The following is a 225046-nucleotide window of genomic DNA, read 5'->3' as shown; positions in this document are numbered from 1 at the left end:
GCTGATGAGCTTCGTCCACGACACCGGCTTCGCCCTCGGCTCGGTCACCGCCGAGCGCGTCACCCCCGTGCTGCGCGATCGCTCCGGGGCGGCGCGCGCGCTGCAGGCGGGAGCGGCGCGTGGGGCGTCGACAAGCGCCGTGGCCGAGGCCGTGGCGGCGCCGCGCGGGAGCAACCAGGAGGGCAAAAAGCCTTCTCGGGGCCCGGCGCCGTGGCAGTCTGTCGCCACGCCCGACACCGTTCCCGAGCCGAATCCCGATGCCGACCTGAACGCCCCGCTCTACGGGCAGAACGTGACCCTGACCGGGGAGTTCGAGCCCTATGACAAGGGCACGCTGTGGGCGGGCATCGCCGAGCAGGGCGCAACCGTGGGCAAGAACGTGACCAAGAAGACCACGCTGCTCGTCGCGGGGGAGTGGGCCACGATGACCTCCAAGGAAAAGCGCGCCCGGGAGCTGATGGAGAAGGGCCAGGACATCGAGATCTGGCCCGCCGAGAAGCTTCTCGACGCCCTCGGCCTCGCCGAGCACCCGCCCTTCTAAACCTCTCTCAACCTCAATCCGGCCCTCCCGGGAACCGGCGGGCCAGCGCGGCAGTCTAAGGAGGGCATGACGCCCCCCGCCCTCGCCCTCGCTGCCGATTCCACCCGCACTGCCGCGTTCCTGCCCCGCCTCTGCCACGCCGGCTCCCTGCCTTCCGGCGCGGCCTTCGTCTCGCTGTCTCCCGGGCTCGCGTGCGCGCTGGCCGCGCCCGACGGCTCGGTCGCGGCGCTGCGCGACGTCGGGGAGAGCGGCCTGACCGTGCACCAGGCCTGGAACCGGGCGGCGGAGCGGGTTCTGCTCGACGCCGGGGCCTCAGAGGGGGCCGAGTTCTGGGTGCGCCCCGCCGCCGCCATCCTCGGCGCGGGCGCGCCCCCGGGCCTGGAGGCGCGCGGCGAGGTCGCGCGCTGGCTGGCCCACCCACTGCTGTTCAGCGCGCTGCACCGGCACTTCGAATCCCTGCTGCGGCCGTCCGCGGGCCTGCTCTACCTCAGCCCCGACTGCCGCCGGCTTGTGGTGGTCGACGCGGTAGTCGGCGACCTCCCCGCCGCGGTGGACGGGTGGGCGGTCATGCGCTACTCCCTGGGCTTTCCCTTGTTCTGCGGCACCGTGTCCGCCCGCGCCACTAAGGTTGCCTAGGGTGAGCCCGGAACTGCCGGGCCGACGAACAGCCTGAAGAAGGGACACGGAGGACCAGTCATGCGCCGCCCGATCACCTCGACCTACCGCCTGCAGCTCAGGGGGGCCCACGCCGACCCGTCGGGGCGGCGCTTCGGGTTCGGGGAGGCGAAGGCTCTCATCCCCTACCTGCGCTCGCTCGGGGTGTCGCACCTGTACCTTTCCCCCATCTTCGCCTCGGTGAAGGAATCCAACCACAACTACGACGTGACCAACCCGACGCTGGTCAACCCGGAGCTGGGGGGCATCGAGGGCCTGCGCGAGCTGGCCGCCGCCGCGCACGAGGCGGGGCTGGGCATCGTGCTCGACATCGTGCCGAACCACCTCGGCGTGGAGAACCCGCGCCTGAACAGGTGGTGGTGGGACGTGCTGAAGAACGGCCGCGACTCCGAGTTCGAGATGTACTTCGACATCGACTGGCACGAGGACAACGGTGCCGGCGGAAAGCTCGGCCTGCCCGTGTTGGGGCAGGAGGGCGACGAATCGCTCTTCGAGCTGGTCCACCTGGACGGCGAGGACGGCCTCGAGGGCGAGGACGTGCTGAAGTACTACGAGAACTACTTCCCGCTCGCCCCCGGTTCCTACGACAGCCTCGACGACGACCCGCTCGAGGTCTACGGGCGCCAGCACTACAAGCTGATGTACTGGCGCGACGGGGTCATCTCCTACCGCCGCTTCTTCTCCGTCAACGGCCTGGCCGGGGTGCGCCAGGAGGATCCGCTGGTGTTCGAGCAGACCCACCGCGTGCTGCGCCAGCTCATCGGCGAGGACCTCATCGACGGCATCCGCGTCGACCACCCGGACGGACTGACCGACCCCTTCAACTACCTCACCCGCCTGCGCGACCTGATCGGCGAGGGGCGCTGGCTCGTCGTGGAGAAGATCCTCGGTGTCAACGAGCCGCTCGACCCCCGCCTGTCCGTCGACGGGACCACCGGCTACGACGCCCTGCGCGAGCTCGACGGTATCTTCGTGGAGCGCTCCGCCGAGGACGCGCTGAGCATGCTGGCCCTCCAGCAGACGGGCTCGACCTGGGACGAGGGGGCGATCGAAGCGGCCGAGCACCAGCTCAAGCGCGATGTGGCCCACAGCGAGCTCGCCGCCGAGATCCGCCGGCTCACCCGCGCCATCCGGCGCGACAACTTCTCGACGGCAGGCACCACCGTCTCGGACGAGGAGTTGACCTCCACCCTCATCGAACTCGTGGCGGCGATCCCCGTCTACCGCGCGGACTACATTTCGCTGTCGCGCATCACCTCCTCCGTGGTGGCGGAGATGGCGCGCAGGTTCCCCTCGCGAAGCGACGCCCTCGACCTCATCTCCGCCGCTCTGCTGGCCAACGGTGAGGCGAAGACGCGCTTCGCCCAGGTCTGCGGCGCCATCATGGCCAAGGGCGTGGAGGACACGCTCTTCTACCGCGCCAGCCGCCTCGTGGCGCTGCAGGAGGTCGGCGGCGCGCCGGGCCGCTTCGGGGTCTCGGCGGCCGAGTTCCACCTCCTGCAGCAGGAGCGGGCGAACCTGTGGCCGCAGGCGATGAGCACGCTGACCACGCACGACACGAAGCGCACCGAGGACACGCGTGCCCGCATCATCGAGATCACCGAAGTGCCCAACGAGTTCGCGGAGCTCGTCCGCCAGGTCAGCGCGATTGTCCCCGCCCCGGATTCGGGAGCGGGCCACTTCCTCATCCAGAACCTCCTGGGTGTGTGGCCGCACGACGGCGCCATCACTCCGGCGCTGGCCGAGCGCCTGCACGCCTACGCTGTGAAGGCGAGCCGCGAGGCCGGTTTGAACACAACCTGGTTCGACCAGGACGCGGCCTTCGAGAAGGCGATCACCGAATGGGTCGACGCCCTGCTCTACGGCCCGGCCACGAGCCTCATCACCGACTTCGTCGCGCGGCTGCACCGCGGGGCCATCCAGGTCTCGCTGGGCCGGAAGATGCTGCAGCTCACCGGCGCGGGCGTGCCCGACACCTACCAGGGCCAGGAATTCCTGGACCTGTCGCTAGTCGACCCGGACAACAGGAGGTTCGTGGACTTCACCAGCCGCTCCCAGATCCTGGACCTGTACACGGAGGCCCGGCAGTCGGGCGAGGACGGCGCCCTCGAGCGATTCCTCGCCCCCGCGTCCAATGACGCCGCCCCCTCCCACGACGCGCCCGGGACGGGAGCCTACCCCCACCTCGCGGAGCACATCGACCGCGCCAAGCTGGCGGTGGTGCGCGAGGCACTGGCGCTGCGCCGCGAGCACCCCGACGTCTTCCTCTCCGGCGAGCACCAGGCAGTCTTCGCCGTCGGCGAGGCGGAGTCTCACCTCGTGGGCATCGCCCGCGGCGACGGCGGCGTGCGCGGCGACGCCGGCCTCGCCGTCATCGCCCTGGCAACGCGCTACCCCCTCCAGCTCGAGGAGCGCGGCGGGTGGGGCGAGACCACCGTGACGCTGCCGGAGGGCGTGTGGGTCGACAGGCTCACAGGCCGCAGCTACGAGGGCGAGGCGCGCGTGTCGGAGATCCTCGCCACCCTCCCGACCGCACTGCTCGTCTCCGAGCACCTCACCGCCGCGGTGGCGCTGTAGGCGCGGGCGCGATGAAGAACGAACGCGGAAGGGCTAAGGCGTCGGCAAGCGCGAAGGGCTCAAAGGGGCCGAAGGTGCCCGACGCCGTCATCGCGCGGCTCGGCTCCACCTATTTCGCCTGGCTCGACGCCCACCCCGACGCCTCCACCTCCTTCGAGCAGGCCCTCGCCGAGCTGCTCGGCGACGCCGGCATCAACTTCGACCGGATCGACGTGCGCATCAAGTCGTGGCCCTCGCTCAAGGCGAAGGCGCGCAAGATGCGCGACGGCGCGCCGGTCTACCCCGACCCGTGGCACGACATCCGCGACGTCATCGGCGCGCGCATCACGGTCCTGCACTCCACGGAGATTCCGGCGGTGCTGGACATCGTGGCGGACGCGTTCGAGGTGATCCGCAGCGTGGACAAGGCGCAGGAGACCCGCGTCTCCGGCGGGTTCGGCTACGGCTCCCACCACCTCGTGCTGCGCGTGACCGAGAAGACGGAGGGGCTGGAAAGCTACGCCGGGACCGTCTTCGAGGTGCAGATCCGCACCGTGCTGCAGCACGCCTGGGCGGAGTTCGAGCACGACATCCGCTACAAGCGCGCCCGCGGGGCGGCGCCCGACCCCCAGGTCGACCGGGCATTCACCCTCGCCGCCGGGCTCATCGAGCTCGCCGACCAGCAGTTCGACCAGATCGCCGGGGTGACCCACCCGCAGCAGAAGGTCGACACCGACGTGGATGCCGAGCTCACCCCCGAGACCCTGCCGGGCGTCCTCACCGTGCTGCTGGGCAGCCGCTTCCCCGTCTCCCGCCTGGAGGACTACCGCTTCCTGCTGGAGCTGCTGCGCGCCCACGACATCGAGAACGTCTCCGAGCTCGCCGAGCTGACCAACGCCGCCGACATCGAGGCCGTCTCGACCACCCTCAACTACGCCTTCGCCCCGGGGCAGGTGCGCATCGTCGACGACCTGCTGCTCAACCGCTTCGGCGCGGAACACATCGAGCGCACCGTGGAGTCGGGCAGCCGGCCGAAGCTGCGGCGCAGCCGACTGAGCAAGCGGCTGAGCGCGCTGCGCTCGCGGCGCGACTAGCCCCTGCCGACGCCGAGGTCAGTCGCGCCCCCGGAGCCGGTCGAGGGCGCGGCGGTCCTTCTTCGTCGGCCGGCCCGCTCCCCTCTCGCGCACGGGCAGGGAGGCGAAGATGTCGCGCGGCGGGGGCGGCGGGGACTTGTCGATGTACAGCGTGCGCGCCACCGGCGCCCCGACGCGCTTCTTCGACGTGCCGGTGACCTCGAACTCGAGGTAGCGGTGGTCCTTCCACACCCGCAGCCGGTCACCGGGCACGACCTGGGCGGCGGGCTTCGTCGCCTGATCGTTGAGCTTGACGTGGCCGGCGCGCACGGCCTCGGCAGACTGGGAGCGCGTTTTGAAGATGCGCGCCGCCCAGAGCCACACGTCGACGCGCACGGCCGAACCGTCGTTCGTGGCCATCGGCGCCTAGTACTGGTCGCGGTGGTTGACGATCTTCTGCACCTTGGCGTAGTTGCTCCACCCGCCCGCCACGGCGACGATGAGGCCGACGGCGAGGAAGAACCACGAGTGGGCGAGAAGCGCCAGCGCCACGCCTCCGGTCACCCCGGCACCCGCCCACACGACGGCGTTGCGGGAGTAGCGGCGAACAGCCTGCTTACGCTGCTCGATGGGGTTGTTCGGGCGCGGCTGCAAAGTCATGCGCACCATAGTAGCCGGTCAGGACTCCACCCACACGTAGCCCGGCCCATCGGGTTCCTCCAGCTCGGCGCTGCCTTTGGTGGAGGCGGCGAGGAGGGCGTCGACAAGCGCTCGCTTGGCGGGGTCGAAGGCGAGAGTGTAGCGGGCGAGCGAGCCGTAATCGACGCCGATCACGTCGACCCCGGCGGCGCGCAGCTCCGCCTCGACGCGCCCGGCCTCGGCGTGGGGTAGCGCGACCGTCGCCGTGCTCCGCGGGGTGCGCGTGGCGCGCTCGACGAGCCCGAGGGCCTCGCTTACCGACGTCGAATAGGCGCTGACCAGGCCACCGGTGCCGAGCTTGGTGCCGCCGAAGTAGCGGGTGACCACCGCGGCGATGTCGCTCATCCCCGAGCCCTTCAGGGCCTCGAGCATCGGCTTGCCCGCGGTGCCGGAGGGCTCCCCGTCGTCGGAGGAGCGCTCCACCGGCTGGGCCCCTTCAACCCGGTAGATGTACGCCGAGCAGTGGTGGCGAGCGTCGGGGAAGGCATCGCGCGCCGAGGCGATGAACGCGCGGGCCTCCGCTTCGTCGCCGACCCTGCCGATCCAGGTGATGAAGCGGGAGCGCTTGATCTCGATCTCGTGGGTGACGGGCGCCCCGGTGCGGGGCAGCTCGTAGGCGGAAGGTGTGGCGGGCATGATTCCTGCACTCTACCGCGCGCGGCGGGGTTGCCCGGGCGCGGTGCGTGTCCATAAGGTTGGTGACATGTCTGCTCCCGCCCCTGTGCCAGCGAACGCGCCGGAGAACGTGCCGGAAAAATTCGAGGTCTGGGCCCCCTTCGCCCACGACGTGAAGCTGATCGTCGATGGGGCCGAGCACACCCTGCTGCGCGACCCGGAGCGCCGCGGCTGGTGGGTCGCTGCCCCGGACGACGTCGCGCCCGCTCCCGGGCAACGCTACTCCTACAGCCTGTTCAACGGCACCGAGTGGTCGAAGCCGCTGCCCGACCCGCGCTCGCGCGCACAGCCGGAGGGCATCCACGGCCCCTCCGAGGTCGTGGCCACGGACTACCCATGGACCGACGACGCCTGGCGCGGCCGCGAGCTGCGCGGGCAGGTGATTTACGAGCTGCACGTGGGCACGTTCAGCCCGAGCGGGACGTTCGCGGGGGTGATCGAGAAGCTCGGCTACCTCGCCGAGCTGGGCGTGACCGCCATCGAGCTCATGCCGGTGCAGCCCTTCGGCGGCATCCGCAACTGGGGTTACGACGGGGTCGACTGGTTCGCGGTGCAGCAGTCCTACGGCGGGCCCGAGGGGCTCAAGGAGCTTGTCGACGCCGCCCACAACGCCGGGCTGGCCGTGTTCATGGACGTGGTGTACAACCACTTCGGCCCCGACGGCAACTACAACGGCCAGTTCGGCCCCTACATGACGGCGGGCAGCACCGGCTGGGGCGACGTGATCAACTTCTCCGGGCCGAGCTCCGACGAGGTGCGCTCCTTTGTCCTCGACGCCGTCCAGCAGTGGCTCGGCGAGTTCCACGTCGACGGCCTGCGCCTCGACGCCATCCACTCCTACGACGACCGCCTCGCCTACTCCATCATGGAGGACATCCGGGCCGTCGCCGACGAGATCGCCGCGCAGACGGGCGTGCCCCGCATCATCATCGGCGAGTCGGACCTGAACGACCCGCGCATCATCAACGACGAATCCGTCGGCGGCTACGGGCTGTCCGCACAGTGGCTCGACGACGTCCACCACGCCATCCACACCCTGGTCTCGGGCGAGCGCGGCGCCTACTACGTCGATTACGGGACGCTCGAGATCCTCGCCGACACCCTCGCCCACGGCTACCGCTTCCGCGGCCACTACTCCGAGTACCGGCGCCGCCGCCACGGCCGTCCCCTGGACCTGGCTCACGTGGCCCCCTGGCGGCTGATCGCCTACACCACCACCCACGACCAGACCGGCAACCGCGCCGCCGGCGACAGGCCCTCGCAGAACCTCACTCCGACCCAGCTGGCGCTCAAGGCCGCCCTGGTTCTCTTCTCCCCCTTCACCCCCATGCTGTTCATGGGCGAGGAATTCGCCGCGGCGACCCCCTTCCCCTTCTTCGTTTCGCACACCGACGACGAGCTGAACCGGCTCACCCGCGAGGGCCGCTTCAGCGAGTTCGCCCGGCTTGGCTGGAACCCCGAGGACGTGCCCGACCCGGCCGACCCCGCCACCTTCGACAGCGCCCGGCTGAACTGGGAGTTCAACGCCGCGCAGGACGAAATCTTCGAGACGTACCAGGCGCTCATAGGCATGCGGGAGGAGTACCGCCTCGACCGGGAGGACCTGCGCGAGCTGCGCGTCGAGCACGGCGACGGCTGGCTCACCATGGGCTACGACGACGTCCTGCTCGCAGCGAACCTCAGCGACGCCCCGGTCACCGTCCCGGCGGGCGGCACTCTGGTCTACTCCTTCAACGACCCGGAGGTCGGGCCTGAGTCCACCGTCCTCGGCCCGTGGGAGTTCGCGGTGCTCCAGCCGCGCTAGCCGGCGACGATGAACTCGTACTCGTCGGTGCCTGGCATGAGGCGGCGGCACTCGATCGGCGAGGCCTCCATCCGCTCCAGCAGCGGGTCGAGGTCGCGGGCGCGGGTCAGCTCCACACCGACGAGCGCCACGCCCGTCTCGCGGTTGTTCTTCTTCAGGTACTCGAACAGCACGATGTCGTCGTCCTCGCCGAGGATGTTGGTGAGGAAGTTTCGCAGCTGGCCCGGCTCCTGCGGGAAGTTGACCAGGAAGTAGTGCTTCAGGCCGCGGTGCACCAGGGAGCGCTCCATGATCTCCGCGTAGCGCAGGACGTCATTGTTGCCGCCGGAGATGACGCAGACGACGGTGCTGCCGGGCTCCAGGTTGACCCCGTTGAGGCCCGCCACGGAAAGGGCCCCGGCCGGCTCGGCGATGATGCCCTCGTTCTGGTACAGCTCCAGCATCTCGGTGCACACCTCCCCCTCCTCGCTGGTGATGAGGTGGATGCGGCCCAGGTTGCGCTCGATGACCTCGTAGGGGAACTGCCCGGCGCGCTTCACCGCCGCGCCGTCGACGAACGGGTCGATGGAGTTCAGCGTCACCGGGCCGCCGTTGGCCACGGCGGCCGCCATCGACGCCGCACCGGCCGGCTCGACCGCCACGATCGAGGTCCGCGGCGACATGTCGGCCAGGTAGGAGGCGATCCCGGCGGCGAGGCCGCCGCCGCCGACGGGCACCACGACGCTGTCGAGCTCCCGGCCCAGGCCCGTCAGCTGGGTGAGGATCTCCGCGGCGACGGTGCCCTGGCCGATGACGGTCTCGCGGGCGTCGAAAGGCTCCACGACGGTCGCCCCGCGCTCGGCGGCGTCAGCGCCGGCGGCCTCCGCCGCCTCGTCGAACGTGTTGCCCGTGACCACGAGCTCGATGTTGTCCCCGCCGTGCACGAGGATGCGGTCGCGCTTCTGCTTCGGCGTCGGCTTGGGAACGAAGATCTTGCCCTTGATCCCCATGGCCCGGCAGGCGTAGGCCACGCCCTGGGCGTGGTTGCCCGCCGAAGCCGCGACGACGCCCGCCGCCTTCTCCTCCTCGGTCAGCGAGGCGACGTTGTAGTAGGCGCCGCGGATCTTGTAGGAGCGCACGTCCTGCAGGTCCTCACGCTTGAGGTACACCTCCAGGCCGTAGCGCTGCGACAGCCGCGGGCAGTACTGCAGGGGCGTCGGCTCAATCACGGAGGAAATCTTGGCCTGCGCCGCCTGGATATCCGCCGCGTGCACTGCCTGGGTGGTGGAGGGTGTACTCATGATGAGATAGTGTAGACCTCATGCACGGGCGATCTACTCGGAGTCACCTCTGGTGTGTAGCCAGATGGCGTGATCGAGCTGGGTTAGGCTCACCCCGGACAGAGTCGAGGGGCTCAAAGCCTCGTGGGCCGCGACAACGAGGCTGCGCGCTTCTTCTGGCCCGACCGGCTTACCGACGGCTTTTGCCACGAACCGCGTGACCATTCGGTCCGTTTTCACCCCAGGGATACCGAGGAGCATGAGGAAGTACTCCCCCGTCACCTTCCCCAACCCGTAAACAGAGCTGTAAGTTTTGAGGATCTCTTTCGCGCCTTCTACGGGGCCATCTCTGTGCGCTGAGACGTGATCGCGCAGATCGCACGCCGAGTCGATCTCCAGTCCTGCGATCGCTATCGCCGCTTGACGCGCGGCCGCAGCTTTCGTGACGCTCCTCGCGCGCCCCGGCGCGACACGGGTGGCCCCCATTATCTTCACGACCGCGTCCTCCGGGAGGTTTGCGACAACGTGGAGGGAGTCTTCGCTGAGCCCCTCCTTGGCGAGCCACCCCCTCATTTCGTCCAGACGCGGAGCCACCCCGCTGTACTGGGAGCCGATGCTGTAGACGGCATCCCACAACGCAATCCCGATCTGATTGATCCACCCTCCCTTGTAGCGCGTGAACAGATCCCGATCAAGATCAGATACGGCCGCGGTGAGGCGCTCAAGCGCGGAGGTTTCGGCGTTCGGCATGAGGAACCTTTTCTGGGTGGTTGTTGTCAACTGGAAAGGAAATCTTCGGTCTGCGCCTCACCGCGCAATAGGACGTGCGGACCCCAAACCTCGAACCGTTCATCCGGCATTGGGGCGGACGCGCGGGTGTGAAAGAAGTTTATCGGCGAAGATCACGAAAAAACAGGCTTTCCGGAGAATAGCGAGCTGGGGCCGCGACCCGGAAGTCGGAGGTTCGAACCCGAGCATTCGAATGCGCGTCCCCCAGTCCCGCAGCCTGACGTGCTCGTTGCGCCGCCGCCATCGGGGCACGAAACTTAACCCGGACACTGCGGCGGGCGCGAAGATCAATTCTGTAGAGACTGGGACAGCCGTGAAGAAGGTGCAGAAGGGGAAACCCTTCCCCAAGCCGTTCTGCCCCGTGTAATTCACCCACAGCAGATGGGCCCGGTGCTTGCGCGCACATGGGTGGCCTGGTCCTTTCCCCGCCGTCGCTCTCCCATCCGCTCTGTCGACATTTTGCGTTCCGCAACTCCAGGTCGCCGAAACCCGGGCCGACCGCGCCGCGCGCTACGCCTCGCCCTCCGGGCCCGCAGCACCGAGGAGAGCAAGGAACCGCTCCCCGCTTACCCGGCCCAGCCCCGCGACCGAGCTGTAGCTGCGCAGGATGTCCTCGGCGCCGCTGGCGCGACGCGCGTAGGCCCTGACGTCGGCCGCGGTGTCGACGCCCAGGGCGGCGATCCTGCCTGCCGCGGCCCGGGCCGCCTCCGCCCTCGAGACCCGGCGCCTCCTGCCGGGGTTCAGGCGGGCGCGGCCCATGAACTCCGCCAGGAAGTTCTCGTCCAGTGCGGCGACCTCCTTCAGGGAGTCGGTGCGCAGCCCCCGCCGCTCCAGCTCCCGCGCTGTGCCGTTCACCCTCCGCAGCACCGCGTTGTCGCGGCAGCTGGCACCGAAGACTGCGCCGAGGAGGGCCAGGCCCGCCTTGTCTCCCCAGGTGACCTCCGGTTCGACGCTCCATGTCGCGGTGGTTTCCATCGCATTCCTCTCACTTGGCGGACGTTCATTTACCTATAGCCCGCCAGGTAACAGGTGTTACCGCCCGGCCGACCGCGAATTCGCCTTCCCTTCGCCTCCCACCTTCCCTCACGTCACCTCGCGGACCCCCGCTGCCGCTATGAATGATTCGTCATTTTCCGCTTCCCCGGACCCGAGGTACTGACCGTGCTCCGATCCCGTGTGCCCGGTGCCGCCTGCCCCACCGCCCGGACCGCTTCCGCCTGCCTTGCCACCCCCGCGTTCGCGGTGGTCGTGCCCGAGCCCGTATACGACCAGGCCGGTGATTCCACCAATGCCCTCGAGACGATCGGTTCCGCCGACACCGGGGTCTTCGAGAAGTCGGCGGAGGAGATCGTGGCCTATACCACGCGGCGTCGAAGCGCCTGCTCACCGTGAACGCACAGAGCGGGCTCATCGACGTCCCCGACCCCACCATGCCGACGCGGGTGGGCACCGTCAGCGGGGGCGATGCCGCGACGATCAACTCCGTCACCGTGCGCCCCGACGGGCTGGCCGTGTCACGGTCGGCTCACTGCCTGACATGGTCACCACCACCGCCGACGGTGAGTACGCTCTCGTGGCCGACGAGGACGAGCCCACCGCGGACTACTCCGTCGACCCGGAGGGTTCCATGGGCGTCGTCAAGCTGCCCGAAGACGTCGCGGCGGCCGCACAGGACGATGCGCACACGGCGGGTTTCCGCGCGTTCGCGGGGACCCTCGCGGACAAGGGGGTGCACATCCTCGGCCAGGTCGGCGCGTCCACCAGCGAGGCCCAGAACCGCGAACCGGAGTACATTGCCACCGCCGAAGGCAAGGCCTACGTCACTCTGCAGGAGAACAACGCCGTGGCCGTCGTGGACATCGCGACCGCCACCGTTGAGAACGTCTTCCCCCCGGTTACACCGACCGCAGCAAGGTCGGCTTCGACCCATCCGACAAGAGCGGCTCAATCACCCGGAGGACGCGTCCGGTCAAGGCCATGCTGCAGCCCGACTTCTTCGCCGCCTACACCACCGGCGGCCAGACCTACCTCGTCCCGGCGAACGAGAGCGACGCGCGCGACCGGGAGGCCTACTCCGAGAAAGCGCGCATCAGGAACCGAGGTTTCCGGCACGACCACCGTCTTCAGTCTCGCCTCGCTTCTCGACGCCCCCGGGGCCAGCTCCACCTCCAGCTCCCCGTCCTCCACGGCCGGCGTCCTCACGGGCAGGATCGCCGAGGCGAAGATTCCCTAAAGTGAAGCTCCACCCGCCGGCCGCTGCGCGACCGTGGGAACGCCCCCTGCGCCGTCTGTCCGCCGCAGCTGTCACGCTTTCCCTCGCGTCTGCCCCGGCGGCGGCGAAGACCGCCGAGAGATCCTCCACCGGCCACGCCGTCGCCGTCCCCTCCAGAATCCGGCGGGGCTGGCGTCGTCGGGATGGTGGTTAGCCGTAGAGCTCGGCCGAGGCGATGCGCGCTCCCTCCACGAGCGAGCCCAACTTCGCCCACGCGATCTGGTGGTTCAGGCGCCCACCGAGGCCGCAGTCCGAGGAGGCCACAACGTTGTCGGGGCCGACGATCTCTGCGAACCTGATAATCCGGTCCGCGACCAGACGCGGGTGTTCCACAGCGTTCGTGCTGTGGGAAACCACGCCCGGGTAAATCACCGTCCCTGCTGGGAGGTCATGGTCGCGCCACACTCGCCACTCGTGGGCGTGCCGCGGCGACGACGCCTCAAAGGAGAACCCCCCGACCTCGGCACGCAGGATTTCCTCCACGATGTCCTCGAAGGGCACGTCGGTGACGTGGGGGCCATGCCAGGAGCCCCAGCAGATGTGCAGGCGCGTCTTTTCTCGCGGCAGACCGGCAACCGCGGAGTTGATGGCGTCGACGCGCACGCGCAGCCATGCACGGTAATCGGCCAGCGACGGCTCCGGGTTGATCTGGTCCCAGGATTCGGCCAGGTCAGGCGCGTCGAGCTGGACGGTGAAGCCGGCGTCCGTGATCGCCTTGTACTCCTGCGCCATCGCATCCGCGCACGCCTGCACAAGCTCGGCGTCCGAGTTGTAGTACTCGTTGTTCAGACGGGCGGCCGACCCCGGGGACAACGCCGCGACGAACCCGTCGGATGCCCCCACCTTGTCCATCGCAGCGCGCATGAAGCCGGTGTCCGCCTCGACTTCCTTCTGGCCGATGTACGTCACGGGTCCGGTGAACTTCGGGTTGCCCACCTTGGCGCGACCCGCGAATATGCCGGAGTGCGGGTCGTTGTACGCGTCCGCGAACAACGCCCGGTCGCGCCGGTCGACGAAGCTGGTCAGCACGATGTTTCCCGGGCTGGAGCGCTTGACCTCCTGGGAGGCCCAGCGGTCCTCGTCCGTCATCGTCAGCCCACCGAGGCGGGAGAACGAGTAGTTCCACCAGGCGCCGTAGTCGACAGCCCCGGAAGTGATGTGCCCGTACTCGCCCTCGTTCACGATGTCGATGCCGAGCTCCACCTGGCGCCGCACCACCTCGTCGATGGAGTGCTGGAGGATTGCGTAGAACTCCTCCTCGCCAATCTCTCCGGCGGCGCGGCGGGTGTTGGCGTCGAGAAGCTCGGGCGTGCGCGGCAGTGAGCCGACATGCGTGGTTCGGATGGCGGTGCGGGCCATGGGACGTTCCTCCGGGTCGTATTCGTTGCGGTATGCCGTACGGGCCAAGCGTAACCCGGGGCTGCGGCGCCCTCCTAACGGAGGATGCCCGCCCCGAGGTTCGCCTTGAGGTCGCCCATCAGGCTGGCGGAGCGCTCCACCCGCAGGTGGTCGCCCAGGACCATGAGCTGGGCCTGGTCACCCTGGACAAGGTTGAGGTAGACGTCGGAATCGCCCGGGTTGGCCACCAGGACGTCCTTGAGCTTGCGGATCGTCTCCATCGTGCACTGCTCCGTGCGCAGCGTGAGTCGCAGCGGCAGGCCCGCTCCGTTGCCCGGGCCGAGCTCGGGGACCTTGACGTCGTCGCCGAACAGGCTCATCCGCTCGTCGCGGATGGACACGTGTGCCTTGACCAGGATGATGTTGTCCTCCACGATCTGCGGCGCGACCAGGGCGTAGACCTTGTTGAACAGAAGCACGTCCACCTGCGCACCGTGGTGGTCCTCCACCGTCACGATGGCCCAGGGCGAGCCGTCCTTCTTCGAGTAGCGCCTGTCGACGCTGGAGATCAGCCCGCCGATGGTCACCTCCGCACCGTTGCGCATCTCCCCGGAGAGGATGTCGGTGAGGTGGGTGTCCGTCTGGGCGTCGAGGGCCTCCTCGAAGCCGTCGAGCGGGTGCCCGGAGACGTACAGGCCGAGCATCTCGCGCTCGAGCGCCAGCTTGTGCTTGCGGTCCCACTCATCCTCCGGCACCTCGATGGCGAAGGCCGAGGAGCTCTCGCCGCTGTCCCCGCCGAGCCCGGCGAAGAGGTCGAACTGTCCCTTGTCGGCGGCCTTCTTCGTGGTCAGCACGGAATCGACCGCGTCCTCCTGGATGAGCATCAGCCCCTTGCGCGCGTGCCCCAGCGAATCGAAGGCGCCGGCCTTGATCAGCGATTCGGTGATGCGCTTGTTGCACGGCAGCAGGTCGATCTTGTCCAGGTAGTCGGAGAAACTGGAGAAAGTCCCCTTGGTGCGGCGCGTCTCCTTGATGGACTCCACGACCTCGGCGCCGACGTTGCGCACCGCGGCGAGGCCGTAGCGGATGTCCTCGCCGACGGCCATGAAGTTCTCCTCGGACTCGTTGATGTCCGGCTGGAGCACCGAAATCCCCAGGTGGCGGCATTCGGAGAGGTAGATCGCTGACTTGTCCTTCTTGTCACCCACCGAGGTCAGGAGCGCCGCCATGTACTCGGCGGTGTAGTTCGCCTTCATGTAGGCCGTCCAGTAGGACACGAGGGCGTATCCGGCGGCGTGGGACTTGTTGAACGCGTAGGAGGCGAACGGCTCGATCGTGCCCCACAGCGCGTCCACCGCCGACTTCGTGTAGCCGTTTTCCGCCATGCCCGCCGAGAACTTCTCGTACTGCTGCGCCAGCACCTCGGGCTTCTTCTTGCCCATCGCCTTGCGGAAGCCGTCTGCCTCGCCGGCCGTGTAGTTCGCCACCTTCTGCGAGATCCTCATGATCTGCTCCTGGTAGACGATGAGGCCGTAGGTCTCGTCCAGGATCTCCTTCAGCGGCTCCTCGAGCTCGGGGTGGATCGGGGTGATCGGCTTGCGGCCGTTCTTGCGGTCGGCGTAGTCCCAGTGGGCGTTGACGCCCATCGGACCCGGGCGGTACAGCGCCAGCGAGGCGACGATGTCGTTGAAGCCCGTCGGGCGCATGCGCTTGAGCAGCTCCTGCATGCCGCCCGAGTCCAGCTGGAACACGCCCAGGGTGTCGCCGCGCGAGAGCAGCTCGTAGACGCCGTCGTCGTCGGTGTCGAGGGCCTCCAGGTCGAGGGTCTCGCCGCGGTTCTTCTTCACGTTCTCCAGGGCGTCGCCAAGCACCGTGAGGTTGCGCAAGCCGAGGAAGTCCATCTTCAGCAGGCCGATGGCCTCGCAGGCCGGGTAGTCCCAGCCGGTGATGATCGCTCCGTCGGCCGGGCGCTTCCACATCGGGATGTGGTCCATCAGCGGCACCGAGGCCATGATCACCGCGCAGGCGTGCACGCCCGCCTGGCGCACCACGCCCTCGAGGCCGCGGGCCGTCTCGTAGATCTTCGCCACATCGGGGTCGGTCTCGATGAGCGATCGCACCTCGGCGGCCTCGGCGTAGCGGTCGTGCTCGGGGTCGGTGATGCCCGACAGAGGGATGTCCTTCGCCATGATCGCTGGCGGCAGCGCACCGTTGATGCGGTCCGCCATCTGGAAGCCCGGCTGGCCGAAATTCACCTTCGCCGAGTCCTTGATCGCCTGCTTCGTCTTCACCGTGCCGAAGGTGATCACCTGGGCGATCTTGTCCTCGCCCCAGCGCTCTGCGGCGTAGGTGATCATCTCGCCGCGGCGGCGGTCGTCGAAGTCGATATCGATATCGGGGGCGGAGGGGCGCTCCGGGTTGAGGAACCTCTCAAAGAGCAGCCCGTGCTCCATCGGGTCGATGTTCGTGATCGTCAGGGCGTACGCCACCAGCGAGCCCGCCGCGGAGCCACGGCCCGGACCGACGCGGATGCCGATCTCGCGGGCGTGCTTGATCAGCTCCGCGACGATGAGGAAGTACGAGGGGTAGCCCTTCATGTCGATGACGTCGATCTCGTAGTCCGCGCGCTCGGTGTACTCGGCGGGCACCTCGCCGCCGTCGAAGCGCTCGCGCAGGCCCGCGTGCACCTCCTTGCGCAGCCACGTCGTCGGGGTCTCCCCCTCGGGCACGTCCGCGATTGGCATGCGGTCGTGCGGGTGCTCCGCCCACAGCTCCCCGTAGTCGCCCACGCGCTCGGCGATCCACAGCGTGTTGTCGCAGCCGTCCGGCACCGTCGTATCCCACAGCTCGCGCATCTGGGCCGCCGACTTGATGTAGTAGCCCGTGCCGTCGAACTTGAAGCGGTCCGGGTCGAGCAGCGTCTTGCCCGTCTGCACGCACAGCATCGCCTCATGCGCCGGGGCCTGCGACTCCAGCACGTAGTGGCAGTCGTTGGTCACCAGCGGCGGCAGGTCGAGGGCCTGGCCGATGCGCAGCAGGTCGTCGCGCACGCGACGCTCGATGTGCAGGCCGTGGTCCATCAGCTCCAGGAAGTAGTTGTCCCTGCCGTAGATGTCCTGCCACATCGCCGCCGCCTCGAGCGCGGCGTCATACTGGCCCAGGCGCAGGCGCGTCTGCACGTCGCCCGAGGGGCAGCCGGTGGTGGCGATGATGCCGTCGGCGTGCTCCGCGATGAGCTCGGCGTCCATGCGCGGCCACTTGCCCAGCTGGCCCTCGTAGGACGCCAGCGAAGACAGCTTGAACAGGTTGCGCAGGCCCGTCGCGTTCTCCGCCAGCATCGTCTGGTGCAGGTAGGCGCCCGAGGCGGAGACGTCGTCGGGCTTCTGGTCCGGGGTGCCCCACAGCACGCGCTTCTTGTTGAAACGCGACTCGGGCGCCATGTAGGCCTCGATGCCGATGATCGGCTTGACCCCCGCGTCGACCATGCGCCGGTAGAACGCGTTGGAGCCGAACATGTTGCCGTGGTCCGTCATGCCCACCGCGGGCATCCCCTGGCGCACAACCTCCTCCGCCAGGAGGTCCACCTTGGCCATGCCGTCGAGCATGGAGAATTCCGTGTGGTTGTGGAGGTGGACGAAGGAGGAGTTCTTGGCCATGCGGCTCATCTTATCGCCGCCGTCAACCCGTACCCCGCGCGGCGGTTGCGCGGGGCTGAGCGGGGGTTATTCGTAACGCAGGGCGTCGATAGGCTGCATCTTCGCGGCTTTCGACGCCGGGTAGGCGCCGAAGAACACGCCCGTCGCGAGGGAGAACAGCAGCGAGGCCACAACGGCGCCGATCGGCGGGTAGACGAAGGCGTCGAAGGAGGCCGTGGCGATCATGCCGATGGCCCCGCCGAGCACCACGCCGATGACGCCGCCGATGAGGCAGACGAGCATGGCCTCGACGATGAACTGCGTGCGGATGTCGTTCTGCGTCGCACCGAGCGCCTTGCGCACGCCGATCTCGCGTGTGCGCTCGGTGACGGTGATGAGCATGATGTTCATCACGCCGATACCGCCGACGAGGAGCGAGATGCCGCCGATCGCAGCCAAAACGCGGGCGATGATGTCGAAGACGCTCGTGAGCTGCTCCAGACCGCGGGACAGGTCGAGGACCGTGATCTCGTACTTGTCGTTGCGCTGGTACCAGCGGTCGAGGTAGCTCTGCAGCTCCGACTGGAACGCCGCCGTCTCCTCGTCGGGCGCGGACTGGACGGCGAAAGAGTCGACCGCGATGATGGGCTGGCCCAGCCTGTCGGCGGCCGTGACGGGGATGTAGACGTCGGTCGGCTTGGCCGCCCCGCCGCCCATCATGCCGGAGTTGTTCTGCTCCTCCAGCACGCCGATGACGGTGAACACCGCCGTCTGGCTGCCCACGTTGAGGTCCACTCGCTCGCCGAGCGCGGACTGCGCGTCGCCGTGGAACAGGGCCTCCACCAGGGAGGGCGAGACGACCGCCAGCGGGCGCCGGCTTTTCACGTCCTCGCTCGTCGGGACGCGCCCGTACTCGACGACCAGGTTGCGCATCTTGAACGAGTCCGCCAACACCGGGTACACGCTCGCGGGCGAGTCCTCCTCGCCGAACGCCGCCTGCGCCTCGAGCGTGAGCGAGCTCGGCACGTCGACGCCCTGGACCCTGTCGCCGAAGTGGGCGCGCAGCTCGTCGAGCTGCTCCAGGCTGACCTTGTCCTGATCCTCGCTGGGCGGCGCGGAGCCGAGGGAGGCGAACGGGTCATCGCTCTGCTCGGCGCTGTCGTCGCGCTCGTGGACGGTGACCATGTGGTTCGTGGCACCGACGCCCTCGAGGCTGGACAACACCTGCTTCTGCAGGCCCGCGCCGAGCGTCATGATGATGATCACGGCCATGATGCCGATGATGATGCCCAGGAGGGTGAGCAGCGAGCGCAGCTTGTTCGCGTTGAGGCTCGACGCCGCGAGCCGGATGGATTCGCGCAGGTTCATCGGGCTGCGCCTCCTTCCGTGACCCCAGATGTGGCCGCAGATGCAGCCCCAGCGGGGGTGCGCACGCCGCTGACGCGCCCGTCCATCATCTCCACGATGCGCCCGGTCTCCTCTGCCAGGTCGGGGTTGTGGGTGATGAACACGATGGCCTTGCCCAGGTCCTGGTTGAGCTCGTGGAACAGGTCCATGACCATGCGCCCGGTGACGGAGTCCAGAGCGCCGGTGGGTTCGTCGGCAAGCAGCAGGTCGGGGTCGTTGGCGAGGCTGCGGGCGATGGCGACGCGCTGCTTCTGGCCGCCGGAGAGCTCGTTCGGGTTGTGGTGCAGGCGGTCGCCCATGCCGACGCGCTCGAGGAGCTCCGCGGCGCGGGCCTCGCGCTCCTTTTTCTCCACGCCCGCGTACATCATGGGCATGGCGACGTTCTGCAGGGCGTCGATGCGCCCGATGAGGTTGAAGTTCTGGAAGATGAAGCCGATGTTCTGGCTGCGGTAGGACGCCAGCTCGTTGTCCTCCTTGGCGTAGACAGGCTCGCCGTTGAAGGCGTAGGCGCCGGCGGTGGGGCGGTCGAGCATGCCGATGAGGTTCATCAGGGTCGACTTGCCGCAGCCCGAGGGGCCGACGATGGAGACGAACTCGCCCTGCTCGGTGTGGAAGTCGATGCCGTGCAGGACGCGCACCTCGCTGGGCTCGCCGGGGTTGTACGTCTTGACGATCCCGCGCATGTCAATGAGCAGGCCCGTGTCCGCCATGTCGGTCGGCTGGGGCGCAAGCTCGCGCGTCTCCTCGTCCGGGGTGAGCGAATGCTTCACGACGCCCCCCTACTGGTTCTGCTCGGCGGCGGGCGCGGGCGCCGGCGCCGGGGCGCTCTCCGGGCTTTGTGCCGGGGCGTCCTTGGCGGTGTCGCGGGCCTTGTCCACCTCCGCCGGGTCGAACTTGGGGTCGTCGATGCCGACGGTCTGGCCGAGGCGGTCGCGGTACTCGTCGGGCCAGTTGATCACGATGTCGCCGGGCTTGAGGTCGCCGCCGGTCACGGCGATGTCGACCTCGTTGGCCGCGCCGGTGGTCACGGTGCGCTCCTCGACTGTGCCCTGCTTCGCGTCCTCTCCCTCGCCGGTGCTGAGCACGAGGACCTTGTTGCTGTCGTAGACCGCGTCGCGTGGGACGGACAGCGCGCCCGGCTCCTCGGCGGTGATGATCTCGGCGCGGACGGTGCCGCCGAGCAGCAACCCCTCCTTGTCGCCCTCCACCTCGATCTCGATGGGGAAGGTGACGCTGCCGCCGCCGCCCGAGTTGGCACCCTGCTGGGAGTTCTGCTGCCCGCCCGCGGAGCCGACCGGCGCGATGCGCCCGACCTTGCCGGTGTACTCCTTGCTGCCGGTGGCGGTGGAGGTGAACTTCACCCGGTCTCCGGCCTTGATGTTGGGCACGTCGGCCTCGCGCACCTCGGAGCGGATGAGCAGACTGGAGTCGTCGGCGATGGTGAGGATGCGCCCCTGCGGAACGTCGCCCTCCTGGACGTCGACGCTGGAGATCACGCCGCCGATGGGCGCGTAGATGGTGCTCTGCTGCACCTGGTACTCGAGGGAGTCGTCGGTGCCGGCGGAGCCCGCGGACTGTGCCTGCTGCCAGGCCCCCTCGGCCTGCGCCTGCAGCTGCTGGCTCTCCTGCGCCGCCTGCGCCTGGGCCGCCTGGAGCTGGCCGTCGGCGGCCTGGAGGTCGGAGTAGGCCTGCTCGGGCGCCTGGCCCTCCGCCTGCTGCGGTGCCTGGCCCTGCGTCTGACCCTGCGACGGGGCCGCCTCGCCGGCCTCGGCGGGTGCGATGCCGACGGTCTGCCCGCGCTCGTTGGAGGCCAGGACCATCTCCACCGGCGCGCGGCCCGCGACCGGCGCGGTGGCCTGGGCTCCCTCCTGGGGGGCCTGCCCGTTAGCGGCGGCGACCTCGGCCTGCGCCTGGGCCACCTGCGCCCGGGCGGCGCTGATGGCGGGGTGGGTGCCGTTGCGCACCTGCTGGGTGTGGGCGGCGAGCTGGGCCTGCGCCTGCTCGTAGCCCTGCATCGCCTCGGCCTGGGCGGCTGCCTGCTGGCGCTGCTGGTTGGCGATCTCGCGCTCGAGGGCCTCGGTGTCCATCTCGGCGAGGAACTGACCGGCCTCGACCCGGTCGCCCACGGCGACGGCGAGACGCTGGACCTTCGACTGGACCGGGGAGGTGATGCTCATCGAGCGGATCGGCGAGATGTGGCCGTTGACCACGACGCTGTTGGTGACGTCCCCCACGGAGGTCACCGTGTAGTCGCCCGCCCCGAGGCCCTCCTTCTTGTCCCCGCCGATGCCGCACCCGGCGGCGAAGAGGGCGGAGGCCGCGGCCACGGCCACGCAAGCCCTCCTCACGCGCATCTTCACGCTCCGCGCCTCGGCGCGTCGAGAGTGTGCAGGGGCAAGTGCGGTCGAAGCAGGGTGCACCGGGTCTCCTCACAGACTGGCGCGCCGGATACCTTCGCGTCCCGGCGCTCGGATCTAACGTGCAGAACTATACACGCCGACCCCCTCCCCCACGGGCCGGAATCAGGGCCGGGTGGTCGCGATGGCGAAGGCTCCCCACACGGCGTCGACGGGCAGCGCCTCGACGGCCGCCACGCCCTCGCGCCCCGCGATCGCGCGCAGGGTCGGCCCGTCGGCGTGGACGACCACCCCGGCGACCTCCGGGTTTGGGCCGGGGCCCGCGGCGCGGCGGAACACGTCCTCCCTGCTCTCCCCCGCCACGGGCTCGGGCACGGGGCGCGCGGCCTGATCGGGGAAGGCGACCGCGTTGACACGGTCCGCGCCCTCCAGTGCGGCGGCCGCCTCGGCGGTGCCGCGGCCGCGCTCGAAGGTGACGAGGGCGAAGACGTCGGTGGCGGGTGGGGCGTCGAGAAGCGAGGCTGCGGCCCTTTCCTCGTAGCTGGACCAGCTTTCCGACGCCTCGCGCCCGAGCCGGTCCCCGGCGGGCACGGGCGGGCGCTGCACGCTCTCGCCCAGCGCGATCAGGCCGACGGGCAGCGCCCCGGCGAGGGCGAGGGCGGCGACGAGTCGGGGCGCTCTCACCCGCGCAGCACCTCGAGGGCGTGGGCGAGGTCGTCCGGGTAGGGCGACTCCACCTCCATCCACGTGTTGGTGCGCGGGTGCAGGAACCCGAGCTTGGTGGCGTGCAGCCACTGGCGGATCAGCCCGAGCCGCTGCGCCAGGTTCGGGTCGGAGCCGTACATCGGGTCGCCGACGCAGGGGTGCCCGGTGGCCGACATGTGCACGCGGATCTGGTGGGTGCGGCCGGTCTCGAGGTGGACCTCGAGAAGCGAGGCCTCGCGGAACGCCTCGATGACCTCGTAGTGGGTGACGGAGTGGCGCCCGTCGGCGGTGACGGCGAACTTCCACCCGGCGGACGGGTGGCGCCCGATAGGCGCGTCGACGGTGCCGACGATCGGGTCGGGCAGGCCCTGCACGACCGCGTGGTAGGTCTTGTCCACGGTGCGCTCGCGGAAGGCGCGCTTGAGCACCGAGTAGCCCTGCACGCTGTTGGCCACCACCATCACCCCGGAGGTGCCGACGTCGAGGCGTTGCACGATGCCCTTGCGCTCGGGCGGCCCGGCGTCGGGAAGCTCGAAGCCCATCGCCTGCAGCCCCCCGACGACGGTGGGGCCCTCCCAGCCCAGCGTCGGGTGCGCGGCAACGCCGACAGGCTTGTCGACGGCAATGACGTCCGCGTCGGAGTAGATCACGTTGAGACCCTCGACGTGCTCCGCCTTCGGCCGCGGCGCCTCCTTCGGACCCGGGAGCGTGGCCTCGAGCATCGAGCCAGCGGCGACACGGTCGGACTTCTGCACCGCGGTGGCGTCGACAAGCACGTCGCCGTCGGCGATGATCTCGGCTGCGGTGGCGCGCGAGATGCCGAAGAGCTTGGCCACGGCCGCGTCGACGCGCATGCCGTCGAGGCCCTCGGGCACGGGCAGGGAGCGGAAGCTACCGTCCATCGCGCGCCCTCCCCTCCCGCTCGTCGTCCGTCTCGGCGCCCAGGAAGAGCGCGGCGACGACCACGACCACGCCCACGGTGATCGCGGCGTCCGCGAGGTTGAACACGGCGAAGCTGCCCACCGAGATGTAGTCCACCACGTGCCCGAACCAGAACCCGGGCGGGCGGGTCAGCCTGTCGATCAGGTTGCCCAGCGCTCCCCCGGCGATCAGCGCCAGGCCGGCCGCCTCGGCGGGCTGGGCGATGCGCGGGGCGGCGATGAGGGCGCCGACGACGAAGGCGAGCTGAATCGTGGTGAACAGCCACGTCGAGTCCTGCCCCATGGAGAAGGCCGCGCCAGGGTTGAACAGGAGGAAGAGGCGGAACCAGTCGCCGATGACCGCGACGGGTCGGCCGGGCTCGAGGACGGTCACCATGAGCTGCTTGACCGCCTGGTCCGCCGCGGCCACGGCGAGCATCCCGCCGACGATCCTGCCCACGAAGCGGGCGCCTTTCCTTCCGCGGGCCTGTGCCCCTGCTGGCGCGCCGCCCCGGGCGCGCGAGTTCTGCTCATCCATCGACTGTTTACTGTAGCCGGAGTCGCGCCGCGCGAAGGGGTCGTGTCCGGCCCGTGCGGTAGGTTCGTTGTGTGACTAACCCGACTGCGCCCACCCGCCGCCGCGGCCTGGCCGGGGCCGCCGCCCTCGCCTGCGCCCTCGCGCTGGCGTCCTGCTCCGACACCGACACAGTCCTCCTCGACGGTGTCCCGGCGTTCGCCGCGGACCAGGCGCGCGTCACGCTGGTGGACGCGGGCGAGAACCCGCGCGTCCTCGCCTTCTCCGAGGACGGCGGCGGGGACGGCGGCGAGGTGAGCACCCGCGCCGCGGTCTCGCGCGGCATCGCTCAGGACGTCGTGCCCGCCGAGTCCGTCACCCCCGGGGCCCCCGCCGGCGGCGACGTGGAGACGACCACGCTGCCGCTGACCGCGCTGACCCGCCCGGCGGACGACCCCGGCAAGGACGAGCAGCCGGCGCAGCGCGCCGTGCGCTTCACCGTCGGCACGCCCGAGTACTCCGCCCTCGACGCCGCCGAGGACATCGCCTCGGCCGAGGGCTTCCTGATGGCCTGGAGGGCGTCGGCAAGCGGCGCGGTGAGCACCGTGAAGCTGCTCGCCCCCGACTCCTCCACCGAGCGCGGCCGCGGGGTGGTCGAGTCCACGCTGCTGACCCTGATGTCCACCAACGTCGTCTTTCCGGAGGAGCCGGTGGGCGAGGGCGGGTCGTGGACCGTGGAGAACCGCGTGACCGGGGACGCCTCCATGATGCGCACCACCACCTACACCCTCGAGCGCGTCGACGGGGACAGGCTCACCCTCGGCGTCGAGGTGGCGGAGCGGCCCACCCAGCGCAGCGTCTCCATCGACAACGAGGTCGCCGGCGAGCTCAACGGCCAGACCCTGACCGTAGAAACCTCCGAAACCACCTCGGAGGGGCGCATCGAGGTCGACCTCGGTTCCCCGCTTCCGGTGGCCGGGCACGTCAACGCCACGACCCGCGTCGTCTACACGGGGCCGCAGTCCGCGAACCGGGTCGTGCAGGACATCACCACCGCCGTCGCCTACGGGACGTAGACTCTCCCCATGGTTGCACCCCTTCACATCGGCCTCGACGGCGTCTCGTTCGGCTACCCGGGCGGGCGCCGCGTGCTCACGGACGTCTCCTTCGCCGTCCCCTCCGACTCGGTCACCGGCCTGATCGGGGAAAACGGGGCCGGCAAGTCGACCCTCATGGCGCTCATCGCCGGGGAGCTCGCCCCGGACGCGGGCACGATCATCACCCCGCCGGTGACGGGATTCATCGCCCAGGAGACCTCCCTGCCCTTCTCTGAGCCGGCCTCCGCGCTCATCGAGACCGCCGTGGCTGAACTGCGCGAGATCGAGGCCGACATCACCCGGCTGTCCGAGCGAATGGCCGAGGACCCCTCCGTCGCCGCGGACTTCGACCGGGCGCTCGCCCGCGCGCAGAACTCAGGCGTGTGGGAGCTCGACGCGCGCATCGCCACCGTCCTGGCCGGACTCGGCCTGGCCAACGTCGAGCTGTCCACCCCGCTCGGCGAGATGTCCGGCGGGCAGCGCCGCCGCTTCGCGCTGGCGACGCTGCTGCTGCGGCCCGTCGACGCGATGGTGCTCGACGAGCCCACCAACCACCTCGACGACGAGGCGGTGGACTTCCTCATCGGCGAGCTCGAGGCGTTTTCCGGGCCCGTGCTGGCCGCCAGCCACGACCGCTACTTCCTCGACGCCGTCTGCGACGGCCTCGTCGACCTCGACCCGGGCCTCGGCGCCGAGGGCGGCTACGGCGAGGCCACACGGCAGGGCGCGCGCTTTACCGGCACCTTCTCCGACTACCTCCGGGCCCGCGAGGCGCGGCGGCGGCGCTGGGAGACGGACTACGCGGCCCAGGAACACGAGCGCGCCCGCCTGGAGAAGGCTGCGGAGACGGCCGCGGAGGACGTGTTCCACTCCCTGGAGAACAAGACGGAGACGCGCGCCGCTGCGAAGTTCTACGCCGACCGCGCCGCGAAGACCGTGGGCAACCGGCGCCGCGCGGCGGAGAACCGCCTTGAGGCCCTTGAGCGCGGGCAGCTGCCGGCGCCGCCGAAGCGCCTGCAGTTCCGCGGCCTGCCGCCGCACACGGCGACCAGCCTGGGCCTGCCCGCCGTGGTGGCGCGCGATGTCGAGGTCGACGGCCGCCTCGCCCCGCTGAGCTTCAAGCTGCAACCCGGCCAGCAGCTGCTCGTCGAAGGGCCCAACGGCTCCGGCAAGTCGACGCTGCTGAAGATCATCGACGGCGCACTGTCGGACTACGAGGGCGAACTCGTCATGCCCGAGGAGATGACGGTGGCGCGCCTCGAGCAGGACGACCAGTGGGAGGACCTGACGCAGACAGCCACCGCGGCCTTCGCGGCCCGCACCCCCTCAGGCGTACCCGACCTGGTTGAGATGGGCCTGCTCAGCGAGGAGCAGGCGGCACTTCCGCTGGAGAGCCTCTCGCTCGGCCAGCGGCGCCGCGTCTCCCTGGGCATTATCCTGTCTTCCCCGCCGGACCTGCTGCTGCTGGACGAGCCGACCAACCACCTCTCCCTCGCGCTCGCGGAGGAGCTGGAGGAGGCGCTGCTCGATTTTTCCGGCACAGTGATCATCACCAGCCACGACCGCTGGCTGCGGCGCCAGTGGCGGCGCCGCCTGGAGCAGAAAGACGCGCGCGCCAGGATCCTCAGCCTGTCCACGCTGTGGACGGACGAGGTCTGGCGCGACAAGGACTAGCGTCCGGGCGGGCCTAGAGGGCCGGCGCCGGCGCGCCCTCGGCAGGAGTCTGCTCGGCGGGTGCGCCCTCCGCAGGGGCGGCGGGCGCCGGGGCCTCGCCGGCCGGCGCCTGGGTGCGGCACATCTCCGGCACCTGCTCGGCGGGCAGCGTGTTGGTCACGAGGGTGCAGGCCCAGGACTGCGAGAGCTTCCAGGTGCCGTCCTGGTACATGAACTCCACGTTCTCCGCCAGCTGGGACTGCGCGTCCGGGGCGGTGAAGTTGACGGTGGCCAGCGCCGTGTTGGGCGAGTAGCCCGGCAGGACCGGGTCGACGACCTGGAAGTTCGCGCCGGACTCCTGCTGGGACTGGGCCATGACGTCGAAAAGCTCGGGCGCGGTCTCGCCGCCCTCGACCGTGTTGACGCGCTCCTCGATGGGCAGGTTCGGGTCGGTCGCGCGGGTGAGCACGGCGTTGAGCTCGGCCGCAGTAGGCAGCTCGGCGGCGGGGGCCTGGGACGCGCTGCTGGAGCCGCTGGAGGCGGCGGTGGACGAGGAGCTTGAGCCACCCTCGCCGTCGTTCGAGCAGGCGGCCAGGCTCACTGCGGCGCCGAGCGCGGCGAGTGCTGCGGTGATCTTCCTTGCGTTCGCGGTTTTCACGGTTTCTCCTTGATCTCCTTGAAGCGCCGCCGGCCAGGCGGTCTCTATCCCGGCTAAGATTACCGACGTATAACGGCAAACCCCAACCAACACACTGGTATTCATGACTATTCCCCAGCAATCGGGCACCTTCGTCCTCGTCATCTCCACCGGCGGCACCATCGCGTGCACGACCGACCCCGCCACGGGCGCGCGCACGCCGACGCTGAGCGGGGAGGACCTCGTGCGCGCGTGCGGCACGACGGAGGAGGTGCGCGTCTTCGACGCGGTCAGCCTCGATTCCTCGGCGATGACGCTCGCTGACGTCGACACGCTCGTCGAGCTCGCGGGCAAGGCGCTTGGCGACGCCAACATCGCCGGCATCGTGATCACCCACGGCACGGACTCCATGGCGGAGACGGCCCTCGCGCTCGACCTGGTGCACGACGACCCGCGCCCCGTGGTCCTCACGGGCGCGCAGCTGCCCGCCGACCACCCCTCGGCGGACGGACCGGCCAACCTGAACCGGGCGATCTCCCTGGCCGCAGACCCGCTGGCGCGCGGGCAGGGCGTGATGGTGACCTTCGGCGGCGACACCTTTGCCGCCCGCGCCCTGATCAAGCGCGACACCGCGGAGCGGCGCGCCTTCGCGCTGACGGCCCCGCTCACGGTGCCTCGCCCCGCCCCCGCCGCGCGCGCCGCCCTGGCCGGCATCGACGTGCCCATCCTGCGCGCCTGGCCCGGCGCGGACGCCTCGCTGGTGGACCACGTCGTGGCCGCGGGGCCGGACGGGATCGTCGTGGAGGCGCTGGGCTCCGGCAACGTCTCCACCGCGATGGGCGAGGCCCTCGGCCGGGCCCTGGACGCCGGCATCCCCGTAGTGGTGAGCACCTCGGTGCCCTTCGGGGAGGTCTCCTTCGACTACGGCGGCGCCGGCGGCGGGGCGAGCTTGGGGGCGCGCGGCGCCCTGCCCAGCGGCTGGCTGCGCGCGGGCCAGGCCCGCATCGCACTGGCCACCGCGCTGGCCACGGGCACGGACCCACGCCTACTGCTCGGCGTGTAGCCAGTCCTCCCAGGCGAGCGAGTCCACGGGGTCGCCTGGGGTGAGCTGCGGGTCGTCGGCGGGCAGGGTGACGATCCTGCCCGGGCCCGTCGCGCGCGTCTCAAAGCGCACGGTCACCCTCCCGTGGCCGGCGCCCTGCACCCAGCCGTGCCCGTGGTCGGGGTGGTCGACGTCCTGGGTCGGCCGCCACCTGCCCGCCACGGCGACTGGCGGGGCGTCCACCTCGACACTGACCTCCGCGGCGTGGTCGCTCATCCCGGTCTCGTAGTCGTCGTTCGTGTTCGGGCGGGCCACGATCTGCTGGTCGAGCTCCGGGAAGAGCACGTCCTGCAAGGCCTCCTCCAGCCCCGAGTAGGACACTCCGACCAGGCGGATGGGCCCCACCTCACCCGGGTAGCGCACCAGGTTGAAGGCGGTGGCCAGCAGCGTCTCCGCGTCGTCGGTGGCGTAGGGCAGCGTGGCAGAGCGCGACTCGATGCGGAAGTCCGCCATGCGCAGCTTCACGCTCACGGTGCGGGCCCCGCGCCCGTCCTTGAGCAGGCGGCGGTGGGCGTCGTGCGCCGCGCGGGTGAGCGCCGCGTCGACCTCGGCCGGGGTCTGCAGGTCGCGCGGGTAGGTGTGCTCCGCGGAGATCTGCTTCGCCTCCGCGCGCGGCGCCACCGCCCGCTCGTCGACGCCGCGGGCCAGCGTCCACAGCTGCTTCGCGACGACCCCGCCCAGCGCGATCTCCACCTCCTTCTCGCTCAGCGCCGCCAGGTCACCGATGGTCTCCACGCCGGCGGTGGCCAGCTTCGCCTGCGTAACCGGGCCCGCGCCCCACAGCTCGCCGACGGGCAGGGGGTGCAGGATGTCCAGCTGCTCGGCGTGCGGGATGACGAAGACGCCATCGGGTTTGGCCAGCCCGGAGCCGATCTTCGCGTACTGCTTCCCGCTGCCCGCGCCGATGGAGCTGGGCAGGCCCGTCTCCTCCCTGATCGCGGCGCGCAGCCCGTTGGCCCAGTCGCGGACGGCGTCGGGGGTGGCGTCGACAAGCTCTGCGGGCTCGAGGAAGGCCTCGTCGATGGAGAGCTGCTCGACGACGTCCACGTGGCGCCCGATGATCTCGAAGACCCGGCGCGAGGCCGTGGAGTAGACGGCGCGGCGCGGCTCGACGAGCACCGCCTTCGGCCCGACGAGGCGTGCGGCGCGGTGGGTGGGCATGGCTGAGCGGGCTCCGTACTTGCGGGCCTCGTAGCTCGCACCGGCGACCACTCCCCTGCCGGAAACGCCCGCGACCAGCACCGGGCGGCCCTTGAGAGTCGGCCGGGTGAGCTGCTCGCAGGAGGCGTAGAACGCGTCCATGTCGATGTGCAGCACCCAGCGAGTCATGAACCCAGCGTATCGCGGGCCTATCATGTCCCCATGACGTGGAGCGCGCCCGAGGACCTGCTGGTGATCGCCGACATCCACCTGGGGCGCGCACAGAATGGCGAGAAGAAGGTGGGCCCCGGCCTCGGCTGGGCCCTCGGAGCGGTGGAGCGCGGCGCGGCTGCGGGCTGCGGGCACCTGGTGGTGCTGGGCGATGTCATCGACAAGAAGCGCTACACCGCGGAGACCTACGGGGAGGTAGCCCGCCTCTTCGAGCGCGCCGGCGAGCTCTTCGGCACCGTTCTTTTCGTGGCCGGGAACCAAGACACCGCGCACGACCTGCGTGGTGTCATCCCCGCCGGCGTCGCCGCCGCCTCGACGCAGCCCGCCACCTACCGCGCCGGCGGGTGGGCGCTGCACACCGCCGCGGTGGCCGTCGACCGCGACCCCCGCGAGCTCGCCGGGGACTTCCCTGCCCCGGCGCCGGGCTGGCCCAACCTGGGGCTGCTGCACACCGGCCTGACCGGCGAGTGGACCAGCCCGTGCCTGCCCGCCACCCCGGAGCAGCTGCTCGCCCGCGGCTACGACGCGTGGGTGCTCGCCCACGTGCACCGGCCGCTGACCATCAGCGAGGATCCCTTCGTCGGCTACGTCGGCATGGGCCGTGCGCTGCGCTTGTCCGCCAGGGAAGCCGGGGGCGCCGGGGCCGCGGTGCGCGCCCGCCCGCTCGACGAACCGGCGTAGGCGGATCAGGGCCAGCTCAGGTCCGGCGCAGCGCCACCGCGGCCACGATGAGCGCGATGCCCGCGGCCTCCGCCGCGCTGAGCATCTGCCCGAGCGCCACCGCCCCGATGAGCGTGGCCGCTAGCGGCAGGATCGCCTGCAGCAGCGCGAAGCGCGACGCGCCCGCCATGCGCATGACCACCTGGTCGAGCGAGTACGGGATCGCGGCGGAGAGCAGCCCGAGACCGAGCCACAGCAGCGCGAACTGCGCCGGGGCGATCTCCGCGCCCACTACCCCGCGCGGCCACAGCGCCAAGACCGCCGGCGCCGCGAGCAGGGCCGCCCACGCAAAACCGACGGCGGTCGCGCTTCTCGACGCCCCTCCCGACGCAATTCTCGACCCCGTGACGATGTAGCCCGCCCACAGCGCGCCCGCGGCCAGCGCCCACAGGATTCCGGAACCGTGGCCGGACCAGGTCGCGCCGGAGATCACCAGCACGCCCGCGGCGGCCAGGGCAAGCGCCGCCCAGTCGCGCGCCGAGCGCGACCCCAGCGCGGCGATCGCCACCGGGCCGAGGAACTCCACCGCCACGGCGGTGCCGAGGGGGATGGAGGCGATGGCGAGGTAGAAGGCCATGTTCATGCCCATGGTCATGAGGCCGAACACGGCGGCGTGTGCTCCCGCGCGCCCGACAAAGTCGCGAGGCGCGGGCCGGCGCAGGGCGAGGAGCAGCAGCGCGGCGGCGCTGATGCGCAGCCAGGCGACGTGGGCGGGCGCGAGGGCGTCGAAAAGCCCGACGGCGAGGGCCGCCCCGGCGTAGAGGGAGGCGCCGGACAGGGCCATGAGGCCCGCAGGCGCCCACCTACACATCGCGTCAGCCGTTCTTGGCCACGGAGGCGCTCACGCCCTCAACGACCTTGTGCGCGCCCTCGCCGCTCGTGGAGACCTCGAAGGAGGTCGCCAGCGTCTCGCGGGCGATGTGCTCGGCGTGGCGGGTCGCCCACTCCTGCTTGTCCTCCGGCACGAACAGCTCGACGGCGATGCGGTCGGAGACCTCGAAACCGGAGGCCTTGCGCGCATCCTGCAGGCCGCGGATCACGTCCGCCGCCCAGCCCTCGGCCTCCAGCTCGGGAGTGACCATGGTGTCCAGGACGACCAGGCCGTCAACCCCGCCGGCGCCCTCGACGCGCGCGGTGGACTCCGGGTTCTCCGCTACGAGGCGCTCGGTGTAGAGCTCCGGGGTGAGCACGATGTCGCCGTCGACCACCACGTTCTCGCCCTCGCGGACGTAGTTGCCCGTCTTGACGTTCTTGATGGCGCGCTGCACGTCGCGGCCCAGCTGCGGGCCCGCCACCTTCGCGTTGACGACCACCTCGAAGGTGCCCGCGGAGTCAACGTCGTCGGTCAGCTCGATGTCCTTGACGTTGACCTCATCGCGGATCGTCGCCGCGAAGTCCGCCAGCTGCGCCGAGTCCGGCAGCGCCACCGTCAGCTTCGGCAGCGGCAGGCGGTTGCGCAGCTTGTTGGCCTTGCGCACGGAGCTGGCGGCGGAGCACACCGAGCGGGTGGCGTCCATGGCGTCGACAAGCTGCTCGTCCGCGGGCAGGTCCTCCGCCTTCGGGAAGTCGGCGAGGTGGACCGAGCGCCCGCCGGTCAGGCCGCGCCAGATCACCTCGGAGACGTACGGCAGCAGCGGCGCGGAGACGCGGGTGAGCACCTCGAGGACCGTGTAGAGGGTGTCGAAGGCCTCCGGGTGGGCCTCCTGGCCCTCCCAGAAGCGGTCGCGGGAGCGGCGCACGTACCAGTTGGTCAGGGTGTCGGCGAACTGGCGCACCTCGTCGCAGGCGTCCGCGATGCGGGTATCCGCCAGCGCCGCGTCCACACCCGCGACGAGGTCGTGGGTCTTGGCCAGGATGTAGCGGTCGAGCACGTTGTCGGAGTCGACGGACCAGCGCGCCTCGGTCGAGGCGTAGAGCTGCAGGAAGCTGTAGGCGTTCCAGATGGGCAGCAGCGCCTGGCGCACGCCCTCGCGGATGCCCTGCTCGGTGACGATGAGGTTGCCGCCGCGCAGGATCGGGCTGGACATGAGGAACCAGCGCATCGCGTCGGAGCCGTCGCGGTCGAAGACCTCGTTGACGTCCGGGTAGTTGCCCTTCGACTTGGACATCTTCAGCCCGTCATTGCCCAGTACGATGCCGTGGGCGACGACCTTCTTGAAGGCCACGCGGTCGAACAGCGCGGTGGACAGGACGTGCTGCACGTAAAACCAGCCGCGGGTCTGCCCGGAGTACTCCACGATGAAGTCCGCCGGCTGGCGAGCGTCGTGCTCCTCGGCGTTGTCGAAGGGGTAGTGGTACTGGGCGAAGGGCATGGAGCCCGACTCGAACCAGCAGTCCAGCACGTCCGGCACGCGGCGCATCATGGACTGACCCGTCGGGTCGTCCGGGTTCGGGCGGACCAGCTCGTCGATGTGCGGGCGGTGCAGGGATTCAGGCCTCACGCCGAAGTCGCGCTCCAGCTCGTCGAGAGAACCGTAGACGTCCACGCGCGGGTACTCGGGGTTGTCCGAGACCCACGCCGGAACCGGCGAGCCCCAGTAGCGGGTGCGCGAGATGTTCCAGTCGCGCGCGCCCTCGAGCCACTTGCCGAACTGCCCGTCGCGGATGTGGCCGGGGATCCACTCGATCTCCCGGTTCAGCTCCACCATGCGGTCGCGGATCTCGGTGACCTTGACGAACCACGCGGGCAGCGCCATGTAGATCAGCGGCTCGCCCGAGCGCCAGGAGTGCGGGTAGGAGTGCACGATCGTCTGGTCGCGCAGCACACGGTTCTTCGCCTTGAGGTCGCGGATGATGTCGCGGTTGGCGTCGAAGACGAGCTTGCCCTCGTACTCCGGGACGAGCGAGGTGAATGTGCCGTCCGCGTCGACCGGGATGACGAGCTCGATGCCGTAGCGCTCGCAGGTGAACATGTCGTCCTCACCGAAGGCGGGGGCCTGGTGGACGATGCCGGTGCCGTCCTCAGTGGAGACGTAGTCCGCAACCAGCACCATGAAGGCGTTGTCCTGGTCGGCGAAGTAGTCGAAGACCGGGGTGTACTCCAGGCCCTCGAGCTCGGAGCCGCGGAACGTCGCCAAGACCTCCGGCTCGGCGCCGAGCTCCTTGGCGTAGGCGCCGAGCAGGTTCGTCGCAAGCAGCAGCTTCGCGCTGGCGAAGCCGGCGGCGCCGTCCTCGCCCACGCGGATCAGCGAGTACTCGATCTCCGGGCCGACGGCCAGGGCGAGGTTGGAGGGCAGGGTCCACGGGGTGGTGGTCCAGGCGATCGCGGAGGCGTCGTGAAGCTCGGGGTGCTCCGCCCACGTCGCGGTGGCGGGGAAGCCCTCGCGCGCGCCCGTCAGCGGAAGGGTGACGGTGACCGTCGGGTCCTGGCGGTCGCGGTAGGAGTCGTCGAGGCGAGTCTCCTGGTTCGACAGCGGGGTGTGCTCGGCCCAGGAGTACGGCAGGACGCGGAAGCCCTGGTAGATCAGGCCCTTGTCGTAGAGCTCCTTGAACGCCCACATGACGGACTCCATGTAATCCAGGTCCATCGTCTTGTAGCCGTTGTCAAAGTCGACCCAGCGGGCCTGGCGTGTGACGTAGTCCTCCCACTCCCCCGCGTACTGCAGCACCGAGGAGGCGCAGTACTCGTTGAACTTGTCCAGGCCCATGGCCTCGATCTCGCCCTTGTCCTTGATGCCCAGCTGCTTCTCCGCCTCGAGCTCGGCGGGCAGGCCGTGGCAGTCCCAGCCGAATACCCGCGGCACGTGGTAGCCGGCCATGGTGCGGTAGCGCGGGACGATATCCTTAACGTAGCCGGTGAGCAGGTGGCCGTAGTGGGGCAGGCCGTTGGCGAAGGGGGGCCCGTCGTTGAAGACGTACTCCTCGCAGCCCTCGCGGTTGCTTAACGACGCCTGGAAGGTGCCGTCCTCTTTCCAGTACGCGAGCACCTCGCGCTCCATCTCGGGAAACGCCGAGCTGCCGCCCGTCATGTCCGCCTTGGGGTAGACCCCGCCGACGTCACTCATGTCCTTGTTCTCCTTCACTCACGCAGAAATTCGTGCCTGGTGCAGGGACGCGGCGAACCACGCGGTACCACCCTGCTTGGGGCCTCAATCGGGCCCCCGCTTCATTTGCGGTGAAGGAAGTGACGTCTCCCCGTGACGTCCGGTTCTACTGGGCCGCCGCGCCGCGAAGCGCGCAGCTGTTCTTCCGGAAACGCTCCCCGGTGATGGCCGGATCGACGCGTGCTCAAAGGATGCGCCCACAGTCTAACCCACATCCCGCGGGCGCGGCGCGCCCGCCCCCGGCAACGACGAAGCTCCCCGCCCGGGTGGGCGGGGAGCTGTCGAGCCGGTTACTTGTCGGCGCCGCTCGGGGCGGAGGTGCCGCGGGTCTCCAGCTCCTCGAGCTGGGACTGCAGCAGGGTCTTCAGGCGGGTGCGGTACTCGCGCTCGAAGGTGCGCAGCTCCGCGATCCTGTTCTCCAGGGCGGTCTGCTGCTGCTTGACCGTGTTCATGATCTCGGTGTGCTTGCGCTCGGCGTCGGCCTGCAGCTTCGCGGCCTGTTCCTCGGCCTGGCGGATCTGCGCCTCGGCGCGGGAGTTGGCCTCGTTGGTGGTCTCGGCGGCCTTGCGCTCGGCGTCGCCGACGAGCTGCTGGGCGCGGGACTCGGCCTGCGACGTGGTGCTCTTGGCCTGCTTGTCGGCGTCCGCGAGCTGGGTGCGGGAGCGGGTCTCCGCGTCCTGCAGCTGGCGTTCGGCGGCGCCGCGCGCCTCGTCGAGCATGGAGCGGGCCTCGGCCTGGGCCTCGGAGGTGAGGCGGTCAGCCATCTCCTGCGCCATGCCCAGGATCTTGGCGGCCTGGACGTGGGTATCGGCGGAGGCGTCGCCGGAGGAGGCGACGTTCTGGGCCTGGGCGGGCTTCTTCTCCGCCGCGGGCTGCGCAGCTTGGGATGCCTGGGCCGGCTGGGCGGCCTGCTTGCGGGCGGCCTCCTCGGCCTCGCGGCGGGCGCGGGCCGCCTCCTCCTTGGCGGTGCGGGCCTCGGCCTCGGCGCGGGTCTTCGCCTCCTGGGCCTCGCGCAGCTTCTCCTCGTAGGAGGAGCGCAGCTCCTGCTCGACCTTCTTGCGCACGTCGGCCTCGTTCACCTGAGGTGCCTTCTCGGCCTGGGCGGCGCGAGCCGGGGCTGCGGCGGCCTGGCCGCCCTTGCCCAGCTCCTCAACGCGGGCGCGCAGCTCGTCGTTCTCGTCCTGCAGCTGTGCAAGCGTGTCCTCGATGAGGTCGAGGAACTGGTCCACCTCGTCCTCGTTGTAGCCCCGCTTGCCGATAGGCGGCTTGCTAAAAGCGACATTGTGCACGTCTGCTGGTGTGAGCGGCATTAGCGATCCCTTCATGTTGTCGCACCCGACGGGGCGGGCGCGCGAGCGAAACCCAGGTTATGGAATTCACCCAGACAGTTCGTAGAGTTTTCCTTATTTAAGCAGAGAGTGTAGCCGAGAGAACCCCGTGCCGATTTTATTTATACCCTCAATATGCACCGGAGGGTGACCCCGACGCTACGGCATCGGAGGTTTTTCCGCACCTCAGCCCCTGATGCGGGGCCCGGAGCAGGCTGCGGCGGGCCTCAGAGGAACGGGGTGACGAGCAGCGTCCGGATCAGCACCTGGACGATGGCGAGCAGGACGAACAGCGCGATCACGCTCACGTCCACACCCACGCCGCCGCTGAGCCGCAGCGGCGGGATGAGGCGGCGTAGGGCGTTGACGGGCGGGTCCGTGACAACGAACAGGGCCTCCGCCGCCACCATGAACCAGCGCGGGGGCGCGAAGTTCTTGGAGAAGGACTGGATCATCTCGATGATCAGCCTGATCACCACCACGAGGGTGTAGATGCCGACAAGGGCGTACATACAAGCTCCAAACAGTGCCACGCGCCCAGCCTACCGGGCCGACCCATCCCGGAATCAACAACACCCCGCTCCCCGGCGGAAACCGGCAGGGGCGGGGTGGGCTGCACCCGGGCGCGTTTAGCGCAGATGCGCGGCGCGCTCAAGCTCGGCGGCGCCGAACGGCGCGTTCTCCGGGGCGATGGCGAAGACGCGGCGGTCCGTGTCCAGGCCGCGGGAAAGGTTGTGCATCTTGCCGCGCAGGGCGAAGCAGAGGCCAGCGGCGAAGTCGATGAGGCGCTTCGCGTCGGAGGCGTCAAGGTCGGTCAGGTCCATGATGACGGCGTCGCCGGCGCGGAAGGGCTCGCCGATCTCCTTGGCGTCGTTGTAGGTGCGCGGCGAAGCGGAGACGATCGCCGGAGCGAAGTCGCGGGCGGGCGCGGAGCGGTAGGAGCCGTAGTCGGAACGGGGGGCGGCGTCCGTGTAAGCGCGGGCGGGCTCGCCGTGGGACTCCGCGCCGCGGCCGTAGGCGGTGGAGCCGGATTCCGGGTAACGGGAGTCGTCGTAGTAGGCCTCGTCCTCGTTGTACGGGCCGAGACCGAAGAATTCCTTCGCGGTGCCGAAGATAGACATGCTGTGCGTGCTCCTGGGGTCGTTGTCGGGTGCTTGTTCCGCCACTGTAGCGAGCGTCGGTGCTAGCGTACGGGCCGCGCTCCCAGCACGCCGGTTCCGACACGCACGATATCCGAACCGCACGCGATGGCCTGCTCGAAGTCGCCCGACATCCCGGCGGAGAGGACGAGGTCGCGGCCGAGGGCGCCCGCGTGGGCGTCGGTAAGCGTGCGCGCGGCGCGGAAGACCTCGGCCGGGTCGGCGTCGAGCGGGGGCACGACCATGAACCCGGCGAAGGCGAGGTGCTCGGCCTCCTCGACGGCGCCGACGACCGCGTCAATCTCGCCCGCGGGCACTCCCCCGCGGGCCGCGTCGCCGTCGGCGGAGATCTGCACGAGGCACGGCAGGACGGGGTCGGTCCTCTCGCCCCGCTCGAGGGCGAGCGCGACGCCGCGGTCGAGGCCCCGGGCCAGCTTGACGGAGTCCACGGAGTGCACCTCCCGCGCCCAGCGCGCGACGGCGTTGGCCTTCTTGGACTGGATCTGCCCGATCATCGCGATGCCCACCTGCCGCCCCGCCGCCGCGAGGTGCTCTGCCTTCGCGCGCGCCTCCTGCTCCCGGTTCTCGCCCACGAGGTGCACCCCGAGCCCGTCGAGTATCTCGATGTCCTCGACGGGGTGGAACTTGCTCACGGGAATCAGCCGCACCGAACCCGGCGCGCGGCCCGCCGCCGCCTCCGCGGCGCGGATCCGCCGGGTCACCTCGTCGAGGTTGCGGGCGATCTCGTCTTTCCTGCTCATCAGTGTGCGTCCTTTCCGGTCAGCCAGATCACGCCGGCCTGGCGCCCTGTGGTGCCCTCCCGGCGGTACGAGAAGAAGTCGTGGTCCGTGACGGTGTCGCGGGGGTCCGCGTCGATGTGGGTCACCCCGAGCCCCATGAGCTGGCGCACGAGCCCCGCCCGGACGTCGATGCCGGGCGTGCCCCGGCGGGTCCGCGTCATCGAGCCGGGCAGGTGCTTCTCGACGTCCCGGGCCATCGCCTCGGGGACCTCGTACGACTCCCCCGCCGCCGCGGGCCCGAGCAGCGCCTGGATCGCAGCGGGCCGCGCCCCCAGCTCCACCATCGCCCGGACGGTGTTGGCCACGATCCCGTTGCGCGCCCCGAGCCGGCCCGCGTGCGCCGCCCCGATCACGCCGGCGGCGTGGTCGGCGAGCAGCACCGGGGTGCAGTCGGCCACGAGCACGCACAGGGCGAGCCCGGGCTCGGCGGTGATCAGCGCGTCGGTCGCCTCGACGGGGTCGGGCCGGGGGCCGTCGACAACCGCCACGGTGTTGGTGTGCAGCTGCTCCATCCACACGAAACGCTCCGGGGCCAGGCCGAGGACGTTCGCGAGGCGGGCGCGGTTGGCCGCGACGGCCGCCGGATCGTCGCCGACGTGCTCGCCGAGATTGAAGGAGTCGTAGGGAGACAACGACGTCCCGCCCTCACGGGAGGTGAACACCATGCGGACGGGACGGTTCTCCGGGCGCTGCGCGCGCCGCTCGCTGTCGGGTGCCATGACCAACACCCTAGCGGAGGCGCCCGCGGCGGCTAGCGGAGGAAGTCGGGGACGTCGAGGTCGTGCGGGTCGTCGTAACCGCGCTCCTCGCGGCCGCGGCCCTCGGAGCGGGTGAACAGCCCGGAGGAGCGCTCCTCGTAGCGGTGGCGCGGCTGGTAGGTCTCGCGGGACTCCTCGCGCGGGGCGGCCGGGGCGGAGGAGGCTGCCGGGGCGGCGGGGCGGTCGTCGAAAAGCGAGCCGCGGGAGGGCGCCGGGGTGGCGGTCTCGGAGGCGGGGCCGTTGTCCACGGTCACGGCGTGGGAGGAGCCGCCCGCCTGCTGAGCCTGCTGGTTCTGCTGGGCGTCGGCGCGGACGTTGGCCTTCTCGTCGAAGCCGGTGGCGATGATGGTCACGCGGACCTCGTCGCCGAGGTTGTCGTCGATGATGGTGCCGAAGATGATGTTGGCGTCGTCGTCTGCCTTCTCCTCCACGATGGAGGCGGCGTTGTTGACCTCCATGAGGCCCAGGTCGGAGCCGCCGGCCACGGAGATGAGAACGCCCTTGGCACCCTCCATGGTGGTCTCGAGCAGCGGGGAGTTGATCGCCTGCTCGGTGGCGGTCATGACGCGGTTGTCGCCGCGGGCCGAGCCGACGCCCATGAGCGCGGAGCCTGCGTCCGCCATGACGGAGCGAACGTCCGCGAAGTCGACGTTGATCATGCCCGGGATGGTGATGAGGTTGGTGATGCCCTGGACACCGTTGTAGAGCACCTCGTCCGCCGCGCGGAAGGCCTCCATCATGGACAGCTCCGCGTCGCCGAGCTGGAGGAGGCGGTCGTTCGGGATGACGATGACGGTGTCGCAGACCTCCTTGAGGTTCTCGATGCCCTCGAGCGCCTGGCGGGTGCGGCGCTTGCCCTCGAACGAGAACGGGCGGGTGACCACGCCGATGGTGAGCGCGCCCATCTTCTTCGCGATGCCCGCGACGACCGGCGCCGCACCCGTGCCGGTGCCGCCGCCCTCGCCGGCGGTGACGAAGACCATGTCGGAGCCCTTCAGCGACTCCTCAATCTCCTGCTTGTGGTCCTCCGCGGAGGTGCGCCCGACCTCGGGGTTCGCGCCGGCGCCGAGGCCGCGGGTGGCCTCGCGGCCGATGTCGAGCTTGGTGTCGGCATCGGTGAACAGGAGGGCCTGGGAGTCGGTGTTGACCGCGACGAATTCGACGCCCTTGAGTCCTTCCTCGATCATGCGGTTGACGGCGTTGACGCCGCCGCCGCCGACACCGACGACGCGGATCATGGCGAGGTAGTTAGCTGGAGAGGTCATGGAGAGAGTCTCGCCTTTCAGTTTCGTAGAACGTTGATGGGTCGATCATGTAGCGGTCTCCATCATGGGCCACGAAACTGAAAAATCGCTGCCTTTTGTTCGGCGTGTTGCAACCCTAAACCCCAACTTTAGGGTTGTGAACTGGGCTTTTGCCGGGGCAGCTCCCGGCCTAGCGCACCGTCACCAGCTCAGGGTTGGTCACGTTGAACTCGCGCCCCTCGCGCTGCAGGACCGTCTCCAGGGCGAGCGCCTTGTTGGCGTTGTCCTCCGCCGCGCCCCACACCACGGTGCGGTCGTCCGCGAGCTTGAGCACGAAGTTGTGGTTGCCCTTCGCCTCGATCGACATCACCTGCCCGCGCACGCGCTCGCTAATCGACGTCGCGACAGCCACCGCGTCGGCCCGCACGGCCTCGTCGCCGACCGCCTCCCCGGCGATCTTGATCGCCCCCGGCGGCGGGGCGTCCACGGTGAACTCCCTGCCCTCCGGGTCGATGAGGTGGGTGCCGTCGCCCTGCTCGACGTAGGCCACGGCCACGTGCTCGACAACCTCGACGTCCACCGACGACGGCCAGTGGCGCTTCACCGTCGCCGACTTCACCCACGGAATCCCGGCGACCCCTGCGGCGGCGGCACCCACGTCCACCCGGCCCATCGGGGTCCCCTCCGCCACGCCGGCGGCGGAACGCACCTCCTCGGGGCTCAGGTGGCTCGTCCCTTCCACATCGATGCCCTTGACGGGCAGGGCCGGGGTAAACGGCATGACAGCCGCAGCGGTGGCGACGACCAGGAGCGCGGCGGCGACGGTCAGCGCCCTGCGGCGCTTCCCGCGCGCGGCGCCCGCCCCCTCGCCGTTGGGATTCTCTCCCTGTGCGGGGCGCTCGGCCGGCTCCCCACCCTGGCCTTCGTGGCCCCGGCCGCGCGGGGCCTGGGCGCCGTAGATCGTTGACATGCTCCTACTCCCCGCCCTGCGCCAGCGCGTCGAGAATGACGTCGCCGAGCATCGTCACGGTGCCCGCGCCCATGGTGAGCACGAGGTCTCCCGGGCGGGTCACCGCGCGCACCGCCCCCGCCGCCGCGGAGAAGTCCGGCTCGTAGCGCACCTGTGTGGTGGCGCGGTCGATCCGGTCGGTGATGATGCGGGAGTCGACGCCCTCCACCGGGGTCTCGCGCGCGCCGAAGATGTCGAGCACCACGGTGGCGTCGGCAAGCGAGAGCGCGCGGGCGAACTCCTCGGCGAATTCCTGCGTGCGGGAGTAGAGGTGGGGCTGGAAGCACGCCACAACCCGCGCCTGGGTGCCCTCCGCCGCGACCTTGTCGCGCGCGGCGCGCAGCACTGCGGCGACCTCCGTGGGGTGGTGGGCGTAGTCGTCGTACACCCGCGTGCCGGCGAAGGGCCCGCCCGCGACAGTGCCCTTGAGCTCGAAGCGGCGGCGCACACCCGTGAAGCCGGAAAGCCCGGCGGCGAGGCGCTGCGGGTCCGCCCCGGCGAGCGCCCCGGCCAGCAGCGCCGCAGCCGAGTTGAGCACCATGTGGTGACCGGGAATCGCCATGGTGTAGTCCAGCGACACCGGCTGCTCCCCCACCGCCAGCTCGACGCGTACGCCGGCGGGGCCCTCCTCCGTGATCACCGCGCCCGCGGGCAGGTCCGGGTGCGCCGCGGCGGCCTTCGCCGTGCCGTAGCCGACCACCGCCACTCCCCGCTCCTGCGCCCGGCGGCCGCAGGCGGCGGCGTGCTCGTCATCGAGGCAGACCACCAGGTGCCCGCCGGGCTGGACGCGGTCGGCGAAGTCGTCGAAGACGCGGAAGTAGGACTCGGCACTGCCGAAGTAGTCGAGGTGGTCGGGCTCGATGTTGGTCACCACCGCCACGTCCGGCTTGTAGCGCAGCAGGGAGGCGTCGGACTCGTCGGCCTCGGCCACGAAGATCCCGCCGCCACCATGGTGGGCGTTCGTCCCGGCCCGGTTGAGCTGCCCGCCGATGGCGAAGCTCGGGTCCTCGCCCGCCTCCTGCAGGGCCACCACCGCCATCGAGGTCGTAGAGGTCTTGCCGTGGGTGCCCGCGAAGAGGACCTGCGTGTGGCCCTCCATCAGCTCCCCGAGCAGGTCGGAGCGGCGCAGCAGGGCGATGCCCTCCTCCCGCGCGCGCACCAGCTCCGGGTTGTCCTGGGGAATCGCGGCGAAGCTGGTCACCACGGCGGTGGGCAGCTCGCCGGAAAGCTCCAGGTTGGACGCGTCGTGGCCGACAGCCACCTTCGCGCCGCGGGCGCGCAGCGTGCGCACGGGCAGGGAATCCTTCACGTCGGAGCCCGTCACCGTCGCCCCCCGCTCCAGCAGGATGTGGGCCACGCCGGACATGCCGGAGCCGCCGATCCCGATGAGGTGCACGCGGGAGAGGTCGACCTCGGTGGCCGGGGTAGGTGCGTTTTCTGCGTTCATGACTGCGGGGCTCTCCTTCACACAGCGGGGCCGGACGTAACTGGTGCAGATCTTAGTGAGCGCGCACGGCCCGCACGACGCGGGTAGCCAGGTCGTGCGCGACGTTGCCGGCCCCGGAGCTGTCGAGCGCCGCGCGCATCGCCGCGAGGCTGCCGCCGGGGCCGAGGATGGCCGCGACGGCATCGACGAGCGCGTCGGCCGTGAGGTCGGCGTCGTCGATGCGCACCGCCGCCCCCAGGTCCACGAGGTGGGCCGAGTTCAGCCCCTGCTCGCCGTTGCCGTGCGGCAGCGGGATGTATACCGCCGGGACGCCGGCCGCGGAGTTCTCCGCCACCGTCATCGCCCCCGAGCGGCACACCACGAGGTCGGCCACCGCGTAGGCGGCCTCCATGTCGTCAATGTAGGGCACGGCCGTGTAGTTCTCGTGCGCCTGCGGGGCGTCGTTCTTGCGCCCGTAGGCGTGCAGGACCTGGAAGCCCTGGGCGCTGAGCCGCCCGACCGCCCCCGCCACCGCGGAGTTGATGCTCACCGCGCCCTGGGAGCCGCCGGTGACCAGGATCGTCGGCCGCTCCGGATCGAGGTTCCACATCTTGTAGCCCCGGCGCGCCTTGGCGCCGTCGGGGTCCACGCCCACCCCGGGGCGCACCGGGATGCCCACGGTCTCCCCCGGCATGCCCGAGCCCGGCACGGCGTTGAGCCCCACCCCGCCCAGGCGCACGCCGAGCTTGTTGGCCATGCCCGCCAGCGCGTTGGTCTCCAGCACGAAGAAGGGCAGCTTCATGGAGGCAGCCGCCAGGTAGGCGGACGCCGCGACGTAGCCGCCCGTGCCGAAGACGGCCTGGGCACCCGTGTCCTTGAGCACCCGGCGCGTCTGGCGCACCGAGCGGGCCAGCTTCGCCGGCACAGCGACGAGGCGCCACGGCGCGTTGCGTGGGATCGGGACGGGGTCGATGAGCGCCAGCTCGAAACCCCGGGCGGGGACGATCGTCGTCTCCAGGCCCTTCTCCGTTCCCAGGGCCGTCGCGGCCGCGCCGAATTCGTCGCGCAGGACCTCGCCGACCGCCAGCGCCGGCTCGATGTGGCCGGCCGTGCCGCCGCCAGCGAGGACGACGTTCAGCGGTCCCGACGACTGCTGCACCTTCTCAGGCATTGGATACTGCTCCCTCTTTCATTCCTTGTCCCCGTTGTAAAGCGGTTGCCCGGCGCCCTGGCGCTCAGCCCGCCCGCCGAATATCGCGGCGGATGTCGCGGCGCGGCTGCGGGGCCCGTTCGGCCGGGCGGTACTGGACTGGCCGCTGCGGTGCCGCCGCCGCTCGGGCGGTGACCGGGGTGCCGAAGCGCGCCTCGCGCTCGGAGCGCGTCGGCGCCGCCGGGCGGTGGCGCAGCGCCTGCGCCTGTGCCCGCGCCTGCGCCTGGCGCGGCGCCGTCGGCTCACCGATGCCCAGGATGCGGTCGAAGGCGGGGCGGCCGTAGTTCTGCATCGCGGAGACGCAGTCCGGCTCGTGGCGCGCCACGGAGGCGAGGATGCCCATCGAGCCGAGCGTGATGACGGCCGAGGTGCCGCCGGCCGAGAGCATCGGCAGCTGGATGCCCGTGACAGGCAGCAGGCCGATGACGTAGCCGATGTTGATGAAGGCCTGGGAGACGACACCCGCGGCCAGCGAGGCGGCCATGAGGGCCTGGAACTGGTTCTGGGCGCGGCGCGCCGCGCGCAGCCCGAACACGCCGAGAAGCGCGAAGAGGATGATCACCAGCGCCCCGCCCCACAGGCCGAGCTCCTCGCCGATCACGGCGAAGATGAAGTCGTTGCGGGCCTCCGGCAGGTAGAACCATTTGGCGCGGGACTGGCCGAGGCCGAGGCCGAACAGGGAGCCGTCGGCAAGCGAAAGGAAGCCCTGGTGGGACTGGAACGCGATGGTGCGCGTCTCCTCGAAGTGGCCGAACAGCGCGTCGAAGTACACGTGGAAGCGGTTGGAGCGGTAGCCGCCGGAGAGGAAGACAACCACGAGGCTGAGCGCACCGACGCCGGCGGCGATGCCGATCAGGCTGAGCGGGATCCCGGCGAAGATGAGGATGAGCGCCACGACGATCGCGAAGGAGACGGCCATGCCGTAGTCGCCCTGGGCGCCGATGAGGAGGAGGCAGAGCGTGGCGACCCCGAAGAAGGCGAGGAAACCGTTGTCGAGTTTGGAGGGGCGGCGGGGGTCCTTGTTGGCCAGGACCTTCGCGCCCCAGATCGCGATCGCGGCGCGCGCCAGTTCCGAGGGCTGCAGGCGCAGCGGGCCGAGGACGATCCACGACTGGGAGCCGACCTCGTCCTTGCCCGTTCCGATGCCCGGCACCAGCACCAGCGCCAGCAGCACCACCGCGACGAGCATGATCAGGTTGGAAAGCTGGCGGATGCGCTCCGGGGAGACCTTGAGCGCCAGCCAGAAGACGAAGAGGCCGAGGGCCACCATCACCGCCTGCTTCACGGTGGTCGCCCACACGCTTGCCGACGCCGCGAACGACGCCGCCATCGAGGAGCTTGTGACCATGACGACACCGAGCCCGGCGAGGACGAGCACGACGGTGCGGATCATGGTGTAGTCGAGCAGCGGGCGCGCGTCCATCGCGTCCGACAGGCGCCGGTGCAGCGTCGCGAAGCTTGTGCCCTGGTGCGGGGCGCGCCCGGGCTGGCGGGGGTGCGGCGCGCTGCCGGCCCCGCCCGTCGCTCCGCTCCTGCGGGGCTGCTGCCCCCGCACTCCGCGCGTTGCCGTCATGGCCACCGCCCTTTCCTCATCGACTCACCCTCGAATCTGGCCCGAGTGGCGACTGCAGCATCTGCCCGCCCCAGTGTTACCTGGAGTCACAGTAGCCACAATAGCCCGGGGGTGGGTAGGCGCCGGTGGAGCAACACGACCCCAATTAGTCTGCGCCGCCGGGGCGGCCTCTCAACCCCGCGCGTGGCGGGCGGCCGCCGCGGCGAAGATGTCCCCGCGCTCGGCCATCCCCGAGTACATGTCCAGGCTCGCCGCCGCCGGCGCGAGCAGGACCTTCTCCCCCGGCTGGGCGTGGCGCGCGGCGAAGGCGACGGCCTCGTCCATGGCGGTGACGGGGTCCGCCGAGTCGGTGACGAAGAGGGGCACGTCCGGGGCGTGGCGCTCGCAGGCGGCGCGCAGGATGTCCCTGTCCGCACCCAGGAGCGCCACGGCGCGGAACTGGCCCGCGTGCTCGCGCACGAGGTCCGTCACGTCGGCGCCCTTCAGCTGCCCGCCCGCGACCCACACGACGGGCCCGGCGCCGAGCAGCGCAGAGTGCGCGGCGTGCGGGTTCGTCGCCTTGGAGTTGTCCACCCAGTCCACCCCGCCTGCGGAGTGGACGACAGCGCCGCGGTGTCCGGCCACGCGGTAGCCGTCGAGCGCCGCCTGGATGTGGTGCGGGCGGGCGCCCTGGGAGAACGCGACGGCCGCCGCGGCGAGGGCGTCGTAGACCCCCGCCGCACCGGCCGGCTCGATGCCCTCCGCGCTGGCCAGGTCGGTCGTTTCCCCGCCGAGCCGGGCGACGATCCTCCCGCCGGAGACCCCGACCTGGTTGTCCGCGGGCTCGGCAAGGGTGAAGCCCACGATGTCCCCGCGCCCGGTCGCGGCGACGAGGCGCGCGACTTCCTCGTCGTCCGTGCCCGCCACGGCGGTCGCGGCGCGCAGCACCTTCGTCTTGTCGGCGCCGTAGGCGGCGAAGGATCCGTGCCAGTCGATGTGGTCCTCGGCGAGGTTGAGCAGCGCTCCGGCGTCGGGGACGAGGTGGCTCGACCAGTGGAGCTGGAAGCTGGACAGCTCGGCCACGAGCACGTCCACCCGCTCCGGGTCGACGATCGCGTCGCTGACGGCGACGCCGATGTTGCCGCAGGCGGCGGCGCGCCGCCCCGTGTCCCGGCCCGCCTGCTGCATCATCGCCGCGAGCATGCCGGTGGTGGTGGTCTTCCCGTTCGTGCCGGTCACCGCCAGCCACGTGCGGGGCGCGCCGAAGACGCCGGCGCGGTCGAGGCGGAAGCACAGCTCGACGTCCCCGATGACCTCGAGGCCCGCGTCCACCGCGGCGGTGAGCAGCGGGGTGTCGGGCCGCCAGCCGGGCGAGGTGACCACGATGCCGAAGGAGTCCAGAGCCGCCGCGGCCTCGGCGGTGCTCAGCGTCGCCGCCCCGGTTTCGGCGGCGACGTTATCGCGGTTGTCGGGGTTGTCGTCGGCCACGGTGACGTCGGCACCGAGCCGGGCGAGCAGCCGCGCCGCCCCGCGGCCGGAAACGCCGGCCCCTGCCAGCAGCACCGCCCCGCGCAGCTCGGCGGGAAGGTTCGTCGCCGCGGGGGCCATCAGCTCACCGCCCCGGTCAGCCCGAGCCATTCGCTGTAGAAGACGGCCAGGCCGAGCGCGACGGCCATGGCGGAGATGAGCCAGAAGCGCACCACCACGGTCGTTTCCGCCCAGCCGCCGTTTTCGAAGTGGTGGTGGAAGGGCGCCATGCGGAAGACGCGCTTGCCGGTGGTGCGGAAGGAGATCACCTGGATCACGACGGATGCGGCCTCCATGACGAACAGCGCACCGATGATCACCATGAGCAGCTCGGTCTTGCTCACCACGGACAGGCCCGCCACCATGCCGCCGAGGGCCAGCGAGCCCGTGTCCCCCATGAAGATCTTCGCCGGGGCGGCGTTCCACCACAGGAAGCCGATGGTGGCGCCGAAGCCCGCCGCCGCGAGGGTGGCCAGGTCGAGCGGGTCGCGGACGTCGTAGCAGCCCGGGCCCGGGGAGATGGAGCAGGACTGGCGGAACTGCCAGAACGTGATCGCGGTGTAGGCGGCCATCACGAAGGCGGTGGTGCCCGAGGCGAGCCCGTCGAGGCCGTCGGTAAGGTTGACGGCGTTCGACCACGCGGCCAGCAGGATGTAGATGAACACGAGGAAGACGATCAGCCCGATCACGCCCCCTGCCGCGGCGAAGTCGAGGATCTCGAGGTCGCGCACGAAGCTTAACGACGTCGACCCCGGCGTGATCCCCTCCTCGTTGGGGAACTGCAGGAGCAGCACGCCGAAGGCGACGGCGATGACGAGCTGGGAGACGAGCTTGGCCGTCTTGTTCAGACCGAGGTTGCGCTTCATGAACAGCTTGATGCCGTCGTCGGCGAAGCCCACCCCGCCCAGGGCGAGCGTCAGACCGAGGACGATCAGGCCGGAGGCGGTGAAGGCGGAGTGGCCCGTCCCCAGCGCCCAAAGGCTCGCCACCACGTACCCGACGAGGATTCCGGCGAGGATGGCAATCCCGCCCATCGTCGGGGTGCCGCGTTTGCGGGCGTGGGAGGCGGGCCCGTCCTCGCGGATCTCCTGCCCGAGCTCGCGGCGGTGGAAATACCGGATGAGCACCGGGGTGAGGAAGATGGCGACGAGGAAGCTGACAATCCCCGCAATGATGATCTGAACCATGTGTGTGTCTACCGTTTTTCTTTCGGTGTTTCCTGTGCGGTCGTACCGCCCTTTAGGTTATTCCCCGCCAAAAGCTTCTCGGCAACGCCCCACAGGCCGACGGAGTTCGACGCCTTGACCAGCACGACGTCCCGGGCGGTGCGTTCGTACCAGCCCTCCTCCCCGGCGGGCGGGGCTGCGAGGATCGCCGCGACGGCCGCGGCGGCGTCATCGACGCCACGGGCGGTGGCTGTGACGATGCCGCGGGCGCGGGCCCGCTGCTCCAGGGCGGACATGGCCTCGCTCTCCCCCACGGCGACCAGGTGGGTGACGCGGTAGCGGGCCAGGTCGTCGCCAAGCTCGCGGTGGGTGGCGACGCTGTCTCGCCCCAGCTCCGCCATCTCACCGAGGACGGCGATGGAGCGCACGCCCGGGCGCGCCGCGGCCGTGTAACCGAGGGCCGCGATCCCCGCGCGCATGGAATCGGGGTTGGCATTGTAGGCGTCGTTGATCACGGTCACCCCGTCGGCGCGGGTGTTGACGTCCATGCGGTTGACGGAGACGCCGTGGGCCTGGCTCAGGGCGCGGGCGACCGTCTCGGCGGGGATGCCCGACTCGACGCCGACCGCGGCGGCCGCGAGCGCGTTGGAGACCTGGTGGGCGCCGAAGACGTTGAGCCGGACGCGATGGGGCTCGTTGCCCGGCGAGTGGAGGGTGAATGTGGCCCGGGCGACGTCGTCGAACTCGATGTCGGTGGCGTAGTAGTCCGCCTCGCTCGAGCGGGTGGAGAAGGTGACCACCCGCGCCGCGGTGCGCGGGGCCATGCCGATGACGAGGTCGTCGTCGGCGTTGAGGATGGCCACCCCGCCGTCGGCGGCGGCAGGCAGGGCCTCGACGAGCTCTCCCTTGGCCCGGGCGATGTTCTCGCGGGAGCCGAACTCGCCCAGGTGGGCGGAGCCGACGTTGAGCACGACGCCGATCTTCGGCGGCGCGATCGCGGCGAGGTGGGCGATGTGGCCGATGCCGCGCGCGGACATCTCGGCGACGAGAAAGTCCGTGGACTCCGTGCAGCGCAGCACGGTGTAGGGGTGGCCGATCTCGTTGTTGAAGGAGCCGGGCGGGGCGACCGTCTCCCCGGCGGTGCCGAGCACCGCGGCGATGAGGTCCTTGGTGGAGGTCTTGCCCGCGGAACCGGTCACGCCGGTGATGGACAGCCCGTGGTTGGCGGTGAGCTCGCGGGCGACGTGCGCGGCGAGCCGGGACATCGCCTCGACCACGGCGGCGACGGAGCCGTCTGGGTCGTTCGCGGCGAGGTCCGAGTTGTCACCCTCCCGCCTGTCCACGGGCGGGACGATGATGGCGGGCGCGTCCACGTCCCGGGCGGCGAGCGTCACGGCGGCGCCCTGCTCGGCGGCGGCGCGGGCGAAGTCGTGCCCGTCGGCGCGCGTGCCGGCGAGGGCGACGAAGAGGCCTCCCGGGGCGATCTTGCGCGAATCGAACTCAACGAACCCGTCGACGCGGGCGTGCGGGTCGGCATGGCTGTTGAGTGTTCCGCCGGTGATCCGGGCGATCTCCTGCGCTTCGAGCGCGATCATCGCTGCCGCCTTTCGTTGTCACGTACTCGGTTGGTGTCGACGCTTTCACCGTAGCCGTTCTCGGCCAGCGCCCGGCGCATCTCGGCCCTGTCGTCGAAGGGATGCGTCGTGGTTCCCACGATCTGGCCGACCTCGTGGCCCTTGCCCACCACGATGACGGCGTCACCGGGCCCGGCCCAGGCGACGAGCTGGTCGATCGCCCCGGAGCGCGACCCGCACTCCCGGATCTCGGCGCTAGTGCCCGCCCCGCGCGCGCCCTCGAGCACCGCGGCGCGGATCGCCGCGGGGTCCTCGGTGCGGGGGTTGTCGTCGGTGACGATGACCAGGTCGGCGCGCTGCGCCGCGGCGGCGCCCATGAGGGGCCGCTTCGAGGTATCCCGGTCGCCGCCTGCCCCGATGACCACCCCGACGCGGCCCTCGACCTGGCCGCGCAGGGTGTCGAGGGCGGCGGCGACGGCAGCCGGCTTGTGCGCGTAGTCGACCACGGCCACGAACTCCTGGCCCGCCGCGACACGCTCCATGCGGCCCGGCACCGCGGCCTTTTCCAGTCCCGCAACGAAGCGGGCCGGGTCGACGCCCACCGCGCTCGCCATCGCGGTGGCCAGGGCCGCGTTGGCCACGTTGAAGGCGCCGGGCAGCGGCAGGTCGAACTCGTACGACGCGCCGTGAAGGTCCAGGCGGATGCGCTGGGAGCCGGTGGAGGTGGCGTCGAGAAGCGTGGCCGAGCAGTCGAGGCCCTTCTGGCTCCGCGTGCCCACCGTGAGCGCGCTGCCAGCGCGGCGGGCCATGCGCTCACCCCACTCGTCGTCAACGCAGACCACGCTCGTGCGCGCATGCAGCGGCGAGGCGGGGTCGAAGAAGGTGGCCTTGGCCTCGAAGTAGTCCTCCATCGTCGGGTGGAAGTCGAGGTGGTCCTGGCTGAGGTTGGTGAACCCGGCGACGTCGAAGTCGGTGCCGCCGACACGTCCGAGGGTGAGCGCGTGGGAGGAGACCTCCATGACGACGTGGGTGACGCCCTCGCTGCGCATCTGGGCGAACAGCGCCTGCAGCGTGGGGGCCTCCGGGGTGGTCAGCGAGGTCGGCACGTCGCGGCCGAGAATGCGGGTGCCCGTCGTGCCGATCAGCCCCACGCGGCACCCGGCCGCGATGAGCCCCTGCTCGAGCAGGTAGGTGGTCGTGGTCTTGCCCGAGGTCCCGGTCACCCCGAGCAGGGTCATGCTTGTCGACGGGTACCCGTAGACGCGCGCGGACACGGGCCCGAGGACCGCGCGGACGTCGCCGACGACGAGCACGGGCCGGTCGTCCCCTGCCTCGCGGAGGATCTCGACGCCCCGCTCGTCCGTGAGGATGGCCCCGGCCTCCGAGTCGTGGGCGTAGGCGGCGCCGTGGGTGCGGGTGCCGGGCAGCGCGGCGAACAGCGCCCCCGGCTCGAGCGCGTGAGAGTCCAGGCTGACCGTGGAGATGCGCAGCCCCGCGCCCTCCTCCGGGCCGAGGACCCGCGCCCCCGCGAGGTCGGCCAGCTCGGCGAGTGTGGGGGCGTCGGCTGAGTTCGGGTTCACGGGGTGGCTGCTCCTCGGGGCTGTTGTCACTGTTGCTGCAATACGTACGGTTCCGCGGGCGGGCTTTGCGGGAGGTTCTCCCTGTTGATGAGCCAGCTGGCGATCTCCCGGAACACCGGGGCGGAGGACTGCCCGCCGGCGCCTCCCTCGAGCGGGCCGCGCTGCGGCTCGTCGAGCATGATGGCAACGACGAACCTGGGGTCGTCGGCGGGCGCGATGCCCGCGAAGGTGATCCAGAACTGGTTCTGAGAGTACGCCCCCGTCTCGGGGTTGACCTTTTGGGCCGTGCCGGTCTTGCCCGCGAGCTGGTAGCCGGGCAGCTCGTTGCCCTGGGCGGTGCCCGAGTTCACCCCGGCCGGGTCCTCCTGGAAGGTCGAGCGGAACATGTCCACGACGGTGCGGGCCGTCTTTTCGCTGACCACGCGGGTGCGGGCCGGCTCCTCCTGCGGCACCTCCTCACCGTTGGCGTCGGTGACTGAGGAGATCACGCGCGGCTCGATGCGCTCCCCGCCGTTGGCGAGCGTCTGGTAGACGCTGGCCATCTGAAGGGCGGTCCAGCTCATGCCCTGCCCGATGGGCAGGTTGGCGAAGGTCCCGCCAGACCACTGCTCGCGCACGGGAACGAGACCCGCCGACTCGTTGGGCAGCTCGATGCCCGTGGTCTGGCCCACGCCGAAGCGCTGCAGGTAATCCCAGTAGCGGTCCTCGCCGAGGCGCTGGGCCAGCTGGAGCGTGCCCACGTTCGAGGACTTACCGAAGATCCCGGCGGTGGTGTAGGGCGCGACGCCGTGCTGCCAGGCGTCGTTGACGGTCACGCCGGCCATCTGGATGGACCCGGGGACCTGGTGGACCTCCTCGGGGGTCGTCTGCCCCTCCTCGATGGACGCGGCCGCGGTGATGATCTTGGCCACCGAGCCCGGCTCGAAGGGGGCGGAGACGGCGTTGTTGTCGAAGTCCCTTCCCTCCTTGAGCTGCTTTTCCAGGTCGCCGTTGGGGTCGATGGTGTCGGTGTTCGCCATCGCGAGGACCTCGGCGGTGCGCGCGTCGAGCACGACCGCCTCGGCGCCCTTGGCCAGCGAGTTCTCCTTGGCCTGCTGCAGCGTCTGCTGGACGAAGTTCTGCAGGTCGAGGTCGATAGTGAGGCGGATGGAGGCGCCGTCGACGGCGGGCACGGCGTCGCGAAGCGTGCCGGGGATGGACTGCCCGTCGACGGAGACGTCCTCCTTGGCGCGGCCGTTGATCCCCGTGAGGATCGAGTCGCTGGACGCCTCGAGGCCGAACTGGCCCTGCCCGTCCATCGAGACCTTGCCCACGATGTTCTCGCCGACGGCCCCGTTGGGGTACTTGCGGATGTCCTGGTGGTCCGCGGCCACGCCGTGGAACTTCTCGGCGACCTGCGCCGCCACGTCCGGGTCGACGTTGCGCACGAGCACCTCGTAGTCGGAGGTGGCGTGGAGCTTCTCCAGGATGTCCTTCGAGCTCACGGACGCCGATTCGCTTGTCGACGCCCCCGCGCCGCCCCGGCCCCTCTCCTTCTCCGCCGCGGAGATCATGGCGGGGATCTCGTTGGCCATCGTGCGCAGGATGTCCTCCACGCGGGCGTCGAGCTGGGCGTCGATCGCCTCGGGCGAGACGCCGTCGATCTGCATCTGCGTGTCCTGCTGCTCCCGCAGCTCGCGGCGCAGGACGTTCGGCGAGACGGTCAGCGAGCGCGCCTGCATGGTGTAGGCGAGCTGGTTGCCGGAGCGGTCGACGATCTCTCCGCGGCGGGCCGGCTCCATGTAGAGGCGGGCGCGCTGCGCTTCGGCCTGTTGCTGAAGGTCGGGGGCCCACACGACCTGCACCCAGGCGAGGCGGCCGATGAGGACGACGGCGACGGCGAGGAACGCCGCGGTGATGAAGCGGGCGCGCCGGTTGGTCATGGCCTTCTGGCTCGGCGCCTTCTGCGGGGGCGCTTTCCGGGTCGGTGGGGCCTGCCGCCCCTGGTCCGCCCTGCGCGGCTCCGGGTGGCGCCGATCCATCGAACTGCTCACGGCCCTACTCCACCTTCTACGTGTTCTTCGGTCTTCATACGGTCGGCCGCCGCGGGTGCGCGCGTTCGGCCAGTGCTCCTATTGTGCCTGGCGCGGGCCACGGCGGGGCGAGCGCCACACGCCCCGGTTACCGGTGTTGTTTACGGCGTTGTTTTACGGTGTCGCGGCGGGGACGTTGGGCGCGTAGGGCGCGAGGTTGCCCTGGGAGTTCGGCGCGGCGGGCTGGGCCGCCCGGTCGCGTCCGAGGACGTTGCCGCCGGGGACGGTGGTCAGCCGATCGCCGATCTCGCTGGTGGCTTCCCTGTCACTGGAGGCGCGGCCGGAGCGGGGGGCCGTGCCGTTGACGTCGACGACGCGGGTGTTCGCCTCGGGGTCGGCGGGTCGCTGCTCGGTGACGGCGCCGGCCTCGTCGACGGCGAGGATGCCCGGTTCGCCGGGGACGACCATCCCGGCGGCGGAGGCGCGCTGGGCGATCTCCGCCGAGGAGCGCGCGTCCTCCAGGTCGCGGTTGAGCGACTCCACCTCGTTGGACAGGGCGCGCTCGCGGGTCTGCAGCTGCTGGATGGTGAACGACTGGTTCGTGGAGGCTCCGGAGAGCACCATCGCTAGCACGATCCCCGCGACGAGCAGCGGGATGGCCACCGCGGAGACGGTGGAGAACCTGCGCTTCGCCGCGGTGGGCACGCCCACGCGCCGCCCGCGCACGGAGACGACCTGGCGGGACCCCAGCCGCCCCCTGCCCGGGGAGTGCGGGATGTGGGGGGCGATGCGCCGCGGCGACGGCGCGGCCTCGCGCGGGCGGCGTGTCCGGGTGTCGGACCTGGTCAGCGTCGCGGTGCCCGAGCGTGCCCCGGCGGTGTAGTCCCGGCTGGCTCCCATGTGATTGCCTCTTCCTTCGGCGTGGTTGTGGATGGTCATCGTTCCTCCCCGCTGACAAGCTTCTCGACGCCCCGCACCCGCACCGACGCGGCCCGGGGGTTGAGGTCGATCTCCGCGCGGGAGGCCTTCTCCGCCCCGTTGGTCACCGCGCGGAACTGTGCGGCGGTGCCCGGCAGGTCGACGGGCAGCCCGGGAGGGGTCTTGGAGGTGGTGAGATCCGCGAAGAAGGACTTGACGATCTTGTCCTCCAGCGACTGGTAGCTCATGAACACCGCACGACCGCCGACCCCGAGCAGCCCGGTGATGACGGGCAGCACGTTCTCGACGGCCTCGAGTTCCCGGTTGACCTCGACGCGCAACGCCTGGAAGGTGCGCTTCGCCGGGTGCCCGCCCGTGCGGCGGGTGGCCGCCGGGATGGTGTCGTAGAGCAGCTCCACCAGGCGGGCGCTGCGGTCGAACGGCTGGACCTCCCGTTCGCGGACGATCGCCGAGGCGATCTTTCCCGCGAAGCGCTCGTCGCCGTAGGTCTTGAGAATCCTCGCGAGGTCCCCGTGGCTGTAGGTGTTCAGCACGTCGGCCGCGGTCAACCCCTGGGTGGGGTCCATGCGCATGTCCAGGGGAGCGTCGACGCGGTAGGCGAAGCCGCGGTCCTCCCGATCCAGCTGCATGGACGAGACGCCGAGGTCGAACAGCGCGCCCGCCAGGCCGCGCTCGCGCACCGTGGCAAACGCCTCGGCGGCGGCCCCGTCGGCATCCCCAGCCCCCACGACCCGCCCGATCTCGTCGAAGCGGGCGCGCACGGGGATGAAGCGGTCGCCGAACTGCGCCAGCCTCTCCCCCGCCTCGGCGAGCGCGTCGGGGTCGCGGTCGACGCCGATGACCCGGACGCCCGGGAAGGTGGAGAGGAAGTGGAGGGTGTGCCCGCCGGCACCGAGGGTGCCGTCCACGAGGACCGCGTCGTCGCCGAAGGCCTCGACGGCGGGGGCGAGCAACTCGGCCATGCGGTCGCGCATGACGGGGACGTGCCCGCGGTTCGCCTCGATACCGAAATCCATGTCCGAGACGTTTATCCCTTGTTCTGCCGTTGGCTTCGCCCGCACGTGATCACCCCCTCCGCTTCGCGTCAGTCACCGTTGAGTTGCGTGTTCCCTTGTCCAGCGCGTGGCCGGGGGAGCGCATAGAGCCCTGCCCGAGGCGGCTGTTCTGATGTCGGGGAAGTACACCAGAACGCTCCACGCCCCGGACAGAGTCCGTACACGCTCTCCGTCAGTAGTCAGCTGCCTGCTCTTCGGGTAGTCAGTCCTAGAGCAGACCGGAGAGAATGCCATCGTCGTCGGCCGCCGCGAAGGCGGCCTCAGTCTCTTCTTGATATGTCTTCCAGGACTCTGCGTCCCAGATTTCGAGAAAGTCGACCGAGCCGATGACCACGCATTCCTTCGACAGGTTCGCGTACTCGCGGTGCGCCGGCGACAGCGTGATGCGACCGGACCCGTCAAGCGTTTGCTCATCCGCGCTGGCAGCCAGGTTGCGGATGAAGGCTCTCGCCTGGGGGTTCGTGCGGGACACCGCGGCGGCCTTGCGAGCGCGCGCGGCGAACTCCTCGCGCGGGTACACCGCGAGCGAGTGGTCCTGCCCCTTCGTCACCATCAACCCGTCCGCCAGCTCCTCGCGGAACTTGGCGGGCAGCGTCAGGCGCCCCTTGTCGTCGAGCTTGGGAGTGTAGGTTCCCAGAAACATCCGGCAGCCCACCTTCCTCTCGCTCACCGACGTCGGCTGTTCAATTTTCTCGGCGTCGTCACGCTCGGGCACGTAGTCAAGATGCCTCCACGCTTCTCCGCTACGCCCCACTCTAACCCACTTTCCCCCACAAACGCCACACCACAAGCAACATTTCTCCCCAACAGCACTAAAACGGCAGGTAGAACGAGGAAAAATAACGTGGGGCGTCCGCCCGCACGCAGCGGGCCCCGAGGCGCCAAACCGCACACCCGGGCCCCGCAGGAGCAAGACTGGCTCACTCCCGGCCCGGCATTTTCACTGGCCACGAGCGGCTTCAGTGCAGCGTGGGGCGAAGTGGGGGCCGCGCGTGGGGCGAAGTGGGAGCCCCCATTACCGCCGTGTCCGGGCGGGAACGTGCGCGCGAAAACGGCATGCAAAAACCGCGCACCCCTCGACAGGGATGCGCGGTTCGGGTTAGCGGCGGGGCCTACTGCCCCTCGAAACGGCGGCGGAAGTTCTCCTCCATCGAAGACACCCGCGGGGAGGCCTTGGCCGGCCGCGAAACGGCGGGCGCAGCTGCAGACCCTCCGGCCGGGGTGCGCAGGGCCATGACCCCGCCGCCCAGCATGACCACGAATCCGACAACACTAATGGCGATGAGCCAGATATTCACCGTTGCCAGCGCCACCCCGCCAAGGAGGAGGACGAGGCCGAAAACGACCAGCGCCACACTGCGCATGGTCACCCGACCGGATCCCGCAAAGGGGGTCGCGCCCACCTTGGGCATGGTGCTCGCGAACGTCGGGTCCTCAGCGAGGAGGGAACGCTCAATTTCCTGCAGCGCGCGCTGTTCCTGCTCCGATAGAGACACTCTGTCACTCTCCGACTGTCGTGATGGATGTTTTCCAGACTACTCCGTACAACGTTCGGCCCGTGGCGAATGTTCCCGCGGCCCGCTCCACTACGCCACCAGGGTCGCGCCAGGCTGCGAGGCGATGTAAAACTCCTCCACCCGGCGCAGGAAGCTGCGCACCGTTTCCGGGTCGGGCGCGGTCTCAATGCCCGAGGCGACGCGCCCGCGTAGCGCGGAGTAGCGGGAGAGCTCGCCAGCCCAGGCGGCACCCGATTCCCCCGTCAGTGCGAGCTTGTCCCACGCACTGCTGGGCAGCCGCTTGCGCCTGCGGATCACGGGCGAGTCGGCGCACACGGCCCCCGCGATGCGCAGCGCCGCGCGGTAGCCGTACTCCAGCGCCAAGGCGTAATCTCCGCTGGCGGCCAAGGCGGAGGCGCGACCGAGGAGCCCGTCCGCCGCAGCGAAGAACTTCGAGCTCTTCGACGCCCCCGCCACCGCACCGTAGGCCGCCCCCGTCGTCGCCGAAATAATGCTGTTCATTGCCACTCCTCCTTTTCCTTTCGCACCCACACGTTAAAACTCTTGTTCGACATCACCCGCCCCCATTCAAACACATTTTCGAACACCGTGCCAGCAAACCGCCGCGCCGAGCGCGCAGACGTGGTGAGATGGGCATATGAGCGTGTCGATCCGCCGCATCAACGGCCACGAGTTTTCCCTGCTCGCCCCAGTCCTGGTGGACATCTACGTGGCGGCGATGGGCTACTCACCCCACATCAGGGACCAACGCGTCGCGGCGTGGCGCCGGGATACCACCTCCCCCGGTTTCACCGCAGTGATCGCCGTCGACGAAAGCGGGGGCGGCGAGCGCGTCGTCGGCGTGGCCTACGGCTTCCTCGGTGTGCGCGGCCGGTGGTGGGACCAGCAGCTCATCCGCGGCCTGAAGCAGGGCGGGGGGCTCACGCCCGAGCGCTCCGCGATGCTGGAGAGCTACTTCGAGGTCGCCGAGGTTCACGTCGACGGCACGCACCAGGGGCGCGGCACCGGGTGTCGGCTGCTCACCGAGCTGCTCGACGGCACCCCGGCCGAGTGGGCGCTCCTGTCCACGCCCGAGGTGAAGGACGAGGACAACGCGGCCTTCGGGCTCTACCGCAAGCTGGGGTTCGGCGACGTCCTCCGCCACTTCACCTACGCGGGCGACGCCCGCCCGTTCGCCGTGCTGGGCCGGAGGCTTCCGCTCGAAGAGCCCAGGTAGGGTTTAGGGGGTTAGGCGCGAACGCCAAGAAACGCCCCGAGCACCCCCGACCACCACGGAAGGATCGATCGTGACCTCCTCCCCCACCAGCTCCTCCACCGGTTTCGATGCCCGGATGCCCCTGGCGGGAATTCCCGGCGCCGTCGAGGGGGAGCTCCGCGCGTTTCTCGAGCGGCGCCGGGGGGACGTCGGGAAGATCGGCGCCCCCGTGGCGGAGGCGGCGGGCCGCATCCGGGACTTCGTCCTCGGCGGCGGAAAGCGCATCCGGCCGCTCTACGGCTGGGCGGGGTTCGTCGGCGCGGGCGGGCTGGACACCGCGGGTGAAGACCCGCGCGCCGTTCTGCGCGCCGTCAGCTCGCTCGAGTTCATCCAGGCGTGCGCGCTCATCCACGACGACATCATCGACGCCTCCGACACCCGGCGCGGCAACCCGACTGTCCACCGCGCGGTGGAGAGTGCCCACCGGGACCGCGATCTGCGCGGCGACGCCGCCACCTTCGGCCGCAACGTGGCCATCCTGGCGGGCGACCTCGCCCTGGTGTGGGCGGAGGACATGTGGCGCGACTCCGGGCTGAGCGCCGCCTCCCTCGACCGCGCGCAGGGCGCCTGGCGCGGGATGCGCACCGAGGTCATCGGCGGCCAGATCCTCGACATCAGCCTCGAAGCCTCCGGTGACGAGTCCATCGAGCTGGCGGACAAGGTCAACCGGTACAAGACCGCCGCCTACACCATCGAGCGGCCCCTCCACCTCGGCGCCGCCATCGCGGGCGCGGACACCTCCACCATCGAGGCTTTCCGCGGGTACGGCCGAGACATCGGCATCGCCTTCCAGCTTCGCGACGACATCCTCGGCGTCTTCGGCGACTCCGCGGTGACCGGCAAGCCCGCCGGCGACGACCTGCGCGAGGGCAAGCGCACCGTGCTCCTCTCGCTCGCCCTGTCCGCCCTCGACGAGCGCGACCCCTCCTCCGCGGCCGAGCTGCGGGCAGGGGTCGGCGCCGTCACCGGGGCGCAGGAGGTGGCACGCCTGGCGGAGATCATCCGCTCCAGCGGCGCGGTGGAGGGCGTCGAGAAGCGCATCGAGGCCTTGACGACGTCCGGCCTGGCCCACCTGGAGGAGGCGGGGTTGCGCGGCGCGGTGGCCGACACCCTCCGCGAGCTGGCGATCACCTCCACCGCCCGCCGTGCGTAGCCCCGCCGCGCTCGGCTGCGCCGCTGGGGTCCTCATCGCGCTCGGCTCCTACGGTGCGGGCGCGACGCGCAACCGCGGCGGCGTGATGCGCGAACTCGGCCTCGGCCCCCTGCTCTACGGCCACGGCCGATCCTTCTTCGAGATCGCGCTCGCCTTCGGCATCGCCGGGCTCGTCGCGGCCTGGGCGTGGCTCGGCTACGAGCTCAGCCACGGCCGCGCGCAGCTGCCGGCGGTCACCCGCGCCACCTGGCTGTGGACCGCCCCGCTCGCACTCGCCGCCCCGATCCTGTCGCGCGACGTGTACTCCTACCTCATGCAGGGCGCCATGCTGCGCGACGGCTTCGACCCCTACACTGAGGGCGCCGCCGTCAACCCGGGACCCTACCTGCTGGAGGTCTCGCACGACTGGCGCAACACGACGACGCCCTACGGGCCGCTGCATTTGGGCGTCGGCAAACTCATTACCACCGTCGTCGGTGATAACGTCGCGGCCGGCGTGGTCGCCTACAAGCTGCTCAGCCTGGCGGGCTTCGCGCTGATCGCGTACTCCGTCCCAAGGATCGCGACGCGCATCGGGGGCAACCCCTCCGTCGCTCTCTGGCTGGGCGTGGCCAACCCCGTGATGCTGCTGCACATGATCGGCGGGATGCACAACGAAACCATCATGGTCGGCCTGGTCAGCCTCGGCCTGCTGCTGTGCGTGTCCACGCGCTTCTTCTCCCCCGGCATCGCGCTGATCGCGGTGGCGGTGTCCCTCAAGGCGACGGCTGCGATCGCCCTGCCCTTCGTGGTGTGGATGATGTACCACCGCTACGCCCGCAGCCGCGCCTCGTGGTGGGCAAAGGTGGGCGTGTTCGTGCTCAGCGGCGCGTGGACGGTGGCGCTGAGCGCCGCGGTCGTCAACGCGGTGACGCTGGCCTCGGGGTCCTCCTGGGGCTGGCTGGCCGAGATCTCCGGCAACTCGAAGGTGGTCAACCCCCTCTCGGGGCCGACCCTGGCGGCCGACGTCATCACCCCGTTCGTCCAGCTCTTCGACGAGAACTTCCCCTACAACACCGCGCTTGCACTGACCCGCACGGCGGGCACGGTGCTCATGCTGGCGGGGCTCGTCGCCGCGTGGGTGATCTACCGGCCCCACGGCGAGGGGACGAACCGCCGCGCGCTCATGGGCACGACGCTCGCCTACGCCATCGCCTTCGTCACCAACGCGGTGACCCTGCCCTGGTACTACGCCTCCGTGCTCACGCTGGCGGGCACCTTCAACCCTCCGGTGTGGTTGAAAAAGCTCGTCGTCGCGGGCTCGGTGATCGTCGGTCTCGGTTTCATGGGCAGCGGAAACCACCGCTTCTACGACAGCTGGTTCCTCCTCGTGGGCGGGATCGCCGCGTGGGCGGTCGCCGTCTGGATCTACCCGAAGGAAACCAGCTCGCCGCGCGCGGCCGCTCGAACGGCCTAAGGGGCTTTAGAAGGCCATTGCCTGTGCGCGCCGGATGACCTCCCGCGCGCCGTGCCCGTGGAGGGCGTCGACCGGGCGCCCGGGCAGCGAGTCGTCGGCGGTAAACAGGTAGGCGAGGATCTCCTCGTCGTTGTATCCGCCGTCGTGCAGGACCGTGATGGCCCCGGAGACGAACTTGGACATCTCCCCGTCGTCCCCGAGCAGCAGCCGGGGCACGAACTTGGTGCCCTCGCGGCGGTACATGAGCAGCTTGCGCGCGCCGATGAGGTCGTGGACGCGGGTCACCGGAACGCCGAGGTATTCGGCGACCTCCGGGAGGGTGAGCAGGGTCTCGTCGGCAAGCAGCTGGTCGAGATCGGGTTGGGCGGGGGTTTCTGCGTAACTCACGCGTTCATCCTACCCGCGTTGGCGCCCGGCCCGGCGCGTCGACCATACTGGTTGCCATGGCCACGCTCGCAGTCGGAGACTACCTGGAGGGACGCTACGTCATCGACCGTCCGATCGCGCGCGGCGGCATGTCCACGGTGTACCGCTGCGTGGACACGCGCCTCGACCGGGAGGTCGCGGCGAAGGTCATGGACGACCGCTACGTCCACGACCCCGTCTTCCGCGACCGCTTTCGCCGCGAGGCCCTCGCGATGGCGAAGCTGTCGCACCCGAACCTGGTCAACGTCTACGACTTCTCCGCGGGCGGCGACGACCCGGAGCGCGTCTTCCTCATCATGGAGCTCATCACCGGCGGCACCCTGCGCGAGCTGCTCGCCGAGCGCGGGCCGATGCCCCCGCACGCGGCGACCGCCGTGATGCGCGCCGTGCTCACGGGGCTTGCGGTGGCCCACTCGAAGAACATGGTGCACCGCGACATCAAGCCGGACAACGTGCTCATCAACGGCGACCACTCCGTCAAGCTCGCCGACTTCGGCCTCGTGCGCGCGGCGGCGGATTCGCCGCACTCTACCGACCAAATCATCGGCACGGTGTCCTACCTCTCCCCCGAGCAGGTCGACGGCACCTCGCTGACCCAGGCGTCCGACGTCTACTCGGCGGGCGTGGTGCTGTTCGAGCTGCTCACCGGCACAACGCCCTTCTCGGGAGAGACGGCGCTCGCGCACGCCTACGCTCGGCTGCACGAGGACGTCGTTCCGCCGTCGTCGCGGATCGAGGGGGTGCCCAAGCTTTTCGACGAGCTCGTCGCCACCGCGACCGCCCGCGACCCCGAAGACCGCTTCCACGACGCCGGCGAGTTCCTCGCCGCGCTTGACGACGTCGCCTCCGCGCTCCACCTCCCCGACTACACCGTCCCGGTGCCCACGAACTCGGCGGCGAACCGCGCCGCGGCCCACCCCACCTCGCTGACGCGGCAGCGCCCGGACGAGCAGGAGCCCCCGACCCGTGTCTTCGAGGAGCGGCTCTTCCCCGCCGTCGCCCCCCGGCCGGAGACCGTCCAGGCCCCGGTTCCCGCGCCGGCGCCGAGGCCGGTGCCGGCGCGGGAACCGGGGCCTGGACGGTCTCCGGCCGGGGGGCGACGGCGGGNCCAGCACCGCCGCGACGGCCACGGCCGAGACGACGAGGAAGAGGGCGAGCGCCACGCCCGCCCGCTGACGAACAGGTCGGGCGTGGCGCTCGCCCTCTTCCTCGTCGTCTCGGCCGTGGCCGTCGCGGCGGTGCTGGTGGGCGCCTGGTGGTTCGGCTCCGGCAGCTACGGCGAGCTGCCCCAGCTCATCGTGCCTGCCGGGTGAGCGGCCTGCGCCGCGCCCGGCGCTAGTAGCTAGTTGCTAGTAGCGCAACATCTCCGCAACGAGAAAGGCGAGCTCGAGCGCCTGCTCGGTGTTGAGGCGCGGGTCGCACGCGGACTCGTAGCGGCCCGGGAGGTCGACGTCGGTGATGTCCTGCGCGCCGCCCAGGCACTCGGTGACGTTCTCGCCGGTGAGCTCGATGTGGATACCGCCGGGGTGGGTGCCCAGTTGGCGGTGCACCTCGAAGAAGCCCTGGACCTCGTCGATGATCTTGTCGAAGTGCCGAGTCTTGTAGCCGTTGGACGCGGTGAACGTGTTGCCGTGCATCGGGTCGGACTGCCAGACCACCTTGTGCCCGGAGGCCTCGACGGCGTTGACGATGCCCGGCAGGGTGCCGCGGATGTTCTCGTGGCCCATGCGGATGACCATGGTGAGGCGCCCCGGCTCGCGGTTCGGATCGAGCTTATCGGCGTACGCGACGGCCTCCTCCGGCGTGGTGGAGGGGCCGAGCTTGAGGCCGATCGGGTTCTCGATCAGCGCGGCGAAGTTCACGTGGAAGTCCTCGATGCCGCGGGTGCGCTCGCCGATCCAGAGCTGGTGGGCGGACAGGTCGTAGAGCTTGGTGTTGCCCTTGCCGTCCTCCGCCAGGCGCAGCATGGCGCGCTCGTAGTCCACCAGGAGAGCCTCGTGGGAGGCGTAGATCTCGGAGGTGCGCAGGTGCTCGTCGTTGACGCCGCAGGCGCTCATGAACGCCAGGGAGCGCGAGATCTCCCGCGCCAGCGCCTCGTAGCGCGCCCCAGCCGGGGAGTTGGCCACGAACTGCCGGTTCCAGTCGTGGATGTTGTGCAGGTCGGCCGTGCCCGAGGCGACGAGGGCGCGCACGAGGTTCATCGCGGCCGACGCGTTGGCGTAGGCGCGGATCATGCGGGCCGGGTCGTGGCGGCGGGCCTCGGCGGTGGGCTCGACACCGTTGACGATGTCGCCGCGGTAGTTCGGCAGGCCGTTCTCGTCGAGGTCGGAGGAGCGCGGCTTGGCGTACTGCCCCGCGATACGCCCCAGCTTCACGACGGGAAGGGAGGCGCCGTAGGTCAGCACCGCCGCCATCTGGAGAATGGTGCGCACGTTGGCGCGGATGTGCGGCTCGGTGTTGGACTCGAAGGTCTCCGCGCAATCGCCGCCCTGGAGGAGGAAGGCGTTGCCGAGCGCGACGTCGGCCAGCTTCTCCTTGACCTCCTCGACCTCAGGCGCGAGGACGACGGGCGGGACAGACTCGAGGATCTTGCGGACATAACCCGCTTCGTGCTCATCCCAGGTCGGCTGCTGTTTCGCGTCGCGCGCCAGGACGTCCTGGAACTTCTCGTTCAGGTCGCCGGGCAGCGGGGGCAGGTCCGGTAGAACGCTTTTCGGGATATCGATAGTCCAACTCACCCCTACAGTTCTAGCACGGGTTTTGGCTCTTGGATACCCCTGGGCCCTATCCTTTTTCCAAAATGCGGAATTACTTTCCCGCAATGTGGGCGCAGCGCCCGCGCCGGTCCAGCGGCAGGGCTCGCTGGCACGCGTCGAACTTGGCGCGGTTGTGCCTGGCGTCGACAAGCGCGTCGTGGTTGCCCCCGGGCACTGCGGGCAGCCTGGGGCTCCCCGCCATCTCCCAGTACTGCTTGAGCTCGCGCGTGAAGCGCGGCAGCTCGCGCGGCAGGCTCGCCATGTCGCCCCAGAGCTGAGCGAGGACAACGTGGTCGTAGGCGCCGACCCACGCCCAGAGCTCGGGGGCGCCGCCGTCGGCGGTGAGGAACTCGAGGACCTCGCGGCGGATCGTTGTCCTGGACCGCCACAGCTCGCTGCGCGGGTTCGGCAGCTTGTCCAGCACGTTCTTGCGCACCCACTGGTTGGCGCGGGAGGCGTCGAAGTCCGTCGACACCGCGTAATATTCCCGCCCGTCCTCGGCGACGATGCCGATGGAGACGAGCTCGATCGTGCGGCCGTCCTCGATGAACTCGGTGTCGTAGAAGTAGCGCACGCTAATAATCCTCGCTACCGGCGGGCGCGTCCGGCTCCTCGTCCGCGTGCCGCGGCCAGAACATGGCCACAGCGATACCCGCCACCGCGAGCGGCCCCACGATGTTGACGTGGAACCCGGCCATGGAGGCCACGAGGAACACCACGATGAAGGCGGCGCTCACGACAAGGCGTGTGATGAGATCGCGATCCATGCGTCCGATCCTAATTACCCGTTCTTCGGCTCGGCCCCCTCGGGGTAGCCTTCCCCCGCCTCGAGGGACTTCTTCACGTCGGCTGCGTACACGTCCACGTACTCGTATCCGGACAGCTCCACCAGCTGGGCCATCACGTAATCCGTGAAGGGGCGCATGACCTCGCGCGAGGCGGGGTCGTAACCGTTCTCCCTCGCCCACGCGTGCGGGTCGATGGGCTCCCCGATCCGCATCCGCACCTTCCGCGGGCGCGGGATGACGGTGCCGATCGGGTTCGCGTTGCGGGTGCCGATCATCGCCGCCGGGATCACGGGCACGCCCGTTTCCATGGCGATGCGCGCCATGCCCGTCTTGCCCCTGTAGATGCGCCCGTCCGGCGAACGCGTCCCCTCCGGGTAGATGCCGAACAGCTTGCCCTCGTCGAGCACGCCCTTCGCCGCCGCGACCAGCGCGTCGCCCGCACCAGCGTCGCCGCGGTCAATCGGGATCTGGCCGACCGAGGAGAAGAAGAACTTCTGGATCTTCCCGCCCAGCCCCGGCGAGGTGAAGTACTCCCTCTTCGCCGGGAAGGTCAGCTGCCGCCACACCATCAACGGAAGGTAGAAGGAGTCCATCACGGCCTGGTGGTTCGATGCAACGATGGCCGGGCCGGACTTCGGGATGTTCTCCGCGCCAGAGATGGACGGCCTGTTCAGCAGGAGCAGGGGCGGGCCGAGGGTCGCCTTGAAAAACACGTACCACTTGTTGGTCATCGCACGTCCATCCCCTCTACGCCAATTCACGGGCCAAGTCAGCGACCCCGATCATACCTGCGTCGGGCCCCAGCTCCGCGCACACCACCTCCGCAACCGGGCGGTACCCGGCGCCGACGATCGTCCGCGCCAGGGTCTCGCGCGCGGTGTCGAGGAAGAGGTCCGCGTCCGCGCTCACTCCCCCGCCGAGGACGATGAGCGCGGGGTCGAGGACGTCCGCGACGATGGACATGCCGTGGCCCAGCCAGCGGGCGAAATGGTCCACGGTGGCCAGCCCCAGCGGATCCCCCGCCCGGGCCGCCTCCATCACGTCGTGGCCGACGGCGCGCTTGTCCACCACCTTGCGGTAGAGCCCGCTCTTCCGGAAGCCCCCGCGCCCCGCCACCTCGAGCGCCGTGTCCACGAGCGCCGTGCCCGAGGCGTAGCGCTCCAGGCAGCCCTGCTTCCCGCACGAGCACACGCGGCCGCCCGGGACCACCGTGAGGTGGCCGAACTCGGGCGCCGTGCCGAAGGAGCCCCGGTAGATCTCCCCGCCGTGCATGAGGGTGGCCCCGATGCCGGTCCCCACGGCGAAAAACACCCACGTCTGCGCATCGCGCGCGGCCCCGAAGCGGTATTCTCCCCACGCGGCGGAGTTCGCGTCGTGCTCCAGCCGCACCGGCAGGCCCAGCGCCTGCTCGAGCTCGGCCTTCACCGGCTCGTCGTCGCGCCACGCCAGATGCGGGGCGAACCGCACGACCTCGCAATCGGGGTCGAGGAAGGCTGCCACGGCCGCGCCGACCGCCTCAATGTCGTACTCGGAGCGCAGGTCCTGAACCATGGACGTCATCGCGCCCGTCAGCCCCGACTCCGTGTGCGGCGTGGCCATCTCGCGGCGTGCGACGATCCTCCCCCGCGCGTCAACCACCCCGGCCCGCATGTTCGTCCCCCCGACATCGAAACCGACTGTCAGCGGTCCTGTGAGGGGCGGGCGTTCGGGTGACTGCGACATAACCAAGCAGTTTAACCCCGGTTAACCTAGCGGACGCAAAACGCGGAAGATCCGGTCTCCGAGCTCCTGCCACGCAAAGTGCTTCTCGACGAACCGCCGGCCCTCCTCCCCCATCCGGGTACGCCGCCCCGGGTCAGCGAGCAACCCGGCCAACTCCGCGGCGATCGCCTCCGTGTCGCGGCCGTCCATCACCACGCCCGTCTCCGAAGTCACCGTCTCCGGCGCGCCGCCCGAGTCCCCGGCGAGCACCGGCACGCCGCACGCCTGCGCCTCCAGGTACACAATCCCCAGGCCCTCCACGTCGAGGCCCCAGCCCCGGGTGCGCGCCGGCATCGCGAACACGTCCGCCGCCGCGACCGCGTCGCGCAGCTCCTCGCGGGTCACGCCTCCGGCGAAAATCACCGCGCCCTCCGCCTCCGGCCCCAGCTCGCCGGCCAGCTTCCGCAGCGTGGGTTCGTAGGCGCCGGCGCCGATGAGGAGCAGGCGGGTGCCGTCGACAAGCGAGCGAAGCTGCGGAAGCGCCCGGATGAGCTGATCCTGCCCCTTGCGCGCGACGAGTCGCGAGGCGCACACCACAAGCGGCGCGTCGCCCACGCCGAGGCGGGCGCGGACCTCGCGGCGGCGCCCGGTGGACACGGGGCGGAAAAACTCCGTGTCCACCCCGGAGGGCAGGGCAACGAATTGCGGGCCGGGGCCGAATGCCCTGCCGAAGCGGCGCAGCGTGTAGCGCGAGATGTACGTCACCACGTCGGCGCTGCGACCGATGCGGCGCAGGACGCCACGCGCCCCCGGCACCATGGACCAGCCCACCTCGTGGCCGTGCGTCGTCGCCACAACCCGGCTGGCCCCCGCCCGCTTCGCCGCACCGCCGAGGACCGCGAGCGGTGCGGCAGCCCCGAACCAGACCGTATCGATCCCTCTCTCCCTGATGATGCGCTGCATTTCCCGCCGCACCGCCGGGGTGGGCAGCATGACCCTCCGCGGCCAACGGATCACCTCGTAGCCGACCCCGCGGTCCCACGCCTCGGAGGCCGCCGTGTCCTGGGTGGAGGCGAAGACGATCAGATCACCGTCGCCGGCGCGACTGACATACTCGTCCGCGTAGTCGCGCAGATACGACTGAATCCCGCCCACGGTGGGCGGGAAGTCGTTGGTCACCAGCAGGGTGGTCATGGCTCGATGCGGGGCGGACCTAGTAGCGCACGGCCCCCTGGATGGGCATGGAGTTCAGAGGCACCACCTGGACCGGAATGCCGTAGTCCGAGGCGTGAACGACCTGGCCGTTGCCGATGTACATGCCCACGTGCGTGGTGCCCGGGTAGTAGCCCACGATGTCGCCCGGCTGCAGGTCCGACAGGGCCACCGGGGTGCCGCCGGCCAGCTGCGCCTGCGAGGTGCGCGGAATCGACTTGCCGTTCTGCGCGTAGGCCCAGAGCATCAGGCCCGAGCAGTCGAAGGCGTCCGGGCCGCTCGCTCCCCAGCCGTACGGCTTGCCCAGCTGCGCCATCGCCGCGCCCACGACGCCCGCCCCCGCGGTGGAGAGCAGGGCGGCGGGAGCCGCGATCGGGTTGTCCTTGTTCTCCCAGCGGGCGCGCTGCTCGGGGCTCAGACCGTCCACGCGCGCCTCCAGCTCGCGGACCTTGCCGTCGAGCTCGCCGCGCTCCTTTTCGAGCTTGCCGCGCTTGGCGTCGAGCTGGTTGCGCTGAAACTCCGCCTCGGCCACGGCGATGTTCGCCTCGTTGGCCCGGTTCGCCGCCTCCTCGTTGGCGTGGCGCAGATCCGCGAGCGCCCGGTCGGCGTTGCGGGAGATCGCGCCGAGGTAGGCCGCGCGGTCGATCAGCGACTGCGGGTTCTGCGCGCCGAGGCTGGTCAGGATCACATCGGAGCGGCTCGTGCGGTTCTCCGACGCCGCGATCCCGTCGAACGTCTCGCGGGATGCCTCGCGCGCGGCGTTTGCCTCGGCGGCCTCCCGCTTGGAGGCATCCACGCGGTTGCGCAGATCGCCCAGGCGCGACTCGCTGGCGGAGATCTCGTCCTCGATGGACTTGATCTCCTCGTTCTTCGCCGTCGCCTCGTGCGACAGGGATTCCATCTCTCCGATCAGGTCGTCGACCTCGTCCGCCCGGGACGGGGCGCCGATGCTCCCCGCCACCGTGGCGCTCAGGGCCAGTGCGGACACCGTGGCGCGGTACGCGGTGCGGCGGGGCTGAAGAGAGTGCTTACCCACAGGGTCCTCTTTCACTATGCGCGTCGCTGCCCGGCTGGCAGCCGACGGAGACTTTACAAAACCGTTATCTAACTATAGCCACATCTCGCCCCGGGTCAAGATGCCTTTGAGCAGGGCCTTTGACCCTGCGGGCCAAAGAATAAGGCCCGCCCCTTCCGGGGCGGGCGGCGTCTCACCTTAGAAGCGGACAGCCGAGTGGATCGGCATCATGTTCAGCGGGCGCTCGCCGACGGGCACACCGTCGTTGAGGGCGTCGATGATCGTGCCGTTGCCGGTGTAGATGCCGACGTGCGAGGCCCCGCCGTAGAAGGCGACGATGTCACCGGGCTGCAGCTGGTCGAGCGGAACCTGCTGGCCGCCGCCCGCCTGGGCCTGGGAGGTGCGCGGGATGGACTTGCCGGCCTGGGCGTAGACCCAGGAGGTGAAGCCGGAGCAGTCGAAGGCGCTCGGGCCAGCGGCGCCGTAGACGTACGGGGAGCCGATCTTGGTGCGGGCGATCTCCACGATCTTCTCGCCCGGGGTCTGCTGCGGCGCGGCCGGGGTCTCGACGGTCGGGACGTTGGAGGCGGCGGAGGCGCTGTAGGTGTCCTGGGCGGTCGCCAGGGACGAGATCCACTGATCGGCGCCCGGCACGTTCTGGATGCCGGGGACGTTCTCGATGCCCTGGATGTCCACGGCGTAGTTGCTGTTGGGCACGCGGACCTCGGCGGCGCCTGCGACCGCGGGGGCGATCAGGGTGGCACCGGCGGCGACGGCGGTCGCGGCGGCGAAGTTGCGAGCAACGGTGTTGTTCTGGCGACGGTGGTTAGCCACTTACTTTCTCCATATCATCTCTGCTGCCTACCGGGTTAGCTGACGGGTTGGGTTTGAGAATCAGCCCTGTGGCGCTCCGCGGCGGTCATCCCGCCGTCCTCGCGCTCATTCACCCCAGGGGGCCTGTCGGCCACGATGGTTCCCCGGTTCCGGCCCGGCCGCGTTCACGGGGACGTGAGGCGGCCTGGTCGGATTCGGCCTATATGTTCTTGTGCGTAACTTGCAACCAACGTTGTTGTCGCAATGTCTCGGCAAGATTACGAAACGGACACGGCACTTGTCCAATGCGACACCCGTTATCGCGCCGTTATTTTCCGGTGCCGCGCCGAGCCCGCTTAGTCGCCGAGACAAACCCTGTAACTCCACGCCTCACCGATCCGGCGGCAATACCCCCTTTACCCTCGGGTTTTAGAGCATTCCTTTCGCCCCGGATCAGGCGCCTGCGACCCTGCCGAAAACAGCAGGCAAGCCAAAACGTGTCCTTGGTCACATTACGGTTCGGTCACGAAAAAACCCTCCCGGGTGGGAGGGTTTCTCACTCAAAGCGACCGCAATATCGCTCAGGAGTTAGGCGCGGGGCTGACCGTCCCCGTAGGTGGCATCGCGATCCGAGGCCTCCTTCGTGGCCTCCAGGGCGCGGAAGGTCTCCACCTCTTCGTGGTGGTTGCGTTCGGTGGCGTCGCGAAGCTTCTCGGAGATGCCGAGCTCGCTGGAGCTGAACTTGCCGATCGTCTCCGAGTCGGAGAAGCCGAGCTGGTTCATCTGCTTCGGCACCGGGGCGCCTGCGTACTCGAGCGGGATCGGGTGGCCGTACTCGTCCACCGGGCCGAGCGGCTGGTGAACCTCGATGAAGGCGCCGTTCGGCAGCTTCTTGATCACACCGGTCTCGATGCCGTGCTCCAGGACCTCGCGGTCGGAACGCTGCAGGCCGACGCAGATGCGGTAGGTGATGAAGTACGCCAGCGGCGGCAGGATGATCAGGCCGATGCGGCCGACCCAGGTCATCGCGTTCAGCGAGATCTGGAAGAAGTGCGCGACGTGGTCGTTGCCGCCCGAGATGGTCAGCAGCAGGAAGAACACGATGCCCATGACGCCGACGCCGGTGCGGACGGGAACGTCGCGCGGGCGCTGCAGGAGGTTGTGGTGGGCGTCGTCTCCGGTCACCTTCTTCTCGATGAAGGGGTAGGTGAACAGCAGGATGACCATCACGAGAGCCATCATCGCGACCCAGAACGCGCCCGGGATCGTGTAGTTGCCCAGGTAGAGCTCCCAGGCCGGCATGACACGCGCCGCGCCGTCCGTCCACAGCATGTAGATGTCAGGCTGAGAACCGGCGGAGACCTGCGAGGGGTTGTACGGGCCGATGGTCCAGATGCCGTTGATGGTGGTGAGACCAGCCATGCCGGCGAGGACGGCGAAGACGATGAACATGAAGCCGATTGCCTTGACGGCGAAGACCGGCATGATGCGGATGCCCACGACGTTGTTCTCGGTGCGGCCCGGGCCGGGGAACTGCGTGTGCTTCTGGAACCACACGAGCAGGAGGTGAGCCGCGACGAGGGCAAGGATGATGCCCGGGAGGACCAGGACGTGGAGGATGTAGAAGCGATCCAGCATGAGGTCCGACGGGAAGTCGCCGCCGAAGATGGCCCAGTGCATCCAGGTGCCGATGATCGGAATGCCGACGATAATCGCCGACATGATGCGCAGGCCGACGCCGGAGAGCAGGTCGTCCGGCAGGGAGTAGCCGAAGAAGCCCTCCATCATGCCCAGCAGGATCAGGGTGACACCGATCAGCCAGTTCGCCTCGCGCGGACGGCGGAAGGCGCCGGTGAAGAAGATGCGCATCATGTGGGCGAACATGGCCATCATGAACATGAGGGCCGCCCAGTGGTGCATCTGGCGGACGAACAGGCCGCCGCGCACGCCGAAGGAGATGTCAAGGGCGGTCGCGTAGGCGCGCGACATCTCGACGCCGTTGAGCGGCAGGTAGTCGCCGTCGTAGATCACCTTGGTGATCGACGGGTCGAAGAACAGGGCGAGGTAGATGCCCGTCAGCAGCAGGATGATGAAGCTGTACAGCGCCATCTCTCCGAGCATGAAGGACCAGTGGGTCGGGAAGACCTTGTTCAGCTGGGGGCGGAGGACCCCCGAGATCGTGTAGCGCGAATCAACGTTGTCCGCGGCTTGTGCAAGTTTAGTGCTCATTAGGACTTACGCTCCCAGAATGCCGGGCCGACGGGCTCAATGAAGTTTCCGTTGGCAACGAGGTAACCGTCTTCGTCGATCGTCACAGGAAGCTGCGGCAGGGCACGTGCGGCGGGGCCGAAGACCGGCTTGCCGTAGTGCAGCGCGTCGAACTGCGACTGGTGGCACGGGCACAGGATGCGGTTGGTCTGGGCCTCGTAGAGGGAGGTCGGGCAACCGATGTGCGTGCAGATCTTGGAGTAGGCGTAGTAGTCGCCGTAGTGAAAGGACTCCTGGCCTTCGCGCTCAACCACCTTGCGGGCATCCTCGGAACGCAGGCGGATCAGCATGACCGCGTTGCGGGGGCCGTGGATGGAGTGCATGTGGTTTTCGTAGACGTCGCGCTCCGCGTCGTACTCGGCGCCGTCGTTGACGTCGTCCGGGTAGAGCGGGAAGACCGTCTCCATGGAGGCAGCGGCGAGGTCCTCGGGGCGCATGCGCACGAGGCGGGAAACGCCCGCGGTGCTGTAGTGCGAGCCGCCGGTGCCCTCGTGGAGCTCGGCGATGGCGCCGGTGTCGCGGCCGAGGTAAATCTTCTGGCCCTGGTCGGCCAGGGTCCAGCCGTGGGTCCACAGCGTGCCGTCGCCGCCGTAGCCGAGCTCGTGGCGCGGCTTCCACGGGTTCTTGATCATGCCTCCGAGCGGGGCGACGACCATGAGGCCCGTGAGGATGCCGGCGGTGCCGAGCAGGCCCTTCATTGCCTTACGACGCCCAAAGGTGGACGTCTCCCAGGCGTCGTTGAGCAGGGCGGTGGTGGTGCGGCGGTCGAGCTCGCTGGAGCGGCCGTCGTGGCGGCGCTGCACCGAGATCTCCTCCGGCACGAACTTCTTCACGTACTGGATGACGGCGATGCCGAGCGCGCCGAGGCCGAGCATGGAGGTCAGGCCCAGCAGCGGCGTATAGGCGGAGTAGAGCCAGAGGCCCTCGTCGCCGTGGAACTTCGCCTGCCAGGGCCAGAAGAGGTAGACCGCCAAGAAGCCGATGCCGGCGAGCACGGAGACGGCCAGCCAGATGTTGATGCCCAGGGCCGCGGACTTTTCGCGCGGGTCACCCTCGACCGGGAAGCGCTCCTTGCGGAAGGCGACGGTGACGTCGTCAAGCTCGGTGCCGAGGGCGGCGAGCTCGGCGTTGTTCATCTTGGCGAGCTCAGCGTCGGTGTAGTTCTTCTTCATGTCGTTGCTCATGAACGGGATCCAATCCAGATAGCAGCTGCGGCGACCAGGGTGACGCCGATGACCCACATCGCGATGCCCTCAGACACCGGGCCAAGGCCGCCCAGCGCGTAACCGGCCGGGCTCGGGGTCTCCTTCGACGACTTAATGAAGGCGATGATGTCCTTCTTCTCGTCGGCGGTGAGCTGACGGTCCGAGAACTTCGGCATGTTTTGCGGGCCGGTCAGCATGGCCTGGTAGATCTCCTGCTCGTTAGCCGGGTCCAGCTCGGGGGCGTACTTGCCCGAGGACAGGGCGCCGCCGCGTCCGGTGAAGTTGTGGCAGGACGCGCAGTTGAGGCGGAACAGCTCGCCGCCGCGGGCGACGTCGGCGGCCTGGATCTGACCGTCGTAGTCCTTGCCGCGCAGCGACTCCATGGACAGGGAGCCGTCCTCGTCGTAGACGAGCTCCGGGCCGCCGCCGTTGGCCGCGACGTAGGCGGCCATGGCCAGCGCCTGGGACTCGGTGTAGCGCGGCTTCTTGCGCTCGGCCTGGGCGTCGTTGGACATCATCGGCATGCGGCCGGAGTTGACCTGGAAGTAGACGGCGCCTTCACCGGTGCCGATCAGGGAGGGCCCGCGGCCCTCGACACCCTGGAGGTTGGCGCCGTGGCAGGTGATGCAGGCGGTGTCGTAGAGGTCCTTGCCCTCCTGGATCAGGGCCTGCTCGTCACGCTGCGCGGTGGCAACCTGCGCGTTGGGGGTGAGAGCCGTGGCCAGGAAGCCGGCGCCGGTGAGACCGAAGGTCAGCGCGGCGGCGCCGGCGACGGTGCGCCGCATCTTGCGGCGACTCCGCGTCTTCTTTGGGGTGTTTTCCATCATTTTCCCTTTAGCGACTGTTGAGAAATATTCGAAAGACTTCTACGTCTTGGCTGGCGGCCCGCCGGCGGCGGGCTCCACGCCTACTGCACGAGGTACAGGGTGGTGAACACGCCGATCCAGATGACGTCGACGAAGTGCCAGTAGTAGGAGGTGGCCATGGCGGCGGTCGCCTGGGCCGGGGTGAACTTCGCCTTGGAGACGCGGAGCAGCACCACGCAGAACGCGATGATGCCGGCGGTCACGTGCGCCATGTGGAAGCCGGTGATGATGTAGAACACCGAGCCGTACACGCTCGCCTGCGGGGTGACGTGGTGCATCACCATCTCGGTCCACTCGAAGGCAACGAGGCCGAGGAACACCACGCCGAGGAGGATCGTCACCGCGAACCACTTGCGCAGGCCGAAGACGTCACCCCTTTCAGCGGCGAAGACACCGAGCTGCGAGGTCACGGAGGACGTGATGAGGACAATGGTGATGATCAGGCCGAACACCACGTTGAGGTGCTCGGTCTGGTTCTCCCAGTCCCCTGCCGTCATACCGTTGGCTCGCGACGTGAAGTACATCGCGAACAGCCCGGCGAAGAACATCAACTCTTGGGCGAGGAACGCAATCGTGCCCACGCTGACCATGTTCGGTCGGTTCAGCATCGGGACACGGCCTTGCGGCGTCGCCATACCTGGGTTAGAAATTGCGGTCGTCACGCATGTAAGTATCGCCCTTTTTAACCTGAAAGTCATCTCACATACCCCCGGCAATTTTCTGCCACCACGTCAACAACCTGCCGTTTTAACCCACAGCAACGTCGCGAAAAACTTTCTTGCCCACCCCGGGAACTTTTCCACCCCGGTTTGCGACGGCAATCTATGCAGGTCACGGCGGGCGCCCCCTGCGACTCTCCCCACAAGCACGCCTGACGACGTCCACCCTCCCCACGCCCCCGACCTTGTGTGATAACGGCCCGGTTCCCTCTTGTGACGAGACTCACACGGTGCGTCCTGCCCGCCACCACAGAACCAAACTTTCGGATGACCCCACCCTTCCCGCTCCCCTACCCGGGTCAGTTCGCACTCGTCCCCGTGCACAACAAAGCCCCGCTGCGGGGTGCAGCGGGGCTTCGGTGCGTGCCACGAAGGCCTGTGGCTCGCGGGAGTCTTAGTGCTTCTCTCGCGGGATGCTGTACTGCATGTTCAGCTGGGTGGTGGTCCACACCAGCAGCACGGCGCCGATGGCGACGAGCCAGAGCTGCCAGAAGGCGATACCGAGGCCGAGGAAGAACACGGCACCCGCCATAGCGAGCGGCCAGATGGAGTGCGGGGAGAAGAAGCCGAGCACGCCAGCGCCGTCCTCGATCTCCGCCTCTTCCCAGTCTTCTGGCACGACGTCCATGCGACGCTCGGTGAAGTCGAGGTAGACGGCCATCATGAAGGACAGGCCGGTGGCCAGAACCAGGCCGACGGAGCCGACCCACTCGATGCCGAAGAGGTAGGCATCGTCACCGACCCACGCCGTCGCCAGGATGTAGAAGACACCCATCAAGAGAAGGAAGGTGCCAATGGCGTAGAAAACTTTTGATCCAGTTCCCATTGTCCGATTCTCTCTTTCTTAAACGTTCGCGTTCGGGTCGCTGTAGTTGGCACCGTCGCGGGTGCCGGTGCGGTCGGAGTTGAACGGGCGGGTGGAGGTCGCGTACGGCTCCTGGCCGATGGACTGCAGAGCCTCGGCGTTGGTCGCGCCCGGGTTGTCGTTACGGAAGCGGATGTAGTCGCGGAAGTCCTCGGGGGACACGGCACGGATCTCGAAGTTCATCATCGCGTGGTAGGTGCCGCACATCTCGGCGCAGCGGCCGACGAAGGCACCCTCCTGGTCGATCTTCTCAATCTGGAAGGAGCGCTCCTGCTGGTTCGCCTCCGGGTGCGCGTAGGCGTCGCGCTTGAAGAGGAACTCCGGAACCCAGAACGCGTGGTTCACGTCGCCGGAGGCGAGGCGGAACTCGATCGGGGTGTCAACCGGGAGAACCAGGACCGGGACCTCGTCGGTGGTGCCGACGGTCTCGATCAGGTTGTAGTTCAGGTAGGACAGGTCACCCATGGAGGTGCCGTGGATCGGGTTGGGGTTCTTCACACCCTCCGGATCGTTCTTGGTCTCCTCGGCGACAGCCTGGCGCTCCGCGTCGAGGCCCTCGTACTTCTGGCCCGTCGGGGAGAAGTTCGGGCTCAGCTCCGCGTAGCCGAACTTCCAGTTCCACTGGAAGGCGGTCACGTCGACGGCAACCTCGGGGTCCTTGTCGCGGGCCGTGACGACGGTCTGCGCCTGGACGGTGAAGAAGAAGAGGACGAAGACGATGACGATCGGGATGATCGTGAGGACGAGCTCGAGCGACACGTTGTACTGCAGCTGCTTCGGGAACTCATCGTCGGTCTTCTTGGCCTGCGCCTTGGCGTTCCACTTGAAGATGGCCACCAGGAACAGGGCCCACATGATGATGCCGATAACCCAGGCAACCGCCCAGACCCAGACCCAGAAGTTGTACGCCTGGACACCCTCGGGGGTGACCGGGTCCGGCCAGCCCATGTCCAGCACCTTGGCTACCGCCTCGGGCGGGGCGACCTCGCAGCCCGCGAGGGCGAGACCCCCGAAAAGCAGCGAGCCCGCGACGCCGACCTTCTTGGCGATGCTGCGGTTCTTAACCTTTTCCACGTGTGTCTGCCTTCCTGTCCACACCTAAAAACCATTGAATGCCCATGCTGCTCGCAGAAACATTCCTTCCCCGCCAGAATAGTTCATAACGCGGGGTGATTCGGAATTCGAGCCCCCGCGCCCTCGCTTGGCGACGTCCCGCTCCCCGCTTCCCCCTCGCAGGGTGCGCTCAGCGGGGCCGATGCTGCGATGTCGCCCCTGCCGAAACCCCGGCAGTAAGCCACGTCACAAAACCCGCCGCACGGTTTCATTCGAAAGTTGGCCCCCTTTCGGGGACGGGCTAAAGGTGGAAGCAAAATACCTTCCTCCGGTTAGCGGGCAGGAGGGCGAAAACCCTATTGTTGAGGGAGCACTTCGCGGCCCCGCCCGCCCGCGGGCGGACCGCGTCCTTATATATAGGAGAGGTTTCTAAAAAGATGTGCGGTCTTCTCGCAATGCTCGCCGCCAGGGGCGACGGCCACAACTACGTGGGCGCCATCGAATCGGCCCTGCCCTGCATGTACCACCGGGGCCCGGACGCCGCGGGGACCTGGAGCGACTCCGACGCCGTGTTCGGCTTCAACAGGCTGGCCATCATCGACATCGAGCACTCCCACCAGCCCCTGCGCTGGGGTCCCGCGGACAACCCGGAGCGCTACGCGCTGACTTTCAACGGGGAGATCTACAACTACGTTGAGCTGCGCGAGGAGCTGTCGGCCGCCGGCTACGCCTTCAACACCGAGGGCGACGGCGAGCCCATCCTCGTGGGCTACCACCACTGGGGTGCCAACGTGGTGAACCACCTGCGCGGCATGTTCGGCTTCGTCATCTGGGACACCGAGACGCGCACCATGTTCGCGGCGCGCGACCCCTTCGGCATCAAGCCGCTGTTCTACGCCACCACCGCGGCGGGCACCGTCTTCGCCTCCGAGAAGAAGTCGATTCTCGAGATGGCCGAGCAGATCGGTCTAGGCCTGGAGCTTGATCGCCGCGCCATCGAGCACTACGTCGACCTGCAGTACGTGCCCGAGCCGGAGAGCCTGCACGCCGCGATCCGGCGCGTGGAATCGGGCTCCACGGTCACCCTCTCCCCCGGCGGCGAGGTGGTGTCCGACCGCTACTTCCGCCCCCACTTCCGCCCCACCCCCGTCACCAAGGGCGCCGAGCAGGACCTGTACGACCGGATCGCCAGGGCGCTGGAGGATTCCGTCGAGAAGCACATGCGCGCGGACGTCACCGTCGGATCCTTCCTCTCGGGTGGGATCGACTCCACCGCCATCGCGACGCTGGCCAAGCGTCACAACCCGAACCTTCTCACCTTCACCACGGGCTTCGAGCGCGAGGGCTACTCCGAGGTGGACGTCGCGGCGGAATCGGCCGCGGCGATTGGGGTGGAGCACATCGTGAAGATCGTCTCCCCCGAGGAGTACGCGAACGCGATCCCCGAGATCATGTGGTACCTCGACGACCCGGTCGCCGACCCCTCCCTCGTCCCCCTCTACTTCGTCGCCCGCGAGGCCCGCAAGCACGTCAAGGTTGTCCTCTCCGGCGAGGGCGCCGACGAGCTCTTCGGCGGCTACACCATCTACAAGGAGCCGCTGTCCCTGGCGCCCTTCGAGAAGCTGCCGACCCCCCTGAACCGTGGGCTCAACAAGCTCAGCCGGGTCCTGCCCGACGGGATGAAGGGCAAGAGCCTGCTCGAGCGCGGCACCACCCCGATGGAGGAGCGCTACTACGGCAACGCCCGCTCCTTCAACTTCGAGCAGCTCCAGCGGGTCCTGCCGTGGGCGAAGCGCGAGTGGGACCACCGCGAGGTCACCGCCCCGATTTACGCGGCCTCCACCGAGATGGACCCGGTCGCGCGCATGCAAAACCTCGACCTGTTCACCTGGATGCGCGGTGACATCCTGGTCAAGGCCGACAAGATGAACATGGCCAACTCCCTCGAGCTGCGCGTGCCCTTCCTCGACCGCGAGGTCTTCGAGGTAGCCCAGACGATCCCCTTCGACCAGAAGATCGCCCACGGGACCACCAAGTACGCCCTACGCAAGGCGATGGAGCAGATCGTGCCCGCCCACGTACTGCACCGCAAGAAGCTCGGCTTCCCCGTTCCGATGCGCCACTGGCTCGCCGGCGACGAGCTCTTCGGCTGGGCGCAGGACACCATCAACGAGTCGCAGACCGAGAAGATCTTCAACAAGGCGGAGGTCCTCGAGATCCTCAAGGAGCACCGCGACGGCGTGAGCGACCACTCCCGCCGCCTCTGGACCGTCCTCGCCTTCATGGTCTGGCACGGCATCTTCGTGGAAAAGCGCATCGACCCGAAGATCGAGCGCAAGCAGTACCCCGTCACGCTCTAGCCGCCCGGACGCGGACGCGAAAACACCCCCGGCGCCCTCGATGAGGGAGGCGCCGGGGGTGTCGTCGTGAAGCGGTGCCGAAGCTTAGTTGAAGGAATCGCCGCAGGCGCAGGAGCCGCCGGCGTTGGGGTTGTCGATGGTGAAGCCCTGCTGCTCGATGGTGTCGGCGAAGTCGATCTTCGCGCCCATCAGGTAGGGCACGCTCATCTTGTCCACCACGAGGCGGACCCCGCCGATCTCGTCGGCCTTGTCGCCGTCGAGCTCGCGGTCGTCGAAGTAGAGCTGGTAGCGCAGACCGGCGCAGCCGCCCGGCTGGACGGCGATGCGCAGGGAGAGGTCGGTGGCGCCCTCCTGGTCGAGAAGCGCCTTCGCCTTGGCGGCTGCCGCGTCGGTCAGCGTGACACCCGTTGCGGAGGTCGGTGCAGTCATGAAAACTCCTTGCCTGTGACTTGCTTGTAAGATGCGCGGCGTTCGCACCGCGTGCGGAACGCGCGTACAGAACGACTGTCTCGTGTGCGGACCAGACTACTCCTCCCCTCCGGACGAGGTCGAAGGCCCAACCCGCGCTACGTCACGCAACACGCCACCGCCGGGGGATATTCCCTGCGTGTCCGAGCAAGCTTGTAGCCTAAGGGGCGTGAAGAAACCGTGGCAGAAATCCGACGCGCCCGCACCCGAGGCGCCCAGCGAGGAAGGCGGCTCCACGAAGGTCACCGCCCCGATCGAGCAGCCGCAGGCGAAGCTCCCCAAGGGATACACCCCGCCGAAGGGCCGACCCACCCCGAAGCGCCAGGAACAGGAGATCAAGCGCGGCGTGCGGCGCGACCCCGACGCCCTCACCCCCGCACAGCAGCGGCAGCGGGACAAGGAACTGAAGAAGTCCATGTCCAAGGAGGAGTGGAAGGAGCACAAGCGCCGCCAGCGGGAGGAGGCCCGCCGCGCCAACAAGGAGCTGCAGGCGCGTATCGACGCCGGGGACGACCGCTACGTCTTCGACCGCGACAAGGGCGAGGTCCGCCGCTTCGTGCGCGACTGGGTCGACGCGCGGCGCTTCTTCAACAACTACGTCATGCCCGCCGCCCTGGTGCTCCTCGTGGTCATGCTGGTGGGCACGTTCGTGCCGCAGGTCTCTGCCGTTCTCTCGCTTCTCTCGCTCGTCTTCATGCTGGCCATCGTGGGCGAGGCGGTGTTCATCGGCGTCCGCGCCAACAAGGCTGTGCGCGAGCGCTTCCCGGAGAGCACCGACCACGGCTTCGGGCTGGGCATGTACGCCTTCTCGCGCGCGAGCCAGCCGCGCAGCTGGCGCTCGCCCAAGCCGCGCGTGGAACTGGGCGCGAAGGTCTAGGCGGGAGCGCAGCTGGTGTCTGATCACGCTTCGGGCCTCTTCCCCGCCGTCGACTCCCCCGACCTCGGCATCGCCGGCCGCGTTTCCGCCGCGCTGGCCACGTCGGTGCGGGGCCGCTCCTTCGGCCGCGTCGGCGAGCTCGGGGCCTGGATCGCCGCCTGCCGGGGCGAGGAGGTTCCCACCCCCTTCGCGCGCCCGCACGCGCTGATCTTCGCCGGCGACCACGGCGTCGCCCGCCGCGGGGTCTCGGCCCACTCCCCCGCCTCCGGCCCGGCCCAGGTGGCGGAGGCTGCGGCGGGCGGAGGCCCGGTCAACGTCGCGGCGCGCTCGGCGGGCTGCGCGGTGCGGCTTGTCGACGACTGGCTCGACGCCCCCACCGGCTCCATCGACGTCGAGGACGCCATGACGCCCGAACAATTCGACGCGGCGCTGGCGCGCGGCCGGGAGCTCGCGGACCAGGAGGTCGACGCCGGGACGGACCTCATCGTCCCGGGCGACATCGGGGTGGGCAACACCACGGTCGCGGCGGCCGTGTTCGGCGCACTCACTGGCACCGAGCCCGTGGCGGCGGTGGGCCGCGGCAGCGGGATCAACGACAACGTGTGGAAGGTCAAGACCGCCGCGGTGCGCGACGCGATGTTCCGCGTCCGCGGCTTCCGCGAGGATGTCCCCCGCGTCCTCGCGTCGATCTCGGCCCCGGATTTCGTGGCGCTCGCCGGGCTCATCGCCCAGGCGGCCGCGCGCCGCACGCCGCTGCTCATCGACGGCCCCTACACCACCGTCGCGGCCTACGTGGCGGAGCGCCTCGCCCCCGGCACCCGGCACTGGCTGGCCGCCGCGCAGCTCAGCGCCGAGCCCTGCCAGCAGGTCTGCCTCAAGGCGCTGGATCTGACCCCGCTCATGGCGCTCGACATGGCGACGGGCCAGGGCGCCGGGGCGCTTATGGCCCTGCCGCTGCTCAACAGCGCGGCGGAGATGGTGGGCGACGAGGTCGCGAGCCTACGCGCCGACTAGCGTGACGTTCCAGCCGTGTGCGTCGTCGACCTCGCCCTGCTGGATGCCCCGCAGCCGCTCGCGGAGCTTCATCGTCACCTCGCCCGGCTCGTTGTTGTTCACTGTGAACTCGCCGCCGTTGCTGAGCACCCGGCCGACGGGGGTGATCACGGCGGCGGTTCCGCAGGCGAGGGTCTCGGTGATCTCGCCGGACTCGACGCCCTCGCGCCACTCGTCGACGGTGATCTGGCGCTCCTGCGCGGTGTAGCCCAGGTCGAGCGCGACCTGGAGCAGGGAGTCCCGGGTGATGCCGGGCAGCAGCGACCCGGACAGCGCCGGGGTGATCAGGCTGGCCTCGGCGCCGGAGCCGCGGACGAACATGAGGTTCATCCCGCCCATCTCCTCGATGTACTTGCGCTCGATGGCGTCGAGCCAGACGACCTGGTCGCAGCCGCGCTGCTCCGCCTCCGCCTGCGCGAGCAGGGAGGCGGCGTAGTTGCCGGCGAACTTGGCGTCGCCGGTGCCGCCCGGCGCGGCGCGGACGTAGTCCTCGGAGATCCAAACGCTCACCGGGGAGACCCCGTCGGCGAAGTAGGCGCCCGCCGGGGAGGCGATGACGTAGAAGGAGTAGGTGCTCGAGGGCTTGACGCCGAGGGTCTTCTCGGTGCCGATCATGAAGGGGCGCAGGTAGAGGGAGGCCTCCCCGCCGGGGGCGGGGACCCAGTCCTGGTCGACCGTGACGAGCTGGCGCAGCGCCTCAACGAAGAGCTCCTCCGGCAGCTCGGGCATGGCCAGGCGCTGGGCGGAGCGCTGCATGCGGCGGGCGTTCTGCTCGGGGCGGAAGGTGGAGATGGAGCCGTCCGCATGGCGGTAGGCCTTGAGCCCCTCGAAGATGGCCTGGCCGTAGTGGAAGACGTTGGTGGCCGGGTCGAGGGAGATCATCTCGTAGGGCCTCACCTGGGCGTTGTGCCACCCGTTCTCGCGATCCCAGTCGATGGAGACCATGTGGTCGGTGAACTCCTGGCCGAACGCGGGGTTGGCGAGGATCTCCTCGCGCTGCTGCGTGGTGCGGGGGGTGTTGTTCTTGGTGAGTGCGAAGTGCGGTGAGGTCATGGCGCCAACCTTACTCCCCGCCCGAATGATGGGATAAGGATCCCACGCTTTGCACTGTGCGCGGCGCGGGCTGCCGCGGAAGGTAGCGTGGAGCGATATCAGCAATCCAAGATCAAGAAAGGTGAGAATGTTCACAGTGAAAGCCACTCCCTTCGACCTGTCCCTCCCCGCCCGGGGAGAAACCCTGCACCTCGAGCTCGTCCCCTCGGTTCCCACCGACCCCGGCGTCGCGCTCGTCCCGGTGACGCGGGGTGACGACGGGATCGAGATCCCCGTCACCGGGCTGGCCACCGAGGGCCTGCTCGAGTCGCTCGAGGTCCTGGGGGCCACGGGCAAGGAGGGTGAGGTCACCCGAGTGCTTCGCGACGCCACCATGGTCATCGCCTTCGGCCTCGGCGATGCCGAGGAGATCGACGAGGACGTCGTGCGCCGCTGCGCCGGAGTCCTCGCGCGCAGCCTCACCGGCGTCGAGCGCGCCACCGTCACCACCGAGTTCGGCCTGCGCCCGATTGCGGAGGGCCTGCTGCTGGGCGGGTACTCCTTCACCGGCCTGAAGAACCCGGGCGAGAACCCCCGCGACGAGACCGCCACCACCCGCATCAACGTCGTCGCCGAGGACTCCGAATCCGCGCGCGCCGAGTACGCCCGCGCCGTCGTCGCCGCGGAGTCCACGCTGCTCGCGCGAGACCTGGTCAACACCCCGGCGAACTTCCTCTACCCGGAGTCGTACGCCGAGGTGATCAGCGAGATCGCCGGCCAGTCGGGACTGAAGGTCGAGGTCTTCGACGAGAACTACCTCGAGGAGAACGGCTTCGGCGGCATCCTCGCCGTGGGCAAGGGCTCGGCGCGCCCGCCCCGGCTCGTCCACCTCGCCTGGGAGCCCGCCGGCGCCGACACCACCGTCGCCCTCGTGGGCAAGGGCATCACCTTCGACACCGGCGGCATCTCGCTCAAGCCCGCCTCCAACATGGAGGACATGATCTCCGACATGGGCGGCTCGGCCGCCGTCGTCGCCGCGATCAGCGCCGCCGCCCGCCTGGAGCTGGGCGTGCGCGTCGAGGCGTGGGTCCCGCTGGCCGAGAACATGCCCTCGGGCACGGCCTCCCACCCCGGCGATGTGATCACCCACTACGGCGGGATCACCTCCGAGATCCTCAACACCGACGCAGAAGGCCGCCTCGTGCTTGCCGACGCCATCGCCCGCGCCAGCGAGGACGAGCCCGACTACCTCATCGAGACGGCGACGCTCACCGGCGCTCAGCTGGTGGCGCTGGGCAACCGCACCGCCGGCGTGATGGGCTCGGAGGAGTTCCGCGACCGCGTCGCCGACATCGGCCGCTCGGTCGGCGAGGCCGCCTGGGCCATGCCGCTGCTCGAGGAGCAGGAGGAGGAGCTCACCTCGCCCGTGGCGGACATCCGCAACGTCCACAACGCGCGCACCGGCGGGATGCTTTTCGCGGGCCTCTACCTCTCCCGCTTCGTCGCGGAGGACACGCAGTGGGTCCACATCGACGTCGCCGGCCCGGCGTGGAACACCAAGGGCGCGTGGGGCTACACCCCGAAGCGAGCCACCGGCGCCCCGGTGCGCACGATCGTCGAGGCGCTCACCCGCCTCGCCTAGGCCCGACTAAGGAAGGCCTGCTTGAACCTAGGGCCCGTAGGGGCTCTCGCCGCGCTCGAAACGGGCGCGGCGTTTCTTCTGTTCGGCGCGTTTGCGCAGGATGCGCTCGCGCTCCATCCGTTTGCGCATGCGCTCGGGGTATCCGGTCTCCTCGACGTCGTAAAGCGCGATGCCCAAAAGCTTCGCCACCGCGTGGATGCCCTTGGGGCCACCGATGCGGCGGCGCATGAACTCCCCGTCGGCGTCGACGAGGACAACCGACATCTCGTTGACCACCGTCTCCGGCTCAATGTAGCCCTCCACGAAGGTCCGCCCCGCGGCCCACTGCTTCAGGTAGGCGGCGTCCTCCTGGCGGATCGTGTCGCCGGGGGCGCGCGGCGGGCGCAGCGAGGACGAGAACTTCCGGTTGCCGAAGATGTTGAACACCTCGTTCATCTTACGGGGCCAGCCACAACGCGGTTTGCACCGAGAAGGTACGCTAAGGCTTTGTAGCTTCCGCTTGAAAATGAACCGAGGAGACAAGAAAAACATGGCTCACTCCGTAGAGATGCCCGAGCTGGGCGAGTCCGTCACCGAAGGCACGATTACCACGTGGCTGAAGTCCGTCGGCGATACCGTCGAGGTCGACGAGCCGCTGCTCGAGGTCTCCACCGACAAGGTCGACACCGAGATCCCGTCCCCGGTTTCCGGCGTCCTGCTCGAGATCAAGGCCGAGGAGGACGACACCGTCGACGTGGGCGAGGTCATCGCCATTATCGGTGAGGAGGGCGAGGCCCCCGCCTCCGCCGGGGACTCCGACGACTCCGCGGGCTCCGAGGAGAAGGAAGCGGCAGACAAGACCGCCGAGCAGCCCGAGGCGAAGAAGGACGCGGACGCCGAGGAAGCCAAGCCCGCCGCCTCCGGCGAGACCACCGACGTCGAGATGCCCGAGCTGGGTGAGTCCGTCACCGAGGGCACCATCACCACCTGGCTGAAGTCCGTCGGCGACACCGTCGAGGTCGACGAGCCGCTGCTCGAGGTCTCCACCGACAAGGTCGACACCGAGATTCCCTCCCCCGTGGCCGGCACCCTCGTCGAGATCCTCGCCGAGGAGGACGACACCGTCGACGTCGGCGCCGTCATCGCCCGCGTGGGCGACGCCTCCGCCGCAGCCAGCTCCGCCGCATCCAACGACGCCCCGGGCGAGGAAAGCGTGGCGGACGCCGACGAGGAGGTCACCGAGGACAACTCCGCCGAGGGCGAGGGCGACAACCCGCTCGACGCGCCGGAGAAGTCCGCCGAGAAGAACTCCGCCACCAACAAGAAGGGCTCGGGCGAGTCCGTCGACGTGGAGATGCCGGAGCTCGGCGAGTCCGTCACCGAGGGCACCATTACCACCTGGCTGAAGTCCGTCGGCGACATGGTCGAGGTCGACGAGCCGCTGCTCGAGGTCTCCACCGACAAGGTCGACACCGAGATCCCCTCGCCGGTCGAGGGCACCATCCTGGAAATCCTCGCCGAGGAGGACGACACCGTCGACGTCGGCCAGGTCATCGCGCGCATCGGTGACGCGGCCGCCGCCTCCTCCGGCAGCACCACCGAGGACGCGCCGAAGGAGGAGTCCAAGCCGGCGCCGAAGGAAGAGCCCAAGGAGGCCCCGAAGAAGGAGTCCAAGCCGGAGGCCAAGGCTGACGACGCCAAGGAGGAGAAGGGCTCCGCCGCCAACGAGCGCTCGGAGACCGACGCCAAGGAGGACGCCGGCGCGACGTCCGGGAAGCTCGACAACCGCGGCGACAAGGTCCCCTACGTCACCCCGCTGGTGCGCAAGCTGGCCGACAAGCACGGCGTTGACCTGAACACCATCGAGGGCACCGGCGTAGGCGGCCGCATCCGCAAGCAGGACGTCCTCGCGGCCGCCCAGGGCGACGCCCCGCAGGCCGAGGCCGCCGCCCCGGAGGCGGCGAAGGGCGGGCGCTCCAACTGGTCCACCAAGTCCGTGGACCCGGCCAAGCAGGAGCTCATCGGCACCACCCAGCGAGTCAACCGCATCCGCGAGATCACGGCCGCCACCATGGTCGACTCGCTGCGCTCCACCGCCCAGCTCACCCACGTCCAGGAGGTCGACGTCACCCGCGTGGCCGAGCTGCGCAAGAAGGTCAAGCCGAAGTTCCAGGAGAAGCACCAGGTCAACATCACCTACCTGGCGTTCTTCGTCAAGGCCGCCGCGGAGGCCCTCGTCTCCCACCCGAACGTCAACGCGTCCTACAACGCGCAGACAAAGGAGATCACCTACCACTCCGACGTCAACATCGGCGTCGCGGTGGACACCGAGCGCGGCCTGCTCGTCCCGGTGATCAAGAAGGCCCAGGACCTGAGCCTCGCGGAGATCGCCAAGGCCATCGCGGACCTGGCCGAGCGCGCCCGCAGCAAGAAGCTGCGCCCGGACGACCTCTCCGGCGCGACGTTCACGGTGACCAACATCGGCTCCGAGGGTGCCCTGCTGGACACCCCGATCCTCACCCCGCCGCAGGCGGGCATCCTGGGCACCGCCGCCATCGAGAAGCGCCCGGTGATCGTCACCGAGGACGGCATCGACTCCATCGCCATCCGCCAGATGTGCTACCTGCCGTTCACCTACGACCACCAGCTCGTCGACGGCGCCGACGCCGGCCGCTTCGTGTCCACCATCAAGGACCGCATCGAGTCCGGCGACTTCGAGGCCGACCTGGACCTCTAAGGCAGAACGGGCGGAGCTACCGCTGAACGGGGCCCCGGGGACGCGACACACGCGCCTCCGGGGCCCCGTTTTCCGTGCGCCGACATTTTTATGCGCGCCCAACCACGGCCGGGGCGGGCGGTGGGGCGTCGACAAGCGATCTCGCTTCGGAGTGTCGGGCGGGCCGATACACTGACATGTGAATCTCTCCCCGCAACGCAAGGAGTTCGTCTTGGATTACATTTCCCGCCACATCGGTCCCGACGCCGCAGAGCAGGAGGAGATGCTCGCGGCACTGGGATACGACAGTGTGGAGGCGCTGGTCGACGCGGCGATGCCTCCCGGGATCAAGGCCACGAAGGCCATTGAGCTGCCGGAGCCCCTGACGGAGGCCGAGGCGCAGAACCGCCTGCGCGAGCTCGCCGGCAAGAACACCGTTCTCAAGGCCTTCTACGGCCAGGGTTTTTCCTCCACCCTCACCCCTCCGGTGATCCGCCGCGGGGTCGTGGAGGACGCCGGCTGGTACACCGCCTACACCCCCTACCAGCCCGAAATCTCCCAGGGCCGCCTCGAGGCCCTGCTGAACTTCCAGACCATGGTCGAGGACCTGACCGCCCTGCCCGTCGCGAACGCCTCGCTTCTCGACGAAGCCTCCGCCGCCGCCGAGGCCATCGGCCTCATGTCGCGCGCCGTGCGCAAGGGCCGCCGCGTGCTTCTCGACGCCCGACTCCACCCCCAGGTCATCGCCGTCGCCGCGGAGCGCGCCCGCGCGATCGACCTCGAGGTCGAGGTGGTCAACCTCGCCGAGGGCGTTGTCGGGGAGGACCTCGTCGGTGCGGTCGTCGCCTACCCGGGCACCGAGGGCGACGTCGTCGACCCGCGCCCCGTCATCGAGGCGATCCACGAGCGCGGCGGGCTTGTCGCCGTCGACGCCGACATCCTCGCCCTGACGCTGCTGGAGGCGCCAGGCACGCTCGGGGCGGACATCGCGGTGGGCACCACCCAGCGCTTCGGCGTGCCCCTGTTCTACGGCGGCCCGCACGCCGCGTACATGGCGGTGACCGACAAGCTCAAGCGCCAGATGCCGGGCCGCCTGGTGGGCGTGTCCGTCGACGCGGAGGGCTACCCCGCCTACCGCCTGGCGCTGCAGACCCGCGAGCAACACATCCGCCGCGAGCGCGCCACCTCGAACATCTGCACCGCGCAGGCCCTGCTCGCGGTCACCGCCTCGATGTACGCCGTCTACCACGGCCCGGAGGGGCTGAATGAGATCGCGCGCACCGTGCACGGCCGCGCGGCCAGCTTCGCGGCGGCCGTGACCGAGGGCACCGTGAAGCACGACCACTTCTTCGACACCGTCGCCGTCGAGGTTCCGGGCCGCGCCGCCGAGATCAAGCGCTCCCTGGCCGATGAGGGCTACCTCGTGCGCGCCGTGGGCGCGGACACCGTGGTGGTCAGCTTCGGCGAGGACACCGAGGACGCGGACGTCGCGGCGCTGGCCGCAGCGTTCGGGGGCACCCCGGCCGAAGCCGGGGACCGCCTGCCGGAGGGGCTCGCGCGCACCACGGACTTCCTCACCCACGAGGTGTTCAACAAGATCCACTCCGAGACCCAGATGATGCGCTACATCCGCGCCCTGGGCGACAAGGACCTCGCGCTGGACCGCACGATGATCCCGCTGGGCTCCTGCACCATGAAGCTCAACCCCACCGCCGGCCTCGAGGCGATCACGTGGCCGGGCTTCGCCAACGTCCACCCCTTCACCCCGGACGAGTACACCGCCGGCTGGCGCGAGCTCATCGGGGAGCTGACGGACTGGCTTGTCGAGCTCACCGGCTACGCCGCGGTTTCCGTGCAGCCGAACTCGGGCGCCACGGGCGAGCTCGCGGGCCTGCTCGCGATCCGCCGCTACCACGTGGCCAACGGCGACACCGAGCGCGACATCTGCCTCATCCCGGCCTCCGCGCACGGCACCAACGCTGCCTCCGCCACGCTGGCGAACCTGCGCGTCGCGGTGGTCAAGACCGCCGCAGACGGCTCCGTCGACCTCGAGGACCTGGACGCGAAGCTCGCCGAGCACGGCGAGCACGTCGCAGCGATCATGCTCACCTACCCGTCCACCCACGGCGTGTACGAGGACACGGTGCAGACCGTCTCGGAGAAGGTCCACGCCGCCGGCGGGCAGGTCTACATCGACGGCGCGAACATGAACGCGCTGACCGGCATCGCCCGGCCCGGCGACTTCGGCGGCGACGTCAGCCACCTCAACCTGCACAAGACGTTCACCATCCCGCACGGCGGCGGCGGCCCCGGCGTCGGCCCGATCGGCGTCGCCGAGCACCTCGTGCCCTTCCTCCCCGCCGACCCGCAGGTCTCCCGCGAGGACGCGGGCTCCGAGGTCCCCGTGGGCGAGGGCGTGCCCATCTCCTCGACAACCTACGGCTCCGCCGGTGTGTTGCCGATCTCCTGGGCGTACATCGCCATGAGCGGCGCCGCCGGGCTCAAGGCCGCCACCGAGCACGCCGTGCTCGGCGCCAACTACCTGGCCCGCGAGCTGGGCGACTCCTTCCCCGTGCTCTACACCGGAGAGAACGGCCTGGTCGGCCACGAGTGCATCTTCGATCTGAACGGCATCGCGAAGGAGTCGGGGGTGACGGCGACGGACGTCGCCAAGCGCCTCGTCGACTACGGCTTCCACGCCCCCACCCTCGCCTTCCCCGTGGCCGGCACCCTCATGGTGGAGCCGACCGAGTCGGAAGACCTCGCCGAGCTCAAGCGCTTCGTCGAGGCGATGCGCTCCATCCGCGCGGAGGCGCAGGAGATCGCCGACGGGAAGATCGAGTACGAGAAGTCCGTCGTCCACAACGCCCCCTTCACCGCCTACAGCGTCACCCGCTCCGAGTGGCCCTACGAGTTCAGCCGCGAGCAGGCCGCCTACCCGGTCGACGGGCTGATCCACCACAAGTACTTCCCGCCGGTGCGCCGGATCGACGAGGCCTACGGCGACCGCAACCTGGTCTGCTCCTGCCCGCCCCCGGAGGCCTTCGACATGGAGCCCGAGGCCGTCGAGGAAGTCGACGTGACCGTGACCGAAGAGAACAAGAAGTAAAGGACACCACATGCCCGAATCACCCCTGAAGGCCGCGCACGAGGTCCTCGGCGCCTCGTTCACCGATTTCGGCGGCTGGACCATGCCCCTGAAGTACGGCTCGGAGCTCGAGGAGCACCGCGCCGTGCGCGAGGACGTGGGCATCTTCGACCTGTCCCACATGGGCGAGATCGAGGTCACCGGCCCCGAGGCGGGCGCCTTCCTCGACTACGCGCTCATCTCCTCCATCTCCAACCTGAAGGTGGGCAAGGCGAAGTACTCGATGATCGTCGACGACAACGGCGGCATCCTCGACGACCTCATCACCTACCGCCTCTCCGAGGACCGCTTCCTCGTGGTCCCCAACGCAGCGAACACCGCCACGGTGTGGGCCGCCTTCCAGGCCCGCGCCGAGGGCTTCGACGCCGAGCTGCGCAACCGCAGCGAGGAAATCGGCCTCGTCGCGGTGCAGGGCCCGCGCTCGCTCGAGGTCATCGCACCGCTTCTCGACGGCACCCCCGGCGACCTCCCCTACTACTCCGCGGCGGAGATGAAGCTCGGCTCCATCGACGTCGTCGTCGCCCGCACCGGCTACACCGGCGAGGACGGCTTCGAGCTCTTCGCCAGCTTCGCCGACACCCCGAAGGTGTGGGAGGCCGTCATCGGCTCCGGCACCCCGTGCGGCCTGGCCGCCCGCGACTCCCTGCGCCTCGAGGCCTCGATGCCGCTCTACGGCCACGAGCTGAGCGCGGAGATCACCCCCGTCGAGGCCGGGATGGGCCGGGCCTTCGCGAAGAAGGATGCGGACTTCGTGGGCAAGGCCGCCCTGGCCGGGCGCGAGCCCTCGGTGGTCATCGCCGGGCTGACCTCGGAGCAGCGCCGCGCCGCCCGCGAGGGCGCGGAGGTCTACCTGGGCGAGGAGAAGATCGGCGTGGTCACCTCCGGCCAGCCCTCCCCCACCCTGGGCCACCCGGTGGCGCTGGCGCACCTCGACCCGGCGCACGCCGAGGTCGGCACGGCCGTGGAAATCGACATCCGCGGACGCCGTTATCCGTTTACTATCAGTGAGACCCCCTTCTACAAACGAAAGGACGCCTAGCCATGGCACTGCAGCAGGATTACTACTACTCAGAGGACCACGAGTGGATCAACTCCACCCCGGACGCTGCCGTGGGGGCAAAGGTCCGCGTGGGCATCACCGACGTGGCCGCCGACCGCCTCGGCGAGGTCGTCTTCGCGGAGCTGCCGCAGGTGGGTGACGAGGTCACCGCGGGCGAGACCTGCGGCGAGGTCGAGTCCACCAAGTCCGTCTCCGACCTCTACGCCCCGGTCACCGGGACCGTCACCGCCGTCAACGAGGGGATCGACGGCAACTTCGAGCTGATCAACAACGACCCCTACGGCGAGGGCTGGCTGTTCGAGGTGGAGGTCTCTGAGGTCGGCCCGCTGCTCACCGCCGACGAGTACGCCGAGCAGAACGGCATCCGAACCCGGGACTAAGGTGTGGGGCATGACAACCCCGCGCGAACCCTTCTTCCCCGCCGACAAGTCCATCCGAGCCTCACAGGCGCCTCTCGACGTGCGCGATGTGGGGCTCGTGGACTATCAGGAGGCCTGGGCGATGCAGGCGGAGCTGGCGGACAAGCGCGGCCGCGACGAGGTGGGCGACACCGTCCTGGTCCTCGAGCACCCCTTCACCTACACGGCGGGCAAGCGCACCCAGCCCTCCGACCTGCCCAACGACGGCTCCCCCGTCGTCCAGGTCGACCGTGGCGGACGCATCACCTGGCACGGCGAGGGCCAGCTGGTCGTCTACCCCATTGTGAAGCTGGCCGAACCCGTCGACGTGGTGGACTACGTCCGCCGCCTCGAAGAGGCCATCATCGCGGCGGTGCGCACCGCGGGCGTGGCCTCCGCCGGGCGCATCGACGGCCGCTCCGGAGTGTGGGTGCCCGCCGCGACGCCCGCGAAGGACCCGGCGGCCCCGACGCGCGACCGCAAGATCGCCGCCCTGGGCATCCGCATCACCCGCGGCGTGACCATGCACGGTCTGTCGCTGAACTGCTCCAACTCGCTGGACGCCTACGGCCACATCATCGCCTGCGGCATCGACGACGCCGACGTGACCACCATGAGCCTCGAGCTCGGCCGCCAGGTCCCCACCTCGGAGCTGAAGGCCCCGCTCATCGGCGCCCTCGACCGCGCCCTCGCCGGCGAGCTCGCCGTGGCAGACCACACGTTCGGCTCGGCCCCCGACCCCTCCAAGGGGCTGCGCCGAAGCCCCCGCTAGGCCTTTTCGACTCTGCTTGACAAGAGCGTTACGGTAGAGGGCGTGACTGTTGCACCTGAAGGCCGCAAGCTCCTGCGTGTGGAGATGCGCAACGCCCAGACCCCGATCGAGCAGAAGCCGCGCTGGATCCGCAACGCGGTGAAGACGGGCCCCGAGTACGAGGACATGAAAAAGAAGGTGAAGGGTGCCTCCCTTCACACGGTGTGCCAGGAAGCGGGGTGCCCCAACATCCACGAGTGCTGGGAGTCCCGCGAGGCGACCTTCCTCATCGGCGGCGCGAACTGCTCGCGGCGCTGCGACTTCTGCCAGATCAACTCCGCGAAGCCGGAGCCGCTGGACCGCGGCGAGCCGTTGCGCGTGGCGGAGTCGGTGCGGGAGATGAACCTGAACTACTCCACCATCACGGGCGTGACCCGCGACGACCTCGAGGACGAGGGCGCCTGGCTCTACGCGGAGGTCGTGCGCAAGATCCACGAGCTCAACCCGAACACCGGCGTGGAGAACCTCACCCCCGACTTCTCCGGCAAGCCGGACCTGCTGCAGGAGGTCTTCGAGGCGCGCCCGGAGGTCTTCGCCCACAACGTGGAGACGGTGCCGCGCATCTTCCGCCGCATCCGCCCTGCGTTCCGCTACGAGCGCTCGCTCGACGTGATCCGCCAGGCGCGCGACTTCGGGCTGATCACCAAGTCGAACCTCATCCTGGGCATGGGCGAGACGCGCGAGGAGGTGCTCTCCTCTCTGCAGGACCTCGTCGACGCGGGCACGGACATCATCACGATCACCCAGTACCTGCGCCCGGGCCCCCAGTTCCACCCCATCGAGCGCTGGGTCAAGCCGGAGGAGTTCATCGAGTACCGCGACGCGGCCTATGAGATGGGCTTCGGCGCCGTCATGTCCGGTCCCCTGGTGCGCTCCTCCTACCGCGCGGGCAAGCTCTACGTGGAGGCGATGAAGCACCGCGGCCGCGAGCTGCCGGAGAACCTGGCTCACCTCGCCGAGACTTCCCAGGGCGACACCGCGCAGGAGGCCTCGACCCTGCTGAGCAAGTACGGCCCCTCGCAGGACACGCCGGTGACGACGCGCTAGCTCGCCTCTCGACGCCACAAAAGCCCTCGCCCGGTAGTCCGGGCGAGGGCTTTCCTGTGCGGCGGGGAGACCCGTTAGCTCAGGTCGGTGCCGCCGTTTGTCATCATCGGGCGGTCGAGCACCACCTGGGGGATCTTGAAGGCGTCGACAAGCACCTCGGACCAGGGGCCGAGCGAGTCAACGAGGTCGTTGACCGCCGCCTTGGCCGCCTTGATGCGGCCGGAGGTGAGCACGTTGTGCTCCTGGTACCAGTCGCCGTAGGTGGTGATGGTGTCCAGCACGAAGAGGTGGCGGATCTGCTCGAAGACCGGGCGCGCCGGGGAGTCGGCGGGCAGCTTCTCCTCGGCCTCGATCATGGCCTGGACCATCATGCGGTCGCCGTAGGCCACGGCGGCGGCGAGGAGGTGGTCCTGGGAGCGGTCGATGACCTTGGCTGCCTCGTCGCGATCCATCTTGCGGGCGACCTGGACGCGGCGGACCAGGGAGTTGAGCACCTGCTCCTCGCGGGTCTGCACCACGCGCAGCTGGGTCTCGGCGTCGAAGAGCGAGCCGGTGCCGCTGACGCGGTCCTGGATGGTCTGCACACCGGCGGCGATGCCGGAGCGGCGGGTGAGGATGTCACCGACGTTGGAGGCCACGAAGCGGGCCATGCCGAAGGGCGAGAGCTCGGAGACTTCCTTGCCGTAGGCGGTGAGCAGGTTCTTGCCCACCAGCTGGCGCAGGATGGTGTCGTCACCCTCGAAGGTGGTGAAGACGTCCACGTCGGCGCGGAAGGTGGTGAGCAGGTTCTCGGCCATGAAGCCGGCGCCGCCGCAGGCCTCGCGGCACTCCTGGAGGGTCTTGTTGGCGTGGGTCGCGGCCGTCGCCTTGAAGATGGCGGCGAGCGTCTCCATCTCGCGGCCGGCGCGGTCCTGCTCGTCGGTCGGGTCGGCGGGGTTCCACTGGCCGCTGATGATGGCGTCGGTCTGCTCCTGGAAGCGGTCCAGGAGCTTGTTCTGGAACACGGCCAGGGCGTAGGACTTGGCCAGCGGGATGAGCAGGCGGCGGCGGTGGGCGCGGTAGTCGATCAGGCGGGACTCCTGGCCCGCCTCGCCGGCCTCGAACTGGCGGCGGATGTTGGCGTACTTCACCGCGATGGCGAGGCCGGCGCGGGCGGCGCCGGCCGCGGAGGCGCCGACGCCGAGGCGGCCGCGCACGAGGGTGGCCAGCATGGTGAAGAAGCGGCGGTTCTTCGACTCGATCGAGGAAATGTAGGTGCCGTCCTCGGAGACGTCGGCGAAGCGGTTGAGCAGGTTCTCGCGCGGGACGCGGACGTTGTCGAACATGATCATGCCGTTGTCCACGCCGAGCAGGCCGCCCTTGTGGCCGTGATCGGAGCAGGTCACGCCTTCAACCGCGGACCCGTCGTTCTCGCGGATGCGGACGATGATGCAGTGCACGCCCTTGGACTCCTCGGAGTCCGGGGTGTAGAGCTGCGCGAAGACGGCGGCCCAGCGCCCGTCGCGGGCGGCGTTGCCGATGTAGGCCTTCTTCGAGCCCGGCGTCGGGGAGTTCACGATGAACTCCTTGGTCTCCGGGTCGTAGGTCGCGGTGGTCTCGATCTGCTGGACGTTGGAGCCGTGGCCGATCTCGGTCATGGCGAAGCAGCCGAGCTTGGACAGGTTCATCGCGCCCTGAGCGAACTCGATGTGGCGCTCGGTGCCGAGAGCGTCCACGGCGCCGCCCCACAGGCCGAACTGCACGCCCGACTTGATGCAGGCGGAGTTGTTGATCTGGGCGATCAGCTCGAGGGAGGACACGCCCGCGGCGACCTCGCCGTCGCCGCCGTTGAGCGGCGAGAAGGAGCCCTGGATGTTGCCCGAGTCGGCGATGGCCTGGACGTTCTCCAGGTTGTCGGCGCGGATCTCGTCGAGGGTGCCGTCGATCTTCGGCAGGAAGTCCGCGTTGTTGAGCAGCGGGCGGATCGCGTCCTTGCGGGCGCGGTAGTTGCCGTCGAGGAGGTCCGCCAGGCCCTCGATCGCAGCCTCGTCGGGGGTGGACGGCAGCGTGGCCGGCTGGTTCTTCTCCGGCTTGGCGTCGACCTTCTTCTGGTCCACGCTGCCGCCGTCGACGCGGTCGGTGACCTCGCCGGTCACCGGCGTGGAGGGGATGTTGTCCTTGGTGGGGGTAGACATGGTGGGGTTCCTTTCGGGTTTAACGCTCGATGATCGCGACGACACCCTGGCCGCCGGCGGCGCAGACCGAGATGAGGGTGCGGCCGCCACCGTTTTCAACGAGGGTCTTGGCGGCGGTGGCGAGGATGCGGGCACCGGTGGCGGCGAAGGGGTGGCCGGCCGCCAGCGAGGAGCCCTTGACGTTGAGCTTGGCGCGGTCGATGGAGCCGAGCGGGGCGTCGAGGCCGAGGCGCTCGCGGCAGTAGGTCTCGTCCTCCCACGCCTTGAGGGTGGCCAGGACCTGGGATGCGAAGGCCTCGTGGATCTCGTAGAAGTCGAAGTCCTGCAGGCTCAGGCCGTTGCGCTCGAGCAGGCGCGGCACGGCGTAGGTCGGCGCCATGAGCAGGCCGTCGCGCCCGTTGACGAAGTCGACGGCGGCGATCTCGGAGTCCACGATCCACGCCTGGGCCTCCAGGCCGTGCTCGCGGGCCCAGTCCTCGGAGCCGAGGAGGACGGCTGCGGCGCCGTCGGTGAGCGGCGTGGAGTTGCCCGCTGTCATGGTGGCGGTCGCGCCGTGCTGGATGGCGTCCTTCTTACCGAAGACCGGCTTGAGCGTGGAGAGCTTTTCCGCGGTGGAGTCCGGGCGCAGGTTCGTGTCGCGCTGCACGCCCAGGAACGGGGTGACGAGGTCGTTGAAGAAGCCGGCGTCGTAGGCCCTGGCCAGGTTCTGGTGGGAGGCGGCGGCGAGCTCGTCCTGCGCCTCGCGGGTGATGCCGAACTCGCGGGCCGTGATGGCGGCGTGCTCACCCATGGACAGGCCGGTGCGCGGCTCGCCGTTCTGCGGCTGCTCGGGGGCGAGCTGGCCGGGGCGCACGGAGCCGAGGAGCTTGACCTGGTCGAGCGGCTTCTTGGCGTTGGACGCCTTGATGAGGGTCTTGCGCAGCTCGTCGTTGACGGCCAGTGGGGCGTCCGAGGTGGTGTCGGTGCCGCAGCCGATGCCGGACTCGATGCGGCCGAGGGCGATGGCGTCGGCGACCTGGACGGCGGAGGTCAGGCTGGTGCCGCAGGCGTGCTGCAGGTCGAAGGCGGGGGTGGTGGGAGCAAGGGCGGAGCCGAGCACGGACTCGCGCACGAGGTTGAAGTCGCGGGCGTGCTTGAGCACGGCGCCGCCGACTACCTGCCCGAGTTCCTCGTCCTGCAGGCCGTAACGCGCGACGAGTCCGTCGATGGCCGCGGTGAGCATGTCCTGGTTGGATGCGTTCGCGTACTCCTTGTTGGAGCGGGCGAAGGGGATGCGGTTGCCGCCGAGAATGGCGACCTTGCGGGGCTGATTCACGGTCTGTAGTCCTTACTTGTTCGGGGTGAAGTGTGGGGGTTGCGCGGGTACGCGGATAACCGAATTCGATGGATTATCGATGTACCGCACATTACACTTATCGGTGTATTGTAAGCTACATCACGAACGAAACAAATTGGTAGCCTTAGTTACTAATTTACAACCAGAACCCCCGCAGCACACCGCAAAAAGGGGAACGGAAAAGGAGAAAGACGTGGCAAAGAAGAGCTTCATGGAACAGCTGATCAACTCCCCGCTCGCCGCGAAGGCCGGCGTGCCCCAGGGCTACCCCCTGCGCCGCTACAAGCAGGGTGAGCCCCTGCTCCACGGCCCCGTCGTCGTCGGCGGCCAGGGTCGCCTCGTCGAGGCGCTGACCTCCACCCTCGAGGGCCCGTACAAGCTGCTCAAGCCCGAGGCCGACACCCCCCGCGCCGGCATCGTCTTCGACGCCACCGGCATCACCGCCCCCGAGCAGCTCCAGCAACTCTTCGACTTCTTCCAGCCGCAGATGCGCAAGGTCACCGACAACGCCCGCGTCGTCGTCATCGGCACGACGCCCGAGCTTCTCGACGACACCGACGCGCGCATCGCGGCCCGGGCGCTCGAGGGCTTCACCCGCTCCCTGGCCAAGGAGATGCGCAAGGCCGCCACCGTGCAGCTGGTGTACGTGGACCCGGCGATTGACTCCGCGAACTTCTCCGGCGTCGAGTCCACCCTGCGCTTCCTGCTCTCCGGCAAGTCCGCCTACGTCGACGCCCAGGTCATCCGCGTCACCAACGCCGCCTCCACCGCCCCGGCTGACTGGGAGCAGCCGCTGGCCGGCCGCCTCGCGGTGGTCACCGGCGCCGCCCGCGGCATCGGCGCGGTCATCGCGGAGACCCTGGCCCGCGACGGCGCCAAGGTCATCTGCATCGACATCCCGCAGGCCGGCGAGGGCCTGACCGCCACCGCCAACCGCGTCAAGGGCACCGCCCTGCCACTGGACGTGACCAACCCGAACGCGGCCGAGGAGATCGCCAAGCACGCCGAGGAGCGCTACAAGCAGAAGGTGGACATCGTCGTCCACAACGCCGGCGTGACCCGCGACAAGCTGCTCGCCAACATGGACGAGTCCCGCTGGAAGATGGTCCAGAACATCAACCTGGTCGCCCCGGTGCGCATCACCGAGAAGCTCATCGAGCTGGGCGCCCTCGGCGACAAGCCCGCGGTGATCGGTGTGTCCTCCACCTCCGGCATCGCGGGCAACCGCGGCCAGACCAACTACGGCACCACGAAGGCCGGCGTGATCGGCCTGGTCGACTCGCTGAAGGACAGCCTCGCGGCCGTCGGCGGCAACATCAACGCCGTCGCCCCCGGCTTCATCGAGACCGACATGACCGCCGCCATGCCGACCGGCCCGCGCGAGATCGGCCGCCGCGCCAACTCCCTGCAGCAGGGCGGCAAGCCCGTCGACGTCGCCGAGACCGTCGCCTACTTCGCCGCCACCTCCTCGACCGCCGTCAACGGCAACACCGTCCGCGTCTGCGGCCAGAGCATCCTCGGAGCGTAAATCCACATGACTGAAGCAACCACCCCGTCCTACGAGGTCCTGGGCGCCGTCCCCGACCTGAGCAAGGTGATGCGCACAATCGTCACCGGCATGGCGCCCGTCGTGGGCACCACCCACGTCGCCGACAACGACCCGACCTCGCGCCTCGAGGTCCGCGGGGTCACCGTCGACCCGGCAGACCTCGCCGCCTACACCAGCGCCACCGGCCTGCGCCTCGGCAACGAGCTGCCCCCGACCTACTTCTTCGTCGTCGGGTTCCCGCTGACCATGGAGCTGATGAGCCGCCCGGACTTCCCCTTCGCCCCCGTTGGGGCAGTCCACGTGGCCAATGTCATCGAGCAGAAGCGCGCCCTGCGCATCGACGAGACCTTCACCGTGCGCACGCGCGGGGAGGACCTCCGCCCGCACCGCAAGGGCCTGCTCATCGACATCGTCACCGAGGTCCTCACCGACGGCGCGGAGCCCGTGTGGACGCAGACGGCGACCATGCTCTCGCAGGGCACGTCCTTTGCCAAGGGCGCGCCCACCGCGATCACGACCCGCGGGCTTGACGACGCCCGACTCCTGCCCAAGCCGGAGGTCCCCGACCACGCCGCCAACGCGCAGTGGACGTGGACCCGCGACAACGTCCGCGCCTACGTCACCGCCTCCGGCGACGCCAACCCGATCCACACCTCCAACCTGGGCGCCAAGGCCTTCGGCTTCCCCGGCGTCATCGCCCACGGGATGTTCTCCGCGGCCTCGGTGCTCCAGCTCCTGGAGGGCAAGCTGGGCGGCGCGCTGCGCTACTCGGTGGAGTTCCACAAGCCCGTCGTCGTGCCCACCCGGGTCGCCGCCTGGGCCACCGCCGAGGGGGCCTCGACCGGCCTGCAGCTGCGCAGCGCCTCCAAGCCGGAGAAGCTGCACCTGAACGCGCAGGTGGATTACCTGTAGGCGCCCGCGGGGCGTCGCGAAGCGGCAGCGCTTTTCGGAGCGCGGCCGCTTTTTCCCATTTCAACCCGGTGCAATAGAGTGGTGACCATGGCAGATGCGAAGTCCGTGAAGAAGGAACAGCGCGAGGCGAAGCGCGCCCAGCGCAGCAACACCCGCAAGCAGGTGTGGCAGGCATTCAACCTCCAGCGCAAGCGGGACCCGAAGCTGATTCCGCTCATGCTGCTGAGCATCCTGGGCATGGCCGCCGTGTTCTTCCTCATCGGCATGCTCTGGGGCGGCGAGTGGTTCATGCTGGTCCTCGGCATGCTCGTCGGGTTCGTCCTGGCGATGTGGCTGTTCAGCCGCCGCCTGGAGAACTCGATGTACGAGGAGGTGGGCAACCAGCCGGGCGCCGCCGCGTGGACGCTCGAGAACATGCGCAGCACGATGGGCATCGCGTGGATCACCAAGGTCTCCGTCGCGGCCTCCCCGCAGATGGATGTGGTGCACCGCGTGGTGGGCAACCCCGGCGTCGTGCTCGTCGGCGAGGGCAACCACGGCCGGGTGAAGAAGCTCATGGACCGCGAGGCCAAGCGGGTCGACCGCCTGCTCGCGGGCGTGCCGGTGCACGAGGTCTACGTCGGCGACGGCGAGGGCGAAACCCAGGTCCGCGACCTGCAGAAGACGCTGCTCAAGCTGCCGAAGAACTACAAGAAGGACGAGGTCTACTCCATGTCCGCCAAGCTCGACGCGATGGATGCCCGCTCGCAGGGCAACCGCCCCGCCGGGCTGCCAGGCGGGCCCATGCCGCGCCAGGCCCAGTCCATGGCCGGCATGAACCGCCGCATGCGCCGGATGCAGGAGCGCAAGGGCAAGTAAAACGGCCCGGCTCAGCCCGGCCGGTGCCGGCTAGGTCCGGATGACCGTCGTGCCGGTGGCGCGGTCGTGCATGCCGCGGCCGTTCGGGTCCACCAGCGCCGCCGGCAGGATGAACATGGTGAACACCGTGCGCAGCACCGCGCGGACGAAGCCGATGCGCTCCCCCGGCTTGTCCAGCCGGGCCACCCCCATCCCCAGCACGGCCATGCCCGGGGTGCGGGCGAAGAGCCAGCCGCAGAGGATGCCCATGACAAGCCAGAGCAGCAGGGCGAGCGTTGGAGTGTCGCCGAGCGCGTGCGTGTTCATCGTGATGAGGGACGCCGCGATCTGGCAGATGATCCAGTCGATGAGGACCGCGCCCATGCGCCGCGCCACCGACGCCTGCGCCCCCGGCCCCTCCTTCGGCATGCCGAGGTTCTGCCCCGGGTACTCGCCGTAGGGGTCGTCGCCTTCTCTGAACTGGTTGGGAAGCTCGGGGCCGCCGCGCCAGTCACGCTCACTACTCGCCATGGTGCCTACCCTACTAACGGGCCGCGCGGCGGAGGAATCGGCGTGGGGTGGCGTCGTCAAGCAGATCGGCGTGAAGTTTTTCTGACGGCGTGTGTGTTGGTTTTGTACTGGCGGGGCCACGCGCGTCTGTAGACTGGTCATGTTCTATTGCGCCAACCAAGGGAGTTTCACCGTGGCCTTCGAGAATATCGACGAGGTTCAAAAGTTCATCCAGGACGAAGGCGTCGAGTTCGTTGACGTTCGTTTTACCGACGTCCCTGGCACCGAGCACCACTTCTCCATCCCCGCCTCCATGTTCGACGAGGACGTCGTCGAGGAGGGCCTCGCGTTCGACGGCTCCTCCATCCGCGGCTTCACCACCATCGAGGAATCCGACATGACGCTCATGCCAGACCTCGCCACCGCGAAGCTGGACCAGTTCCGCGACGCCAAGACGCTGAACGTGAAGTTCTCCGTCAACGACCCGTTCACCCACGAGGCCTTCTCCCGCGACCCGCGCAACGTGGCCCGCAAGGCCGAGGAGTACCTCTCCTCCACCGGAATCGCTGACACCTGCTTCTTCGGCGCCGAGGCAGAGTTCTACCTCTTCGATTCCATCCGCTACCAGGTGGACGACCACAAGGCCTTCTACGACCTCGAGTCCGAGGAGGGCTGGTGGAACCGCGGCCGCGAGTTCGAGCTCGACGGCACCCCGAACCTCGGTTACAAGAACCGCGTCAAGGGCGGCTACTTCCCCGTCCCGCCCTACGACAAGACCGTCGACGTGCGCGACGCCATGACCCTCAACCTGGCCAAGGCCGGCTTCGAGATCGAGCGCTTCCACCGCGAGGTGGGCAACGGCGGCCAGCAGGAGATCAACTACCGCTTCAACACCCTGCTCCACGCGGCTGACGACCTGCAGGACTTCAAATACATCGTCAAGAACACCGCCACCCAGTTCGGCAAGACCGCCACCTTCATGCCGAAGCCCCTGGCCGGCGACAACGGCTCGGGCATGCACGCCCACCAGTCGCTGTGGAAGGACGGCGAGCCGCTGTTCTACGACGAGTCCGGCTACGGCGGCCTGTCCGACATCGCCCGCTACTACATCGGCGGCATCCTCGAGCACGCCGGCGCGGTGCTTGCCTTCACCAACCCGACGTTGAACTCCTACCACCGCCTCGTGCCGGGCTTCGAGGCCCCGATCAACCTGGTGTACTCGCAGCGCAACCGCTCCGCCGCGATCCGCATCCCGATCACCGGCTCCAACCCGAAGGCCAAGCGCATCGAGTTCCGCGCCCCCGACCCCTCGGGCAACCCCTACTTCGGCTTCGCCGCCATGATGATGGCCGGCATCGACGGCATCAAGAACCGCATCGAGCCGCACGCTCCCGTGGACAAGGACCTCTACGAGCTGCCGCCGGAAGAGGCCAAGGACATCCCGCAGGCCCCCACCTCCCTCGAGGCCGCCCTCGTGGCGCTGGAGAAGGACCACGACTTCCTCACCGAGGGCGACGTGTTCACCGAGGACCTCATCCAGACCTACATCCGCCTCAAGTACGACCGCGAGATCGCCCCGTCGCGCCTGCGCCCGACGCCGCTCGAGTTCGAGCTGTACTTCGACTGCTAGGAGCTTTTCGCTTCACGGCGCCCGCTCCCGCGCCCTCACCCCCGAGGCCCCGCGGGGGCGGTTGCGTTTCCGAGCCCGCGCTCACCCCTCCAGTCCGCTGACGTCCGGCGCGGGCAGCCCCGCCGGCACTATGACGACCTCCCCGCCGAGGTTGTGCACGGCCACGGGGATCCCGAACACCTCGCGGATCAGCTCGGCGGTGACGATCTCCCCCGGCGCGCCGGCCGCGACCACCGCTCCGTCCTTCATCACGATGAGGTGGTCGGCGTAGCGCACGGCCTGCTGGAGGTCGTGGAGCACGGCCACCACCGTGCGGTCCAGCTGGGTGACCAGCGCCTTGGCCAGCTCCAGTAGGGCGTACTGGTGGGCGATGTCGAGGTAGGTGGTCGGCTCGTCGAGGAGCAGGGCCGGGGTGTTCTGTGCCAGCACCATGGCCAGCCACACGCGCTGGCGCTGGCCGCCGGAGAGTTCGGCGACTCGGGCGTCGACAAGCTCTGCAACTGCCGCGGCGTTCATGGCGGCCCCCACCGCCCTGCGGTCCTCGCTGGACCAGGGCCTGAGCAGGCTCTGGTGCGGGAAGCGGCCCCGCTTGACCAGCTCGGCGACGGTGATGTCGGGCGGCGTGACGGTGCTCTGCGGCAGGAAGGCCAGCCGCGTGGCGGCCTGCTTGCCCGTGAGGTCGCGCAGGTCGTCCCCGCCGAGGAGCACCGCCCCGGCGGAGGGGGCGAGGATGCGGGCGAAGGCCTTGAGCAGCGTCGACTTGCCGCAGCCGTTCGGCCCGATGATCGCGGTGAACTGTGCGGCGGGGATGTCCACGTCCAACCCCCGGGAGATGACGGTGGAGTCCCAGGCCAGGGTGAGGTTGTTGGCGCGAAGAGCGGTCATGAGAAGGTCCTTGCAGATCTCGCGATGTATAGCAGCAGGTAGACGCCCCCGACCACGACCGTAACGAGGCCGACCGGCAGAGCCGTGGGGTGGAAGGCGCGCTGGGCGACGATGTCGGAGGCGGTGAGCAAGCAGGCTCCCACCAAGGCCGTCGACACCAGCGGAACGCGTTGGGCGCGGGTGAGCCCCTGGGCGATGTGCGGGGCGGCGAGGGCGACGAAGGCGATCGGGCCCGCGACGGCGGTCGACGCCGCGATAAGCACGACGCCGGCCAACAGGAGGAGCGCCTTGAAACGGTTGACGCCCAGCCCCAGGCCGTGGGCGGTGTCGTCGCCGAGGGCGAGGGCGTCCAGGCCGCGGCGCAGCAGCAGCGCCGCCGCCATGGCCACGAGCAGGAACACACCGGCCGGCAGGGCCACCGGCCAGCGGATGCCGTTGAGGCTGCCCGCACCCCAGCTCGCCGCCGACATCTTCGTCTGCAGGTCGCCGCGCGTGATGAGCCAGCGATTCAGCGCGGAGAGCATCGCCGAGATGCCCAAGCCCACGAGGATGATGCGCAGGCCCTCGACGCGCGTGCGCAGCGACAGCACCGCGACGATCGCCGCGGTGGCCAGGCCGCCCGCAAGGGCGCCGAGGATCTGCCCGCCGAAACCCGCGTAGCCCAGCACGATCGCGCAGATCACCCCGGTGTAGGCGCCCGAGGAGAAGCCGATGATGTCCGGGGAGCCGAGCGGGTTGCGGGTCAGCGCCTGGAAGAGCGAGCCGCTCAGCGCCAGCGCCGCGCCGACCGTCACCGCGGCGGCGACACGCGGGGCGCGCCACTGCGTGACGACGGTGCGCGCCAGGCCCGTCTCCGTGCCCAGCAGCGCGCACCACGCCTGGGACGCGGTCATCCCCGCCCCCGGCATGGTCAGCGCCGCAACGGTCACGACCAGCAGGATGACGGCCAGTGCGCCCGGCACAACTTTCGCACGCATCAGATCCCCTTCCGGCGCAGCTGCGCATAGGCGATGAGGAACGGAGCGCCGATGAAGGAGACGACCACCCCGGCCGGGAACTCACCCGGGGTCAGCACCCTCCCGGCGATATCCGCGCTGAGCAGGACGATCGGCCCGATCAGCCCGGACAGCGCCAGGATCCGCCCGAAGGACGCGCCGACCAGCCACCGGGCGATGTGCGGCACCAGCAGGCCCAGGAACACGATGACGCCCGCGGCCGCGGTGGCGGTGGCGGCCAGCACGATGATCGCCGCCAGGGCCGTCGCCCGGGTCCGGGCCAGGTGCGCCCCCAGGGCCGCGGCGGTTTCCTCGCCCAGCTGGAGCGCGCCCAGCCCCCGGATGGAGGCCGCCGCGGCGGCGCCGCCGAGCGCCAGCCCGGTGAAGGCCAGGTAGACGGGCCTGTAGGAGCCGACGTCCACGCTGCCGACCATCCAGGCGTGCAGCCGGTCGAACGCCTGGGGGTTCACCAGCGCCAGCCCGTCGCCGATGCCGCCCACAATCGCGCTCAGCGCCACGCCGGCGAGCACGAGGCGCAGGGGATCCACGCCTCCCGCTCCCCCGCGGCTCAGCGCGTAGATCCCCGCGCCCGCGGCGCCCGCGCCGGCCACCGCCAGGGCGGACAGGGCGAAGGAGGAATCCGGCGCGCCGGCGGCGAGGCCGACCACGATGGCGAAGGCGGCCCCCGAGTTGATCCCCAGCACGCCGGTGTCCGCCAGCGGGTTGCGGGTCAGTGCCTGCGCGAGGGCGCCAGCGAGGCCCAGCGAGGCCCCGCAGATCACTGCCACGAGCGTGCGGGGGACGCGCCGGTCCCAGATGATCGAGGACACCGGGCCCGACGTGCGCGCCGTCAGCGCGGCCCACACCTCCGGGAGGGAGATGGGCCTGGCGCCGACGGCCAGCGAGAGCGCCGCCGCGCAGCCCAGCGCGAGCAGGGCGGCAACGAGGACCGCGGGCAGGGGCACGCGGCGGCGGAAATCCGGCATTGCCCAAGACTAGCGCACCGACACAAGGTTAGGCTAACCTTCCTTCTCATGTCATTTACAAGAACGCTTTCAGCGCTTGCCCTCACCTCCGCGCTCACGCTCACCGCCTGCGCCGGCCCCAACAACGACTCCTCCGCCGGCGCGGGGAGCACCGAGGTCGCCGTCGGCGGCAACAAGTTCAGCACCGCCGACGCCGAGACCGCCAAGCTCGGCAGCGATGCCGAACCCGGCCAGTTCCCCCGGACCGTCACACACGCCAACGGCACCACCGAGATCGCGTCCAAGCCGCAGCGCGTGGTCGTGCTGGACAGCGGGGAGCTCGACTCCGTCCTGGCCCTCGGGATCACGCCGGTGGGCATCACCACCTCCAAAGGGCAGGACCCCGTCCCGTCCTACCTGGCGGACAAGGTCAAGGACGTCCCCACCGTGGGCACCATCAACGAGGTCAACGTGGAGGCCATCGCGGCCCTCCAGCCCGACCTGATCCTGGGCAGCCAGCTGCGCGCCGACAAGCTCTACCCCCAGCTCTCCGAGATCGCCCCGACGGTCTTCTCCATCCGCCCCGGGTTCCCCTGGAAGGAGAACTTCCTCCTCGCCGGTGAGGCCCTCGGCATGGAGAATGAGGCCGAGGCCACGCTCAACGAGTACACCACCAAGGCCGAGGAAGTCCGCAGCACCGTGCCGGAGGACACGACGGTCTCGCTCGTGCGCTTCATGCCCGAGAAGCTGCGCCTGTACGGCAACAAGTCCCTGATCGGCGTGATCCTGCGCGACGCGGGGCTGGCCCGGCCCGCTGTCCAGGACGTCGACGACCTGGCCGTCGAGATCTCCCCCGAGACCATCGACCAGGCGGACGGCGACGTGATCTTCTACTCCTCATACGGCTCGCCCGACGCGACGGGCGAGACCGCCGTCACCGAGAGCGCAGCGTGGAAGGCCCTGCCCGCAGTCGCCGAGGGCCGGGCGATGCGGGTCGACGACGGCGTGTGGTTCCTCGGCCTCGGCCCCACGGGCGCGATGCGCATCCTCGAGGATCTCCGCACCATGCTGCCCGACGCCAACAACCGCTAGGCGAACGCCACGAGCCCGATCGCCGCGACGAGCACCAGCACGGTGACCGCGGCGAAGGCCTTGCCCTGCCAGTGGGCGTAGTTGAAGTCGAACCCGACGCCGACGCGCTTTTCGACGACCACCGCGGGATCGTCCGGGTTGGCGTAGAAGATGCCCCAGATGTAGTTCGCGTCGTTGTCGGGGCTCTCCGCCTCGGCACTGGCCGCGGCGTCGGCGTTGCCGCGCGCCCGCACCGTCGCGCTGCGCAGGATCAGCGCAGCCGTCGTGAGCAGGACCGCACCGATAAAGACCACGAAGACCTCTTCGCGGGCGGCCGCGTACGCGGGGAAGAGCGCGGTCGTGTCCATCGCGGTGATGCCCACGGTGACGATGAGCGTCAGGGCGGAAAGCCCGGACACCGCGGTGTCGAGGACCGCGCGGGAGCGCGCGGCTCCGGCGGCGGTGCGATCGGCGCGTCGGGAAGCATTGGCCCTGGTGAGGGCGGCAACGCTCACGGCCATGACGAGCTGCAGCGCGAGCGCGAAGAGCGAGCCCTGGAAGACCGCCAGCGGGGTCTTGTCGGCGAACGCGTCCGGCTGGAAGTCCGGGCCGAAGTGGGTGGGGAAACGCTCGGGGATGTCGTCGAAACGCCACCACCGGTACAAAGCGCTCGCGGCGATCACGGCAAGAGCGGCAGCCACGCAAACCCACGGCACCCGCCGGTCCCTCGGCTCGCGCGCGGAGGAGACCGAGCCCGTCACGGCAGTCGGCACACCGTCGAACCACCCCTCCGCGCGCTTCGCGCGCAGGATCTTGCGGTTCTGGGAGGCGAAGGCAGCCACGAAGGCCACGGTAGCAATCATGGGCGCGACGGCGATGACCAGCGGGTTCTCCGCAAACAACGCGACCCCGACAAAGACGACGGCGGCGGTCGCACAGATGGCTGCGCGGAACGTGCGCAGCGCGTCGGTGACCACCGGGTGATCCATGCGGTCGCGGGGCACGCGGGCCCCGAGGACGATGCCCGCCGGCGAGAGCCGGGGGACGGCGGCCAAGGACAGGGTGACCAGCGCCATGAGCGCGGCGAAGGTGAGGTTGAAGGCGTTCATCGTTTCTGCTCCGGGTTAACGAGGGCGGACAGTTCGGCGGCGAGGAGCCCGCGCAGGGCTGCCGGGTCGGTGCCCTGCGCGACGGCAAGGGCGAGCAGGGGCCGCAGTGCGTCGAGGTCCGGCGGGGTGCCGGGCGGGGGCGCCACACGGCTGCCGGAGCGCGACGCGCTCTCAATGAGCCCTTCGGCGCGGAGCAGGTCGTAGGCCTTCTGCACGGTCGCCGGGTTGATGCCGAATTCCGCGGCCACCCGCCGCACGGGGTCGAGGGTGTCGCCGGGGATGAGCTCCCCGCGCGCGATGGCGAGGACGATGGCGTCGTGGATCTGCTGGAACACCGGGGGCCCGCCGTCGGGGTCGATGGTGATGAGTGTCATGGCACGCTCCTTTCTGTGCCACTAACAATAACACAGTTTGTACTACTTGTCGTAGTACAGTTCGTGCGGGCCGACCGGCCGGGAGCACGCCAGCAGCACGCTGGCCGCCACGAGGACGACCGCGCTCCAGAGATAACTGTGCGCCAGGGCGAGCAGCAGACTCGCCGTGAAACCAAGGGCGGCACCCGCCGCCCTCTTCGAGCATCGTTTCATCACGAAGATAACGCTAACGGCTTTCACCAGCGCAAACCGCGCCCCGGCGCAAAGTCGGTACGAAAGTATCCTCAGCCCCGCGCGTTGACGTCCACGCGGAAACCCGCCACCCGGCCCCGCGAGGAAAACTGCCACATCGCCGGCACCTGCTTACCGACGCCCCGCGGCCAGCCCCCGGGGAAAATCTCCGCCGGCGCGCCCTCCGGATCGGCGCCGTAGGAGGCGAGCCACAGCTTGCCGAAGGGGCGCGTGTCGGCGCCCAGCATCCGCCACCGCCACCAGCGCGGGTAGGTGTAGATCCCCGCCACCTCCACCCCGGCGCCGGTAAAGAGGGTGTGGGCGGTGGAGACGTCGTCAAGCGTCAGCCCGGCGGGCGTCTCGCAGTCGAGCCACAGGGGCACACGCGCGTCGCCCAGCACCTCGAGCGCCGCCTCCACCTGCTCCCGCACGCTCGTTCCCTCGGAGGGGCTGCGCAGGAAGTGGTAGGCCTCGATGTCCAGCCCGGCGCGGCGGGCGTCGTCGAGGTGGGAGGAGAACACACGGTCGCGGTAGGTGCCGTCGGTGGTGCGGATGATCGCGAATTCGATGCCCTCCTGCGCCGCCCGGACCAGCGAGAGCCCGTCCTGGTGCTCGGAGACGTCGACGCCGAAACGCACTAGCGCTTCTTCAGGCCCAGGCGCGGCTCGAAGGAGGCGGGGTGGCGGCGCTGCGCCGCCGCGTCGGCGATCGCCAGGCGCCACTTCGGGTCCTGCACCGGCATCTGCGAGATCGGGAACCAGCCGGCCTCCGTGTTCTCGTCGTCGGCGGCGACGGGCACGGCGACGGGGTCCTCCGCCTCGAGGCGCAGCTGCACCGACATGTAGCTCGCCCTGTCCCCGTTCGCGTGCGTGACCGGCCCCACCGCGCCGACGCCGAGCAGCGCCGCCGGGCGCGCGGCGAGGCCCGTCTCCTCCAGCACCTCGCGCACCGCCGCGTCGTGCGGCTCCTCCCCCGGCTCCGCGATCCCCGTCACCGGCGTCCACTGCCCGTTGTCGGCGCGGCGGACCAGCAGCACCTCGGGCACCGCCCACGCCGACTCCGTCTGCGCGTCGCGCAGCACGATCGCTGTGACCGAGGGCAGCCACATCAGGTCCGTGCCGATCTTCTCGCGCGTGGCAACGATGAACTCGGGGATGGGCATGAAACACCTTTCGTCGTGCGGGCCGGACTCACTGGCTCCTAAGTGTAGTTCCGCTACACTCCTAATCATCATGAGCACGGCCCGCCCCTCCTTCATCCAGCGCATCCCCCAGCCCCTGTTCACCACCGGGTACGGCGCGCTGCTCGTCGGGGTCGTCGTCGCCGGCGTGCTGCTGGCCAGCCACGAATCCGACGCTTCCGTTCCCCCGGCCGCCGTGGAGCGCCCCCTGCGACCCTGGCTGCCCCCGCAGACCAGCCAGGACAACGTCGACGCGAGCGTGCGCCCGTACCTCATCTCGGACGTTGAGACGGCCCGCACCCCCACGGGCGTCACCCTCACCGGATCCATGACGCCCACCGCCGAGTCCGACACCACCGAGTTCTCCGGGCACGTCTCGCGCCTGCTCCAGCAGAACTGCGTGGACAACATGACGGTGCGCACCCAGGACAACCTGCGGGTCAACTTCTGGGGCTTCTGCTACTCGACGCTCCCCCCGGCCACCATCGACAGCTACCTGGCCCACGCCATGGAGGACGGCGCGCAGGAGGTCTCCTTCTCCTTCACCCCGGGCCGCCCCTTCGAGCGCTCGGTCGGGCTGACGTGGGCGGAAAGCACCGAGGATGACGCCAGCCGGGTCGTCGATACGTGGGAGGACCTCCCCCGCGGGCAGGACGTGGACCTGCTCTACCTCGCGGCCTACGGCCCGGAGACCGCCTACACCGCGGAGCGCACGAGCAAGGGCTACAAGGAGAGAACGGCGCCGGCGGGCGAGAAGTTCAAGGAAAAGTACGGCGTGCCGACGCCCGCCCTCTAGCCTGCCAGCTCACCAGCGCTGGGTGACCCAGAGCGCGTCGGGCACCACCACGCTCACCACCTGCATAGTTTGCTCGACATTGGAGTAGGACATGAGGCGGGGGTTGTCCATGCCCTCGTAGCACTCCTCCTCGCTGCGGCCCGCCTCGGTGCCCGAGACCACCCCGATGATGGTGGCGCGCCCGCCCACGTCGCGGAAGACGGGCCCGCCGGAGTCGCCCTTCGCGGCGCACACCGCGGCGATGTCGCCGCGCGTCTCCCGCTCCTCGTCGGTGTCCGTGGTGATGAGCTGTACCCGACCGGGTTCCTCGAAGGCGCCGCAGGTGTAGCCGGTGGTGCCGCCCGTCTTGCACACCGTCTGCAGCGGGGCCGCAATGTCCTCGGCCACGCCCGTCTCAATCGGCGCGCCGACGAGCTCCATGTAGCGCTCCGGGTCGGTGATCTCGATGACTCCCACGTCGATATTGGGTGCCGCGGGGCTGTACAGGCCCGAGTAGATGAAGCGGCCGGCCTCCGTGGCGTAGTCCAGGGCGGTGGTGGCGTTGGTCGGCCACACCAGATCCCCCTCTCGCCCGCAGTGCCCGGCTGTGACGGCGAAGTTGCGCCCCTGGGCGTTGGAGAAGCTGAACGCCACCGTGCACGACTGCGCGGTGAACGACTCCCCCGGCTGCGGGTAGTGGTCCGTGGTCTGGATGAGCGTCCCGGGCGCCCACAGTGCGAACTCGGGCACCCGGACGAGGTTGGGGGCCTCCGCCGGGGCGGGGGTCGGCGGCGTCTGCACCGCCTCCCGCGCGCGCTGCTCCTCCAGCGTCGCGGTGGGCGTCTGGGAGGTGACGATGCCGCCCCAGACCGTCAGCCCGACCGCCACCACGGCGAACAGGATCGCGCCGATCCACGCCGAGATCCCCCACCCGGCGCGGGGGCTACTCGGTGCGCTCAACCGCGCTGCCCTGCTCTGCGTCCCCGGTATTCTCCTGGGTCTCGCCCTGCGACTCACCCTGGGCCTTCCCCTGGGCCGCGAGTTCGCGGAGGAACTTTTCCGGGTCGAACTCGGTGAAGTACTCAGGGCCGGCGAACTGCTCCTGCGCCATGATCTGTTCCCCTACGCCTCGGTGTTCTCGATTGCTCGGGCGATGTACTCCTTCGCCGCTTCGGCGTTGTTGGGCAGGTCCGCGACGTGGCGCCCGGCGTCCATCACGTCGGCGAAGCGCTCCGGCACCTCGGGCTCGCGCCCCAGGGCCTCGCGGATGGTGTCGGCGAACTTCACCGGCAGCGCCGTCTCCAGCACCACGATCGGGGTGTCCACCTCGTCGGCCAGCGAGCGCGCCACGTGGACGCCGTCGGCCGTGTGCGGGTCGATGACCACGCCGTGGTCGCGCTCGACGGCGGCAATCGTCGCGATGCGGTCCGCGTGCGTCGAGGTGCCCGAGAGGAAGCCGAACTCGTCGCGGATGCGCTCCAGCGTGCCCGGCTCGGCCTCCTCCTCGAGGGAGAACCCGCCCTCCTTCACCTTGACGGCGAAGAGGTCGGCGGTGGCGTGGGCGTCGCGGCCCAGCGCGTCGAAGATGAAGCGCTCGAAGTTGGAGGCCTTCGAGATGTCCATCGAGGGCGAGGAGGTCGCCTGCGTCTCGGCCGCGGAACGGGGGCGGTAGTGGCCGGTGGTGAAGAACTCGTGGAGCACGTCGTTTTCGTTGGTGGCCACGATGAGGCGGTCGATCGGCAGGCCCATCTGCTTGGCGACGTGCCCCGCGCACACGTCGCCGAAGTTGCCCGTCGGCACGGAAAAGGAGATGCGCTCCTCGTTCGACTCGGTCACGCGCAGGTAGGTCGAGATGTAGTAGACCGTCTGGGCGAGCAGGCGGGCCCAGTTGATCGAGTTGACCGCGCCGATGCGGTACTTCGTCTTGAACGCCGGGTCGGAGTTGACCTCCTTGACCACGTCCTGGCAGTCGTCGAAGACCCCGTCGAGGGCGATGTTGAACACGTTGGGCTCGTCGAGCCCGAACATCTGCGCCTGCTGGAAGGGCGTCATGCGCCCCGCCGGGGTGAGCATGAACACGCGGATGTTGTCGCGCCCGCGCATCGCGTACTCAGCCGAGGAGCCGGTGTCGCCCGAGGTGGCGCCCAGGATGTTGATCTCCTCGCCGCGGCGGCCGAGCTCGTACTCGAACAGCTCACCGAGCAGCTGCATGGCCATGTCCTTGAACGCGGCGGTCGGGCCCTCGGACAGGTGAGCCAGGTACATGCCCTCCCCGAGAGCACTGACCGGCACGATCTCCTCGGTGGAGAACACCGGGGTGCGGTACGCACGGGCGGTGATCTGCTCGATCTGCTCGGCGGGGATGTCGTCGACGAAGAGCTTGACCACCTCGGCGGCCAGCGCGGCGTAGCCCTGCTCGGCGAGGAGGCCGCGCCAGACGTCGAGAAGCTCGGGCGTAATCCGCGGGTAGACGGCGGGGAGGTAGAGGCCGCCGTCGGGGGCTAGTCCGCCGAGGAGGATGTCGGTGAACTTGGCCGAAGTAGAGGTCGTGTCGCGCGTCGAAATGTAATCCACACCCCGCCACTTTACGGGTAGTGCAACGAACTCGGGGCGGGTGGTTTATTTTCTAATGATATGACCTCTTTCCACCCCCGCGAAAAACTCACCACCAAAGCTGTGATCGTGTGGGCGGGAGCCGTCCTCGTCTACGTGGCCGCCATCCTCGGCCGCACCTCCTTCGGCGTCGCAGGTGTCGACGCCATCGAGCGCTTCGGGGTCGACGCCTCCCGCATCGCCGTGTTCACCGCCGTCCAGGTGGGCGTCTACGCCCTCGCCCAGATCCCCGTCGGCCTGCTCATCGACCGCTACGGGCCCCGCGTCATGCTCGTCGCCGGCGCTCTCATCATGGCCGTCGGCCAGGTCACGCTCGGCCTGACGGAGTCCTACGCCGTGGCCATCGGGGCCCGCGTCCTCATCGGCGCCGGCGACTCCACCGCCTTCCTCTCGGCGCTGCGCGTCCTGCCCTTCTGGTTCCCCCTCAAGCACACCCCGCTGTTCACACAGCTCACCGCCTCGCTGGGGCAGCTCGGCCAGTTCCTCTCGGCCATCCCCTTCCTCTGGCTGCTCCACGCCCAGGGCTGGACGGTCGCCTTCGTCTCCCTCGGCGCGCTCGGCGCCCTCATCGGCGTCGTGGCCGGCATCGCCGTCGCGGACTCCCCCGAGGCGGCCGGGCTGAGCAAGGAGGAAAAGGCCGAGCGCAAGGCCGAGCAGCAGGCTCAGCGCACCCCGATCGGCGAGGTGCTGCGCACCGTCCTGCGCTCCCCGCTGTGTTGGGAGGCGTTCTGCATCCACGGCTTTTCCATGTTCTTCATGCTCAACTTCACCCTGCTGTGGGGCGTGCCGCTGGTCACCCTGGGCATGGGGCTCAGCCCCGCCCAGGCGGGCGTGGTGCTCACCGTCTACACCGTCTCCACGATGCTCTCCGCCCCGCTGCTCGGCCCGCTGTCGGCGCGCACGGGGAAGAACCGCGATCTCGCGGCGGTGATCATCGCGAGCATCCACTGCGCGGTGTGGGTCGCCTTCTTCCTCTCCCCGACCCCGCGCGGCTACGCCTTCATCCTGGCGCTCATGGTGCTCATGGGCTTTGCCACCCCGACGTCGAACTACGGCTTCGATACGGTGCGCGAGGAGATGCCGCGCACGATGGTGGCCACGGGCACGGGCCTGGGCAACATGGGCGGCTTCGTCGCCGCGATGATTTCCTCGCAGGTCGTCGGCCTGCTTCTCGACCACTCCGCGCCCGGCGGCGACTACGGCTGGGCGGACTTCCGCTTCGCGTGGATCGCCGTCTTCGCTATCTGGGCCGCGCTCGTGATCGCCCTGTTCGTGGCACGCCACTTCCGCGGCGGCGCGCAGGGCGTGCGCATCGTCGCTCAGTCCTAGCCGGGCGACACCGGCTCTAGCGGCGCGGGGGTTCCTGCCGGCCGGTGAGAATGTCCACGACGCTGCGGATTGCGGCGTCGCCGAGCTGCGGCACCTGCGGGGCCGCGCCGGGGGCGCTGGGCTCCACCTTGATGTGCAGGGTCGTGTCCTCGAGCTCGATGCGGGCACGCTTATCGACGCCCGCCACCCGCGCCGCCTCCACCAGCGCCACCAGGTCGGCGAAGTTCGCGTCGTGCAAGTCAACAGTCAGATTCACAGCCATGGCTGTAACCCTACTAACCCGCCCGCAGCCGGCGCACGGGATTCGGCGGGCAATCGCCGCCGCTTAGAGCCCGGCGTCGTACTCGTGGGAGGGCACCTCGCCCCAGAACACCTCCTCCACCACGGCGTGGGCCCGGCGCGTGACCCGCAGATAGTGCTCGAGGAACTCCTGCTGCTCCGCCGGGTCGTAGCCCGCGGAGCCCGCTACCTGCGCCAGCTGCGCGCCCGGCGCGGGAAGCTGATCGGTGCGCTTGCCCGTCACGAGGACGATCGCGTTGCGCGCGCCCGTGGCGGCGAGCCAGGCTCCGCGCAGGATGCGGGCGTGCGCGGCGCTGAGCACGTCCGCATCCCCCAGCTCCTCCAGGTACTCCAGCGCCTCGAGGGTGGAGGTGGTGTGCAGCCCCGGGCACTCGTGGGCGTGCATCATCGTGATCAGCTGCACCGTCCACTCCACGTCCGCCAGCGCCCCGCGGCCCAGCTTGGTGTGGGTGGACTTGTCGGCGCCGTGGGGCAGCCGCTCGTCGTCCACGCGCGCCTTGATGCGGCGCACCTCCCGCACGTCGGCCCTGCTGGCCCCGCCCGCGGGGTAGCGGAACGGGTCGATGGCGGTGAGGAAGCGCTCGCCGACCTCGCGGTCGCCCGCCACGCAGGTGGCGCGCTGCAGGGCCTGTTTCTCCCAGGCCTCGCCCCACTCCCGGTAGTAGCGCTCGTAGGAGGCGATGGTGCGGGCCACCGCGCCCGAGCGGCCCTCGGGGCGCAGCCCCAGGTCGACCTCCAGCGGCGGGTCGCCCGACGGCTTGGACAGCCGGGTGCGCATCGCGTCGACGATCTTCGCCGCCCAGGCCACCGCCTCGGATTCGTCCACCCCCTCGGTCGGCTCCGCCACGATCATGACGTCCGCGTCGGAGCCGTAGCCGAGCTCCGCTCCCCCGAGCCTGCCCATCCCGATGACGCTGATCCGCGCCCGCGGCTCCTCCTCGCCCGAGTTCACGAGGTCCGTCCGAACCTCGGCGCGCAGGGCTGCCTCGATCACTCCCTCCCACACCCAGGTCAGCTCGCGGCACACCCGCCGGACGTCCATGAAGCCGAGGAGGTCGGCCGCGGCGATGCGGGCCAGGTCCGCGCGGCGCAGGCTGCGCGCCACCCCGACGGCGCGGTCCGGGTCCTCGTAGCGCTTCGTCGCCGCGATGATCGCGTTGTAGGCCTGCTCGGGGGCGGCGTCGAGAAGCTTCGGGCCCCGCGCCCCGTCGCCGAGCAGCTGCACCACTTCGGGCGCGGAGATGATCAGGTCGGAGGCGTAGGGCGAGTTGCCCAGGATGTGCATGAGGCGCTGGCCCACCACGCCCTCGTCGCGCAGCATGCGCAGAAACCAGCTCTTGTCCAGCGCGGCCTCGGACAGCTTGCGGTAGTTCAGCAGGCCGGCGCCCGGGTCGGCGGTGCCGCCGAGCCAGTGCATGAGGGTGGGCAGCAGGATCGCCTGCAGCTTCGCCTTGCGCGAGCTGCCCTTGACCAGGAAGTTCAGGTGCTCGTAGGCGCGGGCGGGGTGGCGGTAGCCGAGCGCCTTGAGCTGGTCCTTCACGGCGTCGGCAGACAGAGTCACCTCGCCGTAGCTCATGCCCACCACGGCGTTGAGCAGCGGCCGGTAGAACAGCTTCTCGTGCAGGCCGGCCACGCTGTGGCGGTACCTGCGCAGCGAGGCGTCCATGAGCTCGACCGCCGTGTGGCGCGGGCCGGGCGCGAAGCCGGAGGCCCGGGCGAGCCAGCGCCGTGCCTTCTTGTCCTCGGCGGCCGGCAGGGTGTGGGTGCGCCGGAAGCGCTGCAGCTGGAGGCGGTGCTCGAGCAGGCGAAGGAAGCTGTAGGCGTCGATGAGCTGGCGGGCGTCGTCGCGCCCGACGTAGCCGGCGTGCATGAGCGCCTCGAGGGCGTCGACGGTGTTGCGCACGCGCAGCGTCTCGTCCACCCGGCCGTGGACGAGCTGCAGCATTTGCACCGCAAACTCGACGTCGCGCAGCCCGCCCTGGCCGAGCTTCAGCTCGCGCTCGCGCATGTCCGCCGGGACGTTCTCCAGCACGCGCTGGCGCATGGCCTGCACGTCCTCGACGTAGGACTCGCGCTGGGAGGCGGCCCACACCAGCGGGGCCACCGCGTCGATGTAGTCCCGGCCCAGCTCCATGTCGCCCGTCATCGGGCGCGCCTTGAGCAGCGCCTGGAACTCCCAGGTCTCCGCCCACCTCTTGTAGTAGGCCAGGTGGCTGTCCAGAGTGCGCACCAGCGCCCCCGACTTGCCCTCCGGCCGCAGGTTGGCGTCCACCTCGAAGAAGCACTCGGTGCCGATGCGCATCATCTCGCCGGCGAGCCGCGCCGCCTTCGCGCTGGCGGGTTCCGCCACGAAGATGACGTCCACGTCCGAGATGTAGTTCAGCTCCCGCGCCCCGCACTTGCCCAGGGCCAGCACGGCGAGCCGGGCGTCGGGCTCCTCGTCGCCGTAGACCAGGCGCACCGCCACGGCCAGCGCAGCGGTCAGGGCGGCGTCGGCGCAGTCAGCCAGGGCGTGGGTGACCTCCCGGTAGCCCAGGCGCCCCTCCTTTTCGTGCGGGAAGGTCCCGGCCAGGTCCGCTGCGGCCACGCGCATGATGAGCGAGCGGTACGCCGCCTTCAGCCGCGAGCGCGCCTCCACCGAATCGGAGAACTCCGCCGCCGCGCGGTAGGTGCCCGAGCTCACCGGCTCCGCCCCCACCGAGGCCAGCATGGAGCGCAGGAACACCTCGGCGGTGGGAAGATCCGCCGCCAGCGTCTCCCATTCCCCCGGGTGCGCCACGAGGTGATCGCCCAGCGCGGTCGAGCCCCCGAGCAGGGCGAGGAGCCGGGTTCGCAGGGTCGGGTCGTCGACAAGCGAGGCGCGCAGGCGCGGGTAGTCCTCCCCCAGCGCGTCGGCGAGCCGCACCGCCGTGTTCAGGGCGAGGTTCGGGTCCGCCGCGCTGGCGAGGGTGCCCAGGATCGCGGGGTCGTGCCAGCCCAGCCGCTCCAGGTCCTCGGCGGCGCGCGGGCCGGTCAGACCCAGGCTGGCGGGCGAGTAGCTGTGTCGGCGGGCCATGGCTTAGAGGTCCAGCCCGTTCTCGAGCTCCCATGTCGTGACCTGGGAGGTGTAGTCGTGCCACTCGTGCCACTTGCTGCGCAGGTAAAAGTCGAAGACCTGCTCGCCGAGCACGTCCGCCATGAACTCCGAGCGCTCCAGGTGGCGCAGCGCCTGGTCGAGCGACTTCGGCAGGTCCCGGTATCCCATGGCGCGGCGCTCGCGCGGGGTGAGGGCCCAGACGTCGTCGCGCGCCGGCTCCTCGAGCTCGTAGCCCTCCTCGATGCCCTTCAGGCCCGCCGCGAGCACCGCCGCGAAGGCGAGGTAGGGGTTGCAGGCCGAGTCGAGCGTGCGGACCTCGATGCGGCGGGATTCCGCCTTGTGCAGCCGGTAGGTGGGCACGCGGACCATCGCCGAGCGGTTGGAGATCCCCCAGGTTGCGGCCGTGGGCGCCTCCGAGCCGAACTGGAGGCGCTTGTAGGAGTTGACCCACTGGTTGGTCACCGCGGAGATCTCGTTGGCGTGCTCGATGATCCCCGCGATGAACTGGCGCCCGGTGGCGGACAGGGAGATCTCGTCGTCCGGGTCGTGGAAGGCGTTCGTCTCGCCCTCGAACAGGGAGAAATGCGTGTGCATGGCCGAGCCATCGAGGGTGGGGAACGGCTTGGGCATGAACGTCGCCTGCACGCCGCTGGCCTCGGCGATCGTCTTGACGATGTATTTGAAGGTGATGATGTTGTCCGCCATGGTCAGCGCATCGGTGTGGCGCAGGTCGATCTCCTGCTGCCCCGGGCTGGCCTCGTGGTGGGAGAACTCGGTGACAACGCCCATGTACTCGAGGGCGGAGATCGCCTGGCGACGGAACTTGGGCGCCTCGTTGCGCTTCGCCTGGTCGAAGTAGCCGCCCTTGTCGGTCGGGCGCGGCGCCGCCCCGGCCTCGGGCTTGTTCACCAGGTAGAACTCGATCTCGGGGCTGGCCATGAAGTCGAAGCCCAGGTTCTTTGCGCGGGTCACCTGGCGGCGCAGGATCTGGCGCGGGTCGGCGTACAGCGGGTCCCCGTCGGGCATGGTGATGTCGCAGAACATGCGCGCGGTCTGCAGGCCCTCCTCGATGTCGAAGGGCAGGCTCTGGTAGGTCGACGGGTCGGGCCGCAGCAGGGTGTCCGACTCGGAGACGCGGGAGAAACCCTCAATGGAGGAGCCGTCGAAACCGACGCCCTCGTCGAAGGCGGCCTCGAGCTCCGCGGGCGACATCATGATCGTCTTGAGGGTGCCGAAGATGTCGGTGAACCAGAGGCGGATGAACCCGATGTCCTGCTCGCTGACCTTGCGCAGGACAATTTCCTGTTGGTTGTTCATGACACCTCACTCTAGCTGCTCCGAGCACCCCTCCCGGGCCCGCGCGGGCAGGTAAGCTCGCCACGGAGATGTGCAGAAGCACAGATGGACGCATTGTTCAGGATTCCGGCGCGCGCCGGGAAAGGGTGAGAATTCCATGGCCGACGATAATCTGGAGAAGTTCCTGGAGGTCGAGGTCAAGCTCGCGGTCGACGAGGAGACCGGGGTCCCGGACCTGACCGAGCTCGACGGGGTGAGCAGCATCCTCGACACCGTCGAGCACAACCTCTCCGCCATCTACTACGACACGCAGGACCTGCGCCTGACCCGCGCGAAGGTCACGCTGCGCCGCCGCACCGGCGGCTCCGACGACGGCTGGCACCTCAAGCTGCCCGCCGGCGCGGCGCGCCGCGAGCTGCGCGCCCCGCTCGAGGACCCCGCGACGATCCCCGACGAGCTCCTCGCCAACGTTCGCGCGATCGTGCGCACGGCCCCGCTCGCCCCGATCGCGCAGGTGGACAACCGCCGCGTGGAGTGCTCCCTCGGCTCCGCCGCGGGCGAGAAGGTCGCCGAGTTCTGCGACGACCACGTCACCGCCTGGTCGCTGCTGCCCGGCGGGGAGCGCACGTCGTGGCGCGAGTGGGAGGTGGAGCTGTCCGAGTTCACCTCCGGCACGGAGGCGGGCTCCGAGCTGATCTCCCAGGCGACCTCCTTCCTCATCAACGCCGGGGCCCGCAAGTCGGATTCGCCGTCCAAGCTGGCCTCCGCCCTCGGCGACTCGGTCAACTCCGCCCCGCTGCCCCCGCACCTGCGCGCTTCGAGGCTGGACCCGGAGTCCCCCGCCGGCGCCGTTGTCGCCTCCCTGCGCAAGCAGCGCGACTCCATCGTCGACTGGGAGCCGCGGGTGCGCGCCGACGAGTGGGACTCCGTCCACCAGATGCGCGTCTCCACCCGCGAGATGCGCTCGCTGCTGGAAACCTTCGAGGGCATCCTCGAGGGCGACCAGCTCCACCACCTCGAGGCCGAGCTCAAGGAGACCGCCGCCGTTCTCGGCACCGCGCGCGACGCGGAGGTCGTGGAGGAGCGCTTCCTCGAGCTGCTCGACTCCGACGAGAGCGGGCTTATCGACGACACCACCGCCGCCCACATCAAAAACGACATGCGCACCGAGTACCGCCAGGCGCACGCCATGATCGTCGAGATGCTGGACTCGGAGCGCTTCCTCACGCTGCTCGAGGAGATTGACACCCTGCTCGCCGACCCGCCGATCGCCGCTGCGGACGCGACCGGCGCCGACGACAACGGGGACGACGGGGACAACGGGGACGATGGGGACCATGGCTCCACGGGCGAGTCCCGCGACATCCTCTACGAGCACCTCGAGCGTGGCTACAAGAAGGTGCGCAAGCGCCACAAGAAGGTCGTGGAGCACTACCACGACACCTCCCTCGACCTGCACAAGCGCGAGGACTACGTCCACGACGTGCGCAAGGCGGCGAAGAAGCTGCGCTACGCCTCCCTCGCCGCGGAGGGCTCCGGGCTCAAGACCGGGCGCCTGACCAAGACGTGCAAGGCCCTGCAGTCGCAGCTCGGCAACTTCCAGGACGCCGTGACCTCCCGCGACCGCATCGCGCGACTCGCCGACGCCGCCCGCGAGCGCGGCGAGGACACTTTCGCCTACGGCCTGCTCTACCAGCGCGAACTCGACCGCGGCGCCGATGCCCTCCGGGGCTACGAGGACACGGTGGACGAGGTGAAGAAGGCCTTCTCCAAGATCAAGCCGTAGCGGCTACTTCTCCCAGGAGGCGGGCTTGCCCCAGTTCTCGTCCGCCTCCTCCTTGGCGTCGGCGTCCTTGTTGCGGCTGGCCGCGATCTGCAGCGCCGCCTGAGCCTCCTCGCGGGTGGCGTAGGGGCCCATGCGCTCGTCCCATCCGCCGACCTTGCCCTCGGTGACCTCGCCGGTGGCGGGGTTGAAGTAAAACTGCTCGTCGGACATGGCTGTTCTCCTTTTCGCCTGTTGGTTTCGGGTACCCCCACCCTACCGGCGGGGTTGGTAATCTGGGGGCCGTTGGTGGCGCCCGCTTCGCCGAGCCGCCCTCCCCGCAACCCGAGCGTGACCCCCTGAAAGGACGTGGTGGCGATGGCCGTGTGGGCCGCCGATCCGACTCTCCCCGCCAAGCGGGTATCCAAGCTGCACGCCGAGGTGACCGGCCGGGCCCCCTCCGGCTGCGCCTCCGCCCCCGCCACGTGGGTGCTCATCGGCGAGAACGTGGACCACTTCGGCGGCGTCACCCTCCTCGGCCTGAGCTCCCTGCGCGCCGCGGCGGCGGTCTCGCCCCGCGACGACGAGACGATCCGCATCGAGGTCCGCGGCCCCGGCGACTACTCCTTCTCGGATGCCGCCGAGCTCGGCCAGCTCGCCGAGCCCGCCTCGCTCAACCGCCTCACCCGCCGCGTCCTCGGCCTGGTGCAGGGGCTTGTCAACCGCCAGGTGCTCTCCCGCGAGACGAAGGGCCTGGACATCTCGGTGGTCACGGACATCCTGCCCGGCGCGGGCCTGGGCTCGCTCTACGCCGGCGACGCCGCGATCGCCCTCGCCCTCGCGGCGGGCGACCCGGAGGTGGACGAGGCGCCGCTGCGCGCCCGGCTCGCCGAGATCTGCTCGCAGAACGTCGTGGCGAACTCCGAGCTCGCGGTCCTGCGCGCGCGCCACACCGCCGCTCTGCGCGGCGGTGGCGAGACGATCTCCGTGGTGGACTACGCCGACGGCTCGGTCACCCAGGCGCCCCACCCGGGCAAGCTGGGGGTGCGCATCTTCGCCGTCACCGACACGTGGGGCGAGCCCTACGACGAGCAGACGGAGCGGATCAGGGCGCGCCGCGCGTTCATCGACGAAGCCTGCGCCAACTTCGGCGTGGCCTCGCTGCGCCAGCTTCCCGACGCCGCCGACCGAGCCGTCGAATGGGTCGAGGCGCGCCGCCAGGTGCTCGGCCCGGACTCCGCTCCCGAGCCGGAGGCCGCCCGCGCCTGGGTGCGCTTCTGCGAGACGGAGACGCTGCGCTCGCTGGCCACGACGAAGGCCCTGCGCTCGCGCCGCGAGAACGAGCTGTTCACCCTGCTCAACTCGCCGTCGGAGAACCACGACCTCGACACCCCGGACGAGCTGGTGAGCGACCTGCTCTCCCGCGGCGCGCTCTCGGCCCGCCCGGCTGCGGCGGGCAACTCGCCGGCAGCGCTCGCCTTCGTGCCGCTGCGCGACGCCGACGCCTTCCTCGACTCCGTCGCCGCGGACTACGAGGTCGTGGAGGTCCTGCCGGGCGAGGTGGCCTGCGTGGAGGACCCCGCCTAGTCGGCGGGCCAGGCGAAGGCGACCTCGCGGTTGTCCACGTCCGCACGCACGAGCGACACCGTCGTCTCCCGGCCCTCCTCCGGATGTCCCAGGCAGGGGGCGAGCACCGGCGGGTCGACGACGAAGATGCGCGCCTGGTCGGACTTCTCGTCGGACTGCAGGACGGCGGCGTCGAAGTTGTGGCCGAGCCAGGGCCGCAGCACCGTCGCCTCGGTGAGGTTGAGGCACGCCTTGTCCACCGTGTTGGCCAGCTGGGAGGTCCTGCCCATCGTCTTGACCACCCGGTTGGCGTCGGCGCGGACCCACTCGGGGACGTCGGTGCCGGCGCAGATGGCCAGGCAGACCTCTGTGGCGTAGCGGTCGATGAGACGTCGTAAAGGCGCGGTGACGTGGCTGTAGTAGCCGCCGATGCCCGCGTGGACCACCGGTTCCTTGTCGTCGAGGTTGACATAGCCGGAGCCGCGCAGCAGCTTCTGGGCCTCGCGCATGGCCGCCATTCCGCGGGGCGTGTCGGTGTCGACGGTGGCGAGGAACGCGCTGATGTCCTCGCCCGGGTCGAAGCCCAGGTTGCGGATCTCCTGGACGAAGCCCGCCTCGGCGCCCGTCGGCGCGGGGCCGAGGGTGCGCAGGAACCCGGTGCGTGCGTCGACCATCATCTGCCCCGCGACCATGCCGGTGAGCAGCGAGATCTCGGAGTTGTAGTCCATGACGGGGTGGCGCGGCTCGATGACCAGCTCGAAGTGGCCCTCCTCGTCCTCCACCACGCGCACCGAGGGCACGCGCAGGTTGATGGCCTCGCGGCGCAGGGAGCTCTCCTGGCGCAGCCTGCCCACCTCGGGCAGCAGGGCGATGGATGGGTGGGCGCGCCCGTGGTCGAGGTCCTCCTGCACGCGGTCGTAGTCGAGCCGCGCCACGCTGTGCACGAGCGCGCGCTCGACGTGGGCGTCGGCCACCTCGCCCTTGTCGTCGAGGTGGAACGTCCACAGGGCGGCGGGCCTGTCGACGTCCGGAAGCAGCGAGGCCGAACCCTCGCTGAGCTCGGGCGGGTGCAGCCGCGCCGGCTCGTCGGGCAGGTAGATGGTCTGGCCGCGCTCGAGCGATTCTTCCTTGACCAGGCTGCCGGGCTCAACGAAGGCGGCGACGTCCGCGATGGCGTAGTAGACGGTGTAACCGGAGCCGCGCCGCTCGATGCACACCGCCTGGTCCAGGTCCTTCGAGCCGACCGGGTCGATGGTGACCAGGGCGATGTCGCGCGCGTCGCGGCGCTCGTCTGCGCGGCGGTCGGTGAGCTGGGCGGCTTCCGCGCGGACCTCGGGCGCGAACTCGGTGGGCACGTCGTACTCGCGGGCGACGTGGCGGAAGTCCAGCGGGGCTGCATACAGCTTCATAACCAGCCATTGTGACAGACTTCCGGGTGCCCCGCTTCCGGGGCGGAAATTGGGGCGAACGAGCCGGCCTGTAAGCCGGATTCTGTACCCCGTGTGGGGCGGTGAACATCCATCTGGGCCACCCATCGCTGGGCGCCTCGAGCAGCTACCTTCGGACTGGGCGGGCAGCCTCCATAGCGTCCGACGACCGCCGCTGTAAACAACGGCGGCTCTTGCCTTGCTCCCGGTGGGGTTTACCTGGCCGTGCGTGTCACCACGCGCGCCGGTGCGCTCTTACCGCACCCTTTCACCCTTACCCGCCGCGAGGGCGGGCGGTTTACTCTCTGTTGCACTTTCCCGCGGATCGCTCCGGGTTGCCGTTAGCAACCACCGTGCCCTGTGGAGTCCGGACTTTCCTCGGCCCCCGCCTGCCCGCACGCGGCGGCGGTTCGGGGAGCCGCGATCACCCGGCCAGCTCGTTCGCAGGAACCCAGCATAGTCCCCGCCGCCCGCCGAAGGGAATCAGCGGTGGTGGCTCACGTCGTTGACGCACCGCACGACGCCGAAGTCGCCGTAGAACTCCACCACGGAGACCGAGGCGAGGTCGAGGAAGACGTGCCTGAACACCTCTCCCCCGACGCCGAGAGCCTGGCGGATGACGGACTTGATCGGCGCCATGTGGGTGACCACCAGGATCGTCTTCCCGGCGTGCTTTTCCTGCAGCGCGAGCCGGGCGCGGGTGACGCGCCGGTGCAGCTGGGTCAGCGATTCCCCGTGTGGAGGAGCCACGCTTGTCGACGCCTCCCAGGCGCCAAACTCCTCCGCGAAGCGCTCGCTGGCCTCCGCGCGCGTCAGGCCCTCGAAGGCTCCGAAGTCGACCTCGCGGAACCCCTCCTCCACCGCGACGTCCACCCCGCCGAGCACCTCCGCGCAGGCGCGGGCGGTCTCGCGGGCGCGCGCGAGCGGGGAGGAGACGACGACGTCGATCGGCCCCATCGCGGCGACGGCGGCCGCGGCCCGGCGCGCCTGCTCGCGCCCGGTGTCGGTCAGCTCCGGGTCGGAGGTGCCGCTGTAGCGCTTCTCCACCGACTGCGCGGTCTGGCCGTGGCGCAGCAGGACGAAGCGGGTGCGCGGCGCGTCGTGGCCCGACCAGTGGGCGGGCCCGGCGACGACGTGGTCCTTCTCCGCGCTCGCGTCCTTCTGCGCATTCTGCTCCGCCTCGCCGACGATGCCCGGCGCGGCGCCCTTTGCGGCGGCGTCCATGGCCACGTTGGACAGCTCGTCGGCTTTCTTGTTCTTGGCGCGGGGGACCCAGGTGTACGTGACCGTCGAGAAGCGTGCGGCGAGGTCGCGCGCCTCGAGGGCGAGCTTCTTCATGTCGGGGTGCTTGATCTTCCAGCGCCCGGCCATCTGCTCGATGACGAGCTTGGAGTCCATGTAGACCTCGACCTCGGTGGCGCCGAGCTCGGCGGCCGCCTCGAGCCCGCGGATCAGCCCGGTGTACTCGGCGACGTTGTTGGAGGACTTCTGCCCCACCACGTAGGCGATCTCGGCCAGCGTCTCACCGCCGGGGCCGTAGACCACGGAGCCGGAGCCGGCTACGCCCGGGTTCCCGCGCGAGCCGCCGTCGGTGTAGACCTTGACCCTCATGCGGCCTCGACCCGCACGAGCAGCGCGCCGCAGTTGGGGCAGGTGGGCAGCTCGTCGGCGGGCACCGCCATCACCTCGGCGCGCTCGGCGGCGGGCAGCTGCAGGAAGCAGGAGTTGCAGGTGCGGCCGTTGAAGGAGGCCGCCCCGACGTCCTCGTAGACGGCGAGCACGTCGGCGGGCAGCTGCGCGCGCAGGGAGTCGGTGTCCACGGCCTTCTTCTCCGGCAGGGCCTCGACGGCGCGGCGGGCCGCGGCGACCTTGCGGTCGGCCTCGTCGAGGCGGGCGCCGTGGTTGTCGCGGTTGTTGCGCAGCGCCGCGATCTCGTTGTGGGCCTCCTTCAGCTCGTAGAGCAGGTCGGCGATGCGGGACTTCGCGGCGTAGCGGTCGTGCTCGAGGTCGCGGCGGCGGTCCGGGTCGGTCTCGGCGGAGAGCTGGCGCTTGTCGTCCAGCTCACGCTTCTTCAGCTTGCGCTCGTCCTCCTGGATGCGCAGGATCTCCAGCTCCATGTCGTCCACGGCCATCTGGGCGGCCGCGGCGGCGGAGGCGAGGCGCTCGCGCTCGCCGAGCAGCGCGTCCAGCTCCTTCTGCTCGGGCGCCACGGCCGCCGGGTGCGCGTTGCGGCGGTCTGCGGTGGCCAGCTCGAGCAGCACCGGTTGCAGCTCGGGTGAGAGGTTCACGTTCGCTCCTTTAGTTTTCTGTGCGTCGGGGGTGCGCGGACAGCGTCCACGGGTCCGTGCGGATGGTGAGGACCTCGGTGTCCACGCCCAAAGCCCCAACGATACCCTCCGCCTGGCTGGTCCAGGGGAACTCGCTGGCCCAGTGGGCGGTGTCGATGACGGCGGGCCCGCCCGCGGCGAGGTGCTCGTCGACGGGATGGTGGCGCAGGTCCGAGGTGACGTAGACGTCGACGCCGAGCTTCGCGACGTCCGAGAGGAACCCGTCGCCGGAGCCCGAGGACACCGCCACCCTGCGCACCACACGCTCCGGGTCGCCGGCGGCGCGCACGCCCCACGTCGTCTCCGGCAGGGCGTCCGCGACCTGCTGGGTGAACTCGCGCAGGGTCATCGGCTCGGGAAGCTCGCCGATGCGCCCCAGCCCGGTGGCGCGGGACAGGTCGGAGGTGTCCTCCACGGCGATGACGTCGAAGGCGGGCTCCTCGTAGGGGTGGGCGGCGCGGAGGGCGTCGATAAGCGTGCGCCGCAGGCGCGTCGGCGCGACGAACTCGACGCGGACCTCGGGCCCGGAGAAGTGCTCGCCGACGGTGCCCTCGGCGGGGTCGGCGCCCTCGACGGGGGTGAACCCGCCGGTGCCCTCCCACGCGAAGGAGCACTCCTCGTAGTTGCCGATCGCCCCGGCCCCCGCCTCGTAGAGCAGCGCCATGACGTGGTCGACGTCGGCGGGCGGGATGTGCACGCCCCACTTGTCCATGCCGCCGAGCGGGACCGGCCTGATCGGCCGGCCGGGCATGATGCCCACCAGCTCCGCGAGCTTGTCGGAGACCCCGGGGCGCGCCGAGTCGGCGTTCGTGTGGGCGGCGAAGAGCGCGCAGCCGTTGCGGATCAGGTGGTGCAGGACCTTGCCCTTCGGGGTGTCCGCGGCCACCGAGGACACCCCGCGCAGCAGCAGTGGGTGGTGCACCACGAGCATCTGCGCCCCGGCATCGACCGCCCGGCGCGCCACGTCCATGGTGCAGTCGAGGGCGAAGGCCACCTTGGTCACGGCCGCGGCGGGGTCACCGCAGATCAGGCCCACCCTGTCCCAGCTCTCGGCGAGCGCCGGCGGGTACGCCCGGTCCATGGCCCTCACGACGTCGGCGACGGTTACTGTGCTCTCACTCATGTCCCCCAGGGTACAAAGCCTCCCGGCTAGTGTTGAGGGGAGATTCTTCCCGTTTCCCAAGGAGGCTGATCCCGTGGCTGCGACACCGCTGCACATCGACTTCGTCTGCACCGGCAACATCTGCCGCTCCCCCATGGCCGAGATCATCGTGCGGGCCAAGCTGAAGGAGGCCGGCCTGGGCCAGGCGGTGCGGGTGAGCTCCTCGGGCATCGGCGGCTGGCACGTCGGCAGCGGCGCCGACGAGCGCGCGCTGCAGGAGCTGGAGGACCACGGCTACGACGGCTCGCGCCACCGCGCCCAGCAGTTCGGCCCCGCCCAGCAGGACGCCGACCTCATCGTGGCGCTGGAGCCGCGGCACGTCTCCGAGCTCGTCGCCCGCGGCGTCCCCGAGGAGCGCATCCGCCTGCTGCGCTCCTTCGACCCCGCCGCCCCCGAGGGCGCTGGCGTGGAGGACCCCTACTACGGCGGGCAGGAGGGCTTCGCGACCACGCGCGAGCAGATCGAGGCGGCCGCGGACGGCATTATCGGCTGGGTGCGCGCGCGAGTAGAGTAGGCGTTTGTGATGGCCACGGCGACGCGAGAAAAACCCTGGTGGAAGACCTTCCTGACCCCCGGGTGGGTCATCGCCGCCATCCTCATCGTGGCGTTTTCCTACTTCGCGTTCACTTTGCTCGCGCCCTGGCAGCTGGGCAAGAACCAGGCGCTGGAGGAGCGCAACGAGCACATCGAGCACGCCTTCGAGACCGACCCCGTCCCCTACGGCGAGGTCATCGGCCCCGACGGCAGCTTCGACGCCGCCGAGGAGTGGACGCGCGTCACGCTCACCGGCCACTACGTCCCCGACGGCGAGGTGCTGCTGCGCCTGCGCCCCGTGGACAAGACCCCGGCGTTCCAGATCCTCACCCCCTTCGCCCTCGACTCCGGTGAGACGGTGCTGGTCAACCGCGGGTGGGTGCCCGCCCGCGACGGCGGAACCCAGGTCCCCGACTACCCCGCCGCCCCGTCCGAGCAGGTCACGGTCACGGGCTTCCTGCGTGCCAGCGAGCCCGAGCACACCACCCCGCCGATGAGCGACCAGGGCCACGAGATGGTCTACTCCATCAGCACCGGCCAGATCTCCGGGCTGACGGGCCTCAACCTCGCCGCGCCCTACGTCCAGCTGACCAGCGACCAGCCCGGCGTCGTCGAAGCGATCCCCCTGCCGGTCCTCGAGACGGGCAACCACCTCTCCTACGGCCTGCAGTGGATCGGCTTCGGCGTCCTCGCCCCCGCCGGGCTCATCTACTTCATCTGGGCGGAGACGCGCGAGCGGCGCCGCTACCGCGAGGAGCAGGAGGAGCTGCTTGTCGACGCCCCCGCCCCCTCCCGCGGCCGCTACGGCGAGACCCGGCGCAACCCGTGGGCCACGGCCTACGATAGGCAGGAAGAACGCTAGAAAACCGCAGCGATCAAGCGAGGTACCGATGTTTTCCCCCTCCGACCACGCCCTGTTGAACCGCGCGCTCGCCGCGCTTTCCGACGCCACAATCAGCCTCGCCCCCGGCATCGAGCCCGCCGACATCGAGGACGCCCTCTGCGACGATCTCGACGCTTTCCGCGCCTCCCCCCTCGCCGAGCTGGCCGTCCTCGCCGACCCCGACGGCGCCGCCATGCTCCGCGGCGTCTCCCTGGAGGCCCTCGCCGAGGCTGCCTGCGCCTTCCACGGAACCGAGCTTCTCGACTTCGTCGTCTTCCCCGACCCCGGCTCCGCCCACGCCGGCTCCCTGCGCCTGCGCATCGGCACCTGGGACGTCATCGACGTCGGCTACGACCTCTCTGCCCCCGACGCCCTCGCCCGCGAGGTGCGCCAGATCGAGGCCGCGGCGGGGCGGTGAAAAAGAACTGGTGCGCCATGACGGGCTCGAACCGCCGACCTACTGGGTGTAAACCAGTTGCTCTTCCAGCTGAGCTAACGGCGCGCGCCCAAGCACTCTAGCACGGCGCCGGCGCGGCCGACAAAAACCCGCTACCTCTTCGCGCCGGCCCCCGTCAGGCAGGAACCCTGCCACTGCCCCAAGCGGTCCGCCTTGGTCTGCACCAGGCCCGCGAGCTGGGCGGACTCGGAGATATCGCCCGGGTGGACGCTGTCCGGCTTGGTCGCCGAGGGGGTGAGCAGCCAGATGCGCCCGCCCTCCCCGAGGTTGCGGCCGGCGTCCACCAGGGAGTCGACCAGGTCGCCGTCGTCGGAGCGGAACCACAGGAGGACGACGTCGCAAAGCTCGTCCGAATCTTCTTCGAGGAGCGGCTGCCCGATGGCGTCCTCGATCGCCTCGGAGATGGTCGAGTCGGCGTCCTCGTCCCAGCCGATCTCCTGCACGATACTGTCACGACGAATTCCCAGACGGTCTGCGTAGCTTTCGACACCCGCGGCGCCCAAGTGTATGCCCTCCTCATTGGCAGTTAGGTATATGGATATCCGCACATGATAGTCCGCTTGGCGCAACCTGTCCGCCAAAACGCGCGCGTCCGGCGCTGGGGTGAACCCTGTGTCGGGGCGGAGGGTACGCTTGGGCGGGAAGTATTTGAACGCGATTAACGGAGGTTCCATCGTGGCCGACATCGACACCAACGACAAGGACCCGTACGGCAACGACCGGGAAACCAACATCCCCCTCATCCGCGAAGGCGTTGCCTCCTACCTGCACGATCAGGACCCGGAAGAGACCAACGAGTGGATGGATTCCTTCGACGGCCTGCTCGACTCGTCCTCCCCCGAGCGGGCCCGCTACCTCATGCTCCGGCTCATCGAGCGCGCCTCGGCGAAGCGCGTGCCGCTGCCGGCGCTGTCGTCCACCGACTTCGTCAACACCATCCCCACCAGCATGGAGGCGGAGTTCCCAGGCGACGAGAAGATTGAGAAGCGCTACCGCCGCTGGATGCGCTGGAACGCCGCCATCATGGTGCACCGAGCCCAGCGCCCGGGTGTCAAGGTGGGCGGGCACATCTCCACCTACGCCTCGGCCGCCGCCCTCTACGAGGTGGGCTTCAACCACTTCTTCCGCGGCAAGGACGCCGAGCAGGGCGGCGACCACATCTTCTTCCAGGGCCACGCCTCCCCCGGCATGTACGCCCGCGCCTTCCTCGAGGGCCGCCTCAGCGAGGACGACCTCGACGGCTTCCGCCAGGAGCACTCCCGCCCCCAGGGCGGCCTGCCCTCCTACCCTCACCCGCACGGCAAGCCCGACTTCTGGGAGTTCCCCACCGTGTCCATGGGCCTCGGCCCGATGAACGCGATCTACCAGGCGCGCTTCAACAAGTACCTGCAGGACCGCGGCATCAAGGACACCGACCAGCAGCACGTTTGGGCCTTCCTCGGCGACGGTGAGATGGACGAGCCCGAATCCCGCGGCCTGATCCACATGGCCTCCCTCTACGGGCTGGACAACCTGACCTTCGTGGTCAACTGCAACCTGCAGCGCCTCGACGGCCCCGTCCGCGGCAACGGGCAGATCATTCAGGAGCTGGAGGCCTTCTTCATCGGCGCCGGCTGGAACGTGATCAAGGTGGTCTGGGGCCGCGAGTGGGACGCACTGCTGGCCAAGGACCACGACGGCGCCCTGGTCAACGTCATGAACACCACCAAGGACGGCGACTACCAGACCTTCAAGGCCAACGACGGCGCCTACGTCCGCGAACATTTCTTCGGCCGCGACCCGCGCACCCTCAAGCTCGTTGAGGACATGACCGACGAGGAGATCTGGGCCCTGCGCCGCGGCGGCCACGATTACCGCAAGGTCTACGCCGCCTACAAGCGCGCCCTGGAGACCAAGGGCAAGCCCACCGTCATCCTCGCCCACACCATCAAGGGCTACGGCCTCGGCCACAACTTCGAGGGCCGCAACGCGACCCACCAGATGAAGAACCTCACCCTCGAGGACCTCAAGCTCTTCCGCGACAAGCAGGAGATCCCGATCACCGACGAGGAGCTGGAGCGCGACCCCTACAACCCGCCCTACTACCACCCGGGCGAGGACGCCGAGGAGATCAAGTACCTCAAGGAGCGCCGCAAGGAGCTCGGCGGCTACCTGCCCGAGCGCCGCCACAGCTACACCCCGCTCGAGCTGCCCGACTTCGAGAAGACCTTCAAGGCCAACTTCAAGGACTCCGGCAAGCAGGAGGTGGCCACCACGATGGCGCTCGTGCGCACCTTCCGCGCGCTGATGCGCGACAAGGAGATCGGCAAGCGCATCGTGCCGATCATCCCCGACGAGGCCCGCACCTTCGGCCTCGACTCGTGGTTCCCCACGCTGAAGATCTACAACCCGGTGGGCCAGAACTACACCCCGGTGGACCACGACCTCCAGCTGTCCTACCGCGAGGCCGTCGACGGCCAGATCCTGCACGAGGGCATCAACGAGGACGGCTCCTCGGCCTCCTTCATCGCCGCCGCAACAAGCTACGCGACGCACGGCGAACCGATGATCCCGATGTACATCTTCTACTCGATGTTCGGGTTCCAGCGCACCGGTGACAACTTCTGGGCCGCCGGCGACCAGATGGCACGCGGCTTCATCATCGGCGCCACCGCCGGCCGCACCACCCTGTTCGGCGAGGGCCTCCAGCACATGGACGGCCACTCCCCGATCCTCGCCTCCACCAACCCCGCCGTGGTCACCTACGACCCCGCCTTTGCCTACGAGATGCCCTACCTCATCTCCAAGGGCATCGAGCGCATGTACGGCCCCGACGGCGGCGAGAACGTGATGTACTACATCACCGTCTACAACCAGCCCACGCACCAGCCGGAGCGCCCCGCCGACCTGGACGTGGAGGGCCTGCACCGCGGCATCTACCTCTACGACCGCGGCGCCGACAAGGACCTGCGCGTCTCCCTCCTCGCCTCCGGCGTGGGCATGCAGCAGGCCCTGCGCGCCCAGAAGATCCTCGAGGAGGACTACAACGTCGGCGCCGCCGTCTACTCCGTCACTTCCTGGGTCGAGCTCGCCCGCGACGGCGCCGCCCTGAACAAGAAGAAGCTGCACAACCCGGGCGAGGACTTCGGCGAGCCCTTCGCGACGACCCAGCTCAAGCAGACCCCCGGCCCCTACGTGGCGACGTCCGACTTCGCCACCGACCTTCACGAGCAGATTCGCCCCTACGTCCCGGGCCAGTACATCGTGCTCGGCGCCGACGGGTTCGGCTTCTCCGACACCCGCGAGGCCGCCCGCCGCTACTTCAACATCGACGCCGAGTCCATGGTCGTCGCGGCGCTGATGGGCCTGGCCAACGAGGGCAAGATCGACATGTCGGTGGCCGCCCAGGCCGCGAAGGACCTCCACGTCGACGACCCGACCGAGCCCAACCCCAACGGCGGCACGAACAGCGAGGAGTAGCGCCCCCGCGTCAAGCGCCCCGCCGTTTGCTGCGGCGGGGCGCTTTTTTCACACCGCGTACTCGACCGATGTGCACTCGCCGCCACAAAAGCCCAGGACGCGGGTGCGAACCGTCGAGTAGCCCCCGACCCGTACTCGACCGATGCGCACTCGCCGCCGCAAAACCCCGGACGCCGGTGCGAACCGTCGAGTAGCGGCGCGCTCAGCGCCGGTATGCGGCACGGCGACGGGCGAGCTCTCCGTCATCGAGGGGAACGGGAACGTTGCCGCTGTAGGGGTCGTCGCCGAGGAACCGCACGCGGCGGATGGCATTAGCTACTTGGAGTGCGAGTGCTCCGTTCCACACCTGTCGCCAGCCGGCGCGAATGACCAGGTACCCGTGGTTGAGCAGCTGCTTTTCTCGGATACGCTCGTCGGCGGTGACGAATTCCGAGGTGTACTTGCTCTGGCCGTCGAGCTCTACCGCAATGATCCCGTTGAGCAAGAGGTCGATTTTGCCCGTCAGCGGGTTTCCGGCGATGTCGTAGTACTCAAACGGCGCTTGTCCCCGTATGGAGATCAGGCCCGGGATCCGGGCTTCGATGATCGAGTAGCGGCCCACAGTTTCCAGTGCTGATTGGGATGTAGCGGCGGAGTACCGGATGACGCGGCGAAGATCTCGGAGTCCGTGGGAGCGGGGCAAAGTGCCGGCAAGCGAAAGCAGGTCCGCACAGGTGACGTCCGGACGGCGAAAGCGAGCTGATTCGAGGACGACGAGGGCCGCCAGCGGGCTGTGGTACCTGCAGGTATCGAGGACCATCTGGATCGTGCTGGTCACGCGCAGCCCTTGCTCGGTCACGACGTGCTCGGGCAGCAGGGCGCCGCTGCGGTAGGCCACGCCGTCCGGCCAGGTCGAAGCCTTGGGCGCGCGCATGTCGCCCGGAAGCAGCAGGTCTACCTTGTCAACACGATCGAGTGTCCGCAGCCCCCGCAGTTTCGCGGCGGCCGGCCCCGTGATGACTGCGGTGCGGGTCGCCGCCCCGACACCCCGAATAAACTCCAACTCCCCCACGGAACTCCACAGTAACTGACGCGCCCCTCACCCAACGCCCCGGACGAGGCGCTCGATGGCGGTGGAGACGGCGCCGGGGGCGTCGAAAGGCGGCATGTGCCCGCTTTCGGGCAGGACCTGGAAGTAGGCGCGGGGCCAGATCTCGCTGAGTCGGCGCGACTGGCTGACGGGGGTGACGGAGTCGCGGGAGCCGACGAGGATGTAGCCGGGGATGGTGGCGAGGACGTCGGCGGCGGCGAGTTCGGAGTGGGTGAGCAGGTCGTCGAAGAAGCCGGCGTAGGTGTCGAGGGCCGTCCTCTGGATCATTGCGGCGTGGAATTTCACCACGGCGTATCCGACGGGGCGGAAGTAGAACCCGAGGGCGAGGACGGGGACGAGCAGGCGTGTGCCCAGGGTGAGGAGGCGCTGCATGAGGCGGGGCGAGGCGGTGTAGAGGTCCTCGAGGAGTGAGCCTACCCAGCCGGCGAGGACCTGGGGCATGCCCTGGTCGGCGAAGGGGTCGACGGTGGAGGAGATCTGCACGCTGCCGGCCAGGTCGAGGGCCGCGGCGTGCCGGCGCATCAGGGACAGCGAGACGGGACCTCCCAGCGAGTGCCCGACGACGATGAGCGGGCCGGTGACGCCGCGGTCGCGGAGGACGGCGTAGATGTCGTCGGCGGCGTCATCGACCTGGCACATGTGCGGGGGCACGGGGCCGGTCTTGCCGTGTCCGCGCAGGTCGACGAGCAGTTGGCGCACGGGCAGGGAGGCCAGCGCGTCGACCTGCATGTAGAACTCTTCAGAGGAGATGTTGAAGCCGTGGACGTAGAGGATCGTCAGGTCGGCGTCTTCGGGGCCGCGCTCGTACCAGTGGATGTTGAGGCCCTGGCGGAGCGTCGAGCCTTCCCGGTCGTAGGTCAGGCCGGCGATGGGGCGCGCGCTGAGGGCGTCGAGAAGCGAGGTGCGCTTTTTGCCCGTGAACATGGGTATCAGTGTATATATGGGCGCATGGAGCTCTCGCAACGACTTGACCTCGGATCGCTGAACCTCGCGCCCGAGGAGCCGGCGAAGGACACGTCGGTTCTCGCGCGTCTCGCGGAGCTCATCGGGAGGTTCACGGACGAGGAGGTCACGCCCGAGGCGACCCTCGACGGCCTCGGGGTGTCATCGCTGGATCGCATCGAGCTCGCCGTGCGCGCGGAGGAGGAATTCGGGGCGCGCGCCGAGGAGTCGGCCTACGCGCCCGAGACGACGGTCGCCGAGCTCGCGGAGTGGCTCGCTTAACGACGCCCCTTCAGCCACCCAGCACGATCCCCTCGCGCCGCGGGTCGGCCCCGCCGACGATGGCGCCGTCGCGCCGCATCAGGACAGACAGCCCGCTGACCATCTCGTCGGTGACGACGTCGTGGCCCCGCGCCGTGAGCTCCTCGACCGCCGCGGCTGCCCCGCCGTCCTTGACCAGCGGGTGCTCGCCTCCGATCCCGGTCTTCGGGGTGTTGCGCGCCCCGAAGTTGGGTGCGGAGACGGCCTGCTGCGGGTTGAGGCCCCACTCGGTGATGCCCAGGAACGTCTTCAGCACGTACTGGATGATCAGCGACCCGCCGGGCGAGCCGAGCGCCATCTCGGCCGCTCCGTCCGGGCCGAAGACCAGGAACGGAGCCATGGAGGAGCGGGGGCGTTTGGCGGCCTCGACCCGGTTCGCGGCGGGCTGGCCGGACTCGTCGAGGGGCTCGGCGGAGAAGTCGGTGAGCTGGTTGTTGAGCACGAAGCCGCGCGTGAAGTGGAAGGATCCGAAGGCCGCCTCGACGCTGGAGGTGAAGGACGCGGCGTTGCCCTGCGCGTCGATGACGTTGACGTGGGTGGTCCCGTGTTCCGGGAGGTCAGCACCGACGCCGACCGGCTGCTCCAGCACACCGGGGGTGGCCTTGCCCATTGTCTTCGCGGGGTCGATCAGGCTGGCGCGCTGGGCGGTGTAGGAATCGGAGAGCAGGGCGCCGGGCCCGCCCGGAATGGGCGCGAAGGCAGGGTCGGCGACGTAGGCGTCGCGGTCGGCGTAGGCGAGGCGCTCGGCCTCGGCGACGAGGTGAATAGCCTCCGGGTCCGGCAGCGCCCCGTCCGGGCCGGGGTTGTCGGGTGCGTACTGCGCGAGGTCCTGCCCTTCGAGCAGCCGCAGCGTTTCCAGCACGGCCACGCCCCCGCTTGATGACGGCGGCATGCCGCACACCTCACGCCCCTTGTACGGCACGCAGAGTGCCTCGCGGACCTCGGGCGTGTACCCGGCGATGTCCGCCGTGGTCATGAGCGAAGGGGTGAGCCCCTCGTCGGCGCGGGTCGCCTCGGTGGCGATGTCGGCGGCGATGCCGCCGGTGTAGAAGTTGTTAGCGTCCTCGGCGATCGCGGCGAGGGTCGCGGCATACTCCGGGTTGGTCAGGTTCGTCCCCGCCGCCAGCGGCTGGCCGTCGGCGTCGAGGAAGTAGGCCGCCGCGTGTGGGCTGGCGGCGAGCTGCGAGGCGGAGTCGGCGATCGACGCCGCCAGGCGCGGGGAGACCTCGAAGCCCCGCTGCGCGAGGTCGATTGCTGGCTGGATGTCGGAAGCCCAATCGTCCGAGCCGAACTGCCGATGCAGTTCGGCGAGCGCCGCAACAATCCCGGGTACGCCGATGGAGCGCCCGGAGCTGCGGGCGTCGGGAAGCGGGGGCGTGGGGTCCTCGCTCGAAACGTGGATGAGATAATTCTCATCGGCGGCGAGGGGAGCGACCTCGCGGCCGTCGATTGCTACTCGACGCCCCGATGCCGCGTCGCTGTAGAGAATGTAGCCTCCCCCGCCGATGCCGGACGATTGCGGCTCGACGAGTCCCAGCACGAACTGGGCGGCCACCACCGCGTCGGCCGCGTTGCCGCCCTTGAGCAGCACGTCGCAGGCGGCCGCGGTCGCGACGGGGTTGGCTGTGGTCACAGCGAAGTTCTGGGCCCGAACCTCCTGCATCCCGCTGCGGAATCCGGTGCCGATCTCCGGCGCGACCTGGATGTTGCGCTCCCCTGACTGCCCTTCCCCGCCCTCGCCGCCGACGCGCCCGGACACGCCGTCTGCGGGCTCGCAGTTGGAAACATCAAGGGTGCTGACCTCGGGCGCCGCAGCCTGGGAAGGAGCAGGCGCCTCGGGAGCGGGAGCGCACCCGGAGAGCGCGACGCCGGAAACGGCAACCAGAACCGAAAGCAAACGTGACGTGGGTCTCATATCTGCATGATTCCACATCGGCCGCGCCGTTCCGGGCGTTTTGGGAAAACCGTGCGGCCTCAGCGCCCGCGAATCCGCCCCTCGGCGGTCGCCAGAGCGCCGCCCGCCAGGACGCACCCCAGTGCGACAAAGAGGAGGATGGGGTGGACGCCGCCGTCGCGCACGCGGGCGAAGAGGAGAAAGACCAGCGCCACCGCAATGCAGAGCACCAGTTTGGCCCCGGGTGACACTGTGCGCCGCACCACCGTCCCCCCTGCGCTCGCGGCTGCGTAGACGACGCATCCCGCGATCACACCAGGAAAGCAGAGCAGCGCGGCGGCCAGCAGCGGGTTGGTGTCGCCCGGCAGCACAGCGCTACTCCGCCACGTAGTAGCGCTGCTTGTTCACGAACTCGTCCATGCCCAGCGGGCCGAGCTCGCGGCCGAAGCCGGAGTTTTTAACGCCGCCGAAGGGCAGCTCCGCGCCCCCGGCCTGGGGGATGTTGACGTGGATCATGCCGGTCTCGATGCGGCTGGCCACACGCTCGGCGCGGGGGATGTCGGAGGAGAACACGGCGCCACCGAGGCCGTGGTTGGAGTCGTTGGCCAGTTCGATGGCCTCCTCGTCGGAGCTGACCTTGTAGATCTCGGCGACGGGGCCGAAGAACTCCTCGTAGTAGGAGTCCGAGCCGACGGGGATGCCGGTGATGACGGCGGGGGTGAAGTAGGCGCCCTCGCCGGTGAGCTCGCCGCCGGTGTGGAGGGTGGCTCCGGCGTCGACGGCGAGCTTAACCTGCTGGACGAGCTTCTCGGCGGCGTCGCGCGACGACAGCGGGTAGTACTCCCCCTTGCCGGGGTTCGCCGGGTCGCCCTGCGTGAACCCTTCCGCGATGCGGACCATGGCGGCGACGAAGTCGTCGTAGATGTCCTCCATGACGATGATGCGCTTGTTGGAGGTGCAGGCCTGGCCGGTGTTGGAGATGCGCTTCTTCCAGGCCGTCTTCGCGGCGGCGTCGATGTCCTCGGCGTCGAGCACGACGTAGGCGTCGGTGCCGCCGAGCTCAAGCACGGCCTTCTTCAGGTTCTGGCCCGCGGCGCTGGCGATGGCCCGGCCGGCCCGCTCGGAGCCGGTCAGGGACACGCCCTGCACGCGCTTGTCGGCGATCAGCGAGGCGACCTGGTCGTGGGTGGCGTAAATGTTGGTGAACACACCGTCCGGGGCGCCGGCCTCGGCGAAGATCTCCTGGATCGCCTGGGAGGAGCGCGGGCAAATCTCTGCGTGCTTGACCATCACGGTGTTGCCCGCCATGATCGCGGGCGCGGCGAAGCGGGCGACCTGGTAGTAGGGGAAGTTCCACGGCATGACGCCCACGATCACGCCCAGCGGCACGCGGCGCAGCACGGCCCGTCCGCCCTCGTGCTCGAGGGGTTCGTCGGCGCCCAGCTCGGCGCCGTGGTCGGCGTAGTAGGTGAAGATGTCCACCACGTCATCCAGCTCCGCCTGGCCCTGGTCGAGCGGCTTGCCCATCTCCTCGGTGATGATTGCGGCCAGCTGGTCGCGCTTGGCGTCGAAAAGCGAGGCGACCTTGCGCAGCACGGTGGCACGGTCCTCGTAGCTGGCGGTGCGCCACTGGCGGAACGCGTCGTCGGCGGCGGCGAGGGCCTTTTCCAGCTCCTCGTCGGAGATGAAGTCGAACGTCTCGATGACCTGGTTGTTTACGGGGTTTTGTACGCGGTAAGGATCAGACATGCCGACCATTGTAGGAGCGCATTTCGACGCTCGCCACGAACCCATGCTCACCTGCTAATACGTTCAGCGCGCGCTCGAACTCGCTCAGATCCGTCTGCGGCGCGTGGAGGATCTCGCGGCAGGAGTAGCCCTCGGGGGTGCGCTGCCAGCGGGTGAACCAGGCGGTGTCGAAGTCGTCGAGAAGCGGATCCACGATGGGTGCCGCGGGCAGGGAGCACAGAAGCTTCTCGACGTCCCACCGCGCGCCCGCCGGCATCCCCTCCACGCTGAACACAGCCGTGACGGGGGCGGCGCACGCGGCGCGCCAGGAGACGGGGGCGGCCAGGGTCGTTGTCATGCGGGGACCTTCCTGTAGCGGAGTATTCGGCGCACCGCTTCCCTCCCCCTGCGCCGCGCCGGTGACTAGCCGGGCGGGTCGAGGGAGCGCGGTGCGAGACGAGGTTCGTCTTCCCCAACGGCCTCAGTGAGCTCTACGTGACTCGCAGACGATCATGCTTCACGCGAGTCGCAGCGACAACCCTAAAGCCCTGCTTGACACCCCTATTTACTCAAGCTGGAGTTGAGGTTTACCCGCCTAGATCCTCGGGTTTCACACTATTCAACTACCGCGTAACCAATCCCCCCGGTGAGTCCAGCCAGAGCCTGGACCCCGTCGTCTCTGACAGGCGACTTTCCGAGCCAATGATCTTCACTTTCGTCAAAGGCATGCCCCAGGGGAACCCCGTACCGGCCACTCTTTCGGTATCCCTCAACGTCAGTCAGATACCAATATTCGAACCACTCTCCTCCAGGCTCCACTTCCCATGTATAACGCACAACCGACTTCCGGTGCTGAGGGTCCTCAACCAGCATCGCCAGTTGGAGGCGGCCGTCGTCCGCGATTGCCCGCAGCACCTGAACGTTCTCAGGAGAGATCGGCCAGTACCTCCGCGCTCTCTCGCTTGCTTCTTCGAGAGTCCAAGGTTCGGTGGGGTCCCACCCTCTCCGGTATGCATCCTCTTCCGGAACGGTCTCGACAGGGACAGCACCCTCGACTTGCGGAGGTATATCCAGGGCAACTTCGCGCTCGATCGCGCCAAGATCACTGCTAGATCCTTTCACCAGGATGCAGAGGACGTCTTCACCCCTGGAAGAGCCCGGAAGGAACGAACCCAGCTCCCCGGCGGCGACCCGTTCCACCACCAAATCCTCACGACCGAAGTAGCGACGGGCCTCGCCGACCGGCAAGAAGACCTCACCCTGGTGGTGACCTGCAGCAGCGTTTTGGAGTTCAACACCAGGCTGCTTTGTCAGCATTTTGATCAGAAGTGCTTCTAGACGAAACGCCGAAGTCTCATCGAGACCCCATTGAACAAAGTAGGCAAAGTTCTCGACATCCTTATCTCCGCCATGTCGAGCCATGACATCACGTAGAGCCTCTTCTTTCCCGCTCAGCGTCTGGTGACTCGCCTCCTTTTTCACGGTCGCTTCAAAATGATGCATCCACCGGTTGTGCTTACCCTTTCCCACATAGATCACGTTTTCCAACTTGAACGGCTCCGTGACCGGCTCCTTCATCAGGAGATACACGTAGTAGCTGCGGCTGTCGTCAGCATCGATATCTAGCTTGCTATTCATGCGAATCCTTTCGAGTGTGTTAGCGGAACACCTTGAGGAAATTTATAGCAGCCCAACAAGACATGAAGGGCACAACTTTGAAGGAAATCGCTCACCCGTTCGAAAGAAAGGGGGACTAGAGCAGCCGCACCATCAGCACGCCCACGAACACGAGCGCCAGCCCAGCCACCCGCCGCGCGTCAAGCGGGCGCTTGTGCGCCCCGAACGCGCCCACGGACTCCATGACCTGCCCGCCCAGGATCGTGCCGGCGTTGAGGCCGATGACCGTGGTGGCGGTGCCGAGGACCGGGGCGAGCGTCGCCCCGGCGATGACGAAGGTCGCGCCGACGAAGCCTCCCAGCCACATCCACCACGGCCCGGGGGTCGGACGGCGCGCGAGCTGGCGCGGGCTCGTGGACACTGCGATGAGCAGCAGGAGCACGGCCCCCACGAAGAGGTTGACCTCCGCGGCGTGGAGGGAGGAGCCCACCATCGTCCCCAGCACGCCGTTGACAGTGGTCTGCAGGGCGGAGCCCATGCCGATGGCCACGCCGACCGCGCGCCACGCCCACGCCGCAGGCCCCGCAGTGTGCGCGGTGGGGGTGTTGCGCCCCAGGTTGAGCACCAGCGCGATCCCGGCCAGGACGACCAGCGCGCCGAGCACGCGTCCCGGGCCCACGCTGTGCACGGGCGCGCCGAACAGGCCGAACCTGTCCACAAGCATGCCCATCACCAGCTGACCCAGGATGGGCAGCACCATCGTCTGCACCGCGCCGATCCGCGGGAAGAGCAGGATGTTGCCCACGATAAAGCACACCCCCATCACCCCGCCGAGCCAGACCCACCAGCCGGTGCCGGCAGCGGCAGCCACATCGGGGACGGGGTTGCCGCGCAGCGCCGCCGTCACCGCCACGCTCGCCGCGAGCGCGACGGTAAACGAGATCAGCGCCGAGACGACCGGCTTTCCTCCCACACTCAGGCGCAGGCGCGAGTTCGCCGCCGACTGGATGGGGATGATGAAGCCGGCGCACACGGCCGCGAGCAGGGGGAGCATAGGGCCCTAGGCTACTCAGCCGCGGCGCCTACCCCAACGCGCGGGCCGCGTCGACGACCAAGTCCCAGAAGCGCGGCGCGTCCAGCTGCGTGGCCACCTGGGTGCGGCAGTCGGCGGGTGCCGGGGCGCGGAAGTCGGCGACGGTTCGCCCGGCGGTCAGCTCGCCGCGCGTTTCGACGTCCACGGGCACCCGCACCGTCTCCACCACATCGGGGTCGATGAGGTACGCCACGGCGCACGGGTCGTGCACCGGCGGGTCGACGAAGCCCTGGGCGTCGCGGTAGTTGGTGCGGAACGCGCCGAACAGCGCCACCACGAAGTCGCCGACATCCGTGCCCAGCGAGGCGAAGCGCGCCTCCACCTCGGGCGTGGCCAGCGCCTGGTGCGTCAGGTCGAGGCCGACCATGGTCACCGGCCAGTCCTCGCGGAAGACGATCTGCGCCGCCTCCGGGTCCGCGGCGATGTTGAACTCCGCCGACGCCGTCCAGTTGCCGGTGCCGAAGGCCCCGCCCATGAGCACGACCTCGCGCACGCGCCCGACGATGCGCGGCTCGAGGCGCGCAGCCAGGGCGATGTTGGTCAGCGGCCCGGTGGGCACGAGCGTCACCGTGCCCGGCTCGCGGGCCATGATCGTGTCGATGATCCACTGCACCGCGTGGCCCTCGGCCACAGGCGCCGCCGGTTCCGACAGCTCGTAGCCGTGGACCTCCATGCCGCTGTCTCCGTGGATGCCCTCCGCGGTCTCCACCGGCCGCAGCAGCGGGCGGGTTGCCCCGGCGCGCAGGGGGACGTCGTCAAGCCCTGCAATAGCGAGCACCTGGCGGGCGTTGTGCGTGACCTTGTCCAGGGTGTGGTTGCCGCCGACGGTGGTGATGCCGAGCAGGTCGATCGACGGGTTGCCCGCCGCGAGCAGGATGGCGACGGCGTCGTCGTGGCCGGGGTCGCAGTCGAGGATGATCGAGCGCATCAGGCGGCCGCCTTCTTCGCCGCGGCGTCCTCGGCCGCGATAGTGTCAGGGATGGTCTCAGGCCGCGGGATGAGGAAGGACGTGGCCAGCGCGCCGCACAGGAGCACGGCGCCGGTGAGCATGCCAGCGTGGTAGCCGCCGCCCGAGCCCGCGAAGGTGGTCGCCGCGGCGAAGATGATGGTGAAGGAGATGCCCGCGCCGAGGTTGAAGGCGCCGGCGTTCATTCCCGGCAGGTAGCCCTGGTTCTGCTTCGGCGCCAGCACCACGCCGAGCGAGCCGAGCATGATGTTGGCGATGCCCGCGTAGGTCACGCCCGCCGCGATGGAGAGCACCAGCAGGAGCACCGGGGTCGGGTTGTTCGCCACGAACAGGCCGAAGACGACGGAGAGGATCGCGCCGGCGATGCCGATCTGCAGCATCATCTTGTAGCCGATGCGGCCCGCGATGAAGCCCGCCACCGGGCCGAAGATGAGGCCCGCGATGGCGTAGGGGGTCAGCGTCCACCAGGACACCACGCCTGCGGACAGGCCCGGACCGTTGACCGGGTCCTGCGCGAGGTTGGGCACCAGGCCGTTCATGATGGCGAAGATGCCGGTCATGGTCAGCGTGGTGGTGCACAACAGGGCCCAGGTGCGGCGCTGCTTGAGCAGGTCGGTGGAGACCAGGGGGTGCGCGGAGGCGTTCTCGAAGCGCCAGAACGTCACCAGCGCGATCGCGCCGATGACCAGCAGGATGACCACCATGAACCAGTTGGCCGCGGCGAGGGAGCCGGCCTCGTTGAGCGCGGTGAGGATAGCGCCGATGGCGACGACCAGCGGGACAACGCCCTTCCAGTCCATCGGCTGGATGTCCTCGGAGCGCGTCTCCCCGAGGCCGAAGCGGGTGGACACGGCGGCGATGGCCGCCACCGCGCCGATGAACCAGAACACCGAGCGGAAGCCGAAGGAAGCAGTGAGCCATCCGCCGAGGAGGGCGTCGATGCCCGCGATGCCGCCGTTGATAGAGGTGAGCACGCCGATGAGCAGCGCGAACTGCTTCTCCTCACGCACCGCCTGGCGCAGCATCACCGAGGTCAGCGCGACGGTCGGGCCCGACACGCCCTGGATGACGCGGCCGATGAACAGCACGGTGACGTTGGGGGCGAGCGCGGCGACGACGGAGCCGACGGCGGTGACCACCATCATCCCCACCAGCACCTTGCGGCGCCCGATCAGGTCACCCCAGCGGGGCATGAACAGTGAGAACAGGGCGGCCGCGGTGAAGAAGGCGGTCTGCGTCAGGCCGATCTCGGCGGTGGTGGCGTTCAGCTCCACCTCCATGGTGGCCAGCGCGGGCGCGAGCATCGAGGCGTTGAGCTGGAAGGCGAAGACGGCGGTGAGCAGGGCCAGCATGAGCGGCCACACCTGGCGTGCGGGCAGCCTTTCGCCGGCGGCGGGGATGGTAGTCATGGGTTCAGGGTAAGGGTACTACCGGCCCGCGCGCTCAGAGGGCGTCGAAGAGCGCGGTGTTCGTCTCCTGCCACAGGGGCTTGGCCCACTCGCCGAACTCGCGGTCGGTCAGCGCGACCATCGCGGTCCCGGCGCGGGGGTGGTCCAGCCAGGCGGGCACGACCCACAGATACGTCCCGGCCATACCGAAGTGCCCGACGGTCTCGGCCGGCATGGTGTCGCCGGTCCAGTGCGGGGTCTTGGCGCCCTTGATCTCGAACCCGAGCCCCCACGGGCAGGGTTTCTGCATGCCGTAGCCGGGCACGACGCCGCGCAGATCGCCGAACTGGTTGCTCATCGCCTCGCGCAGGGTCTCCTCCGACAGCAGCTGCGGGGAGACGAGCTCGGCGGCGAAGGCACGCATATCGCTTAGCGACGCCCTCCCGCCGTGACCGGCCGACCCATATATCTCCGCACTGTCCATCCCCAGCGGGGCGAAGATTCCTTCCCGGGCGTAGTCGGCGAACCCGATGCCCGTCGACTCCTCGAGGTGCTCCGCGAGGATCTCGTATCCGGCGGAGGAGTAGATGCGCCGCTCCCCCACCGCCTTCTGGGGCTCGCGGGTGTCGAAGCCAACGCCGCTGGCGTGGGAGAGCAGGTGCCGGATGGTGGAGGTGGCGGGGCCGAGGGCGTCGTCAAGCGAAAATGCCCCCTCCTCGACCGCGAGGAGGATGGCGTAGGCCGAGAGGAGCTTGGTCACGCTGGCGAGCTCGTAGACGCGGGCCTCGTCGCCGTAGGTGGCCTCGGCCGGGCCGACGATCGCGGCGGAGACGTTGTCGGCGGGCCAGGGATCCAGGTGCTCGGAAAGGTCCATGCGCCCGATGCTAGCGCCTGCGGGCGCGCAGCCCCTGCCACCCCGTGGGGCTGTTGCTCCCGCCGGCGTCGAGGTAGGCCTTGTAGAGCACGTCGATGAACTCCTCGCGCGAGGGGTTGTCGCCGACGCGCTTCTTCACCTCTTCCTTGGTGGGCTCGCCGGCGTTGTCGGCGCCGAGCTCGCGATGCTCCTCCGCCTCGATCTCCTCCATCTTGCCGTGGCGCCACTCGCGCACGGAGTCGGGTTCGATGGTGCGGGCGGCGGAGCGGGCGGATTCCTCGACGCCGCTGAAGGATTGGCGCAGCTTCCACGCGAGGTCATTGACCGGCGCGAAGTCCTGTCGGGCGGGGATGTACCAGCCGGTCCAGTAGACGAGGGCCGCGATGGCGAAGGCGAGGATCGGGGTGAGCACCATGCCGAGCTCGTGGTGGCCGATGCGGTAGAGCAGCACGTTGAAGGAGGCCGCGATGATGGCGGGGATGGCCATCATCTGCTGGTTTTTCAGCAGGGCGGGGATGCGCCCGATCATCATGTCGCGGATGACGCTGCCGCCGGTGGCGGTGACCAGCGCCATGAGCACGCAGCCGAGCGGGGACACGCCCGCAAGCAGCGCCTTCGTCGAGCCGGTGACGGCCCACACGCCGATGGTGACCATGTCGGCGTGGTACTGGAACATGGTCCAGGTGAACCCGTGGAGCCGGGTGAGAAAGGCGGCGGCCGCGCCCGCCATGGCCACCCAGATGTACTCGGGGTGTACGAGGGCGGCGACCTTTCCGGTATCGATGAGCACGTCGCGCACCGCTCCGCCCGCCAGCGAGGAAATGATGGCGAGGAGCAGGAACCCGACGATGTCGAAGTTCATCTTCCGCGCGATGGTGCCCGCAACGAGGCTGGTCAGGAACACGCCGATGAGCTCGAGGACCCGGTAGGTCGTCTCGATGGTCGGCGTCATCTCGATCATGTCCACCGCTGCGAGTGTACCCAGGGCAGCGCTTATCGACGCCCCGCCGGGCCTACCTCCACTTCACGTCGACGGCGTAGTCCGCCATCGCGGTGCCCTCGGTGAGCGCCTCGCCGTGGCTGCGCAGCAGGTCCTCGACGCGGTTGTCGGCGCGCTCGAGGAGGCCCTGGTCCACGGCTGTTTCCTTGGCGTTGCGCTCCTGCTCCGCCAGGAAGGCGGAGACGTCCTGGACGCGGACCTGGTTGAGGGGGTTCATCGACTGGTCGTAGACAGCGATGCTCTCCGGGGCGATGGAGGAGCTGAGCACCTCCGCGTGCGGGGTGGTGATGGTGAGGGTGCGCGCGGTGTCATCGACGCGGACCTCGATGAGCTCGGCGTTGGAAATGCCCGCCTTGACGGTGCCGTCGTAGGTGACCAGGAAGTTGCGGCCGGTGAAGGGCACGGTGCGCCCGGCGATCTGGAAGCCCGCCTGGTCGAAGCTGCCCACCCGGGAGTAGACGTACTCCTCGGTGCTGAGCTCGGCGATGTCGTTGAAGGTGGCGCCGAGGTTCTCGGAGGACATGGTGGTCTTGCCGGTTCCGAACAGGCTCGGCCGGACGACGAAGAGCGCGGCGAGCAGCACTGCCGCCAGGGCGAGCAGGGCGAGGACGGAACGGACGGTTCGGGCGGGGCGGCCGATGGACATGGGTTCTCCTAGGGGTCGCTGGGGGTCGTTGAGGGTCGCTGGAATACGGAAACTCACAGGTTTTCAGCAGCACATGTTACGGCTGCGCTCGTGTTTCTTTACTATCCGGCCCCCGAAAGGTGCCCCGTGTCACACTTTCGCCCGGCGGGCATTTAGTGTGGAGGGCAACAAAGGCGTGCCGCGAGCGCGCTTGCCCGTTGACCCCGACCAGGAAGCACCCGCCATGGCAGGATCCACGTCCAAGAACTCGACGAAACCGGAAGAATCCCGGGACTCGCGCGAGACAACTAGTCCAGGCAAGTCAGAATCCGCTGGCTTCCTCGGCGTGGTGGAGAAGATCGGCAACAAGCTGCCGGACCCGTTCTGGCTCTTCGTCATCCTCTCCGGTGTGGTGGCGGTGACGTCGTGGGCCGGAGCGAAGATCGGGATGGCCGCGAAGGACCCGGGCTCGGGCGAGATGGTGCAGGTGGAGTCGCTGCTCACGGGTGAGAACATCTCGAAGATGGTCACCGAGGCCGTGAACAACTTCATCTCCTTCCCGCCGCTGGGCGTGATCCTGTCGGTGATGCTGGGCGTGGCCGTAGCGGAACAGACGGGTCTGCTCTCGGCGATGATCCGCGCGATGGTGGACAAGGTCGGCCCGAAGATGCTCACCTTCATGGTGGCGCTGGCGGGCGTGACGGGGTCGGTGGCCTCCGACGCCATCTACGTGATCATCATCCCGCTGGGCGCGATGGCCTTCTACGCGGTGGGTCGCTCCCCGATCGTCGGTGCGATGGTGGCCTTCGCCGCCAGCTCGGCGGGGTTCAACGCCTCGCTCATCCTGAACATCACGGACCTGCTGCTGGCGGGCATCTCCACCTCGGCGGCGCACATCGTGGACCCCGAGTACACGGTTTCCCCGCTGGCCAACATCTTCTTCGTCATCCCCTCGGCCGTGGTGCTCTCGCTGATCATCACCGCGGTGACGGAGATGTTCGTGGACAAGAAGGCCCGCCAGCTCATTGACCACGACGACATCGAGGAGCACGAGCTCTCCTTCGCCAACGCCACCGCGGGCGACTCCCCGGACGACGCCAACGACGAGGACCTCGAGCTCTCCCCCACCGAGTCCAAGGCGCTCAAGGCCGCGGGCCTGGCCCTGCTGGCCTTCCTGGCGGTGTTCTTCCTGCTGCTGTTCGTGCCGGGCTCGCCGCTGGCCAACCCGGACGAGGGCTTCATGAAGTCCCCGCTGATCACGGCCATCGCCGTGCCGATCTCCATCGGCTTCTTCCTCTGCGGCCTGACCTACGGTCTGGTGGCCGGCACGATCAGCTCGAGCGCGGACATCCCTGACATGATGGCCACCGGCCTGAAGTCGCTGCTGCCGATGCTCGTTCTCTTCTTCGCGGTCTCCCAGTTCCTCGCCTGGTTCAAGTGGTCCAACCTCGGCTCCTGGACCGCGATCCGCGGCGCCGAACTGCTGCAGCGCTGGGACCTGCCCGTCGTGGTGCTCTTCGCGGGCTTCGTGCTCATGGTCGCGGTGATCAACCTGCTGCTGACCTCCGGGTCCGCGCAGTGGGCGCTCATGGCACCGGTGGTGATCCCCATGATGATGTACGTCGGCGTCTCCCCCGAGGTCACGCAGATGCTGTTCCGCATCGGCGACTCCCCCACCAACATCATCACCCCGATGTCGCCCTACTTCGCCCTCGCCCTGACCTTCCTGCAGCGCTACTACAAGAAGGCGGGCGTGGGCACCCTGATGTCCCTGGCGCTGCCCTACTCGCTGGCGATGGTCACCGGGTGGTTCATCTTCTTCCTCATCTGGTACTTCCTTGGCATTCCGCTCGGCCCTGGCGCGCCGATGCACTTCGAGCTTTAGCTTGTCGACGCCCCCGGGGTGCCCCGTCAGGCGCGATCCACCGCGTCGGCCACCACAAGGTCCTCCCAGGGCATTCCGACGGTCTTGAACACGATCGGCCGGTCCCGTTCGAGCTCGACTGTCCCGGTCACCACGTCCTTCATGGGGATCAGGTCCTCGCGCGACAGCGCGCCCTCGGCGATGGCCAGGGTGGCGTCGCCGGCCTCGCGCAGCGCCGCGTCCACGTCCTCGACCATGACGTGCGCCGCGCCCATCAGGTCGGAGGCGAGCTCGCGGGCGTCGGTGGTGTGGGAGCCGACGGCGATGATGAGGGCGTCGGGGCGGACGTCGGCAAGCGAAAGAATCGGCTCGCGCGCGGTTGTCGCACAGACAGCGAGGTCCGCGGCCGCCACCGCCTCACGGGCCTCGGTCGACCCCGCCGCGAGCCAGGGATACCCCAGGTCGCGCGGCTCGCTGCGGCCGACAAAGCTTATCGACGCCTCCCCCGCCCCCACCACAGACTCCACCGTCGCGGCGTGCCCGCGCCCCTGCGCCCCCGTGCCGAAGATGACCACCTTCAGCGGCCCGGCGGCGCCCGTGAGGAAATCCCGCACCCCGGCGACGGAGACGGCGGGGGTGCGCAGGGTGGTCAGGGCGGTGCCGTCGAGAAGCGAAAAGGGCGTGAGCCTGGTGCTGTCGATGAGCAGGTACTGGCCCTGGATGAGCGGGAGGTCGGGGTCGTGGTCCTCGGGCTGGATCGCCAGGATTTTCACGCCGCTGACGCGCGGCAGCGACGCCGGCAGGATGTGCATCTCCCCGCGGTGCAGCGGCGCCTTCGTGCGGGGAAGGTCGGTGGCCGGGTCGAAGCCGTCCCGCAGCGCCTGGCGGAGGGCGTCGACGGCGTCGGCGGGGCTCAGGCTGGCGAGGACTTCGTCGTGGGTGAGAATGCGCATGGGGATGAGGGTACGTGGAAGCGGGTGGCGGGGTCGCGACTCTAAAACATGGGCGCAGCAGTGGCGCGACGAAGCTCGTAAGCCGTTCTCACATCGGGGGGGAACGACCTTGACGCTAACAACTCAGGAGCCCGCCATGCCAGAACTTTCCTCTTTTCGCCCCCTAATCGCAATGACCGCCCTCTCAGTTCCCGCTGCCCACGCCCGAGCATCCCAGCCGGAATGCACCCCCGAGGCTAGTGCCCCGGCCGTGTCCATCGGCCGAAACTGGGGGCGACTCAAATGCTGGAGTCAGGGGCAGAGAACCACGTCGGAGATCCTCCCACCGTTGACTGTGCGTCATTGCGGCCAGGACATCGTCCTCGTGGTTCCTGGCGGCGATGTCTATGTCTTCGGCATTGAGAAGTTCGTGCTGATCAGGGAAGACGCGACGAACCAAAACATTTTCCCAGGGTTCTCGCGCAGCAGTAGTGAGACGCGAGGTTGTCCCAGCGGCTCCCCGTTTGCAACACCTGGAAAGTCTCTCCTCCCTCTTCATAGAAGATGGCCGAGCTTACGACGGTGTGCTCAGACAACCACGAACCACGCTCACCGACGTAAAGGATCGCGTCCCCATCCGACGGTTGCGCCACGTGGATGGTAGCAAATTACAGGTGAACTAGCCCGGCAACTCGCGCTGTTCGTTTTGTTCCCATCGGCGAACGGGCGTGAGGGCCACGTGGACGATGGGGGCGGCGGGCAACCCGAGTACATCACACTACCGAGGTTGTCCGAATGCCACCTGAAACGGCGCGTAAATCAAGCTCTCCAACTGGGCTCGGTCTACGGAAAACGCGAGCTGGGGTCCCTCTTCACCGCCGAAGGTTGCGCCCTGGCCACATTGTTCCTTCGTGACGCCGACGTACTCCAGAAGCCGCCACGCGGCCTCGTCTTGGCCACCTCCTGCAGCGGACGATCACTCCTCCACCAGCTAACGCGCGGCGTGAACGTTGAGTGTCTGTCGCCACTCGGCCTCTGTCTCGAGGGGCATGCGCTCAAGAACGCGCTGGCCGAGAGCGACGGCCTCCGTGTCATCGGTACCGAAACGCCGGAGTACCAACCTTCCCTGATCGTCGAAGTGCCGACGGCGTTAGTAAAACGTGCATTTGCCGGAATTCCGCAACGTGCCTCGCTCCACGCCCGCCCGTGACTCATTGCGGGAAGCGGCCGCGAGCTAAATGCTGTAGAAGGACAACATGCTTCGGAATAAACCCCTTTCCACTGCACTCATGCGCCACGAATCCCCAGCAGGAACGGGAGGATCCGCCCAGCCGCTCGCTACCATTTCAATCCGGGCTTGGAGCTCAGCAGGGACGGGCCCTCCTGCCGTTGCGGAAAAGTTCTCGCCTACGAGCTGGCACCCAGTCGAAGCAAAATTCCACCAGTAAGCGGAACAGCACTTCCTGCACAGGCGCATCCAACTCGCCACGGGATCAGTCCATGACGAACTCGGTTACATCAAAAATGTTCGAAATCGGCGCCGTATCATCTCACCCGAAGCACTGCGGGGGTCGATGACTCGGAGCGTAGTCATCTGTACTTACGGACACTAGAGCGCCAGTACAGACGGGACGGCGGGGAATCTATTCGGCTCGTAACCTTGCGGGAGTCCCCCAGGGCAGAACAAACCTGATCGCCCGCAGTCGATCTTCCTAGGGTTGCCCACGCGGATTCTCATCGTCCGACGATTTCCTCCCCCGTGTTGGGTCTTCTGGGTGAGTTGACCCCAGCGCTGGTGCGATAGACCAGGGACCTATTCGAAGCCTTACTCCCAACGGAGCTTACGGGTCGCCGGCAGGGTACGGGATGAGCAATGTGCGCAGCAGATCCCGCTTGGAGTCGATAATTACCCGTTACGCCACCCCGTCTCTCACTGCACTTGGCACAATCTAGGATGTTGGGCGAAACTGATTCCGATTAGCTCCATACAGAGCTTGTTCATGTGGCAACCGACTTAACGAAGCGTACGACGTTCAATATCCGACTGCCAATCGGTAATCAAAGTCTCAAACATATTCAAATTATATAGGTCCGCGCTGTCTCTCCCTCGCTTCATACTAAGTTTTGCCGGAATGTGGACAGAGGAGATTGAATATATGAGGCACAGCAAGTCTCGACACATCAGTCGACGCTCAGCCGGTGAAATTTGGGGTGCGAAATCAAATGCTCCTGCTCGAATCGAATCCGAGGAATGGCTCTCACCGTGGAGGAGGAGCCGATAAAGCGAGCTTTGAAAGTACTGCCCGATCGCTATACTTGTCCCCTCTAACGCATCCCTAACCGCCGCTTTCTTAGGCAAGCTCACAATGTCGGTTGCTGCTACAAATTCGGCGAACGCTTCCAAGACGAGTCTCATTTCGTTGCCAGCAGGGATCTGTGCAGGAAGGACGCCTTGGAAGTCTACTCTCGCAGCAAACTCATAGATTTTCTTCAGATGTTCCGTGTATGACCCGAATTCATCTAATTTGATCGAACGGAGCTGGGAGGTTTCTAACTCCCGTGATGTGGTGCTCACACCGTCTACAGACTTCAAGACCGCATGGAAATCTTGAATCAGACCTAAATCGTGGCTCAAAATGACTAGCTGAGTGGATTTGTTACCCTCCAAGAATTTCCCAATTACTTGGCGTAGCAGGAGGAAGACACCGGTCTTGTTATCGCGGTCGAAACTCGAAAGCGGGTCATCCAAGATAATGAAGCGCTGTCTCTTGCAGTGTTCGTAGTCTGAACTGTCCCGGAAGATGTCCGCGAGAAAATAAACGAGGGTGATGACATTGCGTTCCCCCGTAGATAAGTCGGAAACCCGGACGTCTTTATTCCTACTTTTTACTACATAGCAGTCAGTCCCTAATTCAAGACTAAGGCGCCCTGGCTCTGCGAAGACAACGCGTAGAAACCTATTCATGAGGTCGACCGCCAAGTTTAGGTCTTGAGCTGCTGCCTCAATTTCGAGTTTTTCTTTTTCAAGCTGCGTGATGTGCGATGCCTGGGATTTACACTCGACTCGAAGTGCTTTTTCCTCGTTCAAACACTCGGATAATTCCCGAATGAGTGCTCCCGAATCTGCAGTTTTCGCTACTGCCAATCGATTTAAATCGTTGAACAGCTGCAGATCCTCATCGAATCGATCGATTGTCGCGTTTCTCGCCTCTAATTCTGACTTACACACCTGCGCTGCTGTTTCCAGGCGCTCAACCGCAGAACGGAAGTCTATCAGCGACAGATTGACGATAGCCTCTGGGGCTGAAACCTTTTGTCGAATCAGTTGCTTGATATTCGTAAGTTCTTTGAGCACGGATTCCCGCGCGGTGCCAACTGCTCGTAGGGCCTCCGCAGATATGAAAGCTTGCTCGTTTTCTCTAAAGTCGGTGACCTCCACAAATTCGACTTCTGCAAGCTGCTCTAGTCTTTCGATCAAGGCTTGGCGCTCGGCATTGCTTCTTATGGACTGAATCGCCGAGCTAATCTGTCGCCGCAGCTCTGGAGGGATCTCCTGAGTACAAGCTGGGCAGCAAGCTGTATTGCGATCGACTATTACATCCGCAGCCAGGTCAAACGATGACCGAAGAGCCGGATCATTTAAGGTTTTTACAAAATGCTCCTCGATCGGCGTGGCCGGGTCAGAATTTATCTCTTGTGACAAGAGACTGTCCAATTCGTCCAGCTGTTTCTCGCCCAGGACTAGTGCAAAACTTGGATCGATTTTGTTGCGGTCCGAGTTTTGTTCAAGCCTCTTTACCAGTGTCTCTCGCTCCCGGAGGATTTCGACCAGATTACGACTGTCCGCGATATCGTCCGAGTATTTGTGAATGAAATCACCGAGGACCCCATCATTAATGACGGGTTGTTTCTTACGGTTTTCGGCACGTTTGCGGAATTCCGCCCATCCCTCTTCCTGTTTTAACTTCTTCTTCAACTCGGTCATTTTCTTAGCGATGAGACCATCCGGGTTTTCCAGCTCATGAAGGCGACGTTGCTTGACTTCGATACTCGTTGCCCGGTCCTGGATTTCGTCTTCAATTTCATCGAGCTTGGTACGCCTGTCGATCTGCTCCCCGAACATGACGATCGTTTGCAGGCCCCCTTGGCCATTCCCTTGCTGCTCGAACACAGCCTCTCGGATGATGTCCTCATTGAACAGGGACGGGCGCACCACCTCCCCATCGCGCGCAGTTACCTGTCGAGACGTCGTCCCATCTTTAAACGTGATTAGAGCTTCTCCAGATTTCAGAGATTTTGCCAAGTCTTTTGCTAGTGATGATTTCCCAGCTCCATTACGTCCGTAAACCAAACAAGCTCTAGCCGCGTTTGATTCTTCCGCTGGCCCAAAGAGATCGAACCACTGACGATTCCCCGATCGCGATGAGTAGATTTCAACTTGCGCTACGGTGTTCATTTCCTGTACCGCCTTCCCTTCACCGATAACCTTGTGTCTAGAATCAGACGTTCCCTCGAAGTTCAGCGAAAACTGCGCGGGCCGAGACCCCGGTTTCTACCGCCGGCTTCGGCCCACTTTAGGCCCTGCCAGAATGAGGAAAATCTTAAAACAGTTCGGTAAACCATGCGGGTGATTTACAGGCGTTGGTGGGAAACTGGCTGTCCTCTGCAAATCCCCCGAAAACCCGTCGGTACTTTCGTCGAATCTTAGAATCCATAAGCCCCACAGGATGACGGTGGCCGTTACGTAACACATACATTTTCTTTTTCTAGTTTCACAGTCATCTGATTCTATCGAGCGAAAGACATGGGGTCGGTTTACATAGGCCAACCAAACATTGCCATTTATACTTCCCCCATCAAACCCCTCACCCCACCGCAACCGCGGCAATAAACCCACCGGCCCACTCCCCCACGAGCCNTGTAGTGTACGAGTGCTGAACCACAACGATCGTGTCTCTCTAGGGCTCTGTGTCTGGGGTATTTTTTTAAGGAACCGGCGACCCCCGAGATCTACACGGGGTAGCTCGTCGGCAGCGTCAGATGTTTATAAGAGCCACCCACCGGCCCACTCCCCCACGAGCCACCCGGCACCCGCCGCCGGCAGCGCGAGCAACAGCAGCTCAACCGCCATCACGCCCGCGCTCCCCAGGGGCGTCAGCCCGAGCGTGTTCAGCAGCGTGCGGTCCCGGCGTCGCTCTCGCCAGGAGAGGAAGACGGTGTTGGCAATGCCCACCAGCGCGATGACGAGGGCGACGAGGCTCATCATCCGGGTGATCGAGAGCAGGCGCTCGACCATGGCGACGGTGTCGGCGCGGCGGCTGAAGGACTCGGTCATCGTCACCGGCACGTCGGCGGCGGCGACCGCGGCGCGCACCCCGTCAAGGACGACCGGGTCCTGCACCGGCGCGCCCTCCCTCCACCGCATGACGGTGGGGCGCGTCGCCTTCGTCGACGGCGTCAGCGACACAGACGGCGGCGACAACGAGAATCGGACACGAGGTTACCGCCGGCGATAGGTCCGTTTCGACGGTGGAGCTCCACACCCGGCTTGCGGCACCTAGTCGAACGCTCGCTCAGAGCACAGGCAAGCGGGAGAGGCGCCGCCACTGGGAGAAGGCACGGTACCGCCTACCACAGATACGCATTTTGACCCTTTTCCCAGCAACAAAGAAACCCCCTACCGATAGGGGGTTTAAGAAGCTCCTCCAACTGGGCTCGAACCAGTGACCCTTCGATTAACAGTCGAATGCTCTGCCAACTGAGCTATGGAGGAATGTTGTTGTCACAATCACTTGCAACGGTATTTTACTATAGCTACCCCTGCGCAACATCACCAAATCGCCCATCTAGCTGCAACAATGCAATCACAATGTGGAGCATGTGCAGCATACTGCGTAACATCACGGGACAATTTCTGTGAACCCTTACAGGGGCGATATGATGCGAATGCTGCAACTAAGGGGCTATAGCTCAGTCGGTTAGAGCCGCGGACTCATAATCCGCTGGTCGCGGGTTCGAGCCCCGCTGGCCCCACAAGGTACCCCGCCGGGGGGACGTCGAGAAGCGTGCGTTGGGTACGATGGTGCGCATGATTCAGTTCGTTGTCGGCGCCGCCGCCGGGTACGTGTTCGGCACGAAGGCGGGCAGGAAGCGCTACCACCAGATTGTCGACGCCACCCGGGCCGTGGCCAACTCCCCCGTCACCCAGCAGGTGGTGCGCTCGGGGCGCAAGGCGATCGCGAACAAGCTCGACCCGGAGCCGCGTATGCGCGAGGTCAAGGACCTCAAGCGCGGCAAGGGCCAGGACCAGATTCTCGAGCCCGACGAGGACTAGGCCAGGCCGGCGACGATCCCGTCGAGGATGTCCTTCTCGCTGATGACCACGCTGCCCAGCCCGGCGCTCTCGCGGGCGAGGTCCACGATCTCCTCCACGATCACAGAGCCGGCCGCGATCACGTCGGCACGGCCCGGGTGAACGACGGGATTGGCGCGGCGCTGCTCGGCGGTCTGGGCGCGCAGGGCTGAGGTGGTGGCTGTGAGGTCGTCGAAAAGCAGCTCCGACATGTGGATCCTCACGGGGTCGTAGCTGTCCAGCCCCTGCGTGAGCGCGGAGAGGGTGGTGAAGGTGCCGGCGCAGCCGACGAGCGTGCGCGCCGACGCGAGCAGCTGGGCAACCTCACGCAGCGTGTCGCGCACGTAGGCGCGCGCGGCATCCGTCTCCGCGGCCGTCGGCGGATCCGAGCGCATGAAACGCTCGGTGAGACGCACGCAGCCCATCTGCGTGGAAACAGCCTGCTCACCGACGACAAACTCCGTCGACCCTCCCCCGAGGTCCACCACGCAGAACGGCCCGCGGTCGGGATCGATGTCCGCCGTCGCCCCCGCGAACGACAGCGCCGCCTCCTCCTCGCCGCTGATCACCTCGGCGCGCGCCCCGGGCTGGACGCGCCCCAGCAGATCGGCTGTCATGGAGAAGAAGTCCTCCCTGTTCGCGGCGTCGCGCGTTGCTGAGGTGGCCACCATGCGCACCTTCTCCACGCCGAGGCGCTGCATCGTCTCAACGTATCCCGCGAGTGCCTTGCGGGTGCGCTCGATCGCCTCGGGGTTGAGCCGCCCCGTCTCGTCGACGCCCTGCCCGAGCCTGACGATGGTGTTCTGCCGCGTCAGCTCGGCGAGCTTTCCTTCGGGACTCGGTTCGGAGACGAGCAGGCGGATGGAGTTGGTGCCGCAGTCCACGGCCGCGACGCGTAGCGCGGCGGCCGTCACAGGTTCTCCCCCGCCTCGTCGAGGGTGATGCCCAGCTGCTCGAGCGTGGGCCAGTCCCCCGGGATCGCGGTGCCACGCAGGTTGCCGTGCTCCGCAGCCAGCGCCACGGCCTCCGCGCCCAGCCGAAAGTGCTGCGGCCCCTCGGCCAGCGCGTAGGCGATGAGCACGTGCAGGCACTTCACCCGGTCCGGCATCCCGCCGCCCGAGAAGTCCGTGCCCAGGTTCTGGATCGCGTTGCGCTCGGCCAGGTAGTGCTCGTGGGCCTTCAAGTAGTCCGCCTTCAGCTCCTCGTCCGTGCCCAGGCGCGACTCCATCCACTTCATCACCTGCGCCACCTCCAGGCGGCTCGCCTCGGCGGTCAGGCGAGGGTCGGTGAGGTAGTAGAGCGTGGGGAACGGGGTGCCGTCGTCAAGCTTGGGCGCGGTGGTGACGACGGCCGGCTGACCGTCCGGGGTGCGGTACGCGATGGCGAGCACCCCGCGCGGGGCGCGGCCGAGCTGCTCTTTGACGATGTCGAGGTCTTCCTGGCTGACGGTCATGCAGGCGATGTTACCTGGGGGTCCCGCCGCCGAAGGCAGCGCCCGCTCAGTTTATGTAATCAGCGTCACAATGTTTCGAATTTTTCGATTTGGCGGATTAGGTTGAGAGCATGAATACTCCGCACACACTCCACCGAGATCGCAACACAGTCCTCCCCCCGTCCGACCTCGAGCAGATGCTTGACCTCAGCCGCTTCCTCGAGGACCTTCCCTCCCCGGCCATGCTGCTGGGCCCCGACGGGCAGCAGGTTCCGCTCCCGGAGGAGGCCTTTGAGATCCTCTGCAAGGTTGCCGATGCCATGAGAGTAGGTAAAGCGATTACCGTGGCCCCGGTTGACCAGCTCCTTACAACCCAGGAGGCAGCCAACTTCCTCGGGATTAGCCGCCCCACCCTGATCAAACTGCTTGAAGACGGGCAGATCCCGTTCCAAAAACCGGCTGGCGGGAAACACCGCCGCGTCACATTGCAGAACCTTGTGGCCTACCAAGACGAGAAGAAAAAGCAACGTCGCGAGGCGCTCGACGCGCTCACTGCGGACGCAACTGCGAACGGGCTGTACGAGGCGACCCCCGACAAGTACGAAAGTGCCCTGAAGCAGGCGAGACGCGACGCAGGCAGGGCCCGTAGTGACTAAGTACAGCGCCCTCCTCGACGCGTGTGTTCTCGTGCCCGTAAGCCTCGCGGACACCCTACTCAGGCTCGCCGAGGTAGGGCTCTACCGCCCGCTCTGGAGCGAGAGAATCCTCGACGAGGTTACAGCGGCAATCGAGTCAGTTCACCCCGATTTGAAGGGCGGCGGCAAGGCCCGGGCGCGGGCTCTCACGATGGACGCAGCCTTTGAGGACGCCTCTGTCACGGGGTGGGAAGACCTCATCAGCGGCATAACACTACCCGATCCGAACGACCGTCACGTCGTGGCGGCGGCCCTTCGCGGACGCGCCGATGTCATCGTGACAAACAACGTGAAAGACTTCCCGCGAAGCCAGTTGGATGCCCTCGGTATGTCCGTGCAAAGCGCGGACGAATTCTTGCTCAACCAGCTGGACCTCGACCCCACCCTCGTCATGGAGGCACTAGCAAATCAGGCGCGCGCAACGTCTCGTCCGCGGCTCAAGGTAGCGGAGATCGTGGCAAGGCTGGACAACTGCCAAGCCCATCTGTTCGCCACAGCAGCTCGCGGTCAGCTGTGGCGGATTGCCTCGGAACTCAGGTGAACAGCACCTCGCAGACGCATCGCTAACGGAGATCGTTTTCACAACGAACAAGTGTGCCCCGTTCTTGAGTAGCGTGGCGTACATGGCAGACCACACATACACACTTGATTCCTCCCGACCCTTCGACCAGCAGGACGTCCTGGGCCACAACCGCTGGCACCCAGAAATCCCCGCGATCATCAACGTCACACCCGGCGAAACCGTGCGCGCGGAGTCGCGCGAGTGGTTCGACGGCTTTGTCAAGAACGACGACTCCGCCGACGACATCCTCAACGTTGCCTTCGAAAAGCCGCACCAGCTCTCCGGCCCCTTCCGCGTGGAGGGCGCCAAGCCCGGCGACCTGCTCGTCGTGGATATCATCGACGCCGGCCCCCTCAGCGAATCCGACAACCCCGGCGAGCTCGCCGGCGAAGGCTGGGGCTACACCGGCATCTTCGCCGCCAAGCACGGCGGCGGCTTCCTCGCCGAGTACATGCCCGACGCCTACAAGGCCATCTGGGACTTCAAGGACGGCCGGGCCACCTCCCGCCACATCCCCGGCGTCTCCTTCGCCTCCATGGTCCACCCCGGCGTGATGGGCACCGCGCCCAGCGCCGAGGTCCTGGCCCGGTGGAACAAGCGCGAGGCCCAGCTCATTGCCACCGACCCGCACCGCTACCCTCCCCTGGCGGTGCCGCCGCAGCCGGCGTCGGCGCTGCTCGGCGGCGTTCCCGCTGAGGACGTCGAGCGCCTTTCGCGTGAGGCCGCCGTCTCTGTTCCCCCGCGCGAGCACGGCGGCAACATGGACATCAAGAACCTCACCGCCGGCAGCCGCATCTTCTTCCCCGTCTTCGTCGACGGTGCCAACTTCTCCTTCGGCGACCTTCACTTCAGCCAGGGCGACGGCGAAATCACCCTCTGCGGCGCCATCGAGATGGGCGGCTACCTCGAATTCGCCGTGGACATCATCCCCGACGGTATGAACAGCTACAAGACCGGCGGCGCGCCCATCTTCGTCCCGGGCGCGCAGGGGGCGTCGTATAGCGACTGGCTCACCTTCACCGGCATCTCCGTTACCCGCGAGGGCGAGCAGCGCCACCTCGATGCCACCCTCGCGTACCAGAACGCGGTGATGCACGCGATCGACTACCTCACCACCTTCGGCTACACCAAGGAACAGGCCTTCCTGCTCCTCGGCGCCGCGCCCATCGAGGCGCACTACTCCGCGGTGGTGGACTACCCGAACGCCTGCGCCACCCTCTACCTGCCCACGGAAATCTTCGACTTCGACATCAAACCCTCGACCTCCGGGCCCCACCGCATCGAATCAGCTCAGGCACCCTTCGCCTCCGCATCCTCGCTTGACGACGCCTCCATCGTCCGCGCCGTCCCCACCGGCGACTCGGAGCGCCTCGCCCTGGTCAAAAAGCTCGCCGGCTCAGATGCCGAGCTGCGCCCCACTACCTTCGGGGACTGGCACAAGCACTAATTCGCTTCGTCCCCGTTCGTCTCTTCCCCCTGCGTTTCTTCTCCGGGCACCTGCCTGAGGCTGTCGACCATCACCTGCGGCCAAGGGCGGGTATCCGGGATCTCGTCGGTGGTGATGGTGTCGCTGTGCGTCATGCGCGGGTCAATGACCCGCCACGCCGTCTCTCCCGGCTCCATCATCCCCAGGCGGCGGCGCGCCTCCTGCTTGACGTAGTCCTCGTCCCTGTACTTCGCGATATCCCCCTCCAGGTCCGCCTTGCGCTGCTCCAGCTCCTGGATCGACGCGTTCAACCGCGCGATCTCGCTGCGGCCCTCGTAGTAGTTGCGCAGCGGAACCGCCACCGCCACCAGCACAACCAGCAGCACGCTGATCACGATGGCCAGGCCCGTGATGTCGCCCTGGAAGGGCAGCTTCCGCTTCTTTTTCTTCGCCTCGGCGCGCGCCCGGTCGCGGGAGGCCACCGGCACCTCCGTCGCTCTGCGACGCGGCCGGCGGCTGGGCTGGGGTTGTGTGGCGCGTGAGGTCATGGTGAGTGTTGAGTCTAGCCGGTGTTGGCGCCGCTGCGGGGTGGTGCTGCCGGGACTCGCCGGATCTTTGGGGGATACCTGTAGGGGGATATGTCGCCGTTCCGGTTTGAAGCGCCCAGGGCCGACGGCGAGATATCCCCTTTCCGATGTCCCGGTTTCGCCGACAGGCAGCGACCGCGCCCCGCAGGCCAGGACCCGCGCACAGAAAACCCGCGCACGACAACGGCCCGAGGCCCCTGCACGACAGGGGCGCTCGGGCCGCGGAAACCCAGGGGGCTTAGCCGTTGAACCGCGGGAAGGCGGAGCGTCCGGCGTAGACGGCGGCGTCGCCAAGCTGCTGCTCGATGCGCAGGAGCTGGTTGTACTTGGCCACGCGCTCGGAGCGGGCGGGCGCGCCGGTCTTGATCTGGCCGCAGCCAAGGGCGACGGCGAGGTCGGCGATGGTGGTGTCCTCGGTCTCGCCGGAGCGGTGGGACATCATGGTGCGGTAGCCGTTGCGGTGGGCCAGCTCGACGGCGTCGAAGGTCTCGGTCAGGGTGCCGATCTGGTTGACCTTGACCAGCAGGGCGTTGGCGGCCTTGCGCTCGATGCCCTCGGCGAGGCGCTTCGGGTTGGTGACGAAGAAGTCGTCGCCCACGATCTGCACCTTGTCGCCGATCTGGGCGGTGAGCTTGGTGTAGCCGTCCCAGTCATCCTCGTCCAGCGGGTCCTCGATGGAGACGATCGGGTACTGCTCGACCAGGTCGGCGTAGACCTGGATCATCTCCTCGGGGCTGTGCTGGCCGCCCTCGAAGTTGTAGGTGCCGTTGTCGTAGAACTCGGAGGAAGCGACGTCGAGGGCCAGGGCGACGTCTTCGCCGAGCTTGTAGCCGGCCTTCTCCACGGCCTCGACGATGAGGTCCAGGGCCTCCTTGGTGGAGCCGACGGAGGGGGCGAAGCCACCCTCGTCACCGAGGCCGGTGGACAGGCCCTTGTCCTTGATCACGGACTTCAGCGCGTGGTAGACCTCGGCGCCCATGCGCAGCGCCTCGGCGAAGGTCTCGGCGCCGATCGGGGCGATCATGAACTCCTGGACGTCGACGCCCGAGTCGGCGTGGGCGCCGCCGTTGAGGATGTTCATCATCGGAACCGGCAGGAGGTGGGCGTTCGGGCCGCCGATGTAGCGGTACAGAGGCAGCTCGGCGGCCTCGGCGGCGGCGCGGGCCACGGCCATCGATACGCCGAGGATGGCGTTGGCTCCCAGGCGTGACTTGTTTTCGGTGCCGTCGAGCTCGAGCATGGCCTGGTCGATGAGGCGCTGGTCATCGGCCTCGATGCCGACCAGGGCGTCGGCGATCTCCTCGTTGACGTTCTCCACGGCCTTTAGGACGCCCTTGCCGCCGTAGCGCTCGTCGCCGTCGCGAAGCTCGTGCGCCTCGTGCTGGCCGGTCGACGCGCCGGAGGGAACGCCGGCGGCGCCGTGGGAACCGTCGTCGAGGAAGACCTCCGCCTCGACCGTCGGGTTACCGCGGGAATCCATGATCTCGCGGGCGAAAACGTGAATGATGTCAGCCACTGGCCACACTCCTTAGAGCCTTGGAACGAAAACGTCTTTCCAGCGCCCCATTCTTCCAGAAAGCGCCCCGGCGCGTCGCGCTACCTCTGCGCCGACTGGTTCAGCGCGTAGTTCGCCGCGGCGTTGCGGACCTTCACCACGTAGTCGTTGGAGTTGTTGTAGGCCAGCACCGCCTCGCGCCAGCCCTCCGGGGTGGCCAGGTCGCGCCCGTCCTCGCACAGCAGGGTGGCCGCGCCGAGGGCGGCGTCGTCGATCTGCTGCGGGTTCGCCGCGCCGTCGCCGTCGGCGTCGCGGCCGTGGATGCGCCAGGACCCCGGGATGAACTGCATCGGGCCCACCGCGCGGTCGAACTCCGTGTCACCGTCGAGGGTGCCGCCGTCGCTGTCCGGGATGTGCGCGAAGCCGCTCGTGCCGTCCAGGGCCGGGCCGACGATCGGCGGGTTGGCAAAGCCGCCCTCGTCCAGCCGGGCCGAGTCGAAGGTGCGGCCGGTGTAGGTGCCGTGGCGGGTCTCCACCCAGCCGATGCCTGCCAGGGTGTTCCAGCTCAGGTGGCACGCGGGCCAGGAGTCGGCCGCGATGAGGGAGGCGTTGCCGTAGGCGCGGATCGCCTGGGGGTCCACCCCGGTCGCCTCCGCGATGGGCGCCGCCCACTGGGCGAGCTGGTCGGAGGTGCGGCCGGGCCCGTGGACGTCGATAAGCGGCGGTGCCTCCGCGGCCGCGGGCGGGATGTCCGAGGGGATCGGCTGGCGGTTGGCGCCGGGCACGGGGTTTTCGAACAGGGAGAACAGCCAGCCGGTGATCGCGATGATCAAAACGATGGCCGTCACCACGCCGACGACACCGGCGCAGCCGCAGCCGGCGGCGATGGGGTTGCGTCCGGGCCGGGGTGAAGTCATGTGGGCCTATCCTACCGGCCCGGCGCGTGAGCCAAAGTCGCTAGAACTCGTCGACGATCTTCTTCGCCTCCGCCAGCCCGAGGCCGGGGTGGTTCTTGCGCAGGTTGCGGATGGCGTGAACCGCGCCCTTGTCTTCCCTGATGCGGCGGATGTCCTGCTTCTCGGCGTCTTCCAGCACGATCTGCGTGGCGGGCTGCTTCCGGGCGTAATTCGTGCCGGCGAAGACGATGGCCAACAGCACCACGCAGAGGAGGAGGGTGGTGGTCATGGCCGGAGACCAACACGGGGGCGGCCCCGCATCGCGTCCCAAATGTCACTCCAGTCCCATGCGTAACAAATTTTGCGGTAAGGTACGGGCCCGGTAACCGTTTCCCTCGACAAAGGACCCATCACATGCGCCGCATCGCCACCACCCTCACCGCAGGCTTCCTCGCCGCGGCCGCCCTCGCCACCCCGGCCCGGGCCCAGACCAACTACCTCGAGCTGCTCAAGGTCGTCAACGGCAACGTCGCCGCCGCCGACTGCAACGCGCTCGGCACAGCACTGCGCACCACCGGCTTCGTCAGCGCCGACACCACCCGCAGCCAGCTCGTCGCCTCCCTGAACAAGGCCGTCGGCGACGACGCCAGCCGCCGCCTCGTCGCCTCCGGCACCGTCAGCGCCGTCGGCGACCGCGCCCTCGAGTGCGGCGTTGTCAAGGCTGACCCGGAGACCCCGATCGACCAGGCCCTGAAGATGAGCTCGCAGCTGTCCTCCCAGGCCGGCCTGCCCCAGGTCCGCGACCTGGTGCCCGCGATCCGCTAAGCCTCGCGGCTCTTGCCCTCCGCCCAGAGGCGCTCCTGCTCCTCCACGGCAACCAGTCCCGCGCTCCCGTCGAACAGGTACGGGGCGCGGGACTTCATCTTCTCCACAAACGCCCCCGCCACGTCCGCGAAGTCGAAGGCGCCGCGCTCCCGGGCGAGCTCGGCGTGGAAAAGCACCTGCAGTAAGACGTCGCTAAGTTCTTTCTTGAGCTCTGCGTCCCCGCCGCCGCGCACCGCCTCCGCGAACTCGCGCGACTCCTCCTCGAGGTACGGCAGAAGCGACTCGTGCGTCATCGCGCGCTCCCACTCCCCGCGCTCGCGGGCGCGGCGCATCGTCTCCACCGCCTCCAGCACCGGATCCGCGAGGCTCGGCACCGCGATCAGCTCCTCACTCTCCGCACGCTTCACGACGCCCGGATCACACGCATCCGTCGTCACCAGCCACCCCCCTGCCTCGCCCGCCGGAACATCCGCGAGCGCCCACCTCACCGACACCGGCACCTCCGAGGTGTACTCCACCGGCCCAGTGATACGGGACGCGACCCCCAGCGGGATCATGTCGGGCCAGCGGGGGTCGAGCACGAGGATGGTCATAACCGCCCATCCTATTGGGTCTGCCACAATGGATCACATGAACCAGATCATGGACGCCCTGACCACCCTCGCGCCCACCGCCGAGGACGCGATGAACGACTCCTCCACGTTCTCCCCCCGCCGCTGGAAGACCGGCTGGCCCCACCACCTGCGCCGCGTCCCGCCCTTCCGCGACGACGCCTCCGCCTCCCTCACCCGCGCCGAGGTCTTCCTCTTCGCCGAGGACGTCGCCCGCTCCGGCAACGACCGCGACCAGATCATCGACTTCCTCGGCGCCGCCTTCGCCTACGGCGCGGGCCAGACCAACCAAGTGCTCACCCTCCAGCAGTTCCTGCGCAACAAGGGCAAGGCCAACAACCTCATCCAGGCCATCCGCTCCCTCGACGGCAAGACACCCGCGGAGCAGTACGCCGCGCTGACCGCGACCGGACTGCCCGCCAAGTTCGCCTCCCAGCTCGCCTACTTCCTCGCCGGGCCCCAGAGCGCCGAGGACGACAAACCCGTCATCATCTGCTCCAAGCGCGCCGCCGTCGCCGGGCTTTCGAGCGATTCCGACTGGTCCGCGCAGGAGTACAGCACGTACCTGGAGCGCCTGCGCGACGCCCGCGACGAGTACAACAAGGACCTGCCCCTCGACGCCGTCGAGTGGGCCGCGCGCGAGTTCGCTGCGCGCTCGTAGGAGCTGCTTCTTGAAGACCTCAGAGTGTTTTGCGCTGGTTTACGTGCGCTGTTTCGCGTTGAGGTCTTCTCCGGGGCGCTCGAAAGCGCTACGCCCCGCGGAAGATGCGCTCGTTGAGCTCCCGGCGCGCCTGCTCGAGGGCGACGAGGTCGAAGAAGAGCGCGTTGTAGGCGTCCTCGTCCTGCGACGGCCGCATGCGCTGCAGCTGCGCCTTGATCTGGGCGATCTGGTCGCCGACGCGCGCCTCCTGGAGCCGGGACAGCACGGCGTCGGCGTACGACTCGATGTCATCCGCGTGGATGTCCTCCACGGCGAGCTCGGAGACGAAGTTGCGCGCAGCCTGGCCGGCGACCGCGTCGGTCACCGACGCCAGCCACGACGCCCCGCCGTTGGCGTGGGCGACCCCGCCGGCCGTGGTGATCGCGTCGCGGACCTGGCGGTACGCCGGGTTGGTGAAGGCGTCCGGGTTGATGCCGTCGAAGTAGTTGCCGGCCACCTCGGGGTACTGCAGAGCGATCTTGAGGGCCTCGCGCTGCGGCCACAGGACGGGGTCGCGCGGGTGGGGCGCCTCGAAGACCGGGGCGTTGGCGTTGACGGGCTCCGCCTGCGCGGCGCGGCGGACCTTGCGCTCGGGCGTGCGGGGGCGCTTGGCCTCGGCGCGCACCTGCTCGAGGACCTCGTCGGGGTTGGGCCAGCCCACCCACCCAGCGAGGCGCCGGGCGTACTCCGCCTGGAGAACTTTGTCGGAGATTCCTGCGACGACGGGGACGGTGCGTCGTAAAGCTTGCAGGCGTCCCTCCGCGGTGTCGAGCTTGTAGTCCTTGAGCAGCGATTCGATGACGAACTCGAACATGGGCTTGCGGCTGGCCACGAGGTCGCGCACCGCGGTGTCGCCCTTGGCCAGGCGCAGGTCGCAGGGGTCCATGCCCTCGGGCGCGACCGCCACGAAGGACTGGCCGGTGAACGCCTGGTCGCCCTCGAAGGCGCGCATCGCGGCCTTCTGGCCGGCCTCGTCGCCGTCGAAGGTGTAGATGAGCTCGCCGCGGAAGTAGTTGTCGTCGAGCATGAGGCGGCGGATGATGCTCATGTGGTCGGCGCCGAAGGCGGTGCCGCACGCGGCGACGGCCGTCTTCACACCCGCGGCGTGCATGGCCATGACGTCGGTGTAGCCCTCGACGATGACCGTCTGGTGGCCCTCCGCGACGTGCTTCTTCGCCAAATCCAGGCCGAACAGGACTTTGCTCTTGTGGTAGAGCATCGTGTCCTGGGTGTTCATGTACTTGCCCATGGGGTCGTCATCGTAGAGCTTGCGCGCGCCGAAACCGATGACGTTGCCCGCGACGTCCTTGATGGGCCACAGCAGGCGGCGGCGGAACTTGTCGATCGGCCCGCGACGCCCCATGCTGGTCAGCCCCGCGTCCTGGAGCTCCTGCGCGTCGAAGCCCTTGCGCAGCAGGTGCTTCGTCAGGGTGTCCCAGCCGTCGGGGGCGTAGCCGCACTCGAAGTGGTAGATGGTGTCCTGGTCGAAGCCCCTGTTGAGGAGGAAGTCGCGCGCCTTCTCCGCCGCCGGGGTCTCCAGCTGCTCCCGGTAGAACTCGTGCGCCGCCTTGTTCGCCGCGAGCAGGCGGGCACGGGTGCCGGGCTTGACGTCGCGCGCGCCCGTGGATCCGCCCTGGTAGTTGATGTGGTAGCCAATGTGCTCGGCCACCGCCTCGACGGCCTCCGGGAAGGACAGCTGCTCCATCTCCATGAGGAAGGAGAACACGTCGCCGCCCTTGCCCGTGGAGAAGCAGTGGTAGTAGCCGCGCGCGGGGCGCACGTGGAACGACGGCGTCTTCTCGTCCTTGAAAGGGCTCAGGCCCTTGAGCGAGTCGTGGCCGGCGGGCTTGAGCTGCACGTACTCGCCGACGATCTCGTCGATCGGCGCGCGCTCGCGGATAGCCTGGATGTCGCTATCCGGAATTCTGCCCCTAGCCATGGCTACATCGTAGCCGTCCGGTCAACTCGTCCGCCCGCGTGGGACAATGCTGGCTATGGCACAACGCACGCCCAAAGGCCTCCCAGGGATCCTCGCCGGGGTCGCCGTTCTCGCCCTCGCAGCCTTCGGCGGCAGCTCGCTTATCGACGCCCCTGGGGACCTCCCCGGAGACGCCCCCGGGGAGGTCCCCGCCTGCGCTTCCCTCCCCGCCGAGGCGTGGGACACCATCGACTCCGTCGAGCAGGGCGGGCCCTACCGCTACCCCGAGGACGACTCCCGCTTCGGCAACTACCAGGGCGAACTGCCCGACGAGAAGCTGGGCTACTACCGCGAATACACCGTGGACACGCCCGGGCTGGGACACCGCGGGGAACGGCGCATCGTCACCGGCGGCGGCGCCGACGGCGTGGTTGACGAGTGGTACTACACCGGCGACCACTACGAGTCCTTCTGCGAGGTGCCCCGTTAAGACGAGCATGTAGCGCACCGGCTCTTGAGCGACCTGGGGTTTTGCGCACCCGCGACGCCCACATGCTCGTCTTAGGCCATAAACCCGGCGACGCCGGCAGCCTTCTTCGCGGCCCTCTCTAGGCGCGACTCGGTCATCGAGGCGATCTGGTCCACCACCACGCGCTCGCGCTCGGCGTCCGTGGAGGCCATGGTCCACCACTGCTGGAACATCGTGTCGAGGGTGCCGGGCGCGCCGGCGAGCATGTAGTCGTAGACGCGGAAGATGCGGTCCCGCTGGCGGTCCTGGCGGCGCAGGTGGGCGGGCATGTCCATGACGTAGAGGACCGCCACCGTCTTGAGCAGACGCACCTCCGCCTCCGCCTCAGCCGGGATGACCAGGCTGCCGAAGCGCCGCCCGAGCGCGCCGGAGGGGTTGTCATCGCAGCGCAGCTGCTCGGGGTGGTTGCATTCGGCCTGCATGGTGGCGGTGGCCACCGCGCCGACGTAGCGCCCGACCAGCTCGGAGGTGAGCTTCTTCAAGCTCGCCCAGGAGGCCAGCGTGTAGTCGAAGTCGGCGGCCGCGCCGATGGAGGGCAGGGCGCGCAGGCGAGCGGCGGCGTCGATGAGCTCGTCGGCGCTGCCGCCGAAGGCCTTCGCGCCCTTCTCGGCGAGCGCGGCCAACTCGACCAGGTCCCACAGCACCTTGAGGGTGATGCGGCCGGAGACGATGCCGTCCTCGACGTCGTGGACCGAATAGGCGATGTCGTCCGAGCAGTCCATCACCTGCGCCTCCATCGGGGGCGCGGCGTCGGTGTGGCCCTCGCGCAACCACGCCAGGATGGCTGCATCCTCGTCGTAGGCGCCGTACTTGCGGTTGGTGGAGCCGTCCGGGTTGGTGCGCGTCAGCGGGTACTTGCAGGCGGCGTCGAGGGCGGCGCGGGTGAGGTTGAGGCCGTAGGAGGTGGCGTCGACAAGCTTTTTTGGCTCGAGGCGGGTGAGAATGCGCAGGGTTTGCGCGTTGCCCTCGAAGCCGCCGCGGGCGACCTCGTTGAGCGCGTTTTCGCCGTTGTGGCCGTAGGGCGGGTGGCCGATGTCGTGGGTCAACCCGGCCATCTCGCAGAGGTCGGGGTCGAGGCCGAGGGCCTCGCCGATGCCGCGGGAGATCTGCGCGACCTCCAGGCTGTGGGTCAGGCGCGTGCGCGGGGTGTCGCCGTCGCGCGGGCCGACCACCTGCGTCTTGTCGGCGAGGCGGCGCAGGGCCGCGGAGTGCAGGACGCGGGCGCGGTCGCGCGAGAACGCGCCGCGCTCCTCGAAGCTCTCGACGATCTGCGAGCCCTTCGGGCCCTCCGGCGCGCGGCGCTCGGCATCGAAGGCGGAGTAGGTGAACACGCCCTCCAGCGTAGATGGGCCCGGCCTGCCGCACGGGAAGCGACTACCCTAGTCAGCATGAAAAAGCGCTCCCTCCGCATCCTCGCCGCCGCGCCCCTCCTCGCCGGGTGCGCCGGACTCTCCGCCGCGCCCGCCGCGCTCGCCGCCCCCACCCTCCTAGCTCAGGGCACGGTACAGGCGACCGCCCCGGGCCGCCTCACCGCCCCCGTGACCGACGAGGCGGGCGTGCTCACCGCCGCGGAGAAGTCCGAGATCGAGCAGGCGATCCAGAAGGTCGCGTCCGAGCAGCAGCGCGCCGTGCGGGTGGTCTACCTCGACTCCTTCGGCAGCTTCAGCGCCGAGCAGTGGGCCCAGAAGGCGGTCGACGCCTCCGGCTCCAACGTCGCGGTGCTGGCCATCTCCCCCACCGAGCGCTCCTTCGCCGTCGACGGCGGGACCATGTGGAAGCAGGGCGAGATCGACCGGATGTACGACGCCGCGTACGAGAAGCTCACCCAGGAGGACTGGGCGGGTGCCGCCATCGCCGCCGTGAACGTCGCGGCCGGATCCGGGTCCGGGGGCGGCGGGAGCTCCTCCGACCTCGGCTGGGCCGCGGGCGGCGTGGGCGTGGCCGCGCTCGCCGGCGGCGGCTACTGGGCGGCGACCCGCCGCAAGTCCAAGAAGACGCAGGCGCAGCAGCTCGAGTCCGCGAAGGCGCTCGCGCCCGGCGACACCGACGCTCTGGCCAACCTGCCCACCGGCACGCTCGAGCAGCTGGCCCAGGAGGCGCTCGTGCGCGCCGACGAGTCCATCCGCCAGGGCAAGGAGGAGCTGGCCACCGCGACCGCCGAGTTCGGCCCCGACCGCGTGCGCCCCTTCACCTCCGCGATGAACTCCGCCACCTCGACGCTGCAGCGCGCCTTCGCCACCCACCAGAAGCTCTACGACGCCATCCCGGAGACCGAGCCGGAGAAGCGCGCCATGCTCATCGACATCATCTCCTCCTGCGGCGAGGCCAACCAGGCCCTCGACTCCCGCAGCAAGGAGTTCAACGAGATGCGCGGCGTGCTCATGAACGCCGACGCCGAGGTGGACAAGATCACCCGCCGCACGGTGGACATCCGCGCCCGCCTCGAGCCCGCGCAAGCGCTTCTCGACGCCCTCCGCCAGCGCCACTCCGAGGACATGCTCCACTCGCTGACCGACAACGTCGACGTCGCCTCCGCCTCCCTCGACGAGGCGGAGAAGCTGCTCGGCGAGGCCCGCTCCGTCGCCGCGCAGCCCGCCGGCCGCCAGGGCGCCCTGGTGGACCTGCTGGCGTCCGCCTCGCACGCCGTCGAGGTCTCCGACACGAACCTCGCGGCGATCGAGCACGCCGAGGACAACATCCGCACCTCGCAGGCCAACATCCCGGCGCTCATCAACGAGATCGAGGACGAGCTGCGCGAGATCGAGCAGCTCAAGACCGCCCGCCAGCAGGGCGCCCAGGTGGACGTCGCTGCCCTCGACGCCATCTCCGCCGAGGCCCGCCGCAGCCTCGACGCGGTGGGCAACCGCGCCGAGACCGACCCGCTCACCCTCTACACAGAGCTGACCGACCTGGACTCGCGCATCGACGCCGAGATCGACCGCGCCCGCGGCGCCGCCACCGACCAGAACCGCCAGCTGCAGGTCCTGGACCAGCAGCTGCGCGTCTCCGCCGCCCAGATCCAGAGCGCGGAGGACCTGATCAACTCACGCGGGCGCCTCATCGGCTCCCACGCCCGCACCCTGCTGGCCGAGGCGAAGCGGCAGTTCAACGAGGCGCGCAACCGGCGCACCTCCGACACCCGCGGCGCGATCGGCTACGCCCGCGAGGCCGCCGAGACGGCGCGCCGCGCCGCCGGCGCGGCCAACGACGACATCAACCGCTACCGCCAGCAGCAGGCCCAGTCCACCGCGGGCAACCTGGCCAACGCGGTGATCTGGGGCTCCATCCTCTCCGGGGGCTTCGGCGGGGGCGGCGGAGGGTTCGGTGGAGGCGGGGGTTTCGGCGGCGGCGGAGGCTTCTCCGGCGGCGGGCCGCAGGGCCGCGGCGGGATGTTCTAGCGCAGCGTGCGCCGCGCCGGGGCGTCGACGTACGTCAGCGCCCAGGAGATGAACGCCAGGTCGAGCGTGAGCTCCCCCGCCGGGCGGATCTCCAGGGAGCCGTCGAGAAGGCCGCGCGTCGTCGCGGCGATGGCGCCGGAGGCGTCGATGATCTCGCGGCGCTTGCCGCCGGTGCGGTTGACCCGGTAGGTGCGGCCGTCGCAGTCGGCGACGTAGCGCGACACCGTCAGCCCCGCCTTGCGCAGGCGGAAGGCCCCGCCGTCGGGGGCGACGGCGCGCAGGTCGGCGGGGTCCTCGGAAACGAAGCGCAGGCGCTGCGCCCCGAACTCCAGCGCGCCGTCGGTGAAGGCGGCGGGAGTTGGGGCGTCGAGAAGCGAAGTGCCCTGCCAGCGCATCACTGCATGAGGAAGACGACGACCACGAACACCGACAGGAAGACCAGGAAGGCGATCAGCGCGTTGGAATTGATCATCTTCTTGGTCTCGAGGACCTCCCGCGACAGCCACGCCAGCGCCGCGATGTCCGTGCGGGGCAGGTCGGTCTCGCCCTCGAACTCGAGAATCGCCTTGCGCACCCCGTTGTGGTCCGAGGTGAACTGGGCGACCTTGTCGCCGGCGGCGTCGTCGACGATCCAGTTCTTCGAGGTCTCGGCCACGAGCGTGTAACCGCGGCCCTCCACGTCGACGGGGATCCGCTTGTCGCGCTTCAGCGAGCCCGTGGCGCGGACGATCTCGGCGCCTCCGCGCGTGGCCACCGCCCCCGACTCCGGGGAGGTGACCAGGTCCCACTCCTCGCCGTCGAGGGTGGCGCGCTCGTGGGTGAACACCCCGAGCACCTCCGGACCCTCTTCCGCGAGGAGCTTGAGGTTGTCGCGGTCGCTGCGGTCCCAGCTGACGTAGTGCATGCGTGGCTCCTTTACGCGCCGATGAGGCGGGCCGCCAGGTAGGTCTCGAGCTCGTCGATCTTCACGCGCTCCTGCTCCATCGTGTCGCGCTCGCGCACGGTGACGGCGCCGTCCTCGAGGGAGTCGAAGTCGTAGGTGACGCAGAACGGGGTGCCCGTCTCGTCCTGGCGGCGGTAGCGGCGCCCGATCGCGCCGGAGGTGTCGTAGTCGGTGTTCCAATGCTTCGACAGCTGCGCGGCGAGCTCCTCGGCCGGGCCGGACAGCTCCGGCTTCTTCGACAGCGGCAGCACAGCGACCTTGACCGGGGCGAGGCGGCGGTCCAGCTTGAGCACCACGCGGGTGTCGGTGCCACCCTTCGCGTTGGGGGCCTCCTCCTCGTGGTAGGCATCGACGAGGAAGGCCATCATCGCGCGGCCCAGGCCGGCAGCCGGCTCGATGCAGTACGGGATCCAGCGCTCGTTGTTCTCCTGGTCGAAGAACGACAGGTCCTCGCCCGAGGCCTCGGCGTGCGTCTTGAGGTCGTAGTCCGTGCGGTTGGCGATGCCCTCCAGCTCGCCCCACTTCGAGCCCTGGAAGTTGTAGGCGTACTCGATGTCGACGGTGCGCTTGGAGTAGTGCGACAGCTTCTCCTGCGGGTGCTCGTAGAGGCGCAGGTTCTCCGGGCTGATGCCCAGGTCGACGTACCACTGGTAGCGGTTGTCGATCCAGTACTGGTGCCACTCTTCGTCCTCACCCGGCTTGACGAAGAACTCCATCTCCATCTGCTCGAACTCGCGGGTGCGGAAGATGAAGTTGCCCGGGGTGATCTCGTTGCGGAAGGACTTGCCGATGTTGGCGATGCCGAACGGTGGCTTCATGCGCGCCGACGTCATGACGTTCTTGAAGTTGACGAAGATGCCCTGGGCGGTCTCCGGGCGCAGGTAGTGCAGGCCCTCCTCGTCGTCGACGGGGCCGAGGAACGTCTTGAGCAGGCCGGAGAAGGCGCGCGGCTCGGTCCACTTGCCCGGCTGGCCCGTCTCCGGGTCGTTGATGTCGGCCAGGCCGTTGACCGGTGGGTGGCCGTGCTTCTCCTCGTAGGCCTCGATGAGGTGGTCGGCGCGGTAGCGCTTGTGGGTGTGCAGGGACTCCACCAGCGGGTCGGTGAACACCTCGACGTGGCCGGAGGCGACCCAGACCTGGCGCGGGAGGATGATGGAGGTGTCCACGCCGACGGTGTCGCGGCGCGCCTGCACCATGTGCTTCCACCACTGGCGCTTGATGTTTTCCTTCAGCTCGACGCCGAGCGGGCCGTAGTCCCACGCGGAGCGGGTACCGCCGTAAATCTCGCCTGCGGGGTAGACAAGGCCGCGGCGCTTGCACAGGTTGACGACGGTATCGATAGTGGAGGCCACTTCTTCTCCTGACTGAGTAAAACTGGATGGAACCGGACGCAAAAACGTTGCAACTCAGTGTAGCCGGTCTGCCGGACACGGCCCCGAGAAGGCCCGGACGGAGGCTCTGAGGAGCAGCAAAGGGCGGCGCGGGGGGCGCTCGCGGGGACTGTTATGCCGACCAAGGCTCCGTCAAAATAGGACGAACGCATAATATTGATGAGAACGCGGGGTACGCATTCGGCCTATTCTGAGAAGTGACGTGTTTGAAAAATCCCCCACAGAGGAGGACGTAGAGATGGACAGCTACTCGCAAGGCGACGTTGAGCGCGCCGCACGAGTCGCCAGCGCCCTCGATTCACCCCTCCGCCTGCGGATTCTCCTTCTCCTCTCCACCGGCGAGCACGTCGTCCACGAGCTCGTCTCCAGCCTGGGGAAGTCGCAGCCGCTGATCAGCCAGCACCTCCGCGTGCTCAAGCGCGCGAACCTGGTCACCTCGGCGCGGCGCGGGCGCGAGGTTGTCTACACCATCACCAGGCGCGACGTCGCCGAGGTCATCACCTCCCTCATGCACATCGCGGGCACCCCCGACGTGATCGACCTCGCTTCTCGACGCCCCACCTCCGCCCCAGAAGACGGCAAGGCGCCCGCGACCGGCGGCGCGGCCGCCATCATCGACCCGCCCAGCCACCTCCGCCCGGACATCGACCCGGGCCTGAGCCCCTCCACCGCCAAACCCAAGCGCGACTAAGGTAGGGGTTTATGCCCGCAAACCCAGCCACCCGACCGAAGCAGCCCAAGTTGGGCGTGCGCAACACCCGGCAGCGCGAGGCAGTGGTGAAGGTCCTCCAGGACGTGGACAAGTTCATCTCCGCCAAGTTCATCCACGACGAGCTCGGCGCGCGCGGCGAGAAGGTCGGCCGGACCACCGTGTACCGCACCCTTCAGTCGCTCAACGAGGTCGGCGCCGTCGACGTGCTCCACAACGCCGAGGGCGAGACCCTCTACCGGCACTGCCTCACCGACGCCCACCACCACCACCTCGTCTGCACCGTCTGCGGGCGCAGCGAGGAGATCGAGGGCGGCCCCGTGGAGAAGTGGGCGCAGGTCGTCGCACAGCGCTACGGCTACGAACTCGTCGGCCACGACGCCGAGGTCTACGGCGTCTGCCGCGCCTGCCACGCGAAGGACTAGTTCTTCTCCACGGCCCCGCCGAAGCGGCGGTCACGCTTGGCGTACTCCTCCACCGCGTCGAACATGTCCTGCTTGGTGAAGTCCGGGAACAGCTTGTCCTGGTACACCATCTCCGCGTAGGCCGACTGCCAGAGCAGGAAGTTCGACGTACGCTGCTCGCCGCTCGGGCGCAGGAAGAGGTCCACGTCGGGCATGTCGGGGCGGTAGAGCCAGCGGGCGAAGCTCTCCTCGGTGATGTCGCCGGGGGTGATGTGGCCGGCCCGGGTGGCGTCGACAAGCGCGCGCACACCGTCGACGATCTCGGCGCGGCCCCCGTAGTTGATGCACATGGCCAGCGTCAGGCCGGTGTTGTCCTGCGTCAGCTCCTCCGCCTTCTCCAGCTCGCGCAGCACGCTGCGCCACAGGCGCGGGCGGCGCCCCGCCCAGACGATGCGGACGTTCTTCTCGTGCAGCTCCTCGCGCTGGCGATGAAGTACGTCGCGCGAGAAGCCCATGATGAAGCGCACCTCGTCCGCGCTGCGCCGCCAGTTCTCCGTGGAGAAGGCGTAGGCCGAGAGCCACTCGACCCTGCCCATCTCGATGCAGGCGTCGACGCAGTCCATGAGGACCGCCTCGCCCTTCTTGTGCCCCTCCGTGCGCTTCAGGCCTCGCTCGGCTGCCCACCGGCCGTTGCCGTCCATCACGAGCGCGATGTGGCGGGGGATGAATTCGGGGCTGATGTCGATCATTTCTTTATTATGCCTGCTCCATGATCTTCAAACTCTTCACGCCCGACTCGATGTGCCACTGCAGGTGCGCCGCCGTCGCGCGGTGCACTTTCTCCGCGTGCTCCGCCGAGGCCGGGTGGCCGTTCTGGATCAGCCACATCGTGTGCAGCACCTCCGGGTCGACGTCCATCGAGCCCGGCGGGCGGCAGTTGTTGCACACCGCCCCGCCCAGGGCCGGGCTGAACACCGAGTGCGGGCCGGGCCGGCCGCAGTTGGCGCAGTTGTAGAGCGAGAGTCCCCACCCCGACTGCTCCGTGGCCCGGAGGATGAAGGAATCCAGGACGAGCGTCGGGTTGTCCTCGATCTGGAGCTGCTGGAGGGCGTCGGAGATGGCGTCGAAAAGCGCCGCGTCGGGCAGGTCCGCGTAGCTCAGATTCTCCGCCGTCTCGAGGATGGCGCAGGCCGCGGCGTAGCGGTCGAAGTCGTCGATGATACGGGCGCCGTAGTACGCCACCGTGTCCGCCTGGGTGATGGTTGCCAGGTTCGCCCCCGGGTAAAGCTGGACATCGAGCTCCACGAAAGGCTGCACCCGCGAGCCGAAGCGTGACTTCGCCTTGCGCACCCCCTTTGCCACCGAGCGGACCACCCCGTGGCCGCGCGTGAGCAGCACGACCACGCGGTCGGCCTCGCCGAAGTCGTAGGTGCGCACTACGAAGGCGCGGTCGCGGAAACTGGGTCTCCTGGGCACCGGCCTGTCCTAGAAGCCCAGCCGGCCGAGGTGCTTCGGGTCCTGCTGCCAGTTCTTCAGCACCTTGATGCGCAGGTCGAGGAAGACGTTGTGGCCGAGCAGCTCCATGATCTGTTGGCGCGAGCGGTGCACGATGCCGCTCAGGCGACGCCCGCCGGGGCCCTCGATGATGCGCTTCTGGCCGGGGCGCTCCAGGTACATCACCGCGTAGATCATGGTGCGGTCTTCGCGCTCCGGGTCCGGGTACATCTCGTCGATCTGCACGGCCACGGAGTGGGGCAGCTCGTCGCGCAGGCCCCGCAGGGCCTCCTCCCGGATCAGCTCCGCGATGCGGGTTTCGGTGTCCTCGTCCGTGGTGTGGCCCTCCGGGTAGAAGCGCGGGCCCTCGGGAAGATGGGCCGTGAGGACGTCGAGAAGCGTGTCGAGCTGGACCCGCTCCGTGGCGGAGACGGGCACGACCTCGCTGTCGGGGCCGAGGAGCTCGTGGAGCTCGAGGAGGCGCTCGCCGACCTGGTCCTTACTCGCCTTGTCCAGCTTGGTCACGATGCCAACGATCGGCGTGCCCGGCTTCGTCTCGCGGATCTGCTCGAGGATGAAGCGGTCGCCGGGGCCGATCTTCTCGTCGGCGGGCACGGTCAGGCCGATCAGGTCGACGTCCTGGAACGTGTCCCTGACAACGTCGTTGAGGCGCTCGCCCAGCAGCGTGCGCGGGCGGTGGATGCCCGGGGTGTCCACGAGGATGAGCTGGGCGTCGTCACGGTTGACGATGCCGCGGATCGGGTGGCGCGTCGTCTCCGGCTGGTCCGCCATGATGGCGATCTTCTCCCCCACCAGTGCGTTGGTCAGCGTGGACTTGCCCGTGTTGGGCCGGCCGACGAAGCTGACGAAGCCGCTGCGGAAACCTTCGGGGGTGTCGGTGAACATCATGGATGTGAGTCTACTTCCTCCACCGACACGGGCGTGCACCGTCGAACGGGTGCGCGCCCCGCTTAGAGCGCCTTGACCTCGAACTGCAGCTTCGGGTTGGCGTAGGCGTCCTGCGCCTCCACCAGCAGCAGCTCGGGCGCGTCGGCCTGATACGTCATCTCGAGCAGCCCGAACACCGACGACGCGGTGCGCGCCAGGGCGTCCGCCGCGTCGCCGCTGCGCACGTAGTGGCCGGTGAACAGCGCCGCCGCCACGTCGCCCGAGCCGTTGCGCTTGAACGGCAGGCGCGGGGTCTGCACGATCCAGGTGCCCTTCGCGTCCGAGACGATCATCTCGATGCTGTTCTCGGTGTCGGCCTCCGGGCGCTCCACCGAGGTGACCAGCACGGTCTTCGGCCCGATCTCCTTGGCCGCCTCTATGGCGTTCAGGGTGGAGGCGAGGTCGTTGGCCTCCAGGCCCGTGAGGTAGCCCAGCTCGAACTGGTTGGGGGTGATGATGTCCGCCACCGGCACGACCTTGTCGCGCAACAGGGGCGGGATGTTGTCGGAGACGTGGCAGCCCGACTTGGCGTTGCCCATCACCGGGTCACAGGCGTAGACGGCGTTGGGGTTCTGCGCCTTCACGCGCGCCACGGCGTCGATGATGACGTCCGCGATGTCGTCGCCGCCCTGGTAGCCGGAGAGCACCGCGTCCACCTTGGCGAGAGCCCCGCGCTCGTCGATGCCGTCGATGACGGAGGCGACGTCGGAGGCCGGGATGAGCGGGCCCTTCCACTGGCCGTAGCCGGTGTGGTTGGAGAAGTTCACCGTGTAGACCGGCCATACCTCGTGGCCGATGCGCTGCAGCGGGAAGACGGCGGCGGAGTTCCCCACGTGGCCATAGGCAACGGCTGACTGGATCGAGAGAATGTTCATAGGTTCCTATTGTGCACCCATTCGGTCCGCACCGGGCGGACTAGGCCGTCTAATTCTCGGCCTGGTACTCGTCCACCACGTCCGGCAGCTCCACGAGGACCGTGCGCACCTTCACGCGGCCCCGGCGGTCGCGTCCGCCCTCCGCGGTGAAGCGCAGCCCGGAGACCTGCACGGTCGAGCCGGGCAGCGGGACGCGGCCGAGCTCGTAGGACAGCAGGCCCGCGACGGTGTCCACGGAATCCGTGACCTCCTCGTCGAACTCCAGCTCGTAACCGATGTCGTCGTAGAGGTGGTCCACCAGGTCGTCCAGGGGCAGGCGCCCCTGCGCCCGGTAGAGGCGCCGGCCGGCCGCCTCGATGGGGGCCTCCTCGTCCTCGTCGTACTCGTCGGTGATCTCGCCGACGATCTCCTCCAGCAGGTCCTCCATGGTGAGCAGGCCGGCGACGTTGCCGTACTCGTCGATGAGGATGGCGATGTGCGTGTTGATCCGCTGCATCTCCTGCAGCAGCACGTCGAGCGGCTTAGAGTCCGGGATGAACAGCGGCTCGCGCATGACGCTCTCAATCGGGGCGGCCGGGTCAATCGTGTCGCCGGACTCGGCGAACATGTCCTTCAGGTAGGCCACGCCGACGATCTCGTCGACGCTCTCCCCGATCACCGGCACGCGGGAGTGGCCCGAGCGCACCATGAGGCGCACCGTCTGGCGCACCGTCTTCTCCCCCTCGATCCAGATCATCTCCGGCCGCGGCACCATCACCTGGCGGGCGTAGGTCTCCGCCAGGTCGAAGATGTTCTGGATCATCCGGTGCTCGGTGGACTCCACCACGCCCTGCTCCTGGGCGATGTCGACCATCTCGCGCAGCTCCACCTCGGTGGAGTAGGGCCCGTCGCGGAAGTCGCGGCCCGGGTGGAAGATGTTGCCCACCCAGATCAGCAGCTTGGCTACCGGCCCGAAGACCCGGTTGAACACCACCAGCCACTGCGCGGCGCGCAGCGAGATCGAGTAGGGGTTGCGCCGGCCCGCCGTGCGGGCGAAGACGCCGATGATGCTGAACTGCGCCAGCGTCACCGCGACGATCGCCACCGTGATCGCCCACGCCTCGGAGGCCATCAGGTCCATGAACAGCATCGAGGCGAACACGGCCGCCGTCACGTCGAGGACGGTGACCAGCATGACCAGCATGTTGATGTGGCTCGCCCGGTGCTCGACCACGCGCAGCAGCGCCCTGGCGCCCGCCACCTCGTCCTTGACCATCGACTCCACCCGCGCCCGCGAGATCGGGGCGAGGGCGGACTCCACGGAGCCGAGCAGGCCGGAGGCCAGCAGGGCCAGCACGGCAACCGCCGCGTAGGTGAAAGTGAACTCCACTTAGCTCTGTTCCCTCATCTTGCGGTCCAACTCCTCGCGGTCGGCCGCCGAGGGGAAGGCGTGCGCTCCCGCCGGCTTCGGCTGGTACTCCACGCCGCGGGCGGCGAGGTCGTCGTACCAGTCGGCGAGGATCTCGTTCTGTAGCGCGAACATCTCCCGCTCGTCGTCGGGGGCGATGTGGTCGTAGCCGAGAAGGTGCAGCACGCCGTGCACCGTGAGCAGCGCCAGCTCGTGGCCGAGGTCGTGGCCCGCCATCTCGGCCTGCTTCAGGTCGAAGGCCGGGCAGAGGATGATGTCGCCCAGCATCGCCGCGCCCAGCGTCGAGGCGTCGGGGCGTCCGCCGCCCGGGGTGAGCTCGTCCATGGGGAAGCTCATCACGTCGGTCGGGCCCTCCAGGTCCATCCATCGCACGTGCAGGTCGGCCATCGTCGGCTCGTCCACGAGGGTGATGGTGGCCTCGGTGTCGGGGTGGACGTCCATGGCCGTCAGGGCGAAGGAGCAGACGTCGACAAGCATCTCCTCGTTGACGTCGGCCTCGCCGGACTCGTTCAGGATCTCGATGCTCATTCGTACACGCCTTCCTCGCGCTCCTTCTGCTTGCGTTCGTAGCGGGCGGCGTTCTGCGCGTCGTACTTGTCGTACGCCGCCACGATCGAGGAAATCAGGTGGTGCCTGACGACGTCCTCCGCCCGCAGCTCCTCGAAGTGGATGCCCTCGATGGCGCCGAGGATGCGCCGGGCCACGCGCAGCCCGGAGACGGTGCCGCTGGGCAGGTCGACCTGGGAGATGTCGCCGGTGACCACCATCTTCGAGCCGAAGCCCAGGCGGGTGAGGAACATCTTCATCTGGCTGCCGGTGGTGTTCTGCGCCTCGTCGAGGATGACGAAGGCGTCGTTGAGGGTGCGGCCGCGCATGTAGGCCAGCGGGGCAACCTCGATGATCCCCGCATCCATGAGCTTGGGGATCATCTCGGGGTCCAGCATGTCGCGCAGGGCGTCGTAAAGCGGGCGCAGGTAGGGGTCGATCTTGTCGTTCAGGGTGCCCGGGAGGAAGCCCAGCTTCTCCCCCGCCTCCACTGCCGGGCGGGTGAGGATGATCCGCTTGACCTCCTTGGCCTGCAGCGCCTGCACCGCCTTCGCCACCGCGAGGTAGGTCTTGCCCGAGCCGGCCGGGCCGATGCCGAAGGTGATGGTGTTCTCGTCGATCGCGTCGACGTAGCGGCGCTGGCCGGCGGTCTTCGGGCGGATCACCTTGCCGCGGCGCGCCACGATCTCCGCGCCGAGGATCTCGGCGACGGACTCGGGCGCCTCCGTCTCCATGATGCGGGTGGCGTGCACCACCGTGTCCGGCCCGATGGGCACCCCGCGGCGCGCCATCGACTCCAGCTCATCGAGCACGCGGGTCGCGTGGGCGACGGCCGCCGCCTCGCCGCGAATGGTCACCCTCGTGCCGCGGGCGTGCAGCTGGGCGCCGAGCTGCTGGTTGAGAACGCGCAGGTTGTCATCGTTGATGCCGAGGACGGCTTGGGCGTAGGCCGAATCGAGGTCGACCTTGCGCGTCAGCAGTTCTTCCATGATCCCTCACCCTACCAGCGCTGCGTCAGCGCGCCGATGGCGCTGAGAGCCGAGAGGGCGGCCGTGGCGGTGCGCAGCACCTCGGGCCCGAGCCGCACGGCGGTGCCGCCGATGAGCTCCAGCTCCTCGGGGCCGATTCCGCCCTCCGGGCCGACCACCAGGGCCACCTCCGGGGCGAACTCCACGGTGCGCAGCGACACCGCCGCGTCCTCGTGGAGGACGAGCACCTGCCTGCCCTGCAGCAGCGCGGGCAGCTGGTTGGTGGTGACGGGCTCGGAGACCTCGGGCACCCAGGCCCGGCGCGACTGCTTCGCCGCCGCCAGCGCCGCGGCGCGCCACTTCTCCACCTGCTTGGCCTGCTTCGCGGCGGGCCAACGGGAGACGGTGCGGTGGGAGATCCAGGGCACGATGGCGTCCGCCCCGCCCTGCACGGCGAGGTCCACGGCCAACTCGGCGCGCTCGCCCTTCGGGATCGCCTGCACGACGGTCACGCGCGGGCTCGGGGCCGGCACCGTCTCCACGTCGAGCACCTCGCCCGTGAGTGTGTCCTTGCCGCGGACGTCGCTGACGCAGACGGTGGCGGCGGTGCCGCGGCCGTCGGTGAGCACCACGGTCTCGCCCGGCGTGATGCGCTTGACGGTGACGGCGTGGCGCCCCTCCGCCCCGTCAAGGCGGCCCGAGGCGGGGTCGGGGCTGTAGAAGTACGGCAGGCTCATCGGCGGAAGCGGTCGCGCACGCGGGAGAAGAAGTTCTCGTCCCGGCCGGCGTGCTCGGAGTCTACGGCGGGCGATCCGGCGTGGCCGTCGCGCAGCGCCTCGAGGCGCTCGCGCTCCTCGCGGCTCAGCTCGGTGGGCACGGCCACGCGGACGTGGGCGATCATGTCTCCCGCTCCCTGGGCGCGCAGGCGGGGCATGCCCTCGCCGGCGAAGACGATGCGCTCGTCGGGCTGCGTGCCGGCGGGGATCTCCACCTCGGTCTGCCCGCCCGCCAGGTTGTCCACCTGCAGGGAGGTGCCCAGCGCTGCGTCGTACATCGGGACGGTGACGCGCAGGTGCAGGTCGTCGCCCTCGCGCACGAAGACGGGGTGGGGTTCGGTCTGCACCTCCACGTAGAGGTCGCCCGCCGGGCCGCCGCCGTGGCCCACCTCGCCCTGGCCCGCCATGCGGATGCGCATGCCGGAGGAGATGCCCGCCGGGATGTTCACGGTGAGGTCGCGCGTGGCGCGCACCCGGCCGTCGCCGGCGCACTGGCGGCAGGGGTCCTGGATGATCTCGCCGAAGCCGCGGCACTTGGGGCAGTCGCGGGTGGTCATCACGTTGCCCAGGAAGGACTGCTGCACCTCCTGGACGGAGCCGGTGCCGCGGCAGTGGTCGCAGGTCACCGGCGCGGACTGGGACTCGGAGCCGGTGCCCTGGCACTTGTCGCACAGCACGGCGGTGTCCACCGTGACCTCCTTCTTCACCCCGGCGAAGGCCTCCTCCAAGGTAATCGCGGTGCGCAGGAGGGCGTCGTTGCCCGGCTGCACGCGCGAGCGCGGCTCGCGGCCCGCCCCGCCGGCGCCGCCGAAGAAGGCCTCGAAGATGTCTCCGAAACCGCCGAAGCCTCCCTGGGCGCCGGCGCCGCCGCCCTGCTCCATCGGGTCGCCGCCGCGGTCGACGATGCGCCGCTTCGACGGGTCGAGGAGGACCTCCTGGGCCAGGGAGATCTCCGCGAACTTCTCCGCGGCCTCCTCGGAGGGGTTCACGTCCGGGTGGTACTTGCGGGCCAGCTTGCGGTAGGCCTTCTTAATCTCCTGCTCGGTTGCCTCGCGGTCGACGCCGAGGATGCCGTAGTAGTCACGAGCCACTGTTCGTTTCAAACCTTTCGCAGTAAGTCTTCTATTCGCCCCTCAGCACGCGGCTGATGTAGCGCGCGACGGTGGCAACCTTCTGAATCGTACCGGGGTAGTCCATGTAGGTCGGACCCACCACTCCCAGCCCGCCGAGCGCCGCGCCGCCGGAGCCGTACGCTGTAGTAACAATCGAGGCGCGGGAAAATTCCTCGTCCTCGTTCTCCCGGCCGATGCGCACGGAGACCCGCTCGAGCTCCTGCGCGTTGGCCAGCAGCTTGAGCACCACCACCTGCTCCTCCAGTGCGCTGATCACGTCCTGCAGGTCGCCGGAGATCCCCGCGGCCTGCGTCAGGTTCGCCGCCCCCGCGATGAGCAGGCGGTCCGAGGGGGTGTCTACGAGCGTGTCGATGAGCACCGCGGTCGCCCGCTCCACCGCCTCCGCGATCACCGGCGGCGCCGCCGAGGCCAGGGTGGCGAGCGAGGATGAGGCGTCCGCCATCGTCTTGCCCACCAGCACCGCGTTGAGGGTGTCGCGCAGCAGGTGCACCTCCTCCTCGCCGAGGGCGGCGGCGAGTTCCACGTTGCGCTGGTCCACCCGGCCGGAATCCGTGATGAGCACGAGCAAAAGCCGGGTGGGGGCCAGCGCCACCACCTCGCAGTGCTTCACGCGGGTCACGTCGAGGGTGGGCAGCTGCACCACCGCCGCCTGGTTGGTCACCCGGGCCAGCAGCTGCACGGAGCGGCGCAGCACGTCCTCGAGGTTCACGCCGTTTTCGAGGAAGTCCAGGATCGCGTGGCGCTCGGGGGTGGACAGGGGTTTGACGTCGTGAAGCGCGTCCACGAAGGCGCGGTAGCCTTTCTCCGTGGGGACCCTGCCCGAGCTCGAGTGGGGCTGCGCGATGAAGCCCTGCTTCTCCAGCACCGCCATGTCGTTGCGGATTGTGGCGGAGCTGACGGGGATGGCGTGGCGCTCGACCAGCGCCTTCGAGCCGACGGGTTCGTGCAGGGCGATGTAGTCTGCGACGATGGCGCGCAGCACGGCCTGCCTGCGCTCGTCCGCTGCACTCATCTGGCACTCTCCTTCCTCGACTGCCAGACAATCCTACCCGCGGCTACTCGGCCGCGAGAATATCGGTGATGATCCCGTCCGCGAGCAGCCTCCCGCGGTCGGTCACCGCCACCCGCTCCCCCACCGTGAGCAGCCCCGCACGCGCATGCTTGTCGACGACCCCCCACGCCCCCGGGGCAATCCACTCGCGCGGCACACCGCGACGCAGGCGCAGGCCCAGCATGATGTCCTCGAAGTGGCGCTCCTCCGCCCCGATCTCCTCCCGCCCGGCGACCGGCAGCTCCCCGGCGGCGAGCATGTCGTTGTAGCGCTCGGGGCGCTTGACGTTGACGAAGCGCTCCCCGTCGACGAAGCCGTGGGCGCCGGGGCCCGCGCCCCACCACTGCCCGCCCGTCCAGTAGAGAAGGTTGTGGCGGCACTCCCCGCCGGTCTTCGCCCAGTTGGACACCTCGTACCAGTCGTAGCCGGCGCCCTCGAGGGTGTCGGCGATCAGCTCGTAGCGGTCCGCGTAGGCGTCCTCGCTGGGGGCGGGCAGCTCCCCGCGGCGGATCTTGCGGGCCATGGCCGTCCCGTCCTCCACGATGAGCGAGTAGGCCGAGACGTGGTCGACGCCCGCGGCGAGGATGGCGTCGAGGGTGGCGCGGACGTCGTCGTCCGTCTCGGTGGGGGTGCCGTAGATCATGTCCAGGTTGACGTGCTCAAAGCCCGCGGCCAGGGCCTCCTTCGCGGCGGCCACGGCGCGGCCCGGGGTGTGCCGGCGGTCCAGCACCCGCAGCACCGGCGTCGATGCCGACTGCATGCCCAGCGAGACCCGGGTGAACCCGGCCTCGAGCAGGCCATCGAAGTAGGCCGGGCTGGTGGACTCGGGGTTGGACTCCGTGGTCACCTCCGCGCCCGGGTTGAGCCCAACGTGCTCGCGCACCATGTCCAGGACCCGGCCGAGGCCCTCCGCCCCGAGCAGCGAGGGCGTGCCGCCGCCGATGAACACCGTGTCCGCCGGTCGGGTGTGGGCCAGCTCCAGCTCACGCTCGAGCGAGGCCAGGTAGGCGTCGTAGGAGCTCGTTGTCTCGCTGGGCGTGTAGGTGTTGAAGTCGCAGTAGCCGCAGCGCGTCGCGCAGAACGGGACGTGGATGTAGACGCCGAATGCCATACCCGAGGATCCTAGGGGATGTTTGGTGTGCGCCCCGCCGGGGGACCTTTGGGACCCGGTGCCACATTTTTGGGGGCTCGCGGCCCGACCTGGGCAAACGCTCCCCCGCGGCGGCCCAAAGGCAAACTTTGGCACCAGGCAGTGCCAAAGTTTCGGGCGCTCTCTGCCCCACCTGGGCAAAGTGACAACATTGGCGGCGCGAGGCCCAAATCTGTCACTGGGAATGCCCGCGGCCCGCCCCGCCGATTGAGGTTCACGGACCCAGTGCCAATCTTTTCCGAACCCGCTGCCCCACCTGGGCAAACGCTTCCCCACTCCGTCCCAAACGCAAACTTTGGCACCGGCCAGTGCCAAACTTTCCCGAGCCCACCGCCCCAACTGGGCAAACGCTCCCCCGCAGCGGCCAAAAGGCAAACTTTGACACCGGGCAGTGCCAGAGTTTCGGAAGCTCGCCGCCCTACCAGGGCGAAGTGACAACATTGGCGGCGCGAGGCCCAAATCTGTCACTGGGGAGGCCTGTCGCCCCGCCCCGCCGATTGAATTTGGGGCCCCAGTGCCAAACTTTCACGAGCTCGCCGCCCCACCTGGGCAAACGCTCCCCCGAAGCGGCCTGAAAACAAACTTTGGCACCCGCGAGGCCTGGCGACCCGCTACGACAAACGCCCTCTCGGCGGACCTTAAGCCCCGCGGCGCGAGCGCTTCGCCGCGACCTTCGCCACGATGGCGTCGATACGCGCCCGCTCCGCCAGGAAGGCGGGCGGGTTCGACCCGCGCATCGTGCGGGTGAACGCCGGGTGGTCGACGCACACCGTCTCCATCCAGCCCTCCACGGCGGCCTCGACGAGCTCGCCGACGCGCGCGTAGAGGTGCGGCAGGCTCACGGCGCCGAGCTCGCGGGCCACCATGTCCGTCTGCTCGAGGGTGAAGTCGACGACCTCGGTGAGGTGCTGGACCGCCAGGTCGGTGCGCCCCGTCAGCGCGTCGTGCATAGTGCGCACCGAGAAGGGGGCCTTGAGGGGGTAGATGTCCTCCAGGCTGGCGCCGTCGAGGACGTCGGGTTCCGGGACCTTCTCCTCGGGGCTGGCGCTGGCGGACAGGGCGCCGGCGCGCATCCCCGTGGTCAGCGCCTGGCGCAGCCCGATCAGCTCGCCGACGACGCGGCGCGCGTCCTGGCGGGCGTCGTCGACGATCTCGGCGAACTCGGCCAGGCAGTCGTCGGTGAGCTCGCCGTCGTAGTCGGCGATCGCCTCCGCGATGTGCTCGATGTACTCCGCGACCTCGTCGCCGATGTTGTAGATCTCCTGGGTGAGCTCACGGTGGCGCAGCAACGCCGCGGTTTTGTGCACGTCAAGCCCCCTTTACGGAAATCTGACCGGCGTCTGGGAACACGCCGGGAAACTGGGAAAGATGTTAGGGCACGTGGCCCGCCCGGGGCGCGCGGCGCGCCGAAGCGGCCCCGCGGCCCCCGGGAAGGAACCTCCCCGGGGCAGACCCTAGCGCAGATACAGCGCGTCGATATCCTCCGCGAAGCGCTGGAACACGACGTTGCGCTTGACCTTGAGCGTCGGGGTCATCTCGTCGTCCTGCTCGCTCAGGTCGCGGTCGAGGATGCGGAACTTCTTGATCGCCTCCGCGTGGCTCACCGTCGCGTTCGCCACGTTGATCGCGTCCTGGATCTCGGCGCGCAGCTGCGGGTTCTGCGACATCTCCTTCAGCGAGGTCGACTCGGGGATGTTGCGCTGGGTCTTCCACCGCTCCAGCTCGTCGGCGTCGAGGGTGACCAGCAGGCCGATGAAGGGCTTACCGTCGCCGACGACGAGCGCGTTGGACACCAGCGGGTCCTGGCGGATGATCTCCTCCAGCGGGCCGGGCGAGACGTTCTTGCCACCGGCGGTGACGATGAGGTCCTTCTTGCGCCCCGTGATCCGCACGTAGCCCTCGCTGTCCACCTCGCCCAGGTCGCCGGTGTTGAACCAGCCGTCGCGCAGGGTTTGCTCGGTGGCCTCCGGGTTGTTCCAGTAGGCGCGGAAGACGCCGGGGCCGCGGAACTCGATCTCGCCGTCGTCGTTGATGCGCACCTCGTAGGAGTCCACCGGGCGCCCGACGGTGCCGATGCGCTGCTCCACCTTGTTGTTCACGCAGGCTGCGGCGGTCGTCTCGGTCAACCCGTAGCCCTCGTAGATGGGGATGCCCATGCCGCGGAAGAAGTGGCTGAGCTCGGGGCTCATCGCGGAACCGCCGGTGATGCCGTATTCCACGCCGCCGCCGATGGCGTCCTTCAGCTTGCGGTAGACGAGGCGGTCGAAGACGCGGTGCGCCGCCTTCTGGGCGCGCGAGGGGCCCTTGTCGGTGTCCATCGCCTTCGAGTACTCGATCGCGGCCTTCTCCGCCTCGAGGAACACACGCTTGCCGACGGCCGAGCCGTCCGCCGCCTTGTTGTACGCCGCGTTGCGCACCTTCTCGAACACGCGCGGCACGCCGAGCACCATGTTCGGCTGGGCGCGCTGCAGCTCCACCGCGATGGTCGAGGCGTCCGGCCAGTGCGTCTGGGTGGCGCCGTGGGTGGTCAGCGCGATGGCCACCGCGCGCTGCAGAACGTGCGCCAGCGGCAGGAAGGTCACCACGCGCTTGCCGGGGCGGGCCACCTCGCCGATCGGGTTGGTGGCCAGGGCGCGGGTCTCGTAAACCCAGTTGCCGTGGGTCAACTCGACACCCTTGGGGCGGCCGGTGGTGCCCGAGGTGTAGACGATCGAGGCGAGGTTGTCGTGGGTGAGGGCGGCCGCGCGGGCGTCGACAAGCGACTGCTCCGTGTTCTTGCCCTCGCCGCGCAGCTTGGTCAGCCCCCCGGAGTTGATCTCGTAGATCTTGCGCAGGCGCGAGGTCGAGCCGGCCAGGCGCGGGGTGCCGTCCTCCTGCAGCAGGAAGTTCGACATGTCCTTGGTGTTGTCCACGTTCTCCACGATCGCGAGCTCCGCGCCCGAGTTCTCGAGGATCCACTGGATCTGGTGCGGCGAGCTCGACGGGTAGACGGGCACGGTGACGCCGCCGGCGACCCAGATGGCGAAGTCCGCGAGCTGCCACTCGTAGCGCGTGTTGGACAGAAGCGCGACGCGGTCGCCGACCTCGAGTCCGTTGGCCACCAGGCCGCGGGCCACCGCGTAGACCTCCTGGAGGAACTCCCCGGCGCTGACGTTGACCCAGTAGTAGTTCTGGGGTCGGGAGAAGAGCACGAGGTGGGGGTTCTCGGTGCACAGCTGGATCAGCTGGGACACGCAGGTGTCCTTCTCGGTCAGGGTGAACTCCGCCGGTGTGGTGTAGATCTCGGAAACCATGTGGTGTACGTTACTCTCACTTTCCCGGCGGCGGGCCGCTTGCCGCCATCTTTGGCACAATGGCCTCTTGTGACGAACGCGGAACTGCTGAAAACCCTGGCCACCTCCTACGGCTTCGGCCTGAGCTACCGGGCCTCGAACGGGCTGCTGACGGAGCCGCCGCACTCCTCCTACCTCAAGCTTCTGCAGGCGCTCGGCCTGCCGCTCGGCGACGAGCCCACCGACGAGGAGCTCGACTTCTACCTCACCCGGCGCCGTGAGCAGTGGGCCACCTCCCCGCTGCCGCCCTGCGTCGTCGCCGTGGAGGGCCAGGAGAAGCACTTCAACGTCCACGTCCACGACGGCCACCCCGCCCACGTGTGGATCACCCTCGAGGACGGCACCCCGCGCGACGCCTACCAAGACGAGAACTGGGCGCCGCCCGCCACCGTCGACGGGGTGGCCTGGGGCGAGGCCACCTTCCACGTCCCCGGCGACCTGCCGCTCGGCTGGCACACGCTGCACCTCGAATCCGACGACCTCGAGGAGACCTGCACGCTCATCGTCGTGCCGAACACCCTGGAGACGAACCAGGAGTTCATCCGCGAGCCCGCCTGGGGCGTGATGGCCCAGCTCTACTCCGCGCGCTCCACCCACTCCTGGGGCATCGGCGACTTCGCCGACCTGGCATTGCTGGCCGAGACGGTCGCCGCCGAGGGCGCCGACTACCTGCTGATCAACCCGGTCCACGCCGCCGAGCCGGTCCCGCCTATCGAGGACTCGCCCTACCTGCCGAGCTCGCGGCGCTTCGTCAACCCCCTCTACATCGCGGTGGAGCAGGTGCCGGAGTGGGCAGCCCTCGGCAGCGAGGTGAAGGGCGAAATAGCCGAGATCGCCGGCCCGCTCAAGGCCGCCAACCGCGACCCGGAGCCGCTGAACCGCAACCTCATCTACAAGGTCAAGCTCGACGTGCTGCGCGAGTTGTTCTACATCGCGGAGGCCGACGACACCCGACGCGGCTACTTCGAGACCTTCATCGCCGACGAGGGCGAGGGCCTGCGCGACTTCGGCCGCTGGTGCGCCGAGCGCGCGGCGGAGGCCGGGCAGGGCGCGGCCTCGGGCCGCCACGACCGCAAGGCCGAGGAGGAGGACCTCACCGAGCTGACCCGCTTCTACATGTGGCTGCAGTTCATCGCGGACGAGCAGCGGCGCGTTGCCCAGGAGCGGGCGCTGGCGGCGGGCATGCGCATCGGCATCGTCACCGACCTCGCCGTGGGCGTCCACCCGGGCGGGGCTGACGCCTCCACGCTTCGCGACGTCCTCGTCGCCGACGCCTCCGTGGGCGCCCCGCCGGACCAGTTCACCCAGCAGGGCCAGGACTGGTCCCAGCCGCCGTGGAACCCCCACGCCCTGGCCGAGTCCGGCTACGGGCCGTGGCGCGACCTGCTGCGCACCGTCCTGCGCCACTCCGGCGGGGTGCGGGTGGACCACATCCTGGGCCTGTTCCGGCTGTTCTGGATCCCCCGCACCGGTTCCCCCGTCGAGGGCGCGTACATGAACTACGACCACGAGGCGATGCTCGGCGTCCTCGCCCTGGAGGCGCAGCGCGCCGGCGCCGTCGTCGTGGGCGAGGACATGGGCACCTTCGAGCCGGGGGTGCAGGACGCCCTGCGCGACAAGGGGGTGCTGGGCACCAGCGTCATCTGGTTCGAGTCCGCCCCGCCCGGCGGGGTGCCGCTGCCGCAGAACCAGTACCGCCACCTGGCGGTGTCCTCGGTGGGCACCCACGACCTGCCCCCGACGGCCGGCTACCTCAACGGCGCCCACAACAAGCTGCGCGTTGATCTCGGCCTGGTGGAGGAATCCCTGGAGGAGCTCAACTCTTCCGACGCGGCGTGGCACGCCGCCGTGCTCGACGCCGCCCGCGCCGCCGGGGCCTTCGAGGGCACCTCGCTGGCGGGGACGAACTTCACCGAGGCGATGGTGCTCGACGCCGAGACCCCCGTGGAGTTCACCCCGGAGCAGGTCGACGACCTCCTCGTCGGCCTGACCCGCTTCATTGCTGGCACGCCCTCGGCGCTGACCTGCACCAACCTGGTGGACATGGTGGGCGACACGCGCATCCAGAACCAGCCGGGCACGAACTCGGCGCAGTACTCCAACTGGTGCATCCCGCTTGGCGACGCCACCGGCAGCGTCGTCCTCATCGACGACCTTCCCGGCACGGAGCTGTTCCGGCGCGTCGCGCAGGCCTCGCGCCGCCCCGGACAGGCCGAGGGCCAGGCGCCCAGCTAGAGCAGGCTGGCCAGGCCCGCGACGACGACCAGGGCGATCATCACCCACAGCGCCTGCGTCACGCGGGACTGCGGGTACCTCCTCTGCCCCTTCGGCAGCTTCTGGTCTTGCTTGCGCAGTTCTTCGGGGTTCGCCATGGCTTAGTAGCTTACTTCCGCGTGAACAGCCGGGCGAACCAGTCGACCGCCCGCAGGATCAGCGCCGCGCTCACACCGGCCAGGGGCAACGCCACCGCGAGCACGACGGGCAGCTGCAGCCAGGGGCTGAGTCCGAACAGGTCGAGCACGGCTCACACACTCCCGGCGAGGCCGCGGCGCTCGAGCAGCGGGCGGGTGTCCTTGTCACGGCCGCGGAAGGCGCGGTAGGCGGCGGCGTAGTCGCTGGCCGCGCCCCGGCTGAGGATGGCGTCGCGGAACTTCTGGCCCGTGTCCCGGTTGATGCCCTCGCGCTCGATCAGCTGGTAGCCGTCGGCGTCGAGGGCCTCGGCCCACAGGTAGGAGTAGTAGCCCGCTGAGTAGCCGCCCGCGAAGATGTGGTTGAACCAGGTTGAGCGGTAGCGCGGCTCGAGGCCCTCGACGTCGAGGCCGTACTCCGCCAGCGTCTCGCGCTCGAAGGCGTCGATGTCCTCCGGCACCTCGCCGCCCAGGCTGTGCCAGGCCAGGTCGATGGCGCAGGCCGCCAGGTACTCGGCGGTGTCGAAGCCCTGCCCGAACTGGCGCGACGCCCGCACCGCCTCGAGCAGGTCATCCGGGATGACCTCCCCTGTGTCGACGTGGCGGGCGTAGTGGCGCACGATCTCCGGGGCGAAGGCGTAGTTCTCGTTGATCTGGGAGGGGAACTCCACCCAGTCGCGGGGGACGTTGGTGCCGGAGAGGGACGGGTAGGAGACGTCGGAAAGCAGGCCGTGCAGGGCGTGGCCGAACTCGTGGAAGACGGTGGTGACCTCGTCGATGGTGAGCAGGTCGGAGGTGACCGACATGACGTTGACCACCACCGGCTTCGTGCCGGCCAGGCGCGACTGGTCCACAAAGGAGCTCATCCACGCCCCGCCGCGCTTGGAGGGGCGCGCTGAGTAGTCGGTGAGCAGCAGGCCGATGCCCGTACCGTCGGCCTCCGTGACCTCCCACACGTCGACGTCGTCGCGGTAGCCGCGCAGGTCGCGGCGCGGGGTGACGGTGATGCCGTAGAGCAGGTTCGCGGCGTAGAAGACGCCGTCGCGCAGGACCTGGTCGAGGGGGAAGTACTTGCGCAGCTCCGCCTCGTCCACGCCGAGCTCCTCGGCGCGGCGGCGCGCCTGCCAGTAGGGCCAGTCGGCGCCGTCGACCTCGTGGCCGGCGAGCTCGCCGGCCAGCTTGCGCTCGGCGGCGGCGTTCGCCGCGGCGGCCGGGGCGAGGTCGGCGATGAGCTGGCGGGCGGCCGCAGCGGTGCCGGCAGTCTCCTCGGCGATGACGTAATCGGCGTGGGTGTCGTAGCCGAGCAGCTTGGCCCGCTCCTGGCGCAGGCGCACCGACTCGGTGACCAGCGCGGCGTTGGACTCGCGGCCGCGGGCGCGGGAGGCGTCGAAAAGCTTGCGCCGCGCCGCGGGGCTGGTCAGCTCGGATTGCAGGGCCTGGGTGGTGGGCAGCTCGATGGGCACGACGTAGCCGCCGTCGGCGTCCCGGTACGCCTCGATCTGCTTCTCGCTCAGCCCGTCGAGCTCCCCGCGCTCGAGGCGGACAGCCAGCGCGCGAGTGTCGGCGAGCAGGTTGCGCCCGAAGCGCTCGCTGAGCTCGCTGAGGCGCTGGTTGATCTCCACCAGGCGGGTCTTGCCGGGCGCGTCGAGCTCGGCGCCGCGGCGGACGAACTTGCGCAGCAGCTGCTCGTGCAGGCGCTGCGACTCCTCGTCCGCGGGCACCTCCACCTGCGTCAGGCGGCGGTAGAGCTCGGCGTTCTGGTAGATCGAGTCGACGTGGGCGGAGAGCTTCGGCACAATGCGGTCGGCCACCTCGTCGAACTCCTCTGTGGCGTCGGTGCCCTGCAGGTTGAAGAACCAGGCGGTGACCCGCTCGAGGTCCGCGCCCGCCAGCTCCAGCGCCTCGACCGTGTTCTCCCAGGTCGGGGTCTCCTCCGTGAGGATCGCGGCGATCTCCGCGGCGTGGGTGGACAGCGCCTGCTCGAGCGCGGGCTCGACGTGCTCGAGGCGGATCGCGCCGAAGTCCGGGAGGTTGTAGGGCAGCGGGGAGGGCCTGAGGAGGGGGTTCGTGCTCATGGGTCACCATCCTACGTTCGGCCCGCGGTTACACTTGTCCGGCATGAGCCAGCCCAGCCCCGAAACGGTGGAGGTCTCCTGCCCCGCCGGCACCGTCGTCGGCCTCGCCAGCGAGGACGAGGGCGTGCGGCGGTTTTCCTCCATCCCCTACTCGCGCATCTCGGCCGCCTTCAACGACGCGCTCCCCGCCCCCGCGGGCCAGCTTATCGACGCCACCTCACCCCGCCCCGAGGCCACAGCCCTGTCGCTGACCACCCCCGCCTCGGCCCGCCCGGGCTCCGACCTGCCGGTCATGGTGTTCATCCACGGCGGGCGCTTCGAGGAGGGCACCCACGCCGACCCGCGCACCGGCGCCGCCGGCTTCGCGCGCGAGGGCGTGATCCAGGTGCAGGTGGGCTACCGCCTGAAGCTGCCCGGCCTGGCCCGCTTCCCCGACGACGCCCCCTCTCACTTCCGCGCCGCCCACGACTGCCAGCTCGCGCTGGAGTGGGTGCAGCGCAACATCGAGTCCTTCGGCGGCGACCCCACCAACGTCACCCTTGTGGGCCAATCAGCGGGCGCGGCGCTCGCGCTGTGGCTGTGCCGGCGCGACCACTTCCGCGGCGGGTTCCGGCGAGTCGTGGCGATGTCGCCCGCCTTTCCCCGCATGACCTACGAGCAGCGCAAACCCGTCCTGCGCGCCGCTCTGGGCAAGCCGCTGACCCGCGCCGCGCTGAACAACGCCGCACCGACCCGGGTGGAGCGCGGCTACCGCCGCCTGCGCACGCTCTACTTCACCGACATGGCCCTCGGTCCCGCCCCGCTCGACCCCTCGGAGCTGGCGCAGGTGGACATCGTGCTCACCTCCACGCGCGAGGAGATGTACCGCTCCGGGGCCGGCCCCGACGGCCACGGCTGGGGCGAGCTGGCGATGCGCGGATTGGGCAGGCGCATGGGTCTGCCGTTGTCGCGCTACCGCGCCTACATCGACGGCGTCCGCGCCCTCGACCCCGGCCACCTCAGCGGCCGCCTCATCGGCGACAGCCTCATCCGCCGCTGGGTCGACGCCGCCGCCGAGGGCGCTCCGGGGCGCACCTGGCAGGCCGAGCTGACCGCCGGGCGGCGCCCCTTGCACCACTCCGACGAGCTGACGCCGCTGTTCACCCCGGGCACCGCCCTCAACGAATGGCTGGTGGGCTACTGCCGCGGCGAGGAGCCGGGCTGGCCCGAGTACCGGCCCGGGCGCCGCGTGCTGCGCGCCGACATCGCCGGCGGGGGCTGCGCGGTCGTGGAGGACCCGCTCGGCTACGTCCGCCGAGCCTTCGCCGGTTAGGTTTGCTCTGTTCAGCCCCGCGCCGCTTAGCCCCGCGCGGTCAAGACGGCGCGCAGGCGCGGGTCGGCGATCTCCTCGACCAGCCACGGCGAGAACGCGAACGGCGTGGCCTGCGCCCCGGCGATCAGGGCGGAGGGGTCGACCCACTCCCAGGAGTCCACCTCGGCGGGGTTCGGCGCGAGTCGCGCCTCGTCGGCGGTTACGCCGAGGCGGCCGACGTAGACGGGACAGAACTCGTTTTCCACCACGCCGCTGGAGTCGGTGGCGCGGTAGGAGAAGTCGGGCAGGACGCTGCGCAAGTCGTCGAGAAGCGAGGGCTCGAGCCCGATCTCCTCGGCGGCGCGGCGGTGCACCGCCGCCGGGATCTCCTCGCCGGGGGCGGGGTGGCCGCAGAACGAGTTGGTCCACACGCCCGGCCACGTCTTCTTCGACAGGGCGCGGCGGGTGATGAGGAGGGCCCCGTTGGCGTCGAGAAGCCAGCAGGAAAACGCCAGGTGGAGGGGCGTGTCGGTGGTGTGGACGGTCGCCTTGTCGGCCGTGCCTACGGGCTCGCGGGCGGGGCCGAGGAGGACGACCTCTTCGCGCGCCATCAGTTGTTCAGGTTCCCTTCGAAGGTGACGTTGCCGATGGTGAACTGCGCGTCCCACAAGTTGGTCATGGACACGGAGAACGGGTACTTCAGGTTCACCGTCGCCCCGGGGCCGAGCGGCATGTCGAGGCCGACCGGGTTGATCTGCGCGTCCTCGGCGCTCATCAGCCGGGCGCTTTCCTTGTTGTTGCCGCCGGAGGTGTACGTCAGGTTCGGCTGGCCGAGCGCGTCGGCGGGCATCGGCACGTCCGACTTGTTCGTCACCGCCACCACGACCACGGTGCCGCCGCCCGGCGCGGAGCTCGTGCCCTGCCACACGTAGGCGAGGTCCATGCCCGGGTCGTCGACCTTCTGGCCCGCGATCTTGTCGGTGGTCACGTCGTCGACGTCCTTGACCTCGAACTCCTCCTCCGGCACCGCGGTCGGGGTGGTCACCTCGATGTCCGTCGCAGCCCCGGGGGTCGCCGCGTCGTCGGACCCGCAGGAGGCGAGCGCCAGCGCCAGAAGCGGTGCGGCGGCCGCGGCGGCGAGGCGGGCGGGGCGTGAACTCATCGTGCAAACTCCCAGGTCTGTCGTGTTCGGGCGGGGTCGGGGCTGCCGCGCACCCGGGCGCGACAATTCTCCTCCACTGTACAACCCGACTAGCATCGGGCAATTATGCAGCCTTTGATGCGTGTGTTGCGCAGCGCCTCCGCCCTGTGGCCCTTCTACCTCGCGGTCGTTGTCATCTCCAGCGCGGTGGCGGGCCTCGGGCTGGTCACCCCCTTCATCATCCGGGAGGCGACGGACGCCATCGTCGCCACGCTTAACGACGCCACCCCGCCGCCCACCCGCACCCTCGTCTGGCTGGCTGTCGGCCTGTTCTGCGCCGAGGCGGGCGCCTCGCTGATGCGCAACGCCGCGGGCTACATCGGCGACGTCATGGTCGCGCGGATGCGCCAGATCATGTCCACCCGCTACTTCGCCAAGCTGCTCTCCCTCCCGCAGCGCTATTTCGACGCCCAGGTCACCGGCACGATCATCGCGCGCCTCGACCGCTCCATCGCCAACGTCACCCAGTTCGTCCAGTCCTTTGCCAACAATTTCCTGCCGATGCTGCTGCAGGTCGCGGCGATCCTGGCCATCACCGCCTACTACTACTGGCCGCTGACGCTGCTGCTGGCCGCCCTGTTCCCGCTCTACACCTGGCTCACCGCGCTGACCTCGTCGCGCTGGCAGGGCTTTGAGAAGGACAAGAACCGGGAGATCGACCACGCCAACGGGCGCTTCGCCGAGGTCGTCGGCCAGGTCAAGGTGACCAAGTCCTTCGTCGCCGAGGTCCGCGAGCTCGACGCCTTCGCCTCCCGCTACGGCCGGACCGTGGAGCTCACCCGCCCCCAGTCGCGCTGGTGGCACTCCATGGACACCCTCCGCGGCGTGGCCATGACCCTGATCTTCCTGGGTATCTACCTCATCCTTTTCCTGCGCACCCTGAACGGCCACCTCACCATCGGCGAGATGGTCATGCTGCTGCAGATGGTCACCATGGCCCGCCAGCCGGTGCACATGATGAGCTGGATCGTCGACGCCGCGCAGCGCGCCATCGCCGGCTCCCGCGACTACTTCACCGTCATGGACGAGCCGGTCGAGCCCACCGCGAACCGCCAGCTCGTCGCCGCCACCGAGGCCAGCGACGCCCCCGCCCTGACGCCGGTGGAGCACGCCGCGCTGCCCGTCCGCGAGCCCGTCATCGCCTTCGACGACGTCACCTTCGCCTACACCCCGGGCGAGCCCGTGCTTCGCGACGTCTCCTTCACCGCCCGGGAGGGCGAGAAGATCGCTCTCGTCGGCGAGTCCGGCGGCGGCAAGTCCACCGTGGTCAACCTGCTGCTCGGCCTCTACCCGCTCGAGAGCGGCCGCCTCACCGTGTGCGGGCGCGACGTCGCGGAGCTGGGGGTCGAGGAGCTCAGGGCGTCGACAGGCGTGGTGTTCCAGGAGCCGGCCCTGTTCTCTGGGACGGTCTACGAAAACATCGCCTACGGCCGGCCCGGTGCGACACTCGAAGAGGTCGTCGAGGTGGCCAAGCGCGCCAACGCCCACGAGTTCATCCTGAAGTTCACCGAGGGCTACGACACCATCATCGGCGAGCGCGGGCTGCGCCTGTCCGGCGGCCAGCGCCAGCGCATCGCCGTCGCCCGCGCCATGCTCAAGGACGCGCCGATCCTCATCCTCGACGAGGCGACTTCGGCGCTGGACACCAAGTCCGAGCGCGCCGTGCAGGCCGGGCTCGACGAGCTCATGCGCGAGCGCACCACCATCATGATCGCCCACCGCCTGTCCACCATCGCCGACGTGGACACCATCATCACGCTTCGCGACGGGTGCATCGACGAAATCGGCTCCCCGGCCGAGCTCGCCGTCTCCGGCGGCATCTACTCCGAGCTGCTGCAGCTCACCGCCTCGTCGAGCGCTGCGGACCGCAAGCGGTTGAAGGCCTTCGGGTTCCACGTCGAGGGCGCCGAGGACGAGGACGAAGAGGAGTAGAGGGGTCGGCCCACTCGACCGATGTGCACTTGCCGCGGCAAAACCCCAGGACGCCACGACGAACCGTCGAGTAGCGAAAGCGGGCCCCGGCCCGAAACCCCGGTTCCCGCTACCCTAGGGCCACATGGAAGAAACGCCCCAGGCATCTGATTACAAGCTCCCCGCCCCCGTCGAGGAACCGTGGCAGCGCCCCGACCCCGAGTGGTACAAGGACGCAGTCTTCTACGAGGTCCTCGTGCGCGCCTTCTACGATCCGGACGACACCGGCTCGGGCACGCTGAAGGGCGTCGAGGAGAAGCTCGACTACCTGCAGTGGCTGGGCGTGGACTGCCTGTGGCTGCCGCCGTTCTACGACTCCCCGCTCAAGGACGGCGGCTACGACATCCGCGATTTCCGCAAGGTGCTGCCGGAGTTCGGCACGGTGGAAGACTTCGTCAACCTCATCGATTCGGCCCACAAGCGGGGCATCCGCATCATCACGGACTTCCCCATCAACCACACCTCCGACCAGCACGGCTGGTTCCGCGAGTCGCGCCAGGACCCGGAGGGGCCCTACGGCGACTACTACGTGTGGACGGACGACCCGACGAAGTACAACGAAGCGCGCATCATCTTCATCGACACCGAGGAGTCCAACTGGACCTACGATCCGGTGCGCAAGCAGTACTTCTGGCACCGTTTCTTTTCCCACCAGCCGGACCTGAACTACGACAACCCGGCGGTGCAGGAGGAGATCCTGGACGTCATCCGTTTCTGGCTCGACCTCGGCATGGACGGCATCCGCCTCGACGCGATCCCCTACCTCTTCGAGCGCGAGGGCACGAACTCGGAGAACCTGCCGGAGACGCACCAGTTCATCAAGCGCGTGCGCACGCTTTTCGACGAGGAGTACCCCGGCCGCTTCCTCCTCGCCGAGGCGAACCAGCTGCCGGACGAAGTGGTGGCCTACTTCGGTGAGGGCGAGGGCGACGAGTGCCAGATGGCCTTCCACTTCCCCGTCATGCCGCGCATCTTCATGGGCATCCACCAGGAAAACGCGCAGCCGATCATCGACATCCTGCGCGACACCCCGGACATCCCGGACTCCGCCCAGTGGGGCATCTTCCTGCGCAACCACGACGAGCTGACGCTCGAGATGGTGACGGAGGAGGAGCGCGACTACATGTACAAGAACTACGCCTTCGACCCGCGCATGCGCGCCAACGTGGGAATCCGCCGCCGCCTGGCGCCGCTGCTCGGCGGGCACCGCGACCGCCTCGAGCTGGCCCACGCGCTGCTTCTGTCGCTGCCGGGCTCGCCCTTCCTCTACTACGGCGATGAGATCGGCATGGGCGACAACATCTGGCTGCCGGACCGCGACGGGGTGCGCACGCCGATGCAGTGGTCTAACGACGCCAACGGCGGGTTCTCCAAGGCCGACCCCGAGCGCCTCTACCTGCCGCCGATCCGCAACGACCAGTACGGCTACCACATCGTGAACGTGGAGTCGCAGATGAACCGCGACAACTCGCTGTTGCACTGGGTGCGCGAGCGGGTGCACATCCGCAAGCAGTACCAGGCCTTCGGCCGCGGCTCCTACGCCAACGTCTCGCACCACAACCCGCAGGTGCTCGCCTTCATCCGCGAGTACGAGGACGAGCGCATCCTGTGCGTGCACAACATGAGTTCGCGCCCGCAGCCCGTGGAGATGGACCTGAGCCAGTACAGCGGGGTGGTGCCGCGCGAGCTCTCGGGAGGCATCGAGTTCCCGGCCATCGGCGAGCTGCCGTGGCTGGTCACCCTCACCCCACACGGCTTCTTCTGGTTCGACATCTCCGGATAGAAGGGGGACAGCGCAATGCTCAACATCGCATCCGAGCGCTTCTACGGCGCGAAGTCGGAGCCCGTCGACGCCGTCGAGGTGGTCGCGCGTGAAGAGGCCGGGGGCTTCGAGTGGCAGGTCCTGGCGGTCACACACGGCGGGGTAACCGACGAGTACCAGGTGCTTGTCGACGCCACCTCCGGCGCCGACACCGACGCCCTCTCCACCCCCGCCGGGGCGCAGGCCTACCTGGACCACGTGGTCCGCTTCGGCGAGGTCCGCGGCTCGGTCGGCGGAACGGCGGCCCGCGCGATGGGCGCGGAGCAGTCCAACACGTCCCTCATCGTCGACGACGAGTGGGTACTCAAGGTGTTCCGCCGCCTCGAGCACGGCGTCAACCCCGACGTGGAGCTGCTCACCGGAATCGCGGACTGCCCGAACGTGGCGGGCGTGCGCGGCCACGTGGTGCGCGGCGGGGCCACCCTCGCCCTGCAGCAGGAGCTGATCCGCGGCGGGGAGGACGGCTTCGACCTGGCTGTCGCGGACCGGCTCGGCGACCCGGCGGAGCTGGGAGCGGCGGTGCGCACCGTCCACGACGCGCTCGCGGCGGCCTTCGGAAGCGAGACCGTGCCCGGCGCGCGGCTGCGCGAGAGCCTCAACGCCCACCTGGACGCCCTTGTGCCCCGGGCCGCGCAGCTCGCCGAGCACGAGGGCGGGCTGCGGGAGCTCTACTCCCGCATCCCCGACGGCGACGTCGAGGTGCAACGCATCCACGGCGACCTGCACCTGGGACAGACGCTGAAGACGCCCGAGCGGTGGTACCTCATCGACTTCGAGGGCGAGCCCGCCCGGCCGCTGGCCGAGCGGCGCGCCCCCGACCACCGGCTGCGCGACGTCGCCGGGATGGTGCGCTCCTTCGGCTACGCCGCCGCGGTGGGCGGGAAGTCCCGGGAGTGGGAGAAGTGGGGCGTCGAGAAGCTGCTGGCTGGCTACGGGGTGGGGATGGACCCGATCCTGGCTGCGTATGTGGCCGACAAGGCCGCGTACGAGGTGGTTTACGAGGCGAACAACCGGCCCGACTGGGTGCGGATTCCGCTGGAGGCGATCGCGGCGGTTCTTTAGCCCACACAGCCCAGGCTCAGTCCCACTGTGCGGAACTTCGCGTTCCAAAAATTGGAAATTTATTCTCCTCGCGGGGTACTGTTAAGCAATTCCACGCCAACAAGGAGGGTTTCCATGGGCTCCACCACCGCCACCACCGGCTCCCCTACCACCAAGGGTGGCTCGTCGACCACCGCGATCATCGTCACCGCGCTCGCCCTGTTCTCGATGTTCTTCGGGGCGGGCAACCTCATCTTCCCGCCCATGCTCGCCGTCCAGGCCGGCGACAACTTCTGGCCCGCCATTATCGGCTTCCTCGGCACCGGTGCCCTGCTGCCCGTCCTCGCAGTGATCGCCATCGCGTTGTCCGGCGCCAACGTGCGCAACCTCGCGCAGCGCGCCGGCACCATCTTCGGCATCGTCTTCCCCGTCCTCGCCTACCTCTCCATCGGCGCGTTCTACGCCCTGCCCCGCACCGGCGCGGTCTCCTTCGAAACCGCCATCACCCCGCTGTTCGGGCTGGAGGGCATGTTCTCCTCCGCCGTGTTCAACATCGTCTTCTTCGGGATCGCGCTCGCGCTGTCGTGGAACCCGAACACCATCATGGAGAAGCTGGGCAAGTTTCTCACCCCGGCGCTGGTCATCCTCCTCGTGGTCATGATCTCCGTGTCCCTGTTCAAGTGGCAGGCCGCCCCGGCCACCCCGGCGGAGCAGTACGGCGACGGCCCCTTCACCGCGGGCCTGCTCGAGGGCTACCTCACCATGGACTCCATCGCGGCACTGGCGTTTTCCATCGTGGTCATCTCCACCCTGCGCTTCCGCGGCTTCCCGGAGGGCAAGGCCGTGGTCAACGGCACCATCCTCGCCGGCGTCGGCGCGGGAGTCATGCTCGCCCTGATCTACCTGGGCCTCGGCTCCATCGGCCGCGTCATCCCCGACGGCTCCCAGTACGAGAACGGCGCCGCCCTGCTGGCCGACGCCTCCAACCTCACCATGGGCACGGTCGGCCAGGTCATCTTCTCTCTCATCGTGCTGCTCGCCTGCATGACCACCGCCGTCGGCCTCATCACCGCCACCGCCGAATACTTCTCCGACGAGTTCTTCGGCTCCTACAAGACGTGGGCGATCATCTTCGCCGTGGCCTCCGCGCTGATTGCCACCCAGGGCCTCGAGTTCGTCATGTCGATCGCCGCCCCGGTCATCGGCTTCCTCTACCCGCCGGCCATCGCCCTGATCCTGGTCACCCTCATCGAGCCGGCCTTCCGCGCCCGCACCCGCTTCACCTGGGCGTTCTTCCTGCCCATCTGGGTCGCCACCATCTGGTCCGCCATCGAGACCTTCATCTCCCTGGGCTGGGGCGCCGACGCCCTGAGCCCGCTGGTGACGTGGGCGCCGCTGCAGGACGCCGGCCTCGGCTGGGCGTTGCCCGTCGGCGTGGCCTTCCTCATCGGCCTGGCCATCGACCTGGCGCGCCCGCGCACCCCGATGGCGATCGGCACCAACGAGACCGTCGACGGCGAGGTCGTCACGGCTTGAGCACCGTCTGAGCACCGTCTGAGCGGGAGGCGTAGCGTGGTCGCATGACCACACCGTTGTCCCTTCTTGATTTCTGCACCGTCTACCCCGGCGAATCCCCCGCCGAGTCCATGGAACGCTCCGTGGCGCTCGCGCGGAAGGCGGAGGAGCTGGGGTTTTCGCGTGTCTGGTACTCCGAGCACCACAACATGGCCTCCATCGCCTCCTCCTCGCCGGCGGTGCTCATCTCCCATATCGGGGCCCGCACCTCCACCATCCGGCTCGGCGCGGGCGGGGTCATGCTGCCCAACCACTCCCCCTACGTCATCGCCGAGCAGTTCGGCATGCTCGCGGAGCTCTACCCGGACCGCATCGACCTCGGCCTCGGGCGCGCCCCCGGCACGGACCAGCAGACCCTCGGCCGCGCGCTGCGTCGCGACCCGCGCTCCGCGGAGCGCTTCCCCGACGACGTCCTCGAGCTGCAGGCCTGGCTCTCCGACGAATCCCCCATCCCCGGCGTGTCCGCCTACCCGGGCCGCGGCACGAACGTCCCGCTCTACATCCTGGGCTCCTCAATGTTCGGCGCCTCGCTCGCCGCCCAGCTCGGCCTGCCCTACTCGTTCGCCTCCCACTTCGCCCCGCAGCACCTGGAGCAGGCCACCTCCTACTACCGGGAGAACTACCAGCCCTCCGAGCGCTACCCGGAGCCCTACGTCATCGCGGCGGTCAACGTCACCGCCGCCGACAGCACAGAGGACGCGCAGCGGCAGACGCGCATCGTGCACCGCAACCGCGTCCGCGCGCTCATCGGCCGCCGGGGGCAGGTACTCAACGACGCCCAACTGGACGCCGTGGTCGGGTCCCCGCAGGGCCGCCAGATCACCGACATGCTGCGCTACACCGCCCGCGGCACCGGCGGGCAGGTCGCCGAGTACCTCGAGTGGTTCACCGCCCACGCCCGCGCCGACGAGCTGATGATCTCCCTGCAGGCGGCCAGCCACGACGAGTCGCTGCGCGGCATGGAAATCCTGGCGGAGGCCTGGGAGCCGGGTAAGGCGTCCGTGTAGTCTATGAACCCATGACCTCCCGCAGCGCCGCCCGCGCCATCGCCGCGGCCGCCGCTCTGAGCACGCTGGCGGGGTGCGGCGCCTCCCCGCAGGACGGGCAGCGCGAGGAGCTCGTCGTGGCAGCCTCCGCCCCGCCGGCGGGGCTCGACTTCACCACCGTCGCCGGCGCCGCCGCACCCCAGGCGCTCATGGGCAACGTCTACGAAACGCTCGTGCGCATCGACGCCTCCGGCACGCCCCAGCCCCTTCTCGCCGAGAGCTGGGAGATCAACGACGCCGGCACCGAGTACGTCTTCCACCTGCGCGACGACGTAACCTTCTCCAACGGCAAGGTGTTCGACGCGGCGGACGCGAAGTTCTCCATCGACTACGTGCGCGAGAAGTGGACCAACGCGCTCAAGGCGCAGATGAAGCCGGTGCGCGACGTCGAGGCGGTCGACGCGCGGACGCTGAAGGTGACGCTGGAGGAGGCGTCGACAGGCTGGCTGTGGTCCATGGGCACGCTCACGGGCGCGATGATGACCCCCGAGGGCGTCGCCACGCTCGCGAGCGCGCCGCTGGGCACCGGGCCCTACACCCTCGAGACCTTCAGCCCCGGCGAATTCATCTCGTTTCGCGCCCGCGGCGACTACTGGGCCGGGCCCGCCGAGCGCGACGCGCGGATCCGCTACTTCTCCGACTCCGTCTCCGCCGTCAACGCGCTGCGCGTCGGAGACGTCGACGTCGTGTGGGCCATGCAGGCCCCCGAGCTCATCGGCGCGCTGCCGGAGGGCGTCGGCGTCGAAGTGGGCACCACCAACGGCGAGGTGCTGTTCAGCATGAACAACAACGCCGCGCCCTTCGACGACCCCACCGTGCGCCGCGCCGCCGCCCACGCCATCGACCGCGACGCGCTCAACCAGGTGGTCTACAACGGGCTGGCCGCCGACACCGGCGGCGCCCCCGTCCCGCCCACCGACCCCTGGTTCACCGGCCGCGACTACTACCCCTACGACCCCGCCAAGGCGCGCGAGCTTCTCGACGGCCGCACCCCGCAGCTCACCATCACTGTGCCCAGCCTGCCGTACGCCCAGGCCGCCGCCGAGCTGATCTTCTCCCAGCTGCGCGACGTCGGATTCGACGTGCGCCTCCAGACCGTCGAGTTCCCGGCGGTGTGGCTGAGCCAGGTGCTCAAGGGCCACGACTACCAGGCCTCCCTGGTCGCCCACGTGGAGCCGCGCGACGTGCCGATGCTCTTCGGCAACCCGGACTACTACCTGGGCTACGACTCGCAGCGCGCCCGCGAACTCCTCGCCGCCGCCGAGGTCGGCGACCAGGAGGGCAACATGCGCGCGGCCGTCGACCAGATCATGGCCGACGCGGCGGCGCTGACCCTGGTCAACGCCCCGAACATCGTCCTGCTCGGCCCCGGCGTCGGCGGGGTCGACCCGAACGTCGTCACCGACTCGCTGCCCCTGGCGGGCGTGACCAAGGAGGCACCGTGACCGCACGCATCGCGCGCATCGTGGCGCGCTTCGCCGCCCTGCTGCTCGCCGCCAGCCTCATCATCTTCGTGCTGCTGCGGGCCGTGCCGGGCGACCCGGCGCGCATCGCGCTGGGCGTGAGCGCCACCGAGGAGGCCGTCGCCGCGCTGGCCGCGAAGCTCGGCACCGACCGGCCGCTCGCCGTCCAGTACATCGACTGGATGGGCGGGCTGCTCACCGGGGACTTCGGCGTGTCGATGGCCAGCGCCACCGACATCACCCCGCAGGTGCTGCAGCGCGCCGGGGTCTCGCTCACCCTGACCGTGACCGCCATGGTCCTGTCGCTGGCCATCGCCGTGCCGGTGGGCGTCTACCTCGCCCGGCGCGAGGGCCGGCCGGACGCCGCGGTGGTCGACGGGCTCACCCAGCTCGGCATCGTCGTGCCCAGCTTCCTCGTCGGCATCCTCGCCGTCGCGGTGTTCTCTGTGCGACTCGGCTGGCTGCCCGCCAACGGCTGGGGCTCCCCCGCCCACCTCGTGCTCCCGGTCACGGCCCTGACCCTAGTGCAGGCCGCGATCCTGACGCGCTACGTGCGCGGGGCGGTGCGCGAGGAGATGGGGGCGGACTACGTTCGTACGGCGCGGGCAAAGGGGGCGTCGATAAGCGAGGTGCTCTTCGGCAGCGCCCTGAAGAACGCGGCGCTGCCCGTGCTCACCGTGACCGGCATCCAGCTGTCCAGCCTGATCGTCGGTGCGGTGGTCATCGAGCGCGTCTTCACCATCCCCGGCCTGGGCACGATGCTGCTCACCGCCGTGGGCAACCGCGATCTGACCACGGTGCAGACCGTGATGATGCTGCTGGTCGCGTTCACGCTGGCGGTCAACCTCGTGGTCGACGTGCTCTACGCGGTCATCGACCCGCGGGTGAGGAGGACGCAGTGAACCGGCAGCGCGCGTTCGGGCTCGGCATCGCGGCCGCGGTGGTGCTGGTGGCGCTGGTCTCGGCGCTGTGGACCCCCTACGACCCCCTCCAGGCCGAGCCCGCGGCGCGCCTGCAGGGCTCGAGCGCGGCGCACTGGTTGGGCACCGACCAGCTCGGCCGCGACGTGCTCTCCCGCGTCATGGCGGGCGCGCGGGTGACGCTGCTCGTCTCCCTCGGCGCGGTGGCGCTGTCCGCGCTGGCCGGCGTGCCCCTCGGCGTCTGGGCCGGGATGCGGCGCGGCGCCGTCGAGGCGGTGGTCATGCGGCTCAACGACCTCGCCCTGGCCTTCCCGGCGCTGCTTCTGGCCATCGTGTTCACCGCGGTGTTCGGCGCGAGCGCGTGGGTCGTCGTGCTCGCCATCGGGCTGGCCGGCATCCCCGGGTTCGCGCGCGTGGCCCGGGTGGGCACGCTGCGGGTGATGGCGCAGGACTACATCCTGGCCGCCCGCGTCTCCCGGGTCCCGCCGCTGCGCATCGCCGTGCGGCACGTGTGGCCCAACATCGCCCCGCTGGTGGTCGTGCAGGTCTCGGTGGCGCTGGCGCTGGCCATCCTCGCCGAGGCGGGCCTGTCCTTCCTCGGTCTGGGCACGCCCGCGCCCTACGCCTCCTGGGGCAGGATGCTGCAGGCCAGCCAGCCCTACCTCGCCACCGCCCCGCACCTGGCGCTGTGGCCGGGCCTGGCCATCGCGCTCACGGTGCTCGGATTCAACCTGATCGGGGGCGGCCGTGATCGTCGTTAGCAACCTCTCCATCCCCGGCATCCTCGACTCCGTCTCGCTCACCGTCGCCCGCGGGGAGCGGGTGGGCATCATCGGCGAGTCCGGCTCCGGCAAGTCGATGACGGCGCTGTCGATCATGGGGCTTGTCGACGACCTCCCCGTGTCCGGTTCCGTCACCGTCGACGGCACCGAACTCGTCGGCGCCCCGGACCGCGTGCGCCGCCGGGTGCGCGGGCGCCGCGTCGCCATGGTCTTCCAGGAGCCGATGAGCGCGCTCGACCCGCTGCGGAAGGTGGGCCGCCAGGTCTCGCGCGACCGGGAGCGCGCCCGCGCCCTGCTCGCGGAGGTGGGCGTGGACCGCCCCGACGCCTACCCGCACGAGCTGTCCGGCGGGCAGCGCCAGCGGGTGCTCATCGCGGCGGCGCTGGCCCAGGACCCGGAGGTTCTCATCTGCGACGAGCCGACCACCGCCCTCGACGTGGCCGTGCAGCGCCAGATCCTCGACCTCATCGACCGCGTCGTCTCCGCTCGCGGGATGGGGCTGCTGTTCATCTCCCACGACCTGTCGGTGGTGCGCCGGATGACGCAGCGCGCGCTGGTGTTCAAGGACGGCCGCATCGTCTCCCCCGACTCCGACTACGCCCGCTCGCTCGTCGCGGCCTCCCGCCCCGGCGAGCCCGCCCGCCCGCGACCCCTCGGCGAGCCGGTCATCGAGCTCGACGGCGTCACCCTGCGCCGCGGGCGCACCACCGCGCTGCGCTCGGTCAGCCTGACGGTCCGCGAGGGCGAGCGCCTCGGCGTCGTCGGCGGCTCGGGCTCAGGAAAGACTTCGCTGCTGCGCGTCATCGCGGGCCTGTCCACCCCCGATGACGGCGCGGTGCGCGTCAACGGCGCGCTGCAGATGGTGTTCCAGGACCCCTACTCCTCGCTGGACCCGCGCATGGCGGTGGCGGACTCCATCGCCGAGACGGGCGTGGGTCCGCAGCGGGTCGAGGAGATGCTCGGCCGGGTGGGCCTGGAGGGCGTAGGCAAGCGGCTGCCCCGCGAGTTCTCCGGCGGGCAGCGCCAGCGCATCTCCATCGCGCGCGCGGCCGCTCCCCGGCCCGCCATCATGCTTGCCGACGAACCCGTCTCCGCCCTCGACGTCACCCTGCGTGCGCAGGTGCTCGAGCTCATCGACGACGTGGTGGCGGGCAACACCCTCGTGTTCGTCTCCCACGACCTCGCCGTGGTGCGCGAGCTGTGCCCCACCGTCGCCGTGATGCACGAGGGGAAGATCGTCGAGTACGGCGCGACCGAGCAGGTCTGGGCCGACCCGCGCCACCCGTACACCAGGGCGCTTCTGGAGTCGGTCATGTAACCCCTCTGGAGGTTTCCGCCCCGCGCCCTACCGCGTGACGTAGAACATCAGCGCCGGGTTGAGCAGGTGCTCCTCGTTGCGCTCGAAGACACTGGTCAGCTGGTCAAACTCCCGCGCCTCGTGGGCGCTGAGCTCTGCCTGTTCGCGAGGAAAAGGTGCCTGCATGCCTGTCATCATAGACCCGATCTGACAGGCGTGTGATTCTACGCGGCGTCGGCCGCCCCGAGCAGCACGTTCATCACCTCCGCGCCGTGGCGGCGCAGCCCGTCGTGCTGCCACCGGGCGGTCTCGTGCACCCGGGTGCCCAGCAGCTGGGCCGTCTCCAGGGAGAGCTCGCGCGGGACGTAGATGTCGTCGGTGTAGACCACCGCGAAGGTCCGCTCCCGGCGGCCCAGACCCGCGTAGAGGTTGGCCCAGTCGTCCTTGCGCGCCAGCGCCTCCGCGGCGTCGCGGAACGGGACGAGCGCCGGGTCCTCCTCGAACTGGAAGGGGAAGATGTGCTCGCCGGTGAGGTAGAACTCGGCGTCGTCGGGCGTGGCCCCGGGGGCGAAGCCGTCCAGAGTTTCGGAGACGCGCTGCGCCGACCACGCCGTGGCCCCAGGCACGGTGCCGCCGTAGATCGACTCGTGGATCGCGGCGTAGAGCGGGGCGGCCTCGAAGCTCACCTGCCCGCCCACCTCCGCGAGGAAGTCGGTGCGCAGCCTCCCGCTCGGGTGGAAGGGCTCCTCCAGCATCGCCGCGAGGGCGTCGAAGCCGCCCTCCCGGCCCAGGTTCGCGCCGATGGTGCGGAAGCGACGGGAGCTGAGGCGCTCCCCGGCGGGCAGCGTCTCCTCCGAGTTGTCCAGGTGGCGGCACACCTCCCGCACCATCTTCTCGGCCCAGGGCACCTCCCGGTAGAACAGCTCGTGGCGCGCGCGGAGCTTGGCAAAGGTCGCGCGGTAGACCTCGTCCGCCCCGCGCGTGACGGTGGGCAGGCCGCCGGTGAAAAACGCGTTGCCCACCCGCTCCGGGTGCGCGGCAAGGTAGTGCGCCAGGCAGAACCCACCGAAAGACTGGCCCAGGACGTCCCAGCGCTCGATGCCCAGCTCGGCGCGGACCGCCTCGGCGTCGGCGACGATGTCGCTGGCGCGGAGGGAGGCGAGGGTGGTGGCGTCGATAAGCGAGGGCTCCGCCCTGTCGATGCGGGTGGAGCGGCCCGTGCCGCGCTGGTCGAGCAGCACCACCCGGTAGCGCTTCAGCGCCTCGGTGATCCACTCGAAGCGCTCGCGCGGGGCGGGAAAGCCCGGGCCTCCCTGGAGAAAGAGCAGTGTCGGTGCGTCCGCGCCCCGTCCCTCGTCGCCGAGGACGCGGGCGTAGATGGTGAAGCCGTCGCGCTGAATCTTCATGCCCCGATGGTATCGCCCCGCCCCGCGGCGACACGGCGGGGCGGGAGTACAGTGAGGGCCACCGCCTGTCCGTATCGTCGCCCCGGCCCCGCCGGGAGCGGCTTTTTCGTGCTTGAGGAGCTGCCCGTGACCCACGCGATGCCCGACGAACGCGCCCGGCGCGCCCTCGCGGAGGAGCCCCTGCCGACCCGGCCCGACCCGTGGCGGCTGTTCACGGGCTTCAACCCGTCCGTGCCGCGGCTGCCGGGGGCGCTGCGCGCCGCCATCGCGGTCACGGTGCCCGGCGCGCTCGCCCTGGCGCTGGGCCACGACAACGCCACCGTCCTCATCGCCTCGGGCGGCTTCGTGGTCATCCTCCTGTTCGGCGTGGTGCACCACTTCGGGGTCTCCGGCTACGGCCTCCTCCTGGCGCTGGCGGCCAGCCAGTTCGGCGCCGAGTTCTTCGTCACCCGCAACTATGCGCTGACCGTCATCTGCACCACGCCGCTGGCCCTGCTCATGGGCGACTCGATGAGCCAGCCCTTCGGCGAGGTTTTCGCGGCCCGCACGGTCGAGGTAGTCATCTCTGTGGTCTTCGGCTCGCTGTTCCTCTGGGTGTGGCGGCCGGGGGCGGAGCGCAGCCACCACTACCGCCTGCAAATCCGCTGCCGCAAGGCGATGGGTTCGCTCCTCGGCGCGCTGCTGGTCACCCCGCCCGCCGGCTCGAAGGAGGAACGCCGCGACCTGCAGTACGAGCTCTTGTCCGAGCGCCAGGCGGCGAACTCGCTGGCGGTGAACCACCCCGACGCCGCGCTCGCAGTCTGGGCCGACCACGTGGACGTCCAGCGCGCGGGCTACGCCGTCCTCGACTACTGCAGCGCGCACAACGACGACATGCTCGACGCGGGGCAGGTCCAGGAGCTGGCCGGGCACCTGAAGCGCGCTCTGTAGCGGGCCGCTAGCGGCCCTCCAGAACCGCGACGGCAACCTGCACCCGGTTTTCGGCCCCGAGCTTTTCCATGATGTGGCGCATGTGCGTTTTCACTGTTGTCGGCGCGATGAACAGCCGGGAGGCAATTTCCAAGTTGCCGACCCCCTCGGCCACGAGCTCGGCGATCTCGCGCTCGCGTTCGCTCAGTTGCGCGAGCTTTTTGCTTCTCGACGACCCCGCTTCCGACTCCGGTTCACCAGCGAGCGCCACGAGCGAGGCGAGAACGTCGGAGCTGAGCAGCTGTTGGCCCTCCACAGCGGCGTGGACGGCCGCGATCAGAGCTGCGGGCGGAGTCGACTTGAGCAAGAACCCCACCGCGCCCGCGCGCAAAGCGTCGAGAATGTAGGTGTCGGTGTCGAAGGCGGTGAGCATCACCACCGGGATGTGCCCCGCCCCGGGCGTGGAGCGCAGGGCTCGCACCGCGTCGATGCCGTTCATGACGGGCATGCGGATGTCCATGAGTACCACGTCCGGGTTGGCGAGCGCGACGGCCTCGATCGCCTCCCTGCCGTCGACAGCCTCGACGACCACCTCAATCCTCGGGTCGCCCTCCAGGACAAGGCGGATGCCGCTGCGCATGAGCGCCTCGTCGTCGACAAGCGCGACGCGTACGCGTTCCCTACCGCTCATCGCGCTGCCCCCTCCTCGGCGCCAAGGCGCATGCGCCAGCGGAACTGCCCGTTCGCGCGCACGATGTCGAGGGCACCGCCCACCTGTTCGGCACGCTGCCGCATGCCCGCCAAACCGCGGCCCGGGCCTGCGGCCCCGTCACCGGTTCCCTTCGCCGGGTTGCTCATCTCCACCGTGATGCCGTCGGGTGCCGGGACAACGCGCAGATCCACCGGCTCACCGGGAGCGTGCTTGCGCGCGTTGGTCAGACCCTCCTGGACGGCGCGCGCGACCACGGTGCGCACCTGCGGGGACACCGCGGCGAGGTCGGTGTCCCCGGAGACGGTGACCGGGGTTCCGGCGGCTTCAGCGGAAGCGATCAGCTCCTCGAGCTGGGGTGCTGGATCGCCGGCGTCCAAAGCCCGCAGAACGCGCCGCAAATCCTCCACGGCCGCCTCCGCCTCGCCTCGGATGAGCTCGCTGGCTTCCGCGACGCGGGCTCGCGGCAGATCGTCGCGAGACGCGAGCGCGCCGGCGTGCAGAGTGATGAGACTGAGCCGGTGGGACAAAGAGTCGTGGACATCGCGGGCGATCCTGTTGCGCTCGGCCTCACGGGCCACCCGGGCTTCTTCGCGCGCCTCTGCCACCTCGCGCAGCTGCTGCTCGCGGGCGTTGCTGCGAAACATGGCGATGAGCGCGGTCAGTGCCACCACCGAGAACGTGCCGACGGCCCACATCGCGACTGTGGGTGCGCCCATCCCGGGCAGGGGGCTGAAAATGACGTCGGAAAGCCCGCTTACGCCCACGCACACCACCGCCGCGAGGCTCCAGCGCCACGAGCGCCGGGAGAACACCGAGATGAGCGCGACAACCCCCGCGGGCACGGCAAAATACGAGGTGGAAGACAAGACAACTACAAGGGAAGCCAGGAACGATCCCCGCGTCCCACGGAACCCGGTATGCGCTTCCCGCGGGTCGTGCCACAGCGCCTTCGGCAGACAGAGCCACCCGACTACTGCAACCGCAAGCATCTGAGCCAGACGGGTCCCCACGTCCTCCTCAGTCGCCCCCGGGAATTCCTGCTTGTCCAACTCCGTGAAGACAATCCCCGTCGCCAGGCCTGCAATGACGCACAGGGCGACCATGCCCGCCACCCGCCACCTTTGCATCGTCATGGAGCCGAGTCTATGGAGGCCTCCACCGGCGCACATCCTCCCCGGGGAGGATAAAGAAATCGTTCCCGGGGGCGATGTGCGCCCCGCCCCGGCCCGAGACACTGGGGTATGGGTGCTACCCCGGCACCCCTCCGGCCCAACTGTGAGGTCGGGGACGACCACACACGCAAAGGTAACCGCCCCATGTCGCTGACCACCACCCCCCATTCCGTGCCGGACGTGCCTGTCCCGGGACCGTCCCACGGTGACGTCGCTTTCCACCGCGTTGAGCGCCCCCGGTGGCGCGCGACGGTAGAGCTGGTGGTCTTGGTGGTTCTCTATCTCGCATTCAGCTTCGGCACCCTGCTCCTGCTCGCCTTCACGGGGGTGGCGCTGGGCCTGCCCGAGACCATCATGGAGTTGGAGGGCACCGACCTTGACGCCAACGTGTTGATGCTGATTTCCCTGGCCATGACATGTGCGGCCCCGCTTCTCGCCGCCCGCATTTCCGGCCGCCATTCCAGTGAACTGCTGAGCGTTTCCGGTCGCTTCCGCTGGCGCCACGCCCTCGCTCCCGCGCTGATCGCGGTAGCGGGTTACAGTTTCTCCACCCTCATCCACGCCGCCGCCGGCGCGTACGACTCGCCCTCCGTTACCGGCCGGGGTCTGGCGTTCATCGCGCTGTGTGCTTTCCTCGTCCCTCTCCAATCAGCCACTGAAGAACTAATCTTCCGTGCGGCAATCCCCCAGATCGTCGGGACGTGGGTGCGCTCGCCGATCATCGCCTACGGCGCCGCTGTCCCGTTCTTTGTCATCGGCCACGATTACAACTGGATCGGCCTCGCCGGCATCCTCGTATTCGCCGTGTGCACCGCCGTCCTGACCCACGCCACCGGGGGTATCGAAGCCTCCACCGCTTTGCACGCGATCGGCAACTTCTTCGCCTTTGTGGGACTCGGCCTGGGGATCGCCGACCCCAGCCGCTTTGACGTCTCCCCCACTTCTGCATTTTTCGACATAGCCATGACCGTCGCCCTCACCGCCGCCATTCTCTGGGCGGTGCCCCTCCGCGGAATCGGCATCGGCGGAGCGTCGAGGAGCGAATGCGCATATGTGCCAAATCGCACACGAAGGGGTTAACTGTAAAGAAATCGAAAACGAAGGAGGAACCAGGTGGCTGGCGAGCAGGAACCGCAGTCCGAGGACACGCCCAGCGCGATCGATGAGGCGATAGACAAGGCTCGCAACCTGAGGGCGCGGCGCGCGATCGGCCTCTACCCCGACAACATGCACCCGGGCCTGGTGCCGGGCATCAGCATCGAGGAGCTGCGCTACAAGTTCGGGCTGGACAAGCTCGTATTCGGGGTCAACGCGGTGCTCATCATCGCCTTCGTCATCTGGGGTGTGACCAGCCCGGACACGGTCGCCTCCTTCTCGTCTGCGGCCCTGGAGTGGGGCCTGCACAACTTCGGCTGGCTGTTCAACGTCATCCTCATCGTCTGCGTGATCGTCATGATCGCCATCGCGTTTTCCCAGTACGGCACCATCAAGCTGGGCAAGGACGACGAAACACCCGAGTACTCCCTGTTCTCGTGGGTGGCCATGATGTTCGCGGCCGGCATCGGCGTGGGCATCTTCTTCTTCGGCCCCTCCGAGCCCCTCGCCTTCTACCACTCGCCGCCGCCGCTGACCGTGGAGCCGGACACCGAGCAGGCGCTGCACCAGGCGCTGGCCCAGTCGAACTACCACTGGGGCTTCTCGCCCTGGGCGCTCTACGCTCTGGTCGGCGGCGCCCTGGCGTACTCGTCCTACCGGCGCGGCCGCACGACGCTCATGTCCTCGCTGTTCGCCCCGGTGCTCAAGCGCACCGACGGGCCGATCGGCAGGATCATCGACATCCTCGCCATCGTGGCCACCCTGTTCGGCACAGCCGCCTCCCTCGGCATCGCCACCCTGCAGATCGGCGAGGGCATCTCCACGTTCTCCGGCCGCACCCCCTCGATGCCCCTGCTCATGGGGATCATCCTGGTGCTCACCGTCGGATTCATCACCTCCGCCGTCTCAGGCGTGTCCAAGGGCATCCGCATCCTGTCCAACACGAACATCACCCTGACGCTTTTGGCGATCCTGTTCGTCTTCCTCACGGGCCCGACGCTCTTCCTCACCAACCTGCTGCCCTCCGGCACCCTGTCCTACCTGGACAAGTTCCTCGACATGTCCTCGCGCTCGCTGTCATGGGGCCCGGAGACCCTCGACTTCCAGGCGGCCTGGACGGCCTTCTACTGGGCGTGGTGGATCGCCTGGGCGCCCTTCGTGGGCATGTTCATCGCCCGCATCTCTCGCGGCCGAACGATCCGCGAATTCACCCTGGTGACCATCATCGTGCCGACCGCGCTGCTCATCCTCGCCTTCACCGTTTTCGGCGGCACCGCCATCACCTTCGCCCGCGACGGTCTGCCCGGCTTCGACGGCTCCGCCTCGCCCCAGCAGGTGCTGTTCAGCATGATCGACCAGCTGCCTTTCAGCGGGGTGACGGCCGCGCTCGTGGTTGTCATCCTCTCGATCTTCTTCATCACCTCGGCCGACTCCGCCTCCGTGGTCATGGGCACCATGGCCTCCAAGGGCGACCCCGAGCCGAACAAGCTGCTCGTGGCGTTCTGGGGCGTGCTCATGATGGGCATCGCCGTGGTCATGCTGCTCACCGGGGGCGAGACGGCGCTGTCCGGCCTGCAGTCCCTGACCATCCTCACCGCCATGCCCTTCTCGCTGGTCATCGTGGCGCTGATGGTCTCGTTCATCAAGGACCTCACGACGGACCCGGTGGCCATCCGCACCACCTACGCCGACACGGCGGTGCGCGACGCCGTCGTGCGCGGCCTAGAGGAATACGGCGACGACTTCGAGATCGCAGTGGAGCGCGCCCCCGAGGGCGCCGGGGTGGGCATTGTTGCCGGCGTGGATTCCACCAGCGAGGACCTCACCGAGTGGTACCGCCGCACCGACGAGCACGGCGACCCCGTCGGCTACGACTACGAGACCGGCCAGTGGGAGGACGGATGGGAGCCGCCGACGCACTCGCCTGACGACGCCCCGGGCAAGGCGTAGGAGCCTCTAGCCGCCCACCGCGCGGCGAAGCCCCTCCTCCAGGGCGGTGGGCTCCCACGCGAACGTGCCCCGGAGGGACTGGGGTGTCGTCCACAACCACTTCATCTCGGCGATGCCGCCGACGTTGCGGTCGAACAACCCCGCGGCCCTCAGCGTCGCGCCGCCGAGCACGAGCGGACTCCTGAACGCCACCCCCAGAACGTCGGCTGCCTCCCGCGCGAAGTCCGCCTGGGAAACCGGCGGCGCCGTCGGCGTCACGGCGATCCCCGTCGCCCCGTGGACCGCCGCCTCGGCGAGCGCGCGGGCGAAGTCGGGGAGGTACGTGTAGGCGTGGGGAGTGTTTCTGCTGAACAAAGCGAGGGGCCGCCGCCCCGCGGCGATCCTGTCGAGGACGAGCACGTGCGCCACGGCCCCCGGCCCGCTGCCGGGCCCGTAGTAGTCCGAGGCCACAACCGAGCACGTCGTCGCCCCCGAGCGGTCGCGCCGCCGGAGCAGCTCGGCCCGGACGCCGGGTTTGCCCCTCCGGGCGACGGGAACACTTGCCCCGCTCACCTCCCGCTCCGCGCTCCCGAACGCGTAGACCGACTCCGGAAAGGTGACGTGGAGTCCTCGCTGCGCCGCCTCCCGGAGGATGACACCCTCCGCTGGCAGAAGCGCCTCCCGCCAGTGGCGTTCCGTGTAGGGCGCGTGCATGCAATTGATGATGTGGGTGGCGGGAAACTCGCGCAGCGCCCGCCGCAGGTCCTCCTCGCGTCCCGCGTCACCGTTCAGCGCGCGGAGGTCGCCGACCGGGGTTCCCGAGCGTGTCAAGACCGCCACCTCGTGCCCGAGCGAGGCGAGGTGCGCGGCGGTCGCCCTTCCCACTGGTCCCGCACCGATTACCAAGGCGTTGATGGGCATCGTCGTTACTTCCCCCCTTTGAGAGCAGTGCTCACTTTTTGTGTCCAGCGTGGAGCCTACGGGAGGCTGCCCGCCCTCGCAAGAGCAGTGCTCACTTTTTGCGCTACGCTGTGAGTATGCCCTCCCCACGCGAGCTCTCCCGCACCAAGATGATGCGCTCCATCCTCTCCCTCGGCTTCGCCCAGCTCGACGCCGGCGGGGCCGAGGCCGTCAACCTCCGGGCGGTTGCGCGCGAGCTCGGAGTCGTCTCCTCGGCGCTCTACAGGTACGTCAAGAACCGCGACGACCTGCTGACCCTCCTCATCGAGGACGCGTTCAGGCAGCTCGCCGACGCCGTGCAGCACGAGGACCCCCGCTCCCTCGCCGCCCTGGCGCAGGCGATGCGCCGGTGGGCGCTGTCCCACCCCCAGCGCTGGGCCCTCGTCTACGGTTCGCCCATCGCGGGGTACTTCGCACCGGAGCGCACCATCGACCAGGGCACCCGCGTCATGCGGATGATGATCGAGCAACTCGCCGCAGCCTCCCCCTCCGCCCCGCAGCCGTCGGCAAGCCGGGCGCTGCTCAGCGATCTCTCCGCGATCCAGCGCGAGTGGGCCCCCGCCCTCGACCTCGCAGTCATCGAGCTCGCCCTCGACGGGTGGACGCACCTCATCGGCCTCATCTCCGCGGAGGTCTTCGGGCAGCTCGGCAGGGACACCCTCTCGGAACCGGAGGAGTTTTTCACGCGGGCGGTCGAGCGCCTGGCGGCCTCGCTCGGCCTGCCCGCCTGACGGCGCCCTACTCCTCGTCCGTGGACAGCGCCGCCACAAAGGCCTCCTGCGGCACGGTGACCGAGCCGATGGACTTCATGCGCTTCTTGCCGGCCTTCTGCTTCTCCAGCAGTTTGCGCTTGCGCGAGATGTCGCCGCCGTAGCACTTGGACAGCACGTCCTTGCGCAGGGCGCGGATGTTCTCGCGGGCGATGATCTTCGAGCCGATCGCAGCCTGGACGGGCACCTCGAACTGCTGGCGCGGGATGAGCTCCTTGAGCTTCTTGGTCATCTTGTTGCCGTACCACTGGGCGGAGTCCTTGTGCACGATCGCGGAAAACGCGTCGACGGGCTCCCCCTGCAGCAGAATGTCCACCTTGACCAGGTCGCCCTCCTGCTCGCCGGCCTCCTCGTAGTTCAGCGAGGCGTAGCCCTTCGTGCGGGACTTGAGCATGTCGAAGAAGTCGAAGATGATCTCGCCCAGTGGCATGATGTAGCGCAGCTCGACGCGGTCCTCGGAGAGGTACTCCATGTTCTTCATCGTGCCGCGCTTGGACTGGCACAGCTCCATCGTGGTGCCGACGAACTCCTGAGGCACGATGATGGTCATGTTCACCACTGGCTCGTAGACCGCCTGCAGCTTGCCGCCCGGCCAGTCGGAGGGGTTGTGCACGAGCTGCTCGGAGCCGTCCTCGGCGACCACGCGGTAGGTGACGGAGGGGGCGGTGGAGATGAGGTCGAGGTCGAACTCGCGCTCGAGGCGATCGCGGGTGATCTCCATGTGGAGCAGCCCGAGGAAGCCGCAGCGGAAGCCGAAGCCCAGGGCGACGGAGGTTTCGGGTTCCCAGGTCAGCGAGGCGTCGTTAAGCTGGAGCTTTTCCAGCGACTCGCGCAGCGCCGGGAAGTCCTCCTGGCTGACCGGGAACAGACCCGAGTAGACCATCGGCTTGACATCCTCGAAGCCGGCGAGCGGCTCCTCCGCGCCTTTCGACGCCCACGTGACCGTGTCGCCCACTCGCGTCTCGCGCACGTCCTTCACGCCCGTGATCAGGTAGCCCACCTCGCCGGGGCCCAGCCCCTTGGTCTTTTTCATGGTGGGCGAGACGACGCCGACCTCGAGGATCTCGTGGCGCACCCCGGTGTTCATCATCTGCACCTGCTGGTTCGGCGTGAGCGTGCCGTCCATCATGCGGATGTAGGTGACCACGCCGCGGTAGGTGTCGTAGACGGAGTCGAAGATGAGCGCGCGGGCGGGGGCGTCCTTGCCGTGCTCGGAGGCCGGCGGGGGGACGAGCTCGACGAGGCGGTCGAGCAGCTCGGGCACGCCCTGGCCCGTCTTGCCGGACACGCGCAGCACGTCCTCGGGTTCGCAGCCGATGATGTTGGCGATCTCGAGGGCGTACTTCTCCGGGTCCGCCGCGGGCAGGTCGATCTTGTTGAGCACCGGGATGATCTCCAGGTCCTTGTCGATCGCCATGTACAGGTTCGCCAGGGTCTGCGCCTCGATGCCCTGGGCGGCGTCGACGAGCAGGATCGCCCCCTCGCAGGCCTCGAGCGCGCGGGAGACCTCGTAGGAGAAGTCGACGTGGCCCGGGGTGTCGATCATCTGCAGGATCGTCGGCTCGCCCGCGAACTCGCCCGACTGCGGGGTCCACGGCAGGCGCACGTTCTGCGCCTTGATGGTGATGCCGCGCTCGCGCTCGATGTCCATGTTGTCGAGGTACTGGTCGCGCATGTCGCGCGCATTCACCACGTTGGACAGCTGGAGAATGCGGTCGGCGAGGGTCGATTTGCCGTGGTCGATGTGGGCGATGATGCAGAAGTTCCGGATCCGCTGCGGATCGGTGAACGTCTGCTCCGCGAAATTCGTCGTCTGCGCAGCCATAGTTCCGCTCACTTTACCGTCTCACGTGGGCAAACAAAACAAACGCCGACGGATCACCGGGAGGGCGCGCAACCGCTTGAGAAGATCCCCGCGCGCTCGTAATGTGAACCCAAGCACAACACCTCACCCCAAGGACGCCTCATGTTTCTCCGCCGGTCGAAGCGCCACCCCTCCAGCGCACTCGACCAGGGCCTCGCGCTGCTCAACGAGCGCCTCGGCAGCTCCCCGCGCGACCGCACCCGAAAGATCGCCTCCCGCCTCCTGGTCAAGCCGACCGCCAAGGTCGCGCGGAGCATCTACTACGCCCCCGACATGGACGGCCAGGCCGAGCCCGGTGAGATCGTGTGGGTCACCGTGCCCTCCGACCCGCCGCAGGAGCGCTCCCTGGTGGTCATTGGGCGGGAGCACCACGACGTGCTCGGCCTGCTCATCTCCCCCCGCGAGAAGCACCGCCACGAGGACCACTGGCTGGGCATTGGCTCGGGCGAGTGGGAGGACACCGGCGACCCGTGCTGGGTGCGCCTGGACAAGACCCTCATGGTCCCCGAGACCGAGGTGCACCGCCGCGGCACCTACATCCCCCCGCGGCGCTTCGAGCGCATCGCCAACCGCCTGCGCGACCGCTTCGACTGGGTCTGAGCGCCAGCGGTTTGGTGCCGCGGGTGCGGGGTTGCTACCCTAAATTGGTTGTCCGCATCCGGGAATGACAGGGTGCGCTGTGCTACGCGAGCAGGACCTTGGGCCCGCGTTCTTCCAAAGCCCGGCGCGTGACGCCCTCCCGGGTCGACTGCGCATTCAGATTCGACCTAAACCAAGAGGTGTACACACATGGCAAACATCAAGCAGCAGAAGAAGCGCGTTCTCACCAACGAGAAGCGCCGCCTGCGCAACAAGTCCGTCCGCTCCGCCGTCCGCACGGAGATCCGCAAGTTCCGTGAGGCCGTCGAGTCCGGCGACAAGGCCGCCGCCGAGGCTCAGCTGCGCGTCGCTTCGCGCAAGCTGGACAAGTCCGTGTCCAAGGGCGTGTTCCACCGCAACAACGCGGCGAACAAGAAGTCGAGCATGGCTCGCGCCCTGAACAAGATGGACTAAGTTCCGCCGTCGCGGCCCGTCTCCCCTCCGGGAGGCGGGCTTTGCGCTTTTCGACGCCCCTCCCACCCCTTCTGGGACCACTCGCGCTTCCGCCGCTCCGACCTTCCGTGGTTGCGCACGGCCAGCACCCCGATGACCAGCGCAACGAGGATGGGCACCCACAGCCGCTGGTACTCGACGGCCAGCTTCACCCACCCCGGGATCTCTGGGAGGTCGACGTCCGGCCAGGGGATGCGCGGCACCGGCAGGTGGATCGTGGGCAGGCCCGGCAGCTCCGGCACAGGCAGGTGGATGGTGGGGAGGGTGATCTCCCAGTCGGGCACGAACTGCAGCAGCCAGTCGATGACCGCCTCGATCAGCCGGCCCACCATGGGCCCGAGGACGAGGACGGCGAGCGCCCAGCCGGCCTTGCCCATGCCCGCGGCCAACGGATACAGCACGCGCTTGAGCGGGCTTTCCCGCATCGCCTGGTGTCGCCGCGCCCCGCGGCTGCCCGCCGGCGGCTCGAGCTCGACCACAGTGTCGGCGTCGCGGTACTCCACCGTGAGAAGCTCGTCGAGCACCGTCGCCTGAATGCTCAAGTGCGGGTTGCGCCGGTCCACCGGGGTCAGGGAGTCACGCATCCGGGGCGACCAGGCCCGGCGCTCGAGAGGGATGCGCCCCGAGGAAACCGCCTTGTACCTGGCGACCACTGTGTCATCGACACGCACCTGCAGCCTCTTTGGCGGGTTCTTGGCGAAACCCTCGAGGCGCTGCCGGAGACCCGCGTCGCCCGCCACCGGGGTGATCTCCTCATCGCCGGGCTCGAGCGGCCAATCGCTTTCCAGGACGGCGAACTCGGCGTCGTACCCCAGCTCGACTGTCAGGCAGCCCCGCTCCGGGTGGGTGAGCGTCCACGTCTCCATCTACCGCGCCCCCAGCCTCGCCGCCGCGAACTCGCCCAGCCCGCACACCGCGGCGACGCCGAGGGCGTAGATCCAGGCGCCCGGATCGTAGAACATCAGCGTGGAGACCCAGAAGTACGCCCCCGCGCAGACCGGGAAGGACCAGGTGGGGCGGAACGTTGTGGCGTCGTAAAGCCCGAGCCCGAACGAGGCCACCGGAAGGAAGACCAGCACCGCGGTCGTCGTGGCCTGCGGCGAGAGGGCGAACGCGAGGCCCAGCGGGACCAGGACCAACAGCACGATCGCGAGCCCGTGGGCCGCGTACTGCCAGCCGGCCCTGCCACTTGGTTTCTCCATGGCGACAACCTAACACCGCGCTAGCGTGGGGGCATGAGCACTCCCCTGCTGCGGGTCGGCTAACCGAGCCCCTGCGCCCCGCGGACCAGGAACACGATGCCCACGGCGAGGAAGAACAGGCCCGAGGCGATGTCGATGAGCGGGCCCGCGGCGAGGAGCCTGCGGCGCACCCTCCCGGTGGAGACGACCTGGGAGAGGATGCCGAACAACACGAAGGAGCTCAGCCACAGGGCGAGGATGACCACCCCGGCCGTCAGCGGGCTCGGGTGCGCGGGCAGCAGCGGGGCGATCATCGCGGACAGGGCGATGACGATCTTCGGGTTCGCCAGGTTCGTGGTCAGCCCCTTGAGGTAGCTCGAGCGCAGCGACCCGAGCCGCTCCGCCGCCTGGCCGATGTCCACCGGCGGCACGTTGCGGTCGTGCCAGCCCTGCCGCACGCTCGCCTGCCCCATCCAGACCAGGAACGCCCCGCCGACGATCTGCACAAATGCGAGCGCCGCCGGGTAGGCGGTGAGCACGGCGGCAGCGCCCGCCACGGTCAGCGTCACCCACAGCAGCACACCGGTCTGCACCCCCGCGGTCGCCGCCCACGCGTGCTGGCGCGAGCGGGTGGCCATCCGCATGATCAGGATCAGATCCGGGCCCGGCGCCGCCGCCCCCACCAGGTTCAGCCCAACGATGACCGCGAGGTCACCGGGTGAAATCACTGCCCGCCCATCTTCTCTGCCAGGTCCGCCCGGCCGAACATCTGCGCAGTGGCGATCGCGTCGGGTTGGCCCGCCCGCGGGTCCGCCCCGGCGCTGAGAAGCAGGTCGACGATCGCGTCCTCCTTCTTGAAGATCACCCCGGCCAGCGGGGACTGCCCGCGAGCATTGAGCTTGTCGACGTCCGCTCCGCGCTCCACCAGCCCGCGCACCAGCGCCTCGTGCCCGGCGTACGCCGCGAGCATGAGGAAGGTGTTGCCGTCCTGGTTGGCGAGGTTGACGTCGACGCCCTGGTCCACGTACTGCAGCAGCGTCTCGTCGCCCTCGCGGGCGAAGTTGAACAGCTTCGCGGCGAACTCCTGGACGTCGACGGGGACGTCCTCGGAGCGCGCGTCCTGATTCGTGTTGTCCGAGTTGTTCGGGTTATGCAGGTGCTCGTTCACGTCAGACAATCTAGCACGCGGGCCTAACGCGCCAGCTCAGCAATGCGACGCACCGCGTCCTCGAGCGCGAACTCCTCGTCGCCGCCCTGCCCCTTCACCGCCGCGTCGAGGTCGGCGATGATGATCACGGCCTCGCTGACGGCCTGCCCTGACCAGTTGCGCGCCACCTGCATGGCCTTCTTGGCGGCGAAGGGGTGCATGCCGAGGCTGCGGGCCAGCTGGTTCGGGTTGCCGCGGGTGTTGTACAGCCTGGCGACGTCACCGACCTTCATCGCCAGTGCCGCCGCGATGGCCACGGGGCTGATTCCCAGCTGCAGCGCGCGTCGCGTCGACGCCAGCGCCTTGTCCACCCGGCCGGTGACGGCCTGCTCTGCGATGTCGAAGCCGGAGACCTCCGCCACGCCCGAGTAGTAGGCGCGCACGCTGGCCACGGTCAGCTCGCCCTCGGTGTCCGCCACCAGCTGGTCCACCGCGGACGCCAGCTCGCGCAGGTCGGAGCCCACCGACTCGAGCAGCGCCGCCACCACGTCGGGGGTGGGGCGCACGCCGTGGCGGCGGAACTCGTTGGTGAGCCACGTGTGGCGCTCGCGGTCGCGCAGCGGGTCGACCTGGTGCACCTCAGCGATCTTGGAGAACTTCGGCACCATCGACTTCTGCCGCCCGCCGCCGGTGTGGCGGATGATCAGCGTCAGGCCCGGCGCGGGGTCCGCCGCAGCCTGCAGCAACAGCTCCGTCGGCTCCTTGCCCGCCAGCTCCGCGTTTTCCACCACCGCGATGCGTTCCTCCGCGAACAGCGAGGGACTGGTGGCCATGATCAGCTCGCCCTCGGTGACGTCGCCCGCGCGCAGCGTGGTCAGCTCGGCGGCGGGGCTGGCGCCCTCGATGATGGAGCGGGTGGCCCGCTCGGCGAGGAATTCATCCTCGCCGAGCACGAGGTGGACGGGGTTGAGCATGCGGCCCATCTTATCGTCTCTCACCCGTCCGGCCCCGCCCGCGCGATCAGCCTGTCTCCGTCGCGGTAGAGGCGCGCGGGTGGGTCGCGGTTCGGAAAGATCACCGGGATGCCCGAGCGTGTCCGGACGGGGCGGGCGTGCGGCCGGCCCTCCTCGAGCACCACGACCAGCTCGGTACCCGCGGGAACGGGCTCCACCTCCTCCTCCGTGCGCACCACGTGCGCGCGCAGGCCGGTGGGGTCGACCTCCCTGCCCGGCCGCAGGTCCACCCCGGCGGCCAGCGCGAAGCAGACCGCGGCGGCCAGCGTGGCGCCCGGGCGGCGCGCCACGAGCCCGGCCACGATCCAGCCGTAGGCCACCGCGGTTGTCAGCGGCGCGGCCGGGACCGTCGCGCCGGACCACCCGGACAGCGTCATCGCCACGGCGTGGACCCACCAGGCGAGCGGCTCGATGACCCACAGCAGCAGCGCCTCCAGCCCGCCGGGCGCGAGCGAGAGCACGACGGCGATCAGTCCGAGAACGGTGATCGGGGCGACGACGGGTGCGACGAGGATGTTCGCCGCCACGGACACCAGGGAGACGCGGCCCGCCATGAGCGCGACCAGCGGCATCGTGGCGAGGTCGGCCGCCACGGCGACAGACAGGGCGCGGGTGAGCACGTCGGGCCACCTCAGCGGCGCGAGCCCCCGGTAGACCACGGGGCTCACCGCGACGATCCCGGCCGTCGCGGCCACCGACAGCGCGAACCCGTAGCTGACCGCCAGGTTGGTGTCCACCAGGACCAGCGCAATGACGGACAGGCACAGCGCGTGCACCGGCTCCGAGATCGAGGAGGACAGCACCGCGACGAGCGCCACCAGGCCCGTCACTGAGGCGCGCAGCACGCTCGGCTCGGGCCCCACGAGCACCGCGAAACTCAGCAACGCAACACCGGCAGCCGCGATCCGGGCCCGCAGGCCCAGCCGCAGGGCGCTGGCCGCCAACACCGCCGCGGTGGTGACGATGGCGACGTTGCTGCCCGACACGGCACTCAGGTGCGACAGCCCCGCGTCGACGTAGGCCTGGGAGGCCTGCCTGTCCTGCAGCGAGGTGTCCCCCAGCACCATCCCCGGGATGAGCCCGCGCACGCCGCCCCCTGTGTGCTCGCCGACGGCCGCGGCGAAGGTCTCGCGCACGTGCTGGGCCACCCCCGCCAGACCCCGCGGCCCCTCCAGCACGTCGACCCGGCCGCTGATGCTCACCTTCGCCGTCCCCGGGGCGCGCGACTCGGCCGCTGTTCCCGTCACCTCCACGAGCGCGCCCGGCACTGCCCCGGTGGGCGCCTCCCGCACGAACACGGCCACGGGGCCGGGGTGGCCCGGCACGAGGAGGCGCAGCAGGACGCCTCCGCCGTCCAGTTCCTTCGGCTCCCCGCTGAGGTGCCCGCGCGCCACACCGGGGAACTCCCACGCGCGGGCGGCGCGCAGCCGCAGCCACACCACCGCCGCCGACGCCGCGCCGAACCCAGCCACCAGCACGGCCTGACCCGCCTGGCGGGCCGCCAGCAGCGCGGCCCCCGCGGAGCAGGCCAGGGCGAGGCCCGCCCAGGGGGCGTACAGCAGCGCGGCCAGCGCCGCCGCCCACACCACGGCGGCGGCGGGGACGAGGCGCAGCTCCTGCACGGGGACTACACCGTGACCAGGTCTTTGAGCGCCTCGAATTTGGCGGGGCCGATGCCCTTGACGTCGTTGAGCTTGTCCACGCTGGTGAACGGCCCGTTCTTCTCGCGGTGGGCGACGATCGCCGCGGCGGTCGCCTCCCCCACCCCGGGCAGCGCCGTGAGCTCCTGCGCCGTCGCCGTGTTGAGCGACACCAGCCCCGCGTTGCCCGAGCCGGTCTCACCTGGGGCGGCGGGCGGGCCGGGCGGGGCCTCCCCCTGGGCCACGACGTGGATCTGCTGGCCGTCGGCGAGCGGCTGCGCCTGGTTCAGCGCCACGAGGTCAGCTCCCGGCCGCGGGCCCGCCGCCGCCAGGGCGTCCGCCACCCGCGCCCCCGGTTCCAGGGTGGCCAGGCCCGGACGGTCCACCTCCCCCACGACGGAGACGACGATCGAGGACGGGGCAGCCGGCGCGGAGGAGGCTGTGGCCGCCACAGTGTCCCAGGTCGCGGGCCCGAGCTCCTGCGGTGCCGGGCGCAGCACCGCCCAGGCGCCCACCGCGGCGAGCACCGCGCCGGCCACCGCCGCCGCCTGTTTGGGCGACACGGTGAACCGCGGGGGCGGGTACCGGACGTCCATCACGTCCTCCTCCCCCGTCGGGCGGGTGAGCTCCCTGAGGCGGTCCACGGTCGTCGTCGCGTTCATGCCCCACACACTAAGGGCGCGGCAAGGAGAGGGAAACGCCGGGCGCCACAGCCTGTGGACAACCGCGGTGACGCGTCACCTACTCGGCGGGGCTGTCCACAACCTCCGAGGAGAAGACCACCGACAGGCCGACCGCGCCGGGGCCGGTGTGGACCGCGAGGACGTCGACAAGCGGCTCGACCATGACCTTCGAGTCTTCCGGGAGCACCTGCCGCAACGTCTCCGCCAGGGACTCGGCCGCCTCCTCCGCCCCGGCGTGCTGGATCGCCGCAAAGACGGGCTCGCCGCCGGCGCGCTCGAGCACGAGCTCGGTGAGCTTGGAAAAGGCCTTCGTCTGGGTGCGGGTCTTGCCCGCGAGCTCCAGCTTCCCGCCGTTGAGGCGCAGGATCGGCTTGGTGGCGAGGAGTGCCGCCGAGAGCACCGCGGTGCCTGTCGACAAGCGCCCGCTCTTGCGCAACCCGTCGAGCTGGTTGAGGTAGAGCCACGTTTCGGAGCGCGCGATGGTCTGCTGCGCGATCTCCTCGCACTCGTCCAGGCTGGCGCCGTCGCGCGCCAGCGAACCTGCCGCCATCGCCGCCGCGCCCAGCGCCATGCCCGCGGTGTCGGTGTCGATCACCCGCACCGTGCCGGGGAAGACGGCCGAGGCGGACACCGCCGCCGACCACGTCGAGGAGAGGTTCTTCGACAGGTGCAGAGCCACGACCCCCGCATCCCCGCCGCGCTCGAGCTGGCGCGCGTAGGCAGCCGCGAGCTCAAGCGCGCCGAGCCCGCTTGTCGACGCCCCCTCCCCCTCATCCTCCATGACATGCAGCGGCACGACGGTGATGTCCAGCTGCTCCGCGATGCTCTCCGGGATTCCCGCCGCGGAGTCGACGACGATGCGCACCCCCATTACTCGCCCAGCCCCTGGTTCCAGGCGTCGAGGTACCACGACAGCTGCGCCGGGTCGGCCACGTCGGCGGGGCCGGTCTGACCCGCGCCGTCCGCGGTGTAGCGCGGCATGCCGCTGAGACGCGACGTGTTGGTGTTCTTCAGCCCCTTGAGCAGCGGGTACTGGCCCACCTCGAGGCCAAGCAGGTTCGACGTCAGCGCGGAGATCGTGCCGCCGTGCGCGACGAAAAGCACCGCGCGGCCCTCCCACTGCGGGTAGGAGGCCACGAGCTCATCGACGACCGGGCGGGCGCGGCGGGCCACATCGAGCCTGCTCTCGCCCTCGGGCGGCGCCCAGGAGGCGTTGTTGCGCCAGTGGGCGCGGATGCCCGCGCGCCAGCTGTCCACCTCGGCGTGCGTCTTGCCCTGCCACTGTCCCAGGTGGGTCTCGCGCAGGCGCTTGTCGGTGGTGACGTCGAGCCCGAGCACTTCAGCGACGATCTCGGCGGTGTCGCGGGCGCGCGCCAGGTCGGAGGAGACGATCCTGGCCACCCCGGCGCCCTCGAGCTGGCGCGCCGCGGCGCGGGCCTGCTCGATCCCCACCTCCGAAAGGTGCGTGTCCAGCTGGCCCTGCATGCGCTTCGTCGCGTTGTACTGCGTCTCGCCGTGCCGCAGCATGATCAGTCGTCTACTCATCGTCCACCCGTGGCCTTGTCGTCATTGGCGTTCCGGCAGTTGCGCCGGTCAGTACGGGTAGTCGTCGCCGGAGTCGGCGGGGCCCTCACCGGCGAGCGGGAGGTCCTCGATGTCCTCGATGCCGCGCACCGCCGAACCGTCGTCGAAGAAGCCCGGCCGCTCGTAGGGGTCCAGGCCCTCGACCTCGATGACGGGGCAGTCGGCGTAGAGCCGGTCCAGGCCGTAGAAGTCGCGCTCGGCGTCGCGCTGGACGTGCACGACGATGGAGCCGTAGTCCAGCAGCACCCAGCGCATCTCGCGGTTGCCCTCGCGGCGCTTGGGCTCGAGCCCGGCCTTCGTCATCTCCACCTCGATCTCCTCGGTGATGGCGGCCACCTGGCGCTCGTTGTCCGCGGAGACGATGACGAAGATGTCGGTGATGGCCAGGACGTCGGAGACGTCGATGACCCCGATGTTGCGGCCGAGCTTCTCGTCGGCGGCACGGGCCGCCACGATGGCCTGGTCACGGGAAGATTGCAGAGCAGTCAAATGTACTAAGTCCTTAGAGTCGTCTATTCCTCAGTGGCCCTCGGTTGCCCGCTCCCCGGCGCGCGGGGGAAGACTCGAGGACATTGGGGCCATTGTCGCACGTCGACGTGGGTTCCTGCCACTCGCCGCGGCACCGCCGGATCTCACGAGGGCGCGTAAAGGTCGTTCTTGGCGATGTACTGCACCACCCCGTCGGGCACGAGGTACCACACGGGCCTGCCGGAGCGGGCGCGCTCGCGACAGTCCGTGGAGGAGATCGACATGGCCGGGATCTCGATGAGGTGCACCCGCTCCTGGTGCTCGAGCGGGAGCATGTCCTCGCGCAGCTCGTAGCCCGGGCGCGTCACGCCGACGAACTCGGCGAGGTCGAACATTTTGTCCCAGTGGTGCCAGGACATGATCGAACCGAGCGCGTCGGCGCCGGTGATGAAGAACAGGTCGGCGTCCGGGTATTCGTCGTGCAGGTCAGTCAGGGTGTCGATCGTGTACGTTCGCCCACCGCGCTCGATGTCCACGCGGGAGACGTGGAAGCGCGGGTTGGAGGCGGTGGCGATGACCGTCATCAGGTAGCGGTCCTCCGAGTCGCTGACCTGCTTGCCCTCCTTCTGCCACGGCTCGCCCGTGGGCACGAAGATGACCTCTTCCAGGTCGAAGTGGTCCGCCACCTCGCTCGCGGCCACGAGGTGGCCGTGGTGGATCGGGTCGAAAGTGCCCCCCATGACGCCGATGCGGCGCCGGGGGGCGGCGTGGGGGCTGCGGGTGGGCCTGTCCATGGGGCTAGAGTGTATCGCCCGGCCCCCGGCCACGCGCTAACTAGCCGGAGCGGACCCGGTCGACGAAGCGGCCGAAGGAATCGGAGACCTGGTTGTCCCACTCGGAGGGGGCGCGGAAGTAGCGCCCGTGGTTCCCGCCGGTGGGCTGGGAGGCCCGCAGCGTCTGCGGGGAGAGGTCGCACACCCCGTCGAGCGGCAGGCAGTAGTTCACCCTGTTCGGGGTGGCCGCCGCGGTGCGGGTGTTGAAGAGCAGGCGGCCGAGCATGCCGCCGGCACCGCCGCCGGCCACGCCCACGGTGGAG

The 225046-nt window shown here is 69.3% G+C and carries 211 protein-coding genes, 3 tRNA genes, 1 other RNA gene, 1 pseudogene and 1 riboswitch (2 of these 217 cut by a window edge); of the genes and pseudogenes, 70 read left to right on the top strand and 146 right to left on the bottom strand.

The window, feature by feature from the left end:
• The 4 genes from DYZ02_RS10585 to DYZ02_RS10570 all read left to right on the top strand — a co-directional run.
• Positions 1–541: the final stretch of an exonuclease domain-containing protein gene (locus DYZ02_RS10585; protein ID WP_115686215.1), read on the top strand. It extends 845 nt beyond the left edge of the window; the window shows 541 of its 1386 coding nt (coding positions 846–1386); its start codon lies beyond the left edge, outside the window; it ends in the stop codon at positions 539–541.
• Positions 542–607: 66 nt separating this feature from the next.
• A complete protein-coding gene (locus DYZ02_RS10580; RefSeq protein WP_115686214.1) occupies positions 608–1177 on the top strand; it encodes a hypothetical protein in 570 nt (189 codons plus the stop codon).
• 60 nt (positions 1178–1237) lie between these two features.
• Positions 1238–3793 carry a malto-oligosyltrehalose synthase gene (treY, locus tag DYZ02_RS10575; RefSeq protein ID WP_115686213.1) on the top strand — a complete coding sequence of 852 codons (2556 nt, stop codon included), beginning with the start codon at positions 1238–1240 and terminating at the stop codon, positions 3791–3793.
• A 74-nt stretch (positions 3794–3867) separates the two neighbouring features.
• The gene (locus DYZ02_RS10570; RefSeq protein WP_115686212.1) at positions 3868–4866 is read left to right on the top strand and encodes a GTP pyrophosphokinase; all 999 of its coding nucleotides are present in this window, start codon (positions 3868–3870) and stop codon (positions 4864–4866) included.
• Between the two features lie 18 nt (positions 4867–4884).
• Here DYZ02_RS10570 and DYZ02_RS10565 read toward each other — a convergent pair whose 3' ends face one another.
• The 3 genes from DYZ02_RS10565 to DYZ02_RS10555 are packed head-to-tail and all read right to left on the bottom strand — an operon-like array spanning position 4885 to position 6180.
• Complete coding sequence (locus tag DYZ02_RS10565) at positions 4885–5265, bottom strand: RNA-binding S4 domain-containing protein (protein WP_115686211.1); 381 nt, start codon at positions 5263–5265, stop codon at positions 4885–4887.
• 6 nt (positions 5266–5271) lie between these two features.
• Complete coding sequence (locus DYZ02_RS10560; RefSeq protein WP_115686469.1) at positions 5272–5505, bottom strand: hypothetical protein; 234 nt, start codon at positions 5503–5505, stop codon at positions 5272–5274.
• Positions 5506–5523: 18 nt separating this feature from the next.
• Entirely contained in the window at positions 5524–6180 is a 657-nt protein-coding gene (locus DYZ02_RS10555; RefSeq protein ID WP_115686210.1) for an IMPACT family protein, read from the bottom strand.
• Positions 6181–6247: 67 nt separating this feature from the next.
• Between DYZ02_RS10555 and treZ the strand changes: the two genes are divergently transcribed.
• Complete coding sequence (gene treZ / locus DYZ02_RS10550; RefSeq protein ID WP_115686209.1) at positions 6248–8023, top strand: malto-oligosyltrehalose trehalohydrolase; 1776 nt, start codon at positions 6248–6250, stop codon at positions 8021–8023.
• Here treZ and ilvA read toward each other — a convergent pair.
• The 3 genes from ilvA to DYZ02_RS10535 all read right to left on the bottom strand — a co-directional run bounded on the left by ilvA (position 8020) and on the right by DYZ02_RS10535 (position 11046).
• Positions 8020–9303, bottom strand: coding sequence for a threonine ammonia-lyase IlvA (gene ilvA, locus DYZ02_RS10545; protein ID WP_181896962.1), 1284 nt, complete (start codon positions 9301–9303; stop codon positions 8020–8022). The genes treZ and ilvA overlap by 4 nt on opposite strands.
• A 33-nt stretch (positions 9304–9336) precedes the next feature.
• The gene (locus tag DYZ02_RS10540; RefSeq protein ID WP_115686207.1) at positions 9337–10032 is read right to left on the bottom strand and encodes a hypothetical protein; all 696 of its coding nucleotides are present in this window, start codon (positions 10030–10032) and stop codon (positions 9337–9339) included.
• A gap of 549 nt (positions 10033–10581) precedes the next feature.
• Positions 10582–11046 carry a hypothetical protein gene (locus DYZ02_RS10535; RefSeq protein ID WP_115686206.1) on the bottom strand — a complete coding sequence of 155 codons (465 nt, stop codon included), beginning with the start codon at positions 11044–11046 and terminating at the stop codon, positions 10582–10584.
• Between the two features lie 186 nt (positions 11047–11232).
• Here DYZ02_RS10535 and DYZ02_RS10530 point away from each other — a divergent pair, with 186 nt between their 5' ends.
• The 3 genes and pseudogenes from DYZ02_RS10530 (at position 11233) to DYZ02_RS11735 (ending at position 12309) form a co-directional block, all read left to right on the top strand.
• A complete protein-coding gene (locus tag DYZ02_RS10530) occupies positions 11233–11463 on the top strand; it encodes a hypothetical protein (protein ID WP_147291508.1) in 231 nt (76 codons plus the stop codon).
• Positions 11360–11899: pseudogene (locus tag DYZ02_RS11740) on the top strand (choice-of-anchor I domain-containing protein); the annotation flags it as partial. The gene DYZ02_RS10530 and the pseudogene DYZ02_RS11740, both read left to right, overlap by 104 nt.
• A gap of 119 nt (positions 11900–12018) precedes the next feature.
• Positions 12019–12309, top strand: coding sequence for a choice-of-anchor I domain-containing protein (locus tag DYZ02_RS11735; RefSeq protein WP_425451043.1), 291 nt, complete (start codon positions 12019–12021; stop codon positions 12307–12309).
• Between the two features lie 184 nt (positions 12310–12493).
• Here DYZ02_RS11735 and DYZ02_RS10520 read toward each other — a convergent pair whose 3' ends face one another.
• The 8 genes from DYZ02_RS10520 to lspA form a co-directional block, all read right to left on the bottom strand.
• A complete protein-coding gene (locus DYZ02_RS10520; protein ID WP_115686203.1) occupies positions 12494–13702 on the bottom strand; it encodes a cobalamin-independent methionine synthase II family protein in 1209 nt (402 codons plus the stop codon).
• 74 nt (positions 13703–13776) lie between these two features.
• Entirely contained in the window at positions 13777–17337 is a 3561-nt protein-coding gene (gene dnaE, locus DYZ02_RS10515; RefSeq protein ID WP_115686202.1) for a DNA polymerase III subunit alpha, read from the bottom strand.
• A 66-nt stretch (positions 17338–17403) separates the two neighbouring features.
• On the bottom strand, positions 17404–18684 hold the full coding sequence (locus DYZ02_RS10510; RefSeq protein ID WP_115686201.1) for an ABC transporter permease: 1281 nt from the start codon (positions 18682–18684) through the stop codon (positions 17404–17406).
• Positions 18681–19433 carry an ABC transporter ATP-binding protein gene (locus DYZ02_RS10505; RefSeq protein WP_115686468.1) on the bottom strand — a complete coding sequence of 251 codons (753 nt, stop codon included), beginning with the start codon at positions 19431–19433 and terminating at the stop codon, positions 18681–18683. The genes DYZ02_RS10510 and DYZ02_RS10505 overlap by 4 nt, the downstream gene beginning before the upstream one ends.
• Before the next feature lie 69 nt (positions 19434–19502).
• Positions 19503–21056 (bottom strand): efflux RND transporter periplasmic adaptor subunit, encoded by a 1554-nt coding sequence (locus DYZ02_RS11690; RefSeq protein WP_181896961.1) that lies wholly within the window; start codon positions 21054–21056, stop codon positions 19503–19505.
• 189 nt (positions 21057–21245) lie between these two features.
• Positions 21246–21764 carry a hypothetical protein gene (locus tag DYZ02_RS10495; RefSeq protein WP_115686199.1) on the bottom strand — a complete coding sequence of 173 codons (519 nt, stop codon included), beginning with the start codon at positions 21762–21764 and terminating at the stop codon, positions 21246–21248.
• Positions 21761–22687, bottom strand: a complete 927-nt coding sequence (locus DYZ02_RS10490) for an RluA family pseudouridine synthase (RefSeq protein ID WP_115686198.1) — start codon at positions 22685–22687, stop codon at positions 21761–21763. The genes DYZ02_RS10495 and DYZ02_RS10490 overlap by 4 nt, the downstream gene beginning before the upstream one ends.
• On the bottom strand, positions 22677–23243 hold the full coding sequence (lspA, locus tag DYZ02_RS10485; protein ID WP_115686197.1) for a signal peptidase II: 567 nt from the start codon (positions 23241–23243) through the stop codon (positions 22677–22679). The genes DYZ02_RS10490 and lspA overlap by 11 nt, the downstream gene beginning before the upstream one ends.
• A gap of 71 nt (positions 23244–23314) precedes the next feature.
• Here lspA and DYZ02_RS11455 point away from each other — a divergent pair, with 71 nt between their 5' ends.
• Positions 23315–24295, top strand: a complete 981-nt coding sequence (locus tag DYZ02_RS11455; protein ID WP_181896960.1) for a DUF6263 family protein — start codon at positions 23315–23317, stop codon at positions 24293–24295.
• A 9-nt stretch (positions 24296–24304) separates the two neighbouring features.
• A complete protein-coding gene (locus tag DYZ02_RS10475) occupies positions 24305–25990 on the top strand; it encodes an ATP-binding cassette domain-containing protein (RefSeq protein ID WP_115686196.1) in 1686 nt (561 codons plus the stop codon).
• A 13-nt stretch (positions 25991–26003) separates the two neighbouring features.
• On the opposite strand, the gene DYZ02_RS10470 is transcribed toward DYZ02_RS10475, so the two are convergent.
• Complete coding sequence (locus DYZ02_RS10470; RefSeq protein WP_115686195.1) at positions 26004–26627, bottom strand: WKL family lipoprotein; 624 nt, start codon at positions 26625–26627, stop codon at positions 26004–26006.
• Positions 26628–26730: 103 nt separating this feature from the next.
• Here DYZ02_RS10470 and DYZ02_RS10465 point away from each other — a divergent pair, with 103 nt between their 5' ends.
• Positions 26731–27669, top strand: coding sequence for an asparaginase (locus tag DYZ02_RS10465; protein ID WP_115686194.1), 939 nt, complete (start codon positions 26731–26733; stop codon positions 27667–27669).
• Here DYZ02_RS10465 and DYZ02_RS10460 read toward each other — a convergent pair.
• Positions 27652–29037, bottom strand: a complete 1386-nt coding sequence (locus DYZ02_RS10460; RefSeq protein WP_115686193.1) for a DNA polymerase IV — start codon at positions 29035–29037, stop codon at positions 27652–27654. The genes DYZ02_RS10465 and DYZ02_RS10460 overlap by 18 nt on opposite strands.
• Positions 29038–29070: 33 nt before the next feature.
• Between DYZ02_RS10460 and DYZ02_RS10455 the strand changes: the two genes are divergently transcribed.
• Positions 29071–29760 carry a metallophosphoesterase family protein gene (locus DYZ02_RS10455; RefSeq protein WP_115686192.1) on the top strand — a complete coding sequence of 230 codons (690 nt, stop codon included), beginning with the start codon at positions 29071–29073 and terminating at the stop codon, positions 29758–29760.
• A 16-nt stretch (positions 29761–29776) separates the two neighbouring features.
• Here DYZ02_RS10455 and DYZ02_RS10450 read toward each other — a convergent pair whose 3' ends face one another.
• The 22 genes from DYZ02_RS10450 to DYZ02_RS10345 form a co-directional block, all read right to left on the bottom strand.
• The gene (locus tag DYZ02_RS10450; protein ID WP_115686191.1) at positions 29777–30583 is read right to left on the bottom strand and encodes an EamA family transporter; all 807 of its coding nucleotides are present in this window, start codon (positions 30581–30583) and stop codon (positions 29777–29779) included.
• A 31-nt stretch (positions 30584–30614) separates the two neighbouring features.
• Complete coding sequence (gene ileS / locus DYZ02_RS10445; RefSeq protein WP_115686467.1) at positions 30615–33803, bottom strand: isoleucine--tRNA ligase; 3189 nt, start codon at positions 33801–33803, stop codon at positions 30615–30617.
• Between the two features lie 329 nt (positions 33804–34132).
• Entirely contained in the window at positions 34133–35152 is a 1020-nt protein-coding gene (locus DYZ02_RS10440) for a DivIVA domain-containing protein (protein ID WP_115686190.1), read from the bottom strand.
• Between the two features lie 245 nt (positions 35153–35397).
• A complete protein-coding gene (locus tag DYZ02_RS10435) occupies positions 35398–35682 on the bottom strand; it encodes a YggT family protein (RefSeq protein ID WP_115686189.1) in 285 nt (94 codons plus the stop codon).
• Positions 35683–35799: 117 nt separating this feature from the next.
• Positions 35800–36291, bottom strand: coding sequence for a cell division protein SepF (locus DYZ02_RS10430; protein ID WP_115686188.1), 492 nt, complete (start codon positions 36289–36291; stop codon positions 35800–35802).
• Positions 36292–36353: 62 nt separating this feature from the next.
• The gene (locus DYZ02_RS10425) at positions 36354–37070 is read right to left on the bottom strand and encodes a YggS family pyridoxal phosphate-dependent enzyme (protein ID WP_115686187.1); all 717 of its coding nucleotides are present in this window, start codon (positions 37068–37070) and stop codon (positions 36354–36356) included.
• A complete protein-coding gene (gene pgeF, locus DYZ02_RS10420; protein ID WP_245945781.1) occupies positions 37070–37828 on the bottom strand; it encodes a peptidoglycan editing factor PgeF in 759 nt (252 codons plus the stop codon). Before pgeF ends, DYZ02_RS10425 begins: the two co-directional genes overlap by 1 nt.
• A gap of 32 nt (positions 37829–37860) precedes the next feature.
• Entirely contained in the window at positions 37861–39132 is a 1272-nt protein-coding gene (gene ftsZ / locus DYZ02_RS10415; protein ID WP_115686186.1) for a cell division protein FtsZ, read from the bottom strand.
• Positions 39133–39301: 169 nt separating this feature from the next.
• Positions 39302–40081, bottom strand: a complete 780-nt coding sequence (locus tag DYZ02_RS10410; RefSeq protein ID WP_115686185.1) for a cell division protein FtsQ/DivIB — start codon at positions 40079–40081, stop codon at positions 39302–39304.
• 4 nt (positions 40082–40085) lie between these two features.
• A complete protein-coding gene (murC, locus tag DYZ02_RS10405) occupies positions 40086–41567 on the bottom strand; it encodes a UDP-N-acetylmuramate--L-alanine ligase (RefSeq protein WP_115686184.1) in 1482 nt (493 codons plus the stop codon).
• 52 nt (positions 41568–41619) lie between these two features.
• Positions 41620–42717: a UDP-N-acetylglucosamine--N-acetylmuramyl-(pentapeptide) pyrophosphoryl-undecaprenol N-acetylglucosamine transferase gene (locus tag DYZ02_RS10400; protein WP_115686183.1), complete on the bottom strand. Its 1098-nt coding sequence runs from the start codon at positions 42715–42717 to the stop codon at positions 41620–41622.
• A gap of 64 nt (positions 42718–42781) precedes the next feature.
• On the bottom strand, positions 42782–44179 hold the full coding sequence (locus tag DYZ02_RS10395; protein ID WP_181896993.1) for an FtsW/RodA/SpoVE family cell cycle protein: 1398 nt from the start codon (positions 44177–44179) through the stop codon (positions 42782–42784).
• Between the two features lie 321 nt (positions 44180–44500).
• Positions 44501–45946: a UDP-N-acetylmuramoyl-L-alanine--D-glutamate ligase gene (gene murD, locus DYZ02_RS10390; RefSeq protein ID WP_425451025.1), complete on the bottom strand. Its 1446-nt coding sequence runs from the start codon at positions 45944–45946 to the stop codon at positions 44501–44503.
• Positions 45916–47022, bottom strand: a complete 1107-nt coding sequence (gene mraY, locus DYZ02_RS10385) for a phospho-N-acetylmuramoyl-pentapeptide-transferase (protein ID WP_115686181.1) — start codon at positions 47020–47022, stop codon at positions 45916–45918. Before mraY ends, murD begins: the two co-directional genes overlap by 31 nt.
• 8 nt (positions 47023–47030) lie before the next feature.
• On the bottom strand, positions 47031–48596 hold the full coding sequence (locus tag DYZ02_RS10380) for a UDP-N-acetylmuramoyl-tripeptide--D-alanyl-D-alanine ligase (protein ID WP_115686180.1): 1566 nt from the start codon (positions 48594–48596) through the stop codon (positions 47031–47033).
• A complete protein-coding gene (locus DYZ02_RS10375; protein WP_245945779.1) occupies positions 48593–50155 on the bottom strand; it encodes a UDP-N-acetylmuramoyl-L-alanyl-D-glutamate--2,6-diaminopimelate ligase in 1563 nt (520 codons plus the stop codon). Before DYZ02_RS10375 ends, DYZ02_RS10380 begins: the two co-directional genes overlap by 4 nt.
• Positions 50156–50181: 26 nt before the next feature.
• Positions 50182–52176, bottom strand: a complete 1995-nt coding sequence (locus DYZ02_RS10370; RefSeq protein WP_115686178.1) for a peptidoglycan D,D-transpeptidase FtsI family protein — start codon at positions 52174–52176, stop codon at positions 50182–50184.
• Between the two features lie 165 nt (positions 52177–52341).
• Positions 52342–53067 carry a cell division protein FtsL gene (ftsL, locus tag DYZ02_RS10365; protein ID WP_115686177.1) on the bottom strand — a complete coding sequence of 242 codons (726 nt, stop codon included), beginning with the start codon at positions 53065–53067 and terminating at the stop codon, positions 52342–52344.
• A 35-nt stretch (positions 53068–53102) separates the two neighbouring features.
• On the bottom strand, positions 53103–54122 hold the full coding sequence (gene rsmH / locus DYZ02_RS10360) for a 16S rRNA (cytosine(1402)-N(4))-methyltransferase RsmH (RefSeq protein ID WP_115686176.1): 1020 nt from the start codon (positions 54120–54122) through the stop codon (positions 53103–53105).
• A gap of 247 nt (positions 54123–54369) precedes the next feature.
• Positions 54370–54804 carry a division/cell wall cluster transcriptional repressor MraZ gene (gene mraZ / locus DYZ02_RS10355; RefSeq protein WP_115686175.1) on the bottom strand — a complete coding sequence of 145 codons (435 nt, stop codon included), beginning with the start codon at positions 54802–54804 and terminating at the stop codon, positions 54370–54372.
• 469 nt (positions 54805–55273) lie between these two features.
• Positions 55274–55657, bottom strand: coding sequence for a DUF3040 domain-containing protein (locus DYZ02_RS10350; protein WP_115686174.1), 384 nt, complete (start codon positions 55655–55657; stop codon positions 55274–55276).
• Positions 55658–55747: 90 nt separating this feature from the next.
• Complete coding sequence (locus tag DYZ02_RS10345; protein WP_115686173.1) at positions 55748–56179, bottom strand: SAV_6107 family HEPN domain-containing protein; 432 nt, start codon at positions 56177–56179, stop codon at positions 55748–55750.
• A gap of 136 nt (positions 56180–56315) precedes the next feature.
• Between DYZ02_RS10345 and DYZ02_RS10340 the strand changes: the two genes are divergently transcribed.
• The 3 genes from DYZ02_RS10340 to DYZ02_RS10330 all read left to right on the top strand — a co-directional run bounded on the left by DYZ02_RS10340 (position 56316) and on the right by DYZ02_RS10330 (position 59542).
• Entirely contained in the window at positions 56316–56894 is a 579-nt protein-coding gene (locus DYZ02_RS10340) for a GNAT family N-acetyltransferase (protein WP_115686172.1), read from the top strand.
• Positions 56895–57009: 115 nt separating this feature from the next.
• Complete coding sequence (locus tag DYZ02_RS10335) at positions 57010–58086, top strand: polyprenyl synthetase family protein (RefSeq protein ID WP_115686464.1); 1077 nt, start codon at positions 57010–57012, stop codon at positions 58084–58086.
• Entirely contained in the window at positions 58079–59542 is a 1464-nt protein-coding gene (locus tag DYZ02_RS10330) for an alpha-(1->6)-mannopyranosyltransferase A (RefSeq protein ID WP_115686171.1), read from the top strand. The genes DYZ02_RS10335 and DYZ02_RS10330 overlap by 8 nt, the downstream gene beginning before the upstream one ends.
• A 6-nt stretch (positions 59543–59548) precedes the next feature.
• On the opposite strand, the gene DYZ02_RS10325 is transcribed toward DYZ02_RS10330, so the two are convergent.
• Complete coding sequence (locus DYZ02_RS10325; protein ID WP_115686170.1) at positions 59549–59929, bottom strand: Rv2175c family DNA-binding protein; 381 nt, start codon at positions 59927–59929, stop codon at positions 59549–59551.
• 56 nt (positions 59930–59985) lie between these two features.
• On the opposite strand from DYZ02_RS10325, the gene DYZ02_RS10320 reads away from it, so the two are divergent.
• On the top strand, positions 59986–61281 hold the full coding sequence (locus tag DYZ02_RS10320) for a protein kinase domain-containing protein (protein ID WP_115686169.1): 1296 nt from the start codon (positions 59986–59988) through the stop codon (positions 61279–61281).
• Between the two features lie 36 nt (positions 61282–61317).
• Here DYZ02_RS10320 and DYZ02_RS10315 read toward each other — a convergent pair whose 3' ends face one another.
• From DYZ02_RS10315 to ctaC, 14 genes are all read right to left on the bottom strand, one after another.
• On the bottom strand, positions 61318–62706 hold the full coding sequence (locus tag DYZ02_RS10315) for a class II 3-deoxy-7-phosphoheptulonate synthase (protein WP_115686168.1): 1389 nt from the start codon (positions 62704–62706) through the stop codon (positions 61318–61320).
• 70 nt (positions 62707–62776) lie between these two features.
• On the bottom strand, positions 62777–63298 hold the full coding sequence (locus DYZ02_RS10310) for a polyadenylate-specific 3'-exoribonuclease AS (RefSeq protein WP_115686167.1): 522 nt from the start codon (positions 63296–63298) through the stop codon (positions 62777–62779).
• Between the two features lies 1 nt (position 63299).
• On the bottom strand, positions 63300–63491 hold the full coding sequence (locus tag DYZ02_RS10305) for a hypothetical protein (protein WP_115686166.1): 192 nt from the start codon (positions 63489–63491) through the stop codon (positions 63300–63302).
• Positions 63492–63505: 14 nt separating this feature from the next.
• Entirely contained in the window at positions 63506–64243 is a 738-nt protein-coding gene (locus DYZ02_RS10300) for a lysophospholipid acyltransferase family protein (RefSeq protein WP_115686165.1), read from the bottom strand.
• A gap of 16 nt (positions 64244–64259) precedes the next feature.
• On the bottom strand, positions 64260–65234 hold the full coding sequence (locus tag DYZ02_RS10295; protein ID WP_115686164.1) for an ROK family protein: 975 nt from the start codon (positions 65232–65234) through the stop codon (positions 64260–64262).
• Positions 65235–65255: 21 nt separating this feature from the next.
• Positions 65256–66407: a glycosyltransferase family 4 protein gene (locus DYZ02_RS10290; RefSeq protein ID WP_115686163.1), complete on the bottom strand. Its 1152-nt coding sequence runs from the start codon at positions 66405–66407 to the stop codon at positions 65256–65258.
• 19 nt (positions 66408–66426) lie between these two features.
• Positions 66427–67461, bottom strand: coding sequence for a C40 family peptidase (locus DYZ02_RS10285; protein WP_245945777.1), 1035 nt, complete (start codon positions 67459–67461; stop codon positions 66427–66429).
• Between the two features lie 177 nt (positions 67462–67638).
• On the bottom strand, positions 67639–68274 hold the full coding sequence (locus tag DYZ02_RS10280; RefSeq protein ID WP_115686162.1) for a C40 family peptidase: 636 nt from the start codon (positions 68272–68274) through the stop codon (positions 67639–67641).
• A gap of 11 nt (positions 68275–68285) precedes the next feature.
• Positions 68286–68484: riboswitch (cyclic di-AMP (ydaO/yuaA leader) on the bottom strand.
• 357 nt (positions 68485–68841) lie between these two features.
• Positions 68842–70482, bottom strand: a complete 1641-nt coding sequence (gene qcrB, locus DYZ02_RS10275) for a cytochrome bc1 complex cytochrome b subunit (RefSeq protein ID WP_115686161.1) — start codon at positions 70480–70482, stop codon at positions 68842–68844.
• A complete protein-coding gene (gene qcrA, locus DYZ02_RS10270) occupies positions 70482–71705 on the bottom strand; it encodes a cytochrome bc1 complex Rieske iron-sulfur subunit (protein ID WP_115686160.1) in 1224 nt (407 codons plus the stop codon). The genes qcrB and qcrA overlap by 1 nt, the downstream gene beginning before the upstream one ends.
• Positions 71702–72550, bottom strand: coding sequence for a cytochrome bc1 complex diheme cytochrome c subunit (qcrC, locus tag DYZ02_RS10265; RefSeq protein ID WP_115686159.1), 849 nt, complete (start codon positions 72548–72550; stop codon positions 71702–71704). The genes qcrA and qcrC overlap by 4 nt, the downstream gene beginning before the upstream one ends.
• A gap of 83 nt (positions 72551–72633) precedes the next feature.
• A complete protein-coding gene (gene ctaE / locus DYZ02_RS10260) occupies positions 72634–73254 on the bottom strand; it encodes an aa3-type cytochrome oxidase subunit III (protein ID WP_181896959.1) in 621 nt (206 codons plus the stop codon).
• A gap of 451 nt (positions 73255–73705) precedes the next feature.
• Positions 73706–74137, bottom strand: a complete 432-nt coding sequence (gene ctaF / locus DYZ02_RS10250) for an aa3-type cytochrome oxidase subunit IV (RefSeq protein WP_115686157.1) — start codon at positions 74135–74137, stop codon at positions 73706–73708.
• 18 nt (positions 74138–74155) lie between these two features.
• Complete coding sequence (ctaC, locus tag DYZ02_RS10245) at positions 74156–75250, bottom strand: aa3-type cytochrome oxidase subunit II (RefSeq protein ID WP_115686156.1); 1095 nt, start codon at positions 75248–75250, stop codon at positions 74156–74158.
• A gap of 416 nt (positions 75251–75666) precedes the next feature.
• Here ctaC and asnB point away from each other — a divergent pair, with 416 nt between their 5' ends.
• Positions 75667–77589, top strand: a complete 1923-nt coding sequence (gene asnB, locus DYZ02_RS10240; RefSeq protein ID WP_115686155.1) for an asparagine synthase (glutamine-hydrolyzing) — start codon at positions 75667–75669, stop codon at positions 77587–77589.
• A gap of 84 nt (positions 77590–77673) precedes the next feature.
• Here asnB and DYZ02_RS10235 read toward each other — a convergent pair whose 3' ends face one another.
• Positions 77674–78018 (bottom strand): HesB/IscA family protein, encoded by a 345-nt coding sequence (locus DYZ02_RS10235; protein ID WP_115686154.1) that lies wholly within the window; start codon positions 78016–78018, stop codon positions 77674–77676.
• A gap of 208 nt (positions 78019–78226) precedes the next feature.
• On the opposite strand from DYZ02_RS10235, the gene DYZ02_RS10230 reads away from it, so the two are divergent.
• Together DYZ02_RS10230 and DYZ02_RS10225 are read left to right on the top strand one after the other, a co-directional pair.
• On the top strand, positions 78227–78934 hold the full coding sequence (locus tag DYZ02_RS10230; RefSeq protein ID WP_245945775.1) for a DUF3043 domain-containing protein: 708 nt from the start codon (positions 78227–78229) through the stop codon (positions 78932–78934).
• Positions 78935–78949: 15 nt separating this feature from the next.
• On the top strand, positions 78950–79948 hold the full coding sequence (locus tag DYZ02_RS10225) for a nicotinate-nucleotide--dimethylbenzimidazole phosphoribosyltransferase (RefSeq protein WP_115686152.1): 999 nt from the start codon (positions 78950–78952) through the stop codon (positions 79946–79948).
• On the opposite strand, the gene DYZ02_RS10220 is transcribed toward DYZ02_RS10225, so the two are convergent.
• On the bottom strand, positions 79934–81040 hold the full coding sequence (locus DYZ02_RS10220; RefSeq protein WP_115686151.1) for a branched-chain amino acid aminotransferase: 1107 nt from the start codon (positions 81038–81040) through the stop codon (positions 79934–79936). The genes DYZ02_RS10225 and DYZ02_RS10220 overlap by 15 nt on opposite strands.
• A 127-nt stretch (positions 81041–81167) precedes the next feature.
• On the opposite strand from DYZ02_RS10220, the gene DYZ02_RS10215 reads away from it, so the two are divergent.
• Entirely contained in the window at positions 81168–82661 is a 1494-nt protein-coding gene (locus DYZ02_RS10215; RefSeq protein WP_115686150.1) for a leucyl aminopeptidase, read from the top strand.
• A 27-nt stretch (positions 82662–82688) separates the two neighbouring features.
• Here DYZ02_RS10215 and DYZ02_RS10210 read toward each other — a convergent pair whose 3' ends face one another.
• On the bottom strand, positions 82689–83087 hold the full coding sequence (locus DYZ02_RS10210) for an oxidoreductase (RefSeq protein WP_181896958.1): 399 nt from the start codon (positions 83085–83087) through the stop codon (positions 82689–82691).
• Between the two features lie 103 nt (positions 83088–83190).
• On the opposite strand from DYZ02_RS10210, the gene sucB reads away from it, so the two are divergent.
• From sucB to lipA, 6 genes are all read left to right on the top strand, one after another.
• Positions 83191–85377, top strand: coding sequence for a 2-oxoglutarate dehydrogenase, E2 component, dihydrolipoamide succinyltransferase (gene sucB / locus DYZ02_RS10205; RefSeq protein WP_115686462.1), 2187 nt, complete (start codon positions 83191–83193; stop codon positions 85375–85377).
• A gap of 211 nt (positions 85378–85588) precedes the next feature.
• Entirely contained in the window at positions 85589–88465 is a 2877-nt protein-coding gene (gcvP, locus tag DYZ02_RS10200) for an aminomethyl-transferring glycine dehydrogenase (RefSeq protein WP_115686148.1), read from the top strand.
• 10 nt (positions 88466–88475) lie between these two features.
• Positions 88476–89543 (top strand): glycine cleavage system aminomethyltransferase GcvT, encoded by a 1068-nt coding sequence (gene gcvT / locus DYZ02_RS10195; RefSeq protein ID WP_115686147.1) that lies wholly within the window; start codon positions 88476–88478, stop codon positions 89541–89543.
• A gap of 2 nt (positions 89544–89545) precedes the next feature.
• Entirely contained in the window at positions 89546–89944 is a 399-nt protein-coding gene (gene gcvH / locus DYZ02_RS10190; protein ID WP_115686146.1) for a glycine cleavage system protein GcvH, read from the top strand.
• Between the two features lie 10 nt (positions 89945–89954).
• Positions 89955–90734, top strand: coding sequence for a lipoyl(octanoyl) transferase LipB (lipB, locus tag DYZ02_RS10185; protein ID WP_115686145.1), 780 nt, complete (start codon positions 89955–89957; stop codon positions 90732–90734).
• A gap of 42 nt (positions 90735–90776) precedes the next feature.
• Positions 90777–91820 (top strand): lipoyl synthase, encoded by a 1044-nt coding sequence (gene lipA / locus DYZ02_RS10180; RefSeq protein ID WP_115686144.1) that lies wholly within the window; start codon positions 90777–90779, stop codon positions 91818–91820.
• 74 nt (positions 91821–91894) lie between these two features.
• Here the strand turns inward: lipA and DYZ02_RS10175 are convergent, their stop codons facing one another.
• Both DYZ02_RS10175 and DYZ02_RS10170 read right to left on the bottom strand, forming a co-directional pair.
• On the bottom strand, positions 91895–93994 hold the full coding sequence (locus DYZ02_RS10175) for an acyl-CoA dehydrogenase family protein (RefSeq protein ID WP_115686143.1): 2100 nt from the start codon (positions 93992–93994) through the stop codon (positions 91895–91897).
• Between the two features lie 19 nt (positions 93995–94013).
• Positions 94014–95309, bottom strand: coding sequence for an acetyl-CoA C-acetyltransferase (locus DYZ02_RS10170; RefSeq protein WP_115686142.1), 1296 nt, complete (start codon positions 95307–95309; stop codon positions 94014–94016).
• Positions 95310–95523: 214 nt separating this feature from the next.
• On the opposite strand from DYZ02_RS10170, the gene DYZ02_RS10165 reads away from it, so the two are divergent.
• The 3 genes from DYZ02_RS10165 to DYZ02_RS10155 all read left to right on the top strand — a co-directional run bounded on the left by DYZ02_RS10165 (position 95524) and on the right by DYZ02_RS10155 (position 98649).
• Complete coding sequence (locus DYZ02_RS10165) at positions 95524–96858, top strand: 3-oxoacyl-ACP reductase (RefSeq protein WP_115686141.1); 1335 nt, start codon at positions 95524–95526, stop codon at positions 96856–96858.
• Positions 96859–96864: 6 nt separating this feature from the next.
• Complete coding sequence (locus DYZ02_RS10160) at positions 96865–97791, top strand: MaoC family dehydratase (RefSeq protein WP_115686140.1); 927 nt, start codon at positions 96865–96867, stop codon at positions 97789–97791.
• An 87-nt stretch (positions 97792–97878) separates the two neighbouring features.
• Positions 97879–98649: a DUF4191 domain-containing protein gene (locus DYZ02_RS10155; protein ID WP_115686139.1), complete on the top strand. Its 771-nt coding sequence runs from the start codon at positions 97879–97881 to the stop codon at positions 98647–98649.
• Between the two features lie 30 nt (positions 98650–98679).
• Here DYZ02_RS10155 and DYZ02_RS10150 read toward each other — a convergent pair whose 3' ends face one another.
• Positions 98680–99159: an RDD family protein gene (locus DYZ02_RS10150; protein WP_115686138.1), complete on the bottom strand. Its 480-nt coding sequence runs from the start codon at positions 99157–99159 to the stop codon at positions 98680–98682.
• 139 nt (positions 99160–99298) lie between these two features.
• Between DYZ02_RS10150 and glnA the strand changes: the two genes are divergently transcribed.
• Positions 99299–100768 carry a type I glutamate--ammonia ligase gene (gene glnA, locus DYZ02_RS10145; RefSeq protein WP_220272206.1) on the top strand — a complete coding sequence of 490 codons (1470 nt, stop codon included), beginning with the start codon at positions 99299–99301 and terminating at the stop codon, positions 100766–100768.
• Positions 100769–100849: 81 nt separating this feature from the next.
• Here glnA and DYZ02_RS10140 read toward each other — a convergent pair whose 3' ends face one another.
• Genes DYZ02_RS10140 through DYZ02_RS10130 form a run of 3 tightly spaced genes read right to left on the bottom strand, consistent with a single transcriptional unit; the run spans position 100850 to position 103634 of the window.
• Entirely contained in the window at positions 100850–101653 is an 804-nt protein-coding gene (locus tag DYZ02_RS10140) for an ABC transporter ATP-binding protein (RefSeq protein ID WP_115686136.1), read from the bottom strand.
• Entirely contained in the window at positions 101650–102630 is a 981-nt protein-coding gene (locus DYZ02_RS10135) for a FecCD family ABC transporter permease (RefSeq protein WP_115686135.1), read from the bottom strand. The genes DYZ02_RS10140 and DYZ02_RS10135 overlap by 4 nt, the downstream gene beginning before the upstream one ends.
• On the bottom strand, positions 102630–103634 hold the full coding sequence (locus DYZ02_RS10130; RefSeq protein ID WP_115686134.1) for a FecCD family ABC transporter permease: 1005 nt from the start codon (positions 103632–103634) through the stop codon (positions 102630–102632). The genes DYZ02_RS10135 and DYZ02_RS10130 overlap by 1 nt, the downstream gene beginning before the upstream one ends.
• A 48-nt stretch (positions 103635–103682) precedes the next feature.
• On the opposite strand from DYZ02_RS10130, the gene DYZ02_RS10125 reads away from it, so the two are divergent.
• Entirely contained in the window at positions 103683–104705 is a 1023-nt protein-coding gene (locus tag DYZ02_RS10125; protein WP_115686133.1) for an ABC transporter substrate-binding protein, read from the top strand.
• Here the strand turns inward: DYZ02_RS10125 and DYZ02_RS10120 are convergent.
• The 5 genes from DYZ02_RS10120 to DYZ02_RS10100 all read right to left on the bottom strand — a co-directional run bounded on the left by DYZ02_RS10120 (position 104702) and on the right by DYZ02_RS10100 (position 107560).
• A complete protein-coding gene (locus DYZ02_RS10120; protein WP_115686132.1) occupies positions 104702–105793 on the bottom strand; it encodes a DUF5808 domain-containing protein in 1092 nt (363 codons plus the stop codon). The two genes, DYZ02_RS10125 and DYZ02_RS10120, sit on opposite strands and share 4 nt — an antisense overlap.
• Complete coding sequence (locus DYZ02_RS10115; protein ID WP_115686131.1) at positions 105790–106167, bottom strand: GntR family transcriptional regulator; 378 nt, start codon at positions 106165–106167, stop codon at positions 105790–105792. Before DYZ02_RS10115 ends, DYZ02_RS10120 begins: the two co-directional genes overlap by 4 nt.
• Before the next feature lie 42 nt (positions 106168–106209).
• Positions 106210–106383, bottom strand: coding sequence for a hypothetical protein (locus DYZ02_RS11450; protein WP_181896957.1), 174 nt, complete (start codon positions 106381–106383; stop codon positions 106210–106212).
• Between the two features lie 68 nt (positions 106384–106451).
• Entirely contained in the window at positions 106452–107036 is a 585-nt protein-coding gene (locus DYZ02_RS10105; protein WP_115686129.1) for a glycoside hydrolase family 25 protein, read from the bottom strand.
• Entirely contained in the window at positions 107036–107560 is a 525-nt protein-coding gene (locus DYZ02_RS10100; RefSeq protein WP_115686128.1) for an NUDIX hydrolase, read from the bottom strand. The genes DYZ02_RS10105 and DYZ02_RS10100 overlap by 1 nt, the downstream gene beginning before the upstream one ends.
• Positions 107561–107630: 70 nt before the next feature.
• Here DYZ02_RS10100 and DYZ02_RS10095 point away from each other — a divergent pair, with 70 nt between their 5' ends.
• A complete protein-coding gene (locus tag DYZ02_RS10095; protein ID WP_115686127.1) occupies positions 107631–108374 on the top strand; it encodes a hypothetical protein in 744 nt (247 codons plus the stop codon).
• Positions 108375–108383: 9 nt separating this feature from the next.
• Here the strand turns inward: DYZ02_RS10095 and DYZ02_RS10090 are convergent, their stop codons facing one another.
• The 3 genes from DYZ02_RS10090 to thrC are packed head-to-tail and all read right to left on the bottom strand — an operon-like array spanning position 108384 to position 110927.
• Positions 108384–109313 carry a trypsin-like serine protease gene (locus tag DYZ02_RS10090; RefSeq protein ID WP_245945773.1) on the bottom strand — a complete coding sequence of 310 codons (930 nt, stop codon included), beginning with the start codon at positions 109311–109313 and terminating at the stop codon, positions 108384–108386.
• Entirely contained in the window at positions 109297–109464 is a 168-nt protein-coding gene (locus DYZ02_RS11445) for a hypothetical protein (RefSeq protein WP_181896956.1), read from the bottom strand. Before DYZ02_RS11445 ends, DYZ02_RS10090 begins: the two co-directional genes overlap by 17 nt.
• Before the next feature lie 11 nt (positions 109465–109475).
• On the bottom strand, positions 109476–110927 hold the full coding sequence (thrC, locus tag DYZ02_RS10085) for a threonine synthase (RefSeq protein WP_115686126.1): 1452 nt from the start codon (positions 110925–110927) through the stop codon (positions 109476–109478).
• A 60-nt stretch (positions 110928–110987) separates the two neighbouring features.
• On the opposite strand from thrC, the gene DYZ02_RS10080 reads away from it, so the two are divergent.
• A complete protein-coding gene (locus DYZ02_RS10080) occupies positions 110988–112295 on the top strand; it encodes an MFS transporter (RefSeq protein ID WP_115686125.1) in 1308 nt (435 codons plus the stop codon).
• A 16-nt stretch (positions 112296–112311) separates the two neighbouring features.
• Here the strand turns inward: DYZ02_RS10080 and DYZ02_RS10075 are convergent, their stop codons facing one another.
• The 3 genes from DYZ02_RS10075 to DYZ02_RS10065 form a co-directional block, all read right to left on the bottom strand.
• Complete coding sequence (locus tag DYZ02_RS10075) at positions 112312–112557, bottom strand: hypothetical protein (protein ID WP_115686124.1); 246 nt, start codon at positions 112555–112557, stop codon at positions 112312–112314.
• A 63-nt stretch (positions 112558–112620) separates the two neighbouring features.
• The gene (locus DYZ02_RS10070; RefSeq protein WP_115686123.1) at positions 112621–115650 is read right to left on the bottom strand and encodes a bifunctional [glutamine synthetase] adenylyltransferase/[glutamine synthetase]-adenylyl-L-tyrosine phosphorylase; all 3030 of its coding nucleotides are present in this window, start codon (positions 115648–115650) and stop codon (positions 112621–112623) included.
• Positions 115651–115653: 3 nt separating this feature from the next.
• A complete protein-coding gene (locus tag DYZ02_RS10065) occupies positions 115654–116988 on the bottom strand; it encodes a glutamine synthetase family protein (RefSeq protein ID WP_115686122.1) in 1335 nt (444 codons plus the stop codon).
• Between the two features lie 136 nt (positions 116989–117124).
• Between DYZ02_RS10065 and DYZ02_RS10060 the strand changes: the two genes are divergently transcribed.
• On the top strand, positions 117125–118753 hold the full coding sequence (locus DYZ02_RS10060) for a CYTH and CHAD domain-containing protein (protein WP_115686121.1): 1629 nt from the start codon (positions 117125–117127) through the stop codon (positions 118751–118753).
• A 3-nt stretch (positions 118754–118756) separates the two neighbouring features.
• On the opposite strand, the gene DYZ02_RS10055 is transcribed toward DYZ02_RS10060, so the two are convergent.
• Positions 118757–118963, bottom strand: coding sequence for an SPOR domain-containing protein (locus tag DYZ02_RS10055; protein ID WP_115686120.1), 207 nt, complete (start codon positions 118961–118963; stop codon positions 118757–118759).
• A 144-nt stretch (positions 118964–119107) separates the two neighbouring features.
• Between DYZ02_RS10055 and DYZ02_RS10050 the strand changes: the two genes are divergently transcribed.
• Entirely contained in the window at positions 119108–120316 is a 1209-nt protein-coding gene (locus tag DYZ02_RS10050; protein ID WP_115686119.1) for a galactokinase family protein, read from the top strand.
• Here the strand turns inward: DYZ02_RS10050 and DYZ02_RS10045 are convergent.
• The 5 genes from DYZ02_RS10045 to DYZ02_RS10025 all read right to left on the bottom strand — a co-directional run bounded on the left by DYZ02_RS10045 (position 120313) and on the right by DYZ02_RS10025 (position 125172).
• A complete protein-coding gene (locus DYZ02_RS10045; protein ID WP_115686118.1) occupies positions 120313–121704 on the bottom strand; it encodes an RNB domain-containing ribonuclease in 1392 nt (463 codons plus the stop codon). The genes DYZ02_RS10050 and DYZ02_RS10045 overlap by 4 nt on opposite strands.
• Positions 121705–121759: 55 nt before the next feature.
• Positions 121760–122162, bottom strand: an RNA gene (gene rnpB / locus DYZ02_RS10040) — RNase P RNA component class A.
• A gap of 43 nt (positions 122163–122205) precedes the next feature.
• Entirely contained in the window at positions 122206–123333 is a 1128-nt protein-coding gene (locus DYZ02_RS10035; RefSeq protein WP_115686117.1) for a bifunctional RNase H/acid phosphatase, read from the bottom strand.
• A complete protein-coding gene (locus DYZ02_RS10030) occupies positions 123330–124010 on the bottom strand; it encodes a zinc ribbon domain-containing protein (protein ID WP_115686116.1) in 681 nt (226 codons plus the stop codon). The genes DYZ02_RS10035 and DYZ02_RS10030 overlap by 4 nt, the downstream gene beginning before the upstream one ends.
• 10 nt (positions 124011–124020) lie before the next feature.
• A complete protein-coding gene (locus DYZ02_RS10025) occupies positions 124021–125172 on the bottom strand; it encodes a Nif3-like dinuclear metal center hexameric protein (protein ID WP_115686115.1) in 1152 nt (383 codons plus the stop codon).
• Positions 125173–125245: 73 nt separating this feature from the next.
• Here DYZ02_RS10025 and DYZ02_RS10020 point away from each other — a divergent pair, with 73 nt between their 5' ends.
• From DYZ02_RS10020 to DYZ02_RS10010, 3 genes are read left to right on the top strand one after another with little or no spacing between them, the layout of a single operon-like run.
• Positions 125246–125725 carry a low molecular weight protein-tyrosine-phosphatase gene (locus DYZ02_RS10020; protein WP_281268994.1) on the top strand — a complete coding sequence of 160 codons (480 nt, stop codon included), beginning with the start codon at positions 125246–125248 and terminating at the stop codon, positions 125723–125725.
• Between the two features lie 9 nt (positions 125726–125734).
• Complete coding sequence (locus DYZ02_RS10015; RefSeq protein ID WP_115686113.1) at positions 125735–126607, top strand: SURF1 family cytochrome oxidase biogenesis protein; 873 nt, start codon at positions 125735–125737, stop codon at positions 126605–126607.
• A 28-nt stretch (positions 126608–126635) separates the two neighbouring features.
• Positions 126636–127046: a hypothetical protein gene (locus DYZ02_RS10010; protein WP_115686112.1), complete on the top strand. Its 411-nt coding sequence runs from the start codon at positions 126636–126638 to the stop codon at positions 127044–127046.
• 8 nt (positions 127047–127054) lie between these two features.
• On the opposite strand, the gene DYZ02_RS10005 is transcribed toward DYZ02_RS10010, so the two are convergent.
• Both DYZ02_RS10005 and DYZ02_RS10000 read right to left on the bottom strand, forming a co-directional pair.
• Positions 127055–127130 (bottom strand) — tRNA-Val (locus DYZ02_RS10005).
• A 47-nt stretch (positions 127131–127177) separates the two neighbouring features.
• Entirely contained in the window at positions 127178–127588 is a 411-nt protein-coding gene (locus DYZ02_RS10000) for a DUF3052 domain-containing protein (protein ID WP_245945771.1), read from the bottom strand.
• 172 nt (positions 127589–127760) lie between these two features.
• Between DYZ02_RS10000 and aceE the strand changes: the two genes are divergently transcribed.
• Positions 127761–130544: a pyruvate dehydrogenase (acetyl-transferring), homodimeric type gene (gene aceE, locus DYZ02_RS09995; protein ID WP_425451023.1), complete on the top strand. Its 2784-nt coding sequence runs from the start codon at positions 127761–127763 to the stop codon at positions 130542–130544.
• Positions 130545–130746: 202 nt separating this feature from the next.
• Here the strand turns inward: aceE and DYZ02_RS09990 are convergent, their stop codons facing one another.
• Both DYZ02_RS09990 and DYZ02_RS09985 read right to left on the bottom strand, forming a co-directional pair.
• A complete protein-coding gene (locus tag DYZ02_RS09990; RefSeq protein WP_115686110.1) occupies positions 130747–131595 on the bottom strand; it encodes a hypothetical protein in 849 nt (282 codons plus the stop codon).
• Positions 131596–131622: 27 nt separating this feature from the next.
• The gene (locus DYZ02_RS09985; RefSeq protein WP_115686109.1) at positions 131623–132558 is read right to left on the bottom strand and encodes an alpha/beta fold hydrolase; all 936 of its coding nucleotides are present in this window, start codon (positions 132556–132558) and stop codon (positions 131623–131625) included.
• A 24-nt stretch (positions 132559–132582) separates the two neighbouring features.
• On the opposite strand from DYZ02_RS09985, the gene DYZ02_RS09980 reads away from it, so the two are divergent.
• The gene (locus DYZ02_RS09980) at positions 132583–132858 is read left to right on the top strand and encodes an acyl carrier protein (protein ID WP_115686108.1); all 276 of its coding nucleotides are present in this window, start codon (positions 132583–132585) and stop codon (positions 132856–132858) included.
• A 10-nt stretch (positions 132859–132868) separates the two neighbouring features.
• Here the strand turns inward: DYZ02_RS09980 and DYZ02_RS09975 are convergent, their stop codons facing one another.
• The 11 genes from DYZ02_RS09975 to DYZ02_RS09925 form a co-directional block, all read right to left on the bottom strand.
• Entirely contained in the window at positions 132869–134812 is a 1944-nt protein-coding gene (locus tag DYZ02_RS09975) for a gamma-glutamyltransferase family protein (RefSeq protein WP_115686107.1), read from the bottom strand.
• 59 nt (positions 134813–134871) lie between these two features.
• Entirely contained in the window at positions 134872–135162 is a 291-nt protein-coding gene (locus tag DYZ02_RS11440; protein ID WP_181896954.1) for a hypothetical protein, read from the bottom strand.
• 4 nt (positions 135163–135166) lie between these two features.
• Complete coding sequence (locus DYZ02_RS09965; protein WP_115686459.1) at positions 135167–136540, bottom strand: NAD-dependent succinate-semialdehyde dehydrogenase; 1374 nt, start codon at positions 136538–136540, stop codon at positions 135167–135169.
• Positions 136533–136877 (bottom strand): hypothetical protein, encoded by a 345-nt coding sequence (locus DYZ02_RS09960; RefSeq protein WP_115686105.1) that lies wholly within the window; start codon positions 136875–136877, stop codon positions 136533–136535. Before DYZ02_RS09960 ends, DYZ02_RS09965 begins: the two co-directional genes overlap by 8 nt.
• A 257-nt stretch (positions 136878–137134) precedes the next feature.
• A complete protein-coding gene (locus tag DYZ02_RS11265; protein WP_147291507.1) occupies positions 137135–138157 on the bottom strand; it encodes an LEM-3-like GIY-YIG domain-containing protein in 1023 nt (340 codons plus the stop codon).
• A 115-nt stretch (positions 138158–138272) separates the two neighbouring features.
• Positions 138273–139190 (bottom strand): DMT family transporter, encoded by a 918-nt coding sequence (locus DYZ02_RS09950; protein ID WP_115686103.1) that lies wholly within the window; start codon positions 139188–139190, stop codon positions 138273–138275.
• A gap of 28 nt (positions 139191–139218) precedes the next feature.
• Positions 139219–140160 (bottom strand): uridine-preferring nucleoside hydrolase UriH, encoded by a 942-nt coding sequence (uriH, locus tag DYZ02_RS09945; RefSeq protein WP_181896992.1) that lies wholly within the window; start codon positions 140158–140160, stop codon positions 139219–139221.
• Positions 140157–141605: a uridine transporter UriT gene (gene uriT / locus DYZ02_RS09940; RefSeq protein ID WP_115686101.1), complete on the bottom strand. Its 1449-nt coding sequence runs from the start codon at positions 141603–141605 to the stop codon at positions 140157–140159. Before uriT ends, uriH begins: the two co-directional genes overlap by 4 nt.
• Positions 141606–141639: 34 nt before the next feature.
• Positions 141640–142458, bottom strand: a complete 819-nt coding sequence (locus tag DYZ02_RS09935; protein WP_115686100.1) for a serine hydrolase domain-containing protein — start codon at positions 142456–142458, stop codon at positions 141640–141642.
• A 10-nt stretch (positions 142459–142468) separates the two neighbouring features.
• The gene (locus DYZ02_RS09930; protein WP_245945886.1) at positions 142469–143419 is read right to left on the bottom strand and encodes a TRIC cation channel family protein; all 951 of its coding nucleotides are present in this window, start codon (positions 143417–143419) and stop codon (positions 142469–142471) included.
• A gap of 52 nt (positions 143420–143471) precedes the next feature.
• Positions 143472–144104: a DUF4230 domain-containing protein gene (locus tag DYZ02_RS09925; RefSeq protein ID WP_115686098.1), complete on the bottom strand. Its 633-nt coding sequence runs from the start codon at positions 144102–144104 to the stop codon at positions 143472–143474.
• A 223-nt stretch (positions 144105–144327) separates the two neighbouring features.
• On the opposite strand from DYZ02_RS09925, the gene DYZ02_RS09920 reads away from it, so the two are divergent.
• Entirely contained in the window at positions 144328–145968 is a 1641-nt protein-coding gene (locus DYZ02_RS09920) for an AbgT family transporter (protein WP_181896953.1), read from the top strand.
• A gap of 26 nt (positions 145969–145994) precedes the next feature.
• Here the strand turns inward: DYZ02_RS09920 and DYZ02_RS09915 are convergent, their stop codons facing one another.
• Complete coding sequence (locus tag DYZ02_RS09915) at positions 145995–146900, bottom strand: ornithine cyclodeaminase family protein (RefSeq protein WP_115686096.1); 906 nt, start codon at positions 146898–146900, stop codon at positions 145995–145997.
• 766 nt (positions 146901–147666) lie between these two features.
• On the opposite strand from DYZ02_RS09915, the gene DYZ02_RS11260 reads away from it, so the two are divergent.
• Positions 147667–148089, top strand: coding sequence for a hypothetical protein (locus DYZ02_RS11260; protein ID WP_147291506.1), 423 nt, complete (start codon positions 147667–147669; stop codon positions 148087–148089).
• A gap of 804 nt (positions 148090–148893) precedes the next feature.
• Here the strand turns inward: DYZ02_RS11260 and DYZ02_RS09910 are convergent.
• The 3 genes from DYZ02_RS09910 to DYZ02_RS09900 form a co-directional block, all read right to left on the bottom strand.
• Positions 148894–151335, bottom strand: a complete 2442-nt coding sequence (locus tag DYZ02_RS09910; RefSeq protein WP_115686095.1) for an AAA family ATPase — start codon at positions 151333–151335, stop codon at positions 148894–148896.
• Positions 151336–151923: 588 nt separating this feature from the next.
• Positions 151924–152346: an FtsX-like permease family protein gene (locus tag DYZ02_RS09905; RefSeq protein WP_181896952.1), complete on the bottom strand. Its 423-nt coding sequence runs from the start codon at positions 152344–152346 to the stop codon at positions 151924–151926.
• A gap of 233 nt (positions 152347–152579) precedes the next feature.
• A tRNA-Asn gene (locus DYZ02_RS09900) sits at positions 152580–152652 on the bottom strand.
• 186 nt (positions 152653–152838) lie between these two features.
• On the opposite strand from DYZ02_RS09900, the gene DYZ02_RS09895 reads away from it, so the two are divergent.
• Positions 152839–152912 (top strand) — tRNA-Ile (locus DYZ02_RS09895).
• Between the two features lie 55 nt (positions 152913–152967).
• The gene (locus tag DYZ02_RS09890) at positions 152968–153213 is read left to right on the top strand and encodes a hypothetical protein (RefSeq protein WP_115686093.1); all 246 of its coding nucleotides are present in this window, start codon (positions 152968–152970) and stop codon (positions 153211–153213) included.
• Here the strand turns inward: DYZ02_RS09890 and DYZ02_RS09885 are convergent.
• Together DYZ02_RS09885 and DYZ02_RS09880 are read right to left on the bottom strand one after the other, a co-directional pair.
• The gene (locus tag DYZ02_RS09885; protein WP_115686092.1) at positions 153210–154145 is read right to left on the bottom strand and encodes a Ppx/GppA phosphatase family protein; all 936 of its coding nucleotides are present in this window, start codon (positions 154143–154145) and stop codon (positions 153210–153212) included. The two genes, DYZ02_RS09890 and DYZ02_RS09885, sit on opposite strands and share 4 nt — an antisense overlap.
• The gene (locus tag DYZ02_RS09880) at positions 154142–154684 is read right to left on the bottom strand and encodes a DUF501 domain-containing protein (RefSeq protein ID WP_115686091.1); all 543 of its coding nucleotides are present in this window, start codon (positions 154682–154684) and stop codon (positions 154142–154144) included. The genes DYZ02_RS09885 and DYZ02_RS09880 overlap by 4 nt, the downstream gene beginning before the upstream one ends.
• Positions 154685–154860: 176 nt before the next feature.
• Here DYZ02_RS09880 and DYZ02_RS09875 point away from each other — a divergent pair, with 176 nt between their 5' ends.
• The 3 genes from DYZ02_RS09875 (at position 154861) to fmdA (ending at position 157367) form a co-directional block, all read left to right on the top strand.
• Complete coding sequence (locus DYZ02_RS09875; RefSeq protein ID WP_115686458.1) at positions 154861–155319, top strand: helix-turn-helix domain-containing protein; 459 nt, start codon at positions 154861–154863, stop codon at positions 155317–155319.
• Entirely contained in the window at positions 155312–155899 is a 588-nt protein-coding gene (locus tag DYZ02_RS09870; protein ID WP_115686090.1) for a PIN domain-containing protein, read from the top strand. The genes DYZ02_RS09875 and DYZ02_RS09870 overlap by 8 nt, the downstream gene beginning before the upstream one ends.
• Before the next feature lie 82 nt (positions 155900–155981).
• The gene (gene fmdA, locus DYZ02_RS09865) at positions 155982–157367 is read left to right on the top strand and encodes a formamidase (RefSeq protein ID WP_115686089.1); all 1386 of its coding nucleotides are present in this window, start codon (positions 155982–155984) and stop codon (positions 157365–157367) included.
• On the opposite strand, the gene DYZ02_RS09860 is transcribed toward fmdA, so the two are convergent.
• The 4 genes from DYZ02_RS09860 to DYZ02_RS09845 form a co-directional block, all read right to left on the bottom strand.
• Positions 157364–157894, bottom strand: coding sequence for a septum formation initiator family protein (locus tag DYZ02_RS09860; protein ID WP_245945769.1), 531 nt, complete (start codon positions 157892–157894; stop codon positions 157364–157366). The genes fmdA and DYZ02_RS09860 overlap by 4 nt on opposite strands.
• Before the next feature lie 277 nt (positions 157895–158171).
• Positions 158172–159449, bottom strand: a complete 1278-nt coding sequence (gene eno / locus DYZ02_RS09855; RefSeq protein ID WP_115686087.1) for a phosphopyruvate hydratase — start codon at positions 159447–159449, stop codon at positions 158172–158174.
• A gap of 80 nt (positions 159450–159529) precedes the next feature.
• Positions 159530–160345 carry a lytic transglycosylase domain-containing protein gene (locus tag DYZ02_RS09850; protein WP_115686086.1) on the bottom strand — a complete coding sequence of 272 codons (816 nt, stop codon included), beginning with the start codon at positions 160343–160345 and terminating at the stop codon, positions 159530–159532.
• A gap of 40 nt (positions 160346–160385) precedes the next feature.
• Complete coding sequence (locus DYZ02_RS09845; protein ID WP_115686085.1) at positions 160386–160613, bottom strand: hypothetical protein; 228 nt, start codon at positions 160611–160613, stop codon at positions 160386–160388.
• A 125-nt stretch (positions 160614–160738) separates the two neighbouring features.
• Between DYZ02_RS09845 and DYZ02_RS09840 the strand changes: the two genes are divergently transcribed.
• Positions 160739–161149, top strand: coding sequence for a hypothetical protein (locus tag DYZ02_RS09840; protein WP_115686084.1), 411 nt, complete (start codon positions 160739–160741; stop codon positions 161147–161149).
• Here DYZ02_RS09840 and DYZ02_RS09835 read toward each other — a convergent pair.
• Complete coding sequence (locus tag DYZ02_RS09835) at positions 161146–161742, bottom strand: MazG nucleotide pyrophosphohydrolase domain-containing protein (protein WP_115686083.1); 597 nt, start codon at positions 161740–161742, stop codon at positions 161146–161148. The genes DYZ02_RS09840 and DYZ02_RS09835 overlap by 4 nt on opposite strands.
• A gap of 37 nt (positions 161743–161779) precedes the next feature.
• Here DYZ02_RS09835 and DYZ02_RS09830 point away from each other — a divergent pair, with 37 nt between their 5' ends.
• A complete protein-coding gene (locus DYZ02_RS09830) occupies positions 161780–162421 on the top strand; it encodes an 8-oxoguanine DNA glycosylase OGG fold protein (protein ID WP_115686082.1) in 642 nt (213 codons plus the stop codon).
• A gap of 88 nt (positions 162422–162509) precedes the next feature.
• Here the strand turns inward: DYZ02_RS09830 and dnaG are convergent, their stop codons facing one another.
• Positions 162510–164399 (bottom strand): DNA primase, encoded by a 1890-nt coding sequence (gene dnaG / locus DYZ02_RS09825; protein ID WP_115686081.1) that lies wholly within the window; start codon positions 164397–164399, stop codon positions 162510–162512.
• A 55-nt stretch (positions 164400–164454) separates the two neighbouring features.
• Between dnaG and DYZ02_RS09820 the strand changes: the two genes are divergently transcribed.
• A complete protein-coding gene (locus DYZ02_RS09820) occupies positions 164455–164868 on the top strand; it encodes a guanyl-specific ribonuclease (protein ID WP_115686080.1) in 414 nt (137 codons plus the stop codon).
• A 71-nt stretch (positions 164869–164939) separates the two neighbouring features.
• Here DYZ02_RS09820 and DYZ02_RS09815 read toward each other — a convergent pair whose 3' ends face one another.
• Positions 164940–166238: a deoxyguanosinetriphosphate triphosphohydrolase gene (locus DYZ02_RS09815; RefSeq protein ID WP_342767221.1), complete on the bottom strand. Its 1299-nt coding sequence runs from the start codon at positions 166236–166238 to the stop codon at positions 164940–164942.
• Positions 166239–166295: 57 nt separating this feature from the next.
• Between DYZ02_RS09815 and DYZ02_RS09810 the strand changes: the two genes are divergently transcribed.
• The gene (locus tag DYZ02_RS09810) at positions 166296–168305 is read left to right on the top strand and encodes a TPM domain-containing protein (protein ID WP_115686078.1); all 2010 of its coding nucleotides are present in this window, start codon (positions 166296–166298) and stop codon (positions 168303–168305) included.
• Here DYZ02_RS09810 and DYZ02_RS09805 read toward each other — a convergent pair.
• From DYZ02_RS09805 to DYZ02_RS09795, 3 genes are read right to left on the bottom strand one after another with little or no spacing between them, the layout of a single operon-like run.
• Entirely contained in the window at positions 168302–168700 is a 399-nt protein-coding gene (locus tag DYZ02_RS09805; RefSeq protein WP_115686077.1) for a hypothetical protein, read from the bottom strand. The genes DYZ02_RS09810 and DYZ02_RS09805 overlap by 4 nt on opposite strands.
• Positions 168700–169209 (bottom strand): hypothetical protein, encoded by a 510-nt coding sequence (locus tag DYZ02_RS09800; RefSeq protein WP_115686076.1) that lies wholly within the window; start codon positions 169207–169209, stop codon positions 168700–168702. The genes DYZ02_RS09805 and DYZ02_RS09800 overlap by 1 nt, the downstream gene beginning before the upstream one ends.
• Before the next feature lie 11 nt (positions 169210–169220).
• Positions 169221–170600 (bottom strand): glycine--tRNA ligase, encoded by a 1380-nt coding sequence (locus tag DYZ02_RS09795; protein ID WP_115686075.1) that lies wholly within the window; start codon positions 170598–170600, stop codon positions 169221–169223.
• A 241-nt stretch (positions 170601–170841) separates the two neighbouring features.
• Here DYZ02_RS09795 and DYZ02_RS09790 point away from each other — a divergent pair, with 241 nt between their 5' ends.
• Together DYZ02_RS09790 and DYZ02_RS09785 are read left to right on the top strand one after the other, a co-directional pair.
• Entirely contained in the window at positions 170842–171330 is a 489-nt protein-coding gene (locus DYZ02_RS09790) for an ArsR/SmtB family transcription factor (protein ID WP_245945768.1), read from the top strand.
• An 11-nt stretch (positions 171331–171341) separates the two neighbouring features.
• On the top strand, positions 171342–171773 hold the full coding sequence (locus DYZ02_RS09785; protein ID WP_115686073.1) for a Fur family transcriptional regulator: 432 nt from the start codon (positions 171342–171344) through the stop codon (positions 171771–171773).
• On the opposite strand, the gene DYZ02_RS09780 is transcribed toward DYZ02_RS09785, so the two are convergent.
• The 13 genes from DYZ02_RS09780 to DYZ02_RS09720 all read right to left on the bottom strand — a co-directional run bounded on the left by DYZ02_RS09780 (position 171770) and on the right by DYZ02_RS09720 (position 185394).
• The gene (locus tag DYZ02_RS09780; protein ID WP_115686072.1) at positions 171770–172501 is read right to left on the bottom strand and encodes an isoprenyl transferase; all 732 of its coding nucleotides are present in this window, start codon (positions 172499–172501) and stop codon (positions 171770–171772) included. The two genes, DYZ02_RS09785 and DYZ02_RS09780, sit on opposite strands and share 4 nt — an antisense overlap.
• 7 nt (positions 172502–172508) lie before the next feature.
• Positions 172509–173228 (bottom strand): DNA repair protein RecO, encoded by a 720-nt coding sequence (gene recO / locus DYZ02_RS09775; RefSeq protein WP_115686071.1) that lies wholly within the window; start codon positions 173226–173228, stop codon positions 172509–172511.
• 9 nt (positions 173229–173237) lie between these two features.
• The gene (gene era / locus DYZ02_RS09770) at positions 173238–174155 is read right to left on the bottom strand and encodes a GTPase Era (RefSeq protein ID WP_115686070.1); all 918 of its coding nucleotides are present in this window, start codon (positions 174153–174155) and stop codon (positions 173238–173240) included.
• A 62-nt stretch (positions 174156–174217) separates the two neighbouring features.
• Positions 174218–175069, bottom strand: coding sequence for a pyridoxal kinase PdxY (gene pdxY, locus DYZ02_RS09765; protein ID WP_115686069.1), 852 nt, complete (start codon positions 175067–175069; stop codon positions 174218–174220).
• Between the two features lie 49 nt (positions 175070–175118).
• On the bottom strand, positions 175119–176438 hold the full coding sequence (locus DYZ02_RS09760; RefSeq protein WP_115686068.1) for a hemolysin family protein: 1320 nt from the start codon (positions 176436–176438) through the stop codon (positions 175119–175121).
• Positions 176439–177005: an rRNA maturation RNase YbeY gene (ybeY, locus tag DYZ02_RS09755; protein ID WP_115686067.1), complete on the bottom strand. Its 567-nt coding sequence runs from the start codon at positions 177003–177005 to the stop codon at positions 176439–176441.
• Complete coding sequence (locus DYZ02_RS09750) at positions 177002–178012, bottom strand: PhoH family protein (protein WP_115686066.1); 1011 nt, start codon at positions 178010–178012, stop codon at positions 177002–177004. Before DYZ02_RS09750 ends, ybeY begins: the two co-directional genes overlap by 4 nt.
• A gap of 11 nt (positions 178013–178023) precedes the next feature.
• The gene (locus DYZ02_RS09745; protein ID WP_115686065.1) at positions 178024–178728 is read right to left on the bottom strand and encodes a 16S rRNA (uracil(1498)-N(3))-methyltransferase; all 705 of its coding nucleotides are present in this window, start codon (positions 178726–178728) and stop codon (positions 178024–178026) included.
• Positions 178725–179858: a molecular chaperone DnaJ gene (dnaJ, locus tag DYZ02_RS09740; protein WP_115686064.1), complete on the bottom strand. Its 1134-nt coding sequence runs from the start codon at positions 179856–179858 to the stop codon at positions 178725–178727. The genes DYZ02_RS09745 and dnaJ overlap by 4 nt, the downstream gene beginning before the upstream one ends.
• Before the next feature lie 31 nt (positions 179859–179889).
• Positions 179890–180912 carry a heat-inducible transcriptional repressor HrcA gene (gene hrcA / locus DYZ02_RS09735; protein WP_115686063.1) on the bottom strand — a complete coding sequence of 341 codons (1023 nt, stop codon included), beginning with the start codon at positions 180910–180912 and terminating at the stop codon, positions 179890–179892.
• A 43-nt stretch (positions 180913–180955) separates the two neighbouring features.
• On the bottom strand, positions 180956–182062 hold the full coding sequence (gene hemW, locus DYZ02_RS09730) for a radical SAM family heme chaperone HemW (RefSeq protein WP_115686062.1): 1107 nt from the start codon (positions 182060–182062) through the stop codon (positions 180956–180958).
• Between the two features lie 677 nt (positions 182063–182739).
• Positions 182740–183408: a hypothetical protein gene (locus DYZ02_RS09725; protein WP_115686061.1), complete on the bottom strand. Its 669-nt coding sequence runs from the start codon at positions 183406–183408 to the stop codon at positions 182740–182742.
• Between the two features lie 147 nt (positions 183409–183555).
• Positions 183556–185394: an AMP-dependent synthetase/ligase gene (locus tag DYZ02_RS09720; protein ID WP_115686060.1), complete on the bottom strand. Its 1839-nt coding sequence runs from the start codon at positions 185392–185394 to the stop codon at positions 183556–183558.
• 69 nt (positions 185395–185463) lie between these two features.
• On the opposite strand from DYZ02_RS09720, the gene malQ reads away from it, so the two are divergent.
• The gene (malQ, locus tag DYZ02_RS09715) at positions 185464–187668 is read left to right on the top strand and encodes a 4-alpha-glucanotransferase (RefSeq protein ID WP_115686059.1); all 2205 of its coding nucleotides are present in this window, start codon (positions 185464–185466) and stop codon (positions 187666–187668) included.
• Here malQ and DYZ02_RS11435 read toward each other — a convergent pair.
• The 3 genes from DYZ02_RS11435 to DYZ02_RS09710 are packed head-to-tail and all read right to left on the bottom strand — an operon-like array spanning position 187665 to position 189916.
• Positions 187665–187805: a hypothetical protein gene (locus DYZ02_RS11435; protein WP_181896950.1), complete on the bottom strand. Its 141-nt coding sequence runs from the start codon at positions 187803–187805 to the stop codon at positions 187665–187667. The genes malQ and DYZ02_RS11435 overlap by 4 nt on opposite strands.
• Before the next feature lie 11 nt (positions 187806–187816).
• Positions 187817–187954: a hypothetical protein gene (locus DYZ02_RS11430; RefSeq protein ID WP_181896949.1), complete on the bottom strand. Its 138-nt coding sequence runs from the start codon at positions 187952–187954 to the stop codon at positions 187817–187819.
• 3 nt (positions 187955–187957) lie between these two features.
• Positions 187958–189916 (bottom strand): M3 family metallopeptidase, encoded by a 1959-nt coding sequence (locus DYZ02_RS09710; protein WP_115686058.1) that lies wholly within the window; start codon positions 189914–189916, stop codon positions 187958–187960.
• Between the two features lie 43 nt (positions 189917–189959).
• Here DYZ02_RS09710 and DYZ02_RS09705 point away from each other — a divergent pair, with 43 nt between their 5' ends.
• On the top strand, positions 189960–191228 hold the full coding sequence (locus DYZ02_RS09705) for a carboxylesterase family protein (RefSeq protein ID WP_115686057.1): 1269 nt from the start codon (positions 189960–189962) through the stop codon (positions 191226–191228).
• A gap of 26 nt (positions 191229–191254) precedes the next feature.
• Here the strand turns inward: DYZ02_RS09705 and idi are convergent, their stop codons facing one another.
• Both idi and DYZ02_RS09695 read right to left on the bottom strand, forming a co-directional pair.
• Positions 191255–191818, bottom strand: a complete 564-nt coding sequence (gene idi / locus DYZ02_RS09700; RefSeq protein WP_115686056.1) for an isopentenyl-diphosphate Delta-isomerase — start codon at positions 191816–191818, stop codon at positions 191255–191257.
• Positions 191818–192369 (bottom strand): hypothetical protein, encoded by a 552-nt coding sequence (locus DYZ02_RS09695; protein WP_115686055.1) that lies wholly within the window; start codon positions 192367–192369, stop codon positions 191818–191820. The genes idi and DYZ02_RS09695 overlap by 1 nt, the downstream gene beginning before the upstream one ends.
• Before the next feature lie 105 nt (positions 192370–192474).
• Here DYZ02_RS09695 and DYZ02_RS09690 point away from each other — a divergent pair, with 105 nt between their 5' ends.
• The 9 genes from DYZ02_RS09690 (at position 192475) to DYZ02_RS09650 (ending at position 204346) form a co-directional block, all read left to right on the top strand.
• Positions 192475–194340 (top strand): ABC transporter ATP-binding protein, encoded by a 1866-nt coding sequence (locus DYZ02_RS09690; RefSeq protein ID WP_115686054.1) that lies wholly within the window; start codon positions 192475–192477, stop codon positions 194338–194340.
• Between the two features lie 124 nt (positions 194341–194464).
• Complete coding sequence (gene treS / locus DYZ02_RS09685; protein WP_115686053.1) at positions 194465–196162, top strand: maltose alpha-D-glucosyltransferase; 1698 nt, start codon at positions 194465–194467, stop codon at positions 196160–196162.
• A 15-nt stretch (positions 196163–196177) separates the two neighbouring features.
• Positions 196178–197263, top strand: coding sequence for a trehalose synthase (locus tag DYZ02_RS09680; RefSeq protein WP_115686052.1), 1086 nt, complete (start codon positions 196178–196180; stop codon positions 197261–197263).
• 114 nt (positions 197264–197377) lie between these two features.
• Positions 197378–198778: a branched-chain amino acid transport system II carrier protein gene (gene brnQ, locus DYZ02_RS09675; protein WP_115686051.1), complete on the top strand. Its 1401-nt coding sequence runs from the start codon at positions 197378–197380 to the stop codon at positions 198776–198778.
• A 44-nt stretch (positions 198779–198822) separates the two neighbouring features.
• Positions 198823–199824 (top strand): LLM class flavin-dependent oxidoreductase, encoded by a 1002-nt coding sequence (locus DYZ02_RS09670; RefSeq protein WP_115686050.1) that lies wholly within the window; start codon positions 198823–198825, stop codon positions 199822–199824.
• Between the two features lie 11 nt (positions 199825–199835).
• Complete coding sequence (locus tag DYZ02_RS09665) at positions 199836–201308, top strand: ABC transporter substrate-binding protein (protein WP_115686049.1); 1473 nt, start codon at positions 199836–199838, stop codon at positions 201306–201308.
• Positions 201305–202228, top strand: coding sequence for an ABC transporter permease (locus DYZ02_RS09660; protein ID WP_115686048.1), 924 nt, complete (start codon positions 201305–201307; stop codon positions 202226–202228). The genes DYZ02_RS09665 and DYZ02_RS09660 overlap by 4 nt, the downstream gene beginning before the upstream one ends.
• Positions 202225–203007: an ABC transporter permease gene (locus DYZ02_RS09655; protein ID WP_115686047.1), complete on the top strand. Its 783-nt coding sequence runs from the start codon at positions 202225–202227 to the stop codon at positions 203005–203007. The genes DYZ02_RS09660 and DYZ02_RS09655 overlap by 4 nt, the downstream gene beginning before the upstream one ends.
• Positions 202994–204346 (top strand): ATP-binding cassette domain-containing protein, encoded by a 1353-nt coding sequence (locus tag DYZ02_RS09650; protein WP_115686046.1) that lies wholly within the window; start codon positions 202994–202996, stop codon positions 204344–204346. The genes DYZ02_RS09655 and DYZ02_RS09650 overlap by 14 nt, the downstream gene beginning before the upstream one ends.
• A gap of 27 nt (positions 204347–204373) precedes the next feature.
• Here DYZ02_RS09650 and DYZ02_RS11425 read toward each other — a convergent pair whose 3' ends face one another.
• Both DYZ02_RS11425 and DYZ02_RS09645 read right to left on the bottom strand, forming a co-directional pair.
• Positions 204374–204511, bottom strand: coding sequence for a hypothetical protein (locus tag DYZ02_RS11425; RefSeq protein ID WP_181896994.1), 138 nt, complete (start codon positions 204509–204511; stop codon positions 204374–204376).
• A gap of 38 nt (positions 204512–204549) precedes the next feature.
• The gene (locus DYZ02_RS09645; protein WP_115686045.1) at positions 204550–205731 is read right to left on the bottom strand and encodes an alpha/beta hydrolase; all 1182 of its coding nucleotides are present in this window, start codon (positions 205729–205731) and stop codon (positions 204550–204552) included.
• Positions 205732–205857: 126 nt separating this feature from the next.
• On the opposite strand from DYZ02_RS09645, the gene DYZ02_RS11420 reads away from it, so the two are divergent.
• The gene (locus DYZ02_RS11420) at positions 205858–206661 is read left to right on the top strand and encodes an FUSC family protein (protein WP_220272205.1); all 804 of its coding nucleotides are present in this window, start codon (positions 205858–205860) and stop codon (positions 206659–206661) included.
• Positions 206662–206668: 7 nt separating this feature from the next.
• Here DYZ02_RS11420 and DYZ02_RS09635 read toward each other — a convergent pair whose 3' ends face one another.
• Both DYZ02_RS09635 and DYZ02_RS09630 read right to left on the bottom strand, forming a co-directional pair.
• A complete protein-coding gene (locus tag DYZ02_RS09635; protein ID WP_115686044.1) occupies positions 206669–207331 on the bottom strand; it encodes a response regulator in 663 nt (220 codons plus the stop codon).
• Positions 207328–208485, bottom strand: a complete 1158-nt coding sequence (locus DYZ02_RS09630; RefSeq protein WP_181896947.1) for a sensor histidine kinase — start codon at positions 208483–208485, stop codon at positions 207328–207330. Before DYZ02_RS09630 ends, DYZ02_RS09635 begins: the two co-directional genes overlap by 4 nt.
• Before the next feature lie 183 nt (positions 208486–208668).
• Here DYZ02_RS09630 and DYZ02_RS09625 point away from each other — a divergent pair, with 183 nt between their 5' ends.
• Positions 208669–209604 carry a CPBP family intramembrane glutamic endopeptidase gene (locus DYZ02_RS09625; protein WP_181896946.1) on the top strand — a complete coding sequence of 312 codons (936 nt, stop codon included), beginning with the start codon at positions 208669–208671 and terminating at the stop codon, positions 209602–209604.
• Positions 209605–209751: 147 nt separating this feature from the next.
• Positions 209752–211569: a BCCT family transporter gene (locus tag DYZ02_RS09620; protein WP_115686457.1), complete on the top strand. Its 1818-nt coding sequence runs from the start codon at positions 209752–209754 to the stop codon at positions 211567–211569.
• A 6-nt stretch (positions 211570–211575) separates the two neighbouring features.
• Here the strand turns inward: DYZ02_RS09620 and DYZ02_RS09615 are convergent, their stop codons facing one another.
• Positions 211576–212469, bottom strand: coding sequence for an NAD-dependent epimerase/dehydratase family protein (locus DYZ02_RS09615; protein ID WP_115686041.1), 894 nt, complete (start codon positions 212467–212469; stop codon positions 211576–211578).
• A gap of 116 nt (positions 212470–212585) precedes the next feature.
• On the opposite strand from DYZ02_RS09615, the gene DYZ02_RS09610 reads away from it, so the two are divergent.
• A complete protein-coding gene (locus tag DYZ02_RS09610) occupies positions 212586–213239 on the top strand; it encodes a TetR/AcrR family transcriptional regulator (RefSeq protein ID WP_115686040.1) in 654 nt (217 codons plus the stop codon).
• Between the two features lie 7 nt (positions 213240–213246).
• Here the strand turns inward: DYZ02_RS09610 and lepA are convergent, their stop codons facing one another.
• Positions 213247–215103 (bottom strand): translation elongation factor 4, encoded by a 1857-nt coding sequence (gene lepA, locus DYZ02_RS09605; protein ID WP_115686039.1) that lies wholly within the window; start codon positions 215101–215103, stop codon positions 213247–213249.
• A gap of 141 nt (positions 215104–215244) precedes the next feature.
• Here lepA and DYZ02_RS09600 point away from each other — a divergent pair, with 141 nt between their 5' ends.
• Positions 215245–215742 (top strand): type II toxin-antitoxin system PemK/MazF family toxin, encoded by a 498-nt coding sequence (locus tag DYZ02_RS09600; RefSeq protein ID WP_115686038.1) that lies wholly within the window; start codon positions 215245–215247, stop codon positions 215740–215742.
• Positions 215743–215931: 189 nt separating this feature from the next.
• Positions 215932–216195, top strand: a complete 264-nt coding sequence (rpsT, locus tag DYZ02_RS09595; RefSeq protein WP_115686037.1) for a 30S ribosomal protein S20 — start codon at positions 215932–215934, stop codon at positions 216193–216195.
• Here the strand turns inward: rpsT and DYZ02_RS09590 are convergent.
• The 12 genes from DYZ02_RS09590 to DYZ02_RS09535 all read right to left on the bottom strand — a co-directional run.
• Positions 216192–217100: a hypothetical protein gene (locus DYZ02_RS09590; protein ID WP_115686036.1), complete on the bottom strand. Its 909-nt coding sequence runs from the start codon at positions 217098–217100 to the stop codon at positions 216192–216194. The genes rpsT and DYZ02_RS09590 overlap by 4 nt on opposite strands.
• Positions 217101–217436 carry a hypothetical protein gene (locus tag DYZ02_RS09585; RefSeq protein ID WP_115686035.1) on the bottom strand — a complete coding sequence of 112 codons (336 nt, stop codon included), beginning with the start codon at positions 217434–217436 and terminating at the stop codon, positions 217101–217103.
• A 59-nt stretch (positions 217437–217495) separates the two neighbouring features.
• Complete coding sequence (locus tag DYZ02_RS09580) at positions 217496–218143, bottom strand: LysE family translocator (protein ID WP_425451021.1); 648 nt, start codon at positions 218141–218143, stop codon at positions 217496–217498.
• Positions 218140–218583: an ankyrin repeat domain-containing protein gene (locus DYZ02_RS09575; protein ID WP_425451020.1), complete on the bottom strand. Its 444-nt coding sequence runs from the start codon at positions 218581–218583 to the stop codon at positions 218140–218142. The genes DYZ02_RS09580 and DYZ02_RS09575 overlap by 4 nt, the downstream gene beginning before the upstream one ends.
• Before the next feature lie 23 nt (positions 218584–218606).
• Positions 218607–219545 carry a DNA polymerase III subunit delta gene (gene holA, locus DYZ02_RS09570; RefSeq protein WP_115686034.1) on the bottom strand — a complete coding sequence of 313 codons (939 nt, stop codon included), beginning with the start codon at positions 219543–219545 and terminating at the stop codon, positions 218607–218609.
• Between the two features lie 11 nt (positions 219546–219556).
• A complete protein-coding gene (locus tag DYZ02_RS09565) occupies positions 219557–221197 on the bottom strand; it encodes a ComEC/Rec2 family competence protein (RefSeq protein ID WP_115686033.1) in 1641 nt (546 codons plus the stop codon).
• Positions 221198–221202: 5 nt separating this feature from the next.
• Complete coding sequence (locus DYZ02_RS09560) at positions 221203–221877, bottom strand: ComEA family DNA-binding protein (protein ID WP_115686032.1); 675 nt, start codon at positions 221875–221877, stop codon at positions 221203–221205.
• Between the two features lie 79 nt (positions 221878–221956).
• Positions 221957–222769 carry a DegV family protein gene (locus DYZ02_RS09555; protein ID WP_115686031.1) on the bottom strand — a complete coding sequence of 271 codons (813 nt, stop codon included), beginning with the start codon at positions 222767–222769 and terminating at the stop codon, positions 221957–221959.
• On the bottom strand, positions 222769–223443 hold the full coding sequence (locus tag DYZ02_RS09550; RefSeq protein ID WP_115686030.1) for a histidine phosphatase family protein: 675 nt from the start codon (positions 223441–223443) through the stop codon (positions 222769–222771). Before DYZ02_RS09550 ends, DYZ02_RS09555 begins: the two co-directional genes overlap by 1 nt.
• 48 nt (positions 223444–223491) lie before the next feature.
• Positions 223492–223971 (bottom strand): ribosome silencing factor, encoded by a 480-nt coding sequence (gene rsfS, locus DYZ02_RS09545; protein WP_115686029.1) that lies wholly within the window; start codon positions 223969–223971, stop codon positions 223492–223494.
• 143 nt (positions 223972–224114) lie between these two features.
• Positions 224115–224744, bottom strand: coding sequence for a nicotinate-nucleotide adenylyltransferase (gene nadD / locus DYZ02_RS09540; protein ID WP_115686028.1), 630 nt, complete (start codon positions 224742–224744; stop codon positions 224115–224117).
• 40 nt (positions 224745–224784) lie between these two features.
• On the bottom strand, positions 224785–225046 hold the final stretch of the coding sequence (locus DYZ02_RS09535; protein ID WP_115686027.1) for a hypothetical protein. Its footprint extends 320 nt past the window's final position; only the last 262 of its 582 coding nucleotides appear in the window; its start codon lies off the right edge, out of view; it ends in the stop codon at positions 224785–224787.

It is taken from the genome of Corynebacterium senegalense, assembly GCF_900411315.1.
GTDB classification, from domain to species: domain Bacteria; phylum Actinomycetota; class Actinomycetes; order Mycobacteriales; family Mycobacteriaceae; genus Corynebacterium; species Corynebacterium senegalense.
Note: the sequence above shows the minus strand (reverse complement) of the source record. Positions and strands in the feature narration are given on the sequence as shown.

Bases quoted from the DNA above. Each gene is read 5' to 3' on its own strand.
- DYZ02_RS10580 (WP_115686214.1), top strand. From the start codon at position 608: ATGACGCCCCCCGCCCTCGCCCTCGCTGCCGATTCCACCCGCACTGCC.
- treY (WP_115686213.1), top strand. From the start codon at position 1,238: ATGCGCCGCCCGATCACCTCGACCTACCGCCTGCAGCTCAGGGGGGCC.
- DYZ02_RS10565 (WP_115686211.1), bottom strand. From the start codon at position 5,265: ATGGCCACGAACGACGGTTCGGCCGTGCGCGTCGACGTGTGGCTCTGG.
- DYZ02_RS10560 (WP_115686469.1), bottom strand. From the start codon at position 5,505: ATGACTTTGCAGCCGCGCCCGAACAACCCCATCGAGCAGCGTAAGCAG.
- DYZ02_RS10555 (WP_115686210.1), bottom strand. From the start codon at position 6,180: ATGCCCGCCACACCTTCCGCCTACGAGCTGCCCCGCACCGGGGCGCCC.
- treZ (WP_115686209.1), top strand. From the start codon at position 6,248: ATGTCTGCTCCCGCCCCTGTGCCAGCGAACGCGCCGGAGAACGTGCCG.
- ilvA (WP_181896962.1), bottom strand. From the start codon at position 9,303: ATGAGTACACCCTCCACCACCCAGGCAGTGCACGCGGCGGATATCCAG.
- DYZ02_RS10540 (WP_115686207.1), bottom strand. From the start codon at position 10,032: ATGCCGAACGCCGAAACCTCCGCGCTTGAGCGCCTCACCGCGGCCGTA.
- DYZ02_RS10535 (WP_115686206.1), bottom strand. From the start codon at position 11,046: ATGGAAACCACCGCGACATGGAGCGTCGAACCGGAGGTCACCTGGGGA.
- DYZ02_RS10520 (WP_115686203.1), bottom strand. From the start codon at position 13,702: ATGGCCCGCACCGCCATCCGAACCACGCATGTCGGCTCACTGCCGCGC.
- dnaE (WP_115686202.1), bottom strand. From the start codon at position 17,337: ATGGCCAAGAACTCCTCCTTCGTCCACCTCCACAACCACACGGAATTC.
- DYZ02_RS10510 (WP_115686201.1), bottom strand. From the start codon at position 18,684: ATGAACCTGCGCGAATCCATCCGGCTCGCGGCGTCGAGCCTCAACGCG.
- DYZ02_RS10505 (WP_115686468.1), bottom strand. From the start codon at position 19,433: ATGGCGGACACGGGCCTGCTCATTGACATGCGCGGGATCGTCAAGACG.
- DYZ02_RS10490 (WP_115686198.1), bottom strand. From the start codon at position 22,687: ATGGACGGTAGCTTCCGCTCCCTGCCCGTGCCCGAGGGCCTCGACGGC.
- lspA (WP_115686197.1), bottom strand. From the start codon at position 23,243: ATGGATGAGCAGAACTCGCGCGCCCGGGGCGGCGCGCCAGCAGGGGCA.
- DYZ02_RS10475 (WP_115686196.1), top strand. From the start codon at position 24,305: ATGGTTGCACCCCTTCACATCGGCCTCGACGGCGTCTCGTTCGGCTAC.
- DYZ02_RS10465 (WP_115686194.1), top strand. From the start codon at position 26,731: ATGACTATTCCCCAGCAATCGGGCACCTTCGTCCTCGTCATCTCCACC.
- DYZ02_RS10460 (WP_115686193.1), bottom strand. From the start codon at position 29,037: ATGACTCGCTGGGTGCTGCACATCGACATGGACGCGTTCTACGCCTCC.
- DYZ02_RS10455 (WP_115686192.1), top strand. From the start codon at position 29,071: ATGACGTGGAGCGCGCCCGAGGACCTGCTGGTGATCGCCGACATCCAC.
- DYZ02_RS10450 (WP_115686191.1), bottom strand. From the start codon at position 30,583: ATGGCCCTGTCCGGCGCCTCCCTCTACGCCGGGGCGGCCCTCGCCGTC.
- ileS (WP_115686467.1), bottom strand. From the start codon at position 33,803: ATGAGTGACGTCGGCGGGGTCTACCCCAAGGCGGACATGACGGGCGGC.
- DYZ02_RS10440 (WP_115686190.1), bottom strand. From the start codon at position 35,152: ATGCCGCTCACACCAGCAGACGTGCACAATGTCGCTTTTAGCAAGCCG.
- DYZ02_RS10435 (WP_115686189.1), bottom strand. From the start codon at position 35,682: ATGTACGCCCTTGTCGGCATCTACACCCTCGTGGTGGTGATCAGGCTG.
- DYZ02_RS10430 (WP_115686188.1), bottom strand. From the start codon at position 36,291: ATGTCTATCTTCGGCACCGCGAAGGAATTCTTCGGTCTCGGCCCGTAC.
- DYZ02_RS10425 (WP_115686187.1), bottom strand. From the start codon at position 37,070: ATGAGCAGGAAAGACGAGATCGCCCGCAACCTCGACGAGGTGACCCGG.
- pgeF (WP_245945781.1), bottom strand. From the start codon at position 37,828: ATGGCACCCGACAGCGAGCGGCGCGCGCAGCGCCCGGAGAACCGTCCC.
- ftsZ (WP_115686186.1), bottom strand. From the start codon at position 39,132: ATGACCTCTCCAGCTAACTACCTCGCCATGATCCGCGTCGTCGGTGTC.
- DYZ02_RS10410 (WP_115686185.1), bottom strand. From the start codon at position 40,081: ATGTCAACGATCTACGGCGCCCAGGCCCCGCGCGGCCGGGGCCACGAA.
- murC (WP_115686184.1), bottom strand. From the start codon at position 41,567: ATGAACGCAGAAAACGCACCTACCCCGGCCACCGAGGTCGACCTCTCC.
- DYZ02_RS10400 (WP_115686183.1), bottom strand. From the start codon at position 42,717: ATGCCTGAGAAGGTGCAGCAGTCGTCGGGACCGCTGAACGTCGTCCTC.
- DYZ02_RS10395 (WP_181896993.1), bottom strand. From the start codon at position 44,179: ATGGACGCGCGCCCGCTGCTCGACTACACCATGATCCGCACCGTCGTG.
- murD (WP_425451025.1), bottom strand. From the start codon at position 45,946: ATGGCTCGGGCTGACCGGGGCGGTGAGCTGATGGCCCCCGCGGCGACG.
- mraY (WP_115686181.1), bottom strand. From the start codon at position 47,022: ATGGTTCAGATCATCATTGCGGGGATTGTCAGCTTCCTCGTCGCCATC.
- DYZ02_RS10380 (WP_115686180.1), bottom strand. From the start codon at position 48,596: ATGATCGCGCTCGAAGCGCAGGAGATCGCCCGGATCACCGGCGGAACA.
- DYZ02_RS10370 (WP_115686178.1), bottom strand. From the start codon at position 52,176: ATGGATCGGCGCCACCCGGAGCCGCGCAGGGCGGACCAGGGGCGGCAG.
- ftsL (WP_115686177.1), bottom strand. From the start codon at position 53,067: ATGGGAGCCAGCCGGGACTACACCGCCGGGGCACGCTCGGGCACCGCG.
- rsmH (WP_115686176.1), bottom strand. From the start codon at position 54,122: ATGGATTTCGGTATCGAGGCGAACCGCGGGCACGTCCCCGTCATGCGC.
- mraZ (WP_115686175.1), bottom strand. From the start codon at position 54,804: ATGTTTCTGGGAACCTACACTCCCAAGCTCGACGACAAGGGGCGCCTG.
- DYZ02_RS10345 (WP_115686173.1), bottom strand. From the start codon at position 56,179: ATGAACAGCATTATTTCGGCGACGACGGGGGCGGCCTACGGTGCGGTG.
- DYZ02_RS10340 (WP_115686172.1), top strand. From the start codon at position 56,316: ATGAGCGTGTCGATCCGCCGCATCAACGGCCACGAGTTTTCCCTGCTC.
- DYZ02_RS10335 (WP_115686464.1), top strand. From the start codon at position 57,010: ATGCCCCTGGCGGGAATTCCCGGCGCCGTCGAGGGGGAGCTCCGCGCG.
- DYZ02_RS10305 (WP_115686166.1), bottom strand. From the start codon at position 63,491: ATGGATCGCGATCTCATCACACGCCTTGTCGTGAGCGCCGCCTTCATC.
- DYZ02_RS10300 (WP_115686165.1), bottom strand. From the start codon at position 64,243: ATGACCAACAAGTGGTACGTGTTTTTCAAGGCGACCCTCGGCCCGCCC.
- DYZ02_RS10295 (WP_115686164.1), bottom strand. From the start codon at position 65,234: ATGTCGCAGTCACCCGAACGCCCGCCCCTCACAGGACCGCTGACAGTC.
- DYZ02_RS10290 (WP_115686163.1), bottom strand. From the start codon at position 66,407: ATGACCACCCTGCTGGTGACCAACGACTTCCCGCCCACCGTGGGCGGG.
- qcrB (WP_115686161.1), bottom strand. From the start codon at position 70,482: ATGAGCACTAAACTTGCACAAGCCGCGGACAACGTTGATTCGCGCTAC.
- qcrA (WP_115686160.1), bottom strand. From the start codon at position 71,705: ATGAGCAACGACATGAAGAAGAACTACACCGACGCTGAGCTCGCCAAG.
- qcrC (WP_115686159.1), bottom strand. From the start codon at position 72,550: ATGGAAAACACCCCAAAGAAGACGCGGAGTCGCCGCAAGATGCGGCGC.
- ctaF (WP_115686157.1), bottom strand. From the start codon at position 74,137: ATGGGAACTGGATCAAAAGTTTTCTACGCCATTGGCACCTTCCTTCTC.
- asnB (WP_115686155.1), top strand. From the start codon at position 75,667: ATGTGCGGTCTTCTCGCAATGCTCGCCGCCAGGGGCGACGGCCACAAC.
- DYZ02_RS10235 (WP_115686154.1), bottom strand. From the start codon at position 78,018: ATGACTGCACCGACCTCCGCAACGGGTGTCACGCTGACCGACGCGGCA.
- DYZ02_RS10220 (WP_115686151.1), bottom strand. From the start codon at position 81,040: ATGACCTCACCGCACTTCGCACTCACCAAGAACAACACCCCCCGCACC.
- DYZ02_RS10215 (WP_115686150.1), top strand. From the start codon at position 81,168: ATGTTCACAGTGAAAGCCACTCCCTTCGACCTGTCCCTCCCCGCCCGG.
- sucB (WP_115686462.1), top strand. From the start codon at position 83,191: ATGGCTCACTCCGTAGAGATGCCCGAGCTGGGCGAGTCCGTCACCGAA.
- gcvT (WP_115686147.1), top strand. From the start codon at position 88,476: ATGCCCGAATCACCCCTGAAGGCCGCGCACGAGGTCCTCGGCGCCTCG.
- gcvH (WP_115686146.1), top strand. From the start codon at position 89,546: ATGGCACTGCAGCAGGATTACTACTACTCAGAGGACCACGAGTGGATC.
- lipB (WP_115686145.1), top strand. From the start codon at position 89,955: ATGACAACCCCGCGCGAACCCTTCTTCCCCGCCGACAAGTCCATCCGA.
- DYZ02_RS10175 (WP_115686143.1), bottom strand. From the start codon at position 93,994: ATGTCTACCCCCACCAAGGACAACATCCCCTCCACGCCGGTGACCGGC.
- DYZ02_RS10160 (WP_115686140.1), top strand. From the start codon at position 96,865: ATGACTGAAGCAACCACCCCGTCCTACGAGGTCCTGGGCGCCGTCCCC.
- DYZ02_RS10155 (WP_115686139.1), top strand. From the start codon at position 97,879: ATGGCAGATGCGAAGTCCGTGAAGAAGGAACAGCGCGAGGCGAAGCGC.
- DYZ02_RS10150 (WP_115686138.1), bottom strand. From the start codon at position 99,159: ATGGCGAGTAGTGAGCGTGACTGGCGCGGCGGCCCCGAGCTTCCCAAC.
- glnA (WP_220272206.1), top strand. From the start codon at position 99,299: ATGTTCTATTGCGCCAACCAAGGGAGTTTCACCGTGGCCTTCGAGAAT.
- DYZ02_RS10140 (WP_115686136.1), bottom strand. From the start codon at position 101,653: ATGACCGCTCTTCGCGCCAACAACCTCACCCTGGCCTGGGACTCCACC.
- DYZ02_RS10135 (WP_115686135.1), bottom strand. From the start codon at position 102,630: ATGCGTGCGAAAGTTGTGCCGGGCGCACTGGCCGTCATCCTGCTGGTC.
- DYZ02_RS10130 (WP_115686134.1), bottom strand. From the start codon at position 103,634: ATGCCGGATTTCCGCCGCCGCGTGCCCCTGCCCGCGGTCCTCGTTGCC.
- DYZ02_RS10125 (WP_115686133.1), top strand. From the start codon at position 103,683: ATGTCATTTACAAGAACGCTTTCAGCGCTTGCCCTCACCTCCGCGCTC.
- DYZ02_RS10120 (WP_115686132.1), bottom strand. From the start codon at position 105,793: ATGAACGCCTTCAACCTCACCTTCGCCGCGCTCATGGCGCTGGTCACC.
- DYZ02_RS10115 (WP_115686131.1), bottom strand. From the start codon at position 106,167: ATGACACTCATCACCATCGACCCCGACGGCGGGCCCCCGGTGTTCCAG.
- DYZ02_RS10100 (WP_115686128.1), bottom strand. From the start codon at position 107,560: ATGCCCATCCCCGAGTTCATCGTTGCCACGCGCGAGAAGATCGGCACG.
- DYZ02_RS10095 (WP_115686127.1), top strand. From the start codon at position 107,631: ATGAGCACGGCCCGCCCCTCCTTCATCCAGCGCATCCCCCAGCCCCTG.
- DYZ02_RS11445 (WP_181896956.1), bottom strand. From the start codon at position 109,464: ATGGCGCAGGAGCAGTTCGCCGGCCCTGAGTACTTCACCGAGTTCGAC.
- DYZ02_RS10080 (WP_115686125.1), top strand. From the start codon at position 110,988: ATGACCTCTTTCCACCCCCGCGAAAAACTCACCACCAAAGCTGTGATC.
- DYZ02_RS10075 (WP_115686124.1), bottom strand. From the start codon at position 112,557: ATGGCTGTGAATCTGACTGTTGACTTGCACGACGCGAACTTCGCCGAC.
- DYZ02_RS10070 (WP_115686123.1), bottom strand. From the start codon at position 115,650: ATGGCCCGCCGACACAGCTACTCGCCCGCCAGCCTGGGTCTGACCGGC.
- DYZ02_RS10065 (WP_115686122.1), bottom strand. From the start codon at position 116,988: ATGAACAACCAACAGGAAATTGTCCTGCGCAAGGTCAGCGAGCAGGAC.
- DYZ02_RS10060 (WP_115686121.1), top strand. From the start codon at position 117,125: ATGGCCGACGATAATCTGGAGAAGTTCCTGGAGGTCGAGGTCAAGCTC.
- DYZ02_RS10055 (WP_115686120.1), bottom strand. From the start codon at position 118,963: ATGTCCGACGAGCAGTTTTACTTCAACCCCGCCACCGGCGAGGTCACC.
- DYZ02_RS10050 (WP_115686119.1), top strand. From the start codon at position 119,108: ATGGCCGTGTGGGCCGCCGATCCGACTCTCCCCGCCAAGCGGGTATCC.
- DYZ02_RS10045 (WP_115686118.1), bottom strand. From the start codon at position 121,704: ATGAAGCTGTATGCAGCCCCGCTGGACTTCCGCCACGTCGCCCGCGAG.
- DYZ02_RS10035 (WP_115686117.1), bottom strand. From the start codon at position 123,333: ATGAGGGTCAAGGTCTACACCGACGGCGGCTCGCGCGGGAACCCGGGC.
- DYZ02_RS10025 (WP_115686115.1), bottom strand. From the start codon at position 125,172: ATGAGTGAGAGCACAGTAACCGTCGCCGACGTCGTGAGGGCCATGGAC.
- DYZ02_RS10015 (WP_115686113.1), top strand. From the start codon at position 125,735: ATGGCCACGGCGACGCGAGAAAAACCCTGGTGGAAGACCTTCCTGACC.
- DYZ02_RS10010 (WP_115686112.1), top strand. From the start codon at position 126,636: ATGTTTTCCCCCTCCGACCACGCCCTGTTGAACCGCGCGCTCGCCGCG.
- DYZ02_RS09985 (WP_115686109.1), bottom strand. From the start codon at position 132,558: ATGTTCACGGGCAAAAAGCGCACCTCGCTTCTCGACGCCCTCAGCGCG.
- DYZ02_RS09980 (WP_115686108.1), top strand. From the start codon at position 132,583: ATGGAGCTCTCGCAACGACTTGACCTCGGATCGCTGAACCTCGCGCCC.
- DYZ02_RS09975 (WP_115686107.1), bottom strand. From the start codon at position 134,812: ATGAGACCCACGTCACGTTTGCTTTCGGTTCTGGTTGCCGTTTCCGGC.
- DYZ02_RS09965 (WP_115686459.1), bottom strand. From the start codon at position 136,540: ATGTCTGATCCTTACCGCGTACAAAACCCCGTAAACAACCAGGTCATC.
- DYZ02_RS09960 (WP_115686105.1), bottom strand. From the start codon at position 136,877: ATGACAACGACCCTGGCCGCCCCCGTCTCCTGGCGCGCCGCGTGCGCC.
- DYZ02_RS11265 (WP_147291507.1), bottom strand. From the start codon at position 138,157: ATGAATAGCAAGCTAGATATCGATGCTGACGACAGCCGCAGCTACTAC.
- DYZ02_RS09950 (WP_115686103.1), bottom strand. From the start codon at position 139,190: ATGCTCCCCCTGCTCGCGGCCGTGTGCGCCGGCTTCATCATCCCCATC.
- uriT (WP_115686101.1), bottom strand. From the start codon at position 141,605: ATGACTACCATCCCCGCCGCCGGCGAAAGGCTGCCCGCACGCCAGGTG.
- DYZ02_RS09935 (WP_115686100.1), bottom strand. From the start codon at position 142,458: ATGGACCTTTCCGAGCACCTGGATCCCTGGCCCGCCGACAACGTCTCC.
- DYZ02_RS09930 (WP_245945886.1), bottom strand. From the start codon at position 143,419: ATGATCGAGATGACGCCGACCATCGAGACGACCTACCGGGTCCTCGAG.
- DYZ02_RS09925 (WP_115686098.1), bottom strand. From the start codon at position 144,104: ATGTCCATCGGCCGCCCCGCCCGAACCGTCCGTTCCGTCCTCGCCCTG.
- DYZ02_RS09920 (WP_181896953.1), top strand. From the start codon at position 144,328: ATGGCAGGATCCACGTCCAAGAACTCGACGAAACCGGAAGAATCCCGG.
- DYZ02_RS09915 (WP_115686096.1), bottom strand. From the start codon at position 146,900: ATGCGCATTCTCACCCACGACGAAGTCCTCGCCAGCCTGAGCCCCGCC.
- DYZ02_RS09910 (WP_115686095.1), bottom strand. From the start codon at position 151,335: ATGAACACCGTAGCGCAAGTTGAAATCTACTCATCGCGATCGGGGAAT.
- DYZ02_RS09890 (WP_115686093.1), top strand. From the start codon at position 152,968: ATGATTCAGTTCGTTGTCGGCGCCGCCGCCGGGTACGTGTTCGGCACG.
- DYZ02_RS09880 (WP_115686091.1), bottom strand. From the start codon at position 154,684: ATGACCGTCAGCCAGGAAGACCTCGACATCGTCAAAGAGCAGCTCGGC.
- DYZ02_RS09875 (WP_115686458.1), top strand. From the start codon at position 154,861: ATGCTTGACCTCAGCCGCTTCCTCGAGGACCTTCCCTCCCCGGCCATG.
- fmdA (WP_115686089.1), top strand. From the start codon at position 155,982: ATGGCAGACCACACATACACACTTGATTCCTCCCGACCCTTCGACCAG.
- DYZ02_RS09860 (WP_245945769.1), bottom strand. From the start codon at position 157,894: ATGACCTCACGCGCCACACAACCCCAGCCCAGCCGCCGGCCGCGTCGC.
- DYZ02_RS09850 (WP_115686086.1), bottom strand. From the start codon at position 160,345: ATGACTTCACCCCGGCCCGGACGCAACCCCATCGCCGCCGGCTGCGGC.
- DYZ02_RS09845 (WP_115686085.1), bottom strand. From the start codon at position 160,613: ATGACCACCACCCTCCTCCTCTGCGTGGTGCTGTTGGCCATCGTCTTC.
- DYZ02_RS09840 (WP_115686084.1), top strand. From the start codon at position 160,739: ATGCGCCGCATCGCCACCACCCTCACCGCAGGCTTCCTCGCCGCGGCC.
- DYZ02_RS09835 (WP_115686083.1), bottom strand. From the start codon at position 161,742: ATGACCATCCTCGTGCTCGACCCCCGCTGGCCCGACATGATCCCGCTG.
- DYZ02_RS09830 (WP_115686082.1), top strand. From the start codon at position 161,780: ATGAACCAGATCATGGACGCCCTGACCACCCTCGCGCCCACCGCCGAG.
- dnaG (WP_115686081.1), bottom strand. From the start codon at position 164,399: ATGGCTAGGGGCAGAATTCCGGATAGCGACATCCAGGCTATCCGCGAG.
- DYZ02_RS09820 (WP_115686080.1), top strand. From the start codon at position 164,455: ATGGCACAACGCACGCCCAAAGGCCTCCCAGGGATCCTCGCCGGGGTC.
- DYZ02_RS09810 (WP_115686078.1), top strand. From the start codon at position 166,296: ATGAAAAAGCGCTCCCTCCGCATCCTCGCCGCCGCGCCCCTCCTCGCC.
- DYZ02_RS09805 (WP_115686077.1), bottom strand. From the start codon at position 168,700: ATGCGCTGGCAGGGCACTTCGCTTCTCGACGCCCCAACTCCCGCCGCC.
- DYZ02_RS09800 (WP_115686076.1), bottom strand. From the start codon at position 169,209: ATGCACTACGTCAGCTGGGACCGCAGCGACCGCGACAACCTCAAGCTC.
- DYZ02_RS09785 (WP_115686073.1), top strand. From the start codon at position 171,342: ATGCCCGCAAACCCAGCCACCCGACCGAAGCAGCCCAAGTTGGGCGTG.
- DYZ02_RS09780 (WP_115686072.1), bottom strand. From the start codon at position 172,501: ATGATCGACATCAGCCCCGAATTCATCCCCCGCCACATCGCGCTCGTG.
- era (WP_115686070.1), bottom strand. From the start codon at position 174,155: ATGATGTTCACCGACACCCCCGAAGGTTTCCGCAGCGGCTTCGTCAGC.
- pdxY (WP_115686069.1), bottom strand. From the start codon at position 175,069: ATGAACATTCTCTCGATCCAGTCAGCCGTTGCCTATGGCCACGTGGGG.
- ybeY (WP_115686067.1), bottom strand. From the start codon at position 177,005: ATGAGCATCGAGATCCTGAACGAGTCCGGCGAGGCCGACGTCAACGAG.
- DYZ02_RS09750 (WP_115686066.1), bottom strand. From the start codon at position 178,012: ATGGAAGAACTGCTGACGCGCAAGGTCGACCTCGATTCGGCCTACGCC.
- DYZ02_RS09745 (WP_115686065.1), bottom strand. From the start codon at position 178,728: ATGAGCCTGCCGTACTTCTACAGCCCCGACCCCGCCTCGGGCCGCCTT.
- hrcA (WP_115686063.1), bottom strand. From the start codon at position 180,912: ATGAGTGCAGCGGACGAGCGCAGGCAGGCCGTGCTGCGCGCCATCGTC.
- hemW (WP_115686062.1), bottom strand. From the start codon at position 182,062: ATGGCATTCGGCGTCTACATCCACGTCCCGTTCTGCGCGACGCGCTGC.
- DYZ02_RS09720 (WP_115686060.1), bottom strand. From the start codon at position 185,394: ATGGTTTCCGAGATCTACACCACACCGGCGGAGTTCACCCTGACCGAG.
- DYZ02_RS11435 (WP_181896950.1), bottom strand. From the start codon at position 187,805: ATGGCGAACCCCGAAGAACTGCGCAAGCAAGACCAGAAGCTGCCGAAG.
- DYZ02_RS09710 (WP_115686058.1), bottom strand. From the start codon at position 189,916: ATGAGCACGAACCCCCTCCTCAGGCCCTCCCCGCTGCCCTACAACCTC.
- DYZ02_RS09705 (WP_115686057.1), top strand. From the start codon at position 189,960: ATGAGCCAGCCCAGCCCCGAAACGGTGGAGGTCTCCTGCCCCGCCGGC.
- idi (WP_115686056.1), bottom strand. From the start codon at position 191,818: ATGGCGCGCGAAGAGGTCGTCCTCCTCGGCCCCGCCCGCGAGCCCGTA.
- DYZ02_RS09695 (WP_115686055.1), bottom strand. From the start codon at position 192,369: ATGAGTTCACGCCCCGCCCGCCTCGCCGCCGCGGCCGCCGCACCGCTT.
- DYZ02_RS09690 (WP_115686054.1), top strand. From the start codon at position 192,475: ATGCAGCCTTTGATGCGTGTGTTGCGCAGCGCCTCCGCCCTGTGGCCC.
- treS (WP_115686053.1), top strand. From the start codon at position 194,465: ATGGAAGAAACGCCCCAGGCATCTGATTACAAGCTCCCCGCCCCCGTC.
- DYZ02_RS09680 (WP_115686052.1), top strand. From the start codon at position 196,178: ATGCTCAACATCGCATCCGAGCGCTTCTACGGCGCGAAGTCGGAGCCC.
- brnQ (WP_115686051.1), top strand. From the start codon at position 197,378: ATGGGCTCCACCACCGCCACCACCGGCTCCCCTACCACCAAGGGTGGC.
- DYZ02_RS09670 (WP_115686050.1), top strand. From the start codon at position 198,823: ATGACCACACCGTTGTCCCTTCTTGATTTCTGCACCGTCTACCCCGGC.
- DYZ02_RS09665 (WP_115686049.1), top strand. From the start codon at position 199,836: ATGACCTCCCGCAGCGCCGCCCGCGCCATCGCCGCGGCCGCCGCTCTG.
- DYZ02_RS11425 (WP_181896994.1), bottom strand. From the start codon at position 204,511: ATGCAGGCACCTTTTCCTCGCGAACAGGCAGAGCTCAGCGCCCACGAG.
- DYZ02_RS09645 (WP_115686045.1), bottom strand. From the start codon at position 205,731: ATGAAGATTCAGCGCGACGGCTTCACCATCTACGCCCGCGTCCTCGGC.
- DYZ02_RS09635 (WP_115686044.1), bottom strand. From the start codon at position 207,331: ATGAGCGGTAGGGAACGCGTACGCGTCGCGCTTGTCGACGACGAGGCG.
- DYZ02_RS09630 (WP_181896947.1), bottom strand. From the start codon at position 208,485: ATGACGATGCAAAGGTGGCGGGTGGCGGGCATGGTCGCCCTGTGCGTC.
- DYZ02_RS09625 (WP_181896946.1), top strand. From the start codon at position 208,669: ATGTCGCTGACCACCACCCCCCATTCCGTGCCGGACGTGCCTGTCCCG.
- DYZ02_RS09620 (WP_115686457.1), top strand. From the start codon at position 209,752: ATGCACCCGGGCCTGGTGCCGGGCATCAGCATCGAGGAGCTGCGCTAC.
- DYZ02_RS09615 (WP_115686041.1), bottom strand. From the start codon at position 212,469: ATGCCCATCAACGCCTTGGTAATCGGTGCGGGACCAGTGGGAAGGGCG.
- DYZ02_RS09610 (WP_115686040.1), top strand. From the start codon at position 212,586: ATGCCCTCCCCACGCGAGCTCTCCCGCACCAAGATGATGCGCTCCATC.
- lepA (WP_115686039.1), bottom strand. From the start codon at position 215,103: ATGGCTGCGCAGACGACGAATTTCGCGGAGCAGACGTTCACCGATCCG.
- DYZ02_RS09600 (WP_115686038.1), top strand. From the start codon at position 215,245: ATGTTTCTCCGCCGGTCGAAGCGCCACCCCTCCAGCGCACTCGACCAG.
- rpsT (WP_115686037.1), top strand. From the start codon at position 215,932: ATGGCAAACATCAAGCAGCAGAAGAAGCGCGTTCTCACCAACGAGAAG.
- DYZ02_RS09590 (WP_115686036.1), bottom strand. From the start codon at position 217,100: ATGGAGACGTGGACGCTCACCCACCCGGAGCGGGGCTGCCTGACAGTC.
- DYZ02_RS09585 (WP_115686035.1), bottom strand. From the start codon at position 217,436: ATGGAGAAACCAAGTGGCAGGGCCGGCTGGCAGTACGCGGCCCACGGG.
- holA (WP_115686034.1), bottom strand. From the start codon at position 219,545: ATGGGCCGCATGCTCAACCCCGTCCACCTCGTGCTCGGCGAGGATGAA.
- DYZ02_RS09560 (WP_115686032.1), bottom strand. From the start codon at position 221,877: ATGAACGCGACGACGACCGTGGACCGCCTCAGGGAGCTCACCCGCCCG.
- DYZ02_RS09555 (WP_115686031.1), bottom strand. From the start codon at position 222,769: ATGGGGGTGCGCATCGTCGTCGACTCCGCGGCGGGAATCCCGGAGAGC.
- DYZ02_RS09550 (WP_115686030.1), bottom strand. From the start codon at position 223,443: ATGAGTAGACGACTGATCATGCTGCGGCACGGCGAGACGCAGTACAAC.
- nadD (WP_115686028.1), bottom strand. From the start codon at position 224,744: ATGGACAGGCCCACCCGCAGCCCCCACGCCGCCCCCCGGCGCCGCATC.